Source organism: Brachyspira hampsonii, assembly GCF_001746205.1.
Taxonomy (GTDB): domain Bacteria; phylum Spirochaetota; class Brachyspiria; order Brachyspirales; family Brachyspiraceae; genus Brachyspira; species Brachyspira hampsonii_B.
Map to the genome: position 1 here is coordinate 461,369 of NZ_MDCO01000012.1, position 230,686 is coordinate 692,054.

213 protein-coding genes, 2 tRNA genes, 1 rRNA gene and 10 pseudogenes (2 of these 226 cut by a window edge) are annotated in these 230,686 nt (G+C 27.8%); 124 read left to right on the top strand and 102 right to left on the bottom strand.

The window, feature by feature from the left end; all coding sequences use genetic code 11:
• From BFL38_RS10990 to BFL38_RS11015, 6 genes are all read right to left on the bottom strand, one after another.
• A protein-coding gene (locus BFL38_RS10990) for a flagellar biosynthesis protein FlhA (protein WP_176720585.1) crosses the window boundary here: on the bottom strand, positions 1–611 show its 5' portion. It extends 1,501 nt beyond the left edge of the window; the window shows 611 of its 2,112 coding nt (coding positions 1–611); the start codon lies at positions 609–611; its stop codon lies beyond the left edge, outside the window.
• 21 nt (positions 612–632) lie between these two features.
• Positions 633–1,835, bottom strand: a complete 1,203-nt coding sequence (gene flhB, locus BFL38_RS10995; RefSeq protein WP_069727082.1) for a flagellar biosynthesis protein FlhB — start codon at positions 1,833–1,835, stop codon at positions 633–635.
• Complete coding sequence (fliR, locus tag BFL38_RS11000) at positions 1,832–2,635, bottom strand: flagellar biosynthetic protein FliR (protein WP_069727083.1); 804 nt, start codon at positions 2,633–2,635, stop codon at positions 1,832–1,834. Before fliR ends, flhB begins: the two co-directional genes overlap by 4 nt.
• Before the next feature lie 39 nt (positions 2,636–2,674).
• On the bottom strand, positions 2,675–2,944 hold the full coding sequence (gene fliQ / locus BFL38_RS11005; protein ID WP_012669897.1) for a flagellar biosynthesis protein FliQ: 270 nt from the start codon (positions 2,942–2,944) through the stop codon (positions 2,675–2,677).
• A 53-nt stretch (positions 2,945–2,997) separates the two neighbouring features.
• Positions 2,998–3,786: a flagellar type III secretion system pore protein FliP gene (fliP, locus tag BFL38_RS11010; RefSeq protein WP_069727084.1), complete on the bottom strand. Its 789-nt coding sequence runs from the start codon at positions 3,784–3,786 to the stop codon at positions 2,998–3,000.
• Between the two features lie 205 nt (positions 3,787–3,991).
• Complete coding sequence (locus tag BFL38_RS11015) at positions 3,992–4,492, bottom strand: GNAT family N-acetyltransferase (RefSeq protein ID WP_069727085.1); 501 nt, start codon at positions 4,490–4,492, stop codon at positions 3,992–3,994.
• Between the two features lie 404 nt (positions 4,493–4,896).
• Between BFL38_RS11015 and BFL38_RS11020 the strand changes: the two genes are divergently transcribed.
• The 3 genes from BFL38_RS11020 to BFL38_RS11030 all read left to right on the top strand — a co-directional run bounded on the left by BFL38_RS11020 (position 4,897) and on the right by BFL38_RS11030 (position 10,802).
• Positions 4,897–6,273, top strand: a complete 1,377-nt coding sequence (locus tag BFL38_RS11020) for an META domain-containing protein (RefSeq protein WP_069727086.1) — start codon at positions 4,897–4,899, stop codon at positions 6,271–6,273.
• 215 nt (positions 6,274–6,488) lie between these two features.
• Positions 6,489–8,891 carry a penicillin-binding protein 1A gene (locus tag BFL38_RS11025; RefSeq protein WP_069727087.1) on the top strand — a complete coding sequence of 801 codons (2,403 nt, stop codon included), beginning with the start codon at positions 6,489–6,491 and terminating at the stop codon, positions 8,889–8,891.
• Positions 8,892–8,903: 12 nt separating this feature from the next.
• The gene (locus tag BFL38_RS11030) at positions 8,904–10,802 is read left to right on the top strand and encodes a TraB/GumN family protein (RefSeq protein ID WP_069727088.1); all 1,899 of its coding nucleotides are present in this window, start codon (positions 8,904–8,906) and stop codon (positions 10,800–10,802) included.
• A gap of 108 nt (positions 10,803–10,910) precedes the next feature.
• Here the strand turns inward: BFL38_RS11030 and BFL38_RS11035 are convergent, their stop codons facing one another.
• From BFL38_RS11035 to BFL38_RS11060, 6 genes are all read right to left on the bottom strand, one after another.
• Complete coding sequence (locus tag BFL38_RS11035) at positions 10,911–11,633, bottom strand: outer membrane beta-barrel protein (protein WP_069727089.1); 723 nt, start codon at positions 11,631–11,633, stop codon at positions 10,911–10,913.
• A gap of 331 nt (positions 11,634–11,964) precedes the next feature.
• Positions 11,965–13,359, bottom strand: coding sequence for a tRNA uridine-5-carboxymethylaminomethyl(34) synthesis GTPase MnmE (gene mnmE / locus BFL38_RS11040; protein WP_069727090.1), 1,395 nt, complete (start codon positions 13,357–13,359; stop codon positions 11,965–11,967).
• Between the two features lie 9 nt (positions 13,360–13,368).
• Positions 13,369–14,400 carry a hypothetical protein gene (locus BFL38_RS11045; protein ID WP_069727091.1) on the bottom strand — a complete coding sequence of 344 codons (1,032 nt, stop codon included), beginning with the start codon at positions 14,398–14,400 and terminating at the stop codon, positions 13,369–13,371.
• On the bottom strand, positions 14,397–14,846 hold the full coding sequence (tsaE, locus tag BFL38_RS11050; protein ID WP_069727092.1) for a tRNA (adenosine(37)-N6)-threonylcarbamoyltransferase complex ATPase subunit type 1 TsaE: 450 nt from the start codon (positions 14,844–14,846) through the stop codon (positions 14,397–14,399). The genes BFL38_RS11045 and tsaE overlap by 4 nt, the downstream gene beginning before the upstream one ends.
• Before the next feature lie 52 nt (positions 14,847–14,898).
• Positions 14,899–15,879 carry a WESB_1763 family membrane protein gene (locus BFL38_RS11055; RefSeq protein ID WP_069727093.1) on the bottom strand — a complete coding sequence of 327 codons (981 nt, stop codon included), beginning with the start codon at positions 15,877–15,879 and terminating at the stop codon, positions 14,899–14,901.
• Between the two features lie 63 nt (positions 15,880–15,942).
• Positions 15,943–16,689, bottom strand: a complete 747-nt coding sequence (locus BFL38_RS11060) for a L,D-transpeptidase family protein (RefSeq protein WP_069727094.1) — start codon at positions 16,687–16,689, stop codon at positions 15,943–15,945.
• Between the two features lie 112 nt (positions 16,690–16,801).
• Between BFL38_RS11060 and BFL38_RS11065 the strand changes: the two genes are divergently transcribed.
• From BFL38_RS11065 to BFL38_RS11075, 3 genes are all read left to right on the top strand, one after another.
• Entirely contained in the window at positions 16,802–17,161 is a 360-nt protein-coding gene (locus BFL38_RS11065; RefSeq protein ID WP_069727095.1) for a hypothetical protein, read from the top strand.
• Between the two features lie 9 nt (positions 17,162–17,170).
• Positions 17,171–17,620, top strand: a complete 450-nt coding sequence (locus BFL38_RS11070; protein ID WP_069727096.1) for a GNAT family N-acetyltransferase — start codon at positions 17,171–17,173, stop codon at positions 17,618–17,620.
• Positions 17,621–17,710: 90 nt separating this feature from the next.
• Positions 17,711–18,670, top strand: a complete 960-nt coding sequence (locus BFL38_RS11075) for an ABC transporter ATP-binding protein (protein WP_069727097.1) — start codon at positions 17,711–17,713, stop codon at positions 18,668–18,670.
• Here BFL38_RS11075 and BFL38_RS11080 read toward each other — a convergent pair.
• Entirely contained in the window at positions 18,663–20,189 is a 1,527-nt protein-coding gene (locus BFL38_RS11080; protein ID WP_083249418.1) for a glycosyltransferase family protein, read from the bottom strand. The two genes, BFL38_RS11075 and BFL38_RS11080, sit on opposite strands and share 8 nt — an antisense overlap.
• Positions 20,190–20,497: 308 nt before the next feature.
• On the opposite strand from BFL38_RS11080, the gene BFL38_RS11085 reads away from it, so the two are divergent.
• Complete coding sequence (locus BFL38_RS11085) at positions 20,498–20,695, top strand: hypothetical protein (protein WP_069727099.1); 198 nt, start codon at positions 20,498–20,500, stop codon at positions 20,693–20,695.
• 401 nt (positions 20,696–21,096) lie between these two features.
• On the top strand, positions 21,097–22,053 hold the full coding sequence (locus tag BFL38_RS11090) for a D-2-hydroxyacid dehydrogenase (RefSeq protein WP_069727100.1): 957 nt from the start codon (positions 21,097–21,099) through the stop codon (positions 22,051–22,053).
• Positions 22,054–22,059: 6 nt separating this feature from the next.
• Here BFL38_RS11090 and BFL38_RS11095 read toward each other — a convergent pair whose 3' ends face one another.
• On the bottom strand, positions 22,060–23,046 hold the full coding sequence (locus tag BFL38_RS11095) for an aminotransferase class I/II-fold pyridoxal phosphate-dependent enzyme (protein WP_069727101.1): 987 nt from the start codon (positions 23,044–23,046) through the stop codon (positions 22,060–22,062).
• A 383-nt stretch (positions 23,047–23,429) separates the two neighbouring features.
• Here BFL38_RS11095 and xerD point away from each other — a divergent pair, with 383 nt between their 5' ends.
• Entirely contained in the window at positions 23,430–24,362 is a 933-nt protein-coding gene (gene xerD / locus BFL38_RS11100; RefSeq protein ID WP_008722146.1) for a site-specific tyrosine recombinase XerD, read from the top strand.
• Positions 24,363–24,389: 27 nt separating this feature from the next.
• The gene (locus tag BFL38_RS11105) at positions 24,390–26,663 is read left to right on the top strand and encodes a hypothetical protein (RefSeq protein ID WP_069727102.1); all 2,274 of its coding nucleotides are present in this window, start codon (positions 24,390–24,392) and stop codon (positions 26,661–26,663) included.
• Positions 26,664–26,927: 264 nt separating this feature from the next.
• On the opposite strand, the gene BFL38_RS11110 is transcribed toward BFL38_RS11105, so the two are convergent.
• Positions 26,928–27,296, bottom strand: coding sequence for a heavy-metal-associated domain-containing protein (locus BFL38_RS11110; protein WP_069727103.1), 369 nt, complete (start codon positions 27,294–27,296; stop codon positions 26,928–26,930).
• Between the two features lie 161 nt (positions 27,297–27,457).
• On the opposite strand from BFL38_RS11110, the gene BFL38_RS11115 reads away from it, so the two are divergent.
• On the top strand, positions 27,458–28,072 hold the full coding sequence (locus BFL38_RS11115; protein WP_069727104.1) for a hypothetical protein: 615 nt from the start codon (positions 27,458–27,460) through the stop codon (positions 28,070–28,072).
• Between the two features lie 40 nt (positions 28,073–28,112).
• On the opposite strand, the gene BFL38_RS11120 is transcribed toward BFL38_RS11115, so the two are convergent.
• The 4 genes from BFL38_RS11120 to BFL38_RS11135 form a co-directional block, all read right to left on the bottom strand.
• Positions 28,113–29,564, bottom strand: a complete 1,452-nt coding sequence (locus tag BFL38_RS11120; RefSeq protein ID WP_069727105.1) for an HD-GYP domain-containing protein — start codon at positions 29,562–29,564, stop codon at positions 28,113–28,115.
• Between the two features lie 86 nt (positions 29,565–29,650).
• Positions 29,651–30,037: a YkgJ family cysteine cluster protein gene (locus BFL38_RS11125; protein WP_069727106.1), complete on the bottom strand. Its 387-nt coding sequence runs from the start codon at positions 30,035–30,037 to the stop codon at positions 29,651–29,653.
• A gap of 24 nt (positions 30,038–30,061) precedes the next feature.
• Positions 30,062–32,392 (bottom strand): LysM peptidoglycan-binding domain-containing protein, encoded by a 2,331-nt coding sequence (locus tag BFL38_RS11130; RefSeq protein WP_069727107.1) that lies wholly within the window; start codon positions 32,390–32,392, stop codon positions 30,062–30,064.
• Between the two features lie 5 nt (positions 32,393–32,397).
• Entirely contained in the window at positions 32,398–33,138 is a 741-nt protein-coding gene (locus tag BFL38_RS11135; protein ID WP_069727108.1) for a hypothetical protein, read from the bottom strand.
• A gap of 703 nt (positions 33,139–33,841) precedes the next feature.
• On the opposite strand from BFL38_RS11135, the gene BFL38_RS11145 reads away from it, so the two are divergent.
• The 3 genes from BFL38_RS11145 to rsmD all read left to right on the top strand — a co-directional run bounded on the left by BFL38_RS11145 (position 33,842) and on the right by rsmD (position 37,014).
• A 16S ribosomal RNA gene (locus tag BFL38_RS11145) occupies positions 33,842–35,356 on the top strand.
• A 390-nt stretch (positions 35,357–35,746) separates the two neighbouring features.
• Positions 35,747–36,421, top strand: a complete 675-nt coding sequence (locus BFL38_RS11150) for a hypothetical protein (protein WP_069727110.1) — start codon at positions 35,747–35,749, stop codon at positions 36,419–36,421.
• A 29-nt stretch (positions 36,422–36,450) separates the two neighbouring features.
• The gene (rsmD, locus tag BFL38_RS11155; RefSeq protein WP_069727111.1) at positions 36,451–37,014 is read left to right on the top strand and encodes a 16S rRNA (guanine(966)-N(2))-methyltransferase RsmD; all 564 of its coding nucleotides are present in this window, start codon (positions 36,451–36,453) and stop codon (positions 37,012–37,014) included.
• Positions 37,015–37,086: 72 nt separating this feature from the next.
• On the opposite strand, the gene BFL38_RS11160 is transcribed toward rsmD, so the two are convergent.
• A complete protein-coding gene (locus tag BFL38_RS11160) occupies positions 37,087–37,518 on the bottom strand; it encodes a PepSY-like domain-containing protein (protein ID WP_069727112.1) in 432 nt (143 codons plus the stop codon).
• Positions 37,519–37,802: 284 nt separating this feature from the next.
• On the opposite strand from BFL38_RS11160, the gene BFL38_RS11165 reads away from it, so the two are divergent.
• From BFL38_RS11165 to trxB, 4 genes are all read left to right on the top strand, one after another.
• On the top strand, positions 37,803–38,804 hold the full coding sequence (locus BFL38_RS11165) for an FAD:protein FMN transferase (protein ID WP_069727113.1): 1,002 nt from the start codon (positions 37,803–37,805) through the stop codon (positions 38,802–38,804).
• A 76-nt stretch (positions 38,805–38,880) separates the two neighbouring features.
• Complete coding sequence (locus BFL38_RS11170) at positions 38,881–39,861, top strand: acetylxylan esterase (RefSeq protein WP_069727114.1); 981 nt, start codon at positions 38,881–38,883, stop codon at positions 39,859–39,861.
• 124 nt (positions 39,862–39,985) lie between these two features.
• Positions 39,986–41,449 carry an AlbA family DNA-binding domain-containing protein gene (locus BFL38_RS11175; protein ID WP_069727115.1) on the top strand — a complete coding sequence of 488 codons (1,464 nt, stop codon included), beginning with the start codon at positions 39,986–39,988 and terminating at the stop codon, positions 41,447–41,449.
• 83 nt (positions 41,450–41,532) lie between these two features.
• A complete protein-coding gene (gene trxB, locus BFL38_RS11180) occupies positions 41,533–42,465 on the top strand; it encodes a thioredoxin-disulfide reductase (protein ID WP_069727116.1) in 933 nt (310 codons plus the stop codon).
• Between the two features lie 89 nt (positions 42,466–42,554).
• Here the strand turns inward: trxB and BFL38_RS11185 are convergent, their stop codons facing one another.
• Positions 42,555–44,081, bottom strand: a complete 1,527-nt coding sequence (locus BFL38_RS11185; protein WP_069727117.1) for a YifB family Mg chelatase-like AAA ATPase — start codon at positions 44,079–44,081, stop codon at positions 42,555–42,557.
• Positions 44,082–44,404: 323 nt separating this feature from the next.
• Between BFL38_RS11185 and prmC the strand changes: the two genes are divergently transcribed.
• The 3 genes from prmC to BFL38_RS11200 all read left to right on the top strand — a co-directional run bounded on the left by prmC (position 44,405) and on the right by BFL38_RS11200 (position 47,635).
• Positions 44,405–45,277, top strand: a complete 873-nt coding sequence (gene prmC, locus BFL38_RS11190) for a peptide chain release factor N(5)-glutamine methyltransferase (protein WP_069727469.1) — start codon at positions 44,405–44,407, stop codon at positions 45,275–45,277.
• 31 nt (positions 45,278–45,308) lie between these two features.
• Positions 45,309–45,719: a hypothetical protein gene (locus BFL38_RS11195; RefSeq protein WP_008722183.1), complete on the top strand. Its 411-nt coding sequence runs from the start codon at positions 45,309–45,311 to the stop codon at positions 45,717–45,719.
• A gap of 200 nt (positions 45,720–45,919) precedes the next feature.
• The gene (locus BFL38_RS11200; RefSeq protein WP_069727118.1) at positions 45,920–47,635 is read left to right on the top strand and encodes an amidohydrolase; all 1,716 of its coding nucleotides are present in this window, start codon (positions 45,920–45,922) and stop codon (positions 47,633–47,635) included.
• Positions 47,636–47,830: 195 nt separating this feature from the next.
• Here BFL38_RS11200 and BFL38_RS11205 read toward each other — a convergent pair whose 3' ends face one another.
• The 3 genes from BFL38_RS11205 to BFL38_RS11215 are packed head-to-tail and all read right to left on the bottom strand — an operon-like array spanning position 47,831 to position 50,018.
• On the bottom strand, positions 47,831–48,592 hold the full coding sequence (locus BFL38_RS11205; RefSeq protein ID WP_069727119.1) for an HAD family hydrolase: 762 nt from the start codon (positions 48,590–48,592) through the stop codon (positions 47,831–47,833).
• A 42-nt stretch (positions 48,593–48,634) separates the two neighbouring features.
• Positions 48,635–49,591, bottom strand: coding sequence for a S66 peptidase family protein (locus BFL38_RS11210; RefSeq protein ID WP_069727120.1), 957 nt, complete (start codon positions 49,589–49,591; stop codon positions 48,635–48,637).
• A 10-nt stretch (positions 49,592–49,601) separates the two neighbouring features.
• Positions 49,602–50,018 (bottom strand): secondary thiamine-phosphate synthase enzyme YjbQ, encoded by a 417-nt coding sequence (locus BFL38_RS11215; RefSeq protein WP_069727121.1) that lies wholly within the window; start codon positions 50,016–50,018, stop codon positions 49,602–49,604.
• A 467-nt stretch (positions 50,019–50,485) separates the two neighbouring features.
• On the opposite strand from BFL38_RS11215, the gene BFL38_RS15565 reads away from it, so the two are divergent.
• The 3 genes from BFL38_RS15565 (at position 50,486) to BFL38_RS11225 (ending at position 52,394) form a co-directional block, all read left to right on the top strand.
• A complete protein-coding gene (locus tag BFL38_RS15565) occupies positions 50,486–50,809 on the top strand; it encodes a hypothetical protein (protein ID WP_256097254.1) in 324 nt (107 codons plus the stop codon).
• Positions 50,810–50,943: 134 nt separating this feature from the next.
• A complete protein-coding gene (locus BFL38_RS11220; protein WP_256097255.1) occupies positions 50,944–51,867 on the top strand; it encodes a hypothetical protein in 924 nt (307 codons plus the stop codon).
• Positions 51,867–52,394 (top strand): hypothetical protein, encoded by a 528-nt coding sequence (locus BFL38_RS11225; protein WP_069727122.1) that lies wholly within the window; start codon positions 51,867–51,869, stop codon positions 52,392–52,394. The genes BFL38_RS11220 and BFL38_RS11225 overlap by 1 nt, the downstream gene beginning before the upstream one ends.
• A gap of 170 nt (positions 52,395–52,564) precedes the next feature.
• Here BFL38_RS11225 and BFL38_RS11230 read toward each other — a convergent pair whose 3' ends face one another.
• From BFL38_RS11230 to rseP, 4 genes are all read right to left on the bottom strand, one after another.
• Positions 52,565–54,976, bottom strand: a complete 2,412-nt coding sequence (locus BFL38_RS11230) for a TIGR03960 family B12-binding radical SAM protein (RefSeq protein ID WP_069727123.1) — start codon at positions 54,974–54,976, stop codon at positions 52,565–52,567.
• A gap of 74 nt (positions 54,977–55,050) precedes the next feature.
• Positions 55,051–55,662 (bottom strand): hypothetical protein, encoded by a 612-nt coding sequence (locus tag BFL38_RS11235; protein ID WP_069727124.1) that lies wholly within the window; start codon positions 55,660–55,662, stop codon positions 55,051–55,053.
• Positions 55,659–56,954: an AAA family ATPase gene (locus BFL38_RS11240; RefSeq protein ID WP_069727125.1), complete on the bottom strand. Its 1,296-nt coding sequence runs from the start codon at positions 56,952–56,954 to the stop codon at positions 55,659–55,661. The genes BFL38_RS11235 and BFL38_RS11240 overlap by 4 nt, the downstream gene beginning before the upstream one ends.
• Before the next feature lie 171 nt (positions 56,955–57,125).
• Positions 57,126–58,490: an RIP metalloprotease RseP gene (rseP, locus tag BFL38_RS11245; RefSeq protein ID WP_069727126.1), complete on the bottom strand. Its 1,365-nt coding sequence runs from the start codon at positions 58,488–58,490 to the stop codon at positions 57,126–57,128.
• Positions 58,491–58,695: 205 nt separating this feature from the next.
• Between rseP and BFL38_RS11250 the strand changes: the two genes are divergently transcribed.
• The 4 genes from BFL38_RS11250 to BFL38_RS11265 all read left to right on the top strand — a co-directional run bounded on the left by BFL38_RS11250 (position 58,696) and on the right by BFL38_RS11265 (position 62,483).
• The gene (locus BFL38_RS11250) at positions 58,696–59,328 is read left to right on the top strand and encodes a hypothetical protein (RefSeq protein ID WP_069727127.1); all 633 of its coding nucleotides are present in this window, start codon (positions 58,696–58,698) and stop codon (positions 59,326–59,328) included.
• 125 nt (positions 59,329–59,453) lie between these two features.
• Positions 59,454–60,779, top strand: coding sequence for a CHAT domain-containing protein (locus BFL38_RS11255; RefSeq protein ID WP_069727128.1), 1,326 nt, complete (start codon positions 59,454–59,456; stop codon positions 60,777–60,779).
• The gene (locus BFL38_RS11260) at positions 60,772–61,800 is read left to right on the top strand and encodes an N-acetylmuramoyl-L-alanine amidase (protein WP_069727129.1); all 1,029 of its coding nucleotides are present in this window, start codon (positions 60,772–60,774) and stop codon (positions 61,798–61,800) included. The genes BFL38_RS11255 and BFL38_RS11260 overlap by 8 nt, the downstream gene beginning before the upstream one ends.
• 8 nt (positions 61,801–61,808) lie before the next feature.
• The gene (locus tag BFL38_RS11265; protein WP_069727130.1) at positions 61,809–62,483 is read left to right on the top strand and encodes an SAM-dependent methyltransferase; all 675 of its coding nucleotides are present in this window, start codon (positions 61,809–61,811) and stop codon (positions 62,481–62,483) included.
• 353 nt (positions 62,484–62,836) lie between these two features.
• On the opposite strand, the pseudogene BFL38_RS15865 reads toward BFL38_RS11265, so the two are convergent.
• Positions 62,837–62,944: pseudogene (locus BFL38_RS15865) on the bottom strand (restriction endonuclease); the annotation flags it as partial.
• 92 nt (positions 62,945–63,036) lie between these two features.
• Here BFL38_RS15865 and BFL38_RS11270 point away from each other — a divergent pair.
• Positions 63,037–63,411: a hypothetical protein gene (locus BFL38_RS11270; RefSeq protein ID WP_069727131.1), complete on the top strand. Its 375-nt coding sequence runs from the start codon at positions 63,037–63,039 to the stop codon at positions 63,409–63,411.
• A 146-nt stretch (positions 63,412–63,557) separates the two neighbouring features.
• On the top strand, positions 63,558–63,965 hold the full coding sequence (locus BFL38_RS11275) for a hypothetical protein (protein ID WP_069727132.1): 408 nt from the start codon (positions 63,558–63,560) through the stop codon (positions 63,963–63,965).
• Positions 63,966–64,033: 68 nt separating this feature from the next.
• On the opposite strand, the pseudogene BFL38_RS15770 reads toward BFL38_RS11275, so the two are convergent.
• Together BFL38_RS15770 and BFL38_RS11285 are read right to left on the bottom strand one after the other, a co-directional pair.
• Positions 64,034–65,805 (bottom strand): annotated as a pseudogene (locus tag BFL38_RS15770) (terminase large subunit).
• Positions 65,806–65,810: 5 nt separating this feature from the next.
• Positions 65,811–66,240, bottom strand: a pseudogene (locus tag BFL38_RS11285) (P27 family phage terminase small subunit).
• A 128-nt stretch (positions 66,241–66,368) separates the two neighbouring features.
• Between BFL38_RS11285 and BFL38_RS11290 the strand changes: the two are divergent.
• The 26 genes and pseudogenes from BFL38_RS11290 to BFL38_RS11420 all read left to right on the top strand — a co-directional run bounded on the left by BFL38_RS11290 (position 66,369) and on the right by BFL38_RS11420 (position 88,479).
• The gene (locus tag BFL38_RS11290) at positions 66,369–67,280 is read left to right on the top strand and encodes a DNA-methyltransferase (protein WP_069727133.1); all 912 of its coding nucleotides are present in this window, start codon (positions 66,369–66,371) and stop codon (positions 67,278–67,280) included.
• A 110-nt stretch (positions 67,281–67,390) separates the two neighbouring features.
• A complete protein-coding gene (locus tag BFL38_RS11295; RefSeq protein ID WP_069727134.1) occupies positions 67,391–68,674 on the top strand; it encodes a phage portal protein in 1,284 nt (427 codons plus the stop codon).
• Positions 68,658–69,297 (top strand): annotated as a pseudogene (locus tag BFL38_RS11300) (HK97 family phage prohead protease). The gene BFL38_RS11295 and the pseudogene BFL38_RS11300 overlap by 17 nt, the downstream one beginning before the upstream one ends.
• Positions 69,298–69,316: 19 nt before the next feature.
• Positions 69,317–70,621: a phage major capsid protein gene (locus BFL38_RS11305; RefSeq protein WP_069727135.1), complete on the top strand. Its 1,305-nt coding sequence runs from the start codon at positions 69,317–69,319 to the stop codon at positions 70,619–70,621.
• 23 nt (positions 70,622–70,644) lie between these two features.
• Complete coding sequence (locus BFL38_RS11310) at positions 70,645–71,028, top strand: head-tail connector protein (protein ID WP_069727136.1); 384 nt, start codon at positions 70,645–70,647, stop codon at positions 71,026–71,028.
• Complete coding sequence (locus BFL38_RS11315) at positions 71,025–71,366, top strand: phage head completion protein (RefSeq protein WP_069727137.1); 342 nt, start codon at positions 71,025–71,027, stop codon at positions 71,364–71,366. Before BFL38_RS11310 ends, BFL38_RS11315 begins: the two co-directional genes overlap by 4 nt.
• A 1-nt stretch (position 71,367) precedes the next feature.
• Positions 71,368–71,838 (top strand): HK97-gp10 family putative phage morphogenesis protein, encoded by a 471-nt coding sequence (locus BFL38_RS11320; RefSeq protein WP_069727138.1) that lies wholly within the window; start codon positions 71,368–71,370, stop codon positions 71,836–71,838.
• Positions 71,835–72,203, top strand: a complete 369-nt coding sequence (locus BFL38_RS11325; protein WP_069727139.1) for a hypothetical protein — start codon at positions 71,835–71,837, stop codon at positions 72,201–72,203. Before BFL38_RS11320 ends, BFL38_RS11325 begins: the two co-directional genes overlap by 4 nt.
• Before the next feature lie 14 nt (positions 72,204–72,217).
• On the top strand, positions 72,218–73,351 hold the full coding sequence (locus BFL38_RS11330) for a hypothetical protein (RefSeq protein WP_069727140.1): 1,134 nt from the start codon (positions 72,218–72,220) through the stop codon (positions 73,349–73,351).
• Positions 73,352–73,368: 17 nt separating this feature from the next.
• Entirely contained in the window at positions 73,369–73,731 is a 363-nt protein-coding gene (locus BFL38_RS11335) for a hypothetical protein (RefSeq protein ID WP_008728089.1), read from the top strand.
• A gap of 65 nt (positions 73,732–73,796) precedes the next feature.
• On the top strand, positions 73,797–74,006 hold the full coding sequence (locus tag BFL38_RS11340; protein ID WP_069727141.1) for a hypothetical protein: 210 nt from the start codon (positions 73,797–73,799) through the stop codon (positions 74,004–74,006).
• Between the two features lie 4 nt (positions 74,007–74,010).
• Positions 74,011–77,504: pseudogene (locus BFL38_RS11345) on the top strand (phage tail tape measure protein).
• Entirely contained in the window at positions 77,501–78,322 is an 822-nt protein-coding gene (locus BFL38_RS11350) for a hypothetical protein (protein WP_069727142.1), read from the top strand. Before BFL38_RS11345 ends, BFL38_RS11350 begins: the two are co-directional and overlap by 4 nt.
• Positions 78,322–78,774 carry a hypothetical protein gene (locus BFL38_RS11355; RefSeq protein ID WP_069727143.1) on the top strand — a complete coding sequence of 151 codons (453 nt, stop codon included), beginning with the start codon at positions 78,322–78,324 and terminating at the stop codon, positions 78,772–78,774. The genes BFL38_RS11350 and BFL38_RS11355 overlap by 1 nt, the downstream gene beginning before the upstream one ends.
• Entirely contained in the window at positions 78,774–79,901 is a 1,128-nt protein-coding gene (locus BFL38_RS11360) for a hypothetical protein (RefSeq protein WP_069727144.1), read from the top strand. The genes BFL38_RS11355 and BFL38_RS11360 overlap by 1 nt, the downstream gene beginning before the upstream one ends.
• Before the next feature lie 82 nt (positions 79,902–79,983).
• Positions 79,984–81,990: a hypothetical protein gene (locus BFL38_RS11365; RefSeq protein WP_069727145.1), complete on the top strand. Its 2,007-nt coding sequence runs from the start codon at positions 79,984–79,986 to the stop codon at positions 81,988–81,990.
• 10 nt (positions 81,991–82,000) lie between these two features.
• On the top strand, positions 82,001–82,201 hold the full coding sequence (locus BFL38_RS11370) for a hypothetical protein (protein ID WP_069727146.1): 201 nt from the start codon (positions 82,001–82,003) through the stop codon (positions 82,199–82,201).
• Positions 82,198–82,587: a sigma factor-like helix-turn-helix DNA-binding protein gene (locus BFL38_RS11375; RefSeq protein WP_069727147.1), complete on the top strand. Its 390-nt coding sequence runs from the start codon at positions 82,198–82,200 to the stop codon at positions 82,585–82,587. The genes BFL38_RS11370 and BFL38_RS11375 overlap by 4 nt, the downstream gene beginning before the upstream one ends.
• 73 nt (positions 82,588–82,660) lie before the next feature.
• Entirely contained in the window at positions 82,661–83,005 is a 345-nt protein-coding gene (locus BFL38_RS11380) for a hypothetical protein (protein ID WP_069727148.1), read from the top strand.
• Positions 83,006–83,008: 3 nt separating this feature from the next.
• A complete protein-coding gene (locus BFL38_RS11385) occupies positions 83,009–83,611 on the top strand; it encodes a glycoside hydrolase family 19 protein (protein WP_069727149.1) in 603 nt (200 codons plus the stop codon).
• Positions 83,604–84,434 (top strand): hypothetical protein, encoded by an 831-nt coding sequence (locus tag BFL38_RS11390; RefSeq protein WP_069727150.1) that lies wholly within the window; start codon positions 83,604–83,606, stop codon positions 84,432–84,434. Before BFL38_RS11385 ends, BFL38_RS11390 begins: the two co-directional genes overlap by 8 nt.
• A complete protein-coding gene (locus BFL38_RS11395) occupies positions 84,435–84,683 on the top strand; it encodes an endonuclease (protein WP_069727151.1) in 249 nt (82 codons plus the stop codon).
• Positions 84,684–84,702: 19 nt separating this feature from the next.
• Positions 84,703–85,341, top strand: a complete 639-nt coding sequence (locus BFL38_RS11400) for a hypothetical protein (protein WP_176720573.1) — start codon at positions 84,703–84,705, stop codon at positions 85,339–85,341.
• Positions 85,342–85,534: 193 nt separating this feature from the next.
• A complete protein-coding gene (locus tag BFL38_RS11405) occupies positions 85,535–87,358 on the top strand; it encodes a peptidase (RefSeq protein WP_176720574.1) in 1,824 nt (607 codons plus the stop codon).
• A 12-nt stretch (positions 87,359–87,370) separates the two neighbouring features.
• On the top strand, positions 87,371–87,862 hold the full coding sequence (locus tag BFL38_RS11410) for a hypothetical protein (protein ID WP_069727152.1): 492 nt from the start codon (positions 87,371–87,373) through the stop codon (positions 87,860–87,862).
• Between the two features lie 449 nt (positions 87,863–88,311).
• The gene (locus BFL38_RS11420) at positions 88,312–88,479 is read left to right on the top strand and encodes a hypothetical protein (protein ID WP_240516416.1); all 168 of its coding nucleotides are present in this window, start codon (positions 88,312–88,314) and stop codon (positions 88,477–88,479) included.
• 232 nt (positions 88,480–88,711) lie between these two features.
• On the opposite strand, the gene BFL38_RS11425 is transcribed toward BFL38_RS11420, so the two are convergent.
• Positions 88,712–88,897, bottom strand: coding sequence for a ligand-binding protein SH3 (locus BFL38_RS11425; RefSeq protein WP_069727471.1), 186 nt, complete (start codon positions 88,895–88,897; stop codon positions 88,712–88,714).
• 420 nt (positions 88,898–89,317) lie between these two features.
• On the opposite strand from BFL38_RS11425, the gene BFL38_RS11430 reads away from it, so the two are divergent.
• Positions 89,318–90,436, top strand: coding sequence for a tyrosine-type recombinase/integrase (locus tag BFL38_RS11430; protein WP_008728778.1), 1,119 nt, complete (start codon positions 89,318–89,320; stop codon positions 90,434–90,436).
• 563 nt (positions 90,437–90,999) lie between these two features.
• Positions 91,000–91,440: a hypothetical protein gene (locus BFL38_RS11435; protein ID WP_069727154.1), complete on the top strand. Its 441-nt coding sequence runs from the start codon at positions 91,000–91,002 to the stop codon at positions 91,438–91,440.
• Positions 91,441–91,975: 535 nt separating this feature from the next.
• Here the strand turns inward: BFL38_RS11435 and fabV are convergent.
• The 11 genes from fabV to BFL38_RS11485 form a co-directional block, all read right to left on the bottom strand.
• Complete coding sequence (fabV, locus tag BFL38_RS11440; RefSeq protein WP_069727155.1) at positions 91,976–93,154, bottom strand: enoyl-ACP reductase FabV; 1,179 nt, start codon at positions 93,152–93,154, stop codon at positions 91,976–91,978.
• Between the two features lie 354 nt (positions 93,155–93,508).
• Positions 93,509–94,870 (bottom strand): McrC family protein, encoded by a 1,362-nt coding sequence (locus tag BFL38_RS11445; protein ID WP_069727156.1) that lies wholly within the window; start codon positions 94,868–94,870, stop codon positions 93,509–93,511.
• Positions 94,871–94,914: 44 nt separating this feature from the next.
• Positions 94,915–96,918, bottom strand: a complete 2,004-nt coding sequence (locus BFL38_RS11450) for an McrB family protein (protein WP_256097259.1) — start codon at positions 96,916–96,918, stop codon at positions 94,915–94,917.
• A gap of 492 nt (positions 96,919–97,410) precedes the next feature.
• Positions 97,411–98,373 (bottom strand): KpsF/GutQ family sugar-phosphate isomerase, encoded by a 963-nt coding sequence (locus BFL38_RS11455; protein ID WP_069727157.1) that lies wholly within the window; start codon positions 98,371–98,373, stop codon positions 97,411–97,413.
• A gap of 30 nt (positions 98,374–98,403) precedes the next feature.
• The gene (locus BFL38_RS15575; RefSeq protein WP_008721223.1) at positions 98,404–98,532 is read right to left on the bottom strand and encodes a hypothetical protein; all 129 of its coding nucleotides are present in this window, start codon (positions 98,530–98,532) and stop codon (positions 98,404–98,406) included.
• A gap of 10 nt (positions 98,533–98,542) precedes the next feature.
• Positions 98,543–98,908, bottom strand: coding sequence for a YraN family protein (locus BFL38_RS11460; protein WP_069727158.1), 366 nt, complete (start codon positions 98,906–98,908; stop codon positions 98,543–98,545).
• Between the two features lie 9 nt (positions 98,909–98,917).
• Positions 98,918–100,150, bottom strand: coding sequence for an HD-GYP domain-containing protein (locus BFL38_RS11465; protein ID WP_069727159.1), 1,233 nt, complete (start codon positions 100,148–100,150; stop codon positions 98,918–98,920).
• 3 nt (positions 100,151–100,153) lie between these two features.
• A complete protein-coding gene (locus BFL38_RS11470) occupies positions 100,154–100,423 on the bottom strand; it encodes an EscU/YscU/HrcU family type III secretion system export apparatus switch protein (RefSeq protein ID WP_069727160.1) in 270 nt (89 codons plus the stop codon).
• Positions 100,424–100,427: 4 nt separating this feature from the next.
• On the bottom strand, positions 100,428–101,504 hold the full coding sequence (locus BFL38_RS11475; protein WP_069727161.1) for a hypothetical protein: 1,077 nt from the start codon (positions 101,502–101,504) through the stop codon (positions 100,428–100,430).
• 340 nt (positions 101,505–101,844) lie between these two features.
• Positions 101,845–103,329 carry a hypothetical protein gene (locus BFL38_RS11480; RefSeq protein WP_069727162.1) on the bottom strand — a complete coding sequence of 495 codons (1,485 nt, stop codon included), beginning with the start codon at positions 103,327–103,329 and terminating at the stop codon, positions 101,845–101,847.
• Between the two features lie 17 nt (positions 103,330–103,346).
• Positions 103,347–105,053 (bottom strand): hypothetical protein, encoded by a 1,707-nt coding sequence (locus BFL38_RS11485; RefSeq protein WP_069727163.1) that lies wholly within the window; start codon positions 105,051–105,053, stop codon positions 103,347–103,349.
• A 183-nt stretch (positions 105,054–105,236) separates the two neighbouring features.
• Here BFL38_RS11485 and BFL38_RS11490 point away from each other — a divergent pair, with 183 nt between their 5' ends.
• Together BFL38_RS11490 and BFL38_RS11495 are read left to right on the top strand one after the other, a co-directional pair.
• Positions 105,237–106,853: a flagellar hook-length control protein FliK gene (locus BFL38_RS11490; RefSeq protein ID WP_069727164.1), complete on the top strand. Its 1,617-nt coding sequence runs from the start codon at positions 105,237–105,239 to the stop codon at positions 106,851–106,853.
• Positions 106,854–106,901: 48 nt separating this feature from the next.
• Complete coding sequence (locus BFL38_RS11495) at positions 106,902–107,696, top strand: flagellar hook assembly protein FlgD (protein ID WP_069727165.1); 795 nt, start codon at positions 106,902–106,904, stop codon at positions 107,694–107,696.
• A 120-nt stretch (positions 107,697–107,816) separates the two neighbouring features.
• Here the strand turns inward: BFL38_RS11495 and BFL38_RS11500 are convergent, their stop codons facing one another.
• The 4 genes from BFL38_RS11500 to BFL38_RS11515 all read right to left on the bottom strand — a co-directional run bounded on the left by BFL38_RS11500 (position 107,817) and on the right by BFL38_RS11515 (position 110,328).
• Complete coding sequence (locus BFL38_RS11500; protein WP_069727166.1) at positions 107,817–108,224, bottom strand: A1S_2505 family phage non-structural protein; 408 nt, start codon at positions 108,222–108,224, stop codon at positions 107,817–107,819.
• 27 nt (positions 108,225–108,251) lie between these two features.
• Entirely contained in the window at positions 108,252–108,638 is a 387-nt protein-coding gene (locus tag BFL38_RS11505; RefSeq protein ID WP_069727167.1) for a DUF1232 domain-containing protein, read from the bottom strand.
• Between the two features lie 16 nt (positions 108,639–108,654).
• Entirely contained in the window at positions 108,655–109,362 is a 708-nt protein-coding gene (locus BFL38_RS11510) for an EcsC family protein (RefSeq protein ID WP_069727168.1), read from the bottom strand.
• A 93-nt stretch (positions 109,363–109,455) separates the two neighbouring features.
• Entirely contained in the window at positions 109,456–110,328 is an 873-nt protein-coding gene (locus tag BFL38_RS11515; RefSeq protein ID WP_069727169.1) for a DUF438 domain-containing protein, read from the bottom strand.
• Between the two features lie 178 nt (positions 110,329–110,506).
• On the opposite strand from BFL38_RS11515, the gene BFL38_RS11520 reads away from it, so the two are divergent.
• Positions 110,507–111,688, top strand: a complete 1,182-nt coding sequence (locus BFL38_RS11520; RefSeq protein WP_069727170.1) for an AGE family epimerase/isomerase — start codon at positions 110,507–110,509, stop codon at positions 111,686–111,688.
• 318 nt (positions 111,689–112,006) lie between these two features.
• Positions 112,007–112,831 carry a hypothetical protein gene (locus tag BFL38_RS11525; protein ID WP_069727171.1) on the top strand — a complete coding sequence of 275 codons (825 nt, stop codon included), beginning with the start codon at positions 112,007–112,009 and terminating at the stop codon, positions 112,829–112,831.
• 44 nt (positions 112,832–112,875) lie between these two features.
• On the opposite strand, the gene BFL38_RS11530 is transcribed toward BFL38_RS11525, so the two are convergent.
• The gene (locus BFL38_RS11530; protein WP_069727172.1) at positions 112,876–113,250 is read right to left on the bottom strand and encodes a hypothetical protein; all 375 of its coding nucleotides are present in this window, start codon (positions 113,248–113,250) and stop codon (positions 112,876–112,878) included.
• Between the two features lie 136 nt (positions 113,251–113,386).
• Between BFL38_RS11530 and BFL38_RS11535 the strand changes: the two genes are divergently transcribed.
• Positions 113,387–113,860 (top strand): hypothetical protein, encoded by a 474-nt coding sequence (locus BFL38_RS11535; protein ID WP_069727173.1) that lies wholly within the window; start codon positions 113,387–113,389, stop codon positions 113,858–113,860.
• Positions 113,861–113,958: 98 nt separating this feature from the next.
• Here the strand turns inward: BFL38_RS11535 and BFL38_RS11540 are convergent, their stop codons facing one another.
• The 9 genes and pseudogenes from BFL38_RS11540 to BFL38_RS11570 all read right to left on the bottom strand — a co-directional run bounded on the left by BFL38_RS11540 (position 113,959) and on the right by BFL38_RS11570 (position 121,916).
• A complete protein-coding gene (locus tag BFL38_RS11540; RefSeq protein WP_069727174.1) occupies positions 113,959–116,370 on the bottom strand; it encodes an alkaline phosphatase family protein in 2,412 nt (803 codons plus the stop codon).
• Positions 116,371–116,819: 449 nt separating this feature from the next.
• Positions 116,820–118,811: an NAD-dependent DNA ligase LigA gene (gene ligA, locus BFL38_RS11545; protein WP_069727175.1), complete on the bottom strand. Its 1,992-nt coding sequence runs from the start codon at positions 118,809–118,811 to the stop codon at positions 116,820–116,822.
• Positions 118,812–118,853: 42 nt separating this feature from the next.
• On the bottom strand, positions 118,854–119,051 hold the full coding sequence (locus BFL38_RS11550) for a hypothetical protein (protein WP_069727176.1): 198 nt from the start codon (positions 119,049–119,051) through the stop codon (positions 118,854–118,856).
• Positions 119,052–119,614: 563 nt separating this feature from the next.
• A complete protein-coding gene (locus tag BFL38_RS11555; RefSeq protein ID WP_368664529.1) occupies positions 119,615–120,148 on the bottom strand; it encodes a hypothetical protein in 534 nt (177 codons plus the stop codon).
• Positions 120,134–120,430: pseudogene (locus tag BFL38_RS15775) on the bottom strand (tetratricopeptide repeat protein); the annotation flags it as partial. The gene BFL38_RS11555 and the pseudogene BFL38_RS15775, both read right to left, overlap by 15 nt.
• 12 nt (positions 120,431–120,442) lie before the next feature.
• Positions 120,443–120,541: a tetratricopeptide repeat protein gene (locus BFL38_RS15780; protein ID WP_176720576.1), complete on the bottom strand. Its 99-nt coding sequence runs from the start codon at positions 120,539–120,541 to the stop codon at positions 120,443–120,445.
• A gap of 14 nt (positions 120,542–120,555) precedes the next feature.
• Entirely contained in the window at positions 120,556–120,753 is a 198-nt protein-coding gene (locus BFL38_RS11560; protein ID WP_069727178.1) for a hypothetical protein, read from the bottom strand.
• 18 nt (positions 120,754–120,771) lie between these two features.
• Positions 120,772–121,068: a hypothetical protein gene (locus BFL38_RS11565; protein ID WP_069727179.1), complete on the bottom strand. Its 297-nt coding sequence runs from the start codon at positions 121,066–121,068 to the stop codon at positions 120,772–120,774.
• A 237-nt stretch (positions 121,069–121,305) separates the two neighbouring features.
• Positions 121,306–121,916: pseudogene (locus BFL38_RS11570) on the bottom strand (DUF2262 domain-containing protein).
• Positions 121,917–122,133: 217 nt separating this feature from the next.
• Between BFL38_RS11570 and BFL38_RS15785 the strand changes: the two are divergent.
• From BFL38_RS15785 to BFL38_RS11580, 3 genes and pseudogenes are all read left to right on the top strand, one after another.
• A pseudogene (locus BFL38_RS15785) lies at positions 122,134–122,220 on the top strand (DUF4236 domain-containing protein); the annotation flags it as partial.
• Between the two features lie 366 nt (positions 122,221–122,586).
• A complete protein-coding gene (locus BFL38_RS15580) occupies positions 122,587–123,417 on the top strand; it encodes a hypothetical protein (RefSeq protein WP_069727180.1) in 831 nt (276 codons plus the stop codon).
• A 73-nt stretch (positions 123,418–123,490) separates the two neighbouring features.
• A complete protein-coding gene (locus tag BFL38_RS11580; protein ID WP_069727181.1) occupies positions 123,491–123,910 on the top strand; it encodes a hypothetical protein in 420 nt (139 codons plus the stop codon).
• A 137-nt stretch (positions 123,911–124,047) separates the two neighbouring features.
• Here BFL38_RS11580 and BFL38_RS11585 read toward each other — a convergent pair whose 3' ends face one another.
• From BFL38_RS11585 to BFL38_RS11590, 3 genes are all read right to left on the bottom strand, one after another.
• Positions 124,048–127,374: a DUF4132 domain-containing protein gene (locus BFL38_RS11585; protein WP_069727182.1), complete on the bottom strand. Its 3,327-nt coding sequence runs from the start codon at positions 127,372–127,374 to the stop codon at positions 124,048–124,050.
• 396 nt (positions 127,375–127,770) lie between these two features.
• On the bottom strand, positions 127,771–127,968 hold the full coding sequence (locus BFL38_RS15585) for a hypothetical protein (RefSeq protein WP_256097260.1): 198 nt from the start codon (positions 127,966–127,968) through the stop codon (positions 127,771–127,773).
• A complete protein-coding gene (locus BFL38_RS11590) occupies positions 127,965–128,774 on the bottom strand; it encodes a hypothetical protein (protein ID WP_256097261.1) in 810 nt (269 codons plus the stop codon). Before BFL38_RS11590 ends, BFL38_RS15585 begins: the two co-directional genes overlap by 4 nt.
• 554 nt (positions 128,775–129,328) lie before the next feature.
• Between BFL38_RS11590 and BFL38_RS11595 the strand changes: the two genes are divergently transcribed.
• The gene (locus BFL38_RS11595) at positions 129,329–130,699 is read left to right on the top strand and encodes a phage terminase large subunit (protein ID WP_069727183.1); all 1,371 of its coding nucleotides are present in this window, start codon (positions 129,329–129,331) and stop codon (positions 130,697–130,699) included.
• Between the two features lie 416 nt (positions 130,700–131,115).
• Here BFL38_RS11595 and fsa read toward each other — a convergent pair whose 3' ends face one another.
• Both fsa and BFL38_RS11605 read right to left on the bottom strand, forming a co-directional pair.
• Entirely contained in the window at positions 131,116–131,769 is a 654-nt protein-coding gene (fsa, locus tag BFL38_RS11600) for a fructose-6-phosphate aldolase (protein ID WP_069727184.1), read from the bottom strand.
• Positions 131,770–131,847: 78 nt separating this feature from the next.
• Positions 131,848–132,705, bottom strand: coding sequence for an aldo/keto reductase (locus BFL38_RS11605; RefSeq protein WP_069727185.1), 858 nt, complete (start codon positions 132,703–132,705; stop codon positions 131,848–131,850).
• A gap of 87 nt (positions 132,706–132,792) precedes the next feature.
• Here BFL38_RS11605 and BFL38_RS11610 point away from each other — a divergent pair, with 87 nt between their 5' ends.
• Entirely contained in the window at positions 132,793–133,392 is a 600-nt protein-coding gene (locus BFL38_RS11610) for a GDSL-type esterase/lipase family protein (protein WP_069727186.1), read from the top strand.
• A gap of 64 nt (positions 133,393–133,456) precedes the next feature.
• Positions 133,457–134,320, top strand: a complete 864-nt coding sequence (locus BFL38_RS11615; RefSeq protein WP_069727187.1) for a patatin-like phospholipase family protein — start codon at positions 133,457–133,459, stop codon at positions 134,318–134,320.
• An 18-nt stretch (positions 134,321–134,338) separates the two neighbouring features.
• On the opposite strand, the gene BFL38_RS11620 is transcribed toward BFL38_RS11615, so the two are convergent.
• Positions 134,339–134,584 carry a tetratricopeptide repeat protein gene (locus BFL38_RS11620; protein WP_069727188.1) on the bottom strand — a complete coding sequence of 82 codons (246 nt, stop codon included), beginning with the start codon at positions 134,582–134,584 and terminating at the stop codon, positions 134,339–134,341.
• A 122-nt stretch (positions 134,585–134,706) separates the two neighbouring features.
• Here BFL38_RS11620 and BFL38_RS11625 point away from each other — a divergent pair, with 122 nt between their 5' ends.
• The 8 genes from BFL38_RS11625 (at position 134,707) to BFL38_RS11660 (ending at position 143,215) form a co-directional block, all read left to right on the top strand.
• Positions 134,707–135,909 (top strand): MFS transporter, encoded by a 1,203-nt coding sequence (locus BFL38_RS11625; RefSeq protein WP_069727189.1) that lies wholly within the window; start codon positions 134,707–134,709, stop codon positions 135,907–135,909.
• A 298-nt stretch (positions 135,910–136,207) separates the two neighbouring features.
• Positions 136,208–136,705: a rubrerythrin family protein gene (locus tag BFL38_RS11630; RefSeq protein ID WP_069727190.1), complete on the top strand. Its 498-nt coding sequence runs from the start codon at positions 136,208–136,210 to the stop codon at positions 136,703–136,705.
• Between the two features lie 68 nt (positions 136,706–136,773).
• On the top strand, positions 136,774–137,523 hold the full coding sequence (locus BFL38_RS11635; protein ID WP_069727191.1) for an MIP/aquaporin family protein: 750 nt from the start codon (positions 136,774–136,776) through the stop codon (positions 137,521–137,523).
• 37 nt (positions 137,524–137,560) lie between these two features.
• A complete protein-coding gene (glpK, locus tag BFL38_RS11640; RefSeq protein ID WP_069727192.1) occupies positions 137,561–139,045 on the top strand; it encodes a glycerol kinase GlpK in 1,485 nt (494 codons plus the stop codon).
• A 171-nt stretch (positions 139,046–139,216) separates the two neighbouring features.
• Entirely contained in the window at positions 139,217–140,656 is a 1,440-nt protein-coding gene (locus BFL38_RS11645; protein WP_069727193.1) for an NAD(P)/FAD-dependent oxidoreductase, read from the top strand.
• 64 nt (positions 140,657–140,720) lie between these two features.
• Positions 140,721–141,995 (top strand): NAD(P)/FAD-dependent oxidoreductase, encoded by a 1,275-nt coding sequence (locus BFL38_RS11650; protein WP_069727194.1) that lies wholly within the window; start codon positions 140,721–140,723, stop codon positions 141,993–141,995.
• Between the two features lie 30 nt (positions 141,996–142,025).
• Positions 142,026–142,385, top strand: a complete 360-nt coding sequence (locus BFL38_RS11655; protein WP_069727195.1) for a DUF1667 domain-containing protein — start codon at positions 142,026–142,028, stop codon at positions 142,383–142,385.
• A 110-nt stretch (positions 142,386–142,495) separates the two neighbouring features.
• Positions 142,496–143,215, top strand: coding sequence for a DUF4241 domain-containing protein (locus tag BFL38_RS11660; protein WP_069727196.1), 720 nt, complete (start codon positions 142,496–142,498; stop codon positions 143,213–143,215).
• Positions 143,216–143,620: 405 nt separating this feature from the next.
• Here BFL38_RS11660 and BFL38_RS11665 read toward each other — a convergent pair whose 3' ends face one another.
• Positions 143,621–145,015, bottom strand: coding sequence for an MATE family efflux transporter (locus BFL38_RS11665; RefSeq protein ID WP_069727197.1), 1,395 nt, complete (start codon positions 145,013–145,015; stop codon positions 143,621–143,623).
• Positions 145,016–145,259: 244 nt separating this feature from the next.
• Here BFL38_RS11665 and BFL38_RS11670 point away from each other — a divergent pair, with 244 nt between their 5' ends.
• The 3 genes from BFL38_RS11670 to BFL38_RS11680 all read left to right on the top strand — a co-directional run bounded on the left by BFL38_RS11670 (position 145,260) and on the right by BFL38_RS11680 (position 147,539).
• Positions 145,260–145,847 carry a CarD family transcriptional regulator gene (locus BFL38_RS11670; protein ID WP_069727198.1) on the top strand — a complete coding sequence of 196 codons (588 nt, stop codon included), beginning with the start codon at positions 145,260–145,262 and terminating at the stop codon, positions 145,845–145,847.
• Positions 145,848–145,910: 63 nt separating this feature from the next.
• Entirely contained in the window at positions 145,911–146,912 is a 1,002-nt protein-coding gene (locus BFL38_RS11675; RefSeq protein WP_069727199.1) for a PIN/TRAM domain-containing protein, read from the top strand.
• Positions 146,913–146,918: 6 nt separating this feature from the next.
• Positions 146,919–147,539 carry a cyclase family protein gene (locus BFL38_RS11680; protein ID WP_069727200.1) on the top strand — a complete coding sequence of 207 codons (621 nt, stop codon included), beginning with the start codon at positions 146,919–146,921 and terminating at the stop codon, positions 147,537–147,539.
• 52 nt (positions 147,540–147,591) lie between these two features.
• On the opposite strand, the gene BFL38_RS11685 is transcribed toward BFL38_RS11680, so the two are convergent.
• From BFL38_RS11685 to BFL38_RS11705, 5 genes are all read right to left on the bottom strand, one after another.
• Positions 147,592–148,233 carry a hypothetical protein gene (locus BFL38_RS11685; RefSeq protein ID WP_069727201.1) on the bottom strand — a complete coding sequence of 214 codons (642 nt, stop codon included), beginning with the start codon at positions 148,231–148,233 and terminating at the stop codon, positions 147,592–147,594.
• 657 nt (positions 148,234–148,890) lie between these two features.
• Positions 148,891–149,445 (bottom strand): 2-oxoacid:ferredoxin oxidoreductase subunit gamma family protein, encoded by a 555-nt coding sequence (locus BFL38_RS11690; RefSeq protein ID WP_069727202.1) that lies wholly within the window; start codon positions 149,443–149,445, stop codon positions 148,891–148,893.
• Positions 149,446–149,459: 14 nt separating this feature from the next.
• Positions 149,460–150,194, bottom strand: coding sequence for a thiamine pyrophosphate-dependent enzyme (locus BFL38_RS11695; protein WP_069727203.1), 735 nt, complete (start codon positions 150,192–150,194; stop codon positions 149,460–149,462).
• Positions 150,191–151,249, bottom strand: coding sequence for a 3-methyl-2-oxobutanoate dehydrogenase subunit VorB (gene vorB, locus BFL38_RS11700; RefSeq protein WP_069727204.1), 1,059 nt, complete (start codon positions 151,247–151,249; stop codon positions 150,191–150,193). The genes BFL38_RS11695 and vorB overlap by 4 nt, the downstream gene beginning before the upstream one ends.
• Positions 151,249–151,482: a 4Fe-4S dicluster domain-containing protein gene (locus tag BFL38_RS11705; protein WP_069727205.1), complete on the bottom strand. Its 234-nt coding sequence runs from the start codon at positions 151,480–151,482 to the stop codon at positions 151,249–151,251. Before BFL38_RS11705 ends, vorB begins: the two co-directional genes overlap by 1 nt.
• A gap of 192 nt (positions 151,483–151,674) precedes the next feature.
• Between BFL38_RS11705 and BFL38_RS11710 the strand changes: the two genes are divergently transcribed.
• Entirely contained in the window at positions 151,675–154,077 is a 2,403-nt protein-coding gene (locus BFL38_RS11710; RefSeq protein WP_069727206.1) for a tetratricopeptide repeat protein, read from the top strand.
• 914 nt (positions 154,078–154,991) lie between these two features.
• On the opposite strand, the gene BFL38_RS11715 is transcribed toward BFL38_RS11710, so the two are convergent.
• The 3 genes from BFL38_RS11715 to BFL38_RS11725 all read right to left on the bottom strand — a co-directional run bounded on the left by BFL38_RS11715 (position 154,992) and on the right by BFL38_RS11725 (position 160,215).
• Positions 154,992–156,395, bottom strand: coding sequence for an L-cystine transporter (locus BFL38_RS11715; RefSeq protein WP_069727207.1), 1,404 nt, complete (start codon positions 156,393–156,395; stop codon positions 154,992–154,994).
• Between the two features lie 506 nt (positions 156,396–156,901).
• Positions 156,902–159,166 carry a thiamine pyrophosphate-dependent enzyme gene (locus tag BFL38_RS11720; RefSeq protein ID WP_069727208.1) on the bottom strand — a complete coding sequence of 755 codons (2,265 nt, stop codon included), beginning with the start codon at positions 159,164–159,166 and terminating at the stop codon, positions 156,902–156,904.
• Positions 159,167–159,180: 14 nt separating this feature from the next.
• Positions 159,181–160,215: a 2-oxoacid:ferredoxin oxidoreductase subunit gamma family protein gene (locus BFL38_RS11725; protein WP_069727209.1), complete on the bottom strand. Its 1,035-nt coding sequence runs from the start codon at positions 160,213–160,215 to the stop codon at positions 159,181–159,183.
• Positions 160,216–160,587: 372 nt separating this feature from the next.
• Between BFL38_RS11725 and BFL38_RS11730 the strand changes: the two genes are divergently transcribed.
• The 3 genes from BFL38_RS11730 (at position 160,588) to BFL38_RS11740 (ending at position 164,141) form a co-directional block, all read left to right on the top strand.
• On the top strand, positions 160,588–162,432 hold the full coding sequence (locus tag BFL38_RS11730; protein ID WP_069727210.1) for a methyl-accepting chemotaxis protein: 1,845 nt from the start codon (positions 160,588–160,590) through the stop codon (positions 162,430–162,432).
• Positions 162,433–162,530: 98 nt separating this feature from the next.
• Positions 162,531–163,643 (top strand): hypothetical protein, encoded by a 1,113-nt coding sequence (locus BFL38_RS11735; RefSeq protein ID WP_069727211.1) that lies wholly within the window; start codon positions 162,531–162,533, stop codon positions 163,641–163,643.
• Positions 163,644–163,703: 60 nt separating this feature from the next.
• A complete protein-coding gene (locus tag BFL38_RS11740; protein WP_083249421.1) occupies positions 163,704–164,141 on the top strand; it encodes a PepSY-like domain-containing protein in 438 nt (145 codons plus the stop codon).
• 328 nt (positions 164,142–164,469) lie between these two features.
• On the opposite strand, the gene BFL38_RS11745 is transcribed toward BFL38_RS11740, so the two are convergent.
• The 3 genes from BFL38_RS11745 to BFL38_RS15600 form a co-directional block, all read right to left on the bottom strand.
• Positions 164,470–164,543, bottom strand: a tRNA-Ala gene (locus tag BFL38_RS11745).
• Positions 164,544–164,901: 358 nt separating this feature from the next.
• On the bottom strand, positions 164,902–165,231 hold the full coding sequence (locus BFL38_RS15590) for a hypothetical protein (protein ID WP_256097262.1): 330 nt from the start codon (positions 165,229–165,231) through the stop codon (positions 164,902–164,904).
• Between the two features lie 1,288 nt (positions 165,232–166,519).
• Entirely contained in the window at positions 166,520–166,648 is a 129-nt protein-coding gene (locus BFL38_RS15600) for a hypothetical protein (RefSeq protein ID WP_256097263.1), read from the bottom strand.
• Positions 166,649–166,697: 49 nt separating this feature from the next.
• On the opposite strand from BFL38_RS15600, the gene BFL38_RS11755 reads away from it, so the two are divergent.
• The 5 genes from BFL38_RS11755 (at position 166,698) to BFL38_RS11770 (ending at position 170,524) form a co-directional block, all read left to right on the top strand.
• Positions 166,698–168,470, top strand: coding sequence for a hypothetical protein (locus tag BFL38_RS11755; protein WP_256097264.1), 1,773 nt, complete (start codon positions 166,698–166,700; stop codon positions 168,468–168,470).
• A 102-nt stretch (positions 168,471–168,572) separates the two neighbouring features.
• The gene (locus BFL38_RS11760) at positions 168,573–169,319 is read left to right on the top strand and encodes a hypothetical protein (RefSeq protein ID WP_069727213.1); all 747 of its coding nucleotides are present in this window, start codon (positions 168,573–168,575) and stop codon (positions 169,317–169,319) included.
• Between the two features lie 103 nt (positions 169,320–169,422).
• The gene (locus BFL38_RS11765) at positions 169,423–169,854 is read left to right on the top strand and encodes a hypothetical protein (protein WP_069727214.1); all 432 of its coding nucleotides are present in this window, start codon (positions 169,423–169,425) and stop codon (positions 169,852–169,854) included.
• Between the two features lie 184 nt (positions 169,855–170,038).
• Positions 170,039–170,170, top strand: coding sequence for a hypothetical protein (locus BFL38_RS15605; RefSeq protein ID WP_008730377.1), 132 nt, complete (start codon positions 170,039–170,041; stop codon positions 170,168–170,170).
• Positions 170,171–170,221: 51 nt separating this feature from the next.
• Positions 170,222–170,524: a hypothetical protein gene (locus BFL38_RS11770; RefSeq protein WP_069727215.1), complete on the top strand. Its 303-nt coding sequence runs from the start codon at positions 170,222–170,224 to the stop codon at positions 170,522–170,524.
• A gap of 57 nt (positions 170,525–170,581) precedes the next feature.
• Here the strand turns inward: BFL38_RS11770 and BFL38_RS11775 are convergent, their stop codons facing one another.
• Entirely contained in the window at positions 170,582–171,082 is a 501-nt protein-coding gene (locus BFL38_RS11775; RefSeq protein WP_069727216.1) for a type 1 glutamine amidotransferase domain-containing protein, read from the bottom strand.
• Positions 171,083–171,195: 113 nt separating this feature from the next.
• Between BFL38_RS11775 and BFL38_RS11780 the strand changes: the two genes are divergently transcribed.
• From BFL38_RS11780 to trmD, 5 genes are all read left to right on the top strand, one after another.
• Positions 171,196–171,621 carry a hypothetical protein gene (locus tag BFL38_RS11780; protein ID WP_069727217.1) on the top strand — a complete coding sequence of 142 codons (426 nt, stop codon included), beginning with the start codon at positions 171,196–171,198 and terminating at the stop codon, positions 171,619–171,621.
• A gap of 121 nt (positions 171,622–171,742) precedes the next feature.
• Positions 171,743–172,738, top strand: a complete 996-nt coding sequence (locus BFL38_RS11785; RefSeq protein ID WP_069727218.1) for a hypothetical protein — start codon at positions 171,743–171,745, stop codon at positions 172,736–172,738.
• Positions 172,739–172,877: 139 nt separating this feature from the next.
• Complete coding sequence (locus BFL38_RS11790; RefSeq protein WP_069727219.1) at positions 172,878–173,789, top strand: cysteine hydrolase family protein; 912 nt, start codon at positions 172,878–172,880, stop codon at positions 173,787–173,789.
• Between the two features lie 85 nt (positions 173,790–173,874).
• Positions 173,875–173,949, top strand: a tRNA-Gly gene (locus tag BFL38_RS11795).
• Between the two features lie 286 nt (positions 173,950–174,235).
• On the top strand, positions 174,236–174,970 hold the full coding sequence (gene trmD / locus BFL38_RS11800; protein ID WP_069727220.1) for a tRNA (guanosine(37)-N1)-methyltransferase TrmD: 735 nt from the start codon (positions 174,236–174,238) through the stop codon (positions 174,968–174,970).
• A 203-nt stretch (positions 174,971–175,173) separates the two neighbouring features.
• Here the strand turns inward: trmD and BFL38_RS11805 are convergent, their stop codons facing one another.
• Together BFL38_RS11805 and BFL38_RS11810 are read right to left on the bottom strand one after the other, a co-directional pair.
• On the bottom strand, positions 175,174–176,304 hold the full coding sequence (locus tag BFL38_RS11805; protein WP_069727474.1) for a hypothetical protein: 1,131 nt from the start codon (positions 176,302–176,304) through the stop codon (positions 175,174–175,176).
• A 44-nt stretch (positions 176,305–176,348) separates the two neighbouring features.
• Complete coding sequence (locus BFL38_RS11810; protein WP_069727221.1) at positions 176,349–177,356, bottom strand: bifunctional heptose 7-phosphate kinase/heptose 1-phosphate adenyltransferase; 1,008 nt, start codon at positions 177,354–177,356, stop codon at positions 176,349–176,351.
• Between the two features lie 201 nt (positions 177,357–177,557).
• On the opposite strand from BFL38_RS11810, the gene lspA reads away from it, so the two are divergent.
• From lspA to BFL38_RS11825, 3 genes are all read left to right on the top strand, one after another.
• A complete protein-coding gene (gene lspA, locus BFL38_RS11815) occupies positions 177,558–178,127 on the top strand; it encodes a signal peptidase II (protein ID WP_069727222.1) in 570 nt (189 codons plus the stop codon).
• 2 nt (positions 178,128–178,129) lie between these two features.
• A complete protein-coding gene (locus BFL38_RS11820; RefSeq protein ID WP_176720577.1) occupies positions 178,130–179,119 on the top strand; it encodes an RluA family pseudouridine synthase in 990 nt (329 codons plus the stop codon).
• 95 nt (positions 179,120–179,214) lie between these two features.
• Entirely contained in the window at positions 179,215–179,814 is a 600-nt protein-coding gene (locus BFL38_RS11825) for a leucine-rich repeat domain-containing protein (RefSeq protein WP_069727223.1), read from the top strand.
• 292 nt (positions 179,815–180,106) lie between these two features.
• Here the strand turns inward: BFL38_RS11825 and BFL38_RS11830 are convergent, their stop codons facing one another.
• The 10 genes from BFL38_RS11830 to BFL38_RS11875 all read right to left on the bottom strand — a co-directional run bounded on the left by BFL38_RS11830 (position 180,107) and on the right by BFL38_RS11875 (position 191,329).
• Positions 180,107–181,147 carry a pseudouridine synthase gene (locus tag BFL38_RS11830; protein WP_069727224.1) on the bottom strand — a complete coding sequence of 347 codons (1,041 nt, stop codon included), beginning with the start codon at positions 181,145–181,147 and terminating at the stop codon, positions 180,107–180,109.
• Positions 181,148–181,285: 138 nt separating this feature from the next.
• Positions 181,286–182,866: a DNA polymerase III subunit gamma/tau gene (gene dnaX / locus BFL38_RS11835; RefSeq protein WP_069727225.1), complete on the bottom strand. Its 1,581-nt coding sequence runs from the start codon at positions 182,864–182,866 to the stop codon at positions 181,286–181,288.
• A 79-nt stretch (positions 182,867–182,945) separates the two neighbouring features.
• Entirely contained in the window at positions 182,946–183,539 is a 594-nt protein-coding gene (locus tag BFL38_RS11840) for a DUF1349 domain-containing protein (RefSeq protein ID WP_069727226.1), read from the bottom strand.
• Positions 183,540–183,762: 223 nt separating this feature from the next.
• The gene (locus tag BFL38_RS11845) at positions 183,763–184,230 is read right to left on the bottom strand and encodes an ATP synthase subunit C-like protein (RefSeq protein WP_008721414.1); all 468 of its coding nucleotides are present in this window, start codon (positions 184,228–184,230) and stop codon (positions 183,763–183,765) included.
• Between the two features lie 55 nt (positions 184,231–184,285).
• On the bottom strand, positions 184,286–186,154 hold the full coding sequence (locus BFL38_RS11850) for a V-type ATP synthase subunit I (RefSeq protein WP_069727227.1): 1,869 nt from the start codon (positions 186,152–186,154) through the stop codon (positions 184,286–184,288).
• Complete coding sequence (locus BFL38_RS11855; RefSeq protein ID WP_008721418.1) at positions 186,151–186,750, bottom strand: V-type ATP synthase subunit D; 600 nt, start codon at positions 186,748–186,750, stop codon at positions 186,151–186,153. The genes BFL38_RS11850 and BFL38_RS11855 overlap by 4 nt, the downstream gene beginning before the upstream one ends.
• A 21-nt stretch (positions 186,751–186,771) precedes the next feature.
• Positions 186,772–188,094 carry a V-type ATP synthase subunit B gene (locus tag BFL38_RS11860; protein WP_069727228.1) on the bottom strand — a complete coding sequence of 441 codons (1,323 nt, stop codon included), beginning with the start codon at positions 188,092–188,094 and terminating at the stop codon, positions 186,772–186,774.
• A complete protein-coding gene (locus tag BFL38_RS11865) occupies positions 188,087–189,850 on the bottom strand; it encodes a V-type ATP synthase subunit A (RefSeq protein WP_008730433.1) in 1,764 nt (587 codons plus the stop codon). The genes BFL38_RS11860 and BFL38_RS11865 overlap by 8 nt, the downstream gene beginning before the upstream one ends.
• A 13-nt stretch (positions 189,851–189,863) precedes the next feature.
• The gene (locus tag BFL38_RS11870; RefSeq protein ID WP_069727229.1) at positions 189,864–190,703 is read right to left on the bottom strand and encodes a DUF2764 family protein; all 840 of its coding nucleotides are present in this window, start codon (positions 190,701–190,703) and stop codon (positions 189,864–189,866) included.
• An 11-nt stretch (positions 190,704–190,714) separates the two neighbouring features.
• Positions 190,715–191,329 carry a V-type ATP synthase subunit E gene (locus BFL38_RS11875; protein ID WP_069727230.1) on the bottom strand — a complete coding sequence of 205 codons (615 nt, stop codon included), beginning with the start codon at positions 191,327–191,329 and terminating at the stop codon, positions 190,715–190,717.
• 935 nt (positions 191,330–192,264) lie between these two features.
• On the opposite strand from BFL38_RS11875, the gene BFL38_RS11880 reads away from it, so the two are divergent.
• The 4 genes from BFL38_RS11880 to hpt all read left to right on the top strand — a co-directional run bounded on the left by BFL38_RS11880 (position 192,265) and on the right by hpt (position 196,029).
• Positions 192,265–193,410 carry an acyl-CoA dehydrogenase gene (locus tag BFL38_RS11880; RefSeq protein ID WP_069727231.1) on the top strand — a complete coding sequence of 382 codons (1,146 nt, stop codon included), beginning with the start codon at positions 192,265–192,267 and terminating at the stop codon, positions 193,408–193,410.
• Between the two features lie 42 nt (positions 193,411–193,452).
• Positions 193,453–194,238: an electron transfer flavoprotein subunit beta/FixA family protein gene (locus tag BFL38_RS11885; protein WP_069727232.1), complete on the top strand. Its 786-nt coding sequence runs from the start codon at positions 193,453–193,455 to the stop codon at positions 194,236–194,238.
• Positions 194,239–194,277: 39 nt separating this feature from the next.
• Positions 194,278–195,297 carry an electron transfer flavoprotein subunit alpha/FixB family protein gene (locus BFL38_RS11890; protein WP_069727233.1) on the top strand — a complete coding sequence of 340 codons (1,020 nt, stop codon included), beginning with the start codon at positions 194,278–194,280 and terminating at the stop codon, positions 195,295–195,297.
• 201 nt (positions 195,298–195,498) lie between these two features.
• Positions 195,499–196,029: a hypoxanthine phosphoribosyltransferase gene (gene hpt / locus BFL38_RS11895; protein WP_069727234.1), complete on the top strand. Its 531-nt coding sequence runs from the start codon at positions 195,499–195,501 to the stop codon at positions 196,027–196,029.
• Between the two features lie 597 nt (positions 196,030–196,626).
• Here hpt and BFL38_RS11900 read toward each other — a convergent pair.
• A complete protein-coding gene (locus BFL38_RS11900) occupies positions 196,627–196,998 on the bottom strand; it encodes a hypothetical protein (protein WP_069727235.1) in 372 nt (123 codons plus the stop codon).
• A gap of 490 nt (positions 196,999–197,488) precedes the next feature.
• On the opposite strand from BFL38_RS11900, the gene BFL38_RS11905 reads away from it, so the two are divergent.
• A complete protein-coding gene (locus tag BFL38_RS11905) occupies positions 197,489–198,937 on the top strand; it encodes a nucleoside-diphosphate sugar epimerase/dehydratase (protein WP_069727236.1) in 1,449 nt (482 codons plus the stop codon).
• A 461-nt stretch (positions 198,938–199,398) separates the two neighbouring features.
• Here the strand turns inward: BFL38_RS11905 and lepA are convergent, their stop codons facing one another.
• Positions 199,399–201,210, bottom strand: coding sequence for a translation elongation factor 4 (gene lepA / locus BFL38_RS11910; RefSeq protein ID WP_069727237.1), 1,812 nt, complete (start codon positions 201,208–201,210; stop codon positions 199,399–199,401).
• A gap of 192 nt (positions 201,211–201,402) precedes the next feature.
• Between lepA and BFL38_RS11915 the strand changes: the two genes are divergently transcribed.
• The 9 genes from BFL38_RS11915 (at position 201,403) to BFL38_RS11955 (ending at position 211,371) form a co-directional block, all read left to right on the top strand.
• Positions 201,403–202,164: a transporter substrate-binding domain-containing protein gene (locus tag BFL38_RS11915; protein ID WP_069727238.1), complete on the top strand. Its 762-nt coding sequence runs from the start codon at positions 201,403–201,405 to the stop codon at positions 202,162–202,164.
• A gap of 88 nt (positions 202,165–202,252) precedes the next feature.
• On the top strand, positions 202,253–203,011 hold the full coding sequence (locus tag BFL38_RS11920) for a transporter substrate-binding domain-containing protein (RefSeq protein WP_069727239.1): 759 nt from the start codon (positions 202,253–202,255) through the stop codon (positions 203,009–203,011).
• Between the two features lie 280 nt (positions 203,012–203,291).
• On the top strand, positions 203,292–203,714 hold the full coding sequence (locus tag BFL38_RS11925) for a PTS sugar transporter subunit IIA (protein WP_069727240.1): 423 nt from the start codon (positions 203,292–203,294) through the stop codon (positions 203,712–203,714).
• A 57-nt stretch (positions 203,715–203,771) separates the two neighbouring features.
• Positions 203,772–204,557: an MgtC/SapB family protein gene (locus tag BFL38_RS11930; protein ID WP_069727241.1), complete on the top strand. Its 786-nt coding sequence runs from the start codon at positions 203,772–203,774 to the stop codon at positions 204,555–204,557.
• The gene (locus BFL38_RS11935; protein ID WP_069727242.1) at positions 204,554–205,429 is read left to right on the top strand and encodes a hypothetical protein; all 876 of its coding nucleotides are present in this window, start codon (positions 204,554–204,556) and stop codon (positions 205,427–205,429) included. Before BFL38_RS11930 ends, BFL38_RS11935 begins: the two co-directional genes overlap by 4 nt.
• 463 nt (positions 205,430–205,892) lie before the next feature.
• A complete protein-coding gene (locus BFL38_RS11940) occupies positions 205,893–208,751 on the top strand; it encodes a chromosome segregation SMC family protein (RefSeq protein WP_069727243.1) in 2,859 nt (952 codons plus the stop codon).
• A gap of 552 nt (positions 208,752–209,303) precedes the next feature.
• Entirely contained in the window at positions 209,304–209,468 is a 165-nt protein-coding gene (locus tag BFL38_RS11945; protein ID WP_438357079.1) for an Imm17 family immunity protein, read from the top strand.
• A 6-nt stretch (positions 209,469–209,474) separates the two neighbouring features.
• Positions 209,475–210,188, top strand: coding sequence for a uracil-DNA glycosylase family protein (locus BFL38_RS11950; protein WP_069727245.1), 714 nt, complete (start codon positions 209,475–209,477; stop codon positions 210,186–210,188).
• A gap of 76 nt (positions 210,189–210,264) precedes the next feature.
• Positions 210,265–211,371, top strand: coding sequence for an ankyrin repeat domain-containing protein (locus BFL38_RS11955; protein ID WP_069727246.1), 1,107 nt, complete (start codon positions 210,265–210,267; stop codon positions 211,369–211,371).
• A gap of 52 nt (positions 211,372–211,423) precedes the next feature.
• Here BFL38_RS11955 and BFL38_RS11960 read toward each other — a convergent pair whose 3' ends face one another.
• Together BFL38_RS11960 and BFL38_RS11965 are read right to left on the bottom strand one after the other, a co-directional pair.
• Positions 211,424–212,446, bottom strand: a complete 1,023-nt coding sequence (locus BFL38_RS11960) for a hypothetical protein (protein WP_069727247.1) — start codon at positions 212,444–212,446, stop codon at positions 211,424–211,426.
• A 16-nt stretch (positions 212,447–212,462) separates the two neighbouring features.
• The gene (locus tag BFL38_RS11965; RefSeq protein ID WP_069727248.1) at positions 212,463–213,125 is read right to left on the bottom strand and encodes a redox-sensing transcriptional repressor Rex; all 663 of its coding nucleotides are present in this window, start codon (positions 213,123–213,125) and stop codon (positions 212,463–212,465) included.
• 262 nt (positions 213,126–213,387) lie between these two features.
• Here BFL38_RS11965 and BFL38_RS11970 point away from each other — a divergent pair, with 262 nt between their 5' ends.
• Positions 213,388–214,119 carry an NAD-dependent deacylase gene (locus tag BFL38_RS11970; protein WP_069727249.1) on the top strand — a complete coding sequence of 244 codons (732 nt, stop codon included), beginning with the start codon at positions 213,388–213,390 and terminating at the stop codon, positions 214,117–214,119.
• A gap of 61 nt (positions 214,120–214,180) precedes the next feature.
• Here the strand turns inward: BFL38_RS11970 and BFL38_RS11975 are convergent, their stop codons facing one another.
• Positions 214,181–214,654 carry a bacteriohemerythrin gene (locus BFL38_RS11975; RefSeq protein WP_069727250.1) on the bottom strand — a complete coding sequence of 158 codons (474 nt, stop codon included), beginning with the start codon at positions 214,652–214,654 and terminating at the stop codon, positions 214,181–214,183.
• Positions 214,655–214,669: 15 nt separating this feature from the next.
• Positions 214,670–215,110, bottom strand: a complete 441-nt coding sequence (locus tag BFL38_RS11980) for a bacteriohemerythrin (RefSeq protein ID WP_069727251.1) — start codon at positions 215,108–215,110, stop codon at positions 214,670–214,672.
• Between the two features lie 951 nt (positions 215,111–216,061).
• Here BFL38_RS11980 and BFL38_RS11985 point away from each other — a divergent pair.
• From BFL38_RS11985 to BFL38_RS11995, 3 genes and pseudogenes are all read left to right on the top strand, one after another.
• A pseudogene (locus BFL38_RS11985) lies at positions 216,062–216,298 on the top strand (hypothetical protein).
• 8 nt (positions 216,299–216,306) lie between these two features.
• Positions 216,307–216,606, top strand: coding sequence for a hypothetical protein (locus tag BFL38_RS11990; RefSeq protein WP_069727252.1), 300 nt, complete (start codon positions 216,307–216,309; stop codon positions 216,604–216,606).
• A 22-nt stretch (positions 216,607–216,628) separates the two neighbouring features.
• Positions 216,629–217,336 (top strand): hypothetical protein, encoded by a 708-nt coding sequence (locus BFL38_RS11995; protein ID WP_069727253.1) that lies wholly within the window; start codon positions 216,629–216,631, stop codon positions 217,334–217,336.
• Positions 217,337–217,355: 19 nt separating this feature from the next.
• Here the strand turns inward: BFL38_RS11995 and BFL38_RS14710 are convergent.
• The 4 genes and pseudogenes from BFL38_RS14710 to BFL38_RS12010 all read right to left on the bottom strand — a co-directional run.
• Positions 217,356–217,731: pseudogene (locus BFL38_RS14710) on the bottom strand (Rpn family recombination-promoting nuclease/putative transposase); the annotation flags it as partial.
• A gap of 165 nt (positions 217,732–217,896) precedes the next feature.
• Positions 217,897–219,144: a cell division protein FtsA gene (ftsA, locus tag BFL38_RS12000; RefSeq protein WP_008722636.1), complete on the bottom strand. Its 1,248-nt coding sequence runs from the start codon at positions 219,142–219,144 to the stop codon at positions 217,897–217,899.
• Positions 219,145–219,264: 120 nt separating this feature from the next.
• Complete coding sequence (locus tag BFL38_RS12005; protein ID WP_069727254.1) at positions 219,265–219,759, bottom strand: hypothetical protein; 495 nt, start codon at positions 219,757–219,759, stop codon at positions 219,265–219,267.
• Positions 219,760–219,762: 3 nt separating this feature from the next.
• Positions 219,763–220,419, bottom strand: coding sequence for a hypothetical protein (locus BFL38_RS12010; RefSeq protein ID WP_069727255.1), 657 nt, complete (start codon positions 220,417–220,419; stop codon positions 219,763–219,765).
• A gap of 233 nt (positions 220,420–220,652) precedes the next feature.
• On the opposite strand from BFL38_RS12010, the gene BFL38_RS12015 reads away from it, so the two are divergent.
• From BFL38_RS12015 to BFL38_RS12025, 3 genes are read left to right on the top strand one after another with little or no spacing between them, the layout of a single operon-like run.
• Positions 220,653–221,336: an ATP/GTP-binding protein gene (locus tag BFL38_RS12015; protein ID WP_069727256.1), complete on the top strand. Its 684-nt coding sequence runs from the start codon at positions 220,653–220,655 to the stop codon at positions 221,334–221,336.
• 7 nt (positions 221,337–221,343) lie between these two features.
• Positions 221,344–222,105 (top strand): hypothetical protein, encoded by a 762-nt coding sequence (locus BFL38_RS12020; protein WP_069727257.1) that lies wholly within the window; start codon positions 221,344–221,346, stop codon positions 222,103–222,105.
• A 24-nt stretch (positions 222,106–222,129) separates the two neighbouring features.
• Positions 222,130–223,110 (top strand): glycosyltransferase family 9 protein, encoded by a 981-nt coding sequence (locus BFL38_RS12025; protein WP_069727258.1) that lies wholly within the window; start codon positions 222,130–222,132, stop codon positions 223,108–223,110.
• Positions 223,111–223,116: 6 nt separating this feature from the next.
• On the opposite strand, the gene BFL38_RS12030 is transcribed toward BFL38_RS12025, so the two are convergent.
• Complete coding sequence (locus BFL38_RS12030) at positions 223,117–224,127, bottom strand: SDH family Clp fold serine proteinase (RefSeq protein ID WP_069727259.1); 1,011 nt, start codon at positions 224,125–224,127, stop codon at positions 223,117–223,119.
• 180 nt (positions 224,128–224,307) lie between these two features.
• Here BFL38_RS12030 and BFL38_RS12035 point away from each other — a divergent pair, with 180 nt between their 5' ends.
• The 5 genes from BFL38_RS12035 to BFL38_RS12055 all read left to right on the top strand — a co-directional run bounded on the left by BFL38_RS12035 (position 224,308) and on the right by BFL38_RS12055 (position 228,648).
• Entirely contained in the window at positions 224,308–225,267 is a 960-nt protein-coding gene (locus BFL38_RS12035) for a flagellar filament outer layer protein FlaA (protein ID WP_069727260.1), read from the top strand.
• 127 nt (positions 225,268–225,394) lie between these two features.
• Positions 225,395–225,958: an isochorismatase family protein gene (locus BFL38_RS12040; RefSeq protein ID WP_069727261.1), complete on the top strand. Its 564-nt coding sequence runs from the start codon at positions 225,395–225,397 to the stop codon at positions 225,956–225,958.
• Between the two features lie 22 nt (positions 225,959–225,980).
• The gene (gene tpiA / locus BFL38_RS12045; RefSeq protein ID WP_069727262.1) at positions 225,981–226,742 is read left to right on the top strand and encodes a triose-phosphate isomerase; all 762 of its coding nucleotides are present in this window, start codon (positions 225,981–225,983) and stop codon (positions 226,740–226,742) included.
• Between the two features lie 210 nt (positions 226,743–226,952).
• Entirely contained in the window at positions 226,953–227,912 is a 960-nt protein-coding gene (locus BFL38_RS12050; protein ID WP_256097265.1) for a PdaC/SigV domain-containing protein, read from the top strand.
• Positions 227,913–227,946: 34 nt separating this feature from the next.
• A complete protein-coding gene (locus BFL38_RS12055; protein WP_069727263.1) occupies positions 227,947–228,648 on the top strand; it encodes an endonuclease III domain-containing protein in 702 nt (233 codons plus the stop codon).
• A 5-nt stretch (positions 228,649–228,653) separates the two neighbouring features.
• On the opposite strand, the gene BFL38_RS12060 is transcribed toward BFL38_RS12055, so the two are convergent.
• Both BFL38_RS12060 and BFL38_RS15205 read right to left on the bottom strand, forming a co-directional pair.
• Positions 228,654–229,583: a DMT family transporter gene (locus tag BFL38_RS12060; RefSeq protein WP_069727264.1), complete on the bottom strand. Its 930-nt coding sequence runs from the start codon at positions 229,581–229,583 to the stop codon at positions 228,654–228,656.
• Between the two features lie 14 nt (positions 229,584–229,597).
• The gene (locus BFL38_RS15205) at positions 229,598–229,747 is read right to left on the bottom strand and encodes a hypothetical protein (protein ID WP_008722663.1); all 150 of its coding nucleotides are present in this window, start codon (positions 229,745–229,747) and stop codon (positions 229,598–229,600) included.
• 178 nt (positions 229,748–229,925) lie between these two features.
• Here BFL38_RS15205 and BFL38_RS12065 point away from each other — a divergent pair, with 178 nt between their 5' ends.
• Entirely contained in the window at positions 229,926–230,318 is a 393-nt protein-coding gene (locus tag BFL38_RS12065; RefSeq protein WP_069727265.1) for a rhodanese-like domain-containing protein, read from the top strand.
• Between the two features lie 92 nt (positions 230,319–230,410).
• Here BFL38_RS12065 and BFL38_RS12070 read toward each other — a convergent pair whose 3' ends face one another.
• Positions 230,411–230,686, bottom strand: partial view of an STAS domain-containing protein gene (locus tag BFL38_RS12070; protein ID WP_069727266.1) — the 3' portion only. It continues 96 nt past the right edge of the window; the window shows 276 of its 372 coding nt (coding positions 97–372); its start codon lies beyond the right edge, outside the window; it ends in the stop codon at positions 230,411–230,413.

The window sequence follows — 230,686 nt, forward strand, 5'->3', positions numbered from 1 at the left end:
TGTACAAACTTTGAAGCACCGTCCATAGTACCGTAGAAATCACTTTCACCTCTAATTTTTTTTCTCTTTTCTTCTGCCTCTTTATCTGTGATAGCTCCAGCCTGAAGTTCGCTTTCAACTGCCATCATCTTTGAAGGCATACTATCTAATGCAAATCTTGCTGCTACTTCTGATACCCTTGTGGCACCTTTAGTGATTACAACAAACTGCACTATTATAAGAATGATAAATATTACAACACCTACAACTATATTTCCTCCAACTACGAAGTCAGCAAATGAGGTTATCACCTTACCGTTAAAGTTAGCTCCTTCAGTAAGAATTGCCCTAGTTGTAGATACATTTAAAGCAAGTCTGAATGCTGTCATAACAAGAAGTACAGAAGGAAATACACTGAAATCATTAGCACTTCTTATACTAAGAACCATAAGCAATATCAATAATGATACTATGATATTGATTATAAGTAAGAAGTCCAATATTATAGATGGTAAAGGTATGATAAGCATCATAATTACCATAACCGCACCAATGGCAAACATTATATCACTATGTCTGCTTAAATTTGAAGGCAGTTTTATATTATCTAAAATTGATTTAGCACCATTCATTGTTGCCACTTTTTATTCCTCCTATATAGCCCTTGCCATTTTTTCATTTCGTATTCTATATACCTCTCCAAGTATTCTCGATACAACATGAAATAGTTTCTCAGGTATATACTGTCCTAGCTCAACATTATAGTATAATTCACGGGCTAAAGGTTTATTCTCTACTATTTGTACATCATTTTCCTTAGCTATTTCTTTTATTTTTAAAGCTATATGATCAGCTCCCTTAGCTGTTACTATAGGAGCATAATCTCCATTTTCATATTTCAAAGCAACCGCAAAGTGAGTAGGGTTTGTAATAACTACATCTGCTTCAGGTACCGATTTAAGCATTGTTCTGCTTACAATCTTTCTAGCCATCTCCTGAAGCTGACTTTTTACCAAAGGATCTCCTTCCATCTCTTTGAACTCTTCTTTCATCTCATGCTTTGTCATTTTCAAACTATTAATATATTGTCTTTTTTGGAAAAAATAGTCGAAAGCAGAAACTATTATCATAAATATAATTACTTTAGCCAGCATTTCTAAAACTATAAAGAAAAACAAATTCATAGCCTGACTTAAACCCATATTAACCATATTAAATAATTCAGAACGTTTTCCATATATGGTAGTAAAAGTAAGGAATGATATTACAATCATTTTAAAAAGTATTTTTGCCAAGTTCATTAAGTTCTGAGATGATATAAATACTCTTTCTTTGAAGTTAGACCAAGTAGGTGCTATTTTTTTAAAATTAGGTTTTAATTTTTTTGTAGTAAACAAGAACTGAGTCTGAGCTAAATTAACACCAACACCAACTACCAAAGCAACCGCCATAATTATTCCTGCCGTTTTTGCTAGGAGAACAAATATTTCTAGCAGCATATCTGTGAAAGCTGCATTATTTATTGAAGCATCAGCATTGGAAATCTTATTCATTATAGTAATAAAGAACTGTGCAACTGTATGAGTAAAATATGTAGTTAAAAGAGCTATCACAGCTATTGAAACTGCTAAAACAAGAGTCTGATTTATTTCTGCTGAGTTAACTACGCGTCCTTCTTCCTCTCTGGCTTTTCTTTTCTTTCTTTCTGTAGGAAGTTCGGTTCTGCCCTCATCTTCAGGAGAAGCAAATAATGTCAATACATATCCTCTGCCTGTAAGATGCAAATATTTTCTGTATAATTTAGCTTTGAATATAATAAACAATTCAAATATAGAAGAAAGTATTTTTTTAATCATACAGTTCCTCCAGATAAGAAAGTTATTATATTATTAACATCTGCTATAGTGGTTTCCAATACCTTCATAAAATTAGAAACTAGTACAGGTATCAAAATATAATAAGCAGCTATACCTACAGCTATCTGCATAGGAAAACCAAGCATTAAAATATTCATTTGAGGTGCTGCCTTAGCTAATAACCCCAAACTTAATGATAATAAAAATAAAGTCAGCATTATAGGCAAAGCTAATGAAAGAGCAACAGAAAATAAAGAACTCATATAATATATCATTCTATCTATAACACCATTAAATGATGAAGTGAATACTGCCTTTGAAGCCTCACTCAATACAGGCATAGCTTTAAAACTGTAAAATAAAGTTCTAATAACCCAGCTAGGACCGTCTATAGCTATAAATAACAATATAACAACTAATGACTGTAATTGTCCTAATACGGGTACTGTAACCTGAGATATAGGATCAACAGTTTCTGATATACCAAATCCCATCTGTATTTCAAAGAAATTTGCCATAACCTGATATGCTGCAAATATAATTGCCATTAAAAATCCTATTAATATTCCTATCAAAGCCTCATTTACCAATGTTAAAAAATATTCAACAAAAGTAGGAGCTGCCTGAACATTAATATTAGCAACTAATGGGAATATTGCCGCTGTAGCAATAAAAGCCAAAGCCATTTTTATACTATTAGGAATAACATTAGAAGAAAATAATGGAGCTACCATGAGTATGGCAGCAAATCTTACCATAATGAGCAGGTAAATCTGAAAGAAATTCACAAAATTATCCATTTTTTATTCCTATTATCCCTAACCTATTATAAATATTGATTATCTAGCTATACTAGGAAGTATGCTGAATAATCTAACAGTAAAAGCACTAGTATAATTAAGCATCCAAGAAGCAAGCATGTATATAACAGCAAGCATAGCTATCATTTTAGGAACAAATGTTAAAGTCTGCTCCTGAATACTTGTAGTAGCCTGAAGTATTGAGATTATCAAACCTACAATAATTGATACTCCCAAAACAGGAGCTGAAAGCAGCATAAATACCCATAAAGTTTCCTGAACCAAAACAATAATCGAAGTATCACTCATAAAATTTCCTTAAAATTTATTAACTATATAAAGTGCCAAATATATTTCTATTTTTATTGAAAACTCTGTACTATCTGAAGTATCAAAAGTTTCCATCCGTCTACCGCAACAAATAAAATTATCTTAAGCGGTAAAGATATCATAATAGGCGGAAGCATTATCATACCCATTGCCATAAGTATGGAAGCAACTACCAAATCTATAACTATAAATGGTATAAATAAATATATTCCCATTTTGAATGCTATTGTAAGCTCATTAATGATGAATGCCGGTATGACGACTATAGTAGGAATTCTATTTAAATCATCAACTGTCTGAATCTCTCTAAGTCTTATATTAGTATTACTGATACTTAAGAACAAATCTAAACTCTTCATACCATTCTCACCGCGTAAAGAGTTAAACATAAACATTCTTATAGGCTGTATGCCTCTGCTGTATAATTCATTAACACCTATAGTACCATTTAAATACGGCTGAAGTGCCTCATTGTTTACCTGTGTCAATGTTGGCATCATTATAAAAAATGTAAGAAAGAGTGAAAGCCCCATTATTAATGCTCTAGGCGGCGTCTCTTGTAAAGATAATGCCCTTTGAACAAAACTTAATACTATTGAAACTCTTATAAAACTTGTTGTCATTATTATTATAGATGGAGATAATGACAATATTGTCAAAAGAAATAATATTTGAAGTCCCAAGCTAACCTGCTGAGGTGTCTGAGCTTGGGCAACATTTAATCCTATTGTTGGTATTGGTATCTGAGTATTATCTTGAGCGTAAGCTGCTGCAGGTATAAGTAAACATAATACCAAAAATACCATTAGTAACTTTCGCATCTTAAGAACTCCAATTTTACAAATTTTTTCTAATTTTTTTTCTTCTAAAAACGATAATATTTACGGCTTCAATAAAGTTAACATATTATCATAAAATAGTCAAGTATTATGTTAACTAATTTACACCCCATTATAATAAATTTTATCAATCATATAATATTTACAGTATCAATACACTATACAAATTTTTTTATACAGTATAGAACTAAATAAATAACCCCATTATATAACAGTCATAATAAACATTATCAATACAAAAAAAACTCTTTATCTCACCTTCTATAGAAAAACCAAGAGATTTATACAGTTTTAAAGCCCTTTCATTATCAGTTCTAACTGTTAATTCTATCTTTTTTATAGAATTTTCTTTAGCATAATCTAAAGCATAATTAATAAGTCTTTTAGCTATTCCATTACCCCAATACTTTTTTAATACGCTTATTCCTAAATTTACTCTATGCTTTACTCTTTTTCTATCAATGCCTCTTAAATTACATATTCCGATAATTTCACCATCTATTTCGCATAAAAACATCTTGGTTGTTATGCTTTTTTGTATATTTTGTAAAAACTCCTCCTCTTTTTTCACATCCAATTCTCTTTCATTAGAATCAGACATCATGAAATTTGTTTCTTCAGACACTTTTACAATATAATTTATAACTTTTTCAGCATCTTCTATATGTGCTTCTCTTATATTACACATAAACACCTGCAATATTAGTTATCGGATTTTATTATGTAAACTATAATATGATAACTTATTTTTTCTTATTTTTCAATTGAATTTTTAGAATTTTATATTATTTTTAATATATATACAAAAATTATAAAAATATATTTTTTTATAATTAATATATTATTAATTTTACTAAAAATATTATATTTGGTTATAATAGTTGTATATGTATTTTTATTATGAACTTATTTTACTAAATGTGAGAAAAATAAGTTATTATTATTAATAAAGCAATTATTCATTATTATCAGACTCCTAACACTATTATTGATGGGCTTGTGGTTTTCCTTAATCATAAGCCCATTGTTTTATTGACAATACTACTTTTTTAAAATAGGAAATAAAAAATATAATTATTATTGGGGTAAAAAATGAAAAAGACACTATTATTACTGTCATCTCTATTCTTACTACTATCATGCTCTCAAAAAAAGAATCAAAATATAAACATATTTGAAGCATTAAATGGCAGTGAATTCTATCTCACAAGCAATCCTAAAATAACAATAGGATTTGAAAACAGCAATGTATATGGGAATACCGGGATAAACATATATTTTACATCATTTTCAGTAAGCAGCAATCAAATAATTTTAAGTACAAACATAGGAGCAACTTTAATGGCTGGAAACGAAGAAGATATGAAAGCAGAACAAGAATTTTTAACTGATTTGAGCAAAGCTAACTCTGTTTCATTAGATAATGATAGATTAACAATAAAAACTTCTGAAAACAAAGAATTATCTTTCATAAAAAGAAGTTTAAATTACAATGATTTATACGGCAGAGAATTCATTCTTGAAAACAAATATCCTGAAATCGGTATAACAATAGGATTTGACACTAATAAAGTTTATGGTTTTTCTGGAGTTAATAGATACTTTGCAGGATACACTTTAACTAATAATAATGTAATATCAATAGGAGCATTAGGCTCTACTATGATGGCAGGTCCTGAAGAAAATATGAAAGCAGAACAGGAATTTACAACATTACTCTCAGAATCTTCTAATATAATATTATCAATAACAAATTTAGAAATAACTACAAAATCAGGTGAAAAATTAATATTTAAAGATGATTCTATATCAGGCAATAAATTATTAGGAAGAACATTTTTATTGAAAAATTTCTATAAATATCCTAATGTAGAAATAACCATGTCTTTTTATGGTAAAGACAATCATGTAAATGGTTTTTCCGGAGTTAATACTTACAAAACCTTATACACTAATATAAACGGCAGCGAAGTTAAATTTAATGGTTTAGCTACAACTAAAATGGCTGGTCCTGAAGAAAATATGAATGCTGAATCAGATTTCTCAAAATATATGGAAAATGCTAAATATATGTACTTAAAAGATAAAGAGTTATATATAGTAGATAATGACTATACAATATTAAGATTTATAGAAGATTATTTTGATATTAATGAGTATTTAGGAAAAGAATTCAAATTATTAAATATGTTTGAAGGTAGAGAAATAACTTTATCTATAACTAATAATTCATTTGTAGGAAAATCGGCAGTAAATAATTATAATATACCATTTGAAATAAAAGACGGAAAAATAACAATATCTCAAAATGGAATATCAACTTTAATGGCCGGTACTGAAACAGATATGAAAGCTGAAGATGAATATTTAAAACTTCTTAATAAAGCAAGTTATATATCTTATAACAATAACATATTATGCATAAAAACATCTGATGATGATATATTACTTTTTAACTTGGTAAATTAAAGATATTTTACTGTTTGTTTTTTATTATGTTATATATAGTATAGCTACAAACGTCATTTGTTGCGCTCTTAAGATATATATACAAACCCATTACTTTCACTCTATGAACTAAAATTTCATAGAGTGTTTTTTTATGAAAAATATAGTAAAAAAATATGTTGATTAATTGAATAATTGTTTGTATAATATTATAAACATATATTAGGATAAGTACATTGAAAAAACTATTAAAAAAAATATCAGACAAATATAACAATATTAATATAGAGCAGTTCAAAAAATTTTATATAGTATCATTGATATTAATATTTTCAATAATAACTATAATATTTTCTTTTTTAGTTGCTGATATAGTTATGCAGCCGGATGTACAAGCTGTGGAATTATACAAGCCTACAATACCCACAAAAATATATGATATAAAAGGCGAAGTAATATCTGAATTTTTTACAGAACAAAGATCATTAGTTGAATATAAAGATTTACCTCCTCAATTAATAGAAGCAATAATATCTATGGAAGATAATAATTTCATGTCCCATTTCGGAATAGATATTATAGGAATATTCAGAGGCACAATAGGAAACATATTAACCGGAAGAAGAGCAAGAGGTGCAAGTACATTAACTCAGCAGGTTGCTAGAAACATAGTATTAAAATCTACAGAAAGAACCATAACAAGAAAATTAAAAGAAATATGGGTTACTTTCCAAATAGAAAAAAGACTTACTAAAGAAGAAATAGTAACTTTATACTTCAATCAAATATATTTCGGACATTCTGTATACGGGGTTCAGGCAGCAAGCAGATTTTATTTTAATAAAGATGTACAAAATTTAGATTTAGCAGAATGTGCAATGCTTGCCACACTTCCGCCTGCTCCTAATGCATACTCCCCTATTAATAATCCTAATATATCAATAGCAAGACATAAAGTTGTTCTTAATAGAATGGCTGATTTAAAATTCATAACTATAGATGAAGCTAATAAAGCACATAAAGAATTTTGGGAATCTTATACAGGAAAAATAGGAAGAAGAGGATCAACTGCATATAGTGCATCAATAGACAGAGCTCCTTATGTTACAGAATATGTTAGAAGACAATTAGTAGATAAATACGGAGAAAAAGCATTAAAAGAAGACGGACTAAAAATATACACTACTATAGATATAGAAAAACAGGAAGCTGCTCAGAAATTATTGACAGAAGCCCTTACAGAATATAACAATAAATATGAAGGCGGATCTATGGATATAATTAATCTCTATAATAGAGAAACCATAGACAAAATGAAAATGCTTTCTGTATTATTTAATCTTCCTGAAAATACAGCTTATAGTAAATTTAATATTGCCATAAGAGATACTTTAAATAAATATACCACTTTGCCTTTAGCATTAATGTCCGACATATTCGGAATGGAAGAAGTTAATGATATAACTATGGAAGTAATGAAAGCCGATGAAGCGGAACTTTCAAGACAGATTGAAGGAGCTTTGGTTTCAATAGATCCTAGAAACGGATATATTGTTTCAATGGTTGGAGGTTCAGGATTTACAGCAAGAAACCAATTTAACAGGGCCACTCAGGCAAGAAGACAGGCTGGAAGTGCTTTCAAACCTTTCGTATATGCTGCTTCAATGGATGTTACTAATTACAGTCCTTCTACTATTGTAAGCGATGCTCCTATAGGTTTTGTACCTGAAGAAGGTGAAGACGGGGAAGTTTGGATACCTAAGAACTATTCAGGAAATTTCAAAGGAGATGTAAGTTTAAGATATGCATTGGCAGCATCATTAAATATAGCTACTGTTAATGTACTTAACTATGTAGGAATAACAAATGCTATAAGATATGTAGAGCCTATATTTAAAGCTGAGCCTGATTCTGATAAATCTAAAAGAATGTTTAATCATGATTTGACATTAGGACTTGGTACAGGATTATTTACTCCTTTGGAACTTACAACAGGTTTTGCTGAGTTTGCTAATGAAGGTAAAGAAGTTAATCCTATACTTATAAGATATGTTACTGACAGATACGGAATAGTTATGGATAATTTTGAAGAGGAGCTTAAAAAAGAAGTAACATTGAGAGGAGGACCTAAACAGGTTGTAAGCAAAGAAGTTGCATATATCATAAGCGACATTTTAATGGGAGTATTAAGAGGCGGTACTGCTACAAGTGCTATGTACGAAGCTAAATTCACAAGAAGAGGGGCAGGAAAAACAGGTACTTCCAATGATTGGAAAGATGCTTGGTTTGTAGGATATACTCCTGAACTTGCTACAGGTATATGGATTGGATTTGACTCATTTAAATATTCTTTAGGAAATAATCAGGTTGGAGGAAGAGTTGCTGCTCCTATATGGGGTAAATATATGGTTGAGGCATTGAAAGAGGTTAAGCCTACTTGGTATACAAAACCTGAAAATGTTATCAGCATGCAGGTTTGTGCTATAAGCGGTAAACTTCCTGGACCTTCATGCTACAGTTTCCAAACGGATTTATTTGTAAAAGACAAAGTACCTACTGAAACTTGTAATGTATGTTCTCATTATTTGGAAGATTCTAATGAACTTGACAATATAATAGATTCATTCCTTAATTATTAAAAAGGTTTATGAATGGATAAAAAACTAATAGAGAATATAGATTCTAAGGTTCTAAGATATAAAAATATACTTGCAATACCTTCGATACATTCAAGGGTTTATTTTTCTTTGGCTGTAAGAGAGGCTTTTGAAAAATTTAACCCAGACATTGTCGCAATAGAACATCCTGCTAATTTTGCAGATTCATTAAGAGAGGCTGTAAGCAGACTTCCATTTGTAAGTCTTATAATAAGAGAAATTGAAAATGAAGCTGTTTATATACCAATAGATCCGTCCGACTCTATAATAGAGGCTGTTCGTCTTGCTATTGATGAGGAAATACCATTCTTTCCTATAGATAAAGATATCACTTCAATAAACTCGAATTCTCATTATCTTATGCCTGATGATTATGTTATGAAAAATATAGGACTTGAAAAATTCTATACTGAAGTAAAAAACAATTATATATTTCATAAAGATGAAGCAGATGAAGAGAGAGAAATATTCATGGCTAAAAACCTTCATGAACTCTCTAAAAAATATAATAAAATACTTCTTGTTATAGGAATGTCTCATTGGGAAAATATCGTATCTATATTAAAAAAACTAGATGATGAAAAATTAGACAGCAAAGCAAAAGAAGAAATAATAAATAAAAAATTTTCAGAAGATGATGAAGAATATATATATTCAGAGCCTAAAATATATAATGTACATAAAGAATCATTAAATAAAATGCTTGGAGAATTCCCATTCACAACTTATATGTATGAACTGTATAGAAACGGAGAGCTAGAAAACTTTGATAAAATTAATATTATAGAAACAATATTCAAAGAAGCAAAGATGAGATATAAACTTCCAATCTCATTACTCCAGCAAAAAAATATGATGAAATATTTAAGAAACTTATGTCTCCTTGACAATTACATCATACCAGACTATATAGATATGCTCACAGCAGCAAAATGCATGATAAATAATGATTATGCCTTAGAAGTTATGGAAGGTATGGAATATTATCCTCATTACACTGAAGAAGATGAGAACTACCCTACTATAAAATTAAACAGAGATCCAAGTACAAATGGTATGGAAGGCATGCTAAAAGACAAAAAAATAAAACTTCATAAATATGATAATGTATGGAAAACATCTTTCAAAAAAGTTAATGTTACAACGCGTCCTAGTGAAAAATACGAAGGAGAATGGGAAGATGTTTGGAATAAAAGAACGAACCTTCTCTCTCATGTACCTGAAGATATACTAATGGAAAAGCATATGAATATACTTAGGGATAAAATTAGGAACATGCTTACAGAGGATAAAGCAAAAATAGAACCTTTCACGGTAAGTATCAAAGATGGTATTGATATGCGTGAAACTATAAGAAACTATTATAAAAATGAAATATATGTTAAAGAAATTCCAAAAATCAAAGGAAATATTGGACATATGGTTGTAATATTTGATGATGAGCATGATGAGGATTATGATTGGAATATAGTTTGGTACAGCGAAGCACATGATGACAGCGACTTGATACTATATTCTACTGAACCGGGAAATACTCTTGTAGGACCTGGAATATCCAAATGTTACTTTGGAGGATATGCCTCTTTAATGCCGCCTCAGGCTCCGCATGATGTTTGGAGAATATATCCTCAGTTAAAAAAAGAAGGAATAGTTAGAAATTATGCTGATTTACTTCTATACACTGCCATCATATATTCTGTAGACAAATATTTAGGGTATGTTGCTCCTACTCCTCCTTCAAATATATTGAAAGAATTTGCTAAAAAGAATTCTGTTGAAGTAGTTTATGTTCCTCTCACTACTTTTTCAAGTGAAACTTTAAGAAAGTTAAGACATTTCCATGTACTTGGAAACAAAAGACTTAGAAAAATAGCTGATGATTATATAATATAATTCTCATTTCTCAATGCGTACCATTTTAAATTAGTGGGGCGGGTTGGCGGGCAGAATAGATAAAAAATATATTTAAAATTAATATAAAAATTTAAATTAAATAGTATATCACTCTTTTTTGTATGCAATATTTTGGCTTCTATTAAAAGGACTGAATCTTAAACCTACCTGCAAACCAACCCCAAATGCATCTGTAGATATATATTTTGTTTCGTCAATTTTTTTTCTTAGACCAAATTCATAATCAAAATACAATCCAAAATTTGCTCCTATATTATAATTATTAAATACAGAATAATCTAATGTTAATTTAACATAAGGTATAACATTCATTTTATCATATTTATTTACTATATCCATCATATTCATTGTACTTCCTACAGATGCATAATTAGTGCCATAAGTAACCTCTCTCTTTTCTTCCGTTCCTGCTATAGGAATTTTCAATCCTCCTCCAATACCTATGGAAAAGTCATAAATATTTATTTTAGGTAAAAGACCTATTTGAAAACTATGGAAAGCAGAAGTATTAATAATTGACTTTGTACTATCAGAATATAGTGAATAAGAATAAGTATCATAACTATATCCTGTTTCTGCCAATATACTAAGCCCTACATTATTTTTAAAATCTATTACATATCCAAACAGTGCTGTAATACCAATATCAAAACCAAAACCTATTTTTCTTTCAACACCTTCAAGTTCTCCCATAGGTATTCCAACAGATAGGCCAGAAGGTATATTAATTATTCCTTCAAATCCGCTTGCTGCCAAAAGTGATAAGTTAATTGATATAAATATACTTATAATTAATAATAATTTTTTCATATTGGCAGCTAACTCCTTGTATACTCTTCATTATAATATTATCACCAATTTAAATATAAAACTCGTTTCAAAACTAAATTTATAATTGCAATACTAGCCATACACCAAACTTCTTTTGGTGACACAAAGAAGCATGTACTGCTCACCCACAGCAAAGAACATTCATATACTCAAATGACAGTTTATACAACATACAAAACATTATTTGCAATTAATAAATTATAAAATTCCGTATATAATCTTATCAAATTCTTTTGCAACAAGTCTATACATTTTTTATTATTATATATATTATCGTAAATAATTACTTATTTTATATAATACAAACCTACTATTTACCTATACAGAAATTAGCAAATATTTCATTAATTACTTCTTCAGCATCAACTTTTCCGCTGACATTTCCAAGTATATTATTTAATATATTCATCTCTTCAGCAACCTCATCTAATGAAAAATGTTCGATTGATTTTTTTATACATATCTCAATCTGTTTAAGTCCGCTTTCTAAATACCCCCTTTCTCTATTATTAACATAAGTTTCCTTATTAAAAAGATCAATATCAGAATCAGAAACATAATTTTTCAAAGCGGATATCAATTCATCTTTTCCAGCTTTTGTTTTTGTACTTATATCGATGATATTATTTGATTCTATTTCTTTATTAAATTTTTTATATACATCGCTTTTATTAAGTATATATATAATATTTTTATTTTCCAATGTTTTCAAAAACTCTATTAAATTAATATCATCTTCATTTGCTATATCGCTTCCGTCAAATACAGCAAGTATAATATCAGATTCATAAGCACATTTTTTTGCCCTTTCAATCCCTTCAAGTTCAATATCATTATCAGCATTTTTATGAAACCCTGCCGTATCCATTAAATAAAAAGGTATATTCTCAATATAAATATTTTCACTTAAAAAATCTCTTGTAGTCCCTGCTATATTTGATACAATAGCTCTTTCTCTATCTAATATCATATTAAATATACTGCTTTTACCGGCATTAACTCTGCCTAATATAGAAACCTTTATACCATTAATAAGATTTTCAACTCTTTTAGAATTAGATAAAATATTTTCTATATCTTTTTTTATAATCTTAAAATTTTCTATCAGCTTATCATAAGAAAAACTTTCAGTATCATCTTCAGGGAAATCTAATTCTCCATAAACAAGCATAAGAGAATTCTTTATATTTTCTCTAAGTTTATCTATTTCCCTTGTAAGTCTGCCTCTCATTTTATATATGCTAGCCTCAGCCATAAGTTTATTATTAGAATCTATTAAATCATGTATAGCCTCAGCCTCACTTATACCTATTCTTCCATTGATATAAGCTCTGTATGTAAACTCTCCCCTATTAGCTGCCCTTGCCCCATTTCTCATCAATACATTCATAATAGAATCTATAACAATAATACTGCCATGGGATATAAATTCTATTGTATCTTCAGATGTAAAAGTATTAGGAGACAAAGAAGATAATACTATAACCTCATCTATAGGAATATTATTTTCATCTTTTATTAAAGCATAATAAGTTTTTCTATGTTCAAAATTATTTATATTCTTATTTTCATTATTAGCATAAAAACATATTTTTGATGCTATTTCTAATGCTCCGCTTCCTGACATTCTTATTATAGCTAATGCACTTTTTGAATATGGAGTTGATAATGCTGCTATAGTATCTTTTATATCATATTCATTCATATTTCACTCTTAACTGTTTTCCTGAAGATGAGCCATTTTCTTTTGAAGTCTTTTCTGCTCTTTTAACTCTTTTCTTAGTTTTTTCTTTTCTTCTTTTCTTATCTTCTTATTTTCTTTTTCTTCTAATTTTAATGCCGTATATAAATTACCGTTTTTTATTATATAATCAACACAAAAATCATAATCCTTCTGCATTATTTTAAGTTCAGGAATCTGTTTAGCAAATTTCACATAATCGGACTCTTCAAACATTTTTATTATATATTCGCTTTCATTAAATACATTCTCTTTAAATAATTGATTTATTTCACTAGTAGTCATATCTTCTATATTGAATCTGAATCTTTTTGTAAGATACCTTTTAAATATAAATGTCAATTCAAAATAATACTCTGCATATTTATTTTCATTATAATAAGTATTGCAGTCTATAAGTTTCAAGGCATTCAATGCTTCTGTATCCTCTTTTATATTTATTTTCTCATTAAATTTTCTTTCTATATATTTTACTACAGCAAAAATAAGTATTATTATTCCAATAACGGCAAAAACTATAATCACAGCAAATACCCATACATAATAAGGCATAGGTATACCGATAGTACCTTTCATAGGAGGCAAAGTCTCTCCGTCAGAAAAAGGATGCACCAATATAGTTATATCTTCTCCATTAAGTTCTCTATATTCATTATTATAATTATATGAAATCTTAAACGGATATATAACAAATTGCCCTACATCATAAAAGCCTAATTTATATTTTATGATTCTTTCTTTATATTCTCCAGTATCTCTAGTTTTATTTTCAACAGATATGATTCTGCATTTGTTATCTCTATCATCAAATGATAAATCTTCAAAATTATATTCTATATTATTTTTAGAAAGTATGCGAACCTCATAATCTATAGTATTGCCAATAACAACATTAACAGATGAAATACTGCTCATGGCATTTATTATAGTATTTTTATCTATTTGCTTGGAACATGATATTAATACGGCAAATATCATTATAAATAATACAAATAATTTTTTCATGAAATTAAACTAATCCTATATAACCTGTTATTTTCTTCTTGCATTTCTATTTCAAATAAGTAATACGGAGCTTCAAAATAATCTTTAAATTTTCCGCCCCATTCTATCATGGTAATTCCATTCTCTCTAATTTTGTCCTTAAATCCTATATCATCAAGCTCCTCTTCCTTTTCAAGCCTGTATAAATCAACATGTCTTAAAATACTTTCTTCACCATTTAAAATTATATCATACTCATTTATCAAAGTAAATGACGGACTGCTAACAATATCTGTGCTTTCAAGAAATCTGGATAATACTCTTACAAATGTAGTCTTTCCAAATCCTAGATTTCCTTCCATTATAACAATATCACCATCTTTTAATATATTTTTAAAAAATTCAGCAATTTTTTCTATACCTTCAAGATTTATATTCTTCTCTTCTTTAATAATTTCTTTTTTCATATTCAACAGTTTAAATTATAAAATCATAATTAAAAATAATAGAAATAATATATTATAGAGTATTATTTGTCAAATATTCTTCATCGTCTTTTTTTGAATTACATACCGCAAGCATCTCCATAATAGCAAATATAGATATTAATCTTAATGCAAAATTGCTCATATCAAGTCCCGCAAGCATAAATAAAGTAAATACTATCAATTTAGGATAATAATATCTTGATACCAAAGAACTCATAAAAGATGTGAATAAAGTCATTAAAAACATTATAATTACTACAAGATAAACAGTAAAAGGTAAATACATAACAATACCTAAAGCACCAAAGAATGATACTACAATCAAAAAGAAAGAATTACCAAATACCAATATTGCTATTATTGATAATATTACAATCATAATGATAAAAAAGAATGATTTATTAATATTTTTCATAACAACTTTTTTCATGAAAAAAAGTATATAAGCTATCATTAATATTAAAAATGAAAAAGATGATAATTTACTCATATACGCTGATATAAAAGTAGATATATAATGAAAAATATCAGTATCTATTATTTTATTTGATGATATTAAAATATAATTAATATTAGATGATGCTAAAGAAATAAGCATAAAGACATATATTCCTCTATCTAATTCCGTTATATTATTTGATTTTATTATAGAAGCAAAAATTTTAATTGTGAGAATGAATATGGATATAAAATATAATAACTCTATATAATTATAAATATTAATTTCTATAGCATAAAGTCTTAGAGTACCTGATATTATAAACAATATTCCAAATACAGCCAAAAAAGGTTCTGAATTAAATATGCAGTTGTAAAATTTATAAAATACTAGAAGAAAAAAAGATATTAATACAATATAATCTAAAATAAATGTAATTAAATATATAAAAGAATTATTATCAATTATTAAAGATCTGAAAAATAAATAGTTAAAAAATACGATAGCAATAAGTAAATATGACCAGAAATTGTATGCATCTACAAAAGAAGTATTTTTATTCATTTGAATCATTAACTATTACCCAATTATTATATTATTATAATAGTAATATTTTTATAGAAAAATTGCAAGAATTTAAAATATATAGTTTCCTTTAGAATCTATTTTAATATTCAATTCTTTTTTAGTTTTTTGAAATATATCATATCCTTTTTTTAAATTTGACCAAAAGTTTATTAAAGATTCATCATAATATTTTTTATAATAATCAAAATTTCTATCTGTCATTTTAAAAGGAAAAATATAAACAGGTATTTTATTTTGTCCATTATCTTTAGCATATAAAGCATATAAATATATTTCTTTTATTTTATCATCGGTCATAGGCATGCATCCTATAGTAACATCAGCACCATGAATAAATATATCTCCTCCTAATCTTGAGGCATTACTTTTCTTTTTATCAGCTTCATTAGGATAATTAATACCTAAAGAAAGATAATAGCTGCTTGCAGGATTGAATCTATCTATATGGTAAAAACCCTCTGGAACCTGCAAATCTCCTTCCATTCTCTTAGGACCTAGTATGCCGGATTTTGCTGCTATGTTATATGAAGCTATTTTTTTGTATGTATCATCAGATTTATTTTTAGCATATATTTCAAGTATATCTTCTTGTTTGTATGCTGTTATTAATATATTTAATTCTTCTAATTTTATATTATTATTATTTAAAATATTTTTAACAATATTATCTTTTTCTTTTATTGCTGTTCTTACTCTGCTGTATCTTTTCTGCTCCTCAAGAAAATCTCCGGCAAACAAAAAAGAATTAATTATATTAAATACAATAATAACAATTACAATTTTTTCATAAAACACTGCAAACACTCCTCTATTTCATCAAATATCGTAATTATAAATATTTTCTTGATTAAAAATGTATTTTACTGTATTATTACTGCATTAAATAAAAAATTTTAAGGAGTAAATAATGTTAACTTTTAAAACCATTAGTGATAAAGAAATGCAGCATATAATGGATACTAAAGAAATAAGTGATGATATAAAAAAATCTTCAGAAAATGTTTTGGCCATATTCACTCAGGATTGGTGCGGAGATTGGAAAGGATTAGAAAGAGAATTAAAAGCCAATGAAGAGAAATCACCTATAGATATTACAGTTTATATTTGTATGTATAATGAAAGTCCTTTATATGAACCTTTCATGAATTTCAAAGAAACTGTATGGAATAATGATTTAATACCTTATTTAAGATATTATAAAAATGGATCATTTGTTAAAGATACTAATCATCTTCCTTTCCAAAGATTAATAAAAACATTTGAATAAGAAAATATAATGTTTAAAATTGAGAAGGCGGGAATTGAAAATATTGAAGATATTTCTATTCTCGCCAAAAATATATATTTGAAATACAATTCCAATTTAGATACAGATGAAGGTATTAATAATGTATTAACTTTTATATCAGCTAATAACATGAAATTAAGATATTTTATGCAAGGCTCTTTAATGCTTATTGCTAAAAATAAAGATGATATAATAGTTGGAATGCTTGAAATAACGGATTTCGATCATATTTCTCTTTTTTTCGTAGATGACAGATATTTTAAATTAGGTATAGCAAGCAGTTTATTTAATGAAGCAAAAAACATTTTAAATTCAGATAAGTACACTGTAAAATCAAGTCATTATGCATATAATTTTTATAAAAAACTAGGATTTATAGAATTATATAATGATATTCAGGAAGAAAACGGAGTACATTTTCATTATATGATTTATTAATAATTTGTCTTACTTAATAAAAGTCAATTGTAAAAATATTAATATTATATTATAATTAACATAATATATTTATAGTAAATAGGACTATCAATGGAAAATATATTGAAAGTAGAAAATTTAAAAATGTATTATCATACCTCAAAAGGTTTAGTAAAAGCAATTAATGATATAAGCTTTCAAATAAAGAAAGGCGAAACTTTAGGTATTGTCGGAGAATCAGGATGCGGAAAAACTAGTCTTGGCACATCTCTTTTAAGAATGCCTTCTATACCTGGAAAATATGAAGGCGGAAGAATAATACTTGATAATGAAGATATTATCCCTCTTAAAGAAGAGTATGTAAGAAAGAATATAAGGTGGACTAAAATATCTATGGTTTTTCAAGGAGCTATGAATTCTCTCACTCCTGTGTATACAATAGAAAAGCAGATGATAGAAACTATAAACAGACATGTTGATATAAACAAATCAGATGCCTGCAAACTTATAGAAGAATATTTGGGATATGTAGGTCTTCATGCCGATGTTGCTAAAAGATATCCTCATGAACTTTCAGGAGGTATGAAGCAGAGAGTTGTTATAGCTACTGCATTATTTTTGAAGCCTAAACTTATTATCCTTGATGAGCCTACTACTGCATTAGATGTTATAGTTCAGGCACAGATTATAAATTTATTAAAAAAACTAAAGAAAGATTTTGATTTATCATTTATTTTTATCACTCATGATTTAGCATTAGAAGCTGAAATTGCAGATAAAGTATGCGTTATGTATGGAGGAAAAATATTAGAACTTGCAGACAATAAAGAAATATACGAAAATTCTAAACACCCATATACAAAAAGACTTTTAAAAGCTACTCCTAGATTAAATAAAGCTGTAAGTAAATTGGAGTTTATAGAAGGAACTCCTCCTGATTTGCTTAATCCTCCTAAAGGCTGCATGTTTTATGACAGATGCAAAGAAAGAATAGATGAATGCAAAAATGATGAACCTATATTAAAAGATTTAGGAAATGGGCATTTATGTGCATGCCATTTGGTTAATTAGTTATCTCTTCTTTGTATGTTATATACTGCTCATTACTATAAATTATAAGCATATTATTATTAAAATTGGTATCTCCAGGTTTTATTATGCTATATCTTATATTTGAATTAGTATCTAATTTGAAATTTGGATTTTCAATTTTCATTAATACATACGAATATTGATCTGAGTCATACAAATTAAAAGAATTAGTATTTGAGTCTTTAATTATACTTTCTATATGAGGCTGCATAAAATTCCAGCCTATATCCTTATTATTTTTATATTCATCATATAATTGAATATTAACAGCAAATAAATTCATTATTGCAAATACTACTGCAAAATTAAAAAGTTTTTTATTCTCTATTTTTTTTAGAAAATAAATGATAGGAATAAAAGTAAAAGGATATATATTATAAAAATATCTAGGTCTTCCAGACCCTAAATTTAATATCATAAATATGATTATAGTTGCTATAATATATACAAAATATATTATAGCAGATTCTTTAAATATTAAATCATTACTGTCATTAAGTTTTTTTCTGAATAAATCTGAAATAAAAAATACAAAAGATAATAACCCAATGAGTACAGATATTATATAAAATATAAAACTGAATACTAATTTAATATCTCCATTAAACCAATGGGTAAATATAGCTGCTGCTTCATTCCCATAATTATGATTGGGTTCATTTGTAGGAAAAAATAGTATAGACCATATCTGAGGCGGCTGTATTATAGATTTTACAGAATTTTTTGCATAAACAATATTCATTAAATTTGGAAATCCGTTTGAAATTTCATATACAATATAAGGAACATACAATAGAAAAGATATTAGTACACCTATAGATAGCGGTACAAGATATTGCTTAGTTCTTTTTCTTCGTATTATTAAATATATAATAAATGCAGGTACTATACTAAAAAATACAGCAATATGACACATAGCCTCCAATGCTAAAACAGGAAATATAAAAATACTTGCAATATACGAAGCCTTATTATCTGATGATATATATATTAATATTAAAGTTATTGAAAGAAATGATAAAATAAAAACTGTATCCGGATTATATATTTCATTTTGAAAATGTAAAAAAGTAGCATTCACAAATAGTATAGAAGTTATTATCGACATTATTTTCAAACCAAATTTTTTTAATATAAAAATTAAAAATACCAAAGGCGATGTAGTAATCAATATATAATTTAATAATCTAGCTATATCAATATTTTCACCTGATAAAAAATATAATACTGAATATTGTAAATAAAATAAACCGCCAGGTATTCTCGGAACATTTTCTTCATATACACTTTCAGAGCCTATTAATAATCTTGGAGATACTAAGTAAACACCCATAACAGGAAATTCCTTATTATCATAGTTTTTTCTCATATTGTAATAATGCTCTAAAGAATCACCGCTTGCAATATTGTATTTATCATATAATTGAATTCTTGTTATTACTCCAATGAATATTGATAGAATAATAATTAATACATAAATCAAAGAACTACTTTTCATATACTGCTCCATACAATAGTAAAGCAGCATACATATTTATTATAATATTTTTTGCAACAAGGATAAATTTGTTTAAGAGAATAAAACTTGAAGTTTGTTTGTTTGTTTGTTTGTTTGTTTGTTTGTTTGTTTGTTTGTTTGTTTGTTTGTTTGTTTGTTTGTTTGTTTGTTTGTTTGTTTGTTTGTTTGTTTGTTTGTTTGTTTGTTTGTTTGTTTCATAAATATGTTCTGAAGTTATTTCTTCTGTATTTGTTTCCTCTGATGATTCTTCTTTTAATTCTTCAGATAATATTGAATCAAAAGAAGAATTGGAAGCGGAACCAACTTCTGAATTATCAGAAGAATCATCAGAGGAAACAAATACAGAAGAAATAACTTCAGAATCTCAAGAAGAAGAATTGAAAGAAGATATATCGGAACCTCAGGAAGAAAAAGTAGAAGAAGATATCGAAGAATCTCATGAAGAATCAGAAGAAGAGATAATTAATAATGAATTTCGGTTATAGACGAAGAGATTGACAATCTTAAAAAGCAGTTGGAGCTTCGCAAACAGCAGAAGAAAGGGCTTATGCAGAGGCTTCTAACCGGTGAGGTGAGGATTTAAGCCGTATTTATTTTTTATTATTTGTTTGCCTTTCATTTATGGGATTGCTTTTTAAAGTTTGATTTATTTTTTGGTTTTATATTATTTGTATGATTCTTGGTTTAAGGAATGCTTTTTAGTATATAAAATCTTTTTTCTAGGGATTAATTTTTATTTCTAAGATTGACTTTAACTTTCTATTTTAATATTTTGTTGTATAATGAAGAGTAATCAGCCGCACTTACATTGTACTATCTTAAAAGTTAAGAGGTACCGTACCTTCGGTAACGGCTAGTACCGGCGAATACAAGGAGTAATTTTATTATGAATAAACCTAAAATAGCAGTGCTTGACGGAGCTATATTGAATCCCGGAGATATATCTTGGGGAGAAATAGAAAGCATAGCAGATTTAACAGTTTATGATAGAACCGATTATGATAAAGTGCCTGAAGCTGCTAAAGATGCTTGGGGTATATTGAACAGCAAAGTTGTTATTGATAGAAAATTAATGAAATCATTGCCTAATTTAAAATATATAGGAATGCTTGCAACAGGATATAACAGCATAGATATTGAAGCTGCCAAAGAATTGGGGATTACTGTTACAAATGTTAGGGGATACGGTCCTCAGTCTGTGGCTCAGCTTGTAATGGCTTTTGTATTATCGCTTTCTTTTAGGATAGTTGAACATAATAATCAGGTTCATAATGGCGATTGGGTAAGATGTAAGGATTATTCTTTCAGTTCTTATCCTTTAATGGAGATAGAAAATAAAACTATGGGTATATTTGGTTTCGGCGATATAGGAAAAGAAGTTGCCAAAATGGCTTCGGCTATGGGTATGAAAGTTTTAGTTTATTCAAGAAGCAAAAAAGAAAATGTTGAAAATGCTTCTAGTATAGATGAGCTTTTTGAGAGAGCCGATTTCTTATCGCTCAATGCACCTTTAAATAAAGAAACAGAAAATATTGTCAATAAAGATTTGCTTTCAAAGATGAAAAAAACAGCATTTTTAATTAATACTTCAAGGGGAGGAGTGATAGTTGAAAAAGATTTAGCATATTCTCTTAATAACGATATCATAGCAGGAGCAGCTTTAGATGTGCTTTCAAAAGAGCCGCCTACAGAAGATAATCCTCTGCTTACAGCTAAGAATTGTTATATAACTCCGCATTTTGCCGGAAATACTTTAGAGGCTAGAACAAGGCTTATGCATAAAGTTTATGAGAATATAAAGGCATTCTTGGAAGGAAATCCTATCAATGTTTTAACTAAATAAAATTGATTAATTATTATATAAAATATCTTTTAATGTATTTATAAGGATATTATTTATTTTATGAGCGGATATTGTAACTCTTAGAAAATCAGATAGTATGTTTTCTTTATCATATTTTTTTACGAATATATTTCTTTTTATAAGTTCTTCGTATATATAATCAGATTCTTTATTTACATGTTTTATTAAGAGGAAGTTTGCTCTTGAAGGTATTACGATAAAGCCTTCTTTGCTCAATATTGTATCCAATCTCTCTCTTTCCAAAACTATATCGAATATATTATTATACGAAGTTTTTTCATCTTGCAAGGCTGCTGTCATTATGGTTTCAGAGATTTTATTTACTGAGTATTTCTGTCTTAATTTTGACATATTCTCTATATTTTGAGAATTAGATACTATAAAGTTAATATTAAGTCCTGATATAGAATGAGAATGTGCAATGGATCTTATTATAATTAAATTTTTATATTCATTAATTAATTTGACAGCACTTTCACCGGCAAAATTGATATATGATTCATCTATAACATATATTCCTTCATAACCTTTTAAAAACTCTTCTATTTCTTTTATATTTATAAACATACCGGTTTCTGCATTAGGATTGCTTGCTATTATAATTGAATTTTTATTTTTGATATTGTTTTTAAGAGAAATATTATAATCTTCTCTGGCTTTAATCACATCATAATGCATTTTATAATACGAAAAAATCATGATGTATAAATCTCTGTAAGGCTCCTGAAGAAATATTTTATATTTATCATAAGAGTTGATAATGCATGCAAAAGCCTCATACATACCATTAACAGAAATTATATTATCATTTTCTATATTAAGATATTTAGCCATTTGCTCGTCTAATTTCTGCGGGCTGTAATCCGGAAAAAATCTTAGAGATGCAATATCAAATTTCTCAAGCTCTTTAATAATATTTTTTGACGGCTTGTATGGATTTTCATTTTTATCTAAAAAAATTTTTTTGTTCATTATTGTTATGCTCGCCTACGCCCAAAGAATTTACTTAATAAATTAACTCACACGCTGTGTACCTTCGGTAATTACTTCGGCTCGCTTATTTTATTGTTATGCTCGCCTGCACCAAAAGTATTTACTTAATAAATTAACTCACAATCTATGTCAATGTGTCTTGCTTAGCTTTCTAATATTTAAAATGTATCATTGATAATTATCTTAATATTTTTAAATTAGTTTACACTTTTTAATTTTATGTTTAGTTAATGTAATATTTTTATTAAGTATGTATTATGTTTAAATAAATGGCAAATCTTGTCGATAATTATGTTAGGTTGATTATTCATAAATCAGCTAAAATTTTGTATATTATATCTTAAATTAAGAGGCAGATTTCAATGTCAGTAAAACAGGTTTCCGATCAAGAAATATTATCAATGTACTTAAACTATGAAGCAGTGGAGAAAGGATTATCATCAAATACTTTAGAATCCTATAAAAGGGATATTGTGATATATCTTGATTTTTTAAACAGAAATAAAAAATCCATTTTAAAAGCTACAAGAAAAGATATTGAAAAATTTTTAAGTGAAAGAAAAGAACAAGGTTCAAAATCCAGAACTGTAGCTAGAAACAAAGTAAGCATAGTTAATCTTTATAAATTTTTGGTTATGGAGAATTATATTTCTAAAAACCCTACAGATAATTTAGAGGTTATACGCTTAAAAAGAGTATTGCCTGAATCCCTTACAACAACAGAGGTAGATGATTTGCTTTCAGTTCATAATGAAAAGACCGATAAGGGATTAAGGGATAAGGCTATATTTGAACTTATGTATTCTTCCGGACTTAGAGTTAGTGAAATTTGCTCTTTAAAGATAGATGATATATTTTTTGAAGGTAAGTATTTAAAGATATGCGGTAAGGGAAAAAGAGAGAGAATAGTACCTATTAATGACAGAGCCTTAGACATTTTGCAAAGATATATTCAGACAAGCAGAGTCATAATGGTTAAGGGTAAAAAGACTTCAGAATTGTTTTTAAACTTTAGAGGAGATAAGATTTCAAGAGTAGGTATTTGGAAAATAGTTAAAGAGGCGATGAAAAAAAGCAAAATAGAAAAGAATATTTATCCTCATACTTTAAGACATAGTTTTGCAACACATCTTATACAGCATGGTGCAGATTTAAGAGCAGTACAGAGAATGCTCGGACATTCTGATATCACTACAACAGAAATTTATACGCATGTTGATTCTGCACATCTTAAAAAACAAATATCAAAACACCCTAAGCATTCTAAACATGCTAGACAAAATACTAATATATAATAAAATATTACGGATTGGAAATAATAAATGAAAAGAAGCATAATAGCCACAACAATATTACTACTTATATCTATATCATTGGTAGCTTTGACTTTTGGTATAGGGGAAAGAATGACAATCGTCAGTTACAATGATAATGATCCTAATTATATTTTTGATGAAACAGAAAAAAATCATAGGATAGATATGTATAATCCTGATTCTCTGTCTCTTGTTACATCAAAGCCTATATATGATTATGATTTATCCGTAGATTTGGAAGATATATATACTGAAGAAGAAATCAGTGCAGATTCTGATATAGAATATTTAAATCAAAATATGCTTCTTAGTGATGAAGATCTAAGCAGTGAAATGCCTAATCCGAATGTGCTTCCGGCTATGGCATTTAATGCTAATAATGTAGATAAAGCTGCAGATAAGTTAAGTGCGTCTGTAGATTTGGCTATACAAAATTCGAGAAGCAGAGAAGCTCCTAGGGTGGCAATAGATTTATCAAAAATATCAGTATTCAGATATGAGCCTGTAGTTATTAATGCTTCTGTATATACTGAAGATGTAGTACAAAATATAAGCATATATGTAAGATATAAAAAAGATAAAATAGTTAGAATGAATGGAGATGAAAGATATTCTATAAATGTATTTAAAGTAAAAAATGCAGATTATAAAGGAACTTATCTTCATCCTTTCGGCGGAGCTTTAGGAGAGTATCAGGCTGTAGTATTGGTGCAGACTAAAAATGGTGTTTATGGTTATACTAAAGATTTTACAGTTAAAGGAAGACAATCTCCTCCTGCTAAAGAAACTAAAAAGATAGCAACATTAGAATATGCAATAGATTTAACAACTAAAAAAATCCCTAGTGTAGAAACAGGTGAGCTTACCACTTATGATGCCATATATGATTGGATTAGATATATGAAATGCGATATGTTCTGGGCAATAGGCGGTCAGACTACAGGTTGGACTTCAGGAATTACTCCGGAAGAGCCTTGGGCTAGAGATATGATTAAAAACATAGAGAATCTTGCTTCCAGCAAAGCTAAAGGTAATGTTGAGCTCGGTGCTTATGTTATGAGCTATTTTGCGGCGGGCGGCGGTGCAAGAAAAGGCGGTTATGATGTTTCTATAGGTTATAATTCGGCTACTCAGAGCCTTGTGGAAAGCAGACATATATCTTTAGATGATCCTAAGAGAGTTCAGGATATTATAGATATATTAAAAAGATATGATTCTAATCCTAATATATCATATTTAGGTCTTGACTTCATAAGAACAGGCGAGGTTGACGGATATGAGATGGTTGATGAAATGGTTGAGCTTACAGGTGTTTATGTGCCTGCTAATTGGTCTACTATGAGTAAAGCTGCTCGTATGCGTTGGCTTGCTGTTAATAGAGGCAGAAAAGAAATAGGTATGAAATGGAGATGGTTTAGAGCTCATAAAGAATCTTTAATAATAAAAGCTATAAAAGATTCAGGAATAAGAAAAAAATTATGGGCATTTACTTTGGGTTGGAATCATGGTCAGGAACATGGGCAGGATCCTTATATGTTCTTTGATGCTGGCATAGATTATGATGCAGTTATGATATATGAAGCTAGCCGTCCTCAGCATGTAAGTATGCTTACTGCTTGGCCTCAATACTTATCAGGCGAATATAATGTACTAGTTGGAAATATGATAGATAACAGACTTCAGGATGGAAGTTTAAGACCGGAACTTGAATATATGAGAAGAGTATATGAATCTGAAGCTAAGTTTAATAGAAGCAGCAGAATAAGAGGAGTATTCTTCCATGATATATCAAGAATGTTATGGTCTAAATTTAGAGGTTCAGGAAATAGCATAAGAGAATGGGCTAATATAAATGCTTCTATCGTTTCAAGAATAGAAGAAAAATATTCTGAAAATCCATTTAATGTTACTGTAAAATTAGATGAAAGAAACAGAACAGGTGTGCTTACTATAGTTAATAGAACTTCTAAGAAACAGAATGATGTAACTATAAAAACAGATTTGGCTCAGGCTCTATCTACTATAGTGCTTGATACTGAAACTATTGATATTGAAGCCGGAGAAACTGTTGAAATAGGATTCAGATACGCTTACGGCAGAAGCAGATATTCTTCACTTATGTCATTTAGGGTTGCTTCTTCTTCAGGCGAAGAGAATGTTGCTGTTGCTTATACTTTACTTAATTCTTTAAGGGCGAAACCTAAGCAGGAAGAAAGTGCTACTTTGGCTAAAAGCAGTGAAGATAAAAAAGAAGAAGATGAAAAAGTAAAAGATAATTAATAAAAAATATAATTAAAATATGAAATAGGAAGTAAAAATTACTTCCTATTTTTTTATTTAAAAATATTAGAATGTTTAATTATAAATTAATAAAAGTTTAAATGCATGATTTTTATTAATTAAAAATTTAAATAAAATTTATGCAAATAAAAAATTATATACAGCAATATAAATAATATTTTATTTTTTATTTAAAAAAATATTATACTTTTCTTTTTTGATTTATTCTGCCCGCCCACCCGCCCCCAATATCATATTTGTTTTTTAATCTTTTATATAATATCTATATCCTGATTCTTTTAGAGCTTCTTCAAATACTCTATTATCTAATTGTTTTTTAGTTAATATTGCGGCTTCTTCATTATCAAAACTTACTTTTGCATATACATCTTCGATCTTGTTAAAATTATTTTCTATAATTTTTGCACAATGATTACAAGTCATTCCTCCTATTTTAATTATTTTTTTATATGGGTAGTTTTTTTTATTTTTATCTTTTACTTTAACTTTTTCCATAATTTGAGATGTATTCTCTGATGAACAGCAGCTGCCTGATTTCATCTTTTTTATATAGTTTATTACAGAGATTATAGATATTATAATTATGATTGATATTATTATTATGCTTTCCATTTTTATCTCCAAAGTTTGATTATTGTTATAAAATGTTATATCATTCTAATAATTATAATTCTATTGTCAATAAAATTTTATAAAAAAATACCTATATATGTTTAATTTTAAGTTTTAAATTCCGTATTTATTAATAGTATAAATTACTTAAGGAAATTAAAATGAATAGATATATATTATTAATTTCATTTTTTATTATATTACTAAGTTACTCTTTAGCTTATTCTCAGAATGATAGAGATGATAATTCTACTAATGCTTTAAAAAGCAGATTATTTTTTACAGAAAGAGATAAATTAACTTCTAAAATGAATATATACACATCTTGGAAGGAAACATACAAATATTTGAGAGATAATAGATTCAGATTTTATAAAAGAGCAGGAAGAACTTTAACATTAGAATTCAGATATAAATATCCTAGCAGCTTACATGTTAATAATGGCACTCCTATCATATTCACATTTGATGATGGAAGTACAATTCAATTAACTAATATACAAAAGGTTATATATAATCCATATTTAATGGGTGATATTAATTATTATGATGTTGAAGTAAGATACAAATTTAATCAGGATAGTGAATTTGAGAGTTTTACTAGTAAATCTATATCAAATATAAGATTTAATTTTATAAATCAATTTGGTGAAGAAGATTATGAAGATATAGGTATATCTATATTAACAACAAGTAATTGGCAGGAAATATTCAGTGCATTCAAAAATGGCATTGATGCTTTAGAAGAATTGCAGGGAACTAATAGCACTTATTAAAAAACAGAGTTAAGTTTGTGGGGCAAGTATGATGTTATTGTTATATTAATTTGCATGCCATTAAGTCTTGTTCTATAGAATTGCTTAAAAACTCCACAAATACATCATATAGTATAGGATCCAATTTTACATGTTTTTCTACAAAATCTTCTCTCATAATATTAAGAGCTTCTTCAGGTGTGAATGTTTTTCCGCCCCTATATTTTCTGGCAGGATCTATTAAAGCATCGTATACATCTATGATTTCAAGCATTTTAGCAGGGAAATAAGCAAAAGCCTCGCATTCATCTATAGCTTTAGCATCATAAGTCATGATTCTTTGTATTTGGAAATTAGGATATTTTTTTAATTTTAAAGCATGTAAATGTTCATAAGGTCCGTATCCTAATCCGTAATATTCATGGTGTAAAGCTACTGTAAGTATAACCTCAAGCGGATATTCAGAAGTTTGACTAACTAAAGCATAGCTGTTAAATAGGTGTTTTTTTATTCTTTCATAATCTCTTCCATTTGCTCCTTCAAAATAGTCTAAATCTTTAACTTTACCTATATCATGAAGCAAAGCACCGACAGAATAAAGGTTCATATCTTTTTCTTCTATAATTTTAATACCTTTATCTATACAATCTTCAACAGTTGCTAAGTTTTTATGTATTCCTTCTTTATTGAATACAGCTTCAACTTGTTCATAAAATTTTTTATATTTATTAGTATATGAAGTTCTTATTTTATGTACTAAATGTCTTCTGTTTATTAAATTATTGTAGAATACCATAAAATTTACATAAGATATAAATACTCTGTTAGAATGAGACATAACACCTCCGTCAGAGTAATTTCTAAGTTCATCAAACACTTTCTGTGTTTCTGTATTTGCAGCAAGCATATCAACTATAGTAGTAACCAAATTTGTAGTAGTTTCAGTTATTTCCTGATTTTCTATTTTAGCCTGTTCCTGAGTGATTTCTTCTCCTTTAATCTTTTGAATACTTTCAAACATCGTAACTTTAGCTATAAGTCCTACATCATTTCCAACATTTACTATTTCCTGAGCTGTATTTTTATTGATTCCTGTTTCTTTATCTACTGAAATTTCTTTTAATTTATCATCATAATTTTTTATAGTGTTAACTTTTTCTTTATAAGTCATTTTAGAGATTTCGGATATTCTTTTACCCATCTCTTTTTCTGACTCTTTAGGTGTTCTAAATACATAAGGAGCAGAGTTATCTGAAGTATTATTTGAATTATTTGTTTGAGTAATAGATTTGAATTCTTCTATAAACATAGAAAAATTTTTGGGTATGTATATTTTTATATTGCTGTATTTTTCATTATCGATTATTAAACTTAATTGTTCTGTAGGAAATACTATAAGTTTCTTTTCCTTATCTAATCTGAATAATGGTATATTATGAGCGACTAACTGATCTTTTATGGTTTTTATATCTTTTACTGTTAGAATATCATATTTTTCTATCAAATCATTCATTATAAAAAATTACCTCAAACAAAAAATTATATAATATTTTTCACATTATATTATATATTATTTTTGAAAAAAAGAAATATAAAAAATTATTTTTTTATTTTAACACCCGGACAGGCTCTTTTGAATTTTCCTGCTATTAAATTACCATTTTTATCCATATATTCTTTCCAATATGGAAAAGTAGAACATTGATTAGGTTTGGCACTATTAATAGTACATCTATTATTTTCATCTAAAAATGTACAAGGTTTATCGTCTGTTACTTTTATATAATAACCATATCCTTCTTCATATTCTAAGTATTTGTTAATAAAAACTAATGGAGATATTTCTAATAATTTAGAAGCTCTTTTTATATCATCATCATTGAAAAACACATATCCTTTTTCACGGCAGCATATACCGCATCCTGTACATGAAAATGTTAATATTGCATTTTTATTATTTTTGTTTAATTTACTTGATTTTTTCATTTTATTGATTTTTGCTGTATTGGATTATTTTAATATGGAATTGGCTTGAGTTTTTATTGTATTGGCTAGATTTTGTTTACCCATTTTTAAGTACATTTCAGAAACCTTTATGTAATCATTATATAAAGCTCTTTTTTCTGAATCATTCATATCTTCAATTTTTTTTTTACCCCCATAGGGGATCCTAATATCTATATTAAAAACTATACTGTCAGGATTATTATTTATAATATTTTGATTAAGCACCGCTATTGAAGGCCATCTTCTGCTGTCTCCAAGCTCGGAGGTGGCTATTGATGATAGCGTATCAGTCCACTTTGTTTTATAAGTATCTGTTTTGTATGCTAATGCATTATTATTTGCCTGAGTATTATTAGCAGATGCATTAGTATTTGCAGCTGGCGGATTAGGCGGAGGTGCCGGAGGAGTAGGCGGAGTTATTTCAGGTTCTTTCGGAGGAGTAGGAGCTGCAGTATTAGTCTGCGGTCTTACTGTATTAGTCTGAGTATTTACTGTGTTATTAGTCTGCGGTCTTACTGCATTAGTTTGAGTATTTACTGCGGTATTAGTCTGCGGTCTTACTGCATTAGTCTGAGTATTTACTGTGTTATTAGTCTGCGGTCTTACTGTATTAGTCTGAGTATTTACTGCGGTATTAGTCTGCGGTCTTACTGCATTAGTTTGAGTATTTACTGCGGTATTAGTCTGCGGTCTTACTGCATTAGTTTGAGTATTTACTGCGGTATTAGTCTGCGGTCTTACTGCATTAGTTTGAGTATTTACTGTGTTATTAGTGCTTAATATAATATTATTTGTTGCTAAATCATTTGTATTTAATGTATTATTATTTGTAACCTCTTCATAGAAGTTATCATCAATTTCATTATTTTTTCCTGAGAAGAATTGAATACCTAAGAATGATAAACCTAATATTATAATTATAATCCCAACTATAGGTACAATTTTATTTGATTTTTTATTATTTTCTATAGAATGCTCCGGAGCTACATAAGGTTCTACCGGTTTTTTTTCAATTTCAGGAAGAGAAGAGCTTTTTAATTCATCTTCTGTTTCTATAATTTTTATTTCTTTATCTTTTAATTCCTGAATTTTTTCATTTATCGTTTCTTTTAATTCATCTATTTTTGATGAAGAATAATCTTTATAACTTTCTACAGAGCTATTTTCACTTATTGTAGGTGCATCTTTTATAGCAGTATCAATTTCTTCCTGATTAAATTTAGATTTCTGAATATGCTCATCCTCAGTAGGTATAACAACAGGTCTTTTAAATATATCGCTTTTACTGTATGTTGCTTTTTCTTCTACTTTAATACTATCAACATTATTTTCTATTTTTTCAGGTTCATTAGTTTCTGCCTCTGTTTTCTCTTCAGCAATTTCATCAAGTTTTTTATCTTCTTCTAATGATATTGATTCTGATTCTTCTTTAATTTCTGTGTTTTCTATTTCTTCTTTAGTATCAGAAATATCATAATCTTTATTATCAGATATTTCATTATTTTCAATTTTTTCATTCTCTTCAGTTTTTTTATCCTCATCTTTTTTACTTTCAAGTGTTTCAAATGAGTAAACAGGAGAATTATTATCATGAACTACTTGGGAAGATATGTTTTCATTGATTGATTCAGTATCCTCTTGAGCTTTTTCATTTTTTATATTATGAGCTGCAAATACACTGCTTATAATAGGTTTAGATGTATTTATCTCTTCGGTATTATTTTTAGTATTATCTAAATTATCATCATCTACTATGGCTATACGCTTTTTTACACTAACAGGTCTTGATACATTTTTAGATTTTGCTTTTATAGCTTCTTTAAGAAGAGTTATTGATTCTCTTTCTGTTTTATTTTCAGTATTTTCGGTTTTGATTGATTCTATTTTTCTAACAGGAGTTGAAGTTTTAAGAACTATTTTTCTTTCGGCAGTTTTTATTTCAGATGTTGCTTCTTTGATTATATCTTTAAAATCTTTTTTTTCATCATCATTATTTTTTTTAAGAATAGCATCTGAAGCTTTTATTTCAGGTTTATTTTCTTTTATTTCTTCTGATTTTTCATTTTCAGATATTTTTTTTTCAACTTTTTCAGCAGTTTTTTTAGCTGCAGTTTTCTTTACAGTATCTTCTTTCTTTTCAGCTTTTTCAGCAGTTTTTTTAGCTGTAGTTTTCTTTACAGTATCTTCTTTCTTTTCAGCTTTTTCAGCAGTTTTTTTAGCTGCAGTTTTCTTTACAGTATCTTCTTTCTTGTTAGAAGTTTTTTTAGCTGAAGTCTTTTTTACTTCCTTAACTTCTTCTTCTTTTTTGTTTGTTGTAGTTTTTCTTGTTGCCATATTTTTCACTCTGTTATATTTTGTTTTCTATTTATTAATATGTTTTTTATAGTATTCATTGTTTTTTCATCAAATATGTTTTCAGTTATATTTCCTCTTTTTAATGAATCTATAAGATATTTATTTAAATTTATATCTTTATTCAGGTTCTTTTCTTTAGCTATATAAATATAATTACACATAGATAGAATTATTCTAAGCTGATTTCCATCAGAAGAATACTTATCTATTAATTTCTGAGGTTCATCAATACCTAAACAACTTAAATTATAACAAACTTTAAAGAAAAGTTTATTAGTAACCTGTTTAATTTGAGTATCTTTTTTAACTTTTTTGTTTATAGTATAGAGTATAGAAAAATCTCTAGCTTCAGAATTACATACAGCAGCATAAAATTTTTCCTGATAAGGCATAAGATAATGATGACTTTTGGCCTTAGATTCTACTCTAGTAATAAATCCCTTTTCTTCCAAAACATCTAATGATTTAACTATAGTAGCATTTCCTCCTATACCTGCTTCATTCAATATTTGAGAATGAGTTGTTTTAGCTATACCAAGTTCATAATCATAATTAGCAACTAAAGTTCTATATACTTCTTTAGCGGATAAAGGTAATTTTTTCCAAGTATTATTTTCTGTTATAGATTTTGGAATAAAAGAACACATTGATGCTATTGATAAAAATGTGTCTTTATCTATTGTTTTTAATTGTGCTTTATTAATTATATCTAAAATGTTTTCCAAAATTCTACTCCAATATGTATATAATATATCTAAATTAATATAAAATCAAGTTTTAAAAAATATTTTGTTTATCTATTTTCCTAACACTGTTTTCTATAATTTGGGATTTTTTATCGGATTTGTTTTTATTAATTTTATTTTTATGTTTTTCATAATGATTTTTTAAAATGTATATAAAAAATCTATAAATTTTTAAGATTTTATAAGTTTTTTTAAAAATAACAGACTTGAAATTTGCTGAATTTTGAATTTTTTAGTATAAGTTTTCCAAAAATAGTCTAAAAATTCTAGAAATTTCAAGTTTTTTAGTCTTTTTCGAGCCTTGTTTTTTCCAAAAAAGTCAAAATATATTTTCATTTCTGAGAAATAAGTATTATATGTATTATAAAAGTAGTATTTTTCTAAAAAAAGATTAAAAAACATTAAAAACCACTTTGTTTAGTATTGTGTTTTTTTAGCTGTATGCTATAATAATAAAACAGTTGATGAGAAACAAAAAAACAAAACATCGACTGATACAAACAAAAATAAAAGTTCTTTGAAATATGGATAGCAGAAGCAATTTAAGAAAAACACAACTGGTGTAAAGAACTTGTATAAGTTCTATGACCCAATAGTTACAAATTGTAACATTTCTTTAAGTAAGTAAATCACTATTCAGTAGAATAGTAAAATAAAGAATCATTTCAGATTCACAAAAGTGAGTATGGAGAGTTTGATTCTGGCTCAGAGCGAACGTTGGCGATGCGTCTTAAGCATGCAAGTCGAGCGGGCTTATTCGGGCAACTGGATAAGTTAGCGGCGAACTGGTGAGTAACACGTAGGTAATCTGCCGTAGAGTGGGGGATAACCCATGGAAACATGGACTAATACCGCATATACTCTTGCTACACAAGTAGAGTAGAGGAAAGGAGCAATCCGCTTTACGATGAGCCTGCGGCCTATTAGCCTGTTGGTGGGGTAACGGCCTACCAAAGCTACGATAGGTAGCCGACCTGAGAGGGTGACCGGCCACATTGGGACTGAGATACGGCCCAGACTCCTACGGGAGGCAGCAGCTGAGAATCTTCCACAATGGACGAAAGTCTGATGGAGCGACATCGCGTGAGGGATGAAGGCCTTCGGGTTGTAAACCTCGGAAATTATCGAAGAATGAGTGACAGTAGATAATGTAAGCCTCGGCTAACTACGTGCCAGCAGCCGCGGTAATACGTAGGAGGCAAACGTTGCTCGGATTTACTGGGCGTAAAGGGTGAGTAGGCGGACTTATAAGTCTAAGGTGAAAGACCGAAGCTCAACTTCGGAAACGCCTCGGATACTGTGAGTCTTGGATATTGTAGGGGATGATGGAATTCTCGGTGTAGCGGTGGAATGCGCAGATATCGAGAGGAACACCTATAGCGAAGGCAGTCATCTGGGCATTTATCGACGCTGAATCACGAAAGCTAGGGGAGCAAACAGGCTTAGATACCCTGGTAGTCCTAGCCGTAAACGTTGTACACTAGGTGCTTCTATTTAAATAGGAGTGCCGTAGCTAACGTCTTAAGTGTACCGCCTGAGGAGTATGCCCGCAAGGGTGAAACTCAAAGAAATTGACGGGTCCCCGCACAAGTGGTGGAGCATGTGGTTTAATTCGATGATACGCGAAAAACCTTACCTGGGTTTGAATTGTAAGATTAATGATTTAGAGATAAGTCAGACCGCAAGGAGATTTTACATAGGTGCTGCATGCCTGTCGTCAGCTCGTGTCGTGAGATGTTGGGTTAAGTCCCGCAACGAGCGCAACCCTCACCCTTTGTTGCTACCGAGTAATGTCGGGCACTCTTAGGGGACTGCCTACGTTCAAGTAGGAGGAAGGTGGGGATGATGTCAAGTCCTCATGGCCCTTATGTCCAGGGCTACACACGTGCTACAATGGCAAGTACAAAGAGAAGCGAGACCGCGAGGTGGAGCAAAACTCAAAAAAGTTGCCTCAGTTCGGATTGGAGTCTGAAACTCGACTCCATGAAGTTGGAATCACTAGTAATCGTAGATCAGAACGCTACGGTGAATACGTTCCCGGGGATTGTACACACCGCCCGTCACGCCATCGGAGTTGGTTTTACCTGAAGTCGTTAGCCTAACCGCAAGGGGGGCGGCGCCGAAGGTGGGACTGATGATGAGGGTGAAGTCGTAACAAGGCAGCCGTACCGGAAGGTGTGGCTGGATCACCTCCTTTATTCGGAGATTGTCCGACTTAAATCTTACTGCTATTCATATTTGAAAGAATTTTTCCATATTATATTTTTTATACCTCGTTAATAAACTAGCCATCTAGGCTGGTTTTTTTGTGCTTTTTTTCTAAAAAAATCATTTTTGTTTTTTCAGAATATATATAGTAGTTATTATTATGAGTAATATTACAGCTAGACTTTTTCTATTTAATTTATTACTATAAAATTATTAATAATAATGTAGTAAATTTCTCTTAAATATTTTAAACTCTTTTATAAATGGTCTTAATATTATATATGATTACTTTAACATAATATTAAATATTTTTATAAAACACTTGTTTTTTTATTAATATTAGTTACTATATAAATAAAAATATTTTAGGTTTTAATTTATGAAATTTATATTCTCCAGATTTTTTATAGGAAGCATTGTAATACTGATAGGGGCTTATATTTTACTTCAGTATGTTTTTCATATCTATATTCCTGCACTTGCATATACTCCGGTGTTTACTATAATAGTATCTATTTTAATAATGGTTTGGGGCTGTGCTATACTTATTGGCAGAGGTTTCTATGCATCTAAAATACTTTTGGGACTTTTTGTTATATGTGCTGGAATATATATACTTATAAGATACTGTTTTAATATTAATATGCCTTTTATATTATATACGCCAATATTTAGAATGGTTATAGGTATGATAATAATATTTTTAGGTGTTTATATATTGTTTGGAATGCATTATTTAAGAGACAGCATACCTAAAAATAATAAAACTAAATATAATGTATATTTTAAGACAGATAGTATAGATTTATCTGAATTAGAAATAGACAGAAACAGAACTATAGATATTAATACATTTTTTTCTGATACTGTTGTTTTAATAAGTGATAAAGTGCAGGTTCATATAAAGGCATCAAGTGCTTTTGGATCTGTTTCACTTCCTACAGGCGACAGTGTAAGTTTTGGAGAGACTAATTTTATTATGGGAAGCTCTGATAAAATACTTTATTTAAATGTTAGCTCAGCATTTGCACAAATCAGGGTTCTTTATAAATAAATATATTATTATTAGGCAGTAATTAATTTATGCATATAATATCAGGAAATAAAAAGGGAAGAAAAATCGTAACCCCTAAAAGAGATTTCAGACCTACACAGGGTAAGGTTAAAGAGGCTTTTTTTAATATTATTGATATAGAAAATAAAACTTTTTTGGATTTATGCTCCGGAAGCGGTGCTATGGGTTTTGAGGCTTTAAGCAGAAATGCTAGGTTTGTAACTTTTATAGAAATAGACAGAGAGGCTGTAAAAACTATATTTTCTAATGCTAAAACTATATTCGATAATGATGATAATACATATAAAATAAAAAGACTATCAGCTGAAGATTATGTGAAAAAAACTGATGATAAATTTGATGTTATATATTTGGATCCGCCTTATCATTCAAAAATATATTTTGATGTTATAAATAATATAATAAGAAGAAATATGTTAAATGATAATGGAATTTTAGCTGCAGAGTTTGGGGCGGATTATTATAAAAAGTTCTTAGAAAATGAGGATTTTAAAAATATAGTATCAAATATTATAAAGTATGATATAAAAACTTATGGTGAGAGTGTATTAATAATATTTAAATATATATAAAAATTTAAGCATAAAAAAAGAGAGATGCCTTAAACAGCATCTCTCTAAAATTTCATAAACCTTAATTTATGTTTAATCGTCCCATTGCTGACCCATTAATTGACCATTAGCAGCTATATATAATTCCATCATATTATTAAGTTTTATTTTGTAGTTACCCCATTCTTTTTCAACATCTATCATTCTAGCTTGAGGATAAGTTCTTCTAACAGTATTAGCTACAGCCTGAGGTAATACACTCATAGGTACTCCGTTATATTCTCCATCTATATTAAGCCAATTACCATTAGGCATAAAATCTATAGAAGCTCCATTGGACAGCTTAACTTCAAATTTACCGTCATCTCTTTCAACTTTCCATATCTGAGCATTAGGATAAACTCTTCTTATGAATGTTCTTGCTTTTTGAGGTAATGATGAAACTGGTACTACCCAATCAGCAAAAAGGCTTGAAGTTGAAATAAGAGTTAATGATATTAATAAAGCTAATAATTTTTTTGTCATAATGAATCTCCTTAATTTGATTGTATTTTTCAATAATCTCCTGTAAATTATCTTTACAATTATAAGTATAGCAGAAAAACGATTTATGTCAATGGAATTTACTCTAGTTTTACATTTTTTTTACAAAATATGGTGATATCAATATATTTATAATACATATTATACTTATCTGCTGATTACATAAAGATAAATTGTGTTATAGTAAATATTGTTTACTTTTACAATTATTTTTTATTAATGGTTTATAAATAAATATGTATAATTTGATTCTGAGAGATTAAAACATGAAAAAAAAGATTTATTTTTCTATACCAATAATAGCAGTAGCATTAATAGTATCCATTTCATTTTATATGTCAAGGAATAAATATATAACAGCTACTGTAGTAATAAGCGATACTATACTTAATATAACAGCAGAGACTTCTGATAAGAATATGGATAAACTTATAGAGAGTATTAGAAATGAGATAAATAGAATTGATAATATACTAAATCCGTATAATACTTCAAGCGAAATAGGAATAATAAATAAAGAAAGTTTATCAGGAAAAACTGAAATAGAAATTTCAGATGAAATGGCACATATATTTACAACAGGATTAAGGTATTCAAGATTAAATCCATCTTTTGATATAAGTGTAAGACCTTTAATAGAGTTATGGGGATTTGGAGTAAAAGAAAATCAGACAGTACCTTTAAAACAGGATATAGATAATGCTTTAGCTAATATAGATTATTCAGCTGTGAGTATAATTACAAATGATGAAAATAAAAATATATTAAAATTATCAAAACCATTAACATTTGATTTTGGATCTTATGGTAAAGGTTATATAATAGAGAAATTAAAAAATATATTTGCAGAATATAATATAAAGAATTATTTAATAGATTATGGAGGAGATACCTATGCAAACGGAGTTAATAGCAGAGGTAAGCCTTGGGTAATAGCAATTAGAAATCCAAGAAATGATGCTGACGGATATTTAGGTCTTTTAGAAACTACAAATTGTACAATAGTAACAAGCGGAGATTATGAGAGGTATTTTACTCAGGACGGCACTAATTATCATCATATAATAGATGCAGAAATAGGATATCCCACTTATAACAGTATATCTGCCACTATAGTTCATACAAATGCTGAAGAAGCTGATGCTCTATCAACAACAGCATTTTTGATGGGTACTAATTTCTTTACAAATGAGGCTTTTAAATATAAAGAGGCTTATATTGTAACTTCTCAGGGTGAATTATTCATAGTAACTAATGATAATTTTTAATATACATACTTTAAATTACAAAAAATATATATATACTATAGAGCATATATATTTAATTTGATTATAGAGGTTTTATATGGCTTTTTTTGATTTAAGTTTAGAAGAACTTTATAAGTATAAGGGAAGCGGCGAAGAGCCTAAAGATTTTGATGAATTTTGGATTGATACTTTAAATGAAAATAATCATAAAACAGATACTGAATATACTTTAGTAGATACGCATTTAAAATTGTTTGATGTATGGAATGTATCATTCAAAGGTTATGCAGCTCATAAAATAAATGGTTGGTATATAGCACCTAAATATGCAAGAGAAAATAATGAGAAATTAACTTGTATAATGTGCTATCCCGGATACGGCGGCGGAAGAGATTATCCTAATAAACATTTACTTTTTCCTTCAGCAGGATACAGTGTATTCGTAATGGAGGTAAGAGGGCAGGGAGCAGAAGGAGGAAACGGAGCAACAACTCCTGATCCTGTAGGTTCAACTCCCCATGCTGACGGATTTCTCACTATGGGAATATTAGACAAAAAAGATTATTTTTATAAAAGAGTTTTTATAGATGCATTTAAATCCGTTGAGGCTGCAAAAGAGCATTCTCTTACAGGTAAAATTGCTGTAAATGGTACTAGTCAGGGCGGAGGTATATCACTTGCACTTTTAGGACTTTCGGCACTTAAAAAAGAAAAAATTGAAGCTGCTATGATAGATGTTCCTTTCTTATGCGATTATAAAAGAGCCTCAACAATTACAGATACTTTGCCTTATAATGAAATAGCAAGATTCTGCAAAACTAATAGAATGCATGAAAAAACTGCTTTTGAAACTTTATCATATTTTGATGGAAGTTTCTTTGCTAAAAGGTCTAAAGTTAAGGCTTTATTTTCAGTTGGTCTTATGGATATTATATGTCCTCCTTCTACTGTGTTTGCTGCTTATAATAATTATGCTGGAGAAAAGTCTATTAATGTTTATACTTTTAATGGACATGAGGGAGGGGATAATGAGCAGAGTGAAAGAAAATTAGAATTTTTGAATTCATTAAATTTATAGTTTTATAATATATTACATATTATACATATATTATCTGCTATTATTTATGTAAATAAAATATGTTGATAATATTTGTATATATGTTATATTATTATATATAATAATAGGTATTGATGGATATGGTATGAAGATTGTATCTGGCAGATTTTTTTCTAAATCTGAACTAAGAAATAGAATATTGAGGGATGTGGTTATTTCCATTTTGTTCTTGTTTATAATCATTTTGGTTTATATGCAGATTAGAAGCCCTATACCTATAAAATTTATTTTTAAATCACTTTTTCAAGATGTGAAAACTTCAATAGTAGAAGAATATTCTAAAATATTTTATCCCACATACTATTTTTCCATGCAGATGACGCCTATATTTGATATAGTTAATCAGGCTCCTGAGGCATATAAAATCTTAATAACTAATTTCTTTCCAAAGCATACTTTTATAGAAGAAGCAGCAATGCAGGTAGGTAATAATTATATGTCTATTACTAAAGAAGGAAACGGATATAAAGTCGTCGGACATATTGTAACGAACAGCAGCAGCAATCAATATTCATCTGTTCCTTTTGAACAGCTTAGTATTGATTCTTTCTATATAAAAGACGGTAAGCCATATATACATTTAATATATATAGCTAATAAAAATATAGCTTTTGAATATATTTCTCAGTTTAATGTAAATTTTAATGATGTAGAGCTTAGAGATATTGATGACATGTATGCTTATCTTATAACAGGAAACAGCAAAATTACTTTTCCTATATCATATTCTGCTACAAATGAAATGAAAGATAATTTGGATTATAGTGTAATAGCTGATATTATGATTGATGAATTTAATGGAACTAATGAAGATATGATAAAAGTTTCATATAAGGATAATAATTATTGGGGATATAAAGGTACTTTCTCAGTTGCCAATAATAATATAAAAATAGGAATCATCATTCCGGAAAAAGCTTTAATCAGTAAAATACAAATACCTATAATATTATTTTTGGTTGTATTTGTAATTATTACTGTAGTTATAATAGTGATGCTGGCAATACATTATATTAGAATGATAGAAGAATTAAAAAGAAATCATATGAATATAACAAAAATAATAGAAGAAGGCGAAAATACTAATGTAGAGTTTAAATCCACATTAAGATATGACAGTAATACAAAAAAAATAAATAAGGCTTTAGAAGAAGTTATTATGAAATCTATTGCGGCATTCAGTAATACTGAAGGCGGAAGATTGTTTATAGGAATTGCTAATGATGGGAAAATAATAGGACTTGAACATGATTATTCTACATTAAGACAGCCTAATAGAGATTTTTTTGAACTGCATTTAAGAACACTTATAGAAACATATTATGGCAATGCTTTTTCTGCTGAGGGAATAAGAATTGATTTTGTGGATCATAATGGCAAAGATATATGTATTGTTTATATAAGAAAAGGAAGAGAACCTGTATATACTAAAATAACAAATAAACAAGGTGCTAAAGAAGAAAAATTTTATATAAGAGTTGGAAATTCTTCTAGGGAAATTGCAAATGCAAGCGAAATAATAGCTTATGTAAAAAAACATTTTAGGTAATTAAAATGTTTATATATCTAACTTGACTATTAAAATATATATTATATAATAATTATTACTAATAATAAAAGGAGTGTTTATATATGTCTGTATATGATAGCATCATAATAGGCGGAGGTCCTGCAGGTCTTTCTGCTATGCTTTATTTAGGAAGAGCTTTAACAAATTCTATTTTGATAGAAAAGAAAGGTATTGGCGGTCAGATGATGAGCACTGATTCGGTTGAGAATTATTTAGGTTTTCCTGAAGAAATGAGTGCATTTGAGCTTGTAGCAAGAATGCAGCAGCATGCTGAAAAATTCTCTAAAAATGAAATAGTTTATGATGAAGTTATAAAAGTAGAAAATATTAAAGATGAAGTGAAGAAAGTTATTACTGCTGACGGCAAAACTTATGAAACAAAGACTATAATACTTGCTATGGGCGGATTCGCTAAAAAATTAGGAACAAAAGGCGAAGATACATTTGGAGGAAAAGGAGTTTCATATTGTGCTACTTGCGACGGTGCCTTTTACAGAAATAAAACTGTTGCTGTAGTCGGAGGAGGAAACAGTGCTTTTGATGAGGCTTATTTCCTTACAAGATTTGTTAATAAAATATATTTAGTTCACAGAAGAAAAGAATTCAGAGCTGAACCTATAAATGTTAAGCATTTAACAGACACTGGAAAAGTAGAATATGTACTTGATTCTGTGATAGATGAGATTTGCGGAGACGGCAAAGTTAATAATATAAAAATAAAAAATGTAGTAGACGGTTCTATACATGATCAGACTGTAGACGGTGTATTTGTTTTCGTAGGTCAGGAGCCTGCAACTCATTTCTTAAAAGACACAGGATTAGAATTAAAAGATACAGGACATATAGTTACAGACATGTCTACAATGGAAACTAATATTCCTGGAGTATTTGCCTGCGGAGATTCTATATTAAAACCGGTTCGTCAGGTTGCTAATGCTGTTGGAGAAGGTGCGGTTGCTGCTATGAGCGTAACTCATTATTTAAATAAGGCTTAATTTAATAATTTTAGTAAATATAAAAAAGAGTTTAGCTTTTAATAAGTTAAGCTCTTTTTTATATAAATATGATTTAATATTTTAAAATTTCAGTTATTAAAATTAAATCTGTACTGCAAAGCCTCTGTTACATGTTCTGCTCCTATTATGTCTTTGTCATCTAAGTCTGCTATAGTTCTTGATACTTTCAATATTTTATTATAGCTTCTTGCACTCATTGAAAATCTTTCCATAGCCATATTAAGTAAATTTTTAGCTTTATCATCTAATATGCAGAACTTTTCAGTATCTTTTATGCCCATAGATGAATTAGAAAATATTTTAAGTCCGTTATCTTTGAATCTTTTCTCCTGTTTTTTTCTAGCCTCAATAACTGTTTTACGCATAGAGGCAGAACTCTCGCCATCGGCTTTTGAAGTCATCTTAGCATACTCAACTGCACGAACTTCTATTGATATATCTATTCTATCAAGTATAGGACCTGAAAGTTTAGCTATATATTTTTTTCTAGCTATATCAGAGCATCGGCATGTATGTTTTTCATCTCCGTAATAACCGCAAGGACAAGGGTTCATAGCGGCAATTAAAGTAAAATTAGCAGGAAAGGAAATACTTCCATTTGCTCTGCTTATTGTTATACTTTTTTCTTCCATAGGTTCTCTTAATGTTTGAAGTGCTGAGCTTTGAAACTCTACAAATTCATCAAGGAACAAAACTCCATTATGAGCCAATGTTATTTCTCCTGCCTTTATATTTCTGCCTCCTCCCACTAAACTTACATAAGAAGAAGTATGATGAGGTATTCTAAACGGACGTTTTTTTACTATAGGAATATTTTTTGACAATAGTCCGTAAGAAGAATATATTTTTGTAACTTCAAGGGCTTCTTCAAAGGTGAGAGGAGGGAGTATTGTAGGTATTCTTTTTGCTATCAAAGTTTTACCGCATCCGGGAGAGCCTATCATTATAAAATTATGTCCGCCTGCTGCTGCTATCATTGCTGCCCTTTTAGCATATTCCTGACCTTTAACATCTGAAAAATCTATATTTTCATTTTCTTCGCTATTAAAATTAAATTTGCCTTCTGATATGATAGGAGCTTTTTTTCCTTCTATTGTATCTATCGCCTCTTTTAAAGTTTTTACAGGGTATAAATTAAGTCCTTCAATGATATTAGCTTCTTCTATATTATTAAATGGTATTACAGCATTTTTTATACCCAATTCCTTAGCATTTAAAAGCATTGAGAATATTCCTTTAACTTCCCTTACACTTCCGTCAAGAGCCAATTCTCCAAGTATTATAGTTTTATCCATAAAGTCAGAAAAAAATACCTGAGCACTTGAGGATAGTATTCCCAAAGCGAATGCCAAATCATACATACTTCCTGTTTTCTTTAAGTCAGCAGGGGCTAAATTTATAGTTATTCTTTTAGGAGGGAAAAATCTGTCGCTGTTGTTTATAGCAGCAATTACTCTCTCTTTTGCTTCATTTACTGCCTGATCCGGTAATCCTACAACATCGAATTTAGGCAAACCTTCAGATATATTAACTTCTATTACAATAGGTATTCCTTCTATGCCGTAAAGAGCTTCTGAATATATTTTTGTATGCATATAAAACTCCATTGTATTAATTCTTATATGCATATAGTTAAACAAATTTTTTTAATATTTAAGCCTATAAATCAAAATATTTTATCATAATTTTATTATTATTATATATTCTATAAATAGATTAAAATTTATTTAATATAAATAATTGATAAAATTGACAATACTCTTTTTTTGAATATAATATGTACTAGCATTATGAGCAGACTTGTGCAATAGTGTACAATAGAAAAATAGTAATGGAAGTATATGTATTATGAGTTTATGGTTTTAATGTTTATACTAAATTATACACTCTTAATAGAGATTATTTTTAAATGGTTAATTTGAATATAAATCAAGCAGTAATAAATTATGCTAAACAATTAGAAAAAATCAATGATGATTATAAAGTGTCTTATATTGAGTCACAGACTATCATAATGCATTCTTTAAATATGAATAAAATAAAGTTAATATCCGAAGGACTTAGAGAATTAACTGAAGAGGAAATAAATATAATAGATAGTTTTATAAAAAGAAGATTAAATTATGAGCCTATATCATACATTACAAATAAAAAAGAGTTTTACGGTTTTTGTTTTTATGTTGATAATAATGTGCTTATACCAAGACCGGAAACTGAAGAGCTTATCGACTTGGTATTAGATTATACAAATGATAAAGATAATATTTCAATATGCGATATTGGTTCAGGAAGCGGAAATATACCTTTAACATTAAAAAAATTATTTTTAGAGCAGAATAAAAATATTGATATTACAGCTATTGAAATAAGTAATGGTGCTTTTGAAGTTATAAAGAAAAATGCTTTAAATATATTGGGAGATGAAAGATTAATAAATATAATAAATGCAGATGCTTTGGAGTTTATACCTAAGAGAAAATTTGATATAATAGTTTCAAATGCTCCTTATGTAGCTTTAAAAGATAAAGATTCACTTCAAAAAGATTTGGAGTTTGAGCCTCAAAATGCTCTATATTCCGGACTTGACGGACTTGATTTTTACAAAAGTTTTTTAAGTATTATAGAAAGATATTTAAAAGATGATGGGGCTTTCTTTTTTGAAATAGGCTGTAATCAGGGGAAGGCATTGGCTGATATATGTCATTCTTTTAATATAAAAAATGCATTAGTAAAAAAAGATTTAAACGGAAAAGATAGATTTCTTGTTTGTTATAATATAAAGAACTCTTAATTTTATATATAAGTTTTAAGGAGAATAATATATGCAGTATGTTAAATTTGGAAGCAGGAGAGGCGAGCATGGAGATATTAAACTTTTGGATATATTCTATAGACATAATATTGTATTTGCTGAAGTGAAAGCTGGGGCAGAAAAAGTAAGAGAGAAAAAGTTTTTAAAAGGTACTAAGATAATGATAGCAGATGGTTTAACTGCTGTTGCCGTTGCTGAGGCTTTGACTGATTCTGATTCTCTTGATAATTTTAATATTAAATTCAATAAAAATGAAATTGAGAGAGTTAATATTTCTGATTGGGTAATAGCTGCTAAAGTTAAAATATATAAATTAAAAGAAGAAGATTATTTTCCAACTACAATAGGTAAATTCTATCATATAAAAAATAAAGAAAAAATGAAATTAATAGATGAATTATTAGAAAAATATTCAAATTAATATTAAATATATATTTCATTTTATCTAAAAAGTAATTCTGAATTTGTTTAATGATTTTTCATTTTCTACAAAACTATATAAAAATTAAATTTTTTTAATAAAAATTCAAAAAAATTACATGTATCCGTATTGTATATAGTATTCAATTAATATAAAATTATGGTTCATTTTAAAATTTTATTTAAAGGAGTTTACAAAAAGTGAACAAAAAAACATTATTACCAATCATTTTACTAATTTTATCTTTTATTGTAATCGGTTGTAATGGCGGAAGTAAATATGCTGATACTGTAATAACCGGTACAATATACACATCTGAAACTAATCAGAAAATAGTGAATGCTATCGCTATTAAAGATGGTGTATACCAATATGTCGGAGATGAAGAAGGAGTAAAAGAGTTTATAGGTGATAATACCGAAGTTATTAATTTAGAAAGCGGTATGGCAATGCCTAGTTTTTTTGAAGCTCATGCACATGCTGAGTTAGGTGGTATAGGTAAATTATACCAAGTAGAATTATATGATGGAAAGTCTATGCAGGATTATGAGAGAATAGTTTCAAATTTCCTTGCTGAACATGAGGGTTTGAAAATATTGAGAGGTTCAGGATGGGGTAATGGATATACTCCTAAAAACGGACCTACTAAAGATGTTCTTGATAGAATTTCTACAGAAATTCCTATAGTATTAACATCACAGGATTATCATTCTATATGGGTAAACTCTAAAGCTATGGAAATTGCTGGAGTAGATGCTGATACTCCAGATGTTGAAGGCGGAGTGATAGAAAGAGATCCTGTTACTAAAGAACCTACAGGAACTTTCAGAGAAAAAGCTCAGGATTTGATATTGGCTAAATTGCCTGATTATTCTATAGAAGAATATAAAAATGGAATACTATCATATCAAGATGAAGCTTTATCTTATGGAGTTACATCTATATTCAATCCTTTATTGAATATGAACTCAGATGGTAAAAATTTATTTTCTGCTTTAAATGAACTTGATAAAAGCGGAGATTTAAAATTAACTTATTTTTCAGGCTATCAGGTATTAGCAGATAATGACCCTATATCAAATTTAAATGTAATAGCTGATTTGAAAAAACAAGCTAATGGAAATAAATTTAAGCTTACAACAGTAAAATTATTTGCTGATGGAGTGGTAGAGGGTAAGACTGCTTACTTACTTGAGGATTATGCTTCTGATCCCGGATTTAGAAGTGTAGGATTATGGGAGCAGGACTTTATGAATGAAGTATGTTTGAAAGCTGAAGAGTTAGGGCTTCAAATACATATACATTCTATAGGAGATGCAGCGGCAAGACTTTCTATAAATGCCCTTGATTATGTACAAAAACAAACAGGTGCCGCTAATAAAAGACATGCTATAACACATTTGCAAGTAGTTAACAAAGATGATATAAAAAGAATGGGAGAATTAAATATAGTTGCTGTTACAAACCCTTATTGGTTTTTTAAAGAAGATGGATATTATTATGAATTAGAACTTCCTTATTTAGGAGAAGAAAGAGCTAGTAAAGAATATCCTATGAAAGACTTATTTGATGCAGGATGTGTAGTATCACTTGCAAGCGATTATCCTGTAACAGTTCCTCCTAGACCTTTAGACGGCATACAGATTGGTGCTACAAGAATGAATTTAGAAGGAGAAGCTGAATCATTACTTGGGGAAGATCAAATAGTAAGTGTTGAACAGATGATGGATTCTGCCACAATAAATGGTGCTTATCAGAATTTTGCTGAAGATACTTTGGGTTCTATCAAAGTAGGAAAGAAAGCAGATTTTATAATATTGGATCAAAATATACTTGAGATAGTGCCTACAGATATTACAAAAACTAAAGTATTAAAAACTTATATAGATGGAAAATTAGTTTATCAGGCAGAATAATCTATTTTTATTTAATAAAAAAGCCCCGTTTTATTTATTAAAATAATTCGGGGTTATTCTTTTTTTCCTCTTAATTTATCGAATAAACTTACTATACCTGCTATAATCAGACCGATTATACAAAATATTCCTCACATAAATGCTCCTTATATTCTTTATTTAATTATACCCTAATAAAGTATTAAAATCAATATCTTATAACTCTTTATAAATAATATCAGAAATAAAATTAAAATATTTATTTGTTATAGATTTAATTCTTTTATTAGCATCCATCTGTATATAGCCGTCATATTTTTTTATCATTTCTATATCATTGTTGGAATCGCCTGCAGTTATTATTTTTTCTACATTATTATTTTTATTTAATAGTCTATATACAAAATCAACTCCATTCGCTTTATTAACTGTATTTTTTACTATATCAATAGTTCTAATATTAGCATAAGCTGTTACTTCTTCAAATTCTTTATTAATAATATTTGCCGTTATTTCAGTAGTTTCAGCATTAGGAGTCATTTTATTTATTTGTATAATATTTTTTACGGTTTCTATTTGCTCTATATCTATCTTTTTATCAACTCTAAAAGGAAGTATATCATTTCCATCTTTTGATTTTACAGATATTAAATAATTATCATTTACTATTTCTACTGTACCGCCGAATTTTTCATGCAGAAATCTTATTACTTTATATGACACTTTATCATCAAAAGCATCTTTAAATATCATTTCTTTTTTATTATTGAATACTAAAGCTCCGTTATTGGCTATCAAATAATCGAATTCCAATCCATGCCTTTCAATATGTTCAAATATAGAAAATTTATTTCTTCCTGTTGCAATAATAAATAGGTTTCCAGCTTCTCGCCATTTTTTTATAGCATCAAAAACACTTTCATCAATTTTTTCATAAATATAAATAGTCATATCATAATCACTAAAAAACAATTTCATAATAACTCTCTTATTTCTATTTGAATTTTTTATTGTTCTTTTTTAAATCAGTACATTTTCTAATGTTTCAAAACTTTTATTTTCAGCATCAATCTTTACCATAGCACCATGTGCAATAGTGAGTTTAGTTTTACCATGTCCGCATTTTACATTTGTAAGTACAGGTATATTTAAATTGCTGAATCTTTCTATTATAGTTTCTTTGGCAGTTCTAAATCCTGTTTCTTTTTCTCCTTCAAGCAAATCGCAGTTTTCAAAATCACCAACTACAATTCCTCTTATAGATTTGCCTATTTCTTTTGAATTAAATATAGCAGATATAATTCTATCAATCTTATAAGGTTTTTCATCTACTTCTTCTATATATAATATATAATCCTTATTTAATTTCGGAAAATATTCTGTGCCGAAACTAGACATCATGACAATGAAGTTCCCGCCTATTAATATTCCTTCTGCTTTTCCATCATTTCCATAAGATATGCTTTCAAATTCTGATCCGTCAGGATTTTTATAAATTATTTTTTCTTTACTCTCTAAAACATCAAACATATTATTCAATGAGGCTTCATCAAATGATTTTCCTTTTATCATATCTATGCTTACCATTGGGGCATGAAAGGTAATGAGTTTTGTTTTTTCATAAAAAGCCAAATGAAAAGAAGTTATATCGCTGTAGCCTGCAAATATTTTATTATTGCTTTTTATGATATCGTAATTTAACTTATCAAGTATTCTAACTGCACCGTATCCGCCTCTTGAACATATTATTGCATCAACTTTATCGTCTTTAAAGAAATTATTTAAGTCTTCAGCCCTTGCCTCATCATTTCCGCCGTATCCATTATAATTATCAAATACATGTTTTGATAATTTTATCTTGTATCCTCTGCTTTCTAAATATTCTATTCCCTCATAGAGTTTATTTTTAGGGCATGCACTTGAAGGAGTTATTATGCCTATAGTATTTCCTTTTTCTAATCTTTTTGGCTTTATCATAAAATTAATATCATTCCCCTATAATTTTTATCAATACTCTTTTCACTCTTTTTCCGTCATATTCTCCATAAAAAATCTGCTCCCAAGTTCCGAAATCAAGTTTGCCGTCTGTAACAGCCACTACAACTTCTCTTCCCATTAATTGTCTTTTCATATGAGCGTCGGCATTATCTTCATAGCCATTATGATTATATTGACTATGAGGTTTTTCAGGAGCTAATTTTTCAAGCCATACTTCAAAATCCTGATGAAGTCCGCTTTCATCATCATTGATAAATACGCTTGCTGTTATATTCATAGCATTGCATAAAACAAGTCCCTCTTTAATACCGCTTTCATTTAGGCATTTCTGAACTTCTTGGGTAATATTCATATATCCTCTTCTTTTTGGATAATTTATTTCTAAAACTTTTCTGTAAGATTTCATTTCATTCTCCTTAAAAATATTACTACCATAATATAGTAAAATATTGAGTATGACAAGTTTTTTAATGCATAGTTATTGAATATTTTATTGTATAATAGTGTTATTTATAATAAATTTACAAAATCTATATATTTTTAAATTATAATAAATAATTTAGTAAAGAAAAATAATAAAGTTATGATATATTTGTTTATTTTTTTTATAAAAATTAAAAAAATGTTTTTATTTTTAAAAAAATATGCAATAAGTATTGAATAATGTAATGAATTTTGATAAAATAATATGAAATATTTGATTTGTATGATATTATATATTTTAATTATATTAATGTTTGTTTAATAAAACTTTTTTCTATAATATTGCTGAATAATTAAATTTATTTAGCATATTTTAGCTATTAATATTCTTATTTTTAAGAATTTTAATAAATATAAAATAAGTATAAAAATAATTTTAGGAGATAACTTATGAAGAAAGTTAGCAAAAAAGTAAAGTTCCTAGCAGCAGCATTAGGTTCTTTATTAATTTCAACATCAGCATTTGCACAATCAGTTGAGGACACTCCTTTTACTTTGAACAATTCAGCAGTAAAAAGAGCAACAGCAGGTCAGTTTGATACAGACTCTGACAGAGTAAACGCAAAAGACATATTTGATTTGCAAAGATCATTCTTTTCAGCAGGATATTTAGGTAATTTAAATAATACTGCTCAAGGCGATATTGCTACTGATCCTACAACAGGTAAAATAAATAATGGAATACAAGGATCTTTTGTTGTGGTATGTATTTAGGTTTTGCAGCAGCATACAAATTTGATGACAGTCTAACTATACAACAGATAAAGACGGAAATATTTCTACTACAAATAATAAATGGACAATAGGCTCAGCAGCAAAATGTAACAGCAGCTTTCAGAATAAATGATATGGCAGCAGTGCATTATAATTTTCAGTTAACAGGAACTGCTCCATATACTGTAAATCAAACTAAAGATGCAGCAGGAAATAATGACTATTATAGTTATACACATAATGGAAGTTGGAGACATGAAATAGCAGCAGCTATCAAATTCGGTGAACATAAATTAACTATACCTGTAAGCATAACTCTTGATTTCTACAATACTAAAAGAAAAGGTACTGTGGCTGGAGTGGAAGTTGATGAAGTAACATACAATTCAAATCCAAATGATCCAAATTACGGAGATATGATTTGGTTAAATTTAAATCCAGAGTTTTTCTTAAGTCTTCCTATGGGACCTATGACAGGCATCAATATGGGACTTGATTTAGAGGCAGGACTTAATAACAATGTAGGTCAAAATGGTAAAAATGGAACAACTGAATATAAAACTACTCAAAAGGCAGCAAGAGTAAATATAGGTGTTTGGGCTAGCTTCCCTATGGAATGGAGCTTGGTTAATGATCAGGTATCATTGGCTATGGAGCCTGAGATAGATTTAGTATTTAGTATAAATAATAGAGATAAACTAGAACAAACTATTGGCGGTACAGCTCAAACAGTTACTAATTATGGAAAGGATATTTTAGCAATTTCTCCAGTAGTTAAACTTCCTATAGGTACATTATGGAGACCTGTTGAATGGTATGAATTAAGATTCGGTACTGCTTTATTATTAGGTGCTGATATCACTATAGATCAAGCTAAAGATGCAAACGGAAAAGCTAATAAAACTACTACATACAAAACAAGGTCTGGTATAGCAGGATTCTTTGGTATGGGCTTTATAGTTACAGATGACTTCAATTTAGACTTGTATGCAGAAGCTAGTCAGTTAAGTTTCTTAAATATGAGCTTCGGCGGTCAATTAACTTACAGATTTAATTAATGAGTATAGGAGATAAAAAATTATTATTGATTTTATCTATATTAATGAGCTTATCATTATTTACAATGAGCTGTGCTAAAAGTGTAGCTGCTCCTGATAATATTACTGGAATATCTGGAGGAGAAGTTTTAACTAAAGAACAAGCCAAAGTAAAAATAAATTCTGCTTTAAATAGTTTAGGAAACATTTCTGATGACACATTAAAAACTGGATATTTTGATTTTAGCAGTGGTTCTTTAGGTTTTAATGGTAATCAAAATCCTTATGTATTTTATTTAGATTTTAGACAAACATCAGGAAATACTCCCTATGTAAGCCAAGCTGAAATATTGAATAATATTAAGACGGCATTACAATCTTATAATGGGGAAGTAATATTGACTCCTGATGCTAATTGGTTTAGTACTCCAGCTAACATTACTTATGGTGATTATGTTTTAGGAGTTTCAATTTCTTCTTTAAATTATAATTTACCAGATACAATCAAATATATACATATTTATCTGTATGCAAATTATTGGCAGTAAATATTAGAATTAATCATATTTTATAAAAAGACCTGCCTTATTTTATAAGGCGGGTTTTTTATTTTTTATAAATAAGAATTAAATAATATAAATACAAAAAATAAAGCAAATATTAAAAAGTTATTCTATAAATTAAATATTCAAAAATATGATAAATAAAAAATCAAATGTTAAACTAGCTCTAATTTTCTGATATTTTTTATATTAATATCATTCTTCAAAAGATAGCTTTTTATATCTCGTACTCTTATAGCCTTTTCGCTGCTTTCTAAAAGTGTTATAAGTAAATCATTATCTTTATTTATAATTAAATAATCTCCTTTTCTCTCTTCGCTTGATTTCAAATCTTCTTTGTTTGAAAGTATATCAAAAGCCTTTTTATCATCACTTGTTGTAATTTTATAAATAGTGTTCTTTGGAAGAGACTGTATATTTTTAGCATTTGTAGGAGTAGAAACAGCACTCATTATTTCTATACCTATATGAGAAAGTAAATTATTAATTTTGTTTTTTAATAAATCTATGTCTATAGCATCAGTTAAACTCACTTCCATATACTCTGCTTCACTCTCACAAGCAAAAGGAGTTGGAGGCGTAAATACCACTTTCTCTAATGGATGAAAACCTTTGCTTAATGATATGCTAGCCCCTGCTATTTTTAAAGCACATATTATAACACGTGATAAATCATGCATACCTAGTAATGAAGATATACCTTCTTTTTTGAACTTCATAAACATTTTATAATTTACAGCAAATATATCGCGTTTTTTTAATGTTTTTAATTCTTCAACCATTTGAGTAAAGTTGGTATTTAAAACTTCTTTTTTATATTTATGGCAGTATTTTTTATAGTCTATACCGCAGTTCTGACAATTACCTGTAAAGCAGTATTCTGTGAACTTACCGTTTTGAAATCTCTCGTATTCTTTATCAAAAAACTTCTGACTTACAAGAGTATCAATACATTTCCAAGGCATATTTATTTGTTTGCTTAACAATTCTTTTATAGTATATCCGCTTTCTTCTATTACTTCCTTCCAAGCATCATAATTAAAATGCTCAACCCAAGCATCGAATCTTACACCTTTTTTGTATGCTTTGTAAATAATATTACCTATTTTTTCATCGCCTCTTGATATTATCCCTTCAATCTCTGCCATTCTTGGAGGGTGATATTTTATAGCAACCTTTGTACCTCTAAAATGATCTCTCACCTTTCCTATATAGTAAATAGCTTCTTCATCTGTAAGCTGATTATTATTTTCTAAAGGCGTATGAGGCTTTGGTATAAATACATTAATTGCGGCATTGATTTTTACTTTGTTTTTTGACACTTTAATCATCTTTTCAAGTGCTTCTATTATCTCATCAGCTTCTTTTTCTGGATTATCAGTAAAGCCTATCATAAAATATATCTTTACTATTTTCCAGCCCATTTTCTGAACATCGGCAAGTATATTGTATATGGCCTCTTCGTCCATTTCTTTATTAATCTTTTCTCTTAATTCATGGCTTCCTACTTCTAATGCGAATGTAAGTCCAGTCTTTCTAAACTGTGCTATTCTATTTGCAGTATCTTTATCAAATGAATCTATTCTAAGTGAAGGAAGCGACAAAGAAAATCCCTTATTCTCTCCAAGTGTCTGCAAATACTCTATCAAATCAGCAATATGAGGATAATCATCAGCAGAAAGCGAAAATAAATTTAAAGTATTAGCACCAGTAGCCTCTAATGACTCCATAGATATATCAACAATTTTTTCTATAGTACGGTTTCTTACAGGGCGGTAAGTAATACCAGCTAAACAAAATCTGCAGCTATGAGTACAGCCTCTAGCTATTTCAACTGATATTCTGTTCTGTATGCCCTCTACAAGTGGAACTAAAGGTTTCTTCACATAAGGCATTTCATTAATATTTTCAACAAATATTCTTTTAACATTCTCTCTTGGGTATTTAGGTACATAGGCATACTCAAGTTTTGAAAGCTCTTTTAATATATCATCTCTTTTGGCACCGTTTTTTTTGAGATTATAAATTATATCAACAAAGTTTTTCATCTCGATATCAAACTCGCCGAATAAAAACACATCTATAAAATCAGCCAATGGGAATGGATTAAATACACTAGGTCCTCCTGCCGCTATTATAGGTGCATCTTCTCCCCGCTCATCTCTATGTATAGGTATTTGGCTTAATTCTAGCACCTGAAGTATATTTGTATATATAAGCTCATACTGTAAAGTAAATCCCAAAATATCAGCATCTTTTACCCTGCTGAAAGTCTCCAAAGTATAAAGCGGTATATTTTTCTCTCTCAAAAGTTTTTCAAAGTCTTCAGCAACAGCATATACCCTCTCACATGATGCATACTCAATAGAGTTAATAACCTCATAAAGTATAGAAAGACCCAAATTGCTAATGGCTATTTCGTACATATCTGCAAAGCACATAACAAATTTAAAAGGCATATTTGGTTTTATTATGGCATTTATCTCGCCGCCTAAATATCTGGTTGGTTTTATTATATCCTCACTTTTTACAAGTTCTAATATTTCATTTTTCAAATTTTCACTCATTTTATTATAATTATCCTGATTATTTTTTTGAATTAGTATTATATAGTAAAGTTTATTATTATACAAATTATTATTTATAGTTCTTCCTGTTCAAACTCTTTAACAATATAATTATTGAAATCATCTTTAGTGCAGAAATATGCTTCATTAAAAATTTTTTCTTCTAATGAAGATATATTATGAAGTTCTTTATTTTTATAATCTTTAATTTCATTTATACATTTAGTATCTATAGAAAAATCAAGCATAATATCTGTAATATCTTCTAATTCAGAACTTTCTTTAGGTATATCTGTAGGATTATAAACAACTATATATGATAGATCTTTTTTATCATCAAAAAAATTTAAATCTTTAAGTATCTTAAATACAGATTCACCTTTTTTCAATATATTTTTACCTTTAACAGCACCGCTTTTAAACTCTATTAAATATATTTTTTTATTTTCAAATTTATATACGGCATCTACAGATTTTACTTGCTGGCTATATTTATTATATGAACAATATGCATCTCTTAAGTTTTCGCATTTTATTACCAGAGAATTTGATTCTGTCATATACTGATTATTTGCTTCTGAGTAAGAAGATTCTTTTAATGTTTTTATTAAATTATATTCACTTTCTTTTGTAAAGAAAATAGGTAAGAGATAATCATGAATTTCTTTTAAAACTTTGTCTTTCATTCTTCACTTTCTGAATTATCAAATTCTTCTATTCTCATATTTCTTAATTTTTTTAAAGGCTCTGCCATTTTTTTAAATATTAAGTTTATATTATCATTAACATTATTTATAGTTACATTATTATTATCATCAGCTTCAGCAAAATAAAAATTTACTCTGTTATGTATTTTGTGCAGTTTTGAATATCCATTAACAGCTTCCAAAAAATAAGGGCTATGAGTTGTTATTGTAATTGTTAAATTTAAATATTTTTGTAACAATACTATAGTTTCTGCATATAATAATTGCCACTCAGGATGCAGATGTATTTCTGGCTCATCTAATACTAATAAATCTTTATCTTTTAAAGAACCACTTTCTAATAACATTCTAATTATAATAAAAGATTTTATTCCAGCAGATAGGTTTTCAAATCTTAATTTATCTAAATAATAAAATCCGCTTATGGAATTGATTTTTCCATTTACTGCATCATCAAATAATTTCTTTATTTTATCTAAAATTTCTTTATTTTGTACAGAATCTATAATATTTTCAAGCATATTATTAGTATAATCTTTTTTGAGCGTATTAATAAGTTTTTTTTCTATAAGAGTATATCCATTAGAATTATTATTAATTTTATCAATAATAAATGGATTATCTATATAATGAATATTGTTACCTATAATTATTTCTTCATTAAAATTTTCACATTGATTTTGATTAAATATTATTTTATTTGTTTTTCCCTTAATAATTAAATCTAAAGAAGCAATATTGATTTCATCAGTATTATTTATCTGTTCATTAAAAATAGATCTGAAATATCTTGAAATTAATTCTTTTTTTATACTATCAATTGGAGTTGTAATAATTTTTTTTATTTCATCGGAAATTATTTCTATATAAGAATCAGATTTATATGTAGGATTATCATCTATTATTATAATTTCTTTATTATCAATAATTTTTTTTACAAAATTATTAATTAATAAATCAATATCATTATAATCATTTGAATAACTTTTATCAACTAAATTATATACATCAAATATAAAATCATTATCTATTTCATTATGAAATAAAAAATTGCTTATATATATACCTCTTTTTTTAAATACATTAATAATTTTTGAGGCTATTTCTTTTCTAATTCTATAATCTATATTTAATGTAGATTCAAAAATAGCAAATAAAGCCTTACCTACAGTGCTTTTTCCTGTATTATTGTTTCCGCATATAACTGTAATTCCATCTATTTCAATGTCGGCTTCTTTTATTTTTGCTAAATTCTTTATTGAAAGTTTCATATTTTTATAGTATTCTCTAAAAATTGATATATTTTAATTCGGTTATTTTTCTTAATACTTTATTTTAAATTAATTAAATATTTAATACAATTAAGAGGTCTGCTAACAAACAAACCTCTTAATTATTTACTTTCTAAAAATATTTTCATAATGAAAATATTTTATAAATCATCATCTAAACAACTGCGTTATGTCATTAATAGTTATAAATATCGCAAGTGTGATCAAAAATGCTGCTCCTATTGCTTGTATTTTGGTTAAAACTTTTCTGTCTATAGGGCGTCTCATTATAAGCTCTATAAATGAAAATACTATCATACCTCCGTCTACTACCGGAAGAGGAAGAAGATTCATTAAGAAAAGTATTAAACTTATAGTAGCAGTAAATGAAAGTATAGTTCTAAGCCTGTATTCTATATCAACAGAAATAACCTGTGATGAAATCTGTATAATTCTTACAGGTCCGCCCAAATTTTCACGAACTGATAATTTTCCTGTAAATAATAATTTTAAACCATTAAGATATGATATTATATAATTACCTGTTTCTTTAAAAGCTTCAGGTATTGATTTAGGAAAAGGTATTCCATCAACTTTTTCAACTCTCATAGGAGTGCTTTCAAATTCTACTCCCAAACTTCCATAAGTTCCTATAGTTTTTGAAGCTACAGGTCTTGGTATAGCCTCTCTTGTAATCTCCTCGCCATTTCTTATTACAGTGATATTAATTTTCTGAGAGGCATTATCCATTACTATAGGTCTGAAATCAGCTATATTTCTTGCATTCATTCCATTAATAGATATTATTTTATCTCCAGCCATAAGCCCAGCCTCAGAAGCAGCAGAATCTGAAATCACATTTTTTATAACAAGATCATCTCCGAAATATAATCCTAAAGCCCTTTCTCCGCTCAAAGCCTTAAGCATTTCAACAGAAGGTATAGTTATATTAATGGCCTCACCGTTTCTGCTGATGCTGAAAACTATATCTTCAGCTGCCTTCTGTATTGCCTCATCATTTATAGTTTTTAGTATATCATTGTCAGATTCTACTTTTACGCCGTTTATAGCTGTAATAGTATCTCCGCTTTGCATACCATATTCATAAGCTAATGTTATGCCTGATTTAGAATGCATATATCTTCCGTCTTTAAATACTGATACTGTAGGCGAATACAAATCTATCTTTGAAGGAAGAGACACCAATATCGTAAGAAGCAAAAATGCAAATAAATAGTTAAAGAAAGGACCTGCAAAATAAACTATTATTCTTTTTAAAGGCGACATATTAAGAAAATCTCCTTCTTCTACTTTGCCGTCTTCTGCAATTTCACCTTTGAACTTACAGTATCCTCCGAAAGGAATAATTGAAAATCTAAAGTCTATTCCTTTAATTTCTTTTTTGAAAAGTATAGGACCGAAACCTATAGAGAAAGCCTCAGCCTTTATTCCAACTGCTAAGCCTGCAAGTAAATGTCCCATTTCATGAACAAATACTAATATGCTTAGTAATATAATAGCACCTATCCAACTCAAATTGAACCTCCCAAAAATTATTTTTATTAAGAATAATTACTAATAAGTATATATTTAATGTAAATTTATTTCAATATGTTTTCGCAAAATTATTAACATAATATATTATAATTTAATAATTTACAATAGTTTTACATTATGTATTCTTTAAATATAACAAAAACTATTGACAAAAGATATTAAATTTGTTAAATTTTATTATAGTATGAAGAAATTATTAATTATACTATTATCAGTATGCCTTTTTATATACGGCTGCAATTATAAAGCATTAAATCCTGTAAGTACAGATACTTCAAATGAAAATACTGAAAATTCAGGCAGTGAAAATAATGAGAATACAAGTAATTCAGATGAGGATTCTGGCAGCGGAGGAAATAATAATAATACTCAAATAGTTACAAAAACTATGTATTTTAAATTAAAAGTAGAAGGTTCTTCTAGTTCAAAATATTTCGTAAAAAATGACAGTATGTATGCAAGCGTAATTGAAATAAATCTCAATAATAAAGATTGTACTTATAATGCTGATTATAACGGCGGATATTATATGTGCAATATGAATGATTGGGGAAGAACTATGACTACTGGAAAATACATAAAACTTGACAATATGTATTTTGAATATACTGAAGGAAGTGAAAAGTTTAAGCTTAATTTTTATTTATGGATAGGAGTTCAATCTTCCAATTTGGTATTAAGAAAAGATATAACAATAGAAATACCTTTAAATGGTTTTGATGAAGAAAAATATAATAATACAGCTTTGATTACATTAAAATTATTTCCAGACAGCGATACATACAGTTCTGCTCTTGACGGATTTGAAACTAAATAATTTATTTATCTATTCTTATGCATTATCCGATTATAATTATTTACAAACATTTTATTTGATTATATAAAAAATTACTGTATAATAAATAATTATTGTTTGTACTTAAAAAGAAGATGCTTGATTAAATGACATGTAAATCATATATTGTAACTCAAAATAGAGAATACTTTTTATCTCATCATATAGAATATATTTCTTTAAAAAATACATCTGTAAAAAAGATCGAAAAATCTCTAAAAAAAGATGAAAGTTTTATAAATATATTTTTATATGATAATGAAAAAAATAAATTATACGGCTATTATGAAATTGATTTAAATAATAAAAATAATGAAATGTCAAACAAAGACTATACAAATATTTATATAACTGACAATTATAAAAGAAGAAGAGGAATATATTATAAATTAGAATATAAGTATTCAGATTTTGCAATATATGAAATAGATTCTAAGACATTTTCCAAATTAAGAGATAGATTAATACTTTTAAATGATAATATATCACAAACCTTTTTTTCATGTTCTATAAATGATAATATTTTCAAATATCAATCTATAGAAACATATCCGTCGCTTTATGTGGCAGAATACGAAAAGCATTTTGATAATAAGGCTTATGAAAGTATATATAATGAATATGTTCGTTTATTAAAGTATGCAAATAGTGAAAATAAAAGTATAGACAGATATATGGAACTTGGAAGTTATTTGATGAATATGCTAATTCCAGAAAAAGACTTCAGAGAACATTTGCTTGATGGATTTAGGATAGTTTATCTTCATCTTGACGATAAAACATACACTATTCCTTGGGAGATACTATCTTTTGACGGTAAATTTTTATCCGAAAATATAATCTTTTCATATAATAATGCATCTAATGTTTTGCATAATAAGAAAATTGACAATAAAAAATTAAAGATGGCTATTATTTCAATACCAAATGAAGATATTTTATACGATAAACGAGAGATAGATTCTATTTTGTCATTGCAAAATAATATAAAGAATATAGAAATAGATTTATATAAAAAAGAGCATAATTATTTTGAGTTTGTTAAAATATTGGAAAGTTATGATATAGTTCATATTATCACACATGGATATAAGGACGGAATAAAATTGAGTGAGGATTATATACTAAATTCAGTAGCGGCATTACATAATCCTCCTTCGCTTATTTTTATTAATGCATGCAACATGGAAGAAGCTGATAATAAATTGACAAAATCATTGCTTTCCTCTGGTGTAAGCACTGTCATTTCAGGTATTGGTTCTTTAGCTGATGGTATGTATTTAGATTTTATTTATAGTTTTTATAGCAATTTACTTCATAGACATGCCAGAATAAATACAGCACAGGCATATTATTTTGCTTATGTAGAAGTTAAAGAATTCTATAAAGGTTTTATACGATATAGATTTAACGGAGTTCCTGTATATGTTTAAATATATTAGATTTATTTATTTATTAGTAATAATAATAGTATTTACATCTTGTAATGATGAGAATATAACGCCCATAAGAACTAGGAAAATAGCTCCTAAGGTGTCAAGTGCTTTTAAATCTCCTGCATATAATTTAAGAATAAAATATATTATACTTCATTATACTGCTTTAAATGATGATTTATCTTTTAAAGTATTAACTGATCCCGGTGTATCGGCACATTATCTTATAACTACAAAAAAAGATGAACCTATATATAAACTTGTTGATGATAATGACAGAGCTTGGCATGCTGGTGTTACTATGTTTGATAACAGACTTACTATGAATGACACTTCTATTGGTATAGAAATAGTAAATTTAGGATTTTTAAGAAAGGTTACAAATACTTATGAAGATTTAAGAAGAATGACAAAAAAACAAAGGGACGATTTATTTTTTATTCCTTATGATGAGTACATAGAATTTGAGGAGAGCCAGATAGAAAAGGTAGCGTATTTACTTAAAGAGTTAATAGAGAAATATGGAATAAAGCCTTATAATATATTAGGACATTCGGATATAGCTCCATACAGAAAAAAAGACCCAGGACCTAAATTCCCATGGAAAAGACTTCATGATGAATATAATTTAGGTATGTGGTATGATGAGTATGATTACAGCAACTTTTTAAATGATAATGAATATAGAAAAGCAAAAGTAATGGATATAAAAGAAGAGTTTATAAAATACGGATATACAAGTATGCCTACAAATAATGTTTGGGATTTTGATTCCAGAAAGGTGCTTTATGCTTTTCAATGTCATTTCAGACCGGAAAAAATAGATGGTAATATTGATAATGAAACTTATGCTGTTATTAGAGCTTTAAATCTTAAAGTTAAAAAGATTAATGAAATGGAAGAGCGTTCTAAAGCTAATAATTTCCTTACTAATACATTCTTTACTAATATATTTATAAGTAATAACATAATAAGTACAAATTGGATTTATAATACAAATACTTCATTGAGAAAATAGGATTATATATGCTTACTGTTTACATTGCTGCAAGAGATATAGGTAATTATAAAGATAATACTGAAAGATTGAAGGAAGTTTTAATTGAAAGTGATATTATTTTAGTTGAAAGTTTTAGAGAAGCCACTACACTTTTCAAATTACTTAATATAGATAAAAACAGAGAATGTTTAATAGAGTTTAGTGAACACACAAAAAAATCTAAAGATATTGATGAAATAATGACAAAGATTATAAACTGTAAAACGGTTACTCTTATAAGTGATTGCGGCGCTCCTATATTGGAAGATCCGGGAAGGCTTTTGCTTGAGTATTGTTATTCTCATAATATAAAGGTTCGTCCTATAGCAGGCGTAAGCAGTATTACGGCAGCTATTATGTGCCTGCCTTTTAATTTTAAAGAATTTTATTATGCTGGGCTTTTGCCGCGTGATGACAGAGATCGTGAAAAAAAATTATTATATTTAAAAAAATTGAATGTGCCTATTATAATATTAGATACTCCATATAGATTGGGTAAAGTTCTTAATGCGATTAGAAAAGTATATTCCAAAGATAAAGAAATGGCATTATGCTTAGATATTACAACTGACAGAGAAGAAATTATTATAGATAGAGTATCAGATATATATAATAAATATCAGGACAGTAAAAAAAGAGAATTTGTTATTGTTATAAGCTAATTTCTTATACGCACGCAGAGTAAAATTAAGCATATAAATATATTATCAATTAAATTTAAATTATATATCAAAATGTATTTACCGTGCGTTTAGTGAAATTTTTAAATTTAAAAAAACTTGGGTGGGTGCTGATAAATTAGTATAAACAAAAAAAGAAAATAATATTATAATTCAAATTTAAGCAACAAGCCTATAGGGCTGGGAATTAGTATAGATTTAAAATTAAAAAATAATTTAGCAAGCATACTTTTTTATTAAAACAATAATAGAAATTATAAAAAATTTATTATTTAATTTAGATATAACTTCGTTATAAATTTGAATAAAAACCAAAGTGTTATTTAAATTTGATACTATATTATCACATTGTAAATATTTCTAGTTTCAAGAACTTTTACTCCGACTTCATATTCACGCATATATTTAGCAAGTCTGTATCCATTTATAAGAATTATTTTTAGAAAAAATAACTTTTTTGCGGAAAAGAACTTGCTATCTTTAGGAACAGAGTTATTGTCATCACATAAATAAATAATTAAAAGAGGAATTAAAAATGAACAAACAATTAAAAAAAGAATTAGCAATAATAAAAAATAATAATGAAGAGGCTACAAAAGCAATAAGAGAATTATTAAATAATAATAACTTAGATGTAGATTTAAATAGATATAATGCAGAAGTTAATTTTAATAAAGAGGAAATACTAAGAACTGATAAAGACAGAGATGGAAAAATAACATCTTCTTTTAGAGTATACAGCATGAGAGTAGATACTAATACAAGCGATGATATTATAAATAATTATGCTGATTTTTTAGAGTTATCAGCAAGACTTATGAGAAAAGAAATAAGAGAAAAAATAAACGAAGTATTAGGTTATTATATAATAAAAACAGAAACAGAAATAAACAATATAAACATTGCTTAATATAATAATTAGTATACAGCTTTATTATAATATAAGGCTGTATATAAAATAAAAAAAATATAATTTTAGGAAAAAATGACTTGATATCTTTAGGAACAGAGTTATTGTCATCACATAAATAAATAATTAAAAAATAGGAATAAAAAATGGATAAAAAAGCAAAAAATAATAAACAATTAGAAAGATTAGAAAAAAATAATAATAATGAAGCTACAATAGAAATAAGAAAATTATTGAACAATAATAATCTGCATGTAGATTTAACACAATACAATGCAGCAGTATATATAGAATATTATATAAATGGTAAAAGAAAATATGATGAAATAATAGGAGCTCACATAAAAGATAGTAAAACTATATGCAGATACTCAACATACACAACTTATATAGACGATGAAACAGACAAAGATATTATTGCACATTATGCAGTATTATTAAGATTATCATCAAAAATATTAGAAAGTGAAACTATTAGAAATAAAATTAATAAAATATTAGACAGCTATATGAATAAACTAAAATGTGAAATTGACAATTTGAAAATATCATAAATCTTTTTTTAATTATTTATTAATGCATACTTTATATATAATATATAAAGTATGCAGATTATAAATGATTATAAGGTAAATACACCCTCAGTTTCATAAATACTTTTAGTATCTTCAAAATGATTTTTAATCACTCTATGAAGAGCCATAATGGAGGCTACAACACCATCAATTCTTTTACGTGATCTTTGCCTATCAGGCTTAGTAGGAAGATAATTATCCCTGCCGTCTGTTCTTACTTCACAGCAGCTTATCATCCAATTAAGAACAGCATTATTACCGTGAAGGAGTTTTCGTTCATCTATAGTTTTTTCAAATAAAGAAGTTCCTTCAGATAAACCGCCTACTGCAAAAGATTGTCTTATATCTGTCATTTTTAACCCTTCTTTTTTCAAATGAGTGACTATTTCAATAGCTTTCCAAGGGTCATAGCCTATTTCTATAATTTCAAAATCTTTCGCATCATTTAAGATTGAAGATTCTATTACATCAAAATCTATTATATCACCGCTTGTTAAAGTAATTAAACCTTGCGAAGCCCATAATTCATAAGGTACTCTGTCCTCTTTAGAACGCTGCCTTATATTCTCTTTAGGCATAAAGAAGCGAGGCAAAAGTATATACGGACCATTATCAATAGAATCAAAACATAAAACATAAGCTGCTATATCTCTTGTAGTTGCTAAATCCAAACCGATGCATGCTTTCCTGCCTTTTAATTCATTTATATTTATATTTTGATGTGAATAAGATTTAAGCCACCTGTCAGAAGATATCCAAACTTCACTAGCTTGCGTCCAAATATTCAAGTTTTTTGTAAGTATATCAGTTCTTTGAATAGGTTTATCTAGTCCTTCTAAAAGCCTAGATTTTAGGTAATTGTCTTTTACAGAAACGTTTATATTAGGATTAGCTTGAAAAATAATTTTATTTATTAATTCTTCCTGTTTTGAAACATCTTCATTTTTATTTAATTTTTCTTTATATTCAGATATAAATACCCAAATATCATTGATGTTGTCAGGCTCGTATATTATAGTAAAATATTCATCATTAGTATTTGAACCATCTAATATTTTTTTTGCATATTCATATTCAGAAAAACATACCGAAGATTTATCAAAACCAGCGTAGTAATTATAAATATAAGAGGCTGCCTTCTAGCTCCCATTCCAGATTCAAGAACATTTAATAATTCATTATCAGGATGTGCATGGTATTCATCTACTATAACTAAATGCGGATTTAATCCGTCTTCAGTATTGCTGTCCTGTCCTAATGGTTTTGATTTTGAGGCAGTATCTTTTTTCTTTGTAATTGTAGAAGTTTGTTTATATGTAATCGCTTCTTTATTAAGAGCTTTTGCTTTTCTTATTTGCCTTTCGCTTTCACTCCATGCAATTTTTGCTTGATCTTTTTTCGTAGCTATATAATATATTTCGACTCCAGCCTCTGCAGGACTATCGCAGAAAAAACAATAATTACCAATTCCAGATGCAAAAGTAGTTTTTCCATTTTTTCTGCTCACCTGAACATAAGCCTTTTTAAATCTTCTTAAATTATTTTCTTTTCTTCTCCATCCGAATATACTTGCTATTATAAACTGTTCCCAAGGCTCTAGTATAATATTATGATTTGCCCATTCTCCTTTTGTATGTACTAAAGATTGTATAAACATTATAGGACGTTTAGCTTCATTGTCATCAAAATAAAAAGGATAATCATTATTTTTTGATTTTTCTATATCGTCCAAATGCCTTTTTACAGATAAAAAAGCAGCTTGACAGACTGGTAATTCTTTATTTATAACTTTATTGATATATTCTTCATAGGTATACATTATATTTAACCATTTATCATTTTTTCAATCGGATCATTCATCTTCTATAGTTTCAGGAGATGGTACTTTCTTTTTTGAAGCAGGAGTTAAACCGAACTCGGTAAGCATTTTCGTATATGCCGTTATAGCTTTATGATAAGCTAAATATTCTCCCATAGTCTGAGAGTTTTTACCTTTTAAATAACCAGATACAGAACCTCCTTCATTAATCATAGACTCATAAAGATTCATAGCATCCCCATAATGCATACATAAAAGCTCAAAAGCTGATAAATCCGCAGGTCCGAGCATATTTTTTTCAGCGAAAACAGGTGCAAGTTCCTCCCATTTCTTTAAAGAATACCCAACAAAATATTCTGGCGGATTTGGTATTTTAACGGCTTTTTTTGGCTTATTTTGGGCATTTTTTGGGGCTTTTTTGGCTTTATCGGGCATTTATACTCCTGAGATTATAATTTAGCTAAAAATCTATATTAATAATAAGTAATATAATATTTTATAAATATATGAATGCAGCAAATGCACATCTTTTGTATAAGAAAAAAATAATTTAGGAGCTTTGTATGATTAGAAAAGTTATAATTGGAAACTGTACTTTGATAAAAGGAAATTGTGAAGAGGTTATGGAGGAATTAGAAAGCGATTCTATAAATGCTGTTGTATCAGATCCTCCATATTTATATTTAAAACATAAGCTAGATATACCTTTTGATGAAGATAAAGTATTTGGAGAATGGAAAAGATTGTTAAAAAATAATTCTATGATAGCATTTTTTGGAAGAGGAGATGCATTTTTCAGATGGAACTTAGTGCTTGACAAATTAGGTTTTAAGTTTAAAGAAACGGCAGTATGGGAAAAAGAAAATGCATCAAATTATCTAAATAATTTTTTAAGGATACATGAAGATATTTCTTTTCGTGCTTTAGGTAATTCTAATCTAAGAAAAGAATATGTTGACTATTTAGAATATAATATAAACAAAAATAAATTAGATAGAATTATAGATATTTGGAAAAGTTTAAGAAGTGCATTAAATGGCAGAGATAAAGATGATGTTATTAAATATATAGAGACAGGTATAAAAGAGTTTAATTATGAAAGCAAAAGAAAATATGAAATAACAGCAAGAAAACATCAAGGGGCAAAAAGAGGAGTTAATTTATTTCAGTCGGTAAAAGTAGGAAAAATAGAAACTTCTATTATGCGTTGTAATAGAGAGCAGTATCAATATCAGCATCCAACACAAAAACCTGTTGCCTTAATGGAGCGTTTAGTAAGATTAGTTTCAGATGAAAATAATACAATATTAGATCCATTTATGGGCGGAGGCAGTACAGGAGTTGCATGTATTAATACTAATAGGAAATTTATAGGTATAGAGCTAGATGATGAATATTTTGATACAGCAGTAAAAAGAATAAGTAAAGCATATCAAGATAAAGAAGATGAGTTTATTGATGAAAAAGCAGCATAAAGTCAAACTCCAACTGCTATTTTTACTTAAAAATGGCAGTTGGACTTCAAGTTCTTGTAATAAAATAACAATATAATGCTTATATTTCCTTATATTTTTTTTATATATATATGTCTGTAATAAAAAATATAAGGAATTATATAAAAAAATGGCTGTTTCCTGATTTCAGCTATATTGACAGTAATAACTTTTTATCAATTCAAAATGATAAAACTTTATCAGCAGTCAATCCTAATACTGCTTTGACTTTTTCTACAGTATTTGCATGCGTGAGAGTTATAGCTGAAACAATAGCAACTTTACCTCTTTTTGTATATAAAATAAATGGAAATAATAAAGTAAAAGCTAAAGATCATTCTTTATATAGCTTATTGCATGACTCACCTAATGAAGAATGCACATCAGTATCATTTATAGAAAGTCTAATCACTCAAATACTTCTTCAAGGCAACGGCTTTGTAGAAGTAGTAAGGGATAATTTCAACAGAGTAACAGAACTTTATCTAATAGATTCAAATAAGATTAAAATATATAGAGATTCAAACGGCAATAAAATGTTTGAATATTCAGATGATGGAGAAATCATGACTTTATCTCCGTCTCAAGTTATGCATATAGCAGGACTTGGATGGAACGGAGTGATAGGATACAGTCCAATAGCTATGATGCGTAAGCAAATAACCACAGGACTTTATCAGGATAATTTCGCATTAGATTTCTTTTCTAATGGTGTTAAAAAAGTTCCAATAATTTCACATCCAGATAAATTAAGTGCAGATGCTAAAAGGAATTTAAAAGAAAGTTTCAGAGAGGCTTGGGAAAAAGGTATCGTTGTCCTTGAAGAAGGAATGAAAATAGATCCTATAACAATGAACTTGTCAGATGCTCAGTTTTTAGAAAGCAGAAGATTTTCGGTAGAGGAAATATGCCGAGTGTTCCGTGTACCTCCTCATCTTATAGGAGATTTAAGCAGAAGTACAAATAATAATATAGAGCATCAAAGTATAGAGTTTGTAACGCACACAATAAGACCGTGGTGCGTTCGTATAGAAAAAGCATTGAATGGCTATTTATTAAATAATTTAGAAAGAAAAAAATATAATATAGAGTTTAATTTGGACGGACTTTTGAGAGGCGATACTCTTACAAGGCAGCAGGCGAATCAAATAAAATTAAATAATGGTGTTCTCACTAGAAATGAATGGCGGATACTGGAAAACCTTAACGAAGTAGAAGATGAATACGGAGATGAGTATTTCTGTTCTCAGCAAATAAGACCAATAAAAACAGTTTATGAAACTTCAGAAAATGAGAGCAATCAAAACTTTAATATAAATAATAATGATGAAAATAAAAAATTAGAAGAGGAATATAAAGATGCCAGCAAGCAATAATGAAATTAGAAGTATAGATATTAATATTCAAAAAAGTACAGACACAGAAGGTGAACCTCTTAAATTAAGAGGCTATGCTATTGTATATAATTCTTTAAGTGAGCCTCTCTATGGAGATTTATTTAGAGAGCGTATAAACAGAGGAGCTTTCACTAAATCATTATTAGAAAATGATCAAGTATGTTTATGGGGACATGATACAAGATATGTTCTAGGCAGAAAGAGTTCTGGCACATTAATTTTAAGAGAAGATGAAAAAGGATTGTATTTTGAAGTTTCTATGCCAAATACTACTTGGGCAAGAGATTTGAAAGAAAGCGTGGACAGAGGCGATATAAAGCAAATGTCTTTTGGCTTCAAAGTAGTAAGAGAAAATTGGCTTGATAATAAAGAAACATTAAAAGAATACGGAATGCCTATTCGTGAAGTAGAAGAAATCTTTTGACATGAAATATCATTAGTAACATTTCCAGCTTATCCTCAAAAATGTTAGGCATAAAAATGAAGATGTATATATTCCAAAACCGCCTGATAAATCTATGCCTACAGTAAATGATGATTTTGATTATAGAAATAAAGAATATGAACAAAAAATAAAATATCTAAAAATAAAAAATAAATAATAATAAGGAGTATCAAATTATGTCACCAGAAGAATTAAGAGCTTTAATAGAAAAACTAAAAAATGAAAATGCTTTAGATTTACAATCTATTGATGAACTTATGCAAAAAAGACAAGCATATTCTGCTATGAGTATTGAAGAGAGAGAAAATAAAAAAGAAGATATATCAAAACTAGATAATGATATAGATACTTTAATGAAGAATATAGAAAATAGAAATAAGGAAATAGAGAGAAATGATAAACTTCTATCACTTCAAACTAAATCTTCTATGAATAAAAGAAATGTAGCTGATAATTTAGACAATTCATCTGCTGATGATAACGAAGCTGAATTAAGAGCTAAGGTTGACAGATGGTTTAGATCAGGCAATGATAAAGAAATAAGAGAAACACTTCAGGCAGGCGTTGCCGAAGGCGGCGGATATACTATAGCACCTCAGTATCTTGTAAAAGAAATTATAAAGGAATTAGATTCATCTGTAGAGATAAGAAAAAGAGCACGTATAATTCCTGCCATAAATGGATATGCTAGTATAGGAATACCTACATTAGACAGTGATTTAAATGACTTTGAATGGACATCAGAAATAGGTGAAGTTCCAGAAGATAAAAATATGGCTTTTGGCAAAAGAGAGATGAAGGCTAATCAATTGACTAAAATTGTTTTAGTGAGTAAGCGATTGATACAGCAAAGTAATATAGATGCTCCAGAATTAGTTAAAGATAGAATAGCATATAAATTAGGTGCTACATTAGAACATACCTATCTGTATGGAAATGGTAATGATAAGCCTCTTGGTATATTTGCTCAAACTTCAGATAATACAGCAGCCATACCAACTGACAGAGATCTAGCTGTTGGAACAGCAAGTGCTGCTATAACTTATGACGGCTTAGTAGATGCTGTAAAAGGTTTAAAAAAAGGATATCAACATGGGGCAGTGTGGATGCTCAATAAAGAAGCAGTTGCTGCGTTGAGAAAACTAAAAGACAAACAAGATAGGCCATTATGGCAGGAAAGTTTAATAGTTGGACAGCCTAGCCTCATTCTTGGAATACCTGTTGTGCAAAACGACTTTATAGAAGATAAGCTGGAAGCTACAAAATATTTCGGTGTGTTAGCAAATTTAAATCATTATTGGATTATGGATAGTTTGTCTATGGAACTTCAAGTTTTATATGAGTTATATAGTAAAACAAATCAGGTAGGTTTCCAAGCAGGATATTGGGGAGACGGTGCTCCTGTTCAAAAAGAAGCATTTGTAAGATTAGTAGCACATGATAAACCATTTGCAAAGGCAGCAAGTCAACCAGCTGGTTAATAATTAATTTTAGGGTATAAAAAATGAGCAGTGATACTGAAGATATTAATAGTATAGACATTGATGTCGGAAAAGTAGTCGCCGAAGGCGTGCTTTCGCAAGAGGCAGGTGATGATGACAAAGTAGTTACTTTGTCAGAGTTCAAAAAGTTTCTAAACTTAGAAGGCATTGACTATGATGATGATATACTGCATCTGACTTTAGACAGTGCAATCGGCTATTGTAATAAAGCTAATGAAACAGAATACAAAAGAGCCGATTGTCCTCCTGAAGTTAGGTATGCAATTCTTGGACTTGCTGCTCATTATTTTGAAAGCAAAACAGGAGAAGCCAGTCAAAGTGAGGAAGTTGCTTTGAAAGGTGTTCACAGATTGTTGGCTATTGCGAGGGAAAAGTTTACTTTATGAAAGTTGGAAAATTAATTCATACTATAACTTTTTATAGAACGAAGTATATAGATAATGGAAACGGAACAGGAAGTAATGAATTAATAGAATTAAGAAAAGTAAAATGCTCTATTGAAGATATAACATATAAAGATATACAGCAGGGTAAAAGAAAAGATTTAGAAAGAACTTTGAAAGTACATACTCATTATTTCAAAGAGTTTGATACCAAAGGAATGATGGCCAAAATAAACCATGAAACTGATATCTATGAAGTTATTAATATGGAGAATGTTTCATATAAAAATATAGAATGCATATTTACAATAAAGAAATTAGTAAATAATAAAAGCAAATAATATGTCAGGTGTAAGCAGAAAAACTTCTATAAGTATAAAAGGACTTGATGAGTTTAGGAAAACTTTAGAAGAACTAGGAGGCGATTTTAAAAAAGCTATAAAAGCAGGAGCTAGAAAAGCAGGAAATGAAATAGCAAAAGAAGCTAATGCAGAGGCGAAAAGCAGAGGCTGGAGTGAAGATAAATATTATGATGTAAAAGAAAAAAAATCATCAAAAGGAAGTGATACTTCGGTAGCAATAAAAGTAGGTACATTAGAAGTTAGGGGCGGAGGAGTTCCTCAAAAAAATAAAATAAAATGGTATAAAGAGAAAGGAGACAGATATTATGTTCGGTTTCCAGAATACGGTACTATTTATCAGCCTCCTCAGCCTCTTTTAATTCCAATTTTTGAAAATAAAAAACCTTTTATAGAAGAATATATAAAACAGAAATTACAACAAGCAATAGATAAGGCAAACAAAAAGAAATGATTGAGAATGCTATATACACAATACTTAAAGAATTAACAAAAGATAAAGCGGACGGAGTTTATTTAGATTTTGTTAATGATTCAGAAATAGACAAAGATAAAACATATATAGTTTATTCTTTAACAAGCAGCACACCGCATTATAATTTTGAATATGGAAATAGCATTTATCAGATAGCTGTATATTCTAATAATTTAAGCAAAGCATTAAATATACAAAGAGAAATAGGAAAGTATTTTAGCAATTTAAAAACTATTATTGAAGATACAGAAATATGCGGATGTGATGTTTCAAATGAAACACATAACTATACTGAAGGTTTTTATCAAGCTGTAAGCATAGTAAATATATTATATAAATATTAATGTAAGGAGACTTTATGAGTCAAACAAGTGTGCAAGAAAAAAAGACAATAAGATACGGAAGTGCTAAAGTTTTGATAGGAGATAGATTTGATAAACTTATAAATATAGGAGCAGCACGCAGTGTTGCTGTAAAAGAAACTATAACTACATCAGATATAGAAAGCGACAATGCAGGAACTATAGCTACTTTAGTGACAGAACATAAAATGGAATTAACTCTTGACAGTTTAGAAATTAATTTCAAAAACTATGCTGAGGCAAGAGGCGGTATAGATAATATAGACAGCTATGATGGTAAAACAGAAGTTACAAAACAGTATATAGTAGAATCAGATACATATAAAAGAGGTGAAGAAATAAAAGTTCCATTTAGAAATGCAGACGGAAGCGAAGTAACAATAACTAAAGTAGAAAAGAAAAACTCTATGGGAAATATTCTCATAGAAGAATCAAGCTACGAAAAAATAGGAACTAGCGGAATAAAAATTACAGATAGTAAAATATCTCCTAGCACAGATACCTTAATTATTACATATACTAGAACTATGCCTAAAATGGTTCGCATGGCAACAGGAGGAAAAAGTTCTACAATAAGACCTAAATGCATACTGATAGTTAATACTAATGCTGAGGGTAAAGAATTAAGAATATATTTACCACAGGCTTCAATAGCAGGCGGCTTAGAGTTTAGTTTCCCTTCAGATAAAGCACAGGATGTGTTAGTAGGAAAATTGAGTTTTTCAGCAACTTTAGCAGGTAATCAGCAAAGCGGAGAGCAGCTTGCATGGTATGAAGATGAACAATCTGCAGGTAAAGATGAAGAGGAAATAAAAGATACAGAAGAGGAAACATCAGATACCGAAAGTGAACCTAATGTTCCATTAACTTTAGAAAGCGATAAACCAAATGTAGATATAAGAGCAGATGGAAATGATACTGTAGTATTAACATCAAATGCAGATGAGATAACACATACAGTAGAGCCTCCAGACCAACAGTTTTTTGATGTGAGCTATGAAGCTGAAACTAAAACTTTCACTATCACAGGAAAGGCAGAAGGTACAGCTACATTAAAAATCACAGCTAAAAAATCAGGCAGTGAAGATATTATTAAAGATATATCTATTAATATACAAGCAGCTAATTAAAATATTGGAGTTAATCTATGGACATAGTAATTACAGATTTAGAAGAGTTTAGCAAAAAGAGAGCTGTTTACGCAAAGCTTGGAGATTATAAAATAGATGTTAATGATATACCTCTTAAATTAGCCCTTAAAGTAAATAATTATTTTAAGGGCTTGAAAAATGGTGAAGATATTGATCCTGAAATATTGATTGATGAAATAGTCATTCCTCTCATACAAAAACAAAATGCGAATGTAGATAAAGAAAAAATATCAGAAGATTTTAATTATGATCAATTATTAAAATTGATGAATATGGTATTTGAGTCTTATCTTCATGCAGGTGCTGATTCAAAAGAAACAAAAGAGGCTGATACAAAAAATAAAAAAAAAGAAAACTAATAAAAATAGAATTAATAAAGTTATTGGCACATTTAGCTAATAGCTATGGGTGGACAGAAGACTGTATGATGGAGATGAGTTTGCAAAGACTTCTGCTTTATTATACAGCTTCTTTAAATTTGCCTTATATAATTGAAGTTCAGGCACCGCAGGCGGACAGTCGTCAAGAAACAAAAGCAGATAATAATGCAACTGAAATAAAGCAGGGAAATAAAACTATAAGAAGAGAAAAGCAAGGGCTTTGGGAAATAGAAACAATAATAACGGATAATTAAAAAAATGAGCAGCTTAAATGTTAGTATATATGCAGATGCTTCCCAAGCTATTGAGGCATTTGGAAAACTTAAAGATAAAACAACCGACTTAGAAAAAGGCTTTGATAAAATAGGAAAATCTTTTGACAAGTTCGGTTCTTTAGCTACTAAAAGTTTAACTGTTCCAATAGCGGCAGGGACAACAGCTTTTGCATTAGCTACTAAAAAAGCTACTGATTTTGATAATGGAATGCGTGAGGTTCTTACTCTTCTTCCAAAATTAAGCAATGAAGGTTTTGAAAAATTAAAAAATGAAACTTTAGAGTTTAGTAAAGAAATAGGCAAACTTCCAGAAGAAACAACTAAAGCTCTTTATCAAGCACTTTCTGCAGGAGTTCCACGTGAAAATGTATTTGAGTTCTTAAAAACTGCAGGCGAAGCTGCTATCGCAGGTGTTGCTGAATTAGAAACTTCAGTTGATGGACTTACTTCTGTTACTAATGCTTATGGAACAGAGGTTTTAAGTGTAAATAAGGCTTCAGATATAATGTTTCAAACACTGAAGCTAGGAAAAACAGACTTTACTCAGTTATCTCAATATTTATTTAATGTTATTCCTACCGCTTCAGCTTTAGGAGTGAAGTTTGAAGATATAGGAGCTGCTATTGCTGTAATGACTGCACAGGGTACTCCTACCTCTGTTGCAACAACACAGATTCGTCAGGCTTTAGTAGAACTTAATAAAGAAGGAAGTATTACAGATATAGCATTTAGAGAAATAGCAGGAAAAAGCTTTAAAGAGTTTATAGAGCAAGGAGGAACTTTACAGGAAGCTCTTCAAATGCTTGCTGAAAAAGCTGATAAAAGCGGAAAAGATATTTCTAGTATGTTCAGCAGTGTTGAGGCAGCAAATGCTGGTTTAGCTTTATCTGGAAAGAATGCAGATAAGTTTAAAGATGCTTTAGATCAAATGAATAACTCAGCAGGAGCTACATCTGAGGCATTCAAAAAAATAGATGACGGTCTAGCAAGACAGTTTGAAAAAATGAAAGCAGAGCTTAGTGCTTTAGTAGTGGAACTTGGAAATAGTTTACTTCCTGTTGTTAATGAAGATTTACTTCCTGTTATGCAAGATAAAATAGTACCTATAGCTGAAAAAATGATTCTTACTATTATATCTTTAATAAAAACATTCAGCGACTTGCCAGCACCTTTGCAGGCTGTAAGTGTAGGATTTGTTTCTTTAGCAGCGGGCTTCGGTCCAGCTTTAAAAGGGATAGTAGGACTTGGAAAAGGAATAACAGAAGCTAAGAAAACTATATCAGATTTTAAAAATGCAGCATCTGTATTAAAAACATCAGCAAGTTCTATTCAAGGATTAAGTACGGCTTGGAAAGCATTAAATACAGTAATGATTGCAAGTCCTGTTGGTATTATAACAACTCTAACTGTAGGACTTGGTGCTTTAGCAGTAAAAGCATATAAATTAAATCAGGAATATAAAGCATTAATAGAGAGTTCAAACCAATTAGCTAACAGCACAAAAGAATTAAATGATAATTCTTTTAAAGATGTAGGTTTATTTGAAGAGTATCAAAAACTAGCTAGTGCCAAAGAGTTAGATGCAGCAGCTACTGAAAGATTAAGTCAAGTAACTGATAAACTTACTAGGCTATATCCTAATTTAAAAACTGTAGTTTTAGATGGAATTACATATATAGATTCTGCTACTATGAAGTTAGAAGACTATAGAACGGCAGAAGAAAGTACACAAATACAAACTATAGAAACAAAAATAAAAGAATTAGAAGAAAAGCGAAAGATATATAATGCTGCTGTTGAAAACTTAAGAAGTTCTTTATATGCAGCTGGCATGGGAGAAAGCCAAGCCAATGATGAGATATTAAAGAGTTCTGATTATGAAAAATTATCAGAAGTAGAAAAAACATTAAAAACATTAGAAAAACAAAGAAATGACTTAAATCAAAGCATGCATTTAAGACAGTCTCTAACTAGAGATGGAATAGATTTAGAGACTAAGGAAAAAGAAGCTAATGAAAATAGCATTAATGCAATAAAAGGCAAATCTAAAGCTGTAAAAGATAAAACAAAAACTTATGAAGATTATTTAGCTTTACTAAAAAAAGCAGAGGAAGAGGAAAAAAGAAGAGTCAGCAATCTTCGTAATATGGGAGCTGAAATCAGTGATGCTGAAGCTCTTGAAGCTAAAAAAGACAAAGTAGGTGCTATACTTACCGAAATGAGTACGGTACTAAACTTAAATGCTAATCAAATAAAATATTTAAGTGATAATTATGGCTACGCATTAGGACGACTGTCCGCCTTCGGCGAAGGAATAACAACTGATAGATTTTCTGAATTAGTAAAAGAAATAGAAAACAGTATATCCGCTTATGAAAGAGGTGTTGCGGTTGCTGAGGAGTTCGGAGATAAAGTAAGTGAAGCCGAACAGCAAGGACAGAAAAGCGAAATAGTAAGAAGCGGAATAGAAAGCATAACTAATGAATTAGAACTTACAACTGAACAGGTAGAAATATTAAAAGAGAAGTTCGGCGAACTTTGGAAAACACCTACTCAAAGTTTTTCAGATTATTTTAGTGCGAATTGGCTTCAAATGCTTAATGACACTATAGGATATACAAATGATTTTTATTCTGCTATACAGGAAATGCAAATACAGGCTATAGAGTTTGAAATAGAAAAAAATGAGGAAAGAAAAGAGGCAGCATTAGAAGCGATAGAAGAAGAAAAAAATGCAAGGCTTGAAGCTATAGGAATAATGGAGAACTCACAAAAGCAGAGTTTATTAAAAGAAATAAAGCAATTACAAAATAGGCAAAAAGTTGCTCTAGGACTTTATGAACAGGAGAGAATAAAAGCTGAGCTTGAAGAGAAACAAAAAGAACTAGCTAAAATACAAATAGAAGAAGAAGCCAAAGCTAAGCAGATGGAAGTAGAGAAAAACTATAATAAAATGAGAAGATGAAGCTAGAATATAATTCGCAAATGGAAAGCTGGAAAATGTCTTTAGTTCAGGCGTCAGCTTCTATGGCACAGGCAGCCATAAGTGCTTTAGCCTCATCAATGGCAGTTCCTTTCCCTGCCAATATAGCAGCTTATGCTACTTTACTTGGAATTATAGCAGCAGGCTCTGTTAACTTGGTAAAATTATCCCAAGCTAAACCGAGTGAACCTAAATACTTGGCAAAAGGCGGACTTGTAGAGAGAAGAAACGGAGGAATTAATGCTGTAATCGGAGAGGGTGCAAACGATGAAGCGGTTATACCTCTTGAAGATAGAATACTATCAAAAATAGGAAGTCAGATTTTTGAAGCTGCCAAAGGTGAAGATGGCAGTTATTATGCAAATACAAATACAGCGGAAACTGTATTTAATCAGCCTGTTTATTTAATGCTTGACGGCAAGATAGTTGCAAGCACCATGCTTAATTTAAGCAAAAGAGGAGTAAAAGTTGTAAGCCAGAGAGGTATATTATGAGATTATTATGTAATAACATATTTAATCTATTTCCGTATACTGTATCTGGAGGCGAAGATGATTTTTTTCCTATAGAAAATATATTTAATTATCAAACTCTAGAAGTTGGAAGATTTAAAAGTGAAGAAGAGGCAAGTTTATTTTTAGATGGAAAAGGTACTATAAACTGTTTTGCTATTTTTAATACAAATATAAAAAATATAAGTATAGAAATAGAAGATATATATGGTAATTTTATCTATTATGATGTTTATATAAAAAATAATTATGGAGTTTATAATATAGCTCATGTTGAGTTTACAAGAATAAAAATAACTTTTAATAAGAAAGCAGACGGCAATATGATTGAATGCGGTTATTTTATTATTGGAGAGGCAGTAGATTTTCCTCCTCATGATAAAACCAAAACGCATACTGTTAATTATACCCATGAACAGTATTTTTCTCAAAGCGGTCATTATTTTTGCAGGAGGCTTCCTGTTAAAAGTTATGATACTTGGAAAGTATCTTTTCCATATTTAACAAATGCTGATAGAGATAAAATAATTAATTTTTTTAATGAGAATAATTTTGAACCTTTTGTACTTCAAGTATGGATTGAAGAAACTATAATGCCAAACACTAAAAATGAAATTGGTGTATATAATCTTAGCAAATATGGAAATGCAGTATATGGAAGCAAAGCAAAAATTAATTATCCTAAATACTATATGAAGTCTGGGCTTTATGTATGTACTAATGAAGAGATAACTTTTAAGAAAGGAAAGAATGATTTATATCAGTATTCTACAGAGCTTACGTTTAGGGAGATAAAATAATGTTTGAGATTATTTATGAGCCTTCCTGCATACCTCTTACTATTGAAGATGCGTATAAAAGACAGAATGAATTATTAAAACATACAAGATTTCTGCATACTGCATTCGAGGGTATAAAAATAGATTTCTCCAATAAAAGCAGTATGCCGTTTATAAGAAAAGGTTCTGTATGTATGTTTTGCTATTCAATATATGAAGCTAAAAAAGATATTATATTGAATGATAGTACAAGTAATGAAAGCAGTAAATATATATTATTAAAATTAATTAATAATGGCAAAAACTTAGAACCGCAGGTAGTGGACAGTTTAGACTGCTATTATAATGAAGAGCTAGGAGGCTTTTATTCAATTAATAGTGAAGGAATAAGCAAATATATTCCATTAGTAATAACAAAAAACGGATATTATGAAATAGATTATTTTGATATATATAATAACGAGGTGTACTGATGTTTAGACTGATAAAAGAACCTGAGGGAACTCCAACTAATTTATTAGATAGCTATAGACAGCAGAATATTATTATGCAGAAAATGCGTATGCTTCATACTGCTTTTGACGGTATAAAATTAAATCATTGGAGTGATACAGACAGAGAACTTCCTGATATTTTAGCAGGAAGTATTTGTGAGTTTGAAGGAAGATTATTTGAAACAGACATCATGATTAAATTATATGATAACATAAATAATAAAGATGATTTAAGATATATAAAACTTGTTATTCATAGAGATAATGAAGATAATAATAATGATTATTTAACTGCTGAAATAGCAGTCGGAGATAGCAAAACATTATCAGGCGGATTTCCTAGCTATGATTATGAAAACAGAGGTTTTTATGTCAAAGATAATAATAATATCATAACAGAAAAATATTTAAGATTATCAATGAAATATGATTCTAATCTAGGCGGTTATGTAGAGAAAAAATATTGGAATATTAATGACTTTCAAAGAAAAGGACTAACATTAAAAAGAAGAACAGTGAGCTTTGGCGTTGGTACTCATGAGTTTAATTTTCCAAGTGATGTTAATAGTATTACAGTTCATATATGTTCAGGCGGCGGCGGCGGATATTATGGTATATCAAATATGACTGGTACAGAGCCTACTGCAGGAGGTGACTCTCAAATATTAATAAATGAGAAAGTAATAACCACTTGTTCAGGAGGCGGCATATTATACAAAACTGGAAATGGTAATTTAGATATAGCAGGAGGAAAAGGAGGAATAGCAAGCGGACAAGGTAAATTAATAAACGGAAACAATGGAATAATTACAAGATGGGATAATATTAATAATAATACAGGAGCTATATTTAGAAATAATACTACTTTGGCTAGCGGAGGAAATGGAGGCAATGGTTCTATAAATGGTTATGGTTCAGCAGGCGGAGGCAGCGGAAGTGCTGCTATAGTAGATGTAACAAGAGGAATGCTTGGGATTTCAAGTAAAATCAAAATAGTGGTAGGAAGCGGAGGAGCAGGAGGTACTAGTACACTTAATAATGGAATTGCTGCTAATGGAGAAAAAGGACAAGACGGCTCAGCAGTCATAGAGTATATGCAGAAATAGGTTATATAGGAGTAAGTGAGCCGAAGCACATCTATAATTTATTATAGATGTAATTATAGCGTAGGCGAACATAGCAATAGTAATGAAGAGTTTTGCTAATATTATAGAACTTGATATTTCTAGTCCTGATACTAGATTAATATTTGCACCTTTCGGAGGTGTATGGACTGCAAGTATTAATGAAATATACTCATTATACAGCAGTTCTTATTTTAATAAATTATTTAATATTAAAGAAAATGAATTATATAATTTGTTTAGTATAGGCTCTATCAGTGTTGACAATGACAGAGGATATATAGAAGTATTTTCTTTAGAAGCTCTTTATAAACAGAATAAATCTTATTATCAATATAAAAAAGATAATATTAATTATATAGCTGTGCATTTTAATAACTTTGAAACTCCTTACAGCAAAAAGAATATTCTTATAAATATTAAAAGATTATTCTCTACACGTGAATGGCTTGATAGTAATAATAGTTTAATTACTGAATTAAATAATATGTATATAGAGCCTAGAGTTGAGGAAATAGATACTGCAGATATCGAAGGCGATTCACTTGCATTTGATACTATTCAAACAAATGAAATGTCTGTTACTTTAAGAAATGATGACGGACTTTTTGATGATTTTTCTAATTTATACGGCAATAGATTTTTGGTAAGACAAATATTTGACTATCAAGCGGACAGCCGAATGCCTTCCGATTTTAATAAATCGGAAGGAGCTTATAATGAGGATGGGAGCGTAGCAACAATAAAAGATTCTAATATTATATTCTCTGGTTTTATTCAAAAGCCTGAATATTCTTTTTTAGAAACTGTAACAATAACAGCATCAGATATAAGAGCTTCTTTTTCTACTGAGCTTCCTAAAAATGTTTTTAGTGAAAAAGAATACCCAGATTTAAAGAACTTCCCAGAGAATGTGCAAAGTGGAGAAGATACTATTGATACCTGCAGAACTTTAGCAGCTGGACATGGCATTACAGTAAAATTAAAGCCTATAAAATATTATACTCCTGATATATTAAATCCTGATTTGATTCCTGAAGTAGTTTTTGAAATATGCGACACTTCAAGGAATGCTATAGAAAGTATTGTTAATAGAAATGATAAACTTGATAATAATAAATTAAAGCCTCATATATATTTTATAGAAACACCAGAGAGTGAAAATGAAATAATAGAAAGAAATGGTGCCGAAGGCACGCATTCTGCGACTGTAATAAGCGGAGAATTGGAGATATTTATTCCAGAGTTCAAAGATTATCAAGATGGAAACGGAGAACAAAGAGTATGGACTTTAGATAAAGAAAAAGGACAGTTAATTTTTAGGGGACACAAACAAATACATTCTATAACAGATACTAATGATAATTTATATGAGATATATGCAGAAATAGATATACCGCCTTATAAATCTTTAACTCTCATTAGAGAGATTTTAGAAGATTATGAAAATATAGCATACATAAAAGAAAATTATAATATAGAAAATTGGCAAATTGAAGAAGAACGTTCAAGAGAAATAGCTGTTTTGCTTGATAATGATAATAAAAAGACTACACTTGATTTAATAGGAGAACTTTCTTTTTTAGAACAAGGAAGATTAGAAATAGATAATAATAAAATAGATTTTATCAGTACAAGATTTCGCAGTAATGAAGCTAAATATAAAATAAAACAGTACTGTATGGGAAGAGTTGATAAAACAGTAGAAAGTGATGAGTATTTATCAAGCTTAAGCATTAAATATGATTTATTAAAGTCAACATATAAAAATACTGATTTTGAAGAGGAAGCTAAAAAAAGACATAGGATAAATGCACATGAAGAGTTTGAAACTTTATTAAAAAGAAAAGAAGATGCAGTGAGCTTATCTAATGAAATAATGAAAAGCAGATATCTATTAAAAGAGTATTATACATTTGAATATTATGAAACTTTAGATTTTCTAAAGTTATTTGATATAGTAGAGATAGAATATAAAAGAGAAGATGGAAGTTATTATATAAAGCATTGTAAGTGTGAAATACTTAAACTTAATATATTTGACAATATTATAAAATTAAGACAATTATAAGGGGTAGATTATGATTACGAGTTTAGGAGTTATTACAATAGATAATATGGCAATAGAAGATATAGCATACAGCAATAATTACACTGAGTATATTGAGCTGAAAAATGATATAGATTCGGCTAAGAAAAAATTAAAGATTAAAAATATTTGCAATACTTATGATGCTTTAAAAATAGCAGAGTATATAAATAATTTAGGAGATAAAAAATGAAAAAAAATACTAATACCTGCAATTTATGTCATAAGAGAGATAAATGCAGAGAGTTATGTGATGATATGAAAAAAGCAATAAGAAATAAAAAAAATAACAATGATATTTATTCTGATGCTACATTTAATGTATTTGAAACAGATATTTCTAAAGTTATATATACTTTTGGACTTTCAAAAGTAGAAGATAGAGACAGTAAAAGAATAATAATAGCGTTACTTAAAAAAGATCAAAGAGAAATGCTAGAACTGCTTGCAAAAGGATATACACAAAAAGAAATAGCAGAAAAATTAAAAATGTCTCAAAGTAATGTATCCCAAAAATTAAATAATATAAAGAAAGAACTTCAGGATTCAATGATACAGATAATGCCATATATTTTATAATTTTTTCTTTATGCAATGAATTATCCTTATATTTTTTTATATAAGTGTATGAATATAGATATAAGGATAAAACATGGCAAAAGAAAGTATAACAGAATTAAATAAAAAAGAAACTTCATTAATAGAAAAATATATAAAACTAAAAAATGAAGAGAAAAAAAATAAAGAAAATATTGAGGCTTTAAAAGATGATGTTCTTGAATTATTAAAAGAGCATGAAGGTAAAGTAGTTCATAACGGATATAACATATCAATGCATGAAAATACATCATATCAATACAGTGAAGCTATAGTGAATATAGAAACAGAGATTAAAGTATTAAAACAAAGAGAAGTAACACTCCAAATAGCAAAAGAGAAACAAAAAACTGAATATATAAAAGTATATGAATTACAAAACAAAAATAAAGAGGCTTAATCTATGCTAAATGAAAATACATTAAATAAAATCGGTATAAATAAGAAATGGCTTTTACCATTAAATAATGCTTTTCAAAAACATAATATTACAGACATAAAAGAAGCTGCTATGTTCTTGGCACAAACAACTCATGAAAGCAATAATTATAAAAGACTTGAAGAGAGCTTCAGATACACTCCGCAAAGGCTTTTTGAAGTTTTCAAAAAAAGAGTTGGAAGTTTGGAAAATGCTAAAAAGTTATGTATTCAGGGAGCTGAAGCTATAGGCAACTTTGTTTATGTCGGTCGTTTAGGTAATACAGAAGACGAAGGCTATAAATATAGAGGCAGAGGTATTATTCAGCTTACTGGAAAAAATAATTATAAAAACTATGGTAAAAAAATAAATGCTGACTTAGTTAATAATCCAGACCTTGCCAAAGAGCCTAATAATGCTATAGAGATTGCATTATTATTTTGGCAGGAGAAAGGCTGCGGTTTACTTGCCCGTCAAGGTGATGTGAAAGGAGTTACTAAACTTATTAACGGCGGATACAATGGACTTGAAGACAGAGAAAAAAGATATAAAAATATATTAAAAATACTAGAGGATAAAAATGTCTGATGCATTAATGGCTTTATCTATAATAGGTATTTGTATAACTATACTCATAATTGGAAAATGGGTTAAGGACCTTATTCTGCATAATAAGCAAGCTAAATTAAAAGCAAATATTAAAGACGGTACTATAGAGTTTGGAAATGATAAGGTTAATGCAGAAAAAACTATAGAAAATCAAAATAAGATTGTATCTAATGCATTTGAATCTCCAAAAGAGCTAGCTGTATTAGAATCTAAAAATAACAGTGAAATATTAGCTTATTATCATGGAGATAATGAAAAAGAAGAAAATAAGTTTAAATATGATGAGAAAATTACATCTCTTACTGTATATAAAGAGTATAGCAGTATCATAAGTCAAAGTACATTAAAAGTGCAAAGTCAAATCATAAGCTATATAGTACATAATCATATACTTGATAAAGATAAAGCAGAGCTTAGGGAATATATAAAAGCAAAAAGAATAGAAATTATTAATATATATAATGATGCTTTATCTAAAAGCAGCATTATGAGTATAAATAAGCTAGGTTTAGAAAATATATGTAATTTTTATTATATGATTATTTTAGATAAAATAGAGGATATTTATAAATCAATTTATAATAATCATCAAGCACAATATGATAAACGTAAAGCATTTATGAAAAATCTTAAAAATATTCCCTCTGCTGACAGATTAAAAAGCTATGATGTATTTATTAATAATAATTTTACTGAAACAACTATCAAAGACAGTGAGATAGTTTTAGAAAATCTTGAATATTTGCAGAAGTTTCTTTTAGGCATATTTCACGACAATTTAAAATACAACGGAGTTAGATAGATGAGTTTTATAGAAAAGCATAATGCTAATAAAAAAGTAAGTATCTATACAAGCATAGTTACTTTTATTTTAGGGGTTGTTTGGGTTAGTGTTAATCTTATCTGGAGAGGTAGAACAGTTGCTAAAGAAGAAGCTATTGCTGTTGTAATAATTTTCCTTGGTCTTAATGCAGTTAGTTTTGGAAGTGATTTAAGAGGCTTTTTGAAGATATTAAGAAATAACAATACTAATGATGATAAAAAAAAATAATAATGAAAAGGAGTAAGCAGTGATTCCAATAATAACAGGCTTTTTATCTAAACTAGATAAAAGAATATTTATAGTTCTTGCAATAGTTTTGTTTGTTGCTGTTTTTATAGTATTAATAGCTTTTAAAGACAGTGAAATACATAAAAAAGAAAAAGAGATTGCACAGTATCAGGAAGATATTAAAGGCTTGGAGCTTAATAATCAAACGCTTCAAAATGAAATATTATTTATTAAAGAAAATGAGAAGTTTCAAAATAGTTTTAGTAATTCTAGCGTTATGATAGATAATTTATTTAAAACGAAAATCCGACCTGCTGATGATAAATCATCAGCACCGTATAGGGAGGATTTGAGTATAGTAACAAAGGAAGAAAATGAAACATTTAATAATATATCTAATAATTTTTATAAGTATTTTTTTTATAATAAACGCTTCAAAAACTCGCCAAAATTACAGACAGTTCCTGATGAAACTGTCTGGGCTCGTTTTTTCCGCTCTTATATTAACTTCATGCAGTACAAAAATAAAATATGTCAAAGTACCGCTTTCTACGCCTCCAGAAATATTTATTATAAAAGCTGTTACAAACAGACAAGATTTAATGAGAAGATACCAAGAAAGCATTATAAAGATAGGAGAATGGCAATTATGGTATAACATACAGACAGGAAATAATTATTATAGATATAATAAATAAAATGAGAAACCGCCGTGTATATAATTTATTATATACACTCTATAAGGCGGTTTCGAATATAACAATAATAAAAGAATGGCAGCTTTGGTATAATGTGCAAGTTTCTAGTAATTACTATTTTTATAAATAAAATCTAAAAGCAGGAGCTTTATTATGGCTTTAGAAAAACCTGAAAACTATAGAGAAGTGCCAGCCCTGCAGGATGGCGAAACTATATTTGCTGAAGATCATAATCAGATAATAGCAGATATAGAAAAGATAAAAGGCGGAAAGTCTAATGAAGTTCCTGTATCTAATATTAAAGAATTAAAAGATATTTTAGATGGTATATTAGCAGGAAAAACTCTTACAGCTTCACAAATAATTTTTGATAATGAAGAAGCTAAATTAATATATAAAAAATATAATTTTCCAAAGTTTAAAACAAATATAAACACTATTAACTTAGTATTGACTGATGAAAATACCAGCAGTGAATACACAGCAGTTATAGAAAAAGAAGAAAATAATTATAGAATGAAATCTATAATTAATAATTTTCCTGTAAATAAAATGGTATTCTTAATAATTAAAAGTATTAATGGAAATGAAGATTTATATTATAAATACAGCACATTGGGACAATTCTTTGATATAAACAAAAATATAATATATGAATTAGATTCAAATGAATGCATAATATCTGATATGGATTGTCCATTTGTATTTAATTTGTCTGTTAATGCAGGTAATTTAGTATTGAGTATAGTTAAGTCTAATTTTCAAACTGAAATACCAAATACAAACTATAATATTATTTTAAATATTAAAAATAAGCAGTTAAATAAATTAGATAGTAATATATCTTTTTTATTTATAGGAAGTATTAATCCTTTTAAACTTCAATTAATAAAAACATATAATAATAAAATTAAATTAAGAGGTCATTATATTTATAAAACTAGTTTAATTCCTCCTATTTGTTATAGTCCAATTTTAGAAAATTATTTTAATATAATCAGTAATGATAATGAGATAATCAATACAGACGGTATCACATCCAGTTCTGGAAAGCCTAAGAAGTTCGGCTTTATAAAATATAATAATATACCAAATACTTATTACTTAAAAATATCTAATCAGGATGGTTCAGAAATAGATACAAATGAAATAATAACTTTTGATTTGACTCCTGATAAAAATGCAGAAGTAGAAGTAAAAGAAAAAGTAATAGAAACCGTACAGGATGCTATAGAAGCGTTAAGCGATACATATAGCGGTGATTTTGATTCAGAACCTGCAGAACCAACTCCTGATAATCCTGAAGAAGAAATATATTCTTTTGAAAAGACTACAATTACCTTAAATAATGGAGAATCTGAGCTAGAAATTAATAGTGATTGCTTTGTAGATTTAAGCCAAATAAAATTAATAAAAAAAAGTGATGGTTATTTATATCTTCTTGGAACTATTGAGATTATAAATTCAGCAGAAATAGCAGCTATAAGAGTCAATAAGACATTAAATATAGATGCTATAAAATTAGTTGGTTTAATAATTAATCAAACAACAGGAATACAATATTTTTCAGTTTATCAAAATAATTATTTATATATATGTTTTATATTTGATAAAGCTCAATCGGCAAATATTAATATAAGTTCAGATAAAATATATAATCCTAATGTAATATGTCCTTATGATATAGGATATATTAATTATGCTGGATATAATTTATCAGAGGATTTTGGTATTCATTTAATAGATGGAAAATATATTTTAAAAGGCTCAATAACCCCACCAAACACATCTGTTACTTTTTATGTAAATTGCAATATAGAAGATTTTTTTGAAAATGGCAAAGGTTATGAATATTCAGTCTATACAATACAAACTGCAAGTATAAAACCACTTTATGGTTATATATCTATTATAGGATTAACAGCAAATAAAGAAAATATTATATATTTTGAATGTCCTAAACAGCCAGCAATTTAAAAGGATATAATAATGAATAGACAATTTGATACATTATTTAAACATAATATTTTAAACAGTAAAGAGCATTATAATTTTTGTCCTAAGTGCAATATTCTTTATAAAGATAAAATGATTTGTAAATGCGGAGAATTAATACATTTTATACGCATTGATAAAAATATAGCAGATATAATTTTAGAGTTAAACAAAAAAGGATATAAAACTAGTCAGTGCTGCGAAGGGCATATTGAAGATGAATATTTTCATCCGTACATATATTTTAGTTATTTATTTGATGTTAATGTTTACGGTATGGCTAAGCAAATATCAGAAGTTATAGAAGGTGAAAATCTTCCTATTGAAACTGTTTATATGTTCAATAATAAAAATAAGAATATAGGTACTTTATTTGAAGTAAAAGAAAGTAAAATATCAGAATTAGAAAATAACAAAGAAAAAATAAAAGAGGTATTTATTAATAGTTTTAAGATAATAGCAGAAAAATTAAAAGTTTATAAATAGTTTTAAGGAGTTAATATGTTTAAATTAATATTAATTTTTTTAATAGGTGTTATGGTAGTTTTTACTTTCATTAGAATAGTAAAATACTATAATAAGTTTATGAATGAGGCGACTGCCCGCCTTCGGCGAAAGAAGGAACATTTAAAGAGAGATTAAAAGCTCTCATTAAAGAGAAGACATCAATATATTATTTTATTAAATTAACTTACGGATGTGTGATGTTTTTTATAGCTGTAATTTCGTAGGACGCATTATGAATGCATTAAAAGATTTACTTTTTATTATATATAAAAAATTGTCCGCTTTAAGTATCTGCTTGATAAATCAAGCAGATGCTCCCAATTTTTTATTTTTAAGTTTTTTATATTAAAAAATTATTACAGAGGTTATTTATGTTTAATACCTTTAAGGATTTAATTTCATGCTCAAAGACTGGCCATCTTTCTAGTATGCGTTTAATCAGCTTATTAGGTTCGGCGGTTATGCTTGTTTGTATAGCGTTTTTGGTTTTTTCTAAAGATGTTAGGCTTGGTGAAGCTCTTCCATTTTTGATGGGTGGTTTGCTTGGACTTGCTGGATTTAAAAGTTATCAGTCAAAGTTTGAAGGCGATAAATAATAAATAATCAATATTACTATTCATCTACCATTTTTTTCTCCTAAATTATAATAAAATGTTTTATGGGCAGAGCTTTTTTAAAGTTCTGCTCTATTTTTTATTAATATATTTTATATTGATATTATTAATTATTAATATAAAATAAATATGGTTTAGTTTTTGCATATTAGACTTACTAATATGTTGGATTAAGGGCTGTAACTTTGCCAAGTTTCAGCCTTGTATTTTTTTATTATTTTTTTTGTATGCTTTCTAAATATCTTTTATGAATAGCCTCTATATATTCGCCTAAAGACATATTGTACTTTCTTGCATAGTCTTTCATTTCATTAATACACTCTTCTGAAGCTGTAAAAGCCCAGTGTAATTTTTTTGGTGATTTTTTTAACTCTTCTTTTTTTTCTAATTCATTAGTCATATACAACTCCTTGATATTATTTATTTTAATATTATAATTTTTAGTATCAGGCATACCCTAATATGCCTGATACTTTTAAGGATTTTTTATCCTTTGAAGATTTCGTATAAGGCAATTACGACGTTCGCAATAACTGTGATTCCTTTAATATTTTATAAATATTCATGCTCCATCCTTTTTTTATTTAGTAAAAATATTTTTTTTATCAGATTAAAAAAATATTTTTTATCCTATACCATATATACAAAATATAAGGAAATATCGATGGAAGGATAAAATGAAATATAAATAATATTTAATGAAAAATTATTTAAGCCGATAATATTATTGCTCAGAAAAATTAAAAACAGTTTAAAAACTTTTTATTTGAAAAGCCTGTCTTTTATAGACAGGTTTATTAAAATAAAAGGAGCTGTTTTTATGAAAACGCTAGACTATCTAAAATTATATGATAACAATAATTCTAATTTAATCATTCAATATCTTGAATATATAAAACTTTATAAATCAAAATCAACTCTACAGACTTATTCAAGTTCTATAAAAAACTTCTATGATTTTTTATATTTTTATTACGATAATAGACTGTCTAAAAATATACAATTATACAATACTACGGTTATGTATAATAAAGTAGATAGAAAATGCATTGAAGACTATATCGCTTATCAAGTTAATAAAAATCTTAGTGCCGATGTTATTCACTGCAGAGTTATGGCTGTCAAAAATTATTTTAAGTATTTAGCGAAATTAAAGAAAATAAGCACGGAAACTTTTTTTGATATTTTTGATGAGCTTAAAACTCCAAAGATAATTGTAAAAAATCAGCTATTAATAAAAGCAGATGAAACGATTAGCATTACAAAAAAGATAAAAGAAAAATCAGAAAGTTTTGCAGATGAGAGAAATATATTCATGCTTTTGCTGATGTCTAACACAGGCATACGCCGTAAAGAGCTTGCCTGCATAGACATCGAAAATATAAACCTTTCTAATAATACCATAACTATTTATAAAACAAAAGGGGATAAACCAAGAATTATTTCTTTTTCTAATTCTATAAAATCTAAGCTATTTGAATATTTAAAATTAAGAAAATCTATATTAAAGCAAAGAAATAAAATACATAATATGCTATTTATTAAAACAAACGGCGAGCCTTTGAATATAAATACTATAAGCACAATAATGCATTTCATTTCTAAAAAGACAAATACAAAAGTTACATGTCATTCATTAAGAAGAGGCTTTGCAACCGACATGGCAGAAAACGGAACTGACATTTATGTTATATCAAAAATGCTCGGTCATCAAAATATTAATACAACAGTGTCAAGATATATTTATGTTTTGGCTGGAATGATAAAAGAGGCTATGGAAAATCATCCGTTTGCTAAGTTTGGATATAGTACGAAAAAAGACTGTATTAAAAAAGACATTAAAACAAATATGCTTGAAGAATGGAAAGACTTAACGTGCAGAATGAATCAAATATTAAACAGTTTTGAAAAAATCGAAAAGGATTTTAATAGAGCTTAAAAGATAGGCTGTAATCTCTAGGAAGATTACAGCCTGCGAGATAATTTTATGATTAGTAAAAACTATAATACTGTTTAGTTAATATAAAAAATATTAGAAAATATTAGTTTGTAAAAACTGCATAAATATAGGTTAACTTAACAAAATGGATTAACATATCCATTTTGTTAAATATAGCACTTAATAAAGTGGATTAATATAGCCATTTTATTAAATGAGTACTTAACAAAGTGGTTTATAAATTTAAAGATATGTTAAAGACTTTTAAATTTAAAAAAGAATAAGAGTTAATATATTTTAGTTTATTTTAGAAATAACATGAAAAGTTAAATCAGTTTTTGAAAACTGTTACGATAACATAATACAAATATTATCTTCAAGTCTTTAATAGAATAGCTTTATTTAACGCACAGAGGCTTTATACAAAGCTTTTTTTATTTAGGTATACATTAATATATACTTATATAAAAAAAGCTTATATATATAAAAAAATATAGTTGTTTGACTTTTTAAATTATATTTTATATTATTTTAATAATTTTATAATATTAGGAGATTTTATAATGGGATATATTTTATTAAAAGAAAATTATATAGAATGTGCAGATAATAAAAAATTTCATATTTTTTTATGTGATGAAATAAAAGAGCCTGAAAATAAGTATAAATATATAGAATTAGCATCTTTACGTCCATTATGTGATTTTAGAGATAATAAAATTGAAGCTATAAAACACAGTTTTTTGGTATTACCTTTTAATTTTGAGTTATCAGTTGATGTTCCATATTTAGTAGATTCTCCATATTTTAAGAATATGAATAATACTAAAATAAATACAAACTTCAACTATTATATTGGAATTAAAGAATTTGCTAACAAATATGATAATGTTTATTATACAGAAAATTTTACACATTTAAAATATATATTAGCATTTCTTAATGAAGATATATGTAACTCTTGCATATCAGAATTATATTCTAGTTATAAAAAATATGAATAATTTTTTATATATTCTTGACTTTAAAATATTTTTGTGTATATTAGTAATTGCTACGCAAATTTATGATGCTATCAAAACAAAAGCCTGAGAAACTTTTGCAGCATTGAAGGAAAGAAAATATGAAAGTTGATAGAGGTATAATACTATCTTCTAAAGAGCAGTATACTCAGAAGAAAAATAACAGCAATTGTTCTTTAATTTTAATAAGCTTGAAATGCGGTACAAGTGTGAAAAACTATCTCTCAAATAGTTTCTTTCCTGCTTGTAATTTGTGTAGCAATAAAAATAAAGCCTTGTACCGCTTTCTATATATTTTTTTGATTTTCAAATTCGTTAAAATAATAATTTTTAAATACTAGAAAGCAAAATATAAAAATTGTGAGTGTATAGCAAATTTATTTGCTATACATTTTTAGCGAACAATTTTTATTAGCAATAATAAAAAATAATAATTCATTTAAAATAAAAAAGTGAGATTCAAATATAAAATATATTCAAACCTCACCAACAATCAATATTAATTTACAGTATTAAATCATATCTGCACATCTTGACTATAGTCAATACCTTCCTCATCAAAGCCATGCATATTCATATAATCTTTTCTGAATAATGCTAGATCTGCTATTTCTTTCAAATTATCCTTTGTTAATTTATTCCAAGAATCTAATACTTCTTTTTGAACATCCTCTCTTAATTCCCAATCATCTAATCTTATTCTATTTTCACTGTCAACAGGTATTTCTCCTACACTAAAAAGTTTCTCATTTAAAAGCCTGTACATTTGCTCTATACAGCCCTCATGAATACCTTTATTTTTCATCACTTTAAATAATATACCTATGTAAAGAGGAACTGTAGGGATAACTGCTGAAGATCTAGTTACTACTGCTTTATTTACTGATACATAAGCATGACCTTTTACTTTATCTTGCATCTCTTTATCTAGCTCATGTGCTGTTGCCTCTAAATGATCCTTAGCTTTTCCTATTGTTCCTTCTCTATATACAGCTTTTGTCATTTCTGGTCCTATATAAGAATAAGCTATATTAATAGCATTTTCAGCTAATAAATCAGCATTAAGCAAAGCATCTGTCCATAATTTCCAATCTTCTCCGCCCATAACTTTGACAGTAGATTTTATATCATCTTCATTGGCAGGATCAATAGATACTTCTAATAACTCCTCTGTAAGAAAATCTACACCTATTCCATTATATTTTTTTCCTATAGGTTTTAAAGATGAACGGTAAAGCGTTCCTGTTGATTCATCCATTCTCACAGGAGCCGCCAAACTGTATATAACTAAATCTATTTTTTCGCCATTGAAAAATGTTTTAGCTTCTTTAATAACTTCTTCTTTTGAAGCATTTAAAAATGCATCTAATATTAAATTTTTATCCTCTATTCCATCTTTTTTAGCAAAAGAAGCAAAAGCCTCATTATTATACCAACCAGGTGTAGCTGTTCTTCTTGCTGTAGCTTCTTTTTCAAATGATACACTCATTGTTTTAGCACCTAATCCATAAGCTATGGCTATTCTGCTTGCAAGTCCGTATCCGCCTGAGCCGCCTAATATAAGTGCATTCTTTACATTAGATTTCACTTTAGGCTGTGATTTCACATAATTAATTTGATTTTCTACCTCTTTAGCACAGCCTAACGGATGAGCTGTTATACATATATTATTTAATATTTTTGGCTCTACTACCATATTGTTTATTCTCCTATTATTTTTTTATTACAAACTAATTTATTATACTTTATAATAAAATTGTTTTTTTTTCAATGAAAAAGCAATAAACTCGCTTAAAAATAGCTGACAACATATTATTATTAATAAAAAAATTAATTACACTTGCCCGCCCTCTAGCCTATTCATAAGAACTGTCATTTTTGTGCTATTTTTCTTTTTTATTATATTATGTAATTTATGATCCCCACCCAAGATTTTTTTAATTTTTCACAACATATATAACGCACGCTAAATAAAATTAAAAATATTGATTTATTGTGATTATAAATCTTCATTAAATTTAAAATTCATTTACCGTGCGTTAATCAAAATTTATTTTAAATCTTCTTTTAATTCATTTTCAACATTTTTCATAGCTTCAGAAAATTCTTTTATATTATTGAAATTTTGATTAGGAATTTTAAAAGCATATTTATATATGGCACAATCAGCATAACTGTTATAAATATTATTTAAAACACCTATTTTTGTAATTTTATTTTTATCAGTATAATTAGTTTCTTCCAATGGATAAATAAAACCAGCCTTTTTAGCATTAAGTGTATAAGCATATGATACTATTTGATGTTTATCGTTTCTATCTATATTTTCATTATTATAATTATCAAGCCTTTTATATTTTGCATCAAGCACTATATTATTTTTATTCTCATCAGATAATTTATAAAAGTCTGGATAAACTCTCCAAGCATTATTAAGTAGGTTTATACCATTTTTTGAGGTTCTATTTTCGGAATGGATAAAATTTATTTTGCTTAAAAAAGTATTTAAATATTCTTCAAAAATCCAAGCCCCGTCAAATAATAGTCCGTATACAGTGTTATCATCACTTCCATATCTTAATTTTTCATGCCTTAATATCTGAATGCATATTTTTCTTAAAGGCTCATATTCATAATAGTAGGGGTGAGATAATTTTTTTAAGTTTTTATTTATAATGCTCTCTCTTTTATTTTTCTCATAACTAGGAGTAGAATAAAATATCTGCTGAATATAATTTTTTATTTCATTGTCATAATTTAGAATATATCCGTTCTTTGTATTTATATATTCTATGGTGTGCCTTATTAATTGTGTTATATTATTATCATAGCTGTATTCTCTGGTATTGTACGAAATTTTACCATTGAAAGGAATATTATTTTTTATGTATCTGTTAATATCAATAGTTCCTTTTATATTAGAATCATTATGTTTTATTAATTTATACTGTTTGAAAAGCCCCTGTCTTAATGCTTTCTTAAAAAAACTAATAAACATATAAATCAAAAAATCAAATGAATCGTCATAATCCTTACTATGCTCCAAATTAATGATATTAAGATTAAGCACTTTCATAAGCATGTAGTGCAGAAAATAATCATTATCATCATTTGAAAATCTTGAAGATATTTTTATTTGAATATTTTTATAGCTAATAAATCCCATTATATTATTAGTATATATACTGTCATTAATAATACCAAATATTCTGCTTTCTTCTTCCAAGTCTTTACTTTCTTTTATGGAGTTAGGAAATATTATAATATTATCTTTTACACTAGAAAGAGTTTTGCCTGATATTTCTTTAATTGAAATTATATCTTCTTCAGAAATATTTTCTTGTATACTTGTTAATTTTTCATGTTTAGTATTATCTTTTAATTTAATAATTTTATTATTTGTGTTAGTCATATTATTATTTTTATTATAAACTTATAAAATTAAATATATAATAATTAATTATCATCATCTAAGAAATAAGCATTTTTTAATTCATCAAGTTTATTTTCAGCATCAGGCATTCCTCTTAAATACTCATATAAAAGCCCTTTCAAATGATTCTCCCATAACATATCAAAAGCATCGTCTTTATTATTATTTTGATAATAATTTTTTAATTTCAAGAAATAAGAAGCTCCTATATGATATGAAGAATTAAAGCCTTCGATTTTCTCTATCGCCTCGTTTAACTTGTTCATTCTATCTTTAGCTTCATCTAGTATTTCATTATCTAAAACATTATCAAGCATATATTGTGTATCTGAAGCTTTAATTTCCTTCCAAGCAAATCTCCTACGCATAGCAAAGTCCATACTCTCAACGCTTCTGTCAATATCATTCATAGTGCCTATTATATAAACATTCTCTGGCACAAAGAAACCGTCTTCAAATTCATCGTCTGTTTCATCATTACTAATCAAATTATTATATTGTGTTTTTACTCTTCCAATTTCTCCTCTATATCCAGTATCAATAGCAAAAAATAATTCACCGAAAATTTTTGAAATCTCTCCTCTGTTAATCTCATCTATTATAAATACGAATTTACTGCTTCTGTTTTGCAAAGCATTTTTGCAGAACTCTTTAAAAACTCCATCCTTTCTTTCAAATACCATATTGCCGTTACTGTCTTTAATAGGTCTTAATCCTTCAACAAAATCTGTGTAATCATAAGAAGGGTGAAACTGCACAAATCCGTAATCATCATTATTTATATTTAAATATTCTTTTTTTCCGCTTATTAAATCAAAATTTTCTAATAATATCATTCTTACTATATACGAATCTATATCTTTTAGATTATCATCAAAAAATTTTTTTATATTTTTATTTAATTTATATCTATTATTATCTTTTTCTATGTTAAATATATCGCATATATCAAGCATATACTCTCTTGACAGCATAGGAAAATATGTATAAGGGTGATATGAATTATATATTTTTATTGCCAAATAATCATTTCTTTTATTAAAGTCTAATACTGAATTTTTAAAATCATAATCTTCTATTGTAGCCATATTATATAATTCTTTGCCTATTTCTTTTATAAGCTCATCATTAGTTTTATTATTTGTTTCATTCATTAGGTTTCCAGTATTTTTATCATAATATAGCAGATATGTTTTAGCTCCTCCAGCAAAAAATCCTCCTAATAATTTTCTTTTAAGTCCGAATTCAATCCAATAGCAAAATGAATTATTATCTCCTCTTCCTACAGCATAATCATCTATGCTAATATTTTTTAAACTCTCTATTGGAAATCTTTTTACAAATTTCTCTCTTAACTCTTCTCCCTCTTTTTTTAACTTTTCTAAACGCCCTTTATTGCTTTTATAATAATCTATTATGAACTTTTTATAATCTTTTATAGCGGTATTATCTTTCATTACTTCTCTTGCTATTTCTTTAGCCAAATAGGTTTTTCCTGTACCAGGGGCCCCTGTAAATACAATATTATAATTTTCTTTAAGAAGTTTGATGCAGTTTTCTTTTAAGTTTTCCATATGCATGTTTCCTGAATATTTTTTTAATAATTTATCTATATTATCTTTAGTGACGCTGTCTTTAATATTGCAAAACCTTCTTGCCTGAGAACCAAAATTAAATTCATCTTCCAAACTTAATTTGTACAATTTAGCTTTAACACATAAAATAGTATCATCAATATAAGAGAGATAATTTTTAATTTGTTCTTTATCTTTATTGTCATATTCTTTTATTAATTTATCTAATGTGATAGAATCTGAAAGAGCTATACCTACAGCTTTTACTTTTATACCTTCAGCAATAACTATTTTTGTGCCTTTTTTTATGTATGTATTTTTAATTTTCTCTAAAGCATTTTTATAATCTGCATCATCATCTTTAAATCCTACAAATGATATATTATATTTAAAGAATATTTCATCTAAAATCCATTTATCTCCCCATTTACTGCCAAAATAAACATACGACATTAAAAATATCCTAACATTTTTATATTTTATAAGTATATAAGAACTAAAGATAAAATCAATGTATTTGTATAGTTAATTATTTTTTATATGGTTTAAACAAATATATAGATATATAAAAATATCTTGCAGTAATAAAAAAAACATAAACTATTTATTATTATCACAGTTTTAAGTACGCATTATGAATGCTTACCTTATTTTTGTTTTTCAAGAATAACAGAAATAATTGAAAACCTAAAGGGTGGGAAGTGTAAATAAATTTTAAAACCTATTTTCATACCCCACCCTTTAAAATTTACTGATTTACTTTGGATTTTAATATTAATTATCTTTATAGCTTGATTATAATTTATTAGCACCCGCCCAAGTGCTGATTAGATTTTCAATCTACTTAACGCATGATTTAAATTATTATTTGATGAAATTTGAATTATATTATTAATAGATTTATATTTAGAATATTATTTACCATGCGTTTTGTTTTAAGTATTTTTAAAATGCCTTTATCTTCAAAATATCATGTATATGCACTATACCAATAGGATTATTGTTGTTGTTTACCACTACTAAATTAGTGATCTTTCCTTCCATGATATGCAAAGCCTCTCCGATAAGAGTATCCTCATAAATGACTTTAGGAGAAGTATTCATAATATATTTAACTTCTTTTGAAAGTATATTTTTCATATCATTGTCTTTAACAAGAAGCCTTTTCAAATCTCCGTCTACGATTATTCCTTTTAAAATATTATTATTATCAACAACGATAGCTATACCTAATTTGCATTCTATAATTTTAAATAAAGCATCCTGCAATGAAGTATTTGTATTAATTATAGGTAAATTTTCAGTATGCATAATAGATTTAACTTTAGCAAGCTGTCTTCCCAAACTTCCTCCCGGATGGAATATTGCGAAATCTTCTGCTCTGAATCCTCTAAGCTCCATTAAAGCAGTAGCCAAAGCATCAGATAAAGCTAAAGAAGCCGTAGTGCTTACAGTAGGAGCTAATTTAAGAGGGCAAGCTTCTTCTTTAACATGCGTAAGCAATGTAATTTTGGCATTCTTAGAAAGTGTAGAATTAATATCATTTGTAATAGCAATGTATGGTATATTCTGACGGCAAAGCCAATTTACAAGCTCTATAATCTCGCGGGATTCACCGCCTTTAGAATACAGCAGGCAGTAATCCTCTTTAGTAATCATACCAAAATCGCCATGCATACATTCATTAGGATCAACAAAAAAACTCGGAGTACCCGTAGAAGCAAAAGTAGCAGCCGCCTTTCTAGCTATATGACCGCTCTTTCCCACTCCGGAAGTTATTACTCTGCCTTTAATATTAAATAACTCTTTTACCGCATTTTCAAAACTACTGTCAAGTTTATCAGATAAATCTCTCAGATTCTCACTCTCAAGTAAAAGAGTAGTCTTTCCTCGTTCTATTATATTCATACAAATATATCGCTGCCTTTAATTATATTATTAATCTATTACATAACTTATCAAGTGTCCAGCCATGCTTTCTATAGCCTTATCTATATACTTCTCATCTTTTAATTTTTTCTTATAGAGATCTATTTTTTCAGGGTTAATTTTTACTGCTGTTTTCATGTCGATACCCCTAAATAAATATATCTTCTATAAATGATATTTCACGATTATAATGGGTATCGTCTATTAAAACTGCCCCAAAGGAACATTTTTGATTAAAACTTAATCCTTTTTCGATTAAGTATTCTTCAGCTGTTTCATATAATTTTCTTTTCTTACGTTCAGATATTGAGTAAGCTGCATATCCAAAACTTCCTTGTCTTCGATATTTTACTTCTATAAACACAATAACAACTCCTTTTGTCATTACTAAATCTATCTCGCCTCTTGTCTTTTTTCCTCTAAAGTTTCGTTCTAATAGAGAAAAACCAAGTTCTTCGAGATATTTTAAGGCAATATCCTCTCCTAGATTGCCTATATCTTTTTTGTTAGCCATTTTTTAATATTACTTTTTTTCTTCAGCATCTAATATTTTAGTTCTTACCTCCTCTAAAAAATTATTATCTTTGTCAACACCAGCTATAAACAGTTGATTAGTTTCTAATAAATTGATAGTTTCTCCGTCTTCTATAAACTCACCGTTTTCATTTGACACTATTTTAATTATAGGTCTGATAGGGAAATTCGGATTAGCAGCAAAAACAAATCCTTTTCTTTTATCATTCAATAAAACTATAGAACCTATAGGATACACTGTGAATATACTTACAAAAGTTTTTGATATATTAGGATCATACTTTGTATTAGCACCGTGTATAATCTCTTTGACTGCATCGTATAAAGTTACATATTTCTTTTTATTTTCATTGCTCTTTTCAAGCATTAAGCTAAATGTAGATTTATTATCTTTTGATTTAGAAGCAGAAGATGCTATTCTCATAGGTTTAAGCATTTTTTCAACTGCATGAGCTATAGCAACTATTTTTGAATATAAATTTATCTGATTTCCGGCAAGCCCTCTAGGATATCCTTTACCATTATAAAACTCATGATGCATAAGTGATATCATAGCCAAATCTTCTTCAAATCGGAAACTAGATTTAAGAATTTTATATCCGTAGACAGTATGTTTTTTTACCTCGGCATATTCTTCTGAAGTAAATTTACCTATTTTACTCAAAATCTTATCAGGAACTTTTACAAGTCCTATATCATAAAGTATAGCACCTATTCCTAATTTTTTTACTCTATTTTCGGAAAACTTCATAGCACGGCCAATAATCATTGATATTAAAGAAACATTTAATGATCTCACATAATACTCATCAGGTTTAGGAAAATTTGTTAAATTAAAAAGCTGAAGTACACTGCTCAAATTCCTATTAACTATATCCAATACTTCGTCTAAAATTTCATTTAGTTCATTAATATTAACTAAATTATTATTTTTGTATCCGCCTAAATTATTTCTAACTTTTTTGATGACATTGAAATATATTTTTTTAAATACTTTATATTCCCTTAAAAATTTATCGAAATCTGCAGATACTTCCATATCTAATGAAGTATTATCTTCTACAAATACTTCATTAATATCCCATTTCTTAAGCCTTTGCATATCATCTTCTTTGAAATCTATATACCCTGTAGATGCAAGAAAATCATTATACAAATATATATCTTTCTTTTCAGCTTTTGCTTTTATATCCTGAGTATTTATTTTAGTTAATTTTGCCATTATTTATTCTGCCTTTAATTTATATATATATTTTAATATTATACTCACAGCTTCATAAAGCGAATATGGTATCTCCTCCCCAATTTCTAACTGCATCAAATGCTTAGCCGTATCCTCATTGGAAACCACAGGTACTTTATGCTTTCTTGCAATATCAACCATTCTTTTTGCTAAGTAATTGCTGCCTTTCGATATGAGTATAGGAGCATTATGCACTTCTTTATTGTATAATAAAGCAGCAGCATTTTTTATATCCTTATTATTTTTATTCATTTACTTAGCCTTCATAATTTATTTTTATATTGTCAAAAATACTTAACTCTTTATCTATATTCTCTTTCACACTATTTAATTTATTAAATAACTTCTTATCAAATAATTTCACCGTAATCAAATATTTATTATCATACTCATCTTTAATTATATCTATTTTACATAGTTCTTTATTATCATCATAAATAACAAATGTTAATCTATTTTTATTATTTTCATCTTTGCTAATATATAATAATACATCTTTAATTTCTTGGTCTATAATAAATGGTATAGGAATCATAAATGCATTTTCCTGAAAATTTCTGTTTTTTCTATTTGCAGATAAAACTTTCAGCATAAGCATCATCATATTAAAATTATCTGAAGACAATTCGCCCTGAAGCATATCAAAGAGCATAAACCATATATTAAAACCCGCATTTGTATTTATATAGTTATTTAAATTTTCTGCAATAGAATGATTAGGGTCATTATTATCCCCCTGAATAACACTATTAGCAAGCATTAGTAATATTTCGGTTATTTCAGTATTTTTGTTAGAGTTTTTTATAGAGCGGATTATATCATTAAACTGCTTAAAAATATTTCCTAAAGAGTTTATTTCTTCTACCGTTAAATATACTCCGTTAGACATTGCATTTAATATAAACTTTTTCTTATCGCTATCTAAATCCGGAAGGTATTTAAGTACAGTTTCAAAATATCTTATATTTTCATAACTAGGCTTTATACCTTTCTGAGAGAGCATAGATGAAATTTCAGAATTATTCTCTGTTATGTTAAGTAAAACATTTGAATTGTTCTTGTTTATTCTGCTTTCTCTTGCTTCTTTCAAACTTTCAGCATTTTTAAGTATTGTTAAAGTTACTTCTCCATTTTTTTTACTAACCAGAGCAAATCCTTTATCTGTCATACCGTTTTTGAATAATGCTACTAATTTATTGCCCATAATATTTATTAATGCTTTATCATTATCTAATTTTCTCATTATAGAGTATCTTACTACATCTCCATCTTTGATTTGAGTATTGTTTTTATTTGTTATGAGATTTAAATATTTATTATTTATATTAAGCATATTAATATTATATGTTTTTTTCACAATTTGTTAATAGGATAAATATAAAAATACAGATTATATTTTAATAATATACTTATTTCAAATCTACTTGACAAGGTTAATTATAAAAATTATTTAGCTTTAAAATTATAAATATTCAGTCCTTTATAACCAACAACTGCCGCAATGTGTACTTCACCTGTACACAGGAGTAAGATTGAAAGCATAACAAAATAATAGTAGATTTCGGAGGCACTCAAAATATGTTGCGACTGTGAAGTCCAAACTAATAAAAAAATACTAAATTAAAAAACTATGAGTATCAAACAAGGCTAATATCTGTCTTATCTTATACAATTTATAAAAAAGAAGCATTTAATTCTTCCCATCCCAAATAAAGGCTTTTATTAATTTTTAAATCTCTTGCTTTTTCTGCCTGATAAAGCTTCATCCAAGTTTTAACCATTTGTAAACATTCAGCAAGATTAAATGCCGTAGGATTCCAAGCCATAAAAGCCATTTTAGCTATATTTCCCCCCATAGTAAGAGTATGAGCCAAAGCTAACATAGACTGCAGTTTAACATCTTCCTTTCTTTTATAATCTTCCATTTTATGAAGCAATTCAAAATTAGCTACTGTGTAATATGTTCCTATAAAAAGCTCTATTATCATAGGTACAATAGACATAGTAATAAAATGATCTAATGTATATCCATTAACATACATCCATCTTGCTAAATCATTAAAAGATAATTTTACTCCGCTAGTACCTACAGAAAAAGGACTATCAGCATTTATACACTGCAAAAAAGTAAGCCCTGGAACAGGTATTCCTTTTGTAGTCGGTATGTCAGATAGTATATGGCAAAACCATTTTACCAAAGCCATAAAAGGATTTTTTTCAGGAGAATATTTATCTGTCATATCTATAACATTAACTTTAGAATCTCTGCCTATAGCAGTAAATTGTCCTGTCATTATATCTCTTACACCAAATATTATTCCAAATATTGGATCATGACCAAGAGATTGAAGTCTATGGGTTCTTGGATTTAATCCTGCAACATCACTATGAGTAGATGGATCAAAAGGCACTTTAGCAAATTGTTCTAATTTACCCTGATATATTTTTAACATTCTAAGAATATTATTATCGCCTTTTTTGGCACTCATTACTTTATTTTTTTGTTCCAATAAAAATTTAGTTATAGGACTTCCTTTTTGTTCAACACCCTGATATATTTGATTCTTTATACCATTAACAGTATTAACAGGCGGAACAGCTACCAAAAAATAATCAGTTAATACTGCTGTAAGCACAGAAAGACCTACAACAGCATAATCAGCCGCACACCATTCCACTTTTCCAAACTTCAAATGATACTCATCAATTATACTTTTATATTCTTCAGGTGTTAATAATTGCTTATACGGATCAGATTCTAAATCAATATCGTATTTATTTGCATATTCTTCTGCTTTTTGAATATAAGTATCCCAATCATCAACATCATTTATCAATTCAACTAAATTAATATTATGCTCTTGTATAATTTGTTCAGTTTTTATATTTGCTCTGGCTTCTCTCATTCTTCTAAGTCTGTCTGACTTTTTGCTGTCTATAACAACATTTTCTAAAGCACTTTTATCTATACCAGCATTATTCATTAACTTTTCAGTTTCTTTCTTCATTTCTAGTATTTTTCTATGCTTTTCTTTAGACTCTTCCTCCAACTTATCTAAAAGCATATTATTATTTACTAAACTATCTTTAGCCTTATCAGCCTGATGTTTCTGAACTAACATCGCCTTTTCAGCATCGCTTAATACTTTTTTATCCATAAAAATTAACCTAAATATTATTTTCCAAATTTATCCATAAAGCTGCCGAAACCTTTAACGATATTTTTACCAACATTCTCTACACCCTGAGTTATTGCTTTAGATGCTATTTCTTTAAAGTCATTATATCCTATATCATCAAAACATTTTAATAACTCTTCTAATTCTTCTAAACTAAATTTTTCATCATGCAAAACCATAACAGTTTTTTGACCTTCTTCAGTTTCGATAACTTCTTCCTCATAAAACTCCAATATAATTTCTCTAATATCTTTAAGAGTAGCATCTCTAGTAAGGGATTCAAGTCTATTAACATCTAAATGTTTTGGTAAATGTATAATAGTTTTTTCCTTTTCAGAATATTGAGACTGTCCCATGATTATAGCCTGAGATGAAGCTAATACTTGAATTTGCTTTTGTAATTCCTCCATTTCCATTTTATCAACTTCATTATTTTTTACTAAAGAAACAACTTTTAAAGTTGTATAATTAATATCTTCTATAAGTAAATTCAAAGTTCTTTGTGATTTTTTCACAACATTTTGTAATAAAGTTTCTCTCTGTTTATACTTTTCTGATTCATCGCCAGTGATGGCTCTTATTCCTCTGCCAACTAATTTGTAAGAAACAACCCCGATTACTAAAGCAACCCCTATACCTGTTACCATAGAAGAAAAACCTAATACTCCGCCCATTCCAAGAGCTGCAAGTCCGCTTGTAAGTCCGGCAGCACTGAAACCAACTGTACCAGTAAGATAAACAGCTGCCAAAGGTACTCCTACAGCTGCAGCCTTTCCTGCCATATCTGTAAATAATTCTTTTATTTTATCATCTGATACATCTCTATCCATAAAGATTTTTTCATCATTAATAATACTATCTTCTATCAACGATATCTCATCATCTGAAACATTTAAAAGAGACTGCAAATCTGTAAACTTTTTTTCTTCTTTATAAGCACCTTTAACATATGGTTTTATTTCTTTTTGTGCCCTAAATACATTTATAGCTTCTTTCATAAGTGAAATATGAACCTCATGCAAGCGGTTTTTAGCCATATTATCTTCTATTTCTTTTAATAAAATAGTATTATCTATTCTATCACTTTCATTTAGCATATAGCTTCTCATATTAAATCTTGATTCAGCATTAAAATCCAATCTTGCTATAAGCTGTATTATTTGGGCATATGATTTATCATCAAGTATACCTGATTCATTAATAGAAAGATTCGATAAAATTTTTATGAAATCAATTTTCACTATATCTTTTTCACAATCTAAAGGAATACTTTGATCCTCTTCTCTAAATTCTATGCTATTTTCTTCAGATATTAATTTATCTATTACAGACACAAAATTATCATAATCAAAATCATACAAATCTTCCGAGTAAGTGGTTAATACATTGTCATCTTTAGTTACTATTTCAATACATTTTTCTTTTTTAGGTTTTACAATTTTTATACTAGCAATATTAGAATATTCCACATCAAATTTAACACTGCTGTCTACAAATGCTCTATAATATAATTTAGCACCGGTTAAAATAAATCCGGATTTGCCGGAACCTAATAAAGTTATATCGAATAAAGCTATAATTTTATTTGGCTCCAAACCTTGATGCATAGAACATGCTCCATTCAATTTTTTATTTGGAATATTCGGAGAAAAAAGCCATTTTTCACCTTTAAGATTATGCTTTAATACTTCTTCTGCTATCATCTATAAAACTCCTTAAAATATTTAATTAATAAGTTATCAATGCTATTTTAATAAACAAATCCACATATATTAGAGTATATATATTTATATCTAAATGTCAAGAATACATAATATTTTTGTAAAGTAAATTTTTATACTTCCGAATATTAATATAGTAATAAACTAATAATTAGGAAGTAAATTATGGTAAATGGATTAGGCAATTTATTATCTTTTGTTGATACTAATGTTTCATCTAACAATAGCCCTTATAATTTGAATAATTACAGCTATGATGATTCTTTTGCTAATATGCTAAATAAAACTCAGACAGATTATTCTGCTCCTTCAAGTGTTTCTAATAAAATAGAAAGGAATTTAAATACTGAAGAAAATTATAAAGAAAATAATTATAATAGTTATGATGATTATTATAATGATTATAATGAATACGATGCTAATGATAATCTAAATACTATAGAAGAAAAGTCTTCTTCATCTGATGAAAGAGCCTTAAAAAAGACAGATACTGCTTCAGATAATCATAATGCAGAAGATGCAAAACAAGTAAATGATACAAAAAAAGAACAAGCAGAAAATAAGTCAGAAGAATTAAATGCTTCATCTAATAAAGATAATATAGAAGAAAAAGCAAAGAAATTGGCCGCAGGCAATGAAAATAGATCATCTAAAGAAAAATTGGCTCTAACAAAAGAAAAAGCTAAACTCCTTTTACAAAATACTTCTAATGATAAAAAAGCTGATGCCAAAGAAATTAATACAGCTGATACTAAAGAAAATATCCTAGCTAAAGCTGATAAAAAAGAAAATACAAAAAAGACTGAAGAAATAGAAAATATAAAAAAACAAATAGAATCTTTAAATGCTGAAGAATTAAGCGAAGAAGACAAAAAAGAATTAGAAGACTTGATTGATTCTTTGGAAGCATTAAAAGCTATGATAGAAAATGACGGCAGCGAAGATAAAAAAGAAGTTTTAGCTGAAAATAATGAAGACAATATTGAAGTAAAAGATATTGATAATTCAGATGATATCAAAGAGATAAAAATAGCTTCCAATAAAGATAATGATAAGAATATAGAAACAAAAGATATTAACGATATCAGTATTGAAGACAATGCTATGCAGATTGATAATAATGCTGCTGCAGATGCTAATATTGATATGAATAATATAGAAAATAAATATGCAGATAAAAAAGATACTGCTGAAATAAAAAACAATAACAGCACTTTAAATAATACTATATCAGATGATAAAGGAGCAGAACTTACTATAATCAATATGAAAGATTCTGCTGAGAATGCTAATTTGAAAGGATATAATCATTATAACAATAATGTATCAAAAACTCATAATAGCACAAACCTTACTGATAATATGATAAAATTCCAAGACTTAATGGGAAAATTGGTAGAAAAAGCCCAAGTTGCTGTTAATAACGGTAAAAGCGAAGTATTAATGAGTCTTAATCCTGAATATCTTGGAAAAGTAAGATTAAAAATCAGTATGGACGGAGACAATTTAATAGGTAAAATATTTGTAGATAATGCAGATGTTAAAGACATTTTCACTAAAAATTTAGATACTGTTATAACTTCATTAAGTGAAATAGGCATTAATATAGAAGGTTTTGATGTAATGCTTAGACAGGATATGCCTAATAATGAAGGGGGCTTTGGAGAAGAATTAGAAAATATTGGAAACAGATTTGCTTCTGAAAATAATAATGTAGAGGAAGTAAAAGCAGATATAAAAGCATATATAGTGCCTGAAAGAAAATTAAATTTACTTATTTAATAGTTTCTAAAAATAAATGTGAGAAATAATTTTGCAAGGAGTGTATAAATGATATCAGCAGATGCTTTAAGAATGTCAGATAAAGAAATAAAAATATTAAAACAGGAGGTAGGAGCTTTCAATTTGCAGCATAATTTTGAGAGAGACCCTACACAAAACTCTTTGGGTAAAGATGCTTTCTTGAAACTCCTTACAGTACAAATGAGCCATCAGGATCCTCTTTCTCCAATGGACAACAGAGATATGATTGCACAATTAGCACAATTCTCATCTGTTGAACAAATGACTGAGGTTAATAAAAATCTTGATTCTATGAAAACATTTTATTCAAGCCAAACAGGATATTCTATGCTTGGAAAGAGTGTTGAAGTTATGGATGAGGCTGGAAACAGATTCTTAGGACCTGTTGAAATGATTATGGAAAATGATACAGGAGTGGCACTTGCCGTTAGAACTGATAATGGACTTATAACTGTTCGTCCTGAAGATGTTATGATAGTACATTCCAGCGGTGATTTAATGGCTTCTGAAGCTGCTGCTGTTTCTCAGGTTAGAGAGGAACAAAGTGAAAATGAGGCTGCTAAAGTATTTGAATCTTCTTTGATTGATAAAGCTCAGATTATAAGACCTTCAGGTAATGAAGATAATGCGGACGAAGTTAATAATGAATTTGGAGATATGAGATCTGCTATTGAAGCTGAAATAAATTCTGCTGTTCAAAGCGAAGTTTCAAAAACTGATAATGCCAATCTTAATAAAATTGAAAAAACTCCTGGAATGCTTAAAGCAGAAGAAGCACTGATGAACAGTAAAGAAGGCGGAAATAAAAGCATTAAGAAATAATACATTTAAAGAAATAATATTGTTGATAAATAAAAGCCTATAGAATCATAATATTTAATTATATTCTGTGGGCTTTATTTTTGTATATTAAACTGTTTCAAAACTAAATTAATAGATGTATTATGAATTTAAATATTCTACGAACCTCTTTGGAAGATAAACATTACTATATTCATCTTTTAAAGCCTCTCTGAAAAGCTCTGACATTTCTTCAACTTTAAAACCTGCTATGCCGCATCCTATTTCTGTTACTAAGAATTTTAACTCTTTATGCTCCAAGGTAAAAGCTAAAAACTTATCTACATACTTTTTTATTTCAGATACCGCCATCTTTCCGCTTTTTGTATAATCAACTGTAGGTATAGCAAATGTTTTACCCTGAAGTCCGAATGCTTGTCCGTATACAGCACCAAAATTCATAGCAAATCTCGCAGCCCCTCCTCCATGTGCTCCTTGAGTATTACTCCCAAATACAAATACTTCATTATCCTCTAATTTTGTTATATTGCTTGATGATATTCTATTCATAATATAGAACTCCTTAATTTAATTTTATTATAACAATACAGCAAGTATATATATGATAATCATCATAACAAATCCCGTAATAGTTATTGATAATATAATATTTCTAATAATTACATTTATTATAGGATTGTAAGAGAAATTAGCCTTTTTTATGCCGTAAATAAATGATATCACCAAAAGCAGTATATCATCTAATTTTCCTATTGGTATTCTATCCGGAATTAAGTCTATAGGAGATAAAGTATAAATAACCGCAGCAACAAAAGGAAGCCAATATCTTAATTTCATCTTATTTTTATTTTGATGCCTTTTATATACCTCATACTTTCTATATATTCCGTCTTCACCCAATATTTCTATATCTTCTTCATTTATTTCTACATAATCTTCTTTCTTATTTTTATCATTTATCATAAATTATCCGTTAAAATCAGCTTATTGAATACTTGCTTTCTTTAATTTTATTATAAAGTCTATTAGACATTTTCTGCAAACTAGTGTATGTAAAACCTGCTGATACTGCACCGCCGATTAGAGGTACAGCCTTTGAAACAGATTTCATAAAACCTTTAGAACTTATTTTTATACCTATAGATTTTAATATACTTGCAGCAACAGCATATCCAACCACAGAAGTTACTCTAAAACCTATTCTCATACTCTTTTCAGCTATAGCTTTCCATATACTGTTTAAAGCAAGTATAGCCTCTTTATCTTCAAACATTACGCCAATATATACGGCAGCAAGACAAGCCTCATCATCCGTCATTGAATCTCCTAAAGTAAAACTTGGAAAACCTGATATATAGCATAGCTTCTGTACTATCCTTAAAGCATGCATCAAAAATTGTGCCGTATCTGCAGGAACTGCTCCTATACCAATAATACCTCCGGGAAGACCCGAAACAAATGATATAGCTGTTGATTTACCTATTTCATAATTAATAGCTTCTCTTGATTTTGCTTCTATTATATTTAATGGCACACCCGCATCATAAGCTCCTTTCTCCAATATGTCATTAAGAAGAGAAGGATATTCTGAAGCAAATGTACTAACCAAATATTTATGCTTATCTATTTTTATAAGAGGAATACTAGATACTGTTTTTATAAATGATAAAACACTTTTCTCTTCCATAAATAATAAACTCCAACTATTCAAATTATATAGTATATATATTAATAGTCAATTAAATATTTATTATTAATAAAAAAAGAATATACAAAAATATTAGCTATTTTTACCGTACTTAATTTCTATATCATCAAAATCTTCTTTTGTGAGTACAGAAACTGAAAGAGGTATTAATATATTTTCTTCTTTGAAAATCATATCTGAAATATGATCTTTTAATAATTTCATACTTTCAAAATTAATTTGATTATTATTTTTTTGATAATAAGAAATAATATCTTTTAACTCATTTAATATATCTCTATCAACTTTACTCATTACTTTTGAAGGTTCATCATTGCCATGTTTTTTCAAAGCTGCAAAAAATAAACTTTCTTTTTTTATGTAATGTCTATTAATATTATTATAAAGATCTTCTAATAAATTAATATTATCATTTACTATAATTTCATCTAATAATTTTTCTATATATCTATTTTCTTTTTTCAATATATCTATAGCCTTATAATCAATTTCAGTATTATTATCCATAGCATCTTTTAAAACAAGTGTTCTTATATAAAAAAATCTTTTAGCCTCATCTATACTCATGCCGTTATTAACAAGCTCATGCATAGCATTATGAACTTCTTCAGCAGAAACTTTAACTAACTTATTTTCAAATTCTCTCTTAATTTCTTCTATACTTTCACCGCAATGAAGTTTTACTATAAGTGATTTCAATATACCATTCCTATCATTTTCAAAATTAAAACCATGCTCATTAAATTTTTTTCTTAATTTTTCACTGTCAATACCTTTCATTTTGATAGCTTTATTCAAAGTCATAAACTTAGATACAGTATTAAACATCATTGGATTTTTTATCTTATCAAATCCCAAATCAAATAAAATTTCTTTAATTTGCGGATATTTAGTGCATAAATTATATATAGTTTCATTTGTATTAATATATTCTAAAGTTGTCATATATGTTCACTCCTATTTTTATATTGTTAGATTAATCTAAATTATTGTATACTAAATCTAAAAAATAGTCAACTTTTATCAAATAAAAATGTTTTTTATTATTGATTTTATAATACCAATCTGTTAATATTAACATATTATTTTTAAGAAAATCTTATTTTGATTTTAAGGAATTTTTATGAGCAATTTAAACGAAGTAAAAAACGAGTATCTTCACATGCTCAAAGACAATGTTATACCATTTTGGCTTAAAAACGGTCTTGATAAAAAGCATGGCGGATACTACACTGCTTTAGACAGAAAAGGAAGCCTTATAGAAAGCGATAAATCCGTATGGTTTCAGGGAAGATTTGCTTGGGTATTATCTACTCTTTATGCTGACTTTGAAAAAAAAGATGAGTATTTAGAAGCTGCAAAATTGGGAATAGACTTTTTGGAAAAATACTGTTTTGATAAAGAAGGCGACGGAAGAATGTTTTTCAGAGTAACTGAAGACGGTAAGCCAATTATAAAAAGATTAAGATACTATTATTCAGAAACATTCTGTCTTATAGCTATGGCTGCATATTCAAGAGCTAGCGGTGATAAAAGCTATGCTAAAAAGGCAAGAAAAATATTAGATGATATAGACAGATATCAGAAAGAAGGAATGCTTATACCAAAATTTAATGCCGTTAACAGACCTACTATAGCTTTCGGACCTCCTATGATAATGCTTGCTACTGTTCAGGAATTAAGAAAAGCTGATCCGGAAAATAAGGATTATTACAATAAATATATAGATAATCTTCTTTCCAATATACAATTATTCCTATATGAAGATAAAAAAGCAGTATTAGAACAATGCAATCCAGACGGTACTTTACAAGATCACTTTGAAGGAAGACTATTAAATCCAGGTCATGCTATAGAATCATCTTGGTTCATATTAAGAGAATCTATAGAAAGAGGACATGATGAAAAACTAAAAGCCTTAGGACTAAAAATATTCGATTGGATGTGGGAATGGGGCTGGGATAAAGAGTACGGCGGTATTATTCAGTATATGGATGTACTTGGAAAGCCTAAAAGCGAATATCATCATGACATGAAATTCTGGTGGCCTCAGACTGAAGCTGCTATTGCCGCTTTATACTGCTACTATTTCACTAAAGATAATAAGTATCTAGAAAAACATGATACAGTAAAAGAATATACTAAAAAATTTATTGATACAGAATACGGCGAATGGTTTGGATATCTTCACAGAGACGGAAGAATATCCACCGACTTAAAAGGAAATATGTATAAAGGACCTTTCCATATTCCTAGAATGTACATGAAATGTGCTGAAATAATAGATGCTATTAATGCTAAATAATAATTAAAAATATTATTAGTTAATCAAGGCTAGGTTTTCTAAATGGAGCCTAGTCTTTTTATTTGCATGCTTTTTAAATAAACTTAGGGGCGGGCGGGCGGGGTAATATAGTTATAAAAAATAAAAGGTTATATATATTCATAAAGAAACTTTTATATTTTATATAATTTTAATTTATTAAAGAATATCATCTTAAAATTATTATTCCAAAATATATTTGTAATTTAAATTACTATAGGTTAAAATCATGTTACAATTTTAATTTATATATAATTATACGATAATAAGAAATACATTTTTAATTTTATAAGGAAATATATGTTTTCATTAAGAAATGAATTAAAGAAAAGAGATTTTGAAACTTTAGATTTATTTACTATTTCTTTTTCTTTATTTAAACACAACTTTGCTAATTTTATTATACTTTCTTTAATATGCTGCCTGCCTTTGATATTGACAGCCATCTATTTTCCAATAAATACATTTGATCCTGAAAAATTGAAAACCTATGAGGATCTCATTAATTGGTTCAAAAATGATGTTACTATAGGATTCTATGTAAATATATTTCTTTCTTTATTATTAGACACTATTTCTGCCATATCTGTATCATTATTGGTAGAAAGATTAATTTATGGAAATATTAAAAGTGCAACTTGGGCTATAATAAGAAGCTTTAAATTTTTATTGCCTACCATATTTACAACTTTTATATATTTTATATTAGTATTTTTAGGAGCTACTTTTTTCATTGTTCCGGGTATTGCTTTTATAGTATTTTTTGTGTTCATTAAAAATATCTGTGCTTTAAGACATACTTGGGGAATAGATGCTTTAAAATATTCTTTTTATTTAGTAAAACCTAAATTCTTTAAAACTTTATTTTTATTGGGATTTATATTTTTATTTCAGCAAGTATTCGCTATGACTATTTTTCCAGCTTCTACAGAAAACAGAGAGGGATTATTATCATATTTTATTGCTATGATAGTTCTATATATATTTAACACATATTTTCAGATTATTATAACATTATTTTTCTTAAATAGAGATTATGTATCAAGCAATATGATAGAAGACGATGATGATGAATACAACAATAATAATGAAGAAGAAAATGATGAAAATAATATAGAAAAATAAAAATATTTAATGTAAAAGATTCAATACTAAAATAAAGTTTTTTATCATTCTGATTTTGTCAATACTCCTATTCCAAAATTATCATCTTCAACTGTTCCTTCAGTATAAGATTTAAATTTCAATGTAATAGAAAAATTTTTATCTGCAGATATGTTCATTTTATATCTGTCATTTCCTAAATCTTCTATAGATGAAGCTAAAAAATCATTATATAATACATTTCCTGTACTTTCTACTACAATACTGCAATTATTATTTGGGAATTTAGCCTGCCAAATACCTGTAAAATTAGTTAATCCTTTACTTTCTCTTGGAGCTTCTTTGTATTTTGCTGATGCAGATGTATAACCATCACTATTAGCATTACAAGATATTAAAAATAATAAAAATAAATATAATACTGCTATTTTTTTAATCATCGTATATTCCATAATATATTTGATATTTTTTATTATATAGTAATTATTATTTATAGTAATAGCCTTTTTATAAAATGCTCATAATAACTTATATTTTTTGATTATTTTATAGCATAAATTTATAGAGGATATTTTTATGAATAAAAAATATAATAAAGAAACAGAAAAACAAATATACGAAATTATAAAAGAATATAATCCTACATTTGAAGAAATAAGTAAAAAACTAAATATAAACTATAATGATTTAAAAGACTATATTAATAAATCAAGCAAAAAATATAAAAAGAGTTTAATAAAAAAAATAAGAAAAGCAAAAGAAGAATATTTTAAAGATGTTAAAATAAAAATAGAAAATGCATTGATAAAAAAAGCATTAGGCTATTACAGTAAAGAAATCATAAGTGAAATAAAAACTGATAAAGAAGGCAAAGAGTCAAAAACTAGAAGAATAATACATAAATATAATCCTCCAAGTGAAAGGGCTATTATAGTATTCTTTGAAATTTTAAAAAGCAGGAATAATAAAAAATTGGAAAATAAGGAATTAAAAAGAAAGATTCAAGAAGAAGAGAATAAAATAAATATTAGAGTCGGCTTTGATAATTAAAGCAATAATAAAAATGAAAGCAATAAACGAGCAGCTGATAACTTTAGTTGTCAGCTAACTATAAGCGAGTTTATTGCTGAGCAATAATAAAAATAATTTTAATTATTAGTTAATTCTTTTATCAAATTATAATAATGTTTCTTTCCCTGAAAAATATCCTGCGATAATATTCTTTGAGCATTTTCATATTTAAATATTGTCATATTTGAAACTTCACTATTATCGATAATAGAATCATTTGTTGTATAATAAAATCTATTATAAGTGCTGATAGTATTATTAATTTCCTCTTTATATAAAAGAGATATCGCACTATTTGTATAATCTATATTCAAATTAACTGCTATAAATAATGGTATATTTTCAGGTGTAAAATTTTCAGGTGCTTTGTATGCTCCATTAGTACCGTCCCAAATGAGTATAGGAGAAGGCTTATAATCATTTAAAAAATTAGTTTTTGTATTCTCATCTATACTAGAACGTTCTATTATGGCTTTCAAATAGGGATAAAGATGATCATGCTTAAATATTATAATTGCATTAGGTGAATGTTTTAAAATGGTATCTCTTATCTCTATAATATTTATGGCAGTCATTGCAGAATTATCAATAGTTTCTATTATATGAAGTTTATCATTACCATCAAAATTATCTAAAAAGTTTTTATTATTTTCAGCGAAGTTCAAATCATTAGACAAATGCGAATCAGTATGCCCTAAAATAGTAAAGCCTGAAGCAAATACAGGAGTTCCTAAATTATCAATATTTGTGCTTAAATATGTATTAATATTTGTAGTACCCAATCCAAATACCTGAGATTTAAAACCTATTGAAGGATAAAAAGTTTTTAAATTATAAGTATTCAATGCCTCTTCCAAAGCTATTGTATTATATCCGTTTTTTGTAAGCAAATCCGGCAAAGTATTTTCTATTTTTTCCGATTGTGTTTTAGGATAAAGAGGACTTGAGGCTGTAAGTCCGGAAAGTCTTGCATAAAAACTTCCGTTATTAACATTAGGTGCTATTTTTCTTGATGAGGCTGCCCATTTTCTGTACTCTTTAGGGAAAGGATCTTTATTAAATAATTTTTTAAAATGTGAGTAATCATAAAAAGATTCTAAGAATATTAAATACACATCTCTTTTTAAAGATTTTTTTAATTCTTCTATTTTTGACAAATCATTTGTAATTGATATTTCTAAATTAGTATATATATCATGATAATTGCTTTTTAATAGTTCTATATATTCATAATCTATATTTTCATTATTGTATATAAAGTTGCTATTTTTACTAGATGCTTCAATCAATATAGAATGCATACCATCATCTAATTTCTTTATATTATCAAAAATATTTTTTGTAGATTGCAAATAAAGTTTTGAAATATCTCTTTTAGATTCATATTCTTTTAATAATTTTATAGAATCCGATACTAATCCTAAACTTGGTTTTATTTCATTTAGTCTATCATAATTTATCCTGTAATTAAGTGTATTTATAATTCCATTTCTTTTAGCATTTCTTACAAAGTCTATGCTCCATATATCTATATTCTTAGGCTTTAAAAATAAATAAAATACAGCAAATATTATAAAAGCTGTCATCACTGCCGATAATATTTTACTTCTCTCCATAAAGATTTTATATATATTAAAAATAAATAATATAGCAAAAACTAACAAAGAAGAAAAATATATTATACTCACAATGATAGTTATAATTTTTAGATGCATAGGAAGAACTGTAATAAGTGATGAATAAAGATTTGGCATATCTGAAAATAATATAACCATATTAAGTACAGTTAAACTTATTGACTCTATAACAAAAAATGAAAATATTGATATAACAGAAAATAAAGCTGTAAATATTATTCTAATATTTTTTATATTGTCTAAATTAGATGGATAATATAAAAGCAAATTATAAGCTGTCATTACAAATACATAAGTGTATAAAAAATCATATATATTAAAATCAATCCTCATCATGGAAAATAAAGGCATTATCAAATTTAAAGTTATTAAATACAAAAAAGAATTCAGCACAAAAAAGAAAATATATGATTTATAATGATAATATATATTAGGTATAACATAAAAATAAATTGCAGGAAAAACTATTATTATAAATAATAAAAATAAGAATACATTCTTTTGTATTTTAAGTTTATATTTAACATTTTCTATTTTATCATTTTCTTTTAATTGTATACTTGAATCATCAAGAACTAAATTCCCATAATAACTTCCGCTCCATCTTATATTTGTAACATTATCAGGCATTTCATTTGTATTTGGGTATACTCTATATATTTTATTATTCTTAAAAATTTTGCTGTTAAATTTTAATGTGAAATAATACTTATTTTCTAATATATGATTGAAATTTGATAAATACCCTACTCTATCCATATTTCCTAAAATAGAAAAAATTACAATAAATAGAATTACTGCTGATATAAAAACTAAATATGATAATAAGAATCTTTTTTTATTTTGTTTCATCTATGTTTTTTATATTTAAATTTTAATATTATAACAAAAATTATTAATTTAAGTTAAATTGACGATATAATAGCACACTATATTTATACATAGTTAAAAAACATATAATTTAGTATTAATATTTTATTAATTTTTATAACCTAAAAAACTGATAAAAATTCAATATATACAAAACTTAAAAGCAGTCATATACGCACGCAGAGTAGATTTTTTAATACTGATTGATTAATAATTTTGATTTTATTATATATAGGAATAAAGTTCACCGTGCGTTTAATGATATCATAAATATAATCTAATGATGATGTAAAAATCATATAAAAGAGATTTAATAAATTTAAAAATATTAAATATCAATAATAAATAATATATTTTTATAAAAAAGTAATAAATAAAGACTGTAATATTACAGCCTTTATTTATGCATTTATTATTTTTTATTTAATATTTTAGCTATTAGCAAGCTTTATAAACTCATAAGCTTCCATTATCTCTATACCCAAATCCTGAGCTTTTTTTAGTTTGCTTCCAGCTTTCTCACCTACTATTAAAATGTCAGTGTTTTTTGATACAGCAGACTGAACATTTGCCCCTAATCTCTCTGCGGTATCTTTTGCTGAAGTTCTTGTAAAACCTTCTATTGATCCTGTTATTACAACATTCTTTCCAGTGAGAGGAGATTCTACTATTTTTACTTTTTCAAATACCGGATTAACTCCTGCTTCAAGTAAATCGTCTATTAGCTTTAATGTTTTTTCATTATGAAGAAAATCATAAATACTTTTAGCACTTATTTCGCCTATGCCTTCAATATTTTGCAGGTCTTCAATAGAAGCATTTTTGAAATTGTCTATAGAAGTAAAATATTTAGCAAGTAAGTCCGCAGTAGTTTCACCAACCTGACGAATACCTAATGCATATATAAATCTTTTTAAAGTGGTGCTTTTGCTGTTTTCAATAGATTCAAGCATGTAGCTTGCTAATTTCTCTCCCATTCTTTCAAACTTAAACAAATCATCTCTTGTTATTTTATAAAGGTCTGCCGGAGTTTTAACAAGTCCGCTTTTTGTAAATGCTGCAATCCATTCTTTGCCTATTCGCTCCATATTCATAGCAGGCTTTGAAACAAAATATTCTATATATTTAGTTATTTTACTAGGACACTCTTCATTAATACATCTCACTATTACATCGCCGTCAGTTACAGCAGTATCGCCTCCGCATACAGGACATTTTTTAGGAAACTCAAAAGGCTTGCTGTCTTTGGGACGCTTTTCTAATACCACTCTTGTAATCTTCGGTATAACATCTCCAGAGCGTATAACTACAACAGTATCTCCTATTCTTATATCTTTTGATTTTATTTCATTAGGGTTATGAAGCGTAACATTTGAAACGGTAACGCCTCCAACCTGCACGGGTTCTAATTTAGCAACAGGAGTTAATGCACCTGTTCTTCCTACTTGTACTTCTATATTTTTTAATAAAGTTTCTTTCTCTTCAGGCTTGAATTTAAAAGCTACAGCAAATCTTGGGGCACGCGATAAAAATCCCAACTTCTCCTGATACTTCACATCATCAACTTTTATTACAAGTCCGTCAATCTCATAATCCATTTTGCTTCTTTTTTCTTGTATATCGTAGTAAGTTTCTAATACTTTTTTAGCATCAATATTTGCATGAACGCCTTCCACTGTAAAGCCTAAATCAGATAAAAACTCCATTGATTTATATTCATTAGTTAAATCAAAATCTTTATAATTAGCTATTTGATAGGCAAAGAATTTTAATCTTCTTTTTTTACTTTCAGCACTGTCTAATTGTCTTAATCCGCCAGAAGCAGCATTTCTCGCATTGGCAAAAGGGATCTCTTCAAGCTCTTCTCTCTCTTTATTTAATGCTTCAAAATCTTTTTTTGTTATTAATGCTTCTCCTCTTACAATGAGTTTATTTTTCTCTTTTATGCTTTTAGGAACATTACTCATCATCTTAACATTATTAGTAACATTCTCCCCAACTTGTCCGTCTCCTCTTGTGCTTGCAACTGTGAGTTTTCCTTTTTCATAAATAAGCTCTAAAGCAAGTCCGTCAAATTTATTTTCAACAGTGTATTTTATTTTACTTGCATTAAGTTCTTTTTGCATTCTGTTATCAAAATCCAAAAACTCCTCTTCATTCATAACATTAGAAAGGGAGTACATAGCAATAGGGTGTTCAAACTTCTCAAACTTTTCTAATATAGTGCCTCCCACTTTATTTGTAGGGCTGTCATCTCTTTTTAATTCTGGAAACTCTCTTTCAAGATTTTCTAATTCTCTGAAAAGTTTATCATATTCATAGTCTTCTATTTCAGGGTTATCATCTGTATAATAAAGTTTATTATGATAGTTAATAGTTTCTGTTAATTGTTCTATTTTTTGTTTGGCTTCTTCTTTATTCATAACTCTTCCTTAAATAAATAAAAATATTTAATTTATATAAATTTATTTTTTTGCTGAGTATCTTATTATTAAATCTTCGAGCATTAATTTTAAAAGTTTATACCCATCTGTATCTCGTTCATTCAAATTTATTTCCTTTTTTTCAAAAGATTTTCCGTCATCTGATTTTGTAACTTCTACTAATTTGGCTTTACCATTATTTAATAATTCATCTACTTTAAATTTATAATCTTTATACATTAAAACCTCTATATTGTAATTTATACTATTATAATATAAAATATATTGAATTCAATACTTAAATTTAGGATATAAATATGGTATTAGAACTTTCTCCAACACTCAAAAAAATATAGAAAATATTGCAAAAGAAAAGAATATATCAGAAAGCAAATTAATAGAAAACGCCATTATAGAATATTTGGAAGATTATTATGATTAGAAGCAGAAAAAAGATTACAAAAAGGTGAAGAATTATATTCTATTGATGAAGTAAAAAAAGATTGTAAATATGCAGTGATATAATTTCATTTTGTCAAAAATATTATTTCAAATTTAGGTTATTTGTGGGGACTAGCCCCCACACCCCAACTTCTTTTGTTGGCACAAAGAAGCAGACAAAGTCCGCCTACCGCGAAAGACTCCAATTTTATACATTAAAATTAATTATTACAGAATATGTAAAATATTGTATAAAATTATAAGCAAAATTATTGATAACGAATTAATTATTCTAGTTATAGATATTGGACATAGAAAAAATATTTATGATGATTAATTTTTTATAAAAATAACATATAAACTTATTTACTATAATCAATACCATTTTTAGTACAAAACTCTATACCCACGATGTCATTTTCTTTTGCAAGCTTTATCAAGTACTTTTCCATTTTTGGTTTTAATTTATCATTAGCTATTTTGTACGCTTTTTCAAAATTTTCTAAAGCTTCAGATTTTAATTTTTTATGTTCTTCTTCAGAAATACTTTCTTTTTGAATATTGGTAAGTATATTTTTAATGTATCCTATACTGTTAAAAGTTTCTGGTATTTCTTTTTCTAATTCTTCAACTTTATAAAAATCTTTCAAACATTCATTATATATTTCAACGGCTTTTTCTATGTTGCCGTTATTTCTTTCAATATTAGCAAGTTTAGTTTTAGCATACCCTCTAGTGTCATATATTTCAGCATTATCATCAACTATTTCAATGCCTTTATCACAATACTCTATAGCTTCATTTAATAACTCTTTTGCTTTTGAAATATTATTGTTTTTTAATTCAATATTCGCTAATTTAGTTTTATATAAACCTATTTGATTATAGGCATTTATATAGCTTTCGTCTATTTCTATACATTTAGAAAAATCTTTAATTGCTTCTTCATACTGTTTCAAATCCGCTTTAGCTAGTCCTCTATTGAAATAAATTAATGTATTATTATCCAATTCTATAGCTTTATCATAATCTTTTATCGCTTCTTCATACTGCTCTAAATATAATTTAGCATTTCCTCTATTGTAATAAGCAGATGAATCTTTATCATCTAATTCTATGGCTTTATCATAATCCTTAATCGCTTCTTCATATTGTTTCAACTCTGCTTTAGCCAATGCTCTATTAAAATATCAATATATATTTTTATCATCAAGATCTATAACTTTTGTAAAGTAGTCTATGGCTTCCTTATATTTTTTATTTTGGTGTGCCTGATAGCCTAAATTCAATTCGCTGTTTATTTTTACATTTTTATTATTTTATCAGTTTCTTCCTTTATCTGACCTAGAGATTTTTCTGCTTCTTTTTCTACATTACTTAACTGTTCTCTTGCTTCATTTAAAATATTATTATTTACAAATGCTCCTGCAAATGAGAACACTATCATTACTACCGATATAAAAGCAAACCAGAAATTTAATGTATCCGATGATGATTTCACTATTTCGCTCATTGATATTTAAAGATTTTTTGTATGGCTGTCTATTGCTTCTGTGAATGCGTTTTGCAAATCTTCTATTGACGAGCTTTTTAATATTATATTATTAGTGATAAATTTATTGCTTTCTATCTCTGTTATTATCACATTAGTATAAAACTCTTCTTTAGTGATAATAATATTTTCTAATGGGCTTGAATATCTTTCCATAGCTTTATCAAGTCTGTATGAAACCAGCATATTATGGGCAAAATAAAGTGCCGCAAAAACTATCATAGATAATATAAATAATTTAATCATTACATTATAATTATCCATTTGATAATTTCTTTTTTCTTTCTTACTTGTTTAATTATTAGAATCTATATTTTCCTTATTTTCCATAAATAATGCCCCAATCATTTTTTATTATTATACTACATATTAAAAATATAAAAAGTATTATTCAATACTTTAACGCACGGTAAACAAATTTATATAATACAATAAAATTTGAATTTATATATAAACTTATATTTTAAGCTTTATTTAGCGTGCGGTGAATGTGATATAAATTTAAAAAAACATTAATTGAGTAATCGGTTTAAAATTAAAATCCCAATCACTATTTACTGGTATTGTGTGTCCATCACTGTTTTTAAAATAAAATGTTATGCAGTTTTCACAATATATGCTTATAGATGTTAAACTTATTGATTTTATGAATTCTTCTCTCTCTATATTATGAGGCTTAAATATGCTTTCTGCCGCACACTCTTTTAATTTCCTATCAATATCTTTTTTATTAGCAAGTATTTTTTTTATTATATCAACGCTTCTTTTATTAAACGATTCATTAATATTATCAAAGAAGATTAAAATATTATTGTTAGTCCAAGGCATCTCTTTCTTAAAACTGTTTATATCTTTATTAAGTTCAAAATTGCCTAATTCTTCATCTTTATAATAAATAATCTCTGAATATTTTTCTAATATGATATTTAAATCATCATCTTTATAATTATTATCAACTATATCTTCAAGTAAAAAATTAATATAGAAGATAAAGTATCATATTTTTCCCAAGGTATTTTACTATATTTGCAGCATGATCTTTTAAGTATGAATGCCATGTCAAAAATTTCATCATCAAAATTTTTATTAAAGTCTTTAATTTCTTTATCCATTTTTATACCATATAATTTTTAATGTATACTATAGTTCATATTATATATCAAAAATACGTAATACGTTTTCAAAATATATTTAAATTCGTAGATTTTTTTATATATCTATATATAATATAATAATTATCTAGTAAAAAATAATATAGGATTATAAAATGAGATTTAGAAAAAGTATAAAAATATGTAAAGGATTAAAAATTAATCTTCTAAATCAGGATTAAGTGCTACAGTAGGTGGAAAAGGATTATCTTTTAATTATGGTAAAAAAGGCGGATATGTAAATGCTTCAATTCCAGGCACAGGTTTATATACTAGAAATAAAGTATTAGGAAGTTCAAAAAATACATATAAAACATATTCTTCTAAAAAGAAAAATTATTCTTATAATAGTAATAGTTACGATGATGATTATAATAGTAGTACATTATTTTATTTAAGTATTAAAGAAGATAGCGGAGAAATTGTTATTCTTAATGAAGATAAGATTGAAATTACAGATGAAAATATTATAAAAAAAATTAAAAGGTCTGAAACTTATAAAGAAAAAAAAGAAGAATTATATGCTAAATTAAAAGATAAGATAGATAAAGAAGAAACATCTTTTATTGATATATATAAATTAACTCCTAAAGTTGTAACAGAAGATGAGATTAAAAATAATTTAAATAATTTGGTAAAAGAAGAGTATACTATTAAACCTTTCATTAAAGAAGAATTAAATGAAAATGAATTGTATAATGAAGCTGTTAATTTGTCAAAAGGTAAAATAAGATTATGGCCATTTTGGACTTTTTCCAAAAGAAAGAAAGAATTTATAGATAATGAATTTAATAATTTGAAAATTTTAAAAACAGAAGATGAATTAACAAAAGAAAAATTATATTATAAAGAAGAGAAAGATAAGAAATTATTATTAGACAAAGAATTTGAGGAAGAATTTAATAATACAAAAAAATATTTAAATGATATATTATCTGGTGATGATATTTTTGTAAATGATACAATAACAAAAATAATTGATGATATGGAATTACCTATTGAATTTAATATAAATTTTGAATACAACTATGAAAAAAAATCTGTATATTTAGATTTGGATTTGCCAGAAATAGAAGATATTCCAACAAAAAAAGCAGACTATTTATCTTCTGGAAAATTAAAAGTAAAAGAAAAATCACAAAAAGAATTAAAAGAAGATTATTTAAAATGCGTATGCGGACTGGCATTTTTCTTTAGTGCATATATATTTAATGTTTCAACAAGAATAGAAAATACATTAGTATCTGGTTATACTCAGAGAGTTAATAAAAAAAATGGTAATGTTGAAGATGAGTATATATATTCTATTTTAATAGAAAGAAATAAAATGAACAACATTAATTTTAATAATATTGATACAATATTAGCATTTGATAATTTTAAAAATATAAAGAATTTAACTAAAACTTTTGAAGCTAAAACTATAATACCTGCAAATAATATTGAAGATATTATGAAGTAGTTATGTTATAGAATATTTTTTATTTTTATAATTATGAAATCTAATAATATAAATCACCATGGGGAATATATTTATGAAAAAAATTATATTCTTTATTTTATTATTATCTAATTTTTTAAATGCTGATATTTACACAGATTGGAATATACAAAATTTAGGTTCTATGATTGTATTAGTAAAATATAGTACAGATAAATTAGGAATGCTTACAATTGGATTATCTGATATTATGGGTGATAATGTACAAATAATACACTATAATTTACATAATGCTGATACAGCTATAAAAATAGTATATGATGATAATAATAGCAAATTATATGGTTTAGATGAATATACATCAGGAAGTTCTATTATTATATCAGGTGATATAGCTAGTTTTTTAATAGATAATTTATATAATGTAAAGGAAGTATTTATATATTGTGATAATAGTTTAATTTGCAAATTTGAATTAAAAGATTTAACTGATTTATTAAATAAGTATAGATAAATTAATATTATATAGTAAATACTTATAAATTAAATAAAACTATTTTTTAATAATACAAAATATTTTTTACATAATAACTAATCAAACACACCTATTAAGTACTATATAAAATAGCCAATAGGTGCGTTAATAATTTTTTACTTTACAAAATAAGATTTTACTGTTCCATATATTGACGAAGTAAATCTCTTATTAATCTCTAAAGGATTTATATATTCTTCTTCATTACAGTTTCCGTTTTCATCTAGTCTGTGGAAAGCAATATTTTTAAATGTTACTTTTTCTCCCGCCTCTATTCCAAACCACATATATTCAAAATCTATACGGCATGCAATATTTAATATAGAGTCTTTTAATTCATAATAAGTATAGCTTCCGCCGTCTTCAATATCTCTGCTTCTTTCAAATGACATTTTATTTGCCATTGACATAATCTCGCCTGCTGTTATTTCTCTATCTTCAAATGATATAATTTTATTATTTTTTATAGACTCTTCTTTAACTTCTTCAAATAATAAATCAAGCTGATTAATAGGCTGTGATATTTCGTAGTCGCTTAATTGAGTTTTCCATTTTGATAATTTTTCATCGTCTAATTCTATAGGGTGAACTAAAGTAATATTCTTTTTGTTTTTAAGACTGTCTTCAAATATATATTCTTCTTCATAAAAGGTATTGAAAGAACCGTCTTCCATATATCTGAAACTTTCTATTAAATTATTTTTTTCATCATAAACGCCCCATATGAGTTTTAAAGCAAATATATTCATTATAGGATTTTCCACAAAAAGCTCAGTAAAAGTTTTATAAGACCATTTACGTCCGTTTAATAATACTTTATTTAATCTTGTTATTTGATTAGAAGTTATCATTTTAATATTTTTCTTTATCAAAGTTAATTCTTTTTTAGCTGCATCTGCTTTTTCTTTATCATCTTTACTGTTTGGTGCAGGAAGCGATTTTAAAACTTTATTATTTGAATCTGTTACTTCTATAGTGAAATCATTTTTTATTTGAAGTTTAAATACTCTGTCGGCTTCTCCTCCATAATGAAGTTCTCTTGCCCCTTTTTTATCAAAGTCCAAATCTGGTATTATTTTATCTATAAGCTCATCTTCTGAAATCTCTAATGCTTTGGCAGTCTTTTTTAATGCATCTTTAGCAGCATTTTTAACCTGATTATTTTTAACTTTTACAGACATAGTATCAACTAATACCAATGCAAATTTGCTTGCTTTTAATGCCATAGCATATACGGCATGTGCTGCTAATGCTCCTCTTGAGTTTAATGCCCATTCTTCAATCTGAGCCTTTAATTTTAAGAGTTTATCTTCAGTTTGAAAAAGACAATATGGAATAAGTATATTTTTTAATTTTGTATCTGCTTTATTATCAAGCCAGTTTGAATATATATCATCAAGTGCATTTCTAAGCGAATCAATATCAAAAAACTCTGCTATCTTGTTGCAGTCTTTTAATATTGAAGGCTCTTTTAAAGCAATATATTCCATAAACACATACTTAACTATATTTAAAGGAGCTTTAGTTTTTTTATCTTTTAATAAAATATTAGAGAGTATATTTTCGTCTATATCTTTTATTAGAGTTTCATGTCCTTCATTATAGTATTTATTTAAATGTTCATTTATCTCATCAACACTTTTAAATTGAAAATCATCATCAAACTTTTGTAAATCCCAATATTTAATTATCTCTTTATAAACTGTTCTTGAAGCCTCTTTTCCTTCATCTGCTAATTTTTCTACTTCGCTTCTTACAATGCTTTCATTATTATTTATTACCGATACACAATGCTTTTTTATTTCTTTTGATTTTGCTGTGTCGAGAACTTTGAAAACAAAATCAAATTTATTATCTATTAAACTATTTAATTCATCACTAAAAATACAATTAATAAATAATATAGTACCACTAATATTTGCTGTTATAGAAGTGATAAATGATTTTTCTTCCATAATAGATTTTGTTTCTTCTAAATTATTTTTTATAAGTGTAATAATATTATTTTTTGAGTCTAATAATGATAAATAAATATCTTTTAATGGCACTTTTTTATCATTAACTAATTTTTCTTTAGTTTCTAAAATACCTCTATTATAGAATATTTCCTGAATAGAAACATAAATTGAAATTTTGCCATATATTCCGTAATGCTTTAATAATTTAGTAGTAATTTCTGATGCTTCATCATTTATACCATCAAGCGACATTATAGCTGATAAATAATGACTATGATTATCATAAGAATAATCTTTTACATATTTAAAGCTTTTAGAAGTTATTTCATCGAAACTTTTAATAGGTCCCATTATTTTTAATAACTCTACGCACATTGTTTTGAGAGTTTCTACAATAGCATTAGTATCTATATTATATTTGTTATCATTTGCTGCAAGCATAATTGATGAAAGCATAGCATAATCAAGATATAATTGTTCCAATTTTGATTTTGCTATTATCTCATAAAGTTTGTAAAATGTTTCTCTATCTTCATCATATAATTTTTTTACTTCTACTGTTAAATATGAAATAAAAAGTGTGTTGTTATTAACTATTGTGTTTAATAAAATACATTCTTTAGGAAAATTGCATAGTTCTAAATATTCAGGTATAAGTTTTTGTGTGTAGTAATAATAGCCTTTATCCTCTGAATATCCTTTAAATAATCTTTTATATAGTTTTATAGTTCTTGTCATTTGATTGTATATATTCACAAGAAAATAAATGATATTATTATTTTTATTTAGAATATTTATTAATCTTTTATAAACTTCTTCATCTTTATCAGCTATACTAAAAAGTAATGATATAGTTTCTTCATCATTAATTTTTAGAGAGTCTATATAATTTAATAACTGTTTAATAAGGATTTTATCATCATCTCTATTTATGAGATATGCCAAAATAGTTAATAATAAATGAGGCTCTTTTTTTAATAATGCTTCATTTACATTTTTTACTTTTTCTAAGTATTGATTAAACTCTTTAGGTATATAGCCTTCTAATTCTAAAAATTTATCAAAATTATTGACTTGTATTTTTATATATTTAAGCCCTTCATTATTCCTTAGATTTACTTTAGAATATTTTGTATCATGTACATTCCCTCCAAGTGTATTATTATAACTTTCTATTAATGCTTTTTCTAAATCTTCACCAGTGCATAATCTTAAAATTACATGAACCTCTTTACCCTTGTATATATCTTTAATCACAGCTTCAGCGTATCTTGATATAGCTTTTTTATCTTCTTCTTTAGTATTTTCATCAAAATAAAACTTAAAAATTTCTTCCGCATCAACACCGTAATAATTTCTTAAAGTGGGACAGCTGTTTGACTTTCCGTAAAAATAATCAAGAAATGCATCCTTATTATTTTCATATTGAAATATTCTTTCAAACTTATTTCTTATTTGTTCTTCATTACTGATATTATTCTCCATAATTAGCACCTCATCTTTCAATAGTATTTTTATATAGTATAATTAATTTTCTTTATTATGTCAACCACTAGCTGTTACCGTAGGTATGCTTCGCAGCAAAGCCCTGCAAATATTTTAAATTAAAAAAATTATTTTGACAAAATATAATTGTTTAGGTATATACTGAAAATTTTTGACTTTGTCAATTTTTATGTTGTTCTTTTTCCCACCACAAAAAGAACCAAAAAGTGCATATATGTATATATAAATTTTATCTACTTTTTTACCGCACACCTACCTAAATGTACTCCCTTCGGTCGCAGGCGTACTTCGTCAAAGTGCAAAAGCACTCATTAATTAAAAAAACTCTATCTTATATAAAGATTTTAATTAATAATTTTTATTACATTGACTATATTATTTCTCCATAAAATGCTCATATCCTAAATCTTTTGACTGTTGAAGATACATATCACTTTTATTTTTGCATTCTTCTTTTGAATATCCGCTTGTATTTTCATCAAGTTTGGCATATTCATCGTATACAAGATGTAAATAGTAGTAGGTTTCTCCTATAGCTTCTTTTATTCGGCTGTCATCTATAGCTTTTTTCAAATACTTTTTGGATTAATATTTATAACTTTACTATAATCTCTCAATGATTTATAAAAATATTTTTCTTCTTTACTTTCTTTATATTTATCTGAATATAAAATAGCTCTGTTATTTAAAGAGTTTGTATCTTTTGTATTATATTTATCTATTATTTCAGTATAAAGTTTTATGGCTTCATCATAATTTTTATTCATTTGTTCATTTAATGCTCTTGCAAATAATTCGCTTACTTTAGCTCTATCAGCATTTATTTTTGATTGTTTGGTTTGTTCTTCTATTTTATTTAATGTTAATTCTATTTCTTGAGCTTTTTTATTTAATTCTTCTAAGGTTTTATTTGATTTTAATTCTGTTTCTTTTATAATAAGTTCCGACTGCTTTTGATTGCTTTCCATTATTTTATTATTGGCGTATATTCCTAAAATTGTGAATATTATCATTATTAAAGATAAAAATGCGAGCCAGAAAGTTACTGTATTTATTGAAAAGTCTTTACTGTCCTTTAGCGTTTCTCTAAGTAAATCTATATTAGGTTTGAATGCTTCTTCTAATGTACTTCTTATAAACTCTTTGCTTTCAAAACTTTCATTTGTAACAGTTTCTTTAAGGAACTCGTAATAATTACTCAATTGTATTTTTGAATTGGTTTCAAACTTTCCAATACTATAATCCATAGATTTTTTTATTGAAGAAGAAAATAACAAATATATTAAAATCAATGCTATTAAAAATATTGAACATACAACAATATATAATATAAATGTAGTATTATCTTTATTATTAAAGTTATTTGTATTATCAGACATATTTTTAACCTATCATATTTTAAATATATTATATAGCTAAATGCAAAAATATAAACAACATTTAATTCTTAATTTAATTATACAAATTTTATAATTTATTTCCCGTATGGAGAGATAAGCTATAAACATAATTGTATTGTCATTAAAATTTTGACTGCATTTTAACCATTCCTTAAATAAATTCTAATAATGAAAAACTTAAATTAAAAATAAATATATATTGTTAATCTTATTTCGATGCAAAGTAAAAACAATAAATTTGAAAGAACACTGGGTGGGCAAGTGTAATTAAATTTTAAAACTTAATTTACATACACCGCCATATATATTTTCTGATTTATTTTGAATTGATAATCTTATTTATTTTGCTATTTAATATAGAAAATATAGTCCCCCGCCCATGTTTTTATAAGGCGTAAAAATTTATTTGACAAACGCTTAATTAATTATTTTTTATTTTATTTAATGTTCATAAAATGAATTTCGCTTATAATGACTTATAATTTTTGCTTTTTTATATGGGATATTATTAAAATGAATTATGAGAAAAAATTATGAATATTAACTTTAATATTTTAAAACCATTTGAAAAATGGGCAAATACTGAAAAGAGATTAAAAATAGCATTCGGAGGACGAGGAGGAGGAAAAAGTGAATCAATAGCAAGAATTTTAATAGCTAAAAGTTTTGAAAAAAGCGGAGTAATACTATGCTCAAGAGAAATACAAAAATCAATTTCATATTCAACATACCCTCTTTTAATAAGTATTATAAAAGAACTTAAATTAGAAAAATTTTTTAATATAAAAAGAAATGAAATCATTAATAAAGTTACAAACTGCAAATTTATATTTTTAGGTATTAGAGAATGTTCTATTGAGGAAATTAAATCTATTTATAATGTGAGAATATGTTTTATAGAAGAGGCTCAAACTCTAACTCAAAGAAGCTATGAAATATTAGAGCCTTCAATAAGGGCAGAAAAAAGTGAAATATGGATAGCATTTAATCCTAGATTTGAAACGGATTTCATTTATAAAACAGTAATTAAATTTAACTTAGAAAATAAATTTTATACAGATAAAAATAATAATAAATACAATTATCAAGAATATGAAGACAGCAGCATTTTAATAACTTTTATTAATTATGACGGCAATTATTATTTCAGTGATATATTAAATAAATCAAGACTTTCCACTTTAAAACTCATGCCTAAAATGTATGATCATATTTGGCTTGGAAAAATAAAAAATAAACAGGGCAAAATATTTTTGTATTCAAAATTAAAATTTTATGATGATAAACTAAATACTATAAAAGAAAAAATTCATTCTTCAGAACATAAAGCAATAGTAGATCCTGCATTCGGAGAATATAATTGTTTTACTTCAGCAATAATATATACACAAATAGGTGAAGATATTTATTTAATAGATTCAGGACTTATAAGAAATGATTCTAACTCTACAACAGATGAAAGCATAATAAATTTTTTATCAAATAAAAATATAAAAAAAATATTATGCGAAAGTAACTTTGCTCAAAAAGAATTGGTAAAAAGATTAGAAAAACATTTTGAAGTAACGCCTTTTTATGTACATAAAAATAAGGCAGAGAGAATAGTTAATGCAAGTTACTTGATATATGATAAAGTTTATTTTCCGAAAAGCTGGCAGAAAGTACCGGACGGTTCGGATACTGATAAATGGCTTAAAACAAATAATGGACGAGGGTATATAGCCTTGAGACAGCTGCTTAATTTTGATGATTCTCTTTCCGGAAGCAGTATTAAAGGAGATGTATTTAGTTATTTAGATTTTCCAGATGCTTTATCTAGTTTAATATTATTCGGAATTGAAGATATTATTTATGAAGAAAATTATGATAAATTGAATTTAGTTAATGCTATTTTTGGAGAATAGAAATTTATTTAAATATTTAAAACTTTCATCTAATCCCCGCCCTTTTGTTTTTATGGCAATATTATAATTTTAAATTATTAATTACATTTAAAGCTCATTTAGAAATATAAGCCCCCGCCCAAGTTTTTATTTAAAATTAAATTTTTTTTTAACGCACGGTAAATAAAATTTAAAAATATAATAAAATTATAATTTCAAATAAATTTAGATTTTTAATTTTATTCTGCGTGCGATAGATAAACTATGAATTTAAAAAAATCTTGGGTGGGTGCTGTAATATAAGTTTAAAACTAAAAAGAAAAATAATTTATAAATTCAGAGATAATACTAAAAATGTATAGGGTGGGTTTATATAAGAAATTATAAAAGGGAAGTATTAATAAAACACTGCCCTTTTATAAAAAATACATTATTAATTATTTGCCGAAAACAGCCTCATAATCTTTTTTGAATTTTTCTATACCTTGATCAGTTAATGGATGTTTAGTCATCTGAACTATAACATTATAAGGTACTGTAGCAATATCTGAACCGGCTAATGCACATTCTGTAACATGTATAGGGTGTCTTACGCTTGCAGATATTATTTCCGTTTCTATTGCATGTGTTGCAAATATTTCTGATATAGTTCTAATAAGTTCAAGACCATCAGAAGATATATCATCAAGTCTTCCTATGAAAGGAGAAACATAAGCAGCCCCTGCTCTTGCTGCTAAAAGAGCCTGATTAGCAGAAAATATTAAAGTAACATTAGTTTTAATTCCTTCTTTAGATAATACTTTTACTGCTTTTAATCCTTCATCTGTCATAGGAATTTTTACTACCATGTTTTTATGTATCTTAGCTATTTCTCTTGCCTCATCAATCATATCTTCCGCTTTAACAGTAGTAGCCTTTACCTCTCCTGAGATAGGACCATCAACTATAGTAGTGATTTCTTCTATAGTCTTTTTAAAATCTCTTCCTTCTTTAGCTATTAGAGATGGGTTTGTTGTAACTCCACAAATTACGCCCATATCATTAGCTTTTCTAATTTCATCAACATTTGCTGTATCTAGAAAAAATTTCATTAAAAAAATCCCCTTTAATTAAATTTTTAAATTATTATATATCTTAAAACATGTTTTATCAATATAAAAATAATATAATCAGAAATTAACCTTATCAGGATGATGTCCGGATCCTCCAAAGTATTCCATGGCATTTATTGTTTTCATATCTTCATCGCTTATAATAAAATCAAATATATCGGTATTTTCTTTTATACGTGATGGTGTTACAGATTTTGGCAAAGGTAAAGTATTATTTTGAAGACACCATCTTATGCAAAGCTGAGCTATAGATTTATTATATTTGTTAGCTATTTCTTTTAATGTATCATTATCAAGCATTTTTCCAGTGCCAAGCGGACTCCAAGCCTCTATTAATATATTATTATCATTGCAGTATTTAAAAGTTTCTTCCTGCATAAATCCAACATGAAACTCTATCTGATTGACCATAGGTTTAATTTCTGTTTCCATTAATGATTTTAAATGATGAGGCATGAAGTTAGATACGCCTATTGATTTTATTTTTCCCGCTTTATAAAGTTCAGTCATAGCTCTCCAAGTTTCCAAATTAATATTGTCCCAATCTTTAAATTGATTTACAGAAGCAGGCCAGTGAATAAGGTATAAATCTAAATAATCAATACACAAATCATTAAGAGTTTTTTCAAATGCTTTTAATGTTGTTTTATATCCTCTTTCTTTATTCCATACTTTGCTTGTTATAAAAAGTTCTTCTCTATTAATGCCGCTTTCTTTAATTGCCTTTCCAATACTTTTTTCATTTCCATAAATTGCTGCTGTGTCAATATGTTTGTATCCTAATTTTATGGCTTCTTTTACAGCATTTACAGCAGTTTCTCCGTCTGGTGTCTGCCAAGTACCAAATCCTATGCATGGAATTTTATATCCATTACTTAATGTGAATGTATCTTTTAGGCTTTTAAAATCGTTCATTATATATTCTCCTCAATAATTTTTTATTTAAATATTTATATTGTTATTATATAATAAATATTATACAAATTTTAGGAAAATAATGCTATGAAAAAAATAGTTTGTTTAGGCGACAGTACCACTTACGGATATATGGTGTCAAGGGATAAAGTGTGGACTGAAATATTAAATGATAAATTTAATAATGAAGAACATAAAGACCTTAAATTTATCAATAAAGGCATTAACGGAGATATGATTTCTTGTATGCTTGCCCGTTTTGATATTGACTGCCAAAAAGAAAATGCTGATACTGTTATTTTAATGGGCGGAGTTAATGATATATTTACCTGCAAACCTCTAGAAAAAATAGAAAATAATTTAATAAGCATAGTAAATAAATCTTTAGAAAATAATATTGATATAATAGTATTTACTCCTATTTCTTTTGTTAAGGAGGCATTTGATTTTTTCGAATCAAACAATATAGAAGAGTTTGATAATATTCTAAAAGAGTATGTGCATTTTATAAATAATTATACAAAAACAAATAATATAAAAAGTATAGATGTTTATAATTTATTTGTAAATAAAATATTAAAAGAAAATCATTATTATGATATATTTTTTGACGGAGTTCATTTAAGTGAAAACGGGCATAATGTATTTGCTTTAGAGATTTATAAAGAATTACAAAAATATCTCTAATCGGACAAAATCTGTCATAAGTACATGCTAAATTAATAGTATCTTAATTATTGGAATACTAATTATGAATAAAAATAATAATAGAAAAATAGGTTTAGTATTAGACGGAGGCGGAGCTAAAGGAGCATATCATATAGGAGTTTTTAAAGCTTTAAAAAAACTTAATATGAACAAATACATCACTGCTATATCAGGTGCTTCTGTAGGAGCTTTGAATGCATGTCTATTTCCAATATATAATTTAAACTATCAAATAGTAGAAAATATATGGCTCAATGAAGTTGAAGATAAAATATTAACTTTAAATCCTAATAAAGTTATAAACTCTTTATTTAGAATAAGAAAAAATTATATTAAGAATGCTGTAAATACGATAATATCTGATTTTTTAGATGATGACAATATTTTATTGATTCCATTTATTAATTTTTTATCAACTTCTGCCATATTTTCAAGAGACGGGATTATAGAAATAATGGATAAATATTTACATGAAGAAACTATCAAAAAAATAAATATATATGTTTCATGTACTAATATTGATAATTTAAAACCATATTATTTCAAATTAAACAATTATTCATTAAAGACAATCAAAAAAATACTTTTAGCTTCATCTGCAATACCTGCCGTATTTCCGCCTGAAAATATAAAAGGTGCATTATATATTGACGGAGGCATAAGCGATAATTCTCCAATAACAGCTTTAAAAAATTATAAATTTACAGATATAATAGTTGTGCATTTAACTAGCAATAGTAATTCAAATAATTTAAAAAATAAATTAGATAATAATATCAATGTATATGAACTTTATCCTAAAAAAGATTTAGGTAATTTCTTTGATGGTACTTTAAATTTCTCTAGCAACTTCATAAAAAAATGTATGCATCAAGGCTATATTGATGCTTTAACTCTATTAAAATGAGCTTCATTTTTTTGTTTTTTATTTTTCATCTAAAAATTCATTAAATATATTAAAAAGTTTAGTATGTTTATTTTGTTTTTCATTATTTTGATTGTTTTTCTCAATTTCAATATACGATTTTATAAGGTTAATACTAAAGTAGGCCTCAATATTCTCATCATCTTCTTCCAATGCCTTTTTATAATATTCCAATGCTTCTTCATAAAGACCAGCCTCTTTTTTTTCTTTGGCTATGTCAAAATATGATTTATTTGTATATTCCATATAAGTATCCTATAACTATAATAACATAAAAAATATTTAAAATTATTAAAAAAATTATATATCTTAATTGAATTTTTTAAAACATAATATATTATTAATAGTAATTTTTTTAGAGAAAAAATATGTCAGCGTTAGAAAGCAGTATATCTGAAGTAAAAAAAGAAGAAAATAAACTATTGGCTATAATAGCTTTAGTTCTTTTAAGTTTTGCCTTAGGTACAAGCGAGTTTATAGTTATAGGAGTATTAACAGAGATAGCGGAAGGTTTTAATATTACGGAAGTCAAAGCGGGAGGACTTGTATCTATGTTTGCTTTGGCATATTCAATATGTACGCCTTTTTCTGCAGCTTTTGCCGGCAAATTCAATAGATTTAATTTTATAATATTTGCAAGTATAATATTTATCATTCTTAATTTTTTATGTTCTCTAGCTTCAAATTATATATTTTTACTTGTAGTTAGAATGCTTATAGCTGTAATTTCAGGAGCATTAATATCAGTTTCAATATCATTCACCCCTTATGTATCATCAAAAGAAAAAAGACCTATGGTAGTAGCTTGGATTTACTCAGGATTTAGTATAGCCTCTATTTTCGGAGTACCTATAGGCACTAGTATAAGTTATTATTTCGGATGGAGAGCTTCTTTTATATTTATATGCGTATTCAGTGCTGTTATGCTTATCTTAATGTTCATTACGCTTCCAAAAAATACACCTGCTCATAAGGTTAAACTATTCGGACAATTTATATTATTTAGAGATACTAGATTTTTATTAAGCACTTTTACAATACTTTTCGGTGCTGCTTCTTCTTATGTACTTTATACATATTTAAAGCCTATTTTTCTTAATTATATTCATATACCTAATAAATATATAAGTGCTGCATTATTAGTATTCGGAGTTACAGTTCTTTTCAGCAATCTTCTTTCAGGAAAATTAGCGGAACATAATGGAGTTTACAAATTAAGATATATATTTATGATGCAGTTTTTATGTATGATAGTTTTGCCTTTTGCTCTTCTTAATGCTGTAAGTTCTTCTATCGTCATATTAATAATAGGTTTTTTGATGTATTTAATGAATTCCCCTGTTCAATTAAATATATTAGATTTTACAGAAAAAGAGTATCCTTCTTGCTTAACCTTGGCATCATCAAACAATTCATTTTCATTTAACTTTGGTATAGCTTTAGGCTCTTTTGTAGGCAGCAGAATATTTGATAATTTTGGAATAAGATGGGTTGGTTTTGGAGGGGCAGTTCTTTCTGTTTTAGCTTTTATCTGCATAGTTAATCTTTATAAAACAAACAATAATGTATAATATGTAGAATACTATAAACAGAATCTTTATGTTAAAAATACATATACATGGTAATTGTACTTTTATAATAATAATAATATTTTTTCTTAGAATCATATATTTTTTATATAAAATATATAATTATAGTATTACAGGGTATATGTATATATCTCAAAATAGACAAAAAAATACATAATTAATAATATAATTTTTTATTTAAAAAAATAATGAAAATCTCTTTTTTTTTTTATTTTTGTATATTTCAGTAATAAATTTTCTATACTAGTTAACATACGAAAATAAAATTTGAGGAGGCTATATGGATTTAAAAAATTCCAAAACAAATGAAAATTTGAAAACGGCTTTTATCGGAGAAGCAATAGCAAGGTGCAAATATATGTACTATGCTGAAAAAGCCAGAGAAGAAGGGATGGAGAATTTGGCATTAGCTTATGAGAAAGCTTCGAGAAATGAGCAGGAACATGGCAAATTATGGTTTGAAAGATACCATGGTATATTATCAAAAGATGAAAACTTAAAAGATGCTATAGCAGGAGAGACTTACGAGTCTACAGATATGTATTTAAAATTTGCTGAAACTGCAAGAGAGGAAGGCTTTAATGATATAGCCATACTTTTTGAGCATGTAGGAAAGATAGAGGAAGGTCATAAGAAGATGTTTGAAAAATATTTAGGGGATAATTTACCTAATATTGATAAGTGGCAATGCGGCAAATGCGGATATGTTCATAAAGATTCTACCCCTCCGAAAAAATGTCCTGTATGCGAACAATACAGAGTCGGCGGAATCAATTAATTTTGGATTATTTGGTATAAAAGTTAGTTATAATTTATTATTATTTTTTATGTATGGAGGTTAATTTTATGTATAGTAAAAAAGCCGAATTTTTAGCAGAACTAGTAGGTTCTTTCTTTTTAATTTTATTGGGATGCGGTGTAGTTGCTGCAGTTGTAGTATGTAATAATGGAGCCCCTGTTAATATTCATATAGCTTGGGGACTTGCTGTTATGTTTGGTGCTTATGTATCAGGTAAAATAAGCGGTGCTCATTTAAATCCTGCACTTACTTTAGCATTAGCTGTTACAGGAAGATTTCCTTGGAACAAGATATGGTATTATGTAATAGCTCAGATGATAGGCTGTTTCCTTGGTGCTGCTGTAGTATTTGCTGTTTATTATGGGAAATGGGTAGAAGTAGACCCTACATTTTCAAATACTGCAGGAGTATTTACTACATTCCCAGCTGTTGCAGGATTTTGGCCTGGATTTATAGACCAAGTGGTAGGAACATTTATACTTGTATTTTTAATTCTTACTACAGGAGATGCTAATAATACTCCGGCAGGTTCTAATTTGGGATACTTAATAGTTGGGCTTATAATAGTTGTTATAGGTATGTCATTTGGATTTATGCATGGTTATGCTATAAACCCAGCAAGAGATTTAGGACCTAGACTTTTTGCTGTTGCTGCAGGATTTAAAAATAACGGACTTACAGACGGAAGTAATGTATGGATAGTGCCTATAATAGGTCCTATAGTAGGTGCAGTTTTGGGTGCAGTTTTGTATGATTTTACAATAGGAAAATCATTAGCAAAAGACAAAGTTCAATAATTTTTATTGATATTTTATTTTTAAGGAGTTTTAAATTATGTCAAAATATGTAGTTGCAATAGATCAAGGAACAACCAGCAGCAGAGCTATAGTATTTGATTATGATCAGAATATGGTTTCAGTGGCTCAAAAGGAGTTTACACAGATTTATCCTCATGAAGGTTGGGTTGAACATAATGCTGCAGAAATTTGGGCTACTCAGTTTGGAGTTTTACAGGAAGCTATACAGATTGCAGGAGTTAAGCCTGAAGAGATAGCTGCTATTGGTATTACAAATCAAAGGGAAACTACTGTTGTATGGGATAAAAATACAGGAGAGCCTATTTATAATGCAATAGTGTGGCAATGCAGAAGAACCGCTCCTATTTGTGATGATTTAAAGAAAAAAGGACTTGATACATATATAAGAGAAAATACAGGTTTAGTTGTTGATGCTTATTTCTCTGGTACCAAAATAAAATGGATACTTGATAATGTTCCGGGTGCTAGAGAAAAAGCTAATAAAGGAGATTTACTTTTCGGTACAATAGATACTTGGCTGGTATGGAAACTTACAGGCGGTAAAGTTCATGTTACTGACTACACTAATGCATCAAGGACTATGATTTATAATATCAAAGAACTTAAATGGGACGAAAACATTTTAAGAGAATTAGATATACCTACAAGCATGCTTCCAGAGGTAAAAGACTCTTCATGTGTTTATGGATATGCTAATATTAATGGCAAAGAAGTGCCTATATCTGGAATAGCCGGAGACCAGCAGTCAGCATTATTCGGACAGGCCGGATTTAATAAAGGCGACACAAAAAATACTTATGGTACAGGAAGCTTCATTCTTATGAATATAGGAGAGAATTTTATATTAAGCAAAAACGGACTTATTACTACTATAGGTATTGGATATAACGGAAAAATAGAATATGCTTTGGAAGGTTCTGTATTTATAGCTGGTGCTGTTATTCAGTGGGTACGAGATGAATTAAGACTTCTTCATGATGCAAGAGATACTGAATATTTCGCTACTAAAGTAAAAGATACTAACGGAGTTTATTTAGTACCTGCTTTTGTTGGTCTTGGTGCTCCTTATTGGGATATGTATGCTAGAGGCTGTTTAGTAGGTATTACAAGAGGAGTTAATAGAAGTCATATAATAAGAGCTGCTGAAGAAGCTATAGCTTATCAAAGTAAAGATGTTATTGATGCTATGGTTGCTGACAGCGGAGTAAAATTAGCTTCATTAAAAGTAGACGGAGGAGCCTGCCGTGATAATTTCTTAATGCAGTTTCAGGCTGATATTATTAATACTAAAGTTCTTCGTCCTCAAATTACTGAAACTACTGCTTTGGGAGCTGCTTATTTGGCTGGACTTGCTGTAGGATTCTGGAAGGATAAAGATGAAATATCAAATAGATGGAAATTAGAAAGAGAGTTTACTCCTTCAATTTCTGAAGAGGAGAGAAATAAAAAATATATGGGCTGGAAAAAAGCGGTTGAGAGATCAAGAGGCTGGGCTTTATAATTTTATCTTAAAATTATGCATATTAATATCATATTTTAAGATATTAATATGCATATATATTCTTATTTTTTTGAAATTAATTTATAATGCTGCAATTTTATTAAAAAATTGTTTAATTAATTGTATAAATAGTTTATAGTTTATTGTATAAAAAATTTAGAGGAAATATATATGTATGATATATTAATTATTGGTGCTGGTGTGTCTGGTACTTCTTCAGCACGCGAACTATCTAGGTATAAAGCTAGTATATGCGTTGTAGAAAGAGGTGAAGATGTTTGCACAGGCACTTCAAAATCCAACAGCGGAATAGTGCATGCAGGGTTTGATGCTGCAAATGGTTCTCTTATGGCAAAGTTAAATGTTCTTGGCAATAAGATGATGCCGGAAATAGCAGAAGACCTTGATGTGCCTTTTAAACAGAATGGTTCATTGGTGGTTTGTACCAATGAAGAGGATATGCCTAATCTTAAAGCTATATATGACAGAGGAATAAAAAATGGAGTTGAAGGACTTCAAATATTAAACAGAGAAGAAGTTCATAAAAAAGAGCCTAATCTAAACGATAATGTATGCGGTGCTTTGTATGCTCCTACTGGAGGTATAGTTGATCCTTTTATATTAAATATTGCTTATGCTGAAAATGCTTATGCTAATGGTGCAGAGTTTAAATTCAATACTGAAGTGATAAATATCAAAAAACTTGATGACGGAACTTTTGAAGCTGAAACTAATAACGGAACTATAAAAGCTAAATATATTGTTAATGCTGCTGGAGTTTATGCTGATAAGTTTCATAATATGATGAGCAAAAATAAAATACATATTACTCCAAGAAGAGGAGACTATATATTGCTTGACAAAGAAGTTGATAATTTAGTAACTTCTACAATATTTGCACTTCCTACCAAATTGGGTAAAGGTATATTAGTTACTCCTACAGCTCATGGAAATATAATGCTTGGACCTACAGCTATTGATATAGAAGATAAAGAGGGCTTAAATACCACAGCTGAAGGACTTGCTCAGATTATAGAAAAGTCAAAACTCACAGTAAAAAATATACCGTATAATAAGGTTATAACTTCATTCTGCGGGCTTCGTCCTCATGAGGATAATCATGAGTTTATCATAAAAGAACTTGAAGACTGCGAAGGATTTTTCGACTGTGCTGGTATAGAATCACCTGGTCTTGTTTCTTCTCCTGCTATTGGTTTAATGGTTTCTGATATTGTAAGCAAGAAAGGAAACTTCGAGAAAAAAGAAAACTTTATAGAAAAAAGAAAGGGAATAACTCATTTTAATAAACTTTCTAATGAAGAGAAAAATAAACTCATAAAAGAAAATCCTTTATACGGACATATAATTTGCAGATGTGAAAAGGTAACTGAGGGTGAGATTGTAGAAGCTATAAAAAGTCCTATAGGAGCTAAATCTCTTGACGGAGTAAAAAGAAGAGTAAGAGCAGGACTTGGAAGATGTCAGGGCGGTTTCTGTTCTCCTAAAATAATAGAGATATTAGCAAGAGAACTTAATGTTTCTCCTATAACTATTACTAAATGCGGCAAAGGATCTGAAATAGTTATCGGATATGATAAGGAAACTTTTTGATTTAGAGATTATTAGTATTTAATTAAAAACAATATAATCATTTGTTTTTATTTAAGGAGTAAAAATGCAGTCTTATGATGTTGTTGTTATAGGCGGAGGTCCTGCTGGGCTTGCTGCTGCTGTTTCTGCTAAAGAAAACGGCATAGATAATTTGCTTATGCTAGAACGAGATGAGGTGCTTGGAGGCATACTCAATCAATGCATACATAATGGTTTTGGGCTTCATAGATTCGGTGAAGAGCTTACTGGTCCTGAATATGCTTACAGATTTATAGAAAAAGTTTATGATTTAAATATTAATTATAAACTCAATACTATGGTGCTTGATATTGTGCTTAATGATAGTAAGGAGAAAATAATTACTTATATCAATAAAGAAGAAGGCTTGGTGCAGATTAGCTCTAAAGCTGTGATACTTGCTATGGGCTGCCGTGAGCGTTCAAGAGGGGCTTTGAATATACCGGGTTTCAGACCTGCTGGAATATTTTCTGCGGGGGCGGCTCAGCATTTAGTAAATATTGAAGGATATATGCCTGGTAAGGAAGTTGTTATACTCGGCTCTGGGGATATTGGGCTTATCATGGCTAGGAGAATGACTTTTGAGGGAGCTAAAGTTAAAGTGGTTGCTGAGATACTTCCATTTTCTGGAGGACTTAAAAGAAATATAGTTCAGTGTTTGGATGATTTTAATATACCTCTTAAATTAAGTCATACAGTTATCGACATAAAAGGTAAGGACAGACTTGAAGGAGTTACAATAGCTAAAGTTGATGAGAATATGAAGCCTATTAAAGGTACTGAAGAATATTATTCATGCGATACTTTGCTTTTGTCTGTTGGGCTTATACCAGAAAATGAGCTTTCAAAAGAGATTGGCGTTGAGATTAACCCTATAACATCTGGTGCTATAGTCAATGAAAGTTTGGAGACTAATATTGACGGAGTATTCTCCTGCGGTAATGTTCTTCATGTTCATGACTTGGTAGATTTTGTTTCTGAAGAGGCTGAAACTGCTGGAAAAAGTGCTGCTGAGTATGTGCTTAAAAACAAAAGAAGAGATAATACAAACTCTATATCCTTAAAAGGCTCTAATGGTGTGAGATATACTGTGCCTTCTATGATTAATGCTCATAATGTAGATGATCATGTTATGGTAAGGTTTAGAGTAAGCGGTATATTCCAAAACAAATTCTTAAATGTATATTTTGACGGCGAGAGAGTGATACATAAAAAGCATTTGATATTTGCTCCCGGTGAAATGGAGAGTGTTAAACTAGATAAATCCATGCTTTCAAAAGAAGGTCTTAAAAATATTGAATTTAAGATAGAGGATAATTAATAATATTAAGTGTTATTCAAGGATTATTATATGGAAAAAAAAGAATTAACTTGTATATGCTGCCCTATGGGCTGTGCTTTGTCTGTGGAGATGGAGGGAAACCAAGTTGTAAGCATAAGCGGTAATACCTGCAAGAGAGGAGACACTTATGCCAGAGATGAGGTTGTTCGTCCTGTAAGAATGGTTACTTCTATAGTAAAAATAAAAAATGGTAAATTAAAAATGCTTCCCGTTAAAACTAAAGATCCTGTAGACAAATCAAGAATTAATGAGTGTTTAGAGGCTTTAAAAACTGTAGAAGTTAATGCTCCTGTTCATATTGGAGATGTTGTGCTTCATAACGCGGCTGGTGCTGATATAGTAGCCACTAGAAATATAGAAGCTATTTAACATTATATTAAATAATTTTATTTAAAAGGCATTGTTTATATGAACAGTGCCTTTTATTTGTTTTTATTTATATTTTATAGTATATTAATAAAAACTATTTGGAGCAGTATATGGACAAAAATTTCAAAAAACAATTCGATAAAGTAAAACATCTTTTAATACCTAGTTTTGATTTGGATAAACCTTTCAGAGAAAAAACATTTAATGATATAGAGCTTGATATATTAGATATAGGAGAAGTTTTTTTAAAAACAGGAAAAATAATTGCATGCGATCCTTTAGCATATATGATTGAGAATCAAGTATCTCCTTTTATTCAAACTGTAAAACCTGATAAATATAAAGTTTCTCTTCTTATAATAAAAGATGAAGAGAGAATTGCTATAGCTAAAATTTCTTTCTCTAATAATGAACCTAAAAGATATGAACTTGCTGTTACAGGAGAAGAGGATTTGTCTGAAGTAGAAGAAGGTGAGTTTTTCGGATATCCTGTGGATGCAGGTATGGGGTGTTTTTGCGATTATGAGGCAGCTGAAAAATATTTTGAATATGAAGATAAACTAAAAAAAGAAAGTAATGGTGATTTTGACAATAGATATGATGATTTATTCGCTGATTTATTAGAAGATAATGCCCAAAATCATCCTAAGTATCAATCTGAATATGGTGATTGGCTTAATTGGAATATACCTGAAAGTGATTCTAATATAGTATTATTTACAAGCGGTTATGGTGATGGTTATTATCCTTCTTATTTTGCTTATGATGAAAATGAAAATATATGTGCTTTATATACCATATTTATAGATTTGAATGATGATGATGAATAATTTTTATCACTGCGGTATATACACAATAAATAAAAAAACATTGGGCGGGCAGCTAAAAAATCTAATTCGATAACAAGAAAAATTAAAGTTAATATTGCATATTAAAACTATAAATATAGAGGGTGGGCAAATGTAATTGAGTTTTAAAACTTTAATTACATACCCCGCCCTTTATATTTGTTGTTTAAATAAATAATTTTACTTTTACTATCTTTATTGTTTTATTAGAAATTTCAGCACCCGCCCAAGTTGTGTTTAAATTTTTTATGCTATTTACCCAAAATGATATTAAAAATATAAAGTTTATTATTAATTTAAATTCTAAATGCAATTAGATTATTATAAAAAAGCATGCACTTTTCAAGAATAAAAATGCATGCTAAGTTTATAAAATTTTTTTAAATATCATACATTTGCATAAGCAGGTTCTGAATTATTTCCATTATTTTCTTCTTCCAATGCTTTTTTCTTCATTTTCTTATAAATATAAATATACATAACTGTAGCCAATGCAACACTTACAATATCAGCTATAGGCTGAGACCATATAATACCATTTATTCCGAATAATTTAGTACCTATAAGTATTGTTGGTATGAATGCTATACCTTGTCTGCTTAATGAAAGCACTAAAGAAGGTATAGATTTTCCTAATGCTTGGAATGTAGACATAAATACAAACTGAAATCCTATAATAGGAGCTATGGCATAACTTGCTACTAAAAATTTCACCCCGTAATCTATAACCTCTTCATTATTAATAAATACTCCTACAGACCATCTTCCAAATATTAATGATAGCCCTAAAAGTAAACATCCTATTACTACACTTACAACGCATGATATTTTTATAGCAGAGTTCATTCTCCTGTAGTTTTTAGAAGCAAAGTTGTAACCTACAAAAGGCTGAAGACCTTGAGAAAGTCCTATAAATACAAGTATAACAAGTGTAAATATTCTTTGAGCTACTCCAAGTCCAGCAACTACATTATCACTGTATCCTGCAGCTAAATTATTTATAAGTATGTTTGAAGCACTCATAAGTATGTTGTTTATAGAAACAGGTATTCCTATAGAAAATACATTGATAAGTATATCTTTATGCAAAGAAAAATCTTTAACATGTATTGATAAGAAAGATTTTTTTCTTAGTATATGATATATGTAGTATACGGTAGAGCAGGCATTACCTATTATTGTGGCAAGAGCAGCACCTGCAACTCCCATCTCCATATAAAGTATCATAATAGGATCTAATACTATATTAACCACAGTACCTATCATCATACCAATCATAGCCTCTTTTGAAGAGCCTTCAGCACGAACAATCTGTCCCATAGCCATTTGATTTACTACAAAAGGAGCCCCAAAAGCTACTATTATCAAGTAATCTTTAGAAAACTGATAAGTATTAGGGCTTGCACCTGATATTTTTAGTATATCTTTCATAAAAATTAGATACACTGCCATAGATATAAATCCAACTATAATGCTTGCATAAAAAGCAAAAGAGGATATTTTTTTTACGCTTTCATAATCTTTAGCACCTAATTTTCTTGATATATAAGAACCTCCTCCTATACCAAAAATATTACCAAAAGCCATAAGAAGCAAATATATAGGCATACAAAGCGATACTGCAGCTACCTGATTAGGATCCCCTGTCTTTCCTACGAAAAAAGTATCTACCATATTATAAAAAACATTTACTAACATTCCTAGTATAGTTGGAAGTGCTAGCGTCATCAGTGCCTTATGTACAGGATAATTTTCAAACAATTCTATTTTTTTATCTGTCATGTGTTAGTACCTCCTTTTATTATTATCAATATATAGTATACTATATATTTAAATATATCAAGCTATATATATGTAAATTTTATAAGTTTATTCATCAGGCATATAATAAATCTTCAGTTTAATCATACAAACACAACATCACTACTGTAATAAAATACTTGATTTTTTATAATTTTAACATATAATATGATGAGGTATATTATTATATTTTATTTAGAATAAACTATTAATAAAAAAGGCTGATATGTATAAATTGAATACTTATGTTGTATACCCTATGTATGGTATATGTAAAGTTATGGGTATATCAAATAACAAAGTTAATTCTAATCTAGTAGAATGTTATGTTTTAGAATGCGAAAGTGAAAATATTACATTAAAAGTGCCTATAAATAGAGTTAAAGAATATCGTATAAGAAAGATTATATCTAAAGCAGAAGCTGATAATCTTTTAAATATATTGCAGACAAAACCTCATGATATAGAAAATAATTGGAAAATAAGATATCAGGAAAATGAGGAAAAACTTAGAAGCGGAGATATCAAAGATACCATAGAGGTGGCAAGAAGTTTATTCACAAGAAATAAGTTAAAGGAACTTTCGGCAAGCGAAAAGCGTCTATATGAAAAAGCATATATGTTCATAGTTAATGAAATTAGTATAGCTTTAAAAAAAGATAGAGATGAAATAGAAGATATAGTATCAAATGCTTTGGAAAAATCAGCAAAAAAATTCAAAACTAAGCCTTTAGAAAAAGAGAAGGTAGTTAAAGAAGAAAAAGAAACTGCTAAAAACGGAAAAAGAAAGAAAAAAGATATTTCTAAAGAATAATAATTTATCTAGTTTATTACATTAAAAATATAATATGCGTATAAATAAAAGTAAGGGGAAATTATGTGGAGAGTAGTATATTTTGTGTTATCTTGTATAGTGCTGGCTTTGGATTATTTTATACTAAAACATTTTAATTATAAGACATTAACAGTATTTATAATAAGTGCAGTATTGGTATTTTTATTTGAATTGATGTTTATTAGAAAGAAATCTTCTAAAATTACATTAGCTTTTTTTATATCATTCTTTCTAACATTAATTACTGTACTTTTGACTATAACTACAATTAATATTGTAGGAATATCATTATCATTAAATGAGAAATTGATTATCCTTTTTATAGAAGGCTATTTAATTTTTGGTATTATTATCGCTTTTATACCAAGCATATCAAATATGTTTAAGCTTACAAATAAGGATAAAATGAAAACTTCAAAGATATTGGATACTTCTGTTATAGTAGACGGAAGAATATATGATATTGCTGAAAAAAAATTTTTTGACGGACTTCTTATACTCCCGGAATTTGTTATAAAAGAAGTACAGTTTTTAAGCGATGCAAGAGATCCTCAGAAAAGAATAAGAGGAAGAAGAGCTTTAGAAATATTAAATAAAATGAAATCTTCTAAGAACATACTTCTTTCTATAACGGATATAGATTTTCCTAATATAAAAGAGGTGGATCTAAAACTTATAGAACTTGCCAAAAAAATGGATGCTAAAGTAATAACAAATGATTTTAATTTGATGAAAGTGGCATCTATACATGAAGTGGATATATTAAATATTAATGATTTAGCAAATTCGCTTCATGTTGTTGTTTTGCCGGGTGAAACTATAAATATAGACCTTATAAGGGAAGGAAAAGACAAACAGGCTTTAGGATATTTGGAAGACGGAACTATGATAGTAGTTGATAATGCCAAACATCTAATAGGTAAAAATGTTGAAATAGAAATAGATAATGTACTGCCTAAAGAAGCGGGTAGAGTAATATTTGCCTCTCTTGCAAACTCCAAAACTAATAATAATAAAAAAAGACATGATAATAAACAGAATTAAAAAAATATGATAATAGATCTTTCAGCTGAAATATATAACAATATGCCTCATTATACTGATGATATTGATGTAAGCATTTCAGCTGAAAACTATAAATATTTTAATATCACAAACATATCTATGTGCGTGCATACTGCAACTCATATTGATACTCCTCTCCATTGCATAAAAAGTAAAGATTCTACTGCAAGTATAGATTTAAATTATTTTGTTGGAAATGCTTATTGTATTGATATAATACCAGATAAAGATAATAAAATAAATTTTGATGTTAATTTCAATTTTGATATAATAAAAGAATGCAATATACTTCTTATTAATACATATTGGCATAATAATATTAATACAGAAAACTATTATAAAAACTTTCCATATTTAAGTGAAAGTTTTGCTTATAAATTAATAGACTTAAAAATAAAAACTATAGGAATAGATACTCCTTCAGTAGATTCTATTTCAAATAATAATTTAATACATAATATTCTATTTTCTAATGATATATGTATTATAGAAAATCTTACGAATTTAGAAAAAGTAACTCATAAAAAATTCTTCTTTAGTGCAGCACCTTTAAAAATCAGAAATTGTGAAGGTTCGCCTGTAAGAGCTTATGCTATTATAGATTAATATAAAAAACCATGCTCTAATAAATAAGCATGGTTTTTATTTTTCAGTTTTACTAGAATCTTATTCCTATTTGTCCGCCTATATCAAGGGCTCCGGTTTTGATTTTAGGAGAAGTTTCTTTATATTCAATCAGAGGAAAATCATAAGATAAATAAATACCTAAAGTTATATTATAAAGAAGTAAAAAGTCCAAACTTGCTTTAAGATAAGGTATATACAAATTATAAAATTTATTCTGTAATTGTTTCAAGTTGTATTGTTCTGTTATTTCACCGCCGCTGTTTTCTTTAGAATAGCTGCTTCCTCCAAGAGGAAATTTAACCCCTGCTCCAACACCTATAGACATAAATAATATATCTATTTTAGGCATTAACCCTACACTTAAACTATCAAAAGTAACATTACCCTTAGACGAATCTGATTTATAAGCAAATACATCTCTCTGATATCCTAAATCTAATGATATTCCAAGGGATAAAATACTCAAATCAAAATAATAATTTGGTTTTAAATATACTCCAAATTCAAAACCTCCGTCTGGCTTTATTGTTTGGCTTTGTTTTCCATCTTCAAGATAAAAACCTATTCCAGCTCCCAAAGGTACGGTTAAATCAACACCAAAGCCGCTTTTTGCCATAAGATTTGCACTGATAGTTGTTATTAACATTACAGTTAACAATAAAATTTTTTTCATAATATTAATACTCTCTTTATTATCATAAAATTTATTTTTTATAATACATAAATATTATATTTTTTTCAACTATTATTTATTTAATAATGATAATAATTTTTAGTATAAAATCAAATTATAAAAACAAGTTTTAATTTTAATTAACGCACGGTGAATAAAATTTATATAATACATTAAAATTTGAATTACAAAAAAATATATATTATTAATATTATTCTGCGTGCGGTAAGTATACTATAAATTTAAAAAAACTTGGGTGGGCAGCTAAAATTACAGAATAAAATAAAGAAGAAATAAAGTACAAAAATGACAGATTAAATAAAAAGCCTATAGGGTGGGAATTAAAATAAATCCAAAAATTTAAAATTTTTCTCGCTCCCCGCCCTTTATTATTTATTACTATATTTTGAATTTTAGTGTCAATTAATATTTAAAGTCTAATGAAAAATTAAGGTACCCGCCCAAGTGTTGATTAGATTTAAAAATTTATTTAACGCACGATAAGTAAATATAAATAATATAGTTTTATTATTAATAATAATGAAATTAATTGAAAGTATTTATTAAACGTGCGTTAATGAATATTTATAATAAAAAACCTCAGCACTTTTGAAAGCACAGAGGTTTAAAATATTTTTATTTTTTAATTTATGTAACTCAAGAAACCAAATCTTTTACAGCATCTCTTCCTGCATTAAGAGCCTTTTCATTACTAGGAAGGAAATCTTTTTTACGCTCTCCGAATACTTTCAAAAATGCCTGCTGTACACTGTCGAATGATACCACATTATGAAGCGTAAGCAAAGCACCAAGCATAACCATATTTGCCGATTTAGGATTACCTATATCGCCCGCTATTTTATTTGCCTCAACATAAGCCGCTTTTATATCGTCTCTTGAGGCCTTTTTATCTATCAAAGATGAGTTTATTAAAAGTATCCCATTAGGAATAACATCTTTTTCAAATTTTGTAAGCGAAGGAAGATTCATAATAACAGCTGCATTGGCATCATGAGAAATTATAGGAGACCCTACAAGTTCATCACTTATAACAACAGAACAATTAGCAGTACCTCCTCTCATCTCAGGTCCATAAGAAGGACACCAAGTAACATGTTTATTTTCTATCATTCCGGCATAAGCAATCATCTGTCCCATAGACATAACACCCTGTCCGCCAAACCCAGCAAAAATAATTCTTTCTGTACTCATATATTCCTCCTTATTTAAGCATCATTTCTAAAATTACCAAGAGGATAATGCGGAATCATATAATCTCTTATCCACTTATGAGAATCTGTAGGAGATATTCCCCAGTTGGTAGTACAGCTTGTGAGCATTTCCACTATAGAGAAACCTTTTCCAGCAATCTGATTTTCAAAAGCTTTTTTAGTTGCTATTTTAGCCTTTCTAATATTAGCAGGACTGTCTAAAGAAACTCTCTCCACAAAAGCAGCACCTTCTATAGTAGCAAGCATCTCACATACCCTTATAGGTTTACCTGCTTTGTGAAAATCTCTTCCTGCCTGAGTAGTAGTAGTTCTTTGACCTTCCAAAGTAGTAGGAGCCATCTGCCCGCCTGTCATACCATAAATAGCATTATTCAAAAATATTACTGTTATATTCTCGCTTCTTGCTGCGGCATGTATTATTTCTGCAGTACCTATTGCTGCTAAATCTCCGTCACCTTGAAGCGTAAATACAACACTATCTGGAATAGCCCTTTTTATACCTGTAGCAACAGCCGGAGCTCTTCCATGTGCTGCCTGCTGCATATCACATGAAAAATACTTATAAGCAAGTACAGAGCATCCTACAGAAGCTATACCAACTGTTTTCTCCAATACCCCAAGTTCTTCTACACATTCAGCTATTATTCTCTGAGCAGTACCATGCATACAGCCCGGACAATAATGTGTCCTAGCATCACTCAATCCCTTTGATTTTTCGAATACTATCATATTAAACCTCCTGCCAAACTTATAACATTATCCATTATCTCATGAGCAGTAGGTACTAATCCTCCAGCCTTTCCATAGAATTTAACCGGAACTTTACACTCTATTGCAAGCTTTATATCATCAACCATCTGCCCCATACTCATCTCAATGCTTACATACATTTTGCAATTTGGATTATCAAATGCTTTAACGGGAAAAGGCCATAAAGTTTGAGGACGAATCATACCTACTTTTTTACCTTCTTCTCTAAACTTATCAACAACTCCTCTTACAATTCTTGACATAGTACCATAAGAAACAAATATAAGTTCTGCATCATCTGTAAAATATTTTTCTGCTCTTGCTTCTTTTTCTTTTATTTCATCATATTTTCTCTGAAGATGAAGATTATGTTCATATAATAATTCAGGCTCTAAATATAGAGAATTAATAATATTATTTTTTTCTCTTTTTCCCCTTTTTCCGCAAGCAGCCCAAGTCTTTTCTTTTATCTCATATTTAGGTTTATAAATAATTTCTACAGGCTCCATCATCTGACCAATATATCCGTCAGCAGCAACATACACAGGAGTTCTATAATGATCCGCTATATCAAATGCTTCCATTATCATATCAGCTGCTTCCTGTAAATTGGCAGGTGCTAAAACAGGGCAATTATAATCGCCATCTCCTCCCCCTCTAGTCATCATATTATAATCGCTTTGTGAAGGCTGTATACTTCCAAGTCCAGGTCCGCCTCTCATAACATTAAGTATTACTGCAGGAACTTCAGAACCTGCCAGATATGATATACCCTCCTGTTTTAAAGCTATACCCGGCGAAGAAGAAGAGGTCATAGCCCTCACTCCGGCTCCTCCTGCCCCATAAACCATATTAATTGCTGCCACCTCACTTTCTGCCTGCACAAATGCCCCGCCTGATTCATACATAGCTTTTGACATAAACTCCGGTATCTCATTCTGCGGTGTAATAGGATACCCAAAAAAACATTTACATCCTGCCGCAATAGCCGCACTAGCCATAGCCTCATTTCCTTTCATCAATGTTCTAGCCATTATTTACTCTCCTCTTTATCTAGCCTTTCAACCATTATACATATATCCGGACACATCATTGCACAATTAGAACAGCCTGTACATTTTTCCATATCAGTAACAGCTGCTGGATAATACCCCCAAGAATTCATATCTTCTTTATCTAAATACAGTATCTTAGTCGGACAAACCGATATGCAGTTAGAGCATCCTTTACATTGTTCTCTATCAATAGTAACTCTGCCTTTAGCCATATATCCTCCTTCATTGATATTAAACTTTAATATAATAAAAAATATTCATATGTTAAAATTTAATCTAAAAATTAAAATAAATCAATGAATAATATTAACTATTATTTATGAATAATATTAACTATTATATATAGTAATTATTATATTTTTGTATATACTTATAAAAGTAATGTATTATTGGAGTTATGATTAATGAATATAGATGATAAAAGGAATATAGAAAGATTATTTGATTTGGGACATCATGCCTTCATAAGTAAAGATTATGAAAAATCAATAGAATATTTAAATGAAGTTATAGATATATACAATAAATATATTATTGCATATTCAGACAGCGAATTTATCATATATAGCAGTTCTTATGATAATGAAGATGATGAAGAAGGTAAAAATATAAGCGATGAGGAAATAAACAATACTCATGATACTTTAGTGGATGCATACTACAATAGAGGACTATCATATTTTAATTTGAAAAACTATGAGGAGGCTATTAAAGATTTTGATAAAGTTATAGAATTGTCTCCAGAAAAATCTAATGCCTACTATAATAGAGGGCATTCAAAATCATATTTAGGAAGATATGAAGAAGGAATTAAAGATTTTAAAAAGGTTCTGGAATTTAATGACGATGATGCTGAAGCTATATACTATATAGGATTAGGATATTTTTATTTAGGAAGATATCAGGAAGCTATAAGAAACTTTGATATAGCTTTGTTGCTAGATGATGAAATTGATGATGCATACTATTACAGAGGTCATTCCAAAAGATATCTCAATATGTATGAAGAAGCATTATCTGATTTCAATAAAATTGTAGAATTAAGATATGATGACAGTGATTCATATTATTCCAAAGCTTTAACAGAATTTTTTCTAGGATTATATGAAGATGCGATTAATGATTTTAACAAGGCTATTGAATTGGATAATCATTTTTCTAATGCTTATTATTTTAGAGGGCTTACTAAAAACAGTTTAGAATTATATAAAGATGCTATGGACGATTATAAAAAGGCATTAGAATATGCAGATGATGACAATATCATCAATATCTATAATGATATGGGACTTCTTGAATATAAATTAGGAAATTATAGATATGCAATTAATTATTACACTAAAATGATAGAAATTAATGATGATATATATTATTCATATTATAATAGAGCATTAGCTGAAGAATCCTTACAATTATATGAAGATGCATTAAAAGATTATAATAAGGCTATAGAATTAAATCCTGAAGATACTTATTCATATAATAATAGAGGGCTTATAAAAAATGAAATGCAGATGTATGATGAGGCATTGGAGGATTATAATAAAGCTATAGAGCTTGAGAAAGATGATGCTTATTTATACAATAACAGAGCCTTATTAAAAGGAAGAATGCATTTATATAAAGAGGCTATAAAAGATTTTGATAAGGCTATTTCAATATATGACGGCGACAGTGAGTTTTATTATTATAGAGGACTTACTAGCTCATATTTAAATGAATTGGATGAAGCTTTAAAATATATAAATAAAGCTATACAATTAGACCCTAAGTATATTAATGCATATAATGAGCGGGGGCTTATAAATTATAGAAATAGACATTATAATTCGGCTATTGAAGACTTCAAAAATGTAATAGAGCTTGACAATGAAAATGTATATGCTAATTATCATTTAGCTTTATCTTATGATACTTTAGAAGAATATGAAACAGCTTTGAAATATTATACAAAAGTCATTGAACTTGAGCCGAATACTACTGATGCATTTTATAATAGGGCTTTAGCAGAAATTGAAATGGAATTATACCATGAAGCTATAGAAGATTTTTATAAAGTAATTGATATCGATAGTAATATAATAGATGCTTATTTCAATATAGGTATATGTTATGATTATTTAAAAGAATATCAAAAAGCTATTGAATGCTATACCAAAGTAATTGAAACTGATAATTATTCTATTGATGCTTATTATAACAGAGGATTAAGTAAAGTAGGGTTAAAACTTTATAATGAGGCTTATGAAGATTATATAAGAGCTTTGGAAATTAATCCTAAATATGCTAATGCCTATAATGGAATAGGTTTTTCAAAAACAAAATATTCAAACAATGAATTTAAAAACGGAAGCATTCAAAGATCTATAGATTTACTTAAAGATGCTTTACTATATTATGAAAAAGGATTGGCATTAAAAATAGATGATAATTTAAATAATGCTTCTATTTATGACAGTATGGGATACAGCACAACTAAATTAGCTAATATATATCTGTCAATGAAAGATTATGATAATGCTTATAAATATTATAATGATGCTTTATTATGTTTTAGAGAGGCTTTAAAGTTAAATAGTAAGCATGCTTTAGCCAATAACAGCATAGCATACATATATATACAATTAGATAAAATGAATAATAAGTATAATATTTTTAATAAAGATGCGTATGAATATTTTTCTAATGCTTACAGTTTTGCCAAAAAAGATGATAAAAAATTAATAAAAAAATGTATTGTGTCCTTAGCCAAAGAAAAAATAAAAACTGCTGAAGAGTTTTGTATTAAAAATAACATAGAGTTTTAATATTTGTATTAAAAATATAAATTAAATCTTATGTTGAATAAATTTAAAATTTAATCAAAACTTGGGCGGGTGCTTTAATTTCTAATTAGTCTTTAAATATAAATAAGTTAAAAATTGCAGATTATAACTATAAAAATAAAAGGGCGGGGTATGTAAATTAAGTTTTAAACTTTAATCACATTTGCCCACCCTTTAGGCTTTTAAATATTATCAGTAATTTCTAAATTATTTTTCCTTTTAATTTTACATGTTATTTTAGCTTCCCACCCAAGATTTTTTTAATTTGTTGTATTATTACCGCACGCAAAATAGAATTAGGAATATAAATTTATTTGTAATTCAAATTTCATTATATTATAAATTTTATTAACCATGCGTTAAATATTTTTTTAATTTACATAACACTTGGGCGGGTGCTTTAATTTCTAATTAGTCTTTAAACATAAATAAGTTAAAAATCGCAGATTATAACTATAAAAATAAAAGGGCGGGTATGTAATAAAAGCTTTAAAATTTATTTTCACTCCCACCCTATAGGTTTATTGCTTAATTATGAAATCAAAATTTTATTTGCCTTTTTACTTTATTATAAATTATTAATGCCCACCCTAGTTTTAATTAGGTTTAAAACATTCAAAGCACACGCAGAAATTATTTTTTAGCATAGTCAAATTTTTATTGTTAATTAACTCTATATATTTTGTTTCTTTTACCGTGTGCTGAATTGGCAGCAAATTTAAATACATTTGGGTGGGTGCTAATAAATGTTATTTAATCACAAAACAATATGAAGCTAAAATTTAAAATAAAGCAATAAACTCTAAAGGGCGGGGTATGTAATTAAAATAAAAAAATAGGTATTCCTTTTATTTTGGAATACCTAATAATTTTTATAATACTATATCTTTAATTAATTACATAGCTTCTGCTTCATTAGAACCGGTATTATCATTGGAATTGAATTTATCCATATCCACTTCTTTACAAATTTTTCCTGTAACAGCAGCGGTAACCATACCATCATTAACATTGAGCATAGTTCTGCCCATATCAATAAGAGGCTCTATTCCCAAAAGTATAGCCACAAGTCCTACAGGAAAACCTAAAGCAGAAAGTGTAATCAAAGCAGCATTTGTAGCACCCCCTCCAACTCCAGCAATACCGAAACTTCCTATAGCAATTATAACAACAGCTTTTATTAAGAATGCAGGTTCAAGAGGATTAATACCCAAAGTAGGTGCTATCATAGCAGCAACCATAGCCGGATAAATACCAGCACATCCATTTTGTCCTATAGTTACAGCAAGCGAAGCAGAAAGGTTTGAAACGCCTTCGGATATTCCCATTTTATCTTTTAAAGCAGAAACAGTTAAAGGTAAAGTACCAGCACTTGTTCTTGATGAAAAAGCAAATGTTAAAACTGTAAAAGCCTTAGAGTAGTATTTAATAGGATTGTATCCGAATATAATAAGTATTATACTATGAACTATAAGCATGATAATTATAGCTAAATAAGATGCTAGAAGGAATTGTCCTAATTGAGCAAATGCATTCAAATCACTAGCAGCCATAAATTTAGCCATAAGAGCAAGTACGCCATAAGGAGTTAATTTCATTACAAATGCAACTATCTTCATCACAACATCATGCAAAGCCTGCATAATTTTCAAGAAAAAATCAAAAACATCTGGTTTTTTATTTCTAAGTCCCAAAGCAGAAGAACCTACTAAAGCGGCAAAAAACACAACAGAAAGTGTAGGAGAGCCTCCCATACCAGCTAATGCTGCAAATGGATTTGTAGGTATAATATCTAATAATTGCTGCGGAACAGGTCTTGAAGAAAACTGCTCTAATTTACCTTCATAGTTAGAAGCACCCTGAGAAATATCTCCTACTATAGATTGAAGTTTTGAAGCATCTAAACCAAATCCCTTAGCTGTTAAAAATCCTACTAAAGCTGATATAGCTGTTGTTACCATTAGTACGGCTATAATTATAATAGTCATTTTACCTAAATTATTGCTGTTTCCTTTTATGTTAAGGATCGCCATAGTAATAGAAACAAAAATTAAAGGCATAACCAACATTTGAAGAAGTCTTACATAACCATTACCTACTACATTATACCAGACAATACTTTGATTTACTATTTCCATATTTGAAGAATAAACTTTTCTAAGTATGAATCCCAAAGCTAACCCTAAAACTAAAGCAGATAATACTCTGATAGTAAAATTCAGATGTTTTTTCTGCATAAAATATAATAGTGCTATTAAAGCCAATAGTACTACAATGTTAATTACAACATAAAGTCCCATATATAATTACTTCCTTTTAATATTTTGATGCATTCTAATATAATATAGTTTTAAAAAAATTGATAGTGTTATAATTCAAGTATATTTAATTAATAGTAAATAAAATTTATAAGTATAAAGTTATACCAAATGCGATTAACTTTTGAAACTTATTTACATACCCCACCCTTTAAAATTTTTTTATCTAATTTACAGATTTTAATATTAATTAAATTTATTATTCTATCATAAATTTAGATCCCACCCAAATGTTATTTCAATAAAAAATATATTTAACGCACGTTTAGTTTATTATTTTTTTATAGTTGAAATTATATTTTTAATTAATATACATTTGTAATTTTATTCTGCGTGCGGTGTTAATTATGACAAGTTTTAATTTTTATTTTAAATTAAAAATGTAATGGTTTGGTCTATAATAAAAAGTAAAAAATAACGGCTGCTAACCTCAAAGATTAACAACCGTTACTATATATAATCTTATTCTATTTCTAGCTTTTAACTAATTATAGAAGAGGACTTTCATGCATAGCTTTTAAGCGATACCATCTTCTATCAACCTCTTTTTGGAATGCTTCAAGAAGCTCTGGGTGTTTAAGAAGGTGTTTAGTTTTACCCATCATTTTAAGCCATTCGCTAACAGGCTGTTTTTTATCATCAGCTACCATATTAGTGATAGTAGTGATACCATGTTCAGATTCATATAGAGGGAAGAAACAGCAGTCAACAGCAGCTTTAATAACATCTTTACCCATATCATCAGGAGATTTCCAGTTTAATGGACAAGCAATAAGAAGTTTAACAAAAGCAGTACCATGATGATTAGCATACCATTGAGCTTTAGCAGCTTTTTTAACTAAATCTAAAGGATAAGCCTCACAACCAGTAGCAACATAAGGTATATGACAACCAGCAAATATTTGAGCTACATCTTTGTGATTGAATTGTTTACCCACTTCAGCTTTACCAACATTAGAAGTAGAAGTTCTGTGTCCTATAGGAGTAGAGAATGATAATTGGTTACCAGTGTTCATATATCCTTCATTATCGTATTCTAATATAATCATTTTGTGATTTCTAATAGCTGCACCAATAGAAGGTCCCATACCTATGTCATGACCGCCGTCACCAGTAATCATTATGAAAGTAGGATCTTCCGGTCCATCGATTTCACCTCTTCTTTTTCTTTCATGATACATCTCTACGATACCAGAAAGAGTAGCTGCACCGTTTTGGAACAAGTTGTGAACATAAGTAGTTCTGTAAGAGCTGTAAGGATAGCCTGTAGTAACAACCATAGAACATCCTGTATGTACTAAAAGAACAACTTCACCTTCAATACCTTTTAAGAAAGTATTAATACCAGAGAATATACCGCAGCCGTTACAAGCACCATGACCTTGAGCATAACGATAAGCCTTGCCTGTTAATTCTCTAAGAGGCGGAACTTTAACATCAAGTTTATGAGTTTGTTCATTCATAGTAACAACGATACCAGATTTTTGGCTTTCCAAAGTAAGAGGTTCATGTATAGGTTTCATTTCTACACCTTCATGACCCATATATTGTTCTAAGTAAGAGTGTTTTACAACAGAACCCGGATTAGCTAATTCTTTTAGACCTAATTCAAATAACTCTTTAGCTTTTTCTAAAGTAAACTCAGTACCGCCAAGACCAAATACTCTGTCTATAATAGAAGTTTTGTTATTAGGATCATTTTTAAGAGCAGCTCTGATTTCAGTAGACATGTTGCCGCCCATACCAGAATATGAATCTTGTCTGTCACCTACTACTACAACTTTAACATTAGTAAGTAATTTTTGTAATTCTTTTTCAGGGAAAGGACGAATTTGAGTAATAGCAAAAGCACCTATTTTAAGACTAGGATTAGCTTTTTTCATTTCGTCAACAGCTAAAGTAAGAGTTTCATAAGCAGATCCGCAGATCATTACAGCTACATCGGCATCTTCCATTTGATAAGTTTCTATAGGCTCATATTTTCTTCCAGAGAAAGAAGCGAACTCTTCAAATACATCTAATATAATAGCACGAGAATCTTCTAAAGCTTGAGAAAGCTGTAATTTACTTCCTGTTAATTCATCTTCGTTCATGTAAGGTCCAATTGTAACAGGATTTTTTCCTGGTTCAATAGAAGTAACTTCAGGAGTATAAGTACCTAAGAAGTCTTGAACATCTTTATCATTTTTGAAAAGGTGAATTTTTTTCTTTTGGTGAGAAGTGAAGAAACCGTCAGAAGAAACTATAATAGGTAATTTAGCTCTTTCAGCGATTTTTAAAGCAAAGATATTGAAGTCATAAACCATTTGAGTAGTATGAGCCATAATGATAATCCAACCAGTGTTAAGAGCCATCATTATGTCAGATTGGTCACATTTAATATCTAGAGGACCAGAAACAGTTCTGTTTACAACATTTAATACCATAGGGAATCTAGTACCTGATTGTACAGGTAATTGTTCCATAGCATAAAGAAGACCGTTAGCAGAAGTAGCATTGAATACCCTACCTCCTGCAGTAGTAGCACCATAACATATACCAGCTGCACCATGTTCACCATCACCAGGGATCATGCAAACAGTATGTCTTCCATTAGCTTTCATTTCATCCAAATACTCAGCAATCTGAGTAGAAGGAGTAATTGGGTAATAACCCATAACGTGATAATTAATTTGAGCGGCTGCAATGGCTGCTAATTCATTACCACTTTCAAGTATGTTTTCTTGTTCAGCAAGATTATATTTGTTAGCCATTTATTCGCTCCTTATTATTTATGATAACGACTGTATGTAAGTTCTGGAACATTACATTCTGCTTCTACTTCTATTCTTAAAGCTTGATCTTCTTTAGCAGGTGCTTTAGGAGCATAAGGTCCTTTAGGGCAAGCTCTAACGCATTTCAAACAGCCTTTACAATATTGATAATCAATACCCATCATGTTCATAGCTATTTTATTAGGATCTTTTCTGTCTGGACCTTTTTCCCAAACAACGCAAAGATCCGGACAAACTAATTCACATTGAGCACAATCAATACAGTTTTTAGGATTGAATACAGGAATATGACCGGTACGAGTTACTTGTAAATCTTTTAAAGTAGAGTTACCAGCAGCATTTATATAACCGCCTGTTAATTGGTTATTTTTACCATATACAGGTTCTGGTTTTTTATAAGGTATATAAGGATATTTTCCGTCTGCAGGGAAATCTTTAACTACAGATTCACTTCCGCCTTTTCTGAAAGCTTCAATATTAGGTTCTACTAATTCAGCTTTTTTACCGCCGAACTGTTTTCTAATTTGCTCTTCAAATTTAGCAGAATCTATGAAATCAAGCTGATTAACCATAGCACCCATTATGATGGTATTAGCTGCTTGTGAAGGAAGTTTTAAATCATTAGCGATTTTTATAGCATCAACACAAACTACTTTACCGCCATGAAGTTTAGCAAAGTCTCTTGCTTCATCTGGAGTTTTATTAGTATTGAAAATAACGATAGCATCTTCTTTAACACCTGCTAATGTTAGAGGATTTTTAAGAAGATTCATGTGGAACACTGCCACAACATGCGGTTCTTCTACTGTAGAGTTTACTCTAACTTCATTCTCAGAAAATCTTACGAAAGATTTTACTGGAGAACCTTTTTTTTCTGAACCATAACTAGAGAATGCAGCACCATAGAATCCTTGAGATAAAACGCCTACTTCTGCAAGCATTTTACCAGCACTATTAGCACCCATTCCGCCTATACTTTCGAGACGAATCTCGAAAAAGCCTAAATCATTGACTTTTGGGAGTTTCACGATTTTCTTCTCCTTTATTTAATTAAAATGAGATTTTGGGAATAAACATTAAAAGCATACTAAGTTTATAAAATTAATATACTGTCAATGTTTATATATTGTACTATAAATAAGATAAAAGTCAAACTAATTATCATTATTTTAATATATCATTGTGTATATTTTTATTTAAAAAGTATCTTCTATATTTGTAAAACATAATAAACAAATATATGATTAATAAAAATTTGACATACTATATTTTAATTACTATACTATATGTAGTATAATAATTAATTTCACTATTAGTAATAAAAATTGAGCCTGTTTAAGAATACTATTAAATTTTTACATTAAAAATTAATTTTATAAATAATTTTTTGGGGTATATTTATGAAAAAGAAGTTCAATAGTTTAAATGTTCAAATACCAATAGTAGTTAATACATTTATAGCTGTTCTTTTAATTGTGTCCATATCTACTTTAGTACAAATGTCAAAAAAGGCTATAGATAAAGCCTCTTATGACGGATTTGCAACTACAATAAAGGGATATTCAACTTTTTTTGACTCTTTAGTTGAAAATCAATTAATATTATCAGATACATATTCATCTTTTACATTTGTTATAAACTATATGCAAAATAGAGATCCTGAAGGCGAAGCTAATATGCTTACCGTATTAAAGCTAATGTCTGCTAAAAATCCGTATGTAAAAAGTTTAGCACTATTAGAAAAAGACGGTACAATACTAAATGATTCAAACGGCGATAATACGGATGTAGGAAAAAATGTATCTAGTTTATACTCTGATTTATGGAAAAAATATGATGCTGTAAAAAAACCTACCCTATCAGATTCTATATATAAAGACTCTGATGAAAAATGGATAACAGCTATTATTTCACCAATAAATTCAAGAACTGATAATTCATATTTGGGAGCATTACTAGTAGTATTAGATTGGCAGAAGGTTATAGATGAAGTATCTGAAACTGCAGGCGAAGTTCTTACTCATTGGATAAGATTATGGGTATTTAATAAAGATACCTTACTTGTAATGCATAATGTACCTAGCGAGGTTGGTAAACTTGCTCCTGCAGAGGTAAAAACAATTGTTAATAATACAGAAGGAAAATTAGAATTCCAAAATGATGGTATGACTAAAGTTTGTTTATATACAAGCATTAAAAATCAGCCTTGGCATGTAGCTTTCTCTATGCCTTTAAGTTTTATTGAACAGCAAAGCAGTAAAATATTAAAGATTGGAATTATGATAGGAGTCATAGGAATAATATTGAGTTCTATTATAGGATTCTTATATATAAAAAATATTATTAGTCCTTTGAAAGTTCTTGTAGAAGAAGCAAAAGAAATGTCTAAAGGTGAATTTATACTTAGAAATTTTAAATTTAAGAAAAATGAAATTGGTGATATAGCATACTCTTTTAAAGATATGAGAAATGCTTTATCAAAAATAATTAATGAAGTTAATAATACTTCAGAAAAAATAAATAATGCTGCACTGAATCTGACAAACGGCAGCGATGATTTATCAGCTAGAACAGAAGCTCAGGCATCTAGTTTAGAGGAAACTGCTTCCGCTATAGAGCAAATGGCTTCTACTATAAAATCTTCCGCTTCGCATTCTGTGGAAGGAAATGATATGATGATAGCTTCTAAAAAGGCTGTAGAAAACGGAGCCGGTGTAATTTCTGAAACTACTAGAAACATAGAAGAAGTTTATGAGGCAAGTGAGAAAATAAAAAATATTACAAAAACTATAGAAGATATAGCTTTTCAAACTAATATACTTGCTTTAAATGCTTCTGTAGAGGCAGCAAGAGCTGGAGATCAGGGAAGAGGTTTTGCTGTTGTGGCTTCTGAGGTAAGAAACTTAGCTCAAAATTCACAGTCATCTGCTAAAGACATAACATTGCTTATAGAAAATATCTATGAAAAAATTAATAAATCAGCTGAAACTGCAAGAGAATCACAATCCATATTCAATGATATACAATTAAAAATAGATGGAACAGCAAAAATAATGCAGGAAATAAGTACAACTGCCGTAGAACAGCAGACAGGCGTAGATCAGGTTAATATCGCTGTTTCAAAAATAGATGGAATAACTCAGCAAAATGCTGCTTTAGTTGATGAAACTGCAACATATGCAAAAGAATTATTAGAACAGTCAGAAAACTTAAAAAGTATTATGACTTTCTTTAAAATGGATTAATATTTATTTTTTATCAGATATGAAATTTATTTACGAAATAATCTTTACTTTTATATAATTTAAATTATCATAACTGAAATTTTATCTTAGGATTTTTTATGAAAAACTATATCAAAATAGTAATAACCTCTATTACATTCTTAATGCTGCCTTATTTATTAAATGCTCAAGAAAAATATACAAATGCAATAATGCCAACACTTCCAAATGCATTCGATATGTTTATAGGAAGAGAGGGAAATAATGAACTTCCGCAATATATAAAACCAGATTATTTCAGAGATGATTATAAAAGAAAACTTCCAAATCCTAATGATACTAATTTGAGCTTTTTTCAAAAATACCCTATAGAATTTCATTTAACAACTACTTTTTCTTATGCTGCTCATACGAATACTTTTAATTTGAGAGATACTTTTGCTACTATTGGTCAGACATTTCATAATGACTATATACAATTTACAGGATTTATAACAGCATTCGGATATTTTGATACTCACAACCCAGATATACAATATCCATACATAAAAGGAAATGCAGGTCTGTATGACGGCGGAGTACAGGCTATATTTATTGATAGAATACTAGTATCAGCCAGAGGAAGAGCCACTTTTGATATTAACACTACCACTTTTATGCTTATGCCGCATTATTATGATACTACATTGAACCCTGCAAATATTGATACACCTGATTATTATATACCTCAAGTATTAAATGGTCCGGGTATCAGAGTTGGATTTATAGGAAATCATTATGAGATAGCTTATTCTCAAGGAGATTTCAGACACAGTATACCTAAAGCTTTTTTATTTAGATTTAATATACCTAATATTGAGTTTAGATTCCTATACGAACATGAAAATAGAATAGAGCCTCAAAATTATCATATATCTTTATTTGAATCATTGGTTCAGGCTTCTGCAACATTTAGATTCCCGCTTATGAATGAAACTATTTGGCTTAATGCTATTGCTGAATATACTTGGAGGGAAAATGATGCTCATTATGTTCGTTTAGAGCAGGGATTTGAATGGTATATGTTAAACATTGCTTTGAGAGAAATGGTTCATATAAAAGATAAAAATGCTAAGTTATATTTGGAATATGCTATATTTGGTAAATTTAAAGCAGGTCCTGCTGAATTTAATGTTGGTTTCCAAGGTTCTACAGACGGAAGATATTATATTGCAGGAAATGTGAAATTTTAATAACTTGTAGTATTTTCCTTATAATATATAATATTAAATAACAATTTAAGGAGGTATTCTATGAGAATGAAAAGAATTGTAAAAAGAATAATATATACAATATTAACTTTATCTGTATTATCAATATATGCCTATGGTGGTTCTGTAGCTTTAAGCGAAGTGCCTGATGAGGCTATAGCATTTGCTGATAAATATTTCTCTGATTATTATTTGTACAGGGCAACTGAATTAGGAGGTTCTTATACTTTGATATTCAGAGGTGGACTTAAAATATATGTTAATTCTTATGGAGAATGGAAAACTGTAAGCGGCGGCGGTGAAGAAATTTCTATAGCTTATATAGAAGATAAAGTTAAAAATTCAATAAAAAAAGAATTTCCTGATGAAAAAGTTGTGAATATACAAAAAAATAGAAAAGATTATAGCATAGAGTTTAAAAGCAGAAGAAAAATAGTTATAGATTTTGAAGGAAATATAACAAAAAAATGGAGAGATTAATTTTGTAATAAATATATAAAAGTACAAGCATCTAATTATAATGTTTGTACTTTTATATTAATATACTTAAAGATAGGTCTTTGAAATAATATATTTATGCCTGTTAACAACAGGTGCCATGTCAACATAAAAACATCATGTAATTATCATATTATAATTGTACTAATTGGTGCGATACCTTATATATTAGAAGCATTATCTATGTTTTATATAGGAGGTAAAAATATGACAAAAATAAATATAGTTATAAATACAATTAATTTTATTATTTATTTAATTGCAAGTTGTTGGCATGCATAAATATGTTATTTGTTTATAATTCAAAAATTGGAGATAATGGGGCTCGAACCCACGACCCTCACAATGCCATTGTGATGCTCTCCCAAACTGAGCTATATCCCCTTAATTAATACTGTGCATTCTAAATTATTTTTAATGAAAAGTCAATCAGTATTGTTTTACTATTAAAATAATGTTTATATGATATTTTACAACTAATAATAAATATATTTAATGCTTGATAATAAAAACAATAAATTTAAAAAAATCTTGGGTGGGCAGCTAAAATAACAGATTAAAGCAGAAAAGAAAAATAATACAGAAATTACAAAATAATACTAACAATTTAGATGGCGGGCATATGTAATTAATTTTTTAAAATAAATAAAAAATATTTAAATACATATACTAAGGCTAATATATATTATTAAAAATAAATTAGTATTGCTATAGATGTTTATCATTTATAACTATAAATATTTTAAACAAGTTTTATATGGAGAGTATTAAAATTTATAATCTTTTTTACAAAAGGTAAATGTCTTAATATTCCTATAAATCCCCATCTATTTTTAAAATAATCAGCATAATTATAACTGTTTATAAATCTTATATGACTGCTTAATTTTTCTATATTAGATGGTATATCTAATCCCCATCTAAACACTGCATTTGTTTCTTTTACCGTTTCATGAAGTTTTGTATTTTTAGCTGAAATTATAGGTATAGTATCAAATATAAAATGGCTGTTAATAAAATTTGAAGATAGTTTTTCAATTAATTCTTTTATATAACTTTCTTCTATATACATCAATACCCCCTCAGATATTATTATAATAGTACCTCTTACTTTAATATTTTTTATCCAACGATAATCTAAGTATAGATGATGATATGCATTCATAATTTTTATTATTTTCTAGTTCTTTAAAAAATTGTTTTTCTTAACAAAATAACATCTTCAAAATCTATATCATACCAATAAATATTATCCTTTATAAATCTGCTTACTCTTGTATCAAGACCTGCTCCTAAATTGATAATGGTAAAAAATTATGCTGAACTTTTTTCAATAATATCTTTTATTATATCATCTATTATTTTTGTTCTTACACAGGTTCCCACTTGAGTTCCATTAGAATTTTTAAACTTTGAAAAATCATAATTTATTTCTTTTAATATTTCTATAGATTTATAATCTTTGATAATTGAATCTTCTCTTTTACTTTCTTATGCTTTCACCCATAGTGTAATTAATAAAGTTTCAGATACTCCGTTTAAATTAATATTCATTATATAGTCCCTTTAAATATTAGATTATCCTAACATTTCTCATTATACATGTTTTATATTTTTTGTCAAATTCTTAAAATATGAAATATATTTATACTTCCATACATTTAAGATTGTATTTGTACATACGAATAAATCATCAGTTAAATTTTTAATTTATTTAAATCACTATTAAAAATTTTTAATAATAAAATGAAATTCAAATAACAAATTAAATAATAAGAAGAATTAAATTAATTCTAAGTGCGGTAAGAAAAACAATAAATTTAAAAAATATTTGGCGGGCAGATGTAATTAATTTTTTAAATTTTCATTACATACCACACCATTTATTTTTTACAACTATATTTTGAATTTTGATACTAACTATCTTTATAGCTTAATCTGAAATTTCAGCACCCGCCCAAGTTTTTTATTAAGTATTGCATGCATATAACCGCACGTTTAGAGTATTTTTATTTGTTAATAAAGTTTAAATTTATGAGTAAACCATTATATTTTTATGCTGTTCTGCGTGCGGGAGAAAATTTTTGAAAAAATACATTAATAAAAATGATATACTGTATATTTATTTAAGATGAATAATTATATAAAAAGCATGTTTTTTAAAAAAAATTTAATAAAATTAATAGCGTCTTTCGGAAGACATAGCAAATTATTTTTAATAATTCTGTTATAATAAAATAAGTATCTATATGCAAGAATAACTAAGGATAATATTATATTAAAAAAGAAAGCATTAATACAGCCGACAGAAAATATAATATAAGATATTATAGTAATTCAGATAAAAATGCAAGATACAACTATATACTTCCTTCACTAAGAACATTAATATCAGAAAACAGAGAATGCTTTATAGTTTCCAAAATATCAGGGGATAAACCATACAGTGTAGAGAAAGCAGTAATTTCTGAAGATGATAGTATATTCACATACGAGTTTAATGATTTTCAGGCAGTAAAGGAAGATATAAAAGGCATAATGACTAATTATAAAGATAAAATACTATTCTTTGAAATAGGAGTATTTGCCGATTTATACAGCTATTTAAGAAGTCATTTTGAGCTTGATATAATAAACTATCTTTCAGATGACGGAAAAATAGATATTTCTAATATTGAAGATAATGTATTTGATAAACTTCCTATTAAGAAGGATAAACTTATAAAAAGAATGCAGAACTATTATGATGATAATAAAAACTGCATACTTCCTTCTTATAAAGTTCAGGATAGTATAATCAAAGAAAATAGAAAGACTGCTAATAAAGTGCTTTACTGTGTATATCATCTTCCAGTGCTTGAGAAAATATATTATTTTGAAAATTGTAAATTAAATTTAAAAGACATAGCAGATATTTTCTTCAGCGATGATAATAATGAAAATATCGATAAATCTTTATTAAAAAAGATTCTTTCTAATAAAATAAAGCTAATAGAAGAAAGTGTTAAGCATTTGAATTATACTGAATTAGTAAGAAGAATAGATAATTTTAAATATCTTGAAGACATTTCTTTATCTAAAATAATAGAACATATATTCTGCTTATATTATGTTTTTCGGCATGACAGCGTATTAAGAGACAGTTATATTAGTTCTATTAATATAATAATAGATTCAGAAATTAAAGAGTATTTATCATTATCAAAATATTTCTCTAGTGATGCTATATATTTTGATAAGATGTTTTATCATTTTGCAGAAAAAATAAAATATTTATATCTTGAAGGGTATAAAGATATTTTTTCTATAGGATTAGACTTTTCAGAAGAAGAGTTAATAAAATATCAGTATGATGAAGTTCTTAAATTATGTATAGATAAGTACAATGAAATGAAAAATGAATTAAAAGAATTATTTTCTGAACTATATTCAAATAATAATATATATGGAATGCATAATTTAAATCATGAAAATTATTTTGAAAATGAAAATAATTTTAAATCCATTTTAAATTACGGACATCATTATGTTAGTTTAATTCTAAAAAATTATGATTTTCTAAAGTTTTTATGCTCATTTATAAGGTTTAGAATTGATTATGATGTTGTTGAAAGCGGAGAAGAGATTGTATTTTCTAATATAGAAAGTAAAGAATACAGCAAGAAAAAAATGCATAATATAGATTCTATTATAGATGATATAAATACATTTTTTTATATAGCAGAGAGCATGTACTTTTTTAATCCTTATATGGCAAAAAGCTACAGAGATATACTTGATTCTTTGCATTCATCTTTAATGTATTTATACCGCTCATCAGAAGAGAATAAAAAAGATTATGACTTTTTGAATGAATTAAAAAATCTTGATTTGAAAGATGTAAAAAAGTATGAGGATGTATTTATCAATAATGCTTTATTCTTTTATAATCAGGAAAATATTTATAATGAGGAAGATGAAAAAAGACTTGAAGAAAAAGTAAAAGAAATTGAATATGAAGAAATAAAATTTAAAGAAGAAGAGAATAGGGAGAGAAAAATATTTTTTGACGCCAATTATAAAACTATATATAAAGCAGTTATGTATGATATCAGACTAAAAGAAAATGAAGAATATGATAAAAAATATATAGAAGAGTCTTTTATAAATGCTCTTGAGTATATGTACAGAGTATCATACTACAAAGAATATTTGATAATCAATAATGCTCGCTTAATTAATCAATATAAAGAAAATAAAGTACTTTTAGAAGATAAAAAATTAAAAACTGCTGACTTATCAAAAGATATAAAAGACATAAAAAATGTATAAAACGATAACTAACTGAAGAATAAAAAACTTCATTTGTTATAAATAAAAAATATATAAGGGGTTTATTATGAAACACTTTAAAAAATAATTTTAGCTTCTGTTATGATAATGGTATTAAGTACAGGAGCATTTGCAGCAAGCGGATTTGAGTTTATATTTAATGTGCCTTTCGGACTTAATATAAATTTACTTCCTCAATATAACATGTATACAACTCAAGAATCAAAAAATGGAACTTACTATTATTCTGGTAATAAAGTAGGTTTCGATGTTGGAGCTTCTGCTCAAATAGGTTATATGTGGCAGATAAAGGATAATTTTGGAATAAGTCTTTTAGGAGAATTAGGATATAGTTTTGACAGTTTTAATGCTAGTTTTGACACAGCAAAAAGAGAAAATCCAAATGATATCACCGGACAAATTGACGCTCCAGATGCACAAAAATTAGGAAGTGCTTCATTCTACACTCATAATCTAAAAATAGGCATACTTCCAAAGTTTAATATAAAAGCATTTTCTATAGGTGTTGGACTTGGAGTTATAATACCTATGGCTATAACACAAAATTGGAAAGATGAAGCTGTAAAAACTTTATTTAAAGATGCGAGTACAAAGTTTATGAATCCTGCAGGTTTTTATGCTAAATTAACTTTTGATTATTCAATATTCTTCACAGAAAAAATAGCAATGAATATAGGTTTATACACAGGAGTTGATGCTATTGGTTCTATAAATACAACTATTAATAATACATCATTAAGTCAGGGGGCTCATAGCGAAGCACCATTACTTAGCTATGATATAGGCTTGCAATTAGGATTCAGATTCGGACCAAAGGCTTTTAATTAATTTTTTAATAGCAAATAAAATTAATAGACATGTTTAATCAATATTCATGTCTATTATTTTTTATTTATCAATAATACTAAAAATATAAAAAAGGAAAATAAAAATGAGAGCTTTATCAGTTATTTCACTCTTAATTTTAATTAGTCTATTTGCAGTAAGCTGCGGAGAGAAGAAAGGCACAGACCCTACAAATGATACAACTTCTACTACGCCTAATAAGGGAATACAAACTTATCAGGGTGATTGGAAAGTTGAAGGCAAAGATGCTAATCAATCATCTATAAGCGGAACTATGACTATAGCTTCAGACGGCACTATAACAGGAAATGTACAAGGTATTATTGGTGAAGGACAATCTATTACTAAAGACAAAATAACAGACAAAGGTAATGAAACTTATGAAATTAATATGTCAGAATATAGTATGATTTATGAGTTTACATTCAGCAGTGATAATAGCGGAAGTTTCAAAATATTTGTTTCACTAAATGGAAATAAACAGGAAAGTGCTTCTGGTACTTTAACAAGACAATAAAAATAACTTTCTTTTAATTAAAGATTAATCATATAAAAACATCATGCTTAAATAGTATGATGTTTTTTTATATATTTTATTGAGGTATTTAAAAAACTATATACTTCAAATGCATTTTTTATATTATCTAGTATACTTAATCATATTCTTAAATAAACATCATTAAAATTTCAAGGAGTAAAATATGAGTAATAAAAAAAATAATAATGAAGCAGATATGAGCAATGCCAATAAAGGCAGTAAAGGAACTAATATTACTTATGATAAAAATCAAGGTAATAGAGGAAAACAGTTAAATCCTAATCAAAAAAAATAACTTAAAATATAAATGACTATTTTAGCTAAATAAAAATGGAGAAGAGAAAAAATGAAAAAAATAATCGGCGTTATTATAATATTAATATTTGCCACGGTAGGCTGTTCTACTATAGCAACAGTTGAAAGTATTCCGCAAAGTTTGCAGCTTACAGGAGATGATATTGAAGTGGGAGAAGTTTTAACTGCCGAGCTTCCTTATAATTCAAAAGATGAAACTTTAAAAGAGCAGTTAATAGCTGAGGCTTTAAAAGATACAAATTATGATTTTATTATTATGCCTAGATATGAAATAGTAAAAACAGGTTTTTCTACAAAAATGAAAATAAGAGGAAAAGGGGCTAGGGTAAAATAATTATTTTATAAAAACCTCATGTTTTTTAAGCATGAGGTTTTTTATAATATCTAAATATTATTTGAGTTTCTTAATTATTTCTTTAGCGAAATAAGGCAAATCGTCTGGGCATCTTGAAGTTACAATATTACCGCATACCACTACTTTTTCATCTTTATAATTAGCTTTAGCATTCATTAAGTCATCTCTTATGCCTATATAGCAGGTAGCGTCTTTACCTTCCAAAACTTTAGCTGATATCAAAGTCTGCTGTCCATGGCATATTGCTCCTATAGTAAGATTATTATCAACGAAATATTTTATAATTCTTTTTACATCATCACTTCCTCTTATCGCTTCAGGTGCTCTTCCGCCCGGTATTATTAAGGCTTTATAATTTGAAGGATCAACCTCTGAGAAATTTAATTTTGCTTCTGTTTTGAAAAAATATTCTCCTTTAATCTCCCCTTTGTTTAAAGCCGCTATATCAACATCAATACCCTCCTCTATAAGTCTGAAATATGGATAAAACAATTCTGAATCTTCAAAGAAATTGTCTGTAATAATTAATGCTTTCATTTTATACTCCTTTATATTCTAAATTTCTAATATTATATAATATAATATTTTTTTTGATATTATATATTTTTTGTTATATTTATAAATATTAAATAAAAAATATAGGATAAGAAATGAAGACTTTTTTAAAAACAATCTCTATTATTTTGATCATTATATTTTGTATATTATCTCTATCATGCTCAAATGATATAACAAAAACAGGAGATGGTATAAACACAAAATATGCCGGAAAATATTCGGCAGAAATAAATAGAAAATACCAAAACGGTAATATAGAACAGGCAAGAGCTGCATTTACAATTAATAATGACGGATCTTTAACAGGATTAATAACTTACTATGGAGGCTCTCCGTCAGAAAATATTGAATTATCCAAAGGAAATATCACTAGAATTTCAGATAACAGTTATAGTGCTGAACAAAATTTCATCGGCTTGAAAAAATATACATTTACATTTAATGATAATATATTAGAACTTAATATAGTTAATGAGGACAATTCAGTAACATCCGGTCAATTAATCAAGTCTAATTAAATTTAAAAATGTAAATTTATTTAAATTTTCTTGTAAAAAAAATTGACATTAAATCATAAATGTATTATAATGTAAATACAGTAAATAATAAATTTACAATATATTTACAAAGGATATGTTTATGAGTAAAATACTTTTTAAAGCAATACCTGCCTTGATAATATCTTCAGGTATGTTGTTTGCTCAATATTATGATTCCTATAATTACCAGAACAATTATAATTATCAAAATAATTATAATGCATATCAAAACTATAATGTTCCAGCAAACAATTACTATAATAATTATTATCAGGAGTTTATGAGAACTTTATCTCAGGAGGCAAATAATCCTAATAGTATTTATTACAATCCAGGATTTTATGAACAATATAACAATTATAATGCTATGCAGGGAAATCCGTATCAGGATACTATGAATGCTATGAATTGGGCTTCTCAAAACTATAATAATGAGCCTTATTACAATAACGGCTATAATAATTATAATAATCAAGGATATAATGATACTGTAAATTACACAAATCCGTATGAAGAATTAATGAAAATGTTGGAAACAGAATCTCAAAACCCTAATAGTCCTTATTATAGTCCTAATGCAAATCAAAATGGATATTATGAAAATTATAATAATTATGATAATACTGCACAAAATGCTTATCAGAATGACTATTATAATGCCTATGATATACCAAATGAATACTATAATTATAATGCTAACCAAAATGATAATCAGACAAACAATAATAATATGTCAGATAATCCTTATCAGCTAGCTGCTGAAGCTTTAATAAAAGCGGCAGAGGAATTGACTAAAAAAGCAAATGGTATGCCGGACTCAAATAATGCTTATACTCCTAATGACAATGCTAATTTAAATAGTAATAATGCACCTGCAGAAAATACTCAAAATGCACCATTATATATTCAAAACTTTTATACTCCTTTCAAAGTGCCTCAAATAGTTTTAGATACAGCTGCTTCAAAATATCCAAATGTTCAGATATTGGATGTAGAAGTAAAAGAGATAGGTACTTATGAGGTTAGAATGGCAAATAATATGAGACTTTATATAGATAGAAACGGCAACTTCCTTCAAGAAAAAGCAGATTATTAAACATATTTTATCTTTATTAAGAGTCCCAATTATTTGGGGCTCTTTTTTTATATCATTTATACAAAAATTATATAAAAAATAATTTACTTTAAATAAAATTTTTATATAATATCTTAAAAGTAATAAATGAGGATTTTTTATGTCGGTAAAAATACCATACGAGAAAATAGTAAATGAAGATTTTATTGGAAAAGAAGTAAATCCTATTAATCAGCAGGACATTTACAAAATAGCAGAAGAATACAGTAATAAAGTTATAAAAGAATTTAAAGATGAAAGCATCAATCTTCTTATAGTAGATCCTCAAAGAGACTTTATAGATATGGAGAAAGGTGCTTTGCCTGTAAATGGTGCTGTTAATGATATTAAAAATATAATAAGATTTATATATGATAATATGGAAAGTATTTCAAGTATTTATGTTACTTTGGATACTCATAGATATGATTCTATATTTCATTCTATTATGTGGAATGATTATAATGATAAACCTGTAGCTCCTTTTACAGAAATCACTTTAGAAAAGATAGAGAATGATGAAATAATACCAACCTATGATGAAGATATACAAATCAATTATGTGAAGGCATTAAAAGAAAAGAATGCTCAAAATTTAATGATATGGCCTTATCACTGTATATATGCTACAGACGGCTGGCTTATAGATAAACAGCTTGCAAATATGCTTTTATTCTTTGAAGCTTCAAGAAAAGTTTATATAAATAAAATACTAAAAGGTCAGGATTCTTTCAGTGAGATGTATGGTGTGATAAGACCGGAAGTACCTACAGAATATACAAAAAACTATGATATTTCTTGGGTTTATGATATTACAAATGCTGATAAGATATATATATGCGGAGAAGCCAAAGACTACTGTGTTTATGAAAGCGTGAAGCAGTTTTGTAAGATATACAATAATGATAAAAGTATAACCGAAACTATTAATATAATGATGAATTGCAGCAGTGCTATAGGCGATAATAAAGAATGTGAAACAAAATACGAAGATCTTTCTAATAAATACGGAATAAAACTGCTTAATATTTAATAAACAAAAAAAGTAATATTACTATTGATTTTTTTATTTTATTATGCTATAATTTTAACACTTAAAAAGTAAGTTCTTTTCAATCGCGGGCGTCGTATAATGGTTATTACCTTAGACTTCCAATCTAAAGATGACGGTTCGATTCCGTTCGCCCGCTCCATTTTATTCTCTAAAAATGTTCCTCTATACGCACGGTTAGTTAATTCATATAATATGATGCACTTTTTTATTCCAAAGATATTATTATATCTAAATTCATTTAGCGTGCGGAGAAATAAACAGCAAATTTAAAAAAATATTGGGTGGGCTGCTAAAATAACTTAATAAAATTAAAAAAGAAAAATAAAATTTGATTAACAGAAAATATTAAAAGTCTAAAGGGCGGGGAATGTAATTAAATTTTTAAAATCACTTGATATATAGTTTTTATAAAGTATAATGCTAAAATGATAATAGATATTCTTACACTTTTTCCAAAATTCTATGAAAGCACAATTTCTTTTGGTGTTATATCAATGGCAGTCAATGAGAAAAAAATAGATTTAAATATCGAAGATATGAGAGTATACGGAGAGGGCAATTATAAAAAATGCGATGACTATCCTTACGGAGGAGGTCCTGGAATGATTATGACTTATAATATATTTAAAAAATATTTTGACAGTCATAAAAAAGGATATACTATTATTTTCTCACCATCAGGAAAAACTTTGACTCAGAAAAAAATAAAAGAATTATCAGGTAAAGAACATATAACAATGATACTAGGACATTATGAGGGAATAGATCACAGAGTTGAAGAAAAATATGCAGATGAAGCTTTGAGTATAGGTGATTATGTATTAAGCGGAGGAGAGATACCTGCTCTTTTATTGCTAGATGCTATTTCAAGATATAAAGATGTTATGAATAATAAAGAATCTGTAATAAGCGACACATTTGAAGAAAACAGCAGCGGACTTTTGGAATACGAGCAATATACAAGACCTCCTGAAATAGATAATATGAAAGTTCCTGGAATACTCCTTTCCGGCAATCATAAAAATATTAATGAATATAGGAGAAAAAGAAGTATTATAAAAACTTTTAAAAACAGAGAAGATTTATTTTCAAAAATCAATCTTAATAAAAAAGATGTAGAAACTATTTTTGAATATTTAAAAGAAAATAATGAAGAATAATAAAATAGAGTTTATACTTATTTCAAAACTAAATTTTTTATTTATTGATTGCGAGTACACACCCAACTTCTTTTGTAACGGTGTCTAGCAAACTGCATATTTATAATACTAATATAATCAGCTTAAAAAAATAAGGCCTTAAACAGTTCAAAATTTAATTAAAAAAATTGATGCAGAATGAAAACTAATATTTCCAAAAATATTTAATAATTATGAAATTTAATAACTCCGTTTTCTACCATAAATCCATAAACAGAATCATCAAACATATGTATTCCTCTTAATTTATTAAAACCATCTGTACCTAAATACTCTTTAATATGATTTTGTGATAAAAACGGATTAGTCCTTATAAAAAAATACATTCCATTGTCCATGCCGGTATATGTAACTCCTCCCGTACTAGATATACCTACAGCCAAAGAATTATCTCGGCATGGTATTTTATAAGATTCTTTCAATTCAAAATTATCAAGTTTTGAAGTATATACAATATCTTCCTGATGCTTGCCGTCAACTATATTCATAGTAAGTATAGCAAGAACCTCTCTCTCAGCAACATAAACACAATCAACTATCTCTCTGTATGACATTTTACCTGCATCCATATACTCAACTTCTTTAAGTGAATATCTATTTTCCATTTTTCCGCTGTTCATATCATATATATCAAGCAAAGGTATTCTATCTTTATCTCTTTTAAGTACAGCAAATTTATGATTAGTTAATGTTAATAATTTTACTAGAGACTCATACTCATTATCTATAATTGTATCTATACTATAAAGTGTATTTCCTTCAGGAGATATTTTATTTAAAGATACTAGTCCTACTTTAGTATAATTGGTATTTGTTACTTTAACCGTATATGTCTCTATTTGAGGAGCATCATCTCCTTCAGTGGAAGGACTTTCAGAAGGTAAAGACATCATAACATTACTTACTACAACATCGCCTACATATCTTAAATTATATCCTGTTATATATATATTTGAGTTAGAATCTATAAGAGATATCTTTGAAGTTTCAAGGTTATTATATTCTAATGGAAAATATCTTACATTACTGCCTGAAGCTATTACCATTCTGGAATTATATAAATCTAATGCATAAACAGTATCATTCTTTACCCTATAAAATTCTCCGAAATAATATTCATTATCAACTTTATATATTTTAGGGCTATCCAAATCTACAAATTCATTGCTGTAAATTCCTATATCATTACCAAGAGAAAGCTCTGTAACCACCTTAGCAGGTACTATTAAAGGCTTTGGCAAACATGATGTTAAAAACATCAGCATAAATAATGATAAAAATATTTTTCTCTTCATAACAGTTTCTAAAATTTTAGACATATATAAAACACTTACCTATTTTATAATACTTCAATTAATTCTTTCAAAGTTAAAGTAGAAGTTCCTCTTTTGCCCACAACAACACCGGCAGCTGCATTAGCAATCTCAGAAGAATCTTTAAAAGATAATCCCACAGACAAACACATAGCAAGTACAGATATAACAGTGTCCCCAGCACCTGAAACATCAAATACACTTTTTGCTTTTGTAGGTATTATATAAGGGGAATTTTTATCCTTGTTTTTTATTTCATTATCAAATAAAGCCATTCCATTAGCCCCCAAAGTGATCATTAACTTTGATAAACTTAATTTTTTTATAATATTTTCTCCTAAAATATTTATAGCCTTTGCATCAAATTCATAAAAAGGAGCTTTACTTTCAGCACCTTCTACAGCCTCCTTTAAATTTGGAGTCATAAGAGTAGCTTTTTTATAAAATGGAAAATGCTTTATAGCAGGATCAACCAATACAGGCTTATTTTTTCTATTGCAAGTATCTATTATTTTTTTTGATAACTGCTTTGTAATTATACCTTTTGCATAATCGCTTATTATAACAACATTATAATTATCCACATTATCAATAAATACTTTTTCTATATTTTTTACAATAGCAGAAGAAAAAGGACTAGTATTCTCTTCATCTATTCTCACTATCTGCTGAGTACCTGCAACTATTCTTGTTTTTGTTATAGTGGATCTTGTATCATCTGTTATTATTCCTTTAACAGATATATTAGAATAATTCATACTATCAATTATAATATCTGCAGATTTATCTTTTCCTATAACCCCTATCATAAATATGCTGTCATTATTATTGCTGCCAAGTAAAGCTGATATATTTCTTGCGACATTTCCAGCCCCTCCTAAATAATTTTCATCATGATTCACATGAAGTACGGGAACAGGAGCTTCAGGAGATATTCTTATAACATCGCCATAAGTAAACCTATCAAGCATTAAATCGCCTATAACTAGAACTTTAGCATCTATTATTTTTTTGGCTTTATCTTTTAAGTCCATATAACTTTTAATTCCTATAAACTGCAATTTACTTAATTATAACATAAATTATAAAAAAAAGTAAATATATTAAATTACATACTATTATAATATTAAAATAGCTTGTAATTTTTACGAATATAAATTATTATTATTTTTTATGAAACTTCAAATATACAAACTTATTATACATAAAAATTAATTTAAAAGATGAAAATAAATATGATAAAATTAAAAAAAATTAAAGAAGAAATTAAACAAAAAAAAATATATTTTTTAATAGCTCTGTTAATCTTTATAGCAGATACAGTATCTAAATATTTTATAGATAAATATTTGCAGGAAACTATTATTAAAAGAGTAATAGGAGATATATTAATATTTATATATACAAGAAATTACGGGGTATCTTTCGGCTTTCTAAATAATGTACCAGAAACAATTCAGCATATAATACCGGAATTATTAAAAGTTATAGTATTCATTGCTATGATTGTTATTTTCTTTATAATGATTTCTATCAATGTAAAAAAACAAAGATTATCTATGATAGGTTTTACTATGGTTCTAGGCGGAGCTATGGGAAACTTAGTTGATAGAATTATGAGAGGATATGTTACTGATTTTATAAGCATGGGATTTAATGAAACTATAAGATTTCCATATAATTATAATATTGCAGACGCTTCTATTACAATAGGTATATGTATAATAGCAATAGGTGTATTCTTTTTTAAAGAAGATTTCGATAAAAAGAAAAATACAGAATCCAATAATGATGAAAATAATTAATTATGAACTTAGATAATAACAATATTGATACAGAAGAAATAGAAGATGATGAAATAGATTTAGAAAGCTCTGATAATAATTCAAACAATAAAAAATCATTCATTATATCTGAAGATGATATAGGAAAAAGATTAGATACATTTGTAAGTGATAAATTAAATATCACTAGAAGCCAAGTAAAAAATTATTTAACTTCTATAATGGTTAATAATGCTGAAAAAAAATTATCATATTCTCTAAAATTAAATGACAATATAATAATAAATTTAGATAATCTTTTAAAAGAAAAAAAAGATACATCAAACCCGCTGCCTGAAAATATTGATTTAGATATAATTTATGAAGACAAATATTTACTTGTAATAAATAAACCTGCCGGCATGAGTGTGCATTGTTCTCCTTCTGAAATGAGCGGTACTTTAGTTAATGCACTTCTATACCAAATAAAAGATTTTGATTTTGTTGGAAATAAAGAGAGAGCAGGCATTATACACAGACTAGATAAAGACACTTCAGGACTTATCATTATTGGTAAAAACGCCAATATAGTATCAAGCATTCAAGAGCAATTTAAAAACAGAAGCATAAAAAAGATTTATCATGCCATTGTTATAGGAGTTTTAAAGGATAATTATTTAGAGATAAATCTTCCTATAGGACGGCATCATACATACAGAAAAAAAATGACCGTAAGAGATGATGGTAAAGAAGCTCTTACTCATATAAAAGTGTTAAAAAGATTCAATAGTCATACACTTATAGAAATTAATCTCAAAACAGGAAGAACTCATCAAATAAGAGTTCACTCATCATATAAAGGTTTTCCTGTAGCAGGAGATAAAATATATTCTAAAAGTTTCAATAAATATTCTGGTCTTATGTTAGCAGCAAAAAAAATAGAGTTTTTACATCCAATCACTAAAGAAATATTAGATTTTGAAATAGATTATCCTGATTATTTTACAAATTTCTTATACTCTCAAAATATATAATAATATGCAAAAATATATATAAAAACACATACAAATGTCATTTTTTGTCATCATTATATATTAATATATTGTTATGATGATAAAGGATATAAGAAATGACTGATAATGATTTTAATAAATTGATTAAATGGGCTAAAAAAAATGATGCATATCATATAGCAAGTATGAATAAAAAACAAATAACTTCAATGAAAGAATTGAATTTAAGCAACTTGGATATTGAAAGAGTTCCTTTAGAAATTTTTAAACTTACAAATATAGAGAAACTTTATTTATCTTTGAATTATATAGAAAAAATACCAAAACAAATAAAAAACTTAAAAAAATTAAAAGTTCTTGATATATCTGCTAATAGTATAAAACTTATACCTAAAGAAATATTTGATTTAGAAATGCTTGAATATTTAAATATATCTAATAATTATATTGATAAAATTGATAACGATATAGAAAAGCTTATAAACTTAAAAGAATTAGATATAAGCAGCTGTAATATATCCTCTATTCCTAACGGCATATTTAAATTATATAATATTAAATTTCTTGATATATCAGTAAATAAAATAAAAAGTATAGATAAAAAAATAAAAAATTTAGAAAATTTAGAGGAGCTAATTATTGATTCAAATAAATTAAAAAGCATACCAAAAGAAATAAATGATTTGAAAAAATTAAAAATATTATCAATTTTTTAAATCCTATCATTTTATATTTAAAGCTGTATCTCTATTCTTACACTTAGCTCTGTAGGCGGTCAATGTGCATTATAAATTAAAAAAATCCTGGGCGGGCAGTAAAAATAGCTGATTATAGCTAAAAAGAAAATCAGTACAAAAATGACAAATAGTATAAAAAAGCTAAAGGGTGGGAATATGTAATCAAAGTTTTAAAATTTAATTACATACCCCGCCCTTTTATATTTAAAGCTATATCTGCATTAAAAATTTTATTTATATAATATGCTGAATTAGAAAAAGCATCCCCGCCCTAGCGTTTTTTAGGTTTAAAATCTGATTTCCTAATACCTTTTTTAACTGCAGATTTTTTAGATAATTCAGACTTACTATTTTTTTTCTGTATTTTAGCCTTATATGCAGAAGACTTTTTTGTAACTAATCTTTTTTTCTTAGGCTTAGCTTTAGCCCATTTAGATTTATCATGAACCTTAGTTTCTTTTTTATCATTATTAAAAATATTATCTTCATAATTTTCATTAGATATTTCATCTTCTATATCATCAGGAATATTTTCAAATATACTTTCAATATCTTTTAATTTTTTATCTTTTTGCCTAAAGAAGAAATCTATTTCTTTTTTGGTTAAATCTCTTATATGACCAGCCTCTAAAGTTCCGGAAACTTCATCATATTTACTCACACATCCTACAGATATTCTCTCCAAATCTATAACTTTGTAACCAAGATAATCGAATATTTTTCTTATCTCTCTGTTTTTTCCTTCATTGATAGTTAATCGTATTTTGCTTTGTATTCTTCCCTTTGATAATATTTTAAATTTAAAAGGCGAATATGAAACATTTTTAATAGTGATACCTTTGCTGGCATTCAAAAGAGCTTCAGAATCTATTTTTCCATTAACAGTAACATCATAAACTTTTAAAATCTCATAAGAAGGATGCGTAATAATATTAGCGAACTCTCCATCATTAGTAATTATCATTATGCCTCTTGATTCAGAGTCAAGCCTTCCTGCATAAAAAAGTCTTTCCTTAATACCCTTGAAAAACTCTGTAATTATTCGCCTTCCCGGTAAATATTTTGTAGTGCTTACAACGCCTATAGGTTTATATAATGCCATATACCTTTTAGTCTGTCTTTTTATTAGTTCTCTGTCTATGGAAACAGAATCATCTTCTTTAACTCTATAAGCAGGATCAAGTATAACCTGATTATTCACCCGAACCCTGCCTGACATTATAGCCTTCTCACAGTTTCTCCTGCTTGCAAAACCAGATTCTAATATCACTTTTACAAGCCTAACAGCTTCTTCATTTTGTTGCTTCTTCATAGTTTAATACTAGCCTTTGAATTTTATAAGTTTTATACTATACTGAAAATTTCTAAGTTTGTCAACCGCATATTATTTATTAGTATATTTGTGCATGTAATTATTTGCTATATACAAAAATAATAATTCTATTAAAAATTATAAAGAACTTTCATCTACTTCTGTAGCCTGCAGTTTGCTCTTTAATTTATCTATCATGTTTCCTTCAACAGCTTTCTGAAACTGTATAGCCACATCTTTATTTTTAGTAAAATGAGGTATGGCCTTAGCAACCAAATCATTTATCCTTTTATCTGTCTGTGTCATATCATATATATGATCAGGAAGTGCAACTATTAAAACAGCTCCTTTACTTTCTATAGGATTTCCCTGAGATAATAAAGAGTATATAGTAGGACTTTCTGACTCTATAAATGAAAGTATTTTATTGTAGAATATGCGTCTTTTATCATTAGGATTTAAAGGCACATCATACTGAGGTTTAGGCTGATTTACTGAAATATTATTATTAGTATTATTGCTGATTATATTATTACTTACAGTTTCAAATCCATAATCTTCATTGACAGAAGAAGAAGCCTGCATATTAGAAGCTATTATATCAACAGGACGAATTAAATTATCAGTATTAAGTAAAAGAAGCATACGCATTTCAAATATAGTTCTAGGATTAGATGCACTTCTTATACGCTCTTCTGTCAGTAATATATAATCAAGTATTCTCTCTATCTCGTCATCGCTATAATGATTAGCAAATACTTTTAAATCGTCTCTCTCATTTTCAGTAATCTCTAATAGCTTTGTATCATCAATACCGCTTTTTATCATAAGAATTACACGCATATACTCTATTATGCTATTTATAAATGTTCTAGGGTCAACTGCATCTTCAAATAATTTTTTCACAAACTCAAAATAAGATTTTTTATTTTCAGACATCATAATATCAAAAAACTCTTTAACAAAAGAAAAATTATTTCCTCCCACAACAGCATTAACATCAGCACTCGTTATATACTTTTTATCGGTAGTGTAAGCTATCATCTTCTCAAGTATAGTTTCACTGTCTCGTACAGAACCCCTAGCCTGCTTTGCTATTAAAAATACTGCCTCTTCATCGTATTTAATATTTTCTTTATCAAGTATGCCTTTTAATATTTTCTCTAAATCTTCTATTCCTAATGACTTAAAAGTATACTGCTGACATCGGCTTCTTATAGTAGGAAGCACCCTGTCAGCTTCAGTAGTAGCAAGTATAAACACAACATGAGCAGGAGGCTCTTCCAAAGTTTTAAGAAGTGCATTAAAAGCCTCATTAGTTATCTGATGCACCTCATCTATAATATATACTTTGTATTTTCCAGCTACCGGAGATATACGAACATTTTCTATAATGCTTCTAATATTTTCTATACCTCTATTGCTTGCACCGTCAATTTCTATAACATCAAGAGGAGTTCCGTTTTCTATTTGAGTACATGACGGGCAAACTCCGCAAGGTTTATCAGTAGGACCATTAACACAGTTTAAGGCTTTAGCTATAATCCTAGCAAGAGAGGTTTTACCAACACCATGAGCACCAGAAAATAGATATGCATGTGCGATCTTTTTTTGTGCTATACTTTTTGATATAGTCTTAGTTATATGCTCCTGACCTATAACCTCTTCAAAGGTTTGAGGGCGGTATTTTCTTGCTATTACTTTATAGTTTTCTGCCATATTTATAGTATTCCATTAATTTATTTTTGTATTGTTTTTAACTAATTTATTTTAACAGACTATATTTATTTGTCAATTTTTATTTATGCTCATGCCATTTGCATTCTGTTATATACATATTGGTAAATAATGCCTTAAAAGACGACTCTTCAGGACTGCAGGCATATATTCCAAAAGGTATTTCATCATCAGCTTTAAATAAATGAAATATTCTCATCTGTTTGAAATTTTCTCCGTCTTCGCTGTACTCAATTAAAAAATCGCTTTCTCTTCTGCTTAGCCTGTAATACATCTCTTTTATAAAAGCAGATATATCCTGAGTAGCCCAATCGGAATATCCGTTATTTGTAACAACACTTCCCAAACGCTGATAATTTTCATTTTCGTATTCTATAGAAGCCTTAAACCAATTATCACTGTCTATATATATTATAACACCGCACTGATCAAAACGGCGTTTGCTTTCAAATACAGTTTTTACTGTAAAAGAAAAATATTTATCTTTTGTCTTTGTCTGAAGTATTGGGGCATTGTCATTTCTAAAACCGTAATATGTTCTCTGCCATAAGTCAGTATTAGGCTCTGTATATATTTCTATTTTTTTATCATCAATTAATATATTTTTAGATTCTCTAATCCAAAATAACTTCTCTTTTAAAAATTCTTTATACATGATTTATTCCCTAAAATGATTATATATCTTATTTTATTAGAATTCAATAATTAATAATTATCATATATTTTTCGTTTTAATTATTTAATATAGTTTTATAATATCAGAAATACATTGTACATAAATTTATATTTGTACTTAAAAAATAAATCGAATAATGAAAATAAAAAATCCGTAAGAGCATTATTACTCCTACGGATTTCTATTTATTTACTTTTATTAATTAAGCACCTAAAACACCGCTGATTAAGAATGCAGTAGCGAAAGAAACGATAGCGTAAAGTTCTGGGAATACAGCAACGATGATAGTGTTACCAAATACATCATAACCATTACCTATAGCTTCAACACCGTTAGCACAAACTTTACCTTGGAATATAGCAGAAACCATACAAGCTAAACCAACAGCAATACCAGCACCTAATATAGCAGCACCTTGGAATATGCTTATATCAGCTGTCAAATAAGGCTGCATAATGAAGAAAGCAGCAAAACCATAAAGACCTTGTGTACCAGGCAAAGCACTTAAAACAAGACAGCTACCGAAAGCATCTTTATTTTTCTTTAAAGCACCAACTGTAGTCATAGCAGAAATAGAAGTACCAACCGCACTACCAATACCAGACATACCTACCATTAATCCTGCACCTAAATATCCTAATAAAAGTGCTGTGTTCATTGTAAAACCCATAATAAAATCTCCTTTTTAGATTATTTTCTTTTTTAATTATTTTTTATATAAACTATTAAGCCGCTTTTTTGAGAGGCTTATACTCTTTTCCGCCGCCTTCAAAACCAACATTGTTATAGAACTCTACAAATGTTAATCTCAAAGGGTGTACCAAAGCACCAAGTATGTTTAGTAAGAATATAGCAATATGACCTACTACAAGGAATACTACCATTATCACTACACCAACACCCGGAATAGCTTTGAAACTCATACCTATTTGATTTATTACCAATGCTAATATAGAACCGGATGCACCTAAAGCAAACAAACGAATATAAGAAAGCGTATCACCCATTATACCTGTAGCTGCAAAATAAACACCAAGTATAGAGTTTAGTACATCAGGTTTCTTACCAACATTAGAAAGTATTACTAAGAATACCAAACCAACAACTATTAAAGCATAATATACAGTGCTGAATTGTTTAATCACTTCCATTTTCTGCATATCGCCCAAGAACCATAAAACAAGTCCCGGTATGAATAGAAGTTTACCAATAGCACCAAGTATATCACCTATAGGGCTAGTTTTAATTCTGTCTATAACGCCTACTAATAAAGCAAAACATATATGAAGAACTCCTATAAGCAATGCAGTATTAAACGGAGTTAAGAACCAATTTTCTTTAATATCAGTAATTATCAAATATTTACTTAAAGCAGCAAATAAAGGTATCTGAGTATTAGAAGGTATGCTTACACCAAAGAAACTTCCTCCATTTATAACACCCATAATAGTAGTACATATACCTAATGTTAAAGCAAGTATGCCTACTCCCCTTAATTGTCCTTTTAATACTGTAAATAAACCTATCAAAGCTACTATAGTCAATACCAAACCATAACCAGAATCGCCGAAACAATAAGCGAAGAATAACGGATAGAAAACTGCTATCATAGGAGTTAAATCTATCTCGAAATAATTCGGTAATTGGAATAGTTTTGTAATAAGCTCATAAGCACCTGAATATTTATTGTTTTTAAGTTCAACAGGCACTTTATCATCTCTTGAAGGATCTTCTAATATATAAGCTATTTTTTTGCTGTCTAATAAAGATTTTACTTCACTTTCTTTATCTTTAGGTACATAAGCTTCTACATAAAGTATTTTGCCTTCAGTACCTTCGCTAGCTATAAAACTTTCTTTAGCCTCTTCAAAATTATTTTGTATATTGAGATTATCTATTTCTTTATTAATAGCTTCTATATATACTTGATTTTTGATAATATCTGTTTCATTATTTTCAATTTCTTTATCAAGTTCAGCTATTTTTTCATTTATCTCATCATAAGATTGACTAGGCATATTAATAATATCAAAAGGAATAGTCTCTTCACTGCCGTCTTTCTTGAAAGCAACAAAATAAACCTTTCCGCCCTCTTCTTTAATAGGGTAAGTAAATATATCCTTAATTTCAGAGAAGTTATAATCATTATATTCTTTAGCATTAGCACTATAGAATAAAGTATTATATCCTGCTTCTTTCTGTAAAGTTTTAATCTTATCAAAGCTAAAGTTTCCAAAAGGAGTTACTATAGCCAATTCTTTTCTGCAATTATCTCTTTCAGCTTTCAATTTATCAGAAGCCTGAGAAATATTAATAACATCTTCTACTACTTCTGATGCTTTTTTAGAAGTATTTTCAGCTTTAACATTGGAAACATCTTTTTTAGCTTTTTTAGCATCAGCCAAAGCATTATTAATAATAGTTTTAGCTCTTGAAGCATCATTCTTTTTAGCGGATATATTATCTATATTTTCACTAGAAACACCGCTTGCAATTTCTATATGCACAAGACCAAGAGATGCTAAATCATTTAAAGTTTTTTCCTTATCCTCATGAAAGACAAAGAGAGAGAGTTTCTTCATTTTTCTAATCATAAAGACGCCTCCTTAGCTCTGTTTCTTTCTTTAACTATTTTTTGAGAAGACTTACTTAAATTATCTTCGTCTTCCATATACCTTTTAATCTTGATTATAGCAGTTTTATATTCTGGAATTTGAACTTTCTCATAAAGGTTAACTTTCTGAGTAGTTTTTTTCCTAGCATAAGCTAAAGCATTAAGTCTAGCCTCAGTCATTTCAATTTTTACCTGAATAGTCATAAGGCGTTCAAACATGCTGATAGCAAGTCTAATCCAAGAAGGCATATTAAAAAGGCTGACATTTTCGATAGCGAAGTCTATATCAGATAGTATAGAAACCTTAACACCTGCAATGTTTTTTAATTCTGAATTGATTTTTTTAATTTTTACTATCTCTGGGAAATCTGTCCAAAATCCATTGTAGTTTTGATTTTCTTTAACTAATTTTTGATATTCTTCTTTAAGTAATTCAATCTCAGCGGTAATCTTTCTCACCTCAAGACGAAGAGCTGCCTCTTTACTTTTTAAAGTAGGAAGAGCTTTCTCACGAATAGTAAGCTGGCGTCTTAGGTTTTGAAGAGCCGTTTTATTGTATTGAAACTTTAATGCCATATTTTTACCTACTTTTTTAAATTAGTTTGACCATTTGCCGTATTTTTCTGCCAATGATTCTTTTACACCAACTTCCGCTTTACTGAAATATTTACCCATTAATTCCCAGCCTGTTTCCAACATCTCATCAATTTTTATGTTAATATCTATAGCAAGTAATCTTTCAGAATATTCAGCAGCATATTTCAAACATCTTTCATCATATTCTGTCAAGTCGAAACCGTTTTCTTTTTTCATTTTAGCATTAGCAGCATCTGAATAAAGACGAACCAAAGTGTTCATTACAGCAGGGTGATCTTCTCTAGTTTTCTTACCTATAACGAGCTGTTTCAAACGAGAAAGGCTTCTGAATGGGTCAATAATTGTTTTACCTATATCAGAGTCTCTTCTTAAATAAAGCTGACCTTCAGTGATGTAACCAGTATTGTCCGGTACAGCATGAGTAATATCACCTTCGTTAAGGGTAGTAACAGCGATAATAGTAATAGAACCTCCGTCTGGGAACTGAGCTGCTTTTTCATATATTTTAGCAAGGTCAGAATATAGAGAACCCGGCATAGAGTCTTTAGAAGGAATTTGGTCCATTTTGTTGGATACTATAGCCAAAGCATCGGCATAAAGAGTCATGTCTGTAAGAAGAACAAGCACTTTCTCTTTTTTCTCAACTGCGAAATATTCAGCAGCTGTACAAGCCATATCCGGAACCAAAAGTCTTTCTACAGGAGGGTCATCAGTAGTATTGATAAAACATATAATTTTATCTAAAGCACCAGCTTCAGTGAATGTATTTTTAAATGATAAATAGTCATCGTTAGAAAGCCCCATACCGCCAAGTATGATTTTATCAGCTTCAGCTCTTAATGCTACCTGAGCAAGAACTGCATTGTAAGGCTGGTCTGGGTCTGCGAAGAACGGTATTTTCTGTCCTGTAACAAGAGTATTGTTAAGGTCAATACCAGCAATACCTGTAGCAATAAGTTCAGAAGGCTGTTTTCTTCTAACAGGGTTTACAGAAGGTCCTCCTATTTCTACCTCTTTACCTTCAACTTCAGCACCGCCGTCAATAGGCTCGCCGTAAGCATTAAAGAATCTTCCAGCAAGAAGCTCGCTTACTTTAAGTCTAGGAGGTCTGCCTAAGAATACTACTTCAGCGTTAGTAGGTATGCCTTCAGTACCTTGGAAAACCTGAAGTGTAACAATATCTCCAATCATTTTTACAACCTGTGCAGGTCTTCCTGCTACAAGAGCCATTTCATCGTTGCCGACATTTTCTGCTCTTAAAGATACAGTTGCTTTAGTAATCTGTACTAATTTTGTATATACTTTTTGAAATGCTTTAGGCATGTGTTATACTCCTTTCAGCAAATATTGATTCCATCTCAGCTGTGTATTTTTTATGATCATCAGACTGATATACAGAATAGTTCATCTGTTTGAAAGCGTTGATAAGTCTTTTGAAATAAGTACCTACTTCGCTGTAATCATCAAATCTGTAATCAGCTTCTACAACTTTCATAACTTGATTTAATAATTCTTTTTGTCTTTCTATAGGGCAGTTTTTATCTACTTTATCGAAAGCGTCCTGCTGTAATAATACGAAGTCTATAAGCTCAGCTTTCCATAAACGCTGATGGTATTCAAGAGGTACTGCGTCATCTCCAAGAATGCTTATTTGGTCATTAGCTTCCTGTCCTCTTCTGGCAATATCTTTAGCTCTAGTTACTTTATCAGCCCAGCCTTTTTCTATATTAGTATCTGAGAATTCTATGAACTCTGGATATTCAATATATTTAGAATAAGAATCTAATGGGTCAACAGCAGGATATCTTTTACTGTCGGCACGTTTTTGTGATAAAGCGTAGAAACATCTAGCTGCTTTACGAGTAGATTCTGTTACCGGCTCTTTCAAGTTACCGCCTGCAGGAGATACTGTACCTATGAATGTAATAGAACCTGTTTCTCCGTTATTTAAGTATACGAAACCTGCTCTAGCATAGAAACTAGAAATAATAGCAGGCAAGTCAATAGGGAACGCGTCTGGACCAGGTAATTCCTCAAGACGGTTAGACATCTCTCTTAAAGCCTGAGCCCAACGAGAAGTAGAGTCAGCAAGAAGAAGAACTTTAAGTCCCATTGATCTGTAATATTCAGCAATAGTCATGCCTACATAAACTGAAGCTTCACGGGCAGCAACCGGCATGTTTGAAGTGTTACAGATGATAGTAGTTCTTTCCATCAAACTTCTTCCTGTTCTTGGGTCTATAAGTTCTGGGAACTCAGTAAATATTTCTACTACCTCATTAGCCCTTTCACCGCATGCTGTCATTATAATCAAGTCAGCATTTGCGTTAGTAGCCAAAGCGTGCTGTAATACTGTTTTACCTGCACCGAATGGTCCTGGAATAAATCCTGTACCGCCTTCAGTTATAGGATTGAATGTATCTATAGTTCTAACACCTGTTTCCAATAATTTAAATGGTCTTGGTTTTTCTTTATAAGCTTTAATAGTAAGTTTTACAGGCCAAGTTTGTACCATAGTTACATTAACTTTTTCGCCGTTAGAAGTTTTTATAACAGCTAATGTGTCCTGCAAATGATAAGTTCCTGCTGAAGCTACGCTTTCAACAGTGCCTTTGCCTTGAAATTTGAAAGGAACCATTATTTTATGGTCAATCCAGCCTTCTTTAACAGCACCTATCCAGTCGCCTGCAGCTACTTCTTCTCCAACTTTAGCTATCGGAGTAAAGTCATAAGTTGATTCTTTATCTTCAGAAAGATCATTATATTTACCTCTTTCTAAGAATACGCCTTGTAATTTGTCAAGGTCATTTTGAAGTCCGTCAAAGTTTTTACCTAAAAGTCCAGGTCCTAATTCAATCTCTAACATTGAACCGGTAAACTCTACGGCATCACCTAATTTTACACCCCTAGTAGATTCAAATACCTGAGCACTAGCACTAGTACCTGATATTTTAATAACCTCAGCCATAAGTTTCGCATTACCGCAAGATACATAACATATCTCGTTTTGTGAAACAGGACCGTCTACCTCTATTGAAATTAGGTTTGATATAATAGCAGTTACTTTACCTTTAGTCATTTCTATCTCCTAATTAATTATACACAGACGCCTTTTCTTTCAAAGAACCTATTAGCGTCTCTAAATGTTTCTTACCTTCCTCTTCATTCCTTCCGTTTATACTAACAGCATAAGTGAGATTTATATAATAAGCAAAAACATTATCTGTTGTGAAAGATTTTATAGAAGTTAATCTGTCTAAAAATTCTCTTACCAAAGTGCATTCTATGTTTTCCATATTATACGGATCTGCTTTATCTGATGAATTGAATGTTTCAATAATAGTATTGATATATGGTATCTCTCTGCCTACTCCGAAATCTGAAGCGGTAGATTTTGTCAATGCTGATATCAAAGAATAATCGCCTATAAGCTCTTTTGCTATAGCATCGCTTGAGAAACCTAAAGCTCTTCCATTTAAAGCAGCAAGAACATTTTTCATATCTCTCATAAATAAAGCATAATTTTTTATAAATGAATTACCATTTTGTATCATCTCTTCATAATACAAATTTAAAAGAGTATTTTCTATATGTCTAGCATTTTCCCATTCAATATTCTTACTGTCCTCTAAAAACTTACTCATATACAATGGTAAATCTGATATACCTGCATATTTCTGCATCTCTTCTTTACTGAATATTGATGGTTCTATATGTTCTATATAAGGAGTAAATAATCCCTTTTGTTTTGCTATAGCACTTACTAAATTTTTATTATCATTTTGATAAATAAGATACTTAAAAAATTTAGAATCTTTAGCACTTAAACTAGATAATATGCTTTGAGTAATTTCATTAATATCATACTTAGCCTTAGCATCAGAAAGTTTCACTTCTGGAAGACCTGAGATAAGATAATAATATGATCCCATACTCACCCCTCTTATTTACTAAAAATTACTTCTTCCGTTTTTGCTTTTATATAATCACTGAAAAACTCTACGAAATCCTCATCTGTAAACTGAAGCTGATAATTACCGCCTTCAGGTACGATTTTAAAACCATTAGATAATTTCTTATCAAAATTAATATCAGCATTTTTTATAGCTGCTTTTATAGATTTCTCAAAAGATGCATCTATATCTGATTTCTTTGATTCTGGGAAATATACTGTTACATCTGAATCAGTTGAATTGATATCCCATTTCTTAACTACTTCAAGAATTAAATCTTTTAAGAATGAAGTATCTGCAAAAGCTCCTTTCAAGCCGTCTTCTAATACCTTAGCAGTTACTAATTCTTTTATTTTTTGCTTTAAAACACTGATTGACTGCTCGCCTGCCATACGAACATCTGTTATTGTATTTTTCTTTAGCTCTTCTGACTTTCTTTCTGCTTCTTTTATAATTTCTTCTGATTTTGCTTCTGCTTCTTTTATAATTCTGTCAGCTTCGCTTTTAGCATTTGAGATTATTTCATCAGCTTTTTTGTTGGATTTTTCAACACCATCTTGATATATGCGTTCAAGAAGGGAGTCTAATTTTTTCTCTTCAGCCATAATAACTCCTTGACTTTTTTATAAATTGATTTATAGAAATTTTAAAATTTTCTCCAAAAACACTATCTTTATAGTCTATCAGTATTTTGAAAAAAAGCAAGCAAAATAAATATAAATATACCATAATATATAATTCTTAATATATAGGATATATAGGTACTATTTTTTAGTTAAAGTACATTTATAAACATATTTTAATGATAACTAATAATAAAATAGCACTATAAATAATATTAAAAACTATTATTAAAGTTTAAACATACCAATAGTATAATTTTATTAAAATTATACTATTATATTATTACCTATTTTATACAAAATTTTTTTAAGAATTTATAAAAAAATTAATTTTTTTTAATACAAATATTTCAAATATATAAAATATTTCTAAAACCAAATACAAGACTATTTTAAAATAACAAATCATCAAAAATATTAAAACTCAATTATAAATACTTAGTATATTATTTATAATTTTTATAATAAATTTATTAAAAAAATAAAAATTTATTCTCAAATACTACAAAAACAGTATTATATAAGAATTATTTTATAATATTTAAGCAACACTATAAAGTTTAATTATCACTTAAAATAATATATATTAATATATATTGTATAAAACACATATAAAAATAACTACATAAGTATATCAAACTGTTCAAATTCAATACTCTATATATAATTGTATATATAAAAAAGTTCTATCACTTTATTAATCTGAGATTAGCATTATAAAAAACTTGGAAAAACTGAGAAAATATAATAATATTATAATACATTATTTACTATTTTTTTGTGTTTTTAGTTTTAATATCAAAGAAAAAGTTATTTTTTATCATATTATATCTTATTATATTATGTTTATGATTTGATTTTTAATAAAAAATATATTATATTTTACTTAAAGATTATTAGTAGGAGGATTTTAGAGAATGGAATTTAATTTGTCTAAAACACATCAACTTTTCAGACAAATGATCAGAGAATTTGCTGAAAAAGAAGTAAAACCTTTAGCTGCAGAAGTTGACGAGGAAGAAAGATTCCCTGTTGAAACTGTAAAAAAAATGGCTGAAATAGGACTTATGGGAATACCTATTCCTAAAGAATACGGCGGAGCAGGCGGAGATAACATAATGTATGCTATGGCTGTTGAAGAATTATCAAGAGTTTGCGGTACTACAGGTGTTATTCTTTCTGCTCACACTTCTCTTGGAACTTGGCCTATATTACAATTCGGTACTGATGCTCAAAAACAAAAATATATCCCTAAACTAGCTAGCGGAGAATGGTTAGGTGCATTCGGACTTACTGAACCAAATGCTGGTACTGATGCTGCAGGTCAGCAAACAACTGCTGTATTAGATGAAGCTACTCAAGAATGGGTTCTTAATGGTTCAAAAATATTCATCACAAACTCTGGATATGCAAATGTATATGTTATATTTGCTATGACTGATAAATCTAAAGGATTAAAAGGTATTTCTGCTTTCATCGTAGAATCAACTGCTCCTGGATTTTCTATAGGTAAAAAAGAAAAAAAATTAGGTATTAGAGGTTCTGCTACTTGCGAATTAATATTTGAAAATGCAAGAATACCAAAAGACAATCTATTAGGAGAATTAGGCAAAGGATTTAAAATTGCTATGATGACGCTTGACGGAGGAAGAATAGGTATTGCTTCTCAGGCATTGGGTATTGCTCAAGGTGCTCTTGATGAAACTGTAGCTTATGTAAAAGAAAGAAAACAGTTCGGAAGAACTATAGCTAATTTCCAAAACACTCAATTCCAATTAGCTAACCTTGAAGTAAAAGTAGAAGCTTCAAGACTTCTGGTGTACAAAGCAGCTTGGAGAGAAAGCAATCATCTTCCATATTCTGTAGATGCAGCAAGAGCTAAACTATTCGCAGCTGAAACTGCAATGGAAGTTACAACTAAAGCTGTTCAGCTTCATGGCGGATACGGATATACTAGAGAATATCCTGTTGAAAGAATGATGAGAGACGCTAAGATTACAGAAATCTATGAAGGTACTTCAGAAGTTCAAAGAATGGTAATAGCAGGAAGCCTTTTAAAATAAGATAATTAGTTTAGTAAATAAAATATTTATGGAGGAATAGAAATGAAAATAGTAGTTTGTGTAAAACAGGTTCCAGATACAACTGAAATTAGACTAGACCCTGTTAAAGGTACATTAATAAGAGATGGTGTTCCTAGTATAATGAACCCTGACGATAAAGGCGGATTAGAAGAAGCTTTAAAATTAAAAGATAAATATGGTGCTCATGTTACAGTAATAACAATGGGGCCTCCTCAAGCTGAAGCTATATTAAGAGAGGCTCTTGCTATGGGAGCAGACAGAGCTATTCTTATAACTGATAGAAAATTCGGCGGTGCTGATACTTTAGCTACTTCTAATACATTAGCAGCTGCTTTAAGAACTTTAGAATATGATCTTATTATCTCTGGAAGACAAGCTATAGACGGTGATACTGCTCAAGTTGGTCCGCAAACAGCTGAACACCTAGAAATACCTCAGATTTCTTATGCTAAAGAAATACAATATAATGAAGCTGATAAATCATTAACTGTAAAAAGAATGGTAGAAGACGGATACTATTTGTTAAATGTTCAATTACCTGCTCTAATTACTGTATTATCAGAAGCTAACAGCCCTAGATATATGAGAGTTAAAGGAATAGTAGAGGCTTATGATAAAGAAGTTGAAATATGGTCTTCTGAAACTATAAAAATTGATCCTTCATTAATAGGACTTCCTGGATCTCCTACTAAAGTAAAAAAATCATTTACTAAAGGAGCTAAACAAGCTGGTAAAGTATTTGAAGTTGATACTAAAGAAGCTGTTAATATCATAATTGAAAAATTAAAAGAAAAATTTGTTATTTAATTTTAATTAACAAAGAACCTTAGAAAAAGGAGATAGATAATGAATTTAAGTGATTATAAAGGAATATTAGTATTTGCAGAGCAAAGAGACGGTGTAATTCAAAACGTAGGTTTAGAATTAATCGGAGAAGCAAAAAAACTTGCTGTTAAATTAAATTCACCTGTAACAGTGGCTTTAATAGGATATAAAGTAGAAGGTTTAGCTCAAACTTTGGTTGAATATGGTGCTGATAAAGTAGTAATTGTTGACAATGAACTTTTAAAACAGTACGATACTGAAGCTTATGCTCAGGCATTATCAGCAATAATAAATGCTAAAAAACCGGAAATAGTATTATTAGGTGCAACTACTTTAGGAAGAGACTTAGCTCCTAGAGTATCTTCAAGACTTGCTACAGGTCTTACTGCTGACTGTACAAAATTAGAAATAGATGATGAAACTAAAGTATTCGGAATGACTAGACCTGCATTCGGCGGTAACTTGATGGCTACTATTGTATGTCCAGATCATAGACCGCAAATGGCTACTGTAAGACCTGGGGTTATGCAGAAATTACCTAAAGAAGAAGGAAAAAAAGGTGAAGTTGAAGTATTACCTTTAACAATAGACGCTTCTAAAATGAAAGTTAAAATCTTAGATATAGTAAAAGAAACTTCTAAAAAAATTGATATTACAGAAGCTAAGATATTGGTATCTGGCGGTAGAGGTGTAGGTTCTAAAGAAAACTTCAAGAATCTTGAAGCTGTAGCTTCTAAAATCGGTGCAACAGTTTCCGGTTCAAGAGCTGCTGTAGATGCTGGATATATAGAGCAGGCTAGACAAGTAGGTCAAACAGGTAAAACAGTAAGACCTAATATATACTTCGCTTGCGGTATCTCTGGAGCTATTCAGCACATGGCTGGTATGGAAGAATCAGAATACATCATTGCTATAAACAAAGATAAAGATGCTCCTATGTTTGGAATAGCTGATTTAGGTATAGTAGGTGATGTGAATAAAGTGCTTCCTCTATTAGCTGAAGAATTAGCAAAAGCAATAGAAGCTAAAAAAGCTAAGTAAGTAAATAAGTTAGATTATTATTTATTTTATTAAAAATAGAGCCAATGGATAAAATCGATTATCTATTGGCTCTATAATTATATATAGATTTTATTTTTTGTTAAATATTCTATTATTAAAAAAATGCATAGTATAAATATATTTTTAATTAAATCATTATTTATATACGATAATGTATAAAAAATTAATAAGGAATAATTCATGAAAAAAGATGATCATATATCAAAAATACTTATATCAGAAGAAGATATAAATAATAAAGTTAAAGAATTAGCAGAAGAAATCTCTAATGATCTTAAAAATAAAGAAAATATACCATGCATTATAGGACTTTTAAAAGGTTCATTTATATTTATTGCTGATTTATCAAGATATATTGATGTACCTGTAGAGATTGATTTTATGATAGTATCAAGTTATGGAAACAATAAAATAGGTTCTGAAATTAAAATACTTAAAGATGTTGATATACCTCTAACCGGAAGAGATGTTATCATAGTAGAAGATATCATAGACACAGGATATACTTTAGAGAAAATATGCGAAGTATTAAAAACTAGAAATCCAGCCTCCCTTAAAATATGCACACTTCTAAACAAGCCTTCAAGAAGAAAAGTTGACATCAAAATAGACTATAATGGTTTTGATATAGAAGATGAGTTTGTAGTAGGTTACGGAATTGACTATGCTCAGAAATATAGAAATCTTCCGTACATTGGAGTAGTTGAATAACCGCACGCATAATAAAACTAAAAATATAAACTTATTTGAAATTCAAATTTCATTATATTATAAATTTTGCTTACCGTGCGTTAAATAAATTTTAAATATAATAAAAACTTGGGTGGGTGCTAATAGATGTTATTTGAATCACAAAACAGTATCAAACTAAAATCCAAAGTAAAATAACAAACTCTAAAGGGTGGGGAATGAGAATAATTTTTTTTGCTTTATCCTAATTCCCACCCTATAGGCTTTTTAATTTATTTTCAGATTTAAATTTTTTACTTCTTCATAATCTAATTATAATTTTTTAGATGCCCACCCTAGTGTTATTTAAATTTGATGTATAATTACCGCACGCATAATGAAACTAAAAATATAAACTTATTTAAATTCAAATTTTTTATTATATTATAAATTTTGCTTACCGTGCGTTAAATAAATTTTAAATATAATAAAAACTTGGCGGGGACTAAATAAATCTCAAAACTAAATTATTAAAAATATAATATTAATAAAAATTAAATACCTAACTAATTATTTAACTAGTTAGGTATTTTTATATTAACTAAATTTCTATATTATTAATTTTATAAAAATAAAAAATTATTGTTGTTGTTTTGTAACATATTGTTTTGGGTCTTCAGGATATAACACATTTGAAATTTCTGCTGCAGTTTCTGAAGTGAATTTTATCTGTATTTTGTATGTAGTACCTTCTATAATAATTGTAACAATATATGTATCTCCGCTTCCTTCTACCTGAGTTGTTGCATCTTGTCCAAAAACTAGACTTCCGTCACTGTTAACAATAAAAGCTGTACTACTGTCGCTGTCTGTATAAACCCAAGTACCGGCATATTTAGAATCTATTTTAGCATTACCGCCTGAACCTGTTTTATCCTTATTAGAACAGTTTACAGATAAGATACCTGCTAAAAATAAAGTAAAAAGAATGGAAAATAGTTTTTTGTTCATATTAGAACTCCTTGTGTAAATTATAATTTTTATAAAAAACATTGTTTAAAATGCTTTTATCATAGCAAAAAAATATTCTCAAAAAATTAAGAAAATATGTAATAATAAAATTTATGTAGTTTTTTATTATTTCTGATTGTTTTTTGATTGAATGATATAAATAGAGTTTTAAAATTATTTGCAATACAAATCTTGACTTAAAATAATATAAAGAAAAATATATTTTTTTAGAATTGTTATAATTTTTATATGATATTAAATTTTTTGAAAAATTTAAATTATTTGTCGAGTGTACTATCTAATGAAGTAAATATTATTTACATAGTAATATTATAAAATATCAAATTATTAATGTCAATATTTTATTTACAATTTATTTTTTAATAAAAACTTTTTCTAAAATAGACAATATATAATAAAATCCTTGTATAATAAGCAAAAAAAATATATACTATAACCCTATTTATATATGTATTTTAGGTTTGAAGTAATGAACAGAAAAAATATAGTTATAATAGGAGCAGGAAATGCCGGTGAGACTCTTGCATCTGAAATACTCACTTCTGATGATAATAACGAATATAATATACTTTGCTTTTTAGATGATGATGAAAATAAGAGACAAGTAAATATTAAAAACCATTCTATAAAAGTAAAAGGAAAAGTAAAAGACATAGAAAATATTATAAAAGAATATAAAAATGAAAATGTAGATATAGAAGAAATTATTATAGCAATACCTACGCTTAAACAAAAAGAACTTCTTGAAATATTAAATATTATATATCCCACAGGAATAAGATATAAAATACTTCCATGTTTTTTTGAAATAATAAAGGGAAATGCTTCTATAAAAGATATTAGAAACCTTGAGCCTTCTGACTTGCTTGGAAGAGAAGAGATTGGTTTTGATGAAAAAGAAATATCATCATACTATAAAAATAAAATAATATTAGTTACAGGCGGAGGAGGCTCTATCGGAAGCGAACTTGTAAGGCAATTAATTACACTTCCTGTAAAAAAAGTTATGGCTTTAGATAATTCTGAAAATGCAATTCATAATCTTATAATGTCTTTAAATGACAGAAACAATGAAAAACATAAACACAAATTCATGTATATAATATCAAATGTACGAGACTATGTTAAAGTTGATAAAATCTTGAAAGAAGAAAAGCCAGATATAATTTTTCATGCAGCTGCCCATAAACATCTTCCTTTTATGGAAAGCTATCCTGAAGAAGCGATTAAAAATAATATACTAGCAACAGAAAATATAGCAACCCTTGCTATTAAAAATAATATCAAAAACTTTGTATTCATATCAACAGATAAAGCAGTTCGTCCTACTTCGCTAATGGGAGCAAGCAAAAGAATATGCGAAAGAATGATAATGTCATTGTCGCATGAACAAAATAATACTGCATTCAAAATAACAAGATTTGGAAATGTTTTAGGCAGCAGCGGAAGTGTTATACCTGTATTTGAAAAGCAGATTAGAGAAGGCAAAGCATTAACAGTTACTCACCCTGAAATGGTAAGATTTTTTATGTCTATAAGGGAAGCTGCAAGACTTGTAATTAAAGCATGTACTTTGAATGACGGTATAATATTTACTTTGGATATGGGAAAGCCTGTTAAGATTTTAGACTTGGCTAGAAACATGCTGAAAATGTACGGACTTACTGAAAAAGATATTCCTATAATTTTTACAGGGATTAGAGAAGGAGAAAAACTTTACGAAGAAATCTTAATGGACGATGAAACATTAATACCTTCTCAATATAAAAAATTATTCATAGCAAAAGATCCTGTTAAATGTTTAACTCCGGAAGAGAGAAAAATTATGATTGATGCATTTGATATAGCATCGCTTGATGCAGACAAAGAAACAATAAAAATGCTTATGCATAAATATATAGAAGAATATACCGGATAATTTTATTTATTAATAAATTAGATGCTCATATATTCAAATACCGCACGGTTAGCAAAATTTAAAATATAAAAAATATTTAAATTGCAATTTAAACAGTAAACAAAAAATCATATACCGTGCGTTAAATTTAATTATAACTTAGGCGTGCATTAACTTTTCAGTATTAGTTTTAAAAAAATAAAGATATAAAATTTTAAAATATAAAAGGCTAGGTATGTAATTAAAGTTTTAAATTTATTTACACTCCCCACCCTCTATGCTTTATAATTTTTATTTGAAATTTATATTTTTTATATTCTTATTATTATATTAGACATTAAAGCACCCGCCCAAGTTTTTTTTAATTTTTGAATTTTATTCACCGCACGATTTGTGAAACCTAAAATGTAGAAAATATTAAAATCATAATTTCAATAATAAATAAGAATCTATCTACCGTGCGTTATAAATTGACTCTAAAATTATTTATTGTTGTCATCAGTTTTTAGTACGCTTATGAATGCATCCTGAGGTATCTCTACACTTCCAATAGCTTTCATTCGTTTTTTACCTTCTTTTTGTTTTTCAAGAAGTTTTCTTTTTCTTGTGATGTCGCCTCCATAACATTTAGCTGTAACATTTTTCCTTAAAGCACTAATATTTTCACGAGCGATAATCCTTCCGCCTATTGCTGCCTGTAACGGAATCTGAAACATATGTTTTGGAATGAGATGTTTTAATTTTTCTATGATTTGTCTTCCTCTGCTTTCGGCATTGCTTCTATGTGCCATAAATGATAAAGCATCTACTACTTCTCCATGAACAAGTATATCTATCTTTTCTATTTGGCTTTCTCTGAAGTCTGAAAAATCATAGTCAAATGAAGCATATCCTCTTGATATTGATTTTAATTTATCGTAAAAGTCATACACTACTTCTATTAAAGGCAAGTCAAATTTTATTTCTGCTCTTTTATCATCTAAATAATTTAATGATGTCTGCGTACCTCTTCTGTCTATACAAAGAGATATAATATTACCTAAATAATCGGTAGGCACTATTATAAGAGCATTTATAAAAGGCTCATAACATTTTTCTATATACTGTGCTGTAGGAAAATCTGCAGGGTTATCAATAATTTTCTCTTCGCCGTTTGTGAGTTTTAATTTTACCTCTACAGAAGGGCTGGTTATTACTAGATTGAGATTAAACTCTCTTTCAAGTCTCTCCTGCACAATCTCTAAATGTAAAAGTCCTAAAAATCCGCATCTGTATCCAAAGCCCAAAGCTATAGAACGTTCTGGCTCATACACTAAAGAAGCATCATTTAATTTTAATTTTTCTAATGCCTTTTGAAGACTTGTATAATCTTCATCTTCAGCTGGAAAGATACCAGCAAATACCATAGGCAGAACTTCTTTATATCCTATTAAAGGCTCATCAGAAGGATTTTCTTCAAGTGTTATAGTATCTCCTATTTTTATGTCAGATATATTTTTAATGCCCGCAATAATGTATCCTACTTCTCCGCTTTTAAGTTCATTAGCTGATTTAAGCCCAAGCAAAAGGGTACCGCATTCTTCAACTTCGTACTCTGCTTTAGTTTCCATTAAAAGAAGTTTATCATTCTTTTTTATAGAGCCGTCAAATATTCTCACTATCATAACAGCACCGCGGAAAGGATCATAATAAGAATCAAATATTAAAGCTCTAGTTTTTTTATTAGTATTATCTTTTGGGGAAGGTATCATCTTAACAACTGCTTCAAGTATTTCATCAATACCTATATCATTTTTAGCACTTGCAAGCACAACATCATCTTTATTAACACCGAACTCTTTTTCCATCTGTTCTTTACAAAGCTCAATATTGGCAGCAGGTAAATCTATTTTATTAATAACAGGCACAATCTCCAAATTATTTTCAAAAGCAAGATAAAAGTTAGAAATAGTCTGAGCTTCTACTCCTTGAGCAGCATCCACCACTAATATAGCACCCTCGCATGCAGCAAGTGAACGGGAAACCTCATAATTAAAGTCAACATGACCTGGTGTATCTATCAGATTAAGAGTATATACTTCTCCGTCTTTAGCCTGATATGAAAGTTTTACAGCTTGGCTTTTTATAGTTATTCCTCTCTCTCTTTCTATATCCATAGAGTCTAATATTTGAGCTTTCATCTCTCTGCTTGATACTGCTTTGGTATGCTCTATAATTCTGTCAGCTAATGTGCTTTTGCCATGGTCAACATGTGCTATAATACAAAAATTTCTAATTTTTTCAGCGTATGACATTTATTAAAATATATCCTTATTATTAAAATTGATTGATATTAAAAATATTATGCTTTTCTATTAATGATATATTATAATATAGTAAGTGTGTTTTTGCAAATAATTTTCTTTATTGCTTTTATATACAAAATACATATTGACTTTTTAATTATTTTTTATATTTTTTAAATAAAGCGTATGTTTTATTTAAAAATGAAGAAAGTAATAATTTTTATATTATTTGCTCTAATTTCTTTTTTAGCCTGCAATAATAATTCTAATATAAGCAAAACAATAAATAATAATTATTCTAATAATACTACTGTAAAGGTTGGAATATATGTTTATGATTATCCTCTTCTTTATTTAAGAAATAATAACTTAGGAGGATTCGATTATGATATAATGAATGAAATAGCCAAAGCATCAGGTTTTAGGGTTGAGTTTATATCCATGGAATTTTCAAAACTTATACCTCAATTGCAGTTGAGTAATGTAGATGCTATTATAGCGGGAATAAGTATAACAGAAGAGCGAAAAAAATATATTTCTTTTTCTGATAAATATTATAGTTCATCTCAAAGTATTATAGTTCTTAGTAAGAATAATCATATAAAAATATTTGATGATTTGCTTGGTAAAAGTGTTGGTGTTATAAAAGATACAATTTCAGATACTATTATTTCATCATCTAATAATATAAATGTTATAAAATTTGATATAGCAGGCAGTTCTTTACTCGCATTAAAAGTAGAAAAAATAGATGCTGTTATGCTTGACAGAGTTACATGCAATAATTATATTAAATATGATAATGATCTTAAAATAATTGAAGAGATAACATTTCCAGAACTTGATTATGGTATCGCTGTGAGAAAAGATGATTATACTTTACTGCAAAAAATTAATAATGGACTGAATACTATAATATATAATGGAATCTACCAAAAATTAGTTGATAAACATTTACAATAATACTGCTTAATAATAAACGGCTTGACTTTTTTATATATACATATTAATTTATTATTAATTAGACTATATTTAATTTTAGGAAATAAAAGTGAAAAAAATTATATTAATTATATTAATGATTTTATCATTATCATGTAAAAAATCTAATGAGAATATTTATTTTAAAAAAGATTTTTCCTCAAACCAATACATCAATGTAGGAATATATGTTTACGATTATCCTTTTGGATATATGTCTAATGGAAATATTGGCGGATTTGATTATGATTTAGTTAATGAAATATCAAAAATATCCGGCTCAAATATGATTTTTTTTCCTATGCGTTTTGAAGAACTTATGCCCGCTTTGGAATCTAAAAAAATAGATATGATTATAGCAGGAATGAGTGTAACAGAAGAGCGAAAAAAATATCTTACATTTTCTGATAAATACTATACATCAAGTCAGGCTGTATTGGTAAGGATAGATAATGAATCAATACAAAAAGAAGAAGATTTGATAGGCAAAAAAGTAGGTGTTATAAGAGACACTGTAGCCGATAATATGATCTCGGAAAAAGAAGGAATAGAAATAGAAAGATTCGACACAGGAAGCAGTATAATACTCTCATTAAAAGTTGGAAATATGGATGCCGCCATTTTTGATAAAGAAACATGTAATCATTTTCTTAGGTATGATAAAAGTATAAAACTTGTCAATACTATAGAATACCCTCAAGAAGATTATGCTATAGCATTTAGAAAAGAAGAAAATATCTTTATAGATGAAGTAAACAATGCCATATCACAAATAATGACTAATGGATTTTATGAACTATTAATACAAAAGCATTTAGGTACTAATTGATACATAATACTTGCTTCAAAATTACTTGTCAAGATTGTATATAAAATTTTCGTAATTTATCAATTATAAAAACAGTGTGCAGCAAGACTGTGATTATCTGAAATTATAAATAAAAATAGTTTTGGAACAAGTATATAATAAAATATTTAATCTCTATGTAAAATTACTATATACAAAATGCTTTATAAGTAAATTTTTTTCTAATTAAATTTGAATAATATAAAACAATTATTATATTTATAATATATAAAGTAATAAACTGTGAATGGGAGTATTGATTATGAAACCTAATTTAATATTAATGGGTCATGGCAATTTAGCATCCACATTTATTGAATCGGCAAAGATGATATTAGGTAATTTATCAGATTATGATGTAATAAATTTGCAGGCGGATGATACCTTTGATCATATAGAAAGTAAGTTAAAAGAATTATTAGAAAAATATAAAAATAACCAAGTTTTAATAATGACAGATCTATACGGAGGAACCCCTTTTAATATAGCGAGCAGGTTTTATAGAAAAAATGACAATATTTGTTTAATAAGCGGAATGAACTTAGACATGGTATTGGAATATTTTTCTTCAGATCTTGATTATAATATAAAAAAATTCATAGATGAAATTATAAGTGTTTCAAAAGATTCTATAGCATTGTATTCCAAAAATGAATATGAAATATATGCTGATATAGATTTATAAACTTTAATTATTGGTGTTTTTTTCGATAATATTAATATTTATTATTGGATATTATTTATGTTTACAGAATATATTAGGCATGCCTTAGGAAACTTTAGCATTTTAGAGATAACAACAAGAATATTAGTAGCATATATTATGGGTATTTTTATAGGCTGGGAAAGAGAACAGCATAAAAAACCAATAGGAAGCAGAACCACAAGTATAGTTTGTATGGGAGCAGCACTTTTATCCTGCTATGAAGATGTATTTGCAAGTGCTATAATATTAGAAAATACTGAACTAGCTAAATTAGGAACAGCAGTCTTAAGCAAAGTACCAGATTATAACAGAATATCGGCACAAATAGTTTCAGGAATCGGTTTTTTAGGGGCTGGAATGATCATACAAAATAGAGGAAAACTTCATGGTATAACAACTGCCGCCATAGTTTGGGTTACTGCATGTATAGGAATAGTAATAGGATCAGGACAATGGGTGCTGTCTGCTATAGGATGCATATGTATATTTTTAAGCACTTCCATATATAGATTTTTTATACCATATTATATATCAAATAAAAAAAGGGCTATAGTATATTTAATAGAACATTCTTCGAAAATAGATTTTGAAACTGAATTAAGCGAATTTGGGATCAGACTTATTAATTTAGAGATAGTTGGATGGAAAGAAAATACTAATAAAAGTACACCTAATATTATTAGTAAAATAAATATATTTGTGCCTCAATTAGATTATAAAAATATAGAAAATATTTTTATAAGTTTAAATATAAAGCCTTTAAAAATGCTGCACAACATGAAAGAAAAGATTGACTTTAATAGTATTGAAAAATTATTATGAATATAGATGTATGTATAGAAAATCTAAAAATAGATAATTATTATGTAAAAGAGAAAATAGTACGAATATCACCTATAACTATATTTTCTAATAAAGATATTAATTTAGTTAATTTAATTTGGTATATAAATAATTTCCATTTTTTTGATTTCTATAAAATAAATGACTATGAATTATTATCTATAAGTAAAATAATAAGTGCAATAATGGAAAATGATAAATATAATGGAAATATTGATAATGATACTATATTAGAATGTATTGACTTTCTAAATATAATATTAGAATACTCAAAAAAAGAAGCCATTTCAAAAATATTTAAAAAACACGATAATACTGATATAGAAAAAATTTATTTAAAACTAAATTATGATGCTGAAATTAATATTAATTCATTCTTTGAGTCGGACAATATAATTAATATTATTTTCACATACAAACAAAAAAGTTTTTCATCAAAAGTTCTTTTCAGCAGAAAGATTGATATTTTTTTTATGGTTCTTGAAAACATATTTAAGATATTGATTAATAACAACATATTAAATACTTTATATATACATGATTTTAAGAATATTGATTTAGTAAATGCTGATAAAAAAAATATGCCTGAAATGGATTTTATATTTAAATTAAATGAAATATCTCAAAAAGAGGATATAAAAAAAATAAATAATAAATTGGATTTAATAAAAACATTTATAAAGTATTATAATCATAATATTATAATAAATTATTTTGATGATAATGAGATATTAGATATAATTTTAAATAATTTTAATAAAAGAAATTTTATATTAGTAACTGATAATAAAGAAAGATTACATAGTTTAATTCAAGAACAAGAATTAACGCACGGTAAACAATATTTATAATAAAATAAAATTTGAATTGCAAATATATTTATATTTGTAGCTTTATTCTGCGTGCGGAGCCGAAAGCAATAAATTTAAAAAAATCTTGGGTGGGCAGCTAAAAATTCTAATTAAATAAAAAAGAAAAATAAAAATGACTATTACAAATAAAAGTTATAAGGCTAAAGGGTGGGAAAATGTAATTAGTTTTTAAACTTAAATTATATACCCATATGCCAATTATAATTTATCTCTCCTTAATATTTTCTATATGCATTTGAACAGCTTAAAGAAAAATTAATATTTTATTATAACAAAATTATGATAATCTTCATATTTACTATGCATTATACCGAAAATGATAACGGACATTACTATACAAAAACAAATTTACAGTGTTTTTATACATTATAGATTAAATTAATTGATTATTTTTTAATAGAATTGTATAATTATTAAATATACACTTAATATAGGAAAAGAGATGTACATAAAGAATCTTAATTTGCACGGATTCAAATCATTTGCCATAGAAACAAATATAGAATTTAATGAAGGTGTTACTGTAGTGCTTGGACCAAATGGAATAGGTAAAAGCAATATAGTAGAAGCTTTCCTATGGGTTATGGGTGAACAGTCCGCAAGCAGATTAAGAATAGACAGTTCCAAAGGGCTTGAAAGCGTAATATTTCATGGTACGGATACTAGAAAACCATCATCTCTCGCACAGGTTGCTCTCACTTTAGATAATAAATCAAAATGGATAAAAAAATACGATACAGATGAAGTTATAGTTACAAGAAAATACTATAGAAAAGGATTGTCAGAATACTATATTAATGATGAACAGGTAAGATTAAAAGATATAGTTGATATGTTTTTGGACACTGGGCTTGGTAAAAATGCATATTCTGTTATTAAGCAGGGTACAGTTTCAGAAATAGCAAAACAGAAACCTGAAGAGAGAAGAAGTATTATAGAAAATGCTGCAGGAATAAGTAAATATCTCGAAAGAAGAAGGGAAGCTGCTAAAAAGTTAGAAGAGTCCGAAAGTAACCTTGATAATGTAAAAATAGAAATAAAGAACGCTGAAAAACATTATAAATCTCTAAAAGAACAGGCATCAAGAACTGAAAAATATTATAATCTTAAAGATGAGCAGAAAAAAATAAATATAAGTTTAAATGTTAATCAAGTAAAAAAATTAAAAATCACTTTAGAAGATCAAAATAAAAGCCTTGAAGAACATACAAATAAAAAATCGGAGTTGGAAAAAGAACTTCAGGATTTAGATAAACAGAAACAGCAGGAGCTTTTGAAATTTGAAGAAACAAGAACATTATCTATAGAACTTGATAAACAGGTTTCACTAATAATAACAGAGCTTACTCATATAGAAAAGATGTCAAATCAATTAAAAAATCAGCTTGATAATGCGGGTAAAGAAAAAGATGAAACTATTAACAGAAAAAACTCTCTTTTAAAAAGAATAGAAGAAGATAAAAATCAAATAGCCGAACTTGAAGAAGAAGTAAAAACTATAGCTGAAAATATAGAAAAATCTCTTAAAGAACAAGAAGCAGAAGAAACTAATATTGCAAATGAGCAAAATAAAATAGCTGCTCTAAATGATAAAATATCTGCCTTAACAAATGAGAATCAAAATGCTGCATTAAAAATTGCTGATGCAAGAGAAAGACAATTAGAAGTTATAAATAAAATAATCACAGAAATAGATGAAAAGAAAAAAGATGTAATGGGCAACAGCTTTTATCAAAATATAGGAAAGCATGAAAGTGATATTGATATAGGTTTTAATAATCTTCTTAATGCTATAAATATAAAGATGAACACTATAAATGAATTTGAAGAAGAGGGAGTATTATCAAATTTAAATGAACTTAGCTACAATTCATTATGCGGTTTTATAAGAAATTTAGGGGAAAGTTTAGATACAGAGAAAAAAGATGCATTATTTCTGCAATGTATATTTAAAGAGTATACCAAAATAAAAGATCCTTTTGTAGATTTGCTTTTTGACAAGGAAGGTACTTATATGCAGAAAGAAGCTATAGACAAGGAAATTGCTGATTTAGAAAGTTTTATAAAAAATAATGTAGAAAAAATTGAAGAGATAAATAATGAAATAAAAATAGCCGCAGATAATATTAATAGAGGAAATGCTAATCTCACTACCCTAACAATAGAAAGAGCAAAATACGAAACTAATAAAAAAGCATCTGAAGACAGAAAAGAAATGATATTAAAAAGTATGAAGATGATAGAAGATGAATTTGCCTCACTTAATGAAAAAATAAGCAGATTAGAAGAAGAATATAAAAAACTTAATGAAGAATATAAAGAAAACTCTATTAATTATAAAGAATTAGAAAAGAAAAAATCAAAAACAGAAAGCGAATCCAGACATAAAGCAAATGAAATAAAAAAAGCGGAATCTGCATTATCAAATTTTGAAACTAGCCTTGCTAAAAGAATTAAAAGACTTAATGAAATAAATGAAAATATAACAAGAGTTGGAGAGAGAATAAATCAAAGCAATGATAAAATAAAAGATATTTATACTCATTTCTATGAAAACTATGCTCTTAACTTAAAAGACTTTGAAGAAAATACACAGAACTTAATAGATGAAGAATCATATAAAAATAAACTAAATACTATCAATGAAAGAATAAAGAATCTCGGACATATAAATGAGATGGCACTTGATGAATATCAGGAAGCTAAAAACAGATTTGAATTTCTTACAAAACAAAAAGAAGATTTAGAAAAATCAAAAGAGGAAATATTAAAAATTATAGCCGATGCTAATAAAAAAGCCGGTGAAGATTTTCTAAAAACATTTAATGAAATAAATAAAAAATTCTCAGAAACATTTAAAATATTATTCGGCGGAGGAAATGCCGGACTTAAAATACAAAATGAAGAAGATTTATTAAATAGTCCTATAGATATATTTGCTCAGCCTCCGGGAAAGAGAATGGAAAATATTGTATCATATTCAGGAGGAGAGCTTACTATGACAGGGCTTGCTTTAGTATTTGCAATATTTCTATACCGTCCTAGTCCTTTCTGTATACTTGATGAGGTGGATGCGGCACTTGACGGAGCAAATATTATTAGATATAAAAACATGGTTAAAAACCTATCTGACAAAACTCAATTCTTAATCATTACGCATGATGAAGTATCTGCTACTATAGCCGATGCTTATTACGGAATAACTGCTGAAGAGAAAGGTGTTTCAAAAATATTTACAGTTAAAGTGGATAAAGACGGCAAGGTAAATGGAAGTGAAGAAAAGCTAGTTAATCAGGATTAATATACCGCACGCAGAATAAAACTAAAAATATAAATTTATATACTATTCGAATTTAATTATATTAAGAAATATCATTATCCGTGCGTGAACAGATTAAAAAATTAAAAATCGTTTGGGCGGGTGCTATAATTTCTGATTAGATTTTAAATATAATTAATACTAGAATTCAAATTATAATAATAAATCTTAAAGGGCGGGCAATTAAAATAAAGTTTTAAAATTATTTTCATACCCCACCATTTAGGATTTTTAATTTATTTTGCAATATTAATTCTTTATTTTTTATAATCCAATTAGAATTTTTTAGCTGCCCACCCAAGTTTTTTTAAATTAATAATACATTCACCGCACGCAGAATATAATTATAATTATTGAATATGTTATTAATCTCATTATCATTATATATAAAATTTTACTCCCCGTGCGTTATTGAAATTTAAAAATTAAATAATTTTGCTTTTATATATAAATATAATATAATTATTAACTATGGAAAGTTTAGTAAATTATATCAAAAAATGTCCATATATATTTGGAATATTAATAGGCATTATGTTTATTCTGGATGCAATTTTTAAATGGAATTGGCTTTTAAACAATAACAGCTCAAATTCCATGATAGATATATATGAAGTTCTTGGAGAGATTGGAGTTAGAATACTCACAGGAATTTTAGGACTTATAATAATAATAAGCTGTATAATTATATTTGGATAGTAAAAAATGAATATTGAAAAACATATATTTGATGATATTAATTTCTTTCCTAATAAAATGAAAATTTTAATATTAGGTACTTTTCCTGTTCCATTATATTCTAATAAAGAAAAGTTTAGTAAATTAAGCATAAAAGAGCAAAATAATGCTTGGTATTATTCAAGTAAAAGAAGTGAGTTTTGGAAAATAATTGCTGACTGCTTTGATATAGATTATAAAAATGGAAGTGATTTTATTTTTAATAAGAGCAAGAAGAAAAAAATCTTTGAAGAAAATAAAATAGGAATAGCAGATGTATTTTTAAAATGTGAGAGAAAAAATGAGAATAGTTCCAAAGACACTGATTTAATAATATTGGAATATAATAATATACTTAGCAATATTGTAACAGATGAAAATAATTATAAAGATTTAGAACTTATTATATTTACAAGCCGCTTTACAGAAAATCACTTTTTTAAAATAATTAATGATATTAAATATGGCATAGAAGAAAGCAAAGAGGCTTATCAATATTATAATTATGGAGCAAATGAAAAATGTATAAGCATTGATATAATAAATGCCATAAGAGAAAGATATTTATATGTTAATAGTTTAAGAAAGATTAAATTAGCCACAATAACTTTAAAAATAAGTCCTATAAAGGGAGTAAGTCTATATTCTACCAAGAAAGAACTTTATAAATATTATTTAAATAATACAAAAAATAAATCATAAAGCAATTAAAAATTAATATATCTTATTCCGAAATTTGATAACAGCGAAAATTCTATACTTTAAGGAAGAATTAAAAATGCGTTATTTAAGTTTTATTTTAATATTTTTAAATGCTTTTTTTGTATTATTTGCACAAACACCTAATACAGGAAGATTAGATCAGTTATTGGATTATGCTAATGCAGGAGATACTAACGGCATAAAAAGATTAATCTCTCAAGGCTCTATTTCAAATTTTATAGACTTTGGGGATAATCAGGGACATAATGCCTTAATCACAGCAGCCTCAAAAGGATATAAGGATATTGTACTTCTCCTTCTATCCCAAAATGCAAATGTTAATCTCACATGCATACATGGAAAAACAGCTTTAATTTATGCTGCCGATGCCGGATATGTTGATATAGTTTCTTATCTGCTTGCAAAAAACGCTAACCCTAATATAAAAATAAACGGCGGAACAACAGCATTACTTCAGGCTGCAGGAAAAGGATACTACAGCATAGTTGAAATGATAGTTAATGCTAATGCCGATTTAAGAATGATGGGAACTTATAGAAGCGGAAATGATGACGGAATAAATTATAATATGACTCCTTTAATGGTAGCTTCTTTTAATAATCATGATTTAATAGTAAGATTATTATTAGACAAAGGCAGTGATATTAATTATATAAATGAATATGGTGCTAATGCTTTATTCTATGCTATAGCCAGAGGAAATAATGATATTGCAAGGCTTTTATTGGAAAGAGGTGCTGATGCCAATGTAGTAGCTTCTTACGGACCTTATGGAAATATTACACCTCTTGCCTTAGCTTCTACATTAGGCTTAACAGATGTAATATCATCATTACTCATAGGAAAATCCGATATAAACTTTAAAATGCGAGACGGCAGAACAGCTTTAATATGGGCGGCTATTTCAGGAAAAAGTGATGCAGTTAATGCACTTATTATGAATAAAGCAGACTTAAATATTGCTGATAATGATGGAAAAACTGCTTTAATGTTTGCTGCCGAAAATGGCGATTATATTTCAGCAGAATATTTGATTAATGCAGGTGCTTATTTAAATACTTTAGATAAATTTAAAAAGACTGCTCTAATGTATGCTATGGAAAATGGTAATACAGAAGTTGTAGATTTACTTACCAGAGCAAGCCTAACCTATAATAAATAATGCATTATTAAAAATATATAAATAAAGGGCTGTGTAAAACAGTCCTTATTTTTTATAATTCAAATGGATAATTATACGGTTTAACATTTTCCAATTTCATCTTTACATAACTTCTAAATTTATCTCTGAATTTTTTTATAGGTATAAACCAGGCGATCTTATTTGTTATATCATTAATAAAAAAATTTAATTTATCTATATCATCTAAAATTTTTTTTATATTAACTTCCTGACCATAAAAATCTGAAGTTATTTTTTCATCCATTTTTTTATTTAATTCTAATTTTTCCAAATACTTTATTTCATTCAAATGTGTTGTTTTTAAATTAGCAAAGCGATGATTTTTATCTCTTATATGAGTAGCTTCTTCATCAAATCCAACATTTGTTATCAAATTTTGATTTGGATATATTGCCATACCGTTATTTATAATAACAGAAATAATCCAAGAATTATCCCAAACTGCATAAGGATTATTTTTTAATTCAAAAGCATTCTTTTTCCAAAACCTTTTTACCATTTCATTATCAAATCTATTTTCTATTGAATTTATTATCTTATCGTAATCATATTTAAATAAGCCTAAATCAAAATATTTCCAAGCCCTCCTCCAACTAGCCCATCCCCAAGAATTTGCTATAGAACATATATAATAAGAGTCTAATGAACCTTCATCATGTATATTATTATTTCCTATATGCATAATTCTTTCATCATCTTTATAATGCTCTAATAATTTTTCGCAAAAATAAAAAAAAGTTTCATCTGGAACTATATCATCTTCAAGTATAATTCCATCTTCTTCATTTTCAAAAAGCCAAGTAACAGCTGAAGATACTCCTTTTTCACAACCCAAATTTTCATCATGAAACAATGTTTTTATTTGACATTCCCAATCAATTTCTTTGATAACTTCTCTAGCCTCAGAACATTTTATTATATCATTTTTATTATTTATTCTAGGACCATCAGCAGCTATATATAATTTATTAGGTTTTACTATTCTTAATGAATCAATAACTTTTCTAAATTTATCCGCCCTATTAAATATAATTACAAGTACTGCTTTATTCATAAAAATTAACCTTTAATTATTTATCCGCTTTCTCTTTATTTTTTTTTCCGGAAGAATAATTAGTATCTTTCACATCGTTTATAAAGTAGAATAAAGATTCAATCTCATCAGCTATATTAACATCATTGATTATACAATCAGGTCTCTCTAAAAGTTTTATAGGAGCAAAATTTAATACTCCTTTTATACCAGCATTACATATAACATCAAACATTCTTTGAGCTTCCAAATCAGGTACAGTTAATATTGCTATCTCTATTTTATTATTAATTATGAAATCTTTTAATTCCTCTATAGGAAGTATAGGAATGGCGGCATCTCTATCTATTTTTTCAGGGTTATGGTCAAATGCTGCAACTATCTTTATAGATTCGCTTTCAAAGCCTCTGTAATTAACCAATGCTTTTCCTATTTTACCATATCCTACTAATATAATATTATGAGATATTTGTTTTCCTAATATGCTATCAATTTGCTCTAATAAATCATCTATATTATATCCGCCCTTCTTATTTCCAGATATATTAAATAATGAAAAGTCTTTTCTTACCTGAACCGAAGTTATACCTATTGCATCCCCCAAGTTATTAGAATATGCTTTTATAAATCCAAAACTCTTCATGCGTCTTAGAGCATTTTTATATTTTAATAAACGCATAATTTGTGTTCTGCTAATCATAATATATCCTTAAATTTTTTCTTCTAGTTTACTATAAAACAATATGTTATATTATAACATATTAAAGTTATCTGTCAATAAAAATATTATCATAGAATACCTATTTTATGAGAAATAAGATATGAATCAAAGAACATTAATAATATTTTTTTATATTATTGTTATTTTTTTGAAAGGATTAATAATATATAATTTTCATTTTTAAGTATTTATTTTTTATTTTGCTGGAAAAAAAATTAATTATATTATATAATAAATAATTATGACAGATTATAAATTAATAGCACAAACAATAAAAGAATCAAAATATGCAGTAGCTTTTACAGGAGCAGGCATAAGTGTTGAAAGCGGGGTACCTCCGTTCAGAGGTGAAAATGGCCTTTGGGAGAAGCATGGAAGTCAGTTCGCTGAAATATCTTATTTTATGAAGCATCAGAAAGAATCTTGGAATTCATTAAAAAAAGTTTTTTATGATCCTATTACAGATGTAAAACCTAATAAAGCTCATATAGTATTAGCAAATTTAGAAAAAATGGGGATTATGAGAAGTGTAATTACTCAAAATATTGATAATCTTCATCAGGAAGCCGGAAGTAAAATAGTATATGAACTTCATGGCACAGCTAAATATGCAGTATGTATGAAATGCAAAACAAGATATAAAATCAGTAAAGAAATACTTGCCATGGATCCGCCTTCATGTGAAAAATGCGGATCTACCTTAAAACCTGACTTTGTATTTTTTGGTGAACAGCTTCCTGCAATAGATTTTAACTCTTCAATAGAAGATGCACAAAAAAGCGACTTGTTTATTATAGTAGGTACAGGCGGTGAGGTAATGCCGGCAGCTCAAATTCCTCATATAGCTAAAAGGTCCGGAGCAAAGATTATGGAAATTAATCCTGCACCTTCCAGCTTTACTAATTCTATAGTTGATATTTATATACAAGAAAAGGCAGGTGTAGCTTTTACAGAAATAGAAAAATATTTATGATTTATAAACGAATAAAGCCTTATAGAAAAACTATAAGGCTTTATTTATAAAAATAATAAAATCAATTTATTTCTTCTTCATACATTTTAGCTAATGTAGTTTTTACTTCAGCTATAAATTTTTTATCTTCAAGCACTATATGATTAAGCAGCCAATCTTTTAAAAAAGTAATAAAATCTTTAATTACTAAATCATCACCTCGCTCATAACTATTAACTTCATCAACTATTTTGAGAGAGAATGCTCTATGTTTAGATATATGGTCTTTAGATCCGGAATAATTTATGGCATTCATAATTTTTTCTTCATAGGCAAAGTGATAAGTGGCATAGTCTATAGTTCTTTTGATGATTTCTTTAAATGATTTTTGTACTTCATCATCTCTAATATCACCTCTAACACCTGTTTCATAAAGATCATTTATAATATTAACTAACTCTTTATGCTGATTATCTATTCTTTTATAACCAGTTTTAAATCTATCTTCCCATTTAATCCAGCCTTTTTTAACAATAACTTCTGCCATTTGTTCCATAATTAAAGCTCCTTATTATTCTTTAGAAAGTTTTTCTAATGCTTCCTTAACTTCCTTTATAAATTTTTTATCTGTAACTAAAATATGGTTTAAAAACCAATCTTTTAGATACTGAACTAAATTATTAATAGCATCTAAAGAACCATTTTCATAGGATTTTACATAATTAAAGATTGTTTGTGCAAATTCTCTATGGTATGAAGAATGTTCTATTATTTTATTGTATTTAATAGCATGCATTATTTTTTCTTCGCAAGAAAAATGATATGCTACATAATCAACAGTTTTTATTAAAGCCTTTTTAAACTGTGATTTAAGAGATTCATCTTTTGAATCTTTATTATCCATACAATCATGCAAATCATTAATTATCTCTATTAATTCCAAATGCTGATCATCTATTCTTTTATATCCTACCTTATATTTATCTTCCCACACTATGTATTTTTCTTTCATAATTATTCCTTAAATGAAAAAACAATTATGTTAAATATCGTAATATGTATACTATTTATTATATAAATATTTCTGCTTTTTTAAAGATAAAAATGGAATTTATTAAAATTTTATCTTTATTGTTAGTATAATCAAACAATTAAAACGACTAATAGACTTGTTTAAAAAGTAATTTAAGAGATTGTATATGAAATTTTGATAATTTATCAATTACAAAAATAATACTTTATAACTGCATAAACCATTTATTCTAATGTATTAATATACAGTTTCTTAAACCTAACGACACATTCCGACACCAAAAGCGGACTTCGTCAGTACGATTCGAGAGGCAGACTTAGCAGTATTTTCTTTATCATAAGGTGAATAGACCGCAAATTTAAAATACGCTTGGGTGTGTGCTAACAGATGTTAATTAAATCATAAAACAGTATAAAGCTAAAATTCAAAGTAAAGCAATTAAACATAAAGGGCGGGGATTGAGAAAAAGTTTTTAATTTTTTTTGACTTTTACTAATTCCCACCCTCTAGGCTTATTATTTAATCTGCAATTATAATTTTTAATTTTATTCATTGTCTAAAAAGAATTTTTAGCWGCCCACCCAAGCTTTTATTAGGTTTATGACTTTTTTAACGCACGCAGAATAGATTTTAAAATATTGCAAAAATTGTACTATTAATCCTTTTATACATTTTTCTTCGTATACCGTGCGGTGAATAGACTGCAAATTTAAAATACGCTTGGGCGGGTGCTAACAAATGTTATTTAACTCATAAAACAGTATAAAGCTAAAATTCAAAGTGAAGCAATTAAACATAAAGGGCGGGGATTGAGAAAAAGTTTTAATTTTTTGACTTTTACTTATTTCCCACCCTTGTCATAGCAGAAAAACAGCAAAAGAAGATGGAGCTTTTGGAAATAAAAAGAAAGATTATTAATAGGATATGATTATGAAAATAGATAGTCAAAAACAATATATACATATAGAACGAGATAATAAAGAAGAACGTATTATTATCGATGCTAAAAATATTAGCAGCGAAGATACTATTTATTTGTTGACTGAGTTTATCTTCTTTGTAACTAAATAAGAAAATGTACCTGCTGATGGTTTTGTTGATATAATAAAAAATGCAGTAAAATTAAAAATAAAATTAGAAAATGAAAAAAATAATAATATTTTATAGAGGATAAAATGGAACAGATTATTAGAGAAACTTTTTATAATTACAAAATATCGTTTCAAGAAATGGAAAATAAAATGCAGATATTAAAGCAGAAATTGATTGATTTTATTATAGATAGTTATTCTCCAGATATCATAATAGAGGCATTTAATGGATTTAGTTTTTATTTAAATGATAGGTTTCATAGAATAACCATAGATAGAGGAAATGTTCTATTAGATATAAATAAAAAAGAAATAAATATAGATAGTAAAGAAATATTAAAAAAATATATAGATGAAACAATAATTTTTAATTCTAATATTTAATATAATGTTAGTTGGAGGAGCGATGAGAGAGCTAAACTTTGTAGAAGATAATGGACTTTTTGGCATAACTTTTAAGTCTGACAATAAAGCAGAAGCTAACACTATTATGAATGCTATACAGAGGTTTATATCAAAAAATAGCAGCAATGAGAAAAAAGGAAATATTGATTTTTCTGTATGTCCTATAGGTGAGTACAAAGGAACTGTATGGATTCTAATAAATACTATTTCATTAAAACAATATCTTTCAAATTATAATTTGCAAGAAGGATATAGAAATAGAGTTATAGAAGAATTGAAAAAACGAGGTGAATATATTGATGATAACAATATAGAAGAAGGAGAAAAACCAATAAAAGAAATATCAAGAAAAACTGAGCTTGAAAATAAAATACAATCTATAACAAATGGCAGAGCATACAATGAACTGACAGGCGAAGAACTTGAGAAAATAATTCCATTAGATAAAGAATTATCAGCTTTATATAATACCACAGAAACTGCAAAACACATTTTACAAGGCAGAAAGTTTAATCATATCCGTGAACTTGAAAATAAAATAACACAGGGCAGAAGACTATCAGAACTTACTCTTGAAGAATTGGGAAAATTAAAAGAAATAACAATGATAGAGAGTTATAAAGAAGATATACAAAAAGAAATTGATAAAAGAGAAAATAAATCTTTTGAAGAAACATTAAAAGAAAACAATGAGATAATATCTTTCTAAGAAGATGAAGAACAGTCTAATTATAAAATATCTTCATAATACTAATCATCTGACTTATATTAATGTATAAATCACTTTCTTTTAACTCAGAAGCTATATTTTTAGCTATGTAGTATAATATTCTTTTTATAAAATTATTATTTCCGACTAATTGTATTTCAATAAGTATTTTTTACCATCTTTAGTTTTTGCTTTAACATCTAGAATAGACTCTTTTAAATTCTCATTTTCTGATAAGTTATAAGGATTAATAATTTCAAGATTACTCACAGATTCAAAACCAACATCATTTAAAACAGCATTAACAATATTTTCTCTAAAAAGATAGCTTCATCTCCTTCAGTACCGATTAAGTATCGTACAAATAAATCATTAAGTCTGTTAATCTCTTTCATAGTTTAATTATACTAAAAATGATTTAATTTGTCAAAATGTATATAGTTGATTTTGAGTATTATAAAAGTTATGGATATCTGATTATTGGGTATAATAAAATATTATACCACAATAAGTTATATATGAGGTATAATATTAATTATGTTGATATATTAAATTTCAAATTATTTGAAAAACTCAGAGAAAGGATTTTTAAAGTTGAATTTAAATTTACCTTTTTCAGATGTTTTTTTATGCGGTATGTTTACCTGAGTAGCTTCATCTAAACTCATCATAAGTATTCCAATAACGGCTGAATATGCAGGATTATTTGCTATATCTCTGATGCCTTCAATTTTATCAGGCACACCTATTCTGGCACTAATAGGGGCAGCACCTTTAACAGCAGTTTGATAAGCCTTAGCAAGTTCTACCAATCCCGGAAGCAAGGCACCTCCTCCTGTAAACACCATACCAGCAGAAAGAGAATCTATATACTTCATTTTATTTAATTCTTTTCCGCATAAGCTGAAAATTTCTTCTACTCTAGGCTGTATAATTTCAGTTAATACTCTTTTAGGTATAGTACGCATTTGTCCGCTTGCAGTAGGTACTTCAATAATTTCCTTTTCTCCAACCATATCTATAAATGCAAAACCATGATCTCTTTTTAATCTTTCAGCAGAAGGTATTGTGATTCTTAATCCTTCGGCTATATCATTAGTTATATGCTGACTTCCTACAGGTATAACAGCAGTATGCCAAACAGAACCTTCCAAATATACCATAATAGAAGTAGTGGAATGTCCTATATCAAATACCACTACGCCAAGCTCTTTTTCATCTTCAGTAAGACATGCTTCAGAACTTCCTCTTATATTAACTATAAAGTCTTTTCCGGAAAAACGCATTTTATTTAAAGTTTTTCTTAAATGTTCGCTTACATGTTTAAGCCCTGTTATGATATGCACTTTAGTTTCAAGTCTGGTTCCGGACATACCCACAGGATTTTTTATTTCATCTTGTCCGTCCAAAGAATATTCCTGTTCTATAGCTTCTATTATTTCTCTATCAGCAGGTATTAGTATATTTTTTGCACTTTCTAAAACTCTTTCTATTTCAGCAGGAGTAACTTCTTTATCTTTAGTATTAACACCTATTACACCTTTACTGTTTAATCCTTTTATATGATCCCCGCCTATTGCGGCAATTATATCAGGAGCTTGTAATCCGGCCATATGTTCAGCTTCATTTATAGATTTTTCTATAGCATTGGCAGCTGCATCTATATTGATAATAACTCCTTTTTTGATGCCTTCGCTTTCGCTTTCGCCTATACCTATAACATCTAATTTATCATTATTAACACGGGCAATGACAGTTTTTATTGATGCACTTCCTGCATCTAATCCTGCTAATATTGGCTCTTTCAAGTTTAAACTCCTAAATAATAATATTATGTTAATATTTTCGGTAAAAATAAAAGTATGATTAATGATTATTTTTTATGATTTTACTATGGTTTAATTAATTTAATGCTATTAGATATCAAATTATAAAATAACCCATTTGTTGTTTTCATAAGACATTACGAATGTTTGTCTTGCTTTTGAAGTAGTATCTTCTACTCTATCATAAACAGATGAATCGGCATCTATATAAGCCTTTTTTCCTTCCAATTTTATATCATAAACTTTTTCTATTTTAGTTTCAAATTCAAAATCTAATGAGGGATCGCTTTGTACATACTCATCAGCATTTTTTATATTTCTGCTTTTTCTTAATATTTCTTTATAATTTGTGGAATAGAATTTTTCATAAGCTATCCTTACGCTCTCCTGATTATAAGGCAATGAGTAAAACTCCTTTAAAGATGATAAAGCTAGATTTTTCAATTTATCTTCATCATATTCTTTGATTTCAACATTTTCTTTAAAATCTTCATCTTTTAGAATTATTTCAACTCTTTTAGTATTTTCTTTATTATTATTACTGCATGATATTGATGATAATATAGCAAATGATATTAATAATATATATTTAAACATTTATTAAAGTCCTTCCAATATAGATTTTCTTGTATTTTGAGGCGGCATAGCTTCTTTTTCTTTTATTCTAGTATCTGATGTTGTTGTAACATTATTCATATCTATATATTTTACAACGCTTGGTCTTTCTAATATTATTCTTATATCTCCATTCTGCCAGGCTACGGTATTGGCATTTAGAAAAGCTCCTTTAGTGTATTTAGCATTTAAAGCAGATAATAATTCAAGGAAATCAACTTGATTAGGCTGAAAATTTATAGTTATAGAATATAAAGCATCATTTTTAAATATGAAATATCCGCTTTTATAAAATTTATTTTCCTCTAATGCAAGGAATGTAGCACTTTCTTCAGCATTCAAATCTACAGTACCTGTCATATATTGTTTAGGCAAAGTCATAGTATTATCGCTTAATATAGCATTTATTGTATCTTGCCTTGTTGCCCCTAAAGTAATGTTTTTAAATCCTGTTATAGGAGTATCTATTACAGCAGGTTTTCTGCCCATTATAGCATCATTAGTTATATATTCATCATTATTCTGATTATTTTCTTCTGTTTGTGTATTATTTTGTGGCGGAATATAAGCATCATTTGTTGCATATTGAGAAAATAAACTGCATCCAAATACAAATATCAAAATAAATATATATTTTTTCATTTTTTATCCCAAATTTTTTATTTTATTCTTCTAATAAAACCTTATAAATACAATGTTGTTATATAGTATCGGTTATATTTTATTTCAAAATAGTAAATTTATTTTTCTGTTTTTTTATATTATATATACTTGCAAATTATGCAATTAAGGTTTATTTATTTAATTAAAAAAATTTGAAAAAATTATGAAATATATTATATTTTATTTATCAAAGGGTTTTTAGGAAATTAATTATGAATAAATACAATAGAGTTACAATCGTTTGCGGTCATTATGGAGTTGGTAAAACAACTTTTTCTATTAACTATAGTATGTATATTAGAAATTTTACATCTAAAGATATTTATATTGCTGATTTAGATGTTGTGAACCCTTATTTCAGATCCAGAGAGCATTCTTCGTATTTAGAAGAAAAAAATATAAAAGTTATAGGAAGTTACCTTCCGCAGTCAGGTTCTGATTTACCTGCGGTTTCTGCTGAAGTTTATTCTATTTTCGATAGAAAAGATATTATAGGCATAATTGATATGGGCGGCAATTCAGCAGGCAGTTTATCATTTGCTTCTTTTCGCGATAATGTTGATATTAATGAAACTGATGTTTTTTTTATTTTTAACGCTAACAGAAAAGAAAATTCTACTTTTGAATCGGCATTAGGACATCTTATTGATATAGAGTCTGTTCTTGGCTTAAAAGTTACAGGTATAATAAATAATACTCATTTAATGGATGAAACTTCTTTTGATGATATAGAAAGAGGAGAAAATATAGCGTATTATTTATCTAAAGAGAAAAATATTCCGATAAAATTTACTTGTATTAACAGCAAATTTTATCGTAACAATTCTAAAATATCAGCTAAATATGATTTATTTGTAATTGATTATGATATAAAAAAGATAGGAAATATTATATAGTTGATTTATGGATTATGCTAATGTCAGATTATATGAGATAGCCTCTATGTTATCGCCTAGTGTATATGAAACTATATTTTATAGTCAGTATCAAGGCCGTTCTGATAAAGATGCCATGATTTTAGATGATGAAACATTTGAGAGATGTCATGTATCTGATAATGTTTATAAGAATTTTCTATTTTCTAATGCTGCAAGGCTTGGAAAAAGTATTGATTATATAGGACTTAATCAGATGCATAGTGCTGTAATAGAAGATATGAAAATAACTGAAAATGAGATATCTGTAAAATTAAATGATATTATTTTAACTAATTTGGCTAATACTTTAATAGATATAAAATCTATGGATTTAAGATTGGAGCCTTTCTATATTACTTTATTATTTAAAGGTATAAATTATTATTCCAACAACTATATAGATGAGAATGAAAAATTAATACCTACTGATGAAAGCCCTGTAAATTCTGTATATCGTCAAGATCAATTATCTTTTATTAATGACAAGCATATAGATATAGTAATTTCAACGCAGTATGTAGATAATAAATTAAAATATATTATAATAAATTGCAGCAATATTGAAGTTGTTGAGTCTGCTAAAGATACTTGGAAAAATATTTTTAAAAATGACTTTTCTATGCTTTATGAATATTTTCAAAATATTAGAAAGTCTAGTAATTTGATAATGGAAGGAACTATTTATAAAACTATAATATCGGGATATGAAAAATTTATGGATGATTTTATAGATTTAGATGATTTTTAATTATATTTTATAATTTTATTTTTTATGGAAAATATTAAAAACTTACTTATACATTCTCCTAATTGGCTTGGAGATATAATCATGTCTATGCCTTCTATTCATTTAATAAAAGAAAAATATGAAGGCATAAAAATTACTGTAATGGCAAAAAAATCTATGTTTGGAATTTTTGAGGCTTCTGATTTAGTTGATGAATGTTTGGAAGTAAAAAGATTTCCTCATTTGAGAAAATATCATTTCGATGCTGCTTTGATTTTTCCTAATTCATTTGAAAGTGCTTTTAGAGTATTCGGGCATGGTATAAAAAGGCGTATAGGATATAAGGCTGATTATAGAAATTTTATGCTTACTGATGCAGTTGATAGAAAAGAAGTCAGGTGGATACATACATCGGATTATTATGTTAATTTACTTAAGGCTATTGGAATAAATGAACAAAGACCTAGTATTAAATTAAAAATAAAAGAAGATATATTAAATAAAGCAAAAGATTATTTAAAAACTGTGAATCCTGAGAATAAAAAAATATTTGCTTACGGAATAGGAGCAACTAATAGTGTAGGTAAGATTTGGAAAGAGGAGTATTTTGCAGAAGCTGCTAATTATTTGTCTAATAAATATGATGCTCTTACTTTATTTATTACTACTCCTAATGAAAAGGAGATATCTGATAAAATATCAGCAATGCTTTTAAAAGAGCCTATAATACCTTATATGTCATTAGATATGATAGCCGGTATTTTGAGCTTATGTAATGGTTTTATAGGCAATGATTCGGGAGCTATGCATTTGGCTTCTATTGTTGGGATACCGACTTTAGCATTATATTTTGCAACACCGGCATATCAAAATTCTCCTATTGGTATTAATAGTGAAATAATAGAAAAAAAGCCGGATAATCCTGCCTGTGTATGCGGCGGTAAAAAATGCAAATTAGAAACATTTGAATGCCGTAAGGTTATAAAGCCTAATGAGGTTATAAGCAAATTTGAATCAATAATATAATTTATATTATCGAATATGAAATTTACTTCTGTTTTGTTTTCCGTTTATTAAAGTATTTTTTATCCAAGAACTATTATCATTCATAGGAATCCATCTTCTCTCTTCAGCTCTATAATGCCAATCTTTATCTTCCTGATAATATATTTGTATTGTGCTGCCCTCATGTATATTTAATATTTCATTATCATGATAGTTAAATTCATCATAATCTGTGCAGGATTTCTGTCCCATTTCTGAGTAATATTCATTGAGCGACATTAATGATTCATTTAGTTTATCATCCATTTCTTTAACATTAAGCCCTAATTTTTTAGCCTCTCTTATAGTAATAGGGTAGTTATGAGAAGGATACGCAGAATTAAGCGAATTTGATATATTATCTATTAATTTTTGATCTTTCATATGGTATGATAGTATATCTTTGCATAGTTTTATTGATAAACTTGAGGCTCTGTCTACAGCCCCCAAAACTAAAGGGTGTATATATTTGTATATATGTTCATAAGGATTATTATCATTATTATTTGACTGCTCTTTCCATAACTTTATAACCCTAGCTAATTCGTCCTGACTGACATATACAAGACTATTATCTTTATTTACAGGGGATAATTCATGCTGAAGAGAAGTATCTACGGCAGTTATAAATGCTAAAGGTCCCATTTGTATCTCATCAGCACCCAAACAAAGCATTGTAGCGGCACTTGCAGCTTCTAAAGGCAGCAAAGCTACAACTTTTTTGGCAGACTCTCTAAGAAGATGTACTATTCTTAAAGAGGCCTGTCCGCTTCCTCCAGAACTTTTTATAAAGAAGTATATTTTATCGCATTTTCCTATATGTTTAAGTATATCAGAGAGTACAATTACATCATTTTGGCATACACTTCCGCCATTAGAGTTCCAATATGAAAGTAATGGGGCATCAAGCTGTTTAGTAATTTTATTAATAATCTCTTGAGTTTTAGAAAATAATATAGGCGGTTTAATAGTTTTCGTCTGCGATTTCTTATCAGCCATAGTATAAACCTCATTTTTAATTTACATAATTACATTTTTGAGTAATATTCTATATTAATAATAGATAATGTCAAATATTGATTTATTTTTTTGATTAAATTTGCTTGACAAATTAAGAAATTTAGTGTATAAAAGTTATATTATTATGCTTATTAATTAGTACAAGGAGTGCAATAAATTATGAAAAAGTTATTCGTAGTATTAACTTCAATTTTTATCGCTGCATCTGCTTACGGTTTAACAAACTCAACTTTGATTGATTTTGCTTTAACAGGTAATGCTGATAACTTACAAGCTGGAGAAGGTGATACAAATGAATTAGTTCCAGTTGCAGAAAATCTTTATAATGATAACTGGGTAGTATGGTTGAATGAATCTGCTAGATTAACAGAAAATCGCAGAAATTCTTATGTTACTAATGTAGATAGTAAAGGTAACAATGGTGCTTGGGAAGCTGGTAAAGTTCTTGGTATAAGAGTACATTTCCCATTAGCAGGTTGGAACAGCTATGCTTTAGTAAAACCAGTATATGAACTTGAAATGTATGGCGGTGCTGATGGTACTAAATATACAGAAGGTAAAGGTGTTATACATAATGTTGGCGAAATTAAATCTATAAGCTCTTGGGTTTACGGACGCAATTTCTTAGTTAGCTATTTTGTAAACTTACAAAATGAATATGGTCAATTAAAATCTTATCCTATGGGTGCTCTTTACTTCAATGGTTGGAGACAAGTAAGATGGGAAAACAGAGAATATTTACCTAATGTTCGCGACAGAGTATTAGTAAGAGAACCTCTTTATCCTAGAATGATCCCTTCTATTAAATTAGATTCTTTAGGTTTCTACAGAACTAAAGATACAGTTGGAGGAGATTTTATCACTTATGTTAAAGATGTAACAGTTGAGTATGATGTAGTAGTTGTTGATGCTGAAGAAGATATCGATGATGAAGGTACTTGGCAGATCTTAAAAACTGAAAATGACAGAAAACAAGCTATAGAAGCTGCTAGAATACGCGAGCAAGCTGAATTAAGAGCTCTTGAACAAAGACGTATCGGTGACGGTACTCAAGAACAAGGTGCTGCTGATCAAGGTGCTGCTGCTGATCAAGGTGCTGCTCAAGAACAAGCTCAATAATAAATTAGTTTGGAAATAAAAGGCTAATTAATAGATTAAGGGGAAACTTGATAGTTTCCCCTTTTTTTATTGTATTTTTTCTATTTTAGAATATAATTTTATTAAAATTATATTTAAGGAGTTATTTATGAGATTAATGAAAGAACCTCTAATAAATAAAGATGATACTCTATATATTTGTATTGATGAACAGGTTAAATTAGTTCCTGCTATATATGATATTGATACTGTTATCAAAAATACTAATATGCTTTTTAGAACTGCTGATATGCATAATATTCCTGTTTTAGTTACAGAACAGTATCCTAAAGGTCTTGGCGGTACTGATGAGAAAGTTAAGCTGCCAAAAAATTATAAACTTTTTGCTAAGGAATATTTTAGTATATTTGGTACTGAAGATTTTGTAAATGAGTTTAATTCTATCAATAAAAATAATATTGTAGTTTTTGGTATAGAAACTCATGTTTGCGTTTATTACAGTGTTGTTCATTTACTAGAAAATGGATATAATGTATATGTTGCCGCTGATGCCTGCTCTTCCAGAACTAAAGAAAGTAAAGATATAGCTTTAAAGCAAATGGCTAATCTTGGTGCTAATATAGTAACTACAGAGATGATCATATTTGGTCATATAGAAAATTGTAAGGTTCCTTGTTTTAAAGATGTTAGTAAATTATTAAAAGATAATTAATATATAATTTAGGAGAAATAAAATGGCTAGAAAAAAACTTATTGCCGGTAATTGGAAAATGAATAATTCCAATAAAGAAGCTTTAGAATTAGTTAATAGTTTGAAAGGTTTAGTTAAAGATGTTAAAGACAGAGATATTATGATAGCTCCTACATTCACTTGTCTAAGCGATGTTCATAATGCTATTAAAGGAACTAATATAAAATTAGGTGCTCAGAATTTATATTTTGAGGAAAAGGGTGCTTTTACAGGACAGATTTCTGCTGACATGCTTTTGGCTGTAGGATGTGAGTATGTTATCATAGGACACTCTGAATGCCGTGATATATTCGGTGAAAAAGATGAACTTATAAACAAAAAGGTAAAAAGAGCTTTAGATAAGAATCTTATACCTGTTTTATGTGTAGGCGAGCATTTAGAAGAAAGAGAAAAAGGAATTACTTCTGATATAGTAAGCAATCAAACTAAAGAAGCTTTCAAAGGTTTAAGTGAGGCAGAAGCTAAAAAAGTTGTTATAGCTTATGAACCTGTTTGGGCTATTGGTACAGGTAAAACTGCTACTCCTCAGGATGCAGATGATGTTCATAAAACTATTAGAGAAACTTTGAAATCTCTTTATAATGATTCTGTTGCTGAAGGTATGATTATACTTTATGGCGGAAGTGTTAATGAAAAGAATGCTGATGATTTGCTTAATATGCCTAATATAGATGGTGCTTTAGTAGGCGGTGCTTCTTTGGTTGCTGATAAATTTGCTAGAATAGTTAATTATATAGCTAAGTAAATTTAATTATTATATTGTATTTTAAGGGCAATGCTTTTTTAGTATTGCCCTTGTTTTATTTTGCAAAAAATATATAATATCTCATTATTAAATAATTTAAAAGAGCATAATAATTTGAAGATATTTAAATTGTTTTATATATTATTATTTGTTTTCTATTCAAATATTTTATTTTCTCAGCAGCCGCAAATTTCGCTTGTGAAGTTTTATATGTGCGATGGAAACATTGGGAATTCTAAAATATCTATGTATTTAAATATAATTGATGGAACTAATGTTTTGGGACAATATTATTATAAAAATATAAATCAATTTATAGATATAGAAGGGCATATTAATGAAAATAAATTATATATTGAGGAGAAAGTCAATAATCGTATAACAGGATATTTTAATGGAATAGTTTCTAATGATTTATTTTTTTCAGGGGAATGGACATCTCAAGATGGAGAAAATAAATATGATTTTTCATTTTATATGAATAAATCTTATCCTATAAATACTCTTGATATTATCAGTTTAGATTTGGAAGTTACATTAGATGACGGCAGAAAATTTGAATCGAGTAAAGATGCTGTAATAATAAAAAATGCAAAAAATCTTAATAATTTAGATAGAATTTCTTTAGATGTTGATGGAGTAAAATCTTTAAATACGAATAGAATAGCATTTATGCTTAATAATTCTATTATTGATGAATATAATGTGTGGAAAAAATCTGAAGAAAATAATGAGGATTTTCAATTAATAAAAGAAATAAATGTTTCTTATTTAGATGAGAATATAATATCATTTACTATATATAATTATTCTTATACGGGCGGAATTCATGGAATATATAATGCGGTGCCTGCTATATATTTAATTTCAACAGGTGAAAGAATAGGTTTGAATTTATCAGAGTTAATAGAAAATAAAAATGATAGGGAATTAGTTAATTTGATGAGAAGTAAATTACTCAGGAATTTTACAGAAAAAGATTTTTTTGATTTTTATTCTATTGAACTTAGTGATATTTATGATGTAACTCCATCTGGTATAACATTTATATGGCCTTTATATAAGATTGCCGATTATGCTCATGGTATTATAGAAATTGAGTTTACATATTTAGAGCTTAAGCCTTTTATAAAAAAAGATTCTAAATTTTGGTATTTGTTTAATAAATAGTTTATTGTTTTATATTCTATAGAGGACATATTTTATGAATGATAATGATATTCACCCAATAATGAAAGAGCTTACAAAAGTTACTAAAGAAATGCCTATGCCTGTTGTAACCGAAATAAAAATAATAACAAACAGAGATGCATATAAAATTTTAATATCTACAATGCTTTCACTTAGGACAAAAGATCCTACAACTAGAGATGCTTCTATGAGATTATTTGAAAAAGCTGGAAATCCTAAAGACATGCTGAAACTTACAGAAGAAGAAATAGAAAAACTTATATATCCTGTTGGTTTTTATAAAGTAAAGGCTAAAAATATATTGGAAGTATCTAAAATGATAATAGATGATTATAACGGACAGGTGCCTGATGAAATAGATGAACTTTTGAAGCTTAAAGGTGTTGGAAGAAAAGTTGCAAATTTGGTAGTAACTGAAGCATTTGATAAAGACGGTATATGTGTAGATACTCATGTTCATAGAATATCAAACAGATTCGGATATGTTAATACAAAAACTCCTGAAGAAACAGAGTTTGCTTTGAGAGATAAACTTCCTAAAGAGTATTGGAGGATTTATAATGATACTTTGGTTGTTTACGGACAGAATTTATGCAAGCCCATTTCTCCGTTATGCTCAAAATGTACAGTATCTCAGTATTGCGATTATTTTAAAAATGAATATAAAGAGCATAAAGAGAAAAATAAGGAAAAAAAATCTAATAAGAAAAAATAAATATATTATTTATTGTTTATTATCTTTTTTGTATTTATTTTATTCATTTTTTTGAATGAAATATTAGCCTGCGATATTATAACGCCTAATAATATAAAAACTATTCCTATTACAGCAAATACAGTTATATTTTCATCTAAAATGATTTTTGAAGCTATTAAAGTTATTATTGGTATGAAGTATATATATGTATTAGTTTTTACAGCACCTAATATTTTTATGGAATAAGCCCAAGTTATAAAACATAAAGTGCATGCTATAAAAGATAAAAATAAAAGATTGATTAAGTTTATAGGTTTTAAATAATCATTCATATTTACATCAAAGCCCATAAATAACATTGCAGGCAGCATAAATATTATTCCATACATAAAAGTTTTTTTAGTTATTAAAACAGAATTATATCCCAAATCTGCAATTTTTTTTACTAATACAGAATATATTCCCCACATAACAGCAGCTAATACGGCAAACATATCGCCTATAGGATTTATTTTTAATATAAACTTTCCATTGAATGCTATTACAAATATACCGATTATAGCAAATATGAATCCTATAAAGAAATTAATTTTTAATTTTTCTTTTAAAAATACTGATGCGAATATTCCTGTAAATAATGGTCCTATAGCAACCAAAATACCGACATTTGATGCCAAAGAATAGTTTAATGCTATATTTTCAAATAAATAATAAAGTGTTATTCCGCTTAATCCTGTAAGAGCAAATAATATTTCTTCTTTCTTTGTATGTATTCTATTATTCTTGCGGTATATTATTAAGAGTAAAGCAAATCCTAATAAAAACCTGCTGAAAAGTATTTCTATAGGAGAGAAATCTCTTAATAATATTTTTGTAGAAATAAAAGTAATACCCCACATTAATACACTGAAAAATGTGCATAAGTATGCTTTAATATTTTGATTGATAAACATTGTGTTTCTTCCAACTATTTAGAAGAATCTCTTATAATATTTTTTATATATTCATCATCTTCTATGACTTTTATAGAATTTTTATTATCTGTTTCTTTTTTATCAGAACAAGATAATAATAATAACATCATTAAAATTAATAAACAATATATCTTTTTCATCATTATGTTATCCGCAAATAAATTATAATATATTATATAAACAGCATATTATATAAACAATATAGTCATTAAAAATATAAAAAATAATTACTTTATCGATAAAATTGTTTGACAAAATGTTTAAATATAATATTATTGTCATTAACATAATATCGGAATAATTTTAAAGGAACTATTGAATATGAAAAAAATTTCATTATATTTTATTATTTCAGTATCATTATTATTTGTATTTTCATGCTCTAAAAAACCTTATGATAATATCAATTTAAAAAAAGCATTAGATTTGATGACTAAATCAACTAATTTAGTTTTATTAGATGTTAGAACAGCAGAAGAATATATGGGAGGAAGTGCCCCTAATTCTATTAATATTGATGTTCTCAATACAGATTTCAAAAGTAAAATAGATCTTTTAGATAAAAATAAAGAATATATAGTATACTGCAGAAGCGGAAACAGATCTGCTATAGCTTCAAGTATAATGGCTACCAATGGGTTTTTACATGTTTATAATTTGCAAAATGTAAGTTATGCAGATTTTGTAAATGCCATATTAACAAATCAAAATTAATTTTTTAACATATTAATTTATAAATAATCAAGAATAATCAGTAATAAGCATGGAAATTAAACTCCATGCTTATTTTTATTGTATTATATGCATTATGATGCTTTTATTTCTTTTATAGCTTTTTGTATATCATCGTATATTTTTACTTTTTTATGTGCCTCCAATGATTTTAAAGACCATTTTGAATATTCATTTAAACCTGTTAATATTAAATTTCCTCCTCTAAATTCCAATACTTTTTGAGCTTCAAGCATTAAATATATAGCATTGGATATTATGTATTTAGTGTTATGTGCAAAATGTATGATTATATTTTTTGTGTAATTTTCTAAAAGTCTATTTAGTATATTATAAAGTTCATTGTATAT

Coding starts and splice junctions, on each gene's coding strand:
- BFL38_RS11130 (WP_069727107.1), bottom strand. CDS start 32,392: ATGGCAACAAGAAAAACTACAACAAACAAAAAAGAAGAAGAAGTTAAG.
- BFL38_RS11655 (WP_069727195.1), top strand. CDS start 142,026: ATGGAAAAAAAAGAATTAACTTGTATATGCTGCCCTATGGGCTGTGCT.
- BFL38_RS11525 (WP_069727171.1), top strand. CDS start 112,007: ATGTTTTCATTAAGAAATGAATTAAAGAAAAGAGATTTTGAAACTTTA.
- BFL38_RS11730 (WP_069727210.1), top strand. CDS start 160,588: ATGAAAAAGAAGTTCAATAGTTTAAATGTTCAAATACCAATAGTAGTT.
- BFL38_RS11710 (WP_069727206.1), top strand. CDS start 151,675: ATGAATATAGATGATAAAAGGAATATAGAAAGATTATTTGATTTGGGA.
- BFL38_RS11250 (WP_069727127.1), top strand. CDS start 58,696: ATGAAGAAATTATTAATTATACTATTATCAGTATGCCTTTTTATATAC.
- BFL38_RS11340 (WP_069727141.1), top strand. CDS start 73,797: ATGATGGAGATGAGTTTGCAAAGACTTCTGCTTTATTATACAGCTTCT.
- BFL38_RS11965 (WP_069727248.1), bottom strand. CDS start 213,125: ATGATTAGCAGAACACAAATTATGCGTTTATTAAAATATAAAAATGCT.
- BFL38_RS11520 (WP_069727170.1), top strand. CDS start 110,507: ATGAGCAATTTAAACGAAGTAAAAAACGAGTATCTTCACATGCTCAAA.
- BFL38_RS11470 (WP_069727160.1), bottom strand. CDS start 100,423: ATGAATAAAAATAATAAGGATATAAAAAATGCTGCTGCTTTATTATAC.
- BFL38_RS11175 (WP_069727115.1), top strand. CDS start 39,986: ATGAAGATTGTATCTGGCAGATTTTTTTCTAAATCTGAACTAAGAAAT.
- BFL38_RS11980 (WP_069727251.1), bottom strand. CDS start 215,110: ATGAAAGAAAAATACATAGTGTGGGAAGATAAATATAAGGTAGGATAT.
- BFL38_RS11290 (WP_069727133.1), top strand. CDS start 66,369: ATGATTAGAAAAGTTATAATTGGAAACTGTACTTTGATAAAAGGAAAT.
- trmD (WP_069727220.1), top strand. CDS start 174,236: ATGATAATAGATATTCTTACACTTTTTCCAAAATTCTATGAAAGCACA.
- BFL38_RS11975 (WP_069727250.1), bottom strand. CDS start 214,654: ATGGAACAAATGGCAGAAGTTATTGTTAAAAAAGGCTGGATTAAATGG.
- BFL38_RS11460 (WP_069727158.1), bottom strand. CDS start 98,908: ATGGCTAACAAAAAAGATATAGGCAATCTAGGAGAGGATATTGCCTTA.
- BFL38_RS15565 (WP_256097254.1), top strand. CDS start 50,486: ATGAAGAAAGTTAGCAAAAAAGTAAAGTTCCTAGCAGCAGCATTAGGT.
- BFL38_RS11565 (WP_069727179.1), bottom strand. CDS start 121,068: ATGGATAATTATAATGTAATGATTAAATTATTTATATTATCTATGATA.
- BFL38_RS11275 (WP_069727132.1), top strand. CDS start 63,558: ATGGATAAAAAAGCAAAAAATAATAAACAATTAGAAAGATTAGAAAAA.
- BFL38_RS11045 (WP_069727091.1), bottom strand. CDS start 14,400: ATGAAAAAATTATTTGTATTATTTATAATGATATTTGCCGTATTAATA.
- BFL38_RS11790 (WP_069727219.1), top strand. CDS start 172,878: ATGTCGGTAAAAATACCATACGAGAAAATAGTAAATGAAGATTTTATT.
- BFL38_RS11325 (WP_069727139.1), top strand. CDS start 71,835: ATGATTGAGAATGCTATATACACAATACTTAAAGAATTAACAAAAGAT.
- BFL38_RS11685 (WP_069727201.1), bottom strand. CDS start 148,233: ATGAAAAAAATTTTATTGTTAACTGTAATGTTAATAACAACTATCAGT.
- BFL38_RS11205 (WP_069727119.1), bottom strand. CDS start 48,592: ATGAAATTGTTTTTTAGTGATTATGATATGACTATTTATATTTATGAA.
- BFL38_RS11615 (WP_069727187.1), top strand. CDS start 133,457: ATGAATAAAAATAATAATAGAAAAATAGGTTTAGTATTAGACGGAGGC.
- BFL38_RS11295 (WP_069727134.1), top strand. CDS start 67,391: ATGTCTGTAATAAAAAATATAAGGAATTATATAAAAAAATGGCTGTTT.
- BFL38_RS11630 (WP_069727190.1), top strand. CDS start 136,208: ATGGATTTAAAAAATTCCAAAACAAATGAAAATTTGAAAACGGCTTTT.
- BFL38_RS11165 (WP_069727113.1), top strand. CDS start 37,803: ATGAAAAAAAAGATTTATTTTTCTATACCAATAATAGCAGTAGCATTA.
- BFL38_RS11160 (WP_069727112.1), bottom strand. CDS start 37,518: ATGACAAAAAAATTATTAGCTTTATTAATATCATTAACTCTTATTTCA.
- flhB (WP_069727082.1), bottom strand. CDS start 1,835: ATGATTAAAAAAATACTTTCTTCTATATTTGAATTGTTTATTATATTC.
- BFL38_RS11990 (WP_069727252.1), top strand. CDS start 216,307: ATGGAACAGATTATTAGAGAAACTTTTTATAATTACAAAATATCGTTT.
- BFL38_RS11215 (WP_069727121.1), bottom strand. CDS start 50,018: ATGAAATCTTACAGAAAAGTTTTAGAAATAAATTATCCAAAAAGAAGA.
- BFL38_RS11865 (WP_008730433.1), bottom strand. CDS start 189,850: ATGACTAAAGGTAAAGTAACTGCTATTATATCAAACCTAATTTCAATA.
- BFL38_RS11450 (WP_256097259.1), bottom strand. CDS start 96,918: ATGTCGTATGTTTATTTTGGCAGTAAATGGGGAGATAAATGGATTTTA.
- tsaE (WP_069727092.1), bottom strand. CDS start 14,846: ATGAAAAAAGAAATTATTAAAGAAGAGAAGAATATAAATCTTGAAGGT.
- BFL38_RS11850 (WP_069727227.1), bottom strand. CDS start 186,154: ATGATTAGAAAAATGAAGAAACTCTCTCTCTTTGTCTTTCATGAGGAT.
- BFL38_RS11740 (WP_083249421.1), top strand. CDS start 163,704: ATGAGAATGAAAAGAATTGTAAAAAGAATAATATATACAATATTAACT.
- BFL38_RS11445 (WP_069727156.1), bottom strand. CDS start 94,870: ATGACTAACACAAATAATAAAATTATTAAATTAAAAGATAATACTAAA.
- BFL38_RS12065 (WP_069727265.1), top strand. CDS start 229,926: ATGAAAAAAATTTCATTATATTTTATTATTTCAGTATCATTATTATTT.
- BFL38_RS11970 (WP_069727249.1), top strand. CDS start 213,388: ATGACAGATTATAAATTAATAGCACAAACAATAAAAGAATCAAAATAT.
- BFL38_RS11110 (WP_069727103.1), bottom strand. CDS start 27,296: ATGGAAAGCATAATAATAATATCAATCATAATTATAATATCTATAATC.
- BFL38_RS11065 (WP_069727095.1), top strand. CDS start 16,802: ATGTTAACTTTTAAAACCATTAGTGATAAAGAAATGCAGCATATAATG.
- BFL38_RS11625 (WP_069727189.1), top strand. CDS start 134,707: ATGTCAGCGTTAGAAAGCAGTATATCTGAAGTAAAAAAAGAAGAAAAT.
- fabV (WP_069727155.1), bottom strand. CDS start 93,154: ATGGTAGTAGAGCCAAAAATATTAAATAATATATGTATAACAGCTCAT.
- BFL38_RS11585 (WP_069727182.1), bottom strand. CDS start 127,374: ATGGAGAATAATATCAGTAATGAAGAACAAATAAGAAATAAGTTTGAA.
- BFL38_RS11035 (WP_069727089.1), bottom strand. CDS start 11,633: ATGAAAAAATTATTATTAATTATAAGTATATTTATATCAATTAACTTA.
- BFL38_RS12060 (WP_069727264.1), bottom strand. CDS start 229,583: ATGTTTATCAATCAAAATATTAAAGCATACTTATGCACATTTTTCAGT.
- vorB (WP_069727204.1), bottom strand. CDS start 151,249: ATGGCTAGAACATTGATGAAAGGAAATGAGGCTATGGCTAGTGCGGCT.
- BFL38_RS11775 (WP_069727216.1), bottom strand. CDS start 171,082: ATGAAAGCATTAATTATTACAGACAATTTCTTTGAAGATTCAGAATTG.
- BFL38_RS11760 (WP_069727213.1), top strand. CDS start 168,573: ATGATAATGGTATTAAGTACAGGAGCATTTGCAGCAAGCGGATTTGAG.
- BFL38_RS11605 (WP_069727185.1), bottom strand. CDS start 132,705: ATGAACGATTTTAAAAGCCTAAAAGATACATTCACATTAAGTAATGGA.
- BFL38_RS11195 (WP_008722183.1), top strand. CDS start 45,309: ATGCAGTATGTTAAATTTGGAAGCAGGAGAGGCGAGCATGGAGATATT.
- BFL38_RS11940 (WP_069727243.1), top strand. CDS start 205,893: ATGTACATAAAGAATCTTAATTTGCACGGATTCAAATCATTTGCCATA.
- BFL38_RS11580 (WP_069727181.1), top strand. CDS start 123,491: ATGAAAAAAATTATATTCTTTATTTTATTATTATCTAATTTTTTAAAT.
- mnmE (WP_069727090.1), bottom strand. CDS start 13,359: ATGAATGAATATGATATAAAAGATACTATAGCAGCATTATCAACTCCA.
- BFL38_RS11905 (WP_069727236.1), top strand. CDS start 197,489: ATGAACAGAAAAAATATAGTTATAATAGGAGCAGGAAATGCCGGTGAG.
- BFL38_RS11405 (WP_176720574.1), top strand. CDS start 85,535: ATGGCTTTAGAAAAACCTGAAAACTATAGAGAAGTGCCAGCCCTGCAG.
- BFL38_RS11705 (WP_069727205.1), bottom strand. CDS start 151,482: ATGGCTAAAGGCAGAGTTACTATTGATAGAGAACAATGTAAAGGATGC.
- BFL38_RS11765 (WP_069727214.1), top strand. CDS start 169,423: ATGAGAGCTTTATCAGTTATTTCACTCTTAATTTTAATTAGTCTATTT.
- BFL38_RS11075 (WP_069727097.1), top strand. CDS start 17,711: ATGGAAAATATATTGAAAGTAGAAAATTTAAAAATGTATTATCATACC.
- BFL38_RS11505 (WP_069727167.1), bottom strand. CDS start 108,638: ATGATAAATGATAAAAATAAGAAAGAAGATTATGTAGAAATAAATGAA.
- rsmD (WP_069727111.1), top strand. CDS start 36,451: ATGCATATAATATCAGGAAATAAAAAGGGAAGAAAAATCGTAACCCCT.
- BFL38_RS11475 (WP_069727161.1), bottom strand. CDS start 101,504: ATGCTTAATATAAATAATAAATATTTAAATCTCATAACAAATAAAAAC.
- BFL38_RS11660 (WP_069727196.1), top strand. CDS start 142,496: ATGGACAAAAATTTCAAAAAACAATTCGATAAAGTAAAACATCTTTTA.
- BFL38_RS11480 (WP_069727162.1), bottom strand. CDS start 103,329: ATGGATAAAAAAGTATTAAGCGATGCTGAAAAGGCGATGTTAGTTCAG.
- BFL38_RS11900 (WP_069727235.1), bottom strand. CDS start 196,998: ATGAACAAAAAACTATTTTCCATTCTTTTTACTTTATTTTTAGCAGGT.
- BFL38_RS11335 (WP_008728089.1), top strand. CDS start 73,369: ATGGACATAGTAATTACAGATTTAGAAGAGTTTAGCAAAAAGAGAGCT.
- BFL38_RS11670 (WP_069727198.1), top strand. CDS start 145,260: ATGTATAAATTGAATACTTATGTTGTATACCCTATGTATGGTATATGT.
- BFL38_RS11695 (WP_069727203.1), bottom strand. CDS start 150,194: ATGATAGTATTCGAAAAATCAAAGGGATTGAGTGATGCTAGGACACAT.
- BFL38_RS11930 (WP_069727241.1), top strand. CDS start 203,772: ATGTTTACAGAATATATTAGGCATGCCTTAGGAAACTTTAGCATTTTA.
- BFL38_RS11785 (WP_069727218.1), top strand. CDS start 171,743: ATGAGTAAAATACTTTTTAAAGCAATACCTGCCTTGATAATATCTTCA.
- BFL38_RS12030 (WP_069727259.1), bottom strand. CDS start 224,127: ATGGCTGATAAGAAATCGCAGACGAAAACTATTAAACCGCCTATATTA.
- fliP (WP_069727084.1), bottom strand. CDS start 3,786: ATGCGAAAGTTACTAATGGTATTTTTGGTATTATGTTTACTTATACCT.
- BFL38_RS11870 (WP_069727229.1), bottom strand. CDS start 190,703: ATGGGATCATATTATTATCTTATCTCAGGTCTTCCAGAAGTGAAACTT.
- BFL38_RS11890 (WP_069727233.1), top strand. CDS start 194,278: ATGAATTTAAGTGATTATAAAGGAATATTAGTATTTGCAGAGCAAAGA.
- hpt (WP_069727234.1), top strand. CDS start 195,499: ATGAAAAAAGATGATCATATATCAAAAATACTTATATCAGAAGAAGAT.
- BFL38_RS12025 (WP_069727258.1), top strand. CDS start 222,130: ATGGAAAATATTAAAAACTTACTTATACATTCTCCTAATTGGCTTGGA.
- BFL38_RS11880 (WP_069727231.1), top strand. CDS start 192,265: ATGGAATTTAATTTGTCTAAAACACATCAACTTTTCAGACAAATGATC.
- BFL38_RS11635 (WP_069727191.1), top strand. CDS start 136,774: ATGTATAGTAAAAAAGCCGAATTTTTAGCAGAACTAGTAGGTTCTTTC.
- BFL38_RS11955 (WP_069727246.1), top strand. CDS start 210,265: ATGCGTTATTTAAGTTTTATTTTAATATTTTTAAATGCTTTTTTTGTA.
- fliQ (WP_012669897.1), bottom strand. CDS start 2,944: ATGAGTGATACTTCGATTATTGTTTTGGTTCAGGAAACTTTATGGGTA.
- ligA (WP_069727175.1), bottom strand. CDS start 118,811: ATGAATAAAGAAGAAGCCAAACAAAAAATAGAACAATTAACAGAAACT.
- BFL38_RS11645 (WP_069727193.1), top strand. CDS start 139,217: ATGTATGATATATTAATTATTGGTGCTGGTGTGTCTGGTACTTCTTCA.
- BFL38_RS11390 (WP_069727150.1), top strand. CDS start 83,604: ATGTCTGATGCATTAATGGCTTTATCTATAATAGGTATTTGTATAACT.
- lspA (WP_069727222.1), top strand. CDS start 177,558: ATGATAAAATTAAAAAAAATTAAAGAAGAAATTAAACAAAAAAAAATA.
- BFL38_RS15605 (WP_008730377.1), top strand. CDS start 170,039: ATGAGTAATAAAAAAAATAATAATGAAGCAGATATGAGCAATGCCAAT.
- dnaX (WP_069727225.1), bottom strand. CDS start 182,866: ATGGCAGAAAACTATAAAGTAATAGCAAGAAAATACCGCCCTCAAACC.
- BFL38_RS12040 (WP_069727261.1), top strand. CDS start 225,395: ATGAGATTAATGAAAGAACCTCTAATAAATAAAGATGATACTCTATAT.
- BFL38_RS11270 (WP_069727131.1), top strand. CDS start 63,037: ATGAACAAACAATTAAAAAAAGAATTAGCAATAATAAAAAATAATAAT.
- BFL38_RS11755 (WP_256097264.1), top strand. CDS start 166,698: ATGACTAATTATAAAGATAAAATACTATTCTTTGAAATAGGAGTATTT.
- BFL38_RS12015 (WP_069727256.1), top strand. CDS start 220,653: ATGAATAAATACAATAGAGTTACAATCGTTTGCGGTCATTATGGAGTT.
- BFL38_RS11485 (WP_069727163.1), bottom strand. CDS start 105,053: ATGATAGCAGAAGAAGTATTAAAGCATAATCTTAAAGGTGAAAAATGG.
- BFL38_RS15590 (WP_256097262.1), bottom strand. CDS start 165,231: ATGTATATAGAAGAAAGTTATATAAAAGAATTAATTGAAAAACTATCT.
- BFL38_RS11080 (WP_083249418.1), bottom strand. CDS start 20,189: ATGAAAAGTAGTTCTTTGATTTATGTATTAATTATTATTCTATCAATA.
- BFL38_RS11220 (WP_256097255.1), top strand. CDS start 50,944: ATGGCAGCAGTGCATTATAATTTTCAGTTAACAGGAACTGCTCCATAT.
- BFL38_RS11420 (WP_240516416.1), top strand. CDS start 88,312: ATGCGTTTAATCAGCTTATTAGGTTCGGCGGTTATGCTTGTTTGTATA.
- BFL38_RS11385 (WP_069727149.1), top strand. CDS start 83,009: ATGCTAAATGAAAATACATTAAATAAAATCGGTATAAATAAGAAATGG.
- BFL38_RS11770 (WP_069727215.1), top strand. CDS start 170,222: ATGAAAAAAATAATCGGCGTTATTATAATATTAATATTTGCCACGGTA.
- BFL38_RS11360 (WP_069727144.1), top strand. CDS start 78,774: ATGTTTAGACTGATAAAAGAACCTGAGGGAACTCCAACTAATTTATTA.
- BFL38_RS11805 (WP_069727474.1), bottom strand. CDS start 176,304: ATGAAGAGAAAAATATTTTTATCATTATTTATGCTGATGTTTTTAACA.
- BFL38_RS11845 (WP_008721414.1), bottom strand. CDS start 184,230: ATGGGTTTTACAATGAACACAGCACTTTTATTAGGATATTTAGGTGCA.
- BFL38_RS11650 (WP_069727194.1), top strand. CDS start 140,721: ATGCAGTCTTATGATGTTGTTGTTATAGGCGGAGGTCCTGCTGGGCTT.
- BFL38_RS11320 (WP_069727138.1), top strand. CDS start 71,368: ATGTCAGGTGTAAGCAGAAAAACTTCTATAAGTATAAAAGGACTTGAT.
- trxB (WP_069727116.1), top strand. CDS start 41,533: ATGTCTGTATATGATAGCATCATAATAGGCGGAGGTCCTGCAGGTCTT.
- BFL38_RS12055 (WP_069727263.1), top strand. CDS start 227,947: ATGAATGATAATGATATTCACCCAATAATGAAAGAGCTTACAAAAGTT.
- BFL38_RS11535 (WP_069727173.1), top strand. CDS start 113,387: ATGAATAAAAAATATAATAAAGAAACAGAAAAACAAATATACGAAATT.
- BFL38_RS11225 (WP_069727122.1), top strand. CDS start 51,867: ATGAGTATAGGAGATAAAAAATTATTATTGATTTTATCTATATTAATG.
- BFL38_RS11810 (WP_069727221.1), bottom strand. CDS start 177,356: ATGGACTTAAAAGATAAAGCCAAAAAAATAATAGATGCTAAAGTTCTA.
- BFL38_RS11355 (WP_069727143.1), top strand. CDS start 78,322: ATGTTTGAGATTATTTATGAGCCTTCCTGCATACCTCTTACTATTGAA.
- BFL38_RS11510 (WP_069727168.1), bottom strand. CDS start 109,362: ATGGAAGAGAAAAGTGTTTTATCATTTATAAAAACAGTATCTAGTATT.
- lepA (WP_069727237.1), bottom strand. CDS start 201,210: ATGTCATACGCTGAAAAAATTAGAAATTTTTGTATTATAGCACATGTT.
- BFL38_RS11330 (WP_069727140.1), top strand. CDS start 72,218: ATGAGTCAAACAAGTGTGCAAGAAAAAAAGACAATAAGATACGGAAGT.
- BFL38_RS11185 (WP_069727117.1), bottom strand. CDS start 44,081: ATGCATACAAAAATATATTCAGAAGCTCTTTACGGCATAGAAGGAATA.
- BFL38_RS11090 (WP_069727100.1), top strand. CDS start 21,097: ATGAATAAACCTAAAATAGCAGTGCTTGACGGAGCTATATTGAATCCC.
- BFL38_RS11735 (WP_069727211.1), top strand. CDS start 162,531: ATGAAAAACTATATCAAAATAGTAATAACCTCTATTACATTCTTAATG.
- BFL38_RS11170 (WP_069727114.1), top strand. CDS start 38,881: ATGGCTTTTTTTGATTTAAGTTTAGAAGAACTTTATAAGTATAAGGGA.
- BFL38_RS11540 (WP_069727174.1), bottom strand. CDS start 116,370: ATGAAACAAAATAAAAAAAGATTCTTATTATCATATTTAGTTTTTATA.
- BFL38_RS11095 (WP_069727101.1), bottom strand. CDS start 23,046: ATGAACAAAAAAATTTTTTTAGATAAAAATGAAAATCCATACAAGCCG.
- BFL38_RS11840 (WP_069727226.1), bottom strand. CDS start 183,539: ATGTATAAAGAATTTTTAAAAGAGAAGTTATTTTGGATTAGAGAATCT.
- BFL38_RS12020 (WP_069727257.1), top strand. CDS start 221,344: ATGGATTATGCTAATGTCAGATTATATGAGATAGCCTCTATGTTATCG.
- BFL38_RS11210 (WP_069727120.1), bottom strand. CDS start 49,591: ATGATAAAGCCAAAAAGATTAGAAAAAGGAAATACTATAGGCATAATA.
- BFL38_RS11120 (WP_069727105.1), bottom strand. CDS start 29,564: ATGAATGATTTGATAGAAAAATATGATATTCTAACAGTAAAAGATATA.
- BFL38_RS11230 (WP_069727123.1), bottom strand. CDS start 54,976: ATGAGTGAAAATTTGAAAAATGAAATATTAGAACTTGTAAAAAGTGAG.
- BFL38_RS11820 (WP_176720577.1), top strand. CDS start 178,130: ATGAACTTAGATAATAACAATATTGATACAGAAGAAATAGAAGATGAT.
- BFL38_RS12010 (WP_069727255.1), bottom strand. CDS start 220,419: ATGAAAAAATATATATTTATTTTGATATTTGTATTTGGATGCAGTTTA.
- BFL38_RS11945 (WP_438357079.1), top strand. CDS start 209,304: ATGTTTATTCTGGATGCAATTTTTAAATGGAATTGGCTTTTAAACAAT.
- BFL38_RS11825 (WP_069727223.1), top strand. CDS start 179,215: ATGACTGATAATGATTTTAATAAATTGATTAAATGGGCTAAAAAAAAT.
- BFL38_RS11515 (WP_069727169.1), bottom strand. CDS start 110,328: ATGACAACTTTAGAATATATTAATACAAATGAAACTATATATAATTTA.
- fsa (WP_069727184.1), bottom strand. CDS start 131,769: ATGAAATTTTTTCTAGATACAGCAAATGTTGATGAAATTAGAAAAGCT.
- BFL38_RS11860 (WP_069727228.1), bottom strand. CDS start 188,094: ATGCCTAAAGCATTTCAAAAAGTATATACAAAATTAGTACAGATTACT.
- BFL38_RS15205 (WP_008722663.1), bottom strand. CDS start 229,747: ATGATGAAAAAGATATATTGTTTATTAATTTTAATGATGTTATTATTA.
- BFL38_RS11490 (WP_069727164.1), top strand. CDS start 105,237: ATGGTAAATGGATTAGGCAATTTATTATCTTTTGTTGATACTAATGTT.
- BFL38_RS12005 (WP_069727254.1), bottom strand. CDS start 219,759: ATGTTTAAATATATATTATTAATATCATTTGCTATATTATCATCAATA.
- BFL38_RS11255 (WP_069727128.1), top strand. CDS start 59,454: ATGACATGTAAATCATATATTGTAACTCAAAATAGAGAATACTTTTTA.
- BFL38_RS11435 (WP_069727154.1), top strand. CDS start 91,000: ATGGGATATATTTTATTAAAAGAAAATTATATAGAATGTGCAGATAAT.
- BFL38_RS11015 (WP_069727085.1), bottom strand. CDS start 4,492: ATGTGTAATATAAGAGAAGCACATATAGAAGATGCTGAAAAAGTTATA.
- xerD (WP_008722146.1), top strand. CDS start 23,430: ATGTCAGTAAAACAGGTTTCCGATCAAGAAATATTATCAATGTACTTA.
- BFL38_RS11675 (WP_069727199.1), top strand. CDS start 145,911: ATGTGGAGAGTAGTATATTTTGTGTTATCTTGTATAGTGCTGGCTTTG.
- BFL38_RS11235 (WP_069727124.1), bottom strand. CDS start 55,662: ATGAAAGACAAAGTTTTAAAAGAAATTCATGATTATCTCTTACCTATT.
- BFL38_RS11665 (WP_069727197.1), bottom strand. CDS start 145,015: ATGACAGATAAAAAAATAGAATTGTTTGAAAATTATCCTGTACATAAG.
- BFL38_RS11465 (WP_069727159.1), bottom strand. CDS start 100,150: ATGGCAAAATTAACTAAAATAAATACTCAGGATATAAAAGCAAAAGCT.
- BFL38_RS11365 (WP_069727145.1), top strand. CDS start 79,984: ATGAAGAGTTTTGCTAATATTATAGAACTTGATATTTCTAGTCCTGAT.
- BFL38_RS11455 (WP_069727157.1), bottom strand. CDS start 98,373: ATGAATATAATAGAACGAGGAAAGACTACTCTTTTACTTGAGAGTGAG.
- BFL38_RS11375 (WP_069727147.1), top strand. CDS start 82,198: ATGAAAAAAAATACTAATACCTGCAATTTATGTCATAAGAGAGATAAA.
- BFL38_RS11780 (WP_069727217.1), top strand. CDS start 171,196: ATGAAGACTTTTTTAAAAACAATCTCTATTATTTTGATCATTATATTT.
- BFL38_RS11055 (WP_069727093.1), bottom strand. CDS start 15,879: ATGATTCAAATGAATAAAAATACTTCTTTTGTAGATGCATACAATTTC.
- BFL38_RS11590 (WP_256097261.1), bottom strand. CDS start 128,774: ATGTCTGATAATACAAATAACTTTAATAATAAAGATAATACTACATTT.
- BFL38_RS11595 (WP_069727183.1), top strand. CDS start 129,329: ATGAATATTAACTTTAATATTTTAAAACCATTTGAAAAATGGGCAAAT.
- BFL38_RS11960 (WP_069727247.1), bottom strand. CDS start 212,446: ATGAATAAAGCAGTACTTGTAATTATATTTAATAGGGCGGATAAATTT.
- BFL38_RS11370 (WP_069727146.1), top strand. CDS start 82,001: ATGATTACGAGTTTAGGAGTTATTACAATAGATAATATGGCAATAGAA.
- BFL38_RS11680 (WP_069727200.1), top strand. CDS start 146,919: ATGATAATAGATCTTTCAGCTGAAATATATAACAATATGCCTCATTAT.
- BFL38_RS11070 (WP_069727096.1), top strand. CDS start 17,171: ATGTTTAAAATTGAGAAGGCGGGAATTGAAAATATTGAAGATATTTCT.
- BFL38_RS11855 (WP_008721418.1), bottom strand. CDS start 186,750: ATGGCATTAAAGTTTCAATACAATAAAACGGCTCTTCAAAACCTAAGA.
- BFL38_RS11310 (WP_069727136.1), top strand. CDS start 70,645: ATGAGCAGTGATACTGAAGATATTAATAGTATAGACATTGATGTCGGA.
- BFL38_RS11500 (WP_069727166.1), bottom strand. CDS start 108,224: ATGAATAGAATATCATCAAGCAATATAACAAAATTAGAGGATAATGAA.
- BFL38_RS11915 (WP_069727238.1), top strand. CDS start 201,403: ATGAAGAAAGTAATAATTTTTATATTATTTGCTCTAATTTCTTTTTTA.
- BFL38_RS11305 (WP_069727135.1), top strand. CDS start 69,317: ATGTCACCAGAAGAATTAAGAGCTTTAATAGAAAAACTAAAAAATGAA.
- BFL38_RS11265 (WP_069727130.1), top strand. CDS start 61,809: ATGCTTACTGTTTACATTGCTGCAAGAGATATAGGTAATTATAAAGAT.
- BFL38_RS11690 (WP_069727202.1), bottom strand. CDS start 149,445: ATGAGTACAGAAAGAATTATTTTTGCTGGGTTTGGCGGACAGGGTGTT.
- BFL38_RS15575 (WP_008721223.1), bottom strand. CDS start 98,532: ATGAAAACAGCAGTAAAAATTAACCCTGAAAAAATAGATCTCTATAAG.
- tpiA (WP_069727262.1), top strand. CDS start 225,981: ATGGCTAGAAAAAAACTTATTGCCGGTAATTGGAAAATGAATAATTCC.
- BFL38_RS11315 (WP_069727137.1), top strand. CDS start 71,025: ATGAAAGTTGGAAAATTAATTCATACTATAACTTTTTATAGAACGAAG.
- BFL38_RS11720 (WP_069727208.1), bottom strand. CDS start 159,166: ATGGCTAACAAATATAATCTTGCTGAACAAGAAAACATACTTGAAAGT.
- BFL38_RS11715 (WP_069727207.1), bottom strand. CDS start 156,395: ATGGGACTTTATGTTGTAATTAACATTGTAGTACTATTGGCTTTAATA.
- BFL38_RS11150 (WP_069727110.1), top strand. CDS start 35,747: ATGAAATTTATATTCTCCAGATTTTTTATAGGAAGCATTGTAATACTG.
- fliR (WP_069727083.1), bottom strand. CDS start 2,635: ATGGATAATTTTGTGAATTTCTTTCAGATTTACCTGCTCATTATGGTA.
- BFL38_RS11950 (WP_069727245.1), top strand. CDS start 209,475: ATGAATATTGAAAAACATATATTTGATGATATTAATTTCTTTCCTAAT.
- BFL38_RS11875 (WP_069727230.1), bottom strand. CDS start 191,329: ATGGCTGAAGAGAAAAAATTAGACTCCCTTCTTGAACGCATATATCAA.
- BFL38_RS11240 (WP_069727125.1), bottom strand. CDS start 56,954: ATGAAACTTTCAATAAAGAATTTAGCAAAAATAAAAGAAGCCGACATT.
- BFL38_RS11885 (WP_069727232.1), top strand. CDS start 193,453: ATGAAAATAGTAGTTTGTGTAAAACAGGTTCCAGATACAACTGAAATT.
- BFL38_RS11495 (WP_069727165.1), top strand. CDS start 106,902: ATGATATCAGCAGATGCTTTAAGAATGTCAGATAAAGAAATAAAAATA.
- BFL38_RS11115 (WP_069727104.1), top strand. CDS start 27,458: ATGAATAGATATATATTATTAATTTCATTTTTTATTATATTACTAAGT.
- BFL38_RS11395 (WP_069727151.1), top strand. CDS start 84,435: ATGAGTTTTATAGAAAAGCATAATGCTAATAAAAAAGTAAGTATCTAT.
- BFL38_RS11925 (WP_069727240.1), top strand. CDS start 203,292: ATGAAACCTAATTTAATATTAATGGGTCATGGCAATTTAGCATCCACA.
- BFL38_RS11350 (WP_069727142.1), top strand. CDS start 77,501: ATGAGATTATTATGTAATAACATATTTAATCTATTTCCGTATACTGTA.
- BFL38_RS11830 (WP_069727224.1), bottom strand. CDS start 181,147: ATGAAGAAGCAACAAAATGAAGAAGCTGTTAGGCTTGTAAAAGTGATA.
- BFL38_RS11105 (WP_069727102.1), top strand. CDS start 24,390: ATGAAAAGAAGCATAATAGCCACAACAATATTACTACTTATATCTATA.
- BFL38_RS11425 (WP_069727471.1), bottom strand. CDS start 88,897: ATGACTAATGAATTAGAAAAAAAAGAAGAGTTAAAAAAATCACCAAAA.
- BFL38_RS12050 (WP_256097265.1), top strand. CDS start 226,953: ATGTGCGATGGAAACATTGGGAATTCTAAAATATCTATGTATTTAAAT.
- BFL38_RS11410 (WP_069727152.1), top strand. CDS start 87,371: ATGAATAGACAATTTGATACATTATTTAAACATAATATTTTAAACAGT.
- BFL38_RS11125 (WP_069727106.1), bottom strand. CDS start 30,037: ATGAAAAAATCAAGTAAATTAAACAAAAATAATAAAAATGCAATATTA.
- BFL38_RS12035 (WP_069727260.1), top strand. CDS start 224,308: ATGAAAAAGTTATTCGTAGTATTAACTTCAATTTTTATCGCTGCATCT.
- BFL38_RS11610 (WP_069727186.1), top strand. CDS start 132,793: ATGAAAAAAATAGTTTGTTTAGGCGACAGTACCACTTACGGATATATG.
- glpK (WP_069727192.1), top strand. CDS start 137,561: ATGTCAAAATATGTAGTTGCAATAGATCAAGGAACAACCAGCAGCAGA.
- BFL38_RS11430 (WP_008728778.1), top strand. CDS start 89,318: ATGAAAACGCTAGACTATCTAAAATTATATGATAACAATAATTCTAAT.
- BFL38_RS11530 (WP_069727172.1), bottom strand. CDS start 113,250: ATGATTAAAAAAATAGCAGTATTATATTTATTTTTATTATTTTTAATA.
- BFL38_RS11030 (WP_069727088.1), top strand. CDS start 8,904: ATGGATAAAAAACTAATAGAGAATATAGATTCTAAGGTTCTAAGATAT.
- BFL38_RS11995 (WP_069727253.1), top strand. CDS start 216,629: ATGAGAGAGCTAAACTTTGTAGAAGATAATGGACTTTTTGGCATAACT.
- BFL38_RS11550 (WP_069727176.1), bottom strand. CDS start 119,051: ATGTATAAAGATTATAAATTTAAAGTAGATGAATTATTAAATAATGGT.
- BFL38_RS11260 (WP_069727129.1), top strand. CDS start 60,772: ATGTTTAAATATATTAGATTTATTTATTTATTAGTAATAATAATAGTA.
- BFL38_RS11935 (WP_069727242.1), top strand. CDS start 204,554: ATGAATATAGATGTATGTATAGAAAATCTAAAAATAGATAATTATTAT.
- BFL38_RS11380 (WP_069727148.1), top strand. CDS start 82,661: ATGGCAAAAGAAAGTATAACAGAATTAAATAAAAAAGAAACTTCATTA.
- BFL38_RS11020 (WP_069727086.1), top strand. CDS start 4,897: ATGAAAAAGACACTATTATTACTGTCATCTCTATTCTTACTACTATCA.
- BFL38_RS11620 (WP_069727188.1), bottom strand. CDS start 134,584: ATGGAATATACAAATAAATCATATTTTGACATAGCCAAAGAAAAAAAA.